This window comes from Streptomyces sp. NPDC127114, assembly GCF_042677525.1.
In the GTDB taxonomy this organism is placed as follows: domain Bacteria; phylum Actinomycetota; class Actinomycetes; order Streptomycetales; family Streptomycetaceae; genus Streptomyces.
Window position 1 is genome coordinate 268,075 of record NZ_JBHXTJ010000001.1, and the last position, 226,507, is coordinate 494,581.

Genomic DNA, 226,507 nt, shown 5'->3' on the forward strand with positions numbered 1-226,507 from the left:
CCCACCCCCACCCCGTACCCCGTTTTTTTTTTTTGTGTGTGGGTTTGTTTTTGTTTTAATCGACCCGGGCTCGGGGCCCCCCCCCCGCCCGCCGCCGGGGGGGGGGCGGGGGGTTTTTCGTGGGCGGCCACCGGGGTTGGGGTCCCCCCGGGTTCCCCGCCGGGGTGATCGCCGGGGCGAGGGCGGCGGCGATGCTCGCGGTCCGGGGAAGGCCGGGGACGGTGGACGGGGCCGTTCCTGACCACCCGTGGCCAACGCATCGCCGCCCTCGCCCGCACGGGGCGGCCGCCCGCGCCCGGGGGGGCCGGGCGGCCACGGGGGAGCGTCCCCGCCCGGCCGGGCGGAGTCCCCGCTCGACTGCGGCGGCGATGTCCGGATCTGCAAGTCACATGACATTGCCGCCATCCAGGGCCGGTTCGTAGCGTGGACGCACGGCCACCGGGCCACCGCGCGACGCGGTCGCCGCCCGGTCCTCCGGCCGTGTCCGACCACGCCCCGAGAAGGGACACCCATGTCCACCAGCATGCCGTCGACCAGCCTGCGCGAGCTCAGCGGCTTCGACCAGACCCCGGCCTCGCTCGCCGCGTCGACCCTGATCCTCGTCGACTACCAGAACACGTACACCCAGGGCGTGCTGGAGCTGACCGGCTGGGAGGCGGCCCTCGACGCCGCCGCCGAGCTGCTGGCCAAGGCCCGGGCCGCCGGCGCCGAGGTCGTCCACGTCATCAACGACGGCGGCGAGGGCACCCCGTACGACATCCGTGCCGAGATCGGGCAGATCCACCCGCGGGTGGCGCCGGCCGAGGGCGAGCAGGTCGTGGTGAAGACCGTGCCCGACGCGTTCGTCGGCACCGGTCTCGGGGAGCTCCTCGACGCCGCGGGCCACAAGGACGTCGTCGTCGCCGGGTTCATGACCCACATGTGCGTGGCGTTCACGTCCGCCGGCGCCTTCCTGCGGGGCAACCGGCCGACGGTCGTGGCCGACGCGTGTGCCACGCGCCCGCTGGCCACGCCCGGCGGCGAGGTCCCCGCCGAACAGCTGCACCTCGGCGCGCTCGCGACCATCGGTGACGTGTACGGGGTCGTCGTGCCCGACGCCTCGGCGCTGAACTGACCCGGAGTCCGGCCGCCTGGGTCGAGGCCGGCGCCCCCGGTGCCGCTGTGCGGGGACGGGGGTCCGGCACAGCGGTGGCCGGCCGCCGTCGCAGCCCGGCGGGGAGGCTCAGAGGCGGCGCAGGACGGACACGACCTTGCCCAGGACGACGGCCTCGTCGCCGGGAATGGGCTCGTAGCGGGGATTGGCCGGGTTGAGCCAGACGTGCGGGCCGTCGTGGGAGAGGCGCTTGACGGTGGCCTCGCCGTCCAGCATGGCGGCGACGATGTCGCCGTCGTCGGCGGTGTCCTGGGCGCGCACGACCACCACGTCGCCGTCCTCGATGTGGGCGTCGCGCATGGAGTCGCCGACGACGGTCACGGCGAACAGCCGGCCGGCGCCGACGACCTGGGCGGGCAGCACGAGGGTGTCCTCGACCATCTCCTCCGCCGTGATGGGCACACCTGCCGCGATCCGGCCGACCAGCGGCACGGTCACCGCCTGGCGCTCGCCCTCCCGCTCCAGGCGGCTCTCGCGGCCGCTGTCGGCCGCGTCGTCGTCCGGCCTGGCGTCGGCGAGGACGTAGGCGCGGGGACGCTGGGGGTCCTGGCGCAGGAAGCCCTTCTTCTCCAGGGCCCGGATCTGGTGCGAGACGCTGGACGTGCTGAGCAGACCGGCACCCGCGGCGATCTCGCGCATCGAGGGCGGGAACCCGTGCCGCCGGGTGTGGGTGCGGATGATGTCGAGGATCTGCTGCTGGCGCTGGGTCAGCCCGTCGTGGTTGATCCGGGTGCCCGGCGGCCGGCCGGCACGGTTTCTGCCCATGGTCGGCCTCCGTTCTTCCGTTTCCGCGTCTTCTGCGTCGGTTCGTCGTTCTGTCATGCCGTTTCGCCGATGAGGGCACACTAACCCGGCACACCGACATCGCAGCAGGTCGGGTGCCCGGCTGTCGGTCACGGCTGACAGCATGGCTTCATGATCAGCACGGAGACCATGGTGACGGCCGCCCGGACGATGGCGGAGGCAGCCTGGGACCTCGACGGGTCCGGGAACGGGCTGGGGGAGCTCGCCGACCGGCTCGGGCCGCAGGCCGAGGTGCACGGGGACGCGGCGCGACTCGTGCTGCCGGTGAGCCGGCCTCCCGGGGACGCCCTCGCGCAGGCGCGTGAGTTCCGGCGTGTCGGGGACGCGCTGCGCGAGGCGCTGGGTCTGCCGGGCTTCCTCGGGGCGCACGGCCACCGCCGCCCGCCCGGCCCGCGGACGGATCCCCGCTGGGGCCGGCCCTTCCTGCGCTGGTGGCGCGGCAGGACCACCCTGGAGCTGCGGGCGGGCGCCGAGGGACCGGAGCTCGTGCTCGAACCGAGCAGCACCTGGGAGCAGTGGTACCAGCGGGAGGGCACGGGCTTCCTGGGAGTGGGGCAGGACTCCGGTCTCGGCATCGACCACCCGCGGCACGAGCAGCCGCGTGACTGGGAGGACCTGCGCCTCAGCCTGGCCGTCCTGCTGCGCACGCTCCCGGCGGAGACGTACGCGCTCGGCATCGCGCACAGCATGCCGCTGTACGGGCGGATCCCCGGCACCGCGACGCCGCTGCTGTTCTGCATCGCGTCCGACACGCGTCTCCACCTCGACTTCACCGAGTACGACGTCGCCGACACGGCCCGCGGGGAGCACGCCGCCGCTCTGGGCTGGTCCCGCAGGGAGTCGCTGCCGCCCGGCCGTCCGGAACCGCGCCTCGACGGCGAGGCCCCCTGGCGGACCGACGCGGGCGGTCCGGGCGAGGTCGACGCGGGCGCCATGGCGCGGCTGCTGGTCCGCACGGCGATCGCGGCCGGAGTCGAGCGGCCCGCGGACCTGCTGCTCGGCGGCGAGGGCGAGCACCGCCCTCCGTACGAGTTCGGCTTCCCCGGCCTCGGGCTGCGGACGGTCTGACGGGGGCCGCGCGGAGGGACGGGGACGCGCGGAGGGACGGGGGCCGCGCGGAGGGACGGGGACGGCGGGAAGGACGGGTGCGGCGGGACGAACCGGCGCGGCGGGAGGGACGGGTGCGGCGGGACGGACGGGTACGGCGTGGGAGGCGAGGAATGTGGAGGGCGCGCCCCGGTCACTCGAAGCGCGTCGGGTCACCGGCCCCGCGCCGTACGATCTCGGGCTCGCCTCCGGAGAAGTCGACGACGGTCGTGGGCTCGGTGCCGCAGTCGCCCGAGTCCAGGACGGCGTCGACGAGGTGGTCGAGCCGGTCCTTGATCTCCCAGCCCTGGGTCATCGGCTCGTCCTCGTCGGGCATGAGCAGGGTGCTCGACACCAGGGGCTCGCCGAGTTCGGCCAGCAGGGCGCGGGCGACGTTGTGGTCGGGGATGCGGACGCCGACGGTCTTCTTCTTGGGGTGCATCAGGCGGCGCGGGACCTCCCGGGTCGCCGGCAGGATGAACGTGTAGCTGCCCGGCGTCGCCGCCTTGACCGCGCGGAAGACGTTGTTGTCGACATGGACGAACTGCCCGAGCTGGGCGAAGTTCTCGCACACCAGGGTGAAGTGGTGCCGGTCGTCGAGGCGTCGGATGGACCGGATCCGCTCGAGTCCCTCGTGGTTGCCGATCCGGCAGCCCAGCGCGAAGCAGGAGTCCGTGGGGTACGCGATGAGCGCTCCGGTCCGGAGGCTGTCGACCACGGTGCCGATGGTGCGCGGCTGCGGGGACTGCGGGTGGACGTCGAAGTACTTGGCCATTTTCCGACCCTACGGGATACCCGGTGGAATCGTTCCCGCCCCGCGCTCGCGCCCCCCGGGGCGGTGACCGCCCTCCGCGCGTTGACAGTCGCGCCCACCGCTCCTGATACTGACTGATGGTTCAGTCAGTACATCCGTTGCCCGCACCCTGCCAGGAGAGACCGTGTCCGACCTCCCGACCGAGCCGGCCCCCGGGTCACGCGAGGCCCCGGGCCGGGGCCGGCCCCTCACCGACGCCGGGTCGCTCACCGGCGGCGAGGCCGTCGTCCGCGCGCTGGCCGCGCACGGCGTGACGGACGCGTTCGGCATTCCCGGGACGCACAACCTGGAGATCTACCGCCATCTCCGCCCCTACGGCATCCGGCATGTGACGAGCCGTCACGAGCAGGGCGCGGGCTACGCCGCGGACGCCTACGCCCGGGTGTCCGGGCGTCCGGGCGTCGCGGTCACCACCACGGGTCCCGCGCTCCTGAACATCGCGGCGGCGGTGGGCCAGGCGTACTCCGACAGCGTTCCCCTGCTCGTGGTGTCGCCCGGCATGCCGCTGCGGCACCCCCGGCAGTCGACCGGTCTGCTGCACGAGATGCGCAGCCAGACGGACGCGCTGCGGGGCGTGGCCGCGGTCAGCCACCGGGTGTCCTCCGTCGACGAGATCGGTGCGGCCGTGGCGCGGGCCTTCACCCTGTTCCGTACGCGCCGGCCCCGGCCCGTGCACATCGAGGTGCCGCTGGACCTGCTGGAAGCCGTCGAACCGGCCGGGCCCGTCCGCATCGCGCCGCCGACCGGGCCCGCGCTGCCCGATCCGGCCGCGGTCCGCGCGGCGGCGGACGCGCTGTCCGCGGCCCGCCGGCCGGCGCTCGTCCTGGGCGGCGGCGCGCGGGCGGCCTCGGCCGAGTGCCGGGCGCTCGCCGCGCTGCTCGGCGCGCCGGTGGTCACCACCGCCAACGGCAAGGGCGTCGTGGACGAGCGGCATCCGCTGTCGCTGGGCGTGTCCCTGCACAGCCCGGCCGTGCAGAAGTGGCTGGCGGACCGCGACGTGGTGCTCGCCGTCGGCACGGAGCTCGCCGAGTCCGACGTCTGGGGTCCGCTGCCGGCGCTCGACGGAAGCCTGATCCGGGTCGACCTCGACCCGGCCCAGATGTACGCGGGTATCCCGGCGGACGTCCCGTTGGTCGGGGACGCGGCACCGGTCCTCGGCGCGCTGCTCGACGCGTGCCGCGGACGGGACCGTGACGCCGCGGGCTGCGACGACGAGGCCGACGTCGGTGCGCTCGTCACCGATCTGCGCACCACCCGCGACGACGAGACCCGTACGCGCGACGCGCGCTGGCGGCCGTATCTGCGGGAGATGCGCCGGGTGCTCGCGGAGGACGCCGTCATCACCTCCGACAGCGCCCGGTGCTGCTACTACGGCGCGCTGCCGCATCTGCCGGTCGGCCCGGAGGGCCGCTTCCTCCACCCGACCGGGTTCGGCACCCTCGGTTACGCGCTCCCCGCCGCCATCGGCGCCAAGACCGCGTGCCCCGACCGGCAGGTGGTGGCCCTGAGCGGTGACGGCGGGCTGCAGTTCTCCGTGCAGGAGCTCGCCACGGCCGTACAGTCGGGCCTGCCGCTGCCGGTCGTGGTCTTCGACAACGGCGGATACGGCGAGATCCGCGAGGAGATGGCGGCGCGCGGGGACGAGCCCGTGGCCGTCGACCTGCCGGCGGTCGACCTGCCGGCGCTGGCCCGGGCGTACGGCGGGCGGGGCGCCGTCGCCCGCTCGCCGGAGGAACTCGCCGCCGCCCTGTCCACCGCCCTGACCGCCCCCGGCCCCACCATCGTCACCGTCCCCGAGGAGTCCGCCCGATGACGACGTCCGCCCCTGCCCCCGCCTCCACCCCGGTCCCGGTCCCGGACGCTCCCGCCGGCCTCACGCCGGGCGCCGCCCCGCTCCTCTCGGTCACCTGGAGCGACCGGGTGACGGGCCGTCAGGGCTTCCTGGTCATCGACCGGCTGGTGCGCGGTGTGTCCAGCGGCGGGCTGCGGATGCGCCCGGGCTGCACCCTCGACGAGGTCGCCGGACTCGCCCGCGGCATGACGATGAAGGAGGCCCTGCACTACGACCCGCGGGCCCGCTACGTCCCGCTCGGCGGTGCCAAGGGCGGCATCGACTGCGACCCGCGCGACCCGGAGGCGTACGGCGTGCTCGTCCGCTATCTGCGCGCGATGCGCCCGTACGTCGAGCGGTTCTGGACCACCGGCGAGGACCTGGGACTCACCCAGGACCTGGTGGACCGGGCGGTGGCCGAGGCGGGCCTGGTCTCCTCCGTGCAGGCGGTCTACCCGCTGCTCGACGACGAGGCCGCGGCGCGGCGGCGGCTCGCCGACGCGTTCGCGGTGGAGGTCGACGGCATCGGGCTCGACGAGCTGGCCGGCGGCTGCGGTGTCGCCGAGTCCGTGCTGACCGCGCTGGACCGGGCCGGGGTGCCGCACGCGGGGACGCGCGTCGCGGTGCAGGGCTTCGGGACGATGGGCGGGGCGACCGCCCGCTTCCTGGCCGCGGCCGGGCTGCGGGTGGTGGCGGTGGCCGACGTCAAGGGCACCGTCGCCAACCCCGAGGGACTGGACGTCGAGGCGCTCCTGGCCGCGCGCGACGCGTACGGCACGGTGGACCGGGCCGCGCTGCGTCCCTGTGACGCCGAACTGCCCGGTGACGCCTGGCTGTCGGCGGACGCCGACGTACTGGTCCCGGCGGCCGTGTCGTACGCGGTCGACGCGGACAACGAGGCCGGGATCACGGCCCGCTGGGTCGTGGAGGCGGCCAACATGCCGGTCCTCGCGGAGGCGGAGGAACGCCTCGCGGCCCGGGGGATCACGGTCCTTCCGGACGTCGTGGTCAACTCGGCCACCAACGCCTGGTGGTGGTGGACGCTGTTCGGCGACATCGGCGCCGACGCGGACGAGGCCTTCGCGCACATCCGGCACGCCATGCGGGCCTTGGTCGGGCAGGTGCTGGACCGCGCCGAGTCGGACGGGACCACGCCACGGGTCGCGGCGCACCGTCTGGTCGCCGACCGGCTGCCGGAGATCGCCGGACGCTTCGGCTGTGACGCATGACGCTCCCCGTGGTGGCCTGTGTAGGGTGAGCCCGTGGCCAGAGTCCGGTTGAGCGTGGAGGAGCGGCGGGCGGAGATCCTGCGCGTCGCGGTCGAGCAGATCGAGGCCCGCGGCGTCAGCAACGTGCGCCTGTCGGACGTCGCTTCGGCCCTCGGAGTCAGCAGCTCGCTGGTGCTGTACCACTTCTCCACCAAGGAGCTCCTCGTCGCCGAGGCCTTCGCCCACGCGGCCGAAGGCGACCTCGCCCAGCTGCGCGGGATCCTGGACAAGCCGGGCACCAGCGCCACCCGGCGACTGCGGTCGGCGGTGCGCTGGTATGCGCCGACCGGACAGGCCAAGGGCTGGCGGCTGTGGATCGAGGGCTGGGCCGCCGCGCTGCGCGAACCCGCGCTGCGCAAGGTCACCCACGACCTGGACCGCCGGTGGAAGGCTGCGATCGCCGAGGTCGTGGCGGAGGGCGTGGCCGCCGGCGAGTTCGACTGCGACAGCCCGGAGGACGTGGCCTGGCGGCTCACCGCCCTGCTCGACGGACTGGCCGTGCAGACCACCTCGTACGGAGGAGCGCTCAGCCGCGCCACGATGCTGGAGTGGGTCGACGACGCACTCGTCCGCGAACTCGGCATCGGCCGCGAGGCCTTGACCGCCGGCAGGCGCTGAGCCACCGGCAGGCGCTGAACCGCCAGCTGGCGCTGAACCGCGGGCAGCCGCTGACGCGGCCGCCGCGCCGCTATCTGCCCGTGACGCGGATCCGCAGCTCGTACGGGGCTCCGCTGCTGATGGCCCGGGCCTGGTCGAGGAGGTCGGCCGGGGTGAAACCCAGCAGCGCCCGCTCGGCCGCCGCCCGCAGCAGCGGGACGATCGTCTCGACGGGCCGCCCGCGGTGGGAGGCGGCGAGGGCGGCGAAGGCCTCCTGGTACGGCACGTCGTACCCGCTCGCGCTGTCCGCGAGCAGATGGTCGAGCTGCCGCCGGTCCACACTGATCTCACCCATGACCGCTCCCTCGCGCCCGTGGGTCCGGCGTCTTCCGGACCCTTCTCCCCCGACGTTACGAGGAGGGTCTGACAACGCCCGGCCACGGCCGGCCGACGGCCGCCGTCGCCCGTACCCGGCGGCCTACGGACGGGGCGTGCCGTCCCACCGCCAGCTGGTGCGGAGCGGGTGTCCGGCGAGTGGGGCGCGGCCGGTGGCCCAAAGAAGGGTGGGCCAGGGGGCAGTGTCGGAGGGCGCGTCCGGGAAGAGCCGGGCGAGGGTCCTCGCGCAGAGCGCGGCGGGCGGCTGCCAGGTCAGACCGAGGCCCTGCGCGAGGTCATGGGTGTGGACCAGGGTCTCGACGATGCCCATGGCCGCGAAGCCCTCGGGGTCGGACACCCCGAAGACGTGGTGGGCGCGCGCCTCCGCGGGCGTGGTGCGCACCATGGCGACAAGCAGCGCCCCGCACGCCTCCAGGACCTGGAGCAGTCCGGCGGGGCCCGCGGTCCGGTCGGCGTGGACGGCGTTCGCGGGACCTCCGGGGCGTCCGCTGTGCCAGACGAAGGGCACGTCGGCGTCCAGGGGCGGTGCGGCGGGGCCCAGTTGCACGGCGTACGCGAAGAGGTCGTCGGCGAGGTGCTCGACGGTCTCCCAGCAGTCCCACTCCAGTGAGCCGGCGTTGCCGTCCCACGCCTCGGGCGGGGCCTCGCGCAGCGCGGCCACGGCGAGGCGTACGACGTGGTGGAGGTCTTCGGCGGTGACGGGCGGCCGGGAGGCGCCGCTCTCGGATGATGGGGACATGACGGGACCGTACCGCGACCGGACCCCGGCACGGCCACCCTTTAAAGTGTCCGACGTGCGCGTTCTGCTCGTCGAGGACGACGAAAACCTCCGGTTCGGTGTGGCCGCCGCGTTGCGGGCCGCGGGGCTCGCCGTCGACGAGGCGGCCGATCTGCCCGAGGCCGACGAGGCGCTGTTCGTGACCGCGTACGACTGCGCGGTCTTCGACCGGATGCTGCCGTCCGGGGACGCCGCCGGCTACGTCGAGGGGCTGCGGCGCGCCGGGCGCGCGGTGCCGGTGCTGTTCCTGACCGCGCGGGACACGGTGGCGGACCGGGTGGAGGGTTTCGCCAGCGGCGGCGACGACTACCTCGTGAAGCCGTTCGCGGTACCCGAGCTGGTCGCCCGCGTGCGCAGCCTGTGCCGCCGCGCGGCCGTCGTACGCCCGCCGGTGCACCGCGTCGGCGACCTGGAGATCGACACGGCGCGGCGGCACGTCCGCCGGGGCGGAGTGCTGCTCACGCTCACCGGCCGGGAGTTCGCCGTCCTGGAGGTGCTCGCGGCCCGCGCCGACCAGGCCGTACCCCGGGCCGAGCTGATCGAGAGCTGCTGGGACGAGATGGCGGAGCCGCAGTCCAACGTGCTGGAGGTGCTGGTCTCCCAGCTGCGCCGCAAGCTCGGTGACCCCTCGCTCATCCACACCGTGCGCGGGGTGGGCTACCGGCTCGCGCCGCCCGGCGCGCCGTGACGGCCGTGCGCCGCGCCCGGCGGCCCGCACTCCCCCGCCGGTCGCGGACCGCGGTGCCGCCCACGCCCACCGCCCGCGTGCTGCGGCTACGCCGCCGCATCAGTCTGCTCTTCGCGCTCACCAGCGCGCTGGGCCTGATCACGATGGGCGTGCTGGCGGTACGCAGCGACAGCGGGCGCTGGCGGGAGCAGCTCGACCACGCGATGGACGCGGACACCAGCTGGGCGCTCGGTCTCCTGGAGACCGACGAGAACGGGCGGCTGGACACCGACGTCCTGGCGGACAACGTGAACACCGCGTGCCCGCCGCTCACCGTCCTCCTCGTGAACGGCGGCGACCCGGGCGACCTCACCGTCCGGCACGCCCCGGCGGAGCCGTGCCTCGCGGTGGGCCCGGGCGTCGCCCTGGAGGCCGGCCGGGCCGCGGCACGCGCCGGTGAACCACGCGCCTTCGACCGGCGGACGACGGACGGCGCTCCGGTACGGGTGTTCGCGATGCCGTTCTATCCGTCGGACGACGAGGCCGCGGCGGACGGCGCCGAGGCCGCCGGTCCGCAGGGCGTCCTGGTGACGCTGGCCGACGCCACGGCCCAGCGCGACGACCACCGCCGTCTGGTGTGGCTGGTGACGGGCGGCTGCGCGGTGCTCGTGCTCCTGTCGGCGGCCGTCGGTCACGTCCTTTCCGGGCGGGCGGTACGGCCGGCGCTGACGGCCCTCTCCCAGCAGGAGGCGTTCCTCGCGGACGCCGCGCACGACCTGCGCACCCCCGCCGCCTCGCTGCGGACCCTCGCCGAGACGGCCCTGCGCGGGGAGACCGACAGCGCGGACGTGCACCGGCGCACGCTGCGCCTGGCGGAGGGCATGGGCCGGCTGGTCGACGGGCTGCTCACCCGGGCCCGGCTGATGTCCGGGACGGCGGCCGTGGCGCGCCAGCCGCTCCGCCTCGACCAGCTGGTGGAGGCGGTCGCCGAGGAGGCCGCCGACGGACCGGCGCGCGGCCACCGGGTCAGGGTCGAGGCCGAGGAGACGGTCGTGCTCGCCGATCCCGACCTGCTGCGCCGGGCGGTGGGCAATCTGCTGGGCAACGCGCTGGCGCACGGCCACGCGCCGGGCGTCCCGGCGGACGTGCTGCTCACGGTCACGCGGGACGGCACGCTGACGGTGCAGGACGCGGGGCCCGGCCTGCCTCCGGAGGTCGCGGGCGCGCTGTTCGAGCGCTTCCGCAGCGGCTCGGGCTCCACCGGCCTCGGCCTCTCCATCGCCTCCTGGGTCGCCCACGCCCACGGCGGCACCCTCACGGCACCCGTCACCGCCCAGGGCGGCGCGCGCTTCGTCCTGCGCCTGCCGACAGCCGACTGATCAGCCGGTCCGCCGGGCGGCGCGGGCCCAACCTTCACGCCTGGCGCCCTCACGCGCCTCGCCCTCACGCCCCTCGCCCTCACGCCCCTCGCCCTCGCGCCTCTCGCCCTCACGAAATCCTCAGCATCCGCGCGCGAAGCTTCCCCGGACCGACCACTCAGGGAGCAACTCGTGATACACGCCGCCGTTCGCCGCCGCCAGGCACTCGTCATCGCCCTCGCCGTCCTCGGCGCGGCCTCCCTGGCCGCCGGATGCACGGCCGGGTCCGGCCCCGACGCCGGCAGGCCGGGGGCCAGGGCCGCCGTGGATCCGGCCGAACGCCCCGACCTGCGGCGCTTCTACGGGCAGAAGCTGGACTGGAAGCCCTGCGGCGGCCTGTCGTGCGCCTCGCTCACCGTGCCCATGGACTACTCCCGGCCCGGCGACGGCAGGACCTTCGTGCTGCCGGTCGCGAAGGCGGCCACCGCGACCGCCGGACGGCGCACGGGCGCCCTGCTCTACAACCCCGGCGGGCCGGGCGAGCGCGGCGTCCAGGCGCTCAGGGACGGCCTCGCCGACGAGCTGGGCAGCGGCGTGCGCGAGCACTTCGACATCGTGGCCTTCGACCCGCGCGGGGTCGGGGAGAGCAGGCCGGCCCTGACCTGCCTCACCCCCGGACAGTCGGAGTCGGGCGAGGCGTCCGGCGACACGGCCGAGGCGTCCGGTGCGCCGCTCCGTCCCCGTACCGCCGCCGAGCGCGCCGAGGTCATGGCCGAGGCCCGGGCCACCGCCGACGCCTGTCGGAAGGCCAGCGGTCCGCTGCTCCCGCACGTCGGCACCGTGGACGCGGCACGGGACCTCGACGTGCTCAGGGCGGCGCTCGGCGAGCGCAGGCTGACCTACGTCGGCTGGTCGTACGGGACGAGCCTGGGCACCTCGTACGCCGAGCAGTTCCCGCACCGGGTGCGGGCGATGGTCCTGGACGGGGCGGTGGACCCGTCGCTCGACTGGCGGCAGCGGATGCTGAGCCAGGCCACGGGCTTCCGGGACGCGGTCGAGGACTACGCGCAGACCTGCGCCGAGACGGTGGGCGACGGCTGTCCCGGCGCCACGCCCGGGGAGATACGGGCGCTGATCGACCGGCTCCTGGAGCGCACGCAGCGCGAGCCGCTGCCGGTCGACGGCTCCGATTCGGGCCTGGACGCCGCGACGCTGGTGTCCGCCCTCAGCCTGTCCATGTACACACCGGAGGCCCAGTGGGAGGCCCTGTCCGAGGCGCTGAGCGCGGCGGACGGCGGCGACGGTACGAAGCTGGCGGCTCTCGCGGCGGGCGACGAGACCCGGCCCGAGGACGAAGAGCAGGAACAGGAACAGGAAGAGGGGCAGCAACAGGAGGACGGGGCGGACGGGTCGGCGGACGGTGAGACGGGAGGCGCGTCCGCGGACTCCGTGCCCGAGGACAACAGCGACGCCGCCCTGCTGGCGGTCAACTGCCTCGACGTGCCCCACCCGCGCGACGAGAGCGCCTACTGGGACGCCCTGGGACCCGCCGACCGCGCGGCGGGGGTGTACGGCACCAGTGGGCTGACCGGCGAGCTGGTCTGCAAGGACTGGCCGGCCGGACCGCAGGGCCCGCACCGGGTGAACGCACCGGGCGTACCGCCGGTCCTGGTCGTGGGCACGGCGGGCGACCCGGCCACGCCGTACGAGGAGGCGGTGAGCCTGGCCCGGCAGTTCCCCGGCGGCATGCTGCTGTCCTTGGAGGGGGCGGGCCACACCGGCTACGGCCGTGACGCGTGCGTCGACCGGAAGGTCGAGGACTATCTGGTGCACCTCACGAAGGTCGCTCCGGGCACGACCTGCGGGCGCTGACGGCCGGGGGGCGGCTGTCAGTGGCGGATGTCAGGCTGTGGTCGTACGGACGAATGACCACAGGAGACACAAAAGCACCTCCGTCCCGCGCATCCCCGATTCCGCGCTTCCGCGCTTCCGCGAAAGGCAAGGCCCATGATCACCACGGACTTCACCCCCGGCACCCCCTGCTGGCTGGACCTCGGCGCGCCGGACGTGCGCGCGGCCGCCGACTTCTACGGCGCGGTCCTCGGCTGGGACTACGAGTCGATGGGAGAGAGCGAGGACATGGAGGGAGGCATCTTCCGGAAGGACGGCAAGATCGTCGCGGGCCTCGGCAAGCTGACCGAGGAGGGTGCGCGCTCGGCGTGGATGCTCTACTACACGGTCACCGACGCGGACGCCACGACGGAGGCCGTCGAGAGCGCGGGCGGTACGGTGCGGGTGGCGCCCCGGGACCTGGGCGAGTGGGGCCGGATGGCCCAGTACAGCGATCCGCTGGGCGGCCAGTTCGCCGTCTGGCAGCCGGGGACGAACACCGGCCTGGAGCTGGTCGACAAGCCGGGCTCGCTCAACTGGACCGAGCTGTACACGAGCGACGCCACCGCGGCACGGGAGTTCTACGGCGGCGTCTTCGGCTGGCAGTTCAGCGACATGGAACTGCCGGGCGGCGGAGGCACGTACACCCTGATCACGCCCGTCGGTCTGCCCGAGGAGCGGATGCAGGGCGGTCTCATGGAGCTGTCGGAGGACGACCTGGCGCTGGCCGGCGGGCGCCCCTACTGGCACCCGGTGTTCGCCGTCGACGACTGCGACGCGGCGGCCGCGGCGGTGACGGCGAACGGCGGCTCGGTGCAGATGGGGCCGGCCGACGCGGAGGGCGTGGGCCGGCTCGCCGTCTGTCTCGACCCGTCGAACGCGGACTTCGTGGTCCTGGCCCCGACGCCGCCCGCGTGAGGCCGGGCGCCTCAGGCCGGGCACCCCAGGCCGGGCACCCGAGGCCGGGCGCCTCAGGCGGGGCCGGGCGCCTGCCGGGGAGGACCCTGCCGGGGAGGGCCCTAGGGAGCCAGCACGTTGAGCGCGGCGGGCCGGACGCGGACCGTCACCGGCAGGGTGGCGTCGACCTCGCCGTCCGCGCCGTACGGCAGCGGGCGGTCGGCTTCGATCCGGATCTCCTTGCCGCGCAGGATCTCGACCTGGGGCCGCTCCAGGTGCGCGCCCGTCTTCAGCTCGTTCATCATGGCGAAGAAGTGGCGTTTCGGCGCCGCCTTGATCACCACGACGTCGAGGAGACCGTCGTCGAGCCGTGCGCCCGGCGCGATGTTCCTGCCGAAGCCGTAGAAGCCGGAGTTCGCCGCGACCACGGTGTAGCCGGTGCGCTCGTGCCGTTCCCCGTCGACGGTGAGCCGGTACGTGGCGGGCTTCCAGGCGAGGACGGCCCGGAGGCCGCCGACGTAGTACGACGCCGCTCCCCGCAACAGCCGCGAGTGGTTGGCGTGGCGGTTGGCCACCGCGTCGACGCCCGCGTACACGCTCCCGAGGACGCAGACCCGGGCGTGTGCCGCGGACTCCACCTCGATCGTGTCGACGGCCCGGGGCGTGCCCTCGAGCAGCACCTCGGCGAGCCGCTGCGCGTCGGTTGGCAGCCCCAGGGCCCGGGCGAAGTCGTTGCCGCGGCCCGCGGGCACGAGGCCGAACACCGTGTCCGTGCCGCTGAGCGCCCCGCCGACGCAGCCGGCCATGCCGTCGCCGCCGACGGCGAGCACGACGTGGCCGCGCGCGCCGGCGTCCCGGGCGATCTCCCGCGCGTGCTCCAGGCTGCGGCTGTAGACGGTGTCGAGCCGCGCGCCCGCCTCCCGGAGGAGCCGGGCCAGCGGGAGCAGGCCCGCCGTGCCACTGGAACCCCCTGCGGTGGGGTTGACGACGGCGGTGAACTGTCGCATGGGTCAGGCCTCCGGGCGGCAGACGAAGCGGCGGACGAGGGGGTTCGGGTTCAGCGGACGGACGGCAGGTTTCGGCGGACGACGGGTGCGGCGGACGCCCGCGCGGCACGTGGACGACTCGGCGGACGTCCCGCGGCGCACGGACGACCCGGCGGACGGCCGGCTCAGCGGACCGGGACGAGGATTCCGGGGCTGAGCACTCCGGACGGGTCCACCTCGGCCTTGACCGCCTGCAGCATACGGATGCCGAGCGGGCCGATCTCCTGGACGTAGCCGTCCTGGTGGTCGGTGCCGACGCCGTGGTGGTGGCTGATGGTGCCGCCCGCCGCCAGGATCGCTTCGTTGGCCGCGCGCTTCACCGGCGCCCAGTGCGCGACGGGGTCCTCGCCCTGCGCCGAGACGACGGTGAAGTACAGCGAGGCGCCGTTCTCGTACGTGTGCGAGATGTGGCACATGACGAGAGGCGGGGTGCCGGCCTCGGTGAGCGTGCTGGTCAGCGCGTCGCGTACCGCCGTGTACAGGCCGGGGATCGCGGACCAGAAGGCGGCCGTCTCCAGCGTCTCCGCAAAGGCTCCGGCGTCGAGGAGGGCGTCACGCAGGTAGGGCGCGTTGTAGCGGCCGTGCTCCCACTTGTCGCCGGGCTCCTCGCCGAGGTACTCGCCGTCGCAGGCGAGCAGGACCTCGCGGGCGGCGGCGCGGCGGGAGGCGGTGTCCGCCTCGGTGCCCTCGTAGCCGACGATCGCCATGCAGCCCGGGTTCTCCGGGAGTTCGGTGCTGCCGATGGCGTCCGGCTGGGCCAGTCCGACGAAGGTCTCCGACTCGTCCGAGAGGCGCAGCACGGTGGGCCGCGGGCCGTCCTGGGCGAGCCGGCGGAGTGCCGCAGTGCCGGCCTCGAAGGAGGCGAAGCGCCAGCCCTCGTAGATCCGCTTCTCCGGCAGCGGGCGGACCCGCACGGTCACCGCGGTGATCACGCCGAGGGCGCCCTCGGAGCCGAGGATCAGCTGGCGCAGGTCGGGGCCCGCGGCGGAGCGCGGGGCCCGTCCGAGTTCCAGCGTGCCCTCGGGAGTGGCGACCGTGAGGGCGAGGACCATCTCGTCGAAGCGGCCGTATCCGGCGGAGGCCTGGCCGCTGGAGCGGGCCGCGGCGAAGCCGCCGACGGTGGCCCATTCGAACGACTGCGGGAAGTGACCGAGCGTCCAGCCGCGCTCGTTGAGCAGCGCCTCGCACTGCGGGCCGCGCAGCCCGGGCTGCAGGGTCGCGGTCCGGGACACCTCGTCGACGGTGACGAGCCGGTCCAGGCGGCGCAGGTCGAGCGCGACGAACGGGCGCTTCGTGGCGGGGGCGAGACCGCCGACGACGGAGGTGCCGCCGCCGAACGGAACGGCTGCGAGACCGTGTTCGGCGCAGGCGCGCAGCACGGCGAGGACCTCGTCGTGGCTGCCCGGGAGCACGACGGCGGCCGGCACGTCGTCGACCTCGCCGGCGCGGATGCGCAGCAGGTCGGGGGTCGACTTGCCGCGGGTGTGCCGGACGCGGCTCTCGGCGTCGTCCCGCAGGCCGTCCGGCGCGGCGACGGCCGTGCGGAGCGCGGCGCGCGCCTCGTCGGTGAGTGCGGGGGCGGGCGGTTCGATGGCGTCGAGGGTCGCCGGGCCGCTCTCGCGCGGGGTGACGCCGAGCAGGTCCCGCAGGAGGCCGGTCACCGCGTCGGGCAGCGGCGCCGCCTTGGCCGGGTCGCCCCAGCCGCTCCACAACATGTCCATTCGAATGGTCCTCACGGTCTGTTTCACGGACGGCGCTGCCGCTCGGGCCGCACTGGCATTACACTGTGACAGATGACGCCCATTCGTCACAACCATACGGACGCAGATCCCGTGCTCGACGCCGCACGCGACTGCGTGCTGGCCGTCGGCGTACGCCGCACGACCCTGACCGACGTCGCCCGGCGCGCGGGCGTGTCCCGGATGACGCTGTACCGGCGGTGGCCCGACGTGCGCACCCTGGTCGGCGACCTGATGACCCGTGAGTGGATCGCCGTCGCCGCGGGCGCCATGCCGCCCGACGCCGACGGCGGCCCCGACGGCGACGCGGCCGGCGACGGCAGGCCCGCACGGGAGCGGATCGTCGAGGGCATGGTCGCGGGAGTCGCCGCGTTCCGCAGCCACCCGCTGTTCCACAAGATCGTCGACGTCGATCCGGAACTGCTGCTGCCGTACGTCCTCGACCGCCGCGGCGCCAGCCAGGACGCGCTGCTCGGGCTGCTCACCACCGCGCTCGACGAGGGTCACGAGGACGGCTCCGTGCGCCGCGTCCGGACGGACCTGCAGGCCCGGTCCCTGCTGCTCGTCGTCCAGTCCTTCACGCTCTCGCTGCGCACCATGACCGACGAGACCGATCCCGAACTGAGCGAAGCCGCCTTCCTCGACGAGCTGCGCACCCTGCTGGAGAGGACCCTCACTCCATGACCCCCACGAGCAGCCCCGCGAACGCCACGGGCGGCCCCGCCCTGCCCGGCTCGTCGCTGTCCGCCGGGCGGCGCCGCCGCGAACTGGAACGGCTCGCCGACGGCGCGGACGGCGTCGACGGCGTCGTCGACGTCCTGGTCGTCGGTCTCGGCGCCACCGGCGCCGGAGCGGCCCTCGACGCGGCCACCCGCGGGCTGAGCGTCGTCGCGATCGACGCCCACGACCTCGCGTTCGGCACGTCACGCTGGAGCTCGAAGCTGATCCACGGCGGGCTGCGCTACCTCGCGTCTGGACAGCTCGACGTCGCGCACGAGAGCGCCGTCGAACGCGGCATCCTCATGGAGCGCACCGCCCCCCACCTGGTCCGCCCCCAGCCCTTCGTCCTGCCCCTCACCCCGCTCGTCAGCCGGGGCCAGGCGGCCCTCGCCCGCGCCGGCTTCGTCGCGGGCGATCTGCTGCGCGTCTCCGCCCGCACCTCGCGCGGCACGCTGCCCCGGCCGCGCGCGCTGTCCGCCGTCGAGACCCGCCACCTCGCCCCGGCGCTGCGCCCCACCGGGCTGCGCGGCGGACTGCTCTCCTGGGACGGCCGGCTCTCCGACGACGCACGCCTGGTGACCGCCATCGCCCGCACCGCGGCGGCCCACGGTGCCCGCGTCCTCACCCGCACCCGTGCGCTCGAACTCCACCGCGACGGCGCGCTGGTCCGCGACGAGACCACCGGGCAGGAGCTGCGCATCCGCGCCCGCGCGGTCGTGAACGCGACCGGCGTGTGGGCGGGCGGCCTCGTCGACGACGTGCGCCTGCGGCCCTCCCGCGGCACCCACCTCGTGCTGCGCTCCGAGGACCTCGGCCGGCTCTCCGCCGGACTGCACATCCCGATCCCCGGCGAGACCAACCGCTTCGTCCTGGTCCTCCCCCAGGGCGACGGACGGGTGTACGTCGGCCTCACCGACGAGCCCGTCGACGGCGCCGTCCCCGACGTGCCGGACGTCCCCGAGACCGACATCGGCTTCCTCCTCGACGTCCTCGGCTCCGCGCTCGACGTCACCCTCCAGCGCAGCGACGTGGTCGGGGCCTTCGCCGGCCTGCGCCCGCTGCTCGACACCCAGGACGCCGCCGGCCGGACCGCCGACATCTCCCGCAAGCACGCCGTGCTCACCTCGCCCGACGGCGTCGTCACCGTCGTCGGAGGCAAGCTGACCACGTACCGGCGCATGGCCCAGGACGCCGTCGACGCGGCCGTGGCCGCCCGCGGCCTCACCGCCGGCCCGTGCCGCACCGCGTCGGTGCCCCTGGTCGGCGCCGCCGCGCCGCGGACGCTCGCCGGGCTCGACGTACCGCCGCGCCTCGTGCACCGCTACGGCTCCGAGGCCCCGGCCGTCCACGCGCTCGGCCTGGAGGACCCCTCCCTCGCCCGGCCCGTGGTGCCCGGCCACCCCGTGACCGGTGCCGAACTCCTGTGGGCGGTCCGCCACGAGGGCGCCCTGGACGCCTCCGACCTCCTCGACCGCCGCACCCGCATCGGCCTCGTCCCGGAGGACCGCACCACGGCCGAGGAGGCCGCCCGCGACGTCCTCGGCCGTACCGCCTGACGGCCGGACGGCGTTACGGGTTACGGGCGCTGGAGCCGCTCGGTGCGGCCCGCGACGAGCTCGCCGTCGGCGAAGCCGTCCACCCGCACCGACCCGGCGCCGGTGGCTCCGGGGACCGTGATCTCGATCTGACCGTCGGGAACGTCCACGGAGGTACGGGGGCGCCGGTCGAGGTAGACGTCCACGCGGTCGACGTTGGCCGTCCTGAGCTTCAGGCGGAGCGAGCCGTCGGCGCGCGTGGCGTCGGTGACGGTCAGCTCCCGCACTGGCTGCGCCTTGAGGATCTCACCGGCGCGCGCGAGGAGGTCGACGTTGCCCTGCAGGAGGTCCCGCCGGGTCATCCGGTGGCGTACGTCGGGGACGACGCCGAGGTCCTCCAGCGGCGTACCGGCGCGCTCGCCGACCCGCAGCGACCTGCGGATCGCCACGCGCATGCCCGCTCCGTTCGGCAGCGGGCGGTACGGCGTGTCGGGGATCGGGAAGAACTGGATGATGTCGTTGTGCGCCCAGACGTTGGCGCCGCCGGCGCCGGTGTTGTCGTCGGTGCCGAGCACGGTCCCGATGCGGTGGTCCTGGAAGCCCGCGGCGAACATGTCGGTGGCGGAGTAGCAGCGGGCGTTGGTGATGAGGACGACCGGGCCGAAGTACCGCTGGCCGATCGCGTTGGCGGGTTCCTCCGGGGTGAGGGGCACGGCGGCCGAGAACGCGGCGCCCAGCTCGACGGCCTGCTCCAGGGAGGCCAGCCAGGGCCTCAGGCTGGGGTTGCTCCGGCACAGGCGCAGGTTGAGCGGCGTGTTGATGAACTGGAACGGCTCGGGAGCGATCCGGCGCGGCGTCAGCGTCTGGAGGGTGAACTCCGACGCCCAGACCAGACCGCCGCCGTTGTCGCGTACGTCGAGGATCAGACCGTTCTGCGGCAGCTCGCCGACGAGCCGCAGGAACTCCTCGACGAAGGCCCCGGCGTCCTGGACGCTGAAGGTGTGGATGCGGAGGTGGCCGAAGGTCCCCGAGGGGGTGTCGACGGTACGGGCGGTGAAGACCTGCGGCATCGTGCTCACGATCTCGCCCTCCGCGCCGGCCGGTGACAGTCCCGCGTCCACCGCCCGCTGCCGTGCGACGACGTGGGGCGCGAAGAGCATGACGTTGGCCCGGCTGATCTCCTCGCCCTCGTCGTCGACGCCCATCATGAGCGCCGCCTCACCGCTCGGTGCGGGCATCGGCGGGAGGTTCTCCACGATCTGCCAGTTCTCCCTCAGTTCGCGCGAGGCTCCGGCGGTGTCGGTGTAGCTGACGGTCACCCACTCCTCGAACGGCGGCAGATGGGCCGAGAGCGAGCGCACGGTCAGCGACTGGACGCCGCGGCTGCGGCGCGCCGCGGCGTTGCTCCCGGCGAACCGGGCCGCGTTGAGCTCGACGGCCTGCTCGATGGGGATGCCGCTCCAGTGGGTGATCTCGACACCCGGGGCGAAGCCGGGCGCGGAGAAGCCCTGCGTGACGCGGGTGACCAGGAAGCGGGGCTTCGGTCCGTCGGTGCACTCCTCCACCCGGAAGGGGAGGAAGGCGATCTTCCTGGAGAAGGGCTCGGGCAGCTGGTAGTTGGTGTGCAGGTCCCGCACCGAGTGGAACACCTGGGCCATCCGCGCGTGGAAGACCCACTCCGGTTCCATCGTCTCGGGTGTCTGCTGCTCCAGCTCCCGGCGGATGAGCCGCAGCCGCTGCACGGGGTTGACCGCGTGCATCGCGATCTTCAGGGGGAGGTGGACGTAGTTCCCCTCCATGAGGACCAGGGCCTGGTCGACGAGGAGCAGCCGCTGGTCGAGGGTGAGGTCGCCGGCACCGGCCAGGAAGGTCTGGAGCTGCGTGGCGGCGGACAGGTGCTCCCGGACCGGTTCGGCCGTTCGCTTGAGGTACTCGGGGGCGGTGTCGGGGCCGACGGGGTTCATGATGTCTCCGTGTGCGGTATGCGGATGCGGTGTGCTGTTGCTGGTGGCCGGCCTTCGACCGGTCCGGCAGGGTTCGCCCGGCGCCCGTCGCCGCTCACGGTGATCTCGGCGTCCATCGGTCACTCCTCACGCACACTCTGTCGGGCCGTCAGGCCGGAACGCGCGGCGGCGTGCGACGAGGGCCTGCCGCACGGCAATGACCGGCCGTACGTCAGCGGTCCCGTGCGCCGCCGATCGTCATCCACCGGTTCAGCGCCTCGGCGCGGCGGCCGCAGCCGCCACAGGGCCGGATGCCGGCCGCCGTGGTCACCCGGGCGACGGCGTCGCCCAGACCGATCTCCGCACCGTCACGCGCGAAGCCGGGAATGCGGACCTGGTGCCGGGGCCGGTCGTGCCGGCGGCGGTCACGGGACCCGTGGGTGCCACGGGAGTCACGGGAGTCACGTTCCGTGCGTTCCCGGGCCGCGCCGCGACTGCTCGTTGCACGGTCAACCATCCTGCTCACATCCCGTTGCTGACCACCCGGCAGATGTCACCGGCGCACCCCCGCACGTCTCCATCTTCCTCCCGGACCGCTCCGCACGCACTCCGACCTGCCCGTTCCCCCGGCGGGAGGGACGGCCGACTCAGCGCGTCCGCGCCACCTCCCCGACCGGAGGCACACCCGCCCGGCTCCACCGCCATGTCCGGATCTGACAGAAGCTGGTCATTGCGGCCGTCGGGGCGAGGCGAAATGATCGGCACATGCTCCCCGCACACAGGGTCGTCATCGCGGCCTTCCCCGGCGTCGAACTGCTCAACGTCACCGGCCCGGCCGAGGTGTTCTCCGTCGCCACACGGGTCGCCGGCACCGGCCGCCCCGGTTACACGGTGCGCATCGCCACGGCCCGGGGCGAGCCGGTGACCACCTCCGGCGGGATCCGGCTGATGGCCGACCTGACCCTGGACGAGGTCGACGGCGACGTGGACACGCTGCTCGTGTCGGGCGCCGTCCGTGTGCGCGACCACGAGGTGGAGCCGGTGCTCGACCGCGGGATCATCGACTGGCTCCGCGAGGTGGCACCGGGCGTCCACCGGCTGGGCTCCGTCTGTTCCGGGGCGCACCTGCTGGCCGCGGCCGGGCTGCTGGACGGCCGTACCGCCACGACCCATTGGCGGACGGCCGCGCGGCTCGCCGCCGACCACCCCCTCGTCACCGTCGACCCGGATCCGATCTTCATCCGGGAAGGCCGTCTGTGGACCTGCGCGGGCATCGCCTCGGGGATGGACATGGCGCTGGCCATGGTCACCGAGGACCTCGGACCCGGCCTCGCGCTCGCCACGGCCCGCACGATGGTCATGTACGTCAAACGGGCCGGCGGCCAGAGCCAGTTCAGCGTCCCGCTCACGCCCCCCGCGGCGCCCGGCGACCGGCTGGACGACCTGCGCAGGTGGATCGGCGAGCACCTCACCGAGGACCTCTCCGCCGACGCCCTGGCCGCACGGCTGCACCTGAGCGTGCGCCACTTCTCCCGGCTGTTCCGCGCGCGTACCGGCACCACCCCGGCCGCGTACGTCGAGTCCGCACGGCTCGAGGCCGCCCGGCGGCTGCTCCAGGACAGCACCCATACCCTGCCCGAGATCGCCGCCCACAGCGGCCTCGGTTCCGTGGAGAGCCTGCACCGTTCCTTCCGGCGCCGTCTCGGGACCACCCCCGCCGAGTACCGGCGCCGTTTCAGCTGAACCACCCCCCGCACTCCCCGACCGCCCGCGAACCGCCGCGCGGCGGCAGACAGCCATGCCCAAGGAGAGAACCGTGTCCCGCACCAAGGTCGTCCCCATCCCGGTCATGGGCCGGCACACCATCAACGCGTACCTGCTCCTGGGCCGCCGCCCCGTCATCGTCGACGCGGGCACGCCCGGCAGCGGCCGGAGGATCTACGAGCAGATCGCCGCGCACGGAGTGGAACCCACCGACGTGTCGCTGATCGTCCTCACCCACGGCCACATCGACCACTTCGGGTCCGCCGCCGAACTGCACCGCCTGACCGGAGCCCCCGTGGCAGGCCACGTAGCCGACCTCGGCCCCTACCGCACCGGGCGGGCCCGCGAGCCCTACCTGCCCACCGGACCGATGGGCCGCCTCATGGCCAGGAACAAGAACCTGCACCTCGCGGTGGAACCGCTCGAACCCGAGGTACTGGTCACGGGCGAGACCGACCTGGAGGACTTCGGGCTTTCGGCACGCATCATGCCCACCCCGGGACACACCGCCGGGTCGGTCTCGGTCCTCACCGACCAGGGTGACCTCGTCGCCGGCGACCTGATCGCCAATTCCCTCTTCGGTCTGGTCCGCGGCCGCCCCGCCAACCCGCCCTTCCACGACGACCCGCTGCACAACCTCGCGAGCCTGCGGAAGATGCTCGCCCTGAACCCCACCGCCCTCCACGTCGGTCACGGCACCCCGCTGGAGCCCGACCGGGTGCGGCGCTGGGCCGACCGGGAACACCGGCGGCTGTCCCGGCTGGAGGCAGCGGGGCGGCTCCCCGCCCGCGCGGAGGACAGCCCGGTCTGACGGCAGCCGCGCAGGGCCCCTGCGCGACGGTTGACTACAGCAGGGCCGCGCCCACGGGTCCGCCGGTGGATTCTCGGGCCATGAGGCGCGGCGTCAGGACCTCAGAGGAGATCTCGTCGCCGGCGATCCGGCGCAGCAGCAGGTGCACGGCACGGCGTCCCTGCTCGGTCATCGGGGAACGGACGCTCGTCAGCGGCACGGGCAGTTCCGCCACCAGGGGCGTGTCGTTGAAGCCGGCCAGTGCGAGGTCACGGCCGAGCCGCAGTCCGAGGTCACGGGCGGCGCCCGCGGCGCCGATGGCCGCGAAGTCGTTCACGGCGAAGAGAGCGGTCGGACGGTCTTCCGGTGCGGAGAGCAGATCGAGCGCGGCGCGTCTGCCGCCGGCCGTGTCGAAGGACGAGTGGACGACGCGCGAGGCGGGCAGCGGCAGTCCCGCCTCGCGGTAGCGCTCGACGAACCCCTCGGTCCGGTCCGCTCCGGTGCTGGCGAAGGGCTCGCCCGCGACGACTCCCACGGACCTGTGCCCCAGGGCCAGGAGGTGTTCGGCGACCAGTCGCCCGCCGAGTCTGTCGTCGCACGTGACGGAGGTGTGTCCGGCGCTGGTGCGGCGGTTGACGAGGACGAAGGGTGTGGTGCGCAGCCCGGGAAGGTCGAGGGCGGCTCCGTCCATGTGGGCGTCGCCGATGACCAGGCCGTCGACGCGACGGGCCAGCACCATGGCGATCCGCTCGCGCTGGAGGGCCGGATCGTCGTGGGTGTTGGTGACGAAGACCGAGAGGCCGTGCGCCGCCGCGGCTTCCTCGGCACCCTCGTAGATCGTGGCCATCACGATCTCGGACAGCCGCGGCACGAGGACGCCGATCAGATTGCTGCGGCGGGTACGCAGCCCGGCGGCCAAGGGGTTGGGCCGGTAGCCGAGTTCGTCCGCGAGGTTCCGGATACGGCGGGCGGTGTCGCCGGACGCGGCGCGGGTGCTGCCGTCCTGCCGCCCGTTCAGCACGCGCGAGACGGTCGAGACGTGCAGGCCGAGCTGCTCGGCGATGCTCTGCAGCGTCACCGGTCCTTTGCCCGCCACGACGGTGGCTCCTTCCCTCGCCCGTCAACCTGCTCGCGATTACGGGGCGTTCCCCGTTCATGCCCATTGTGGCCCACCGCGGAGCGGCGGTGTCCGACACCGGCGGCCCGGGGCGGCCCGACCGTTGCCCAAACGTTTGGCGCAAACGTTTGGGTGCCGCATACTGGCGGCACATCGAGACGTCAACGGACTCCGCTGACAAGGAAGTTGGCCCGGACACCCAAGGAGGCGCGGTGGAAGCGGTGAGGTTCTCCGACCACGTGGTCGAGGCGTTCAAGGAAGCGATCGACGGCGTGGCCCGTGGCGAGGTGCGCTACGCGGTCGGGGCACGGAGGCGTGGCGGTTCCTGGTTCGCCCTGCTGACGGCCCTGTTCTTCGCGCTCCTGGTCGGCGGCCTGACGACCTGGGGAGTGGTGGCCGTCTGGTCCGAGCTGTCCTTCCCGCTCGTCCTGGGCTTCTCGTTCGGCGGTCTCGTCACCCTCATGGCGTTGGGCGTCGCCGCGACGAAGCACCCCGGCATCCGGTATCCGGCGACGTGGGTGGTGGTGTGGGAGGAAGGGATGGGGTGGCTGCAGGAGGGCGGCTCGCCCGTGGTCGTGAGCTGGGACGAGATCACCGAGGCGCGGCACACCGTGACCTCGGTCCGGGACGGCTTCGGCAAGGAGTTCAACCGGACCCACCGGCTGACGGTGACACCGGCACCGAACCCGCTGCAGCGCGGCCGCCTGCATCTGGAGCCCGGATTCCCGTACGTGGAGCAGATAGCCACGTTCGTGGCGACGCGGGCCCGCCCGGTCGGCGGGGAGCTCTGAGGTCCTCCCGCGGGCCGACGCCTCCAGGACCACCGCCGTCACCAGCGGGTTCGGCAGCTTGCTGCCGAAGGCCCGGCCGGAGGCTGCCTGCCTCGGCACGCGGCCGGCGGCGTGTTCTGCCGATTCCTGCCTGTGGTTCTGCCTGGAGACGGAGAGGGCCCGCTGCTTGGCTGTTCTTGCGGGCGGGAAACCGGACCTCGTCGAGGCGGTCCGGTGGCGCGCCGCCGAGGTCGTTGCCGTACGACGAGCCCTCCGGCCCTGTCGGGCGCCGGCGGACGTCTTCCGGGCAGGTGCAGCGTCCTGTTCGCGTCCGTGGCAGCCCCGGAGTCACTTCCCCTGAGCGGAGAGAAATTGAGCGTGGTGTTGACGACCGCCTCCGTGCCGGACCAGGACAAGGTCGCGTACTGGAACGATGCGGTGAGCAGGACGCTGGTGCCGATGGAGGTCGCCCCGCGGGGCAACGGGCCGTTCGACGGGCGGATCGCCACCAGCCGTCTCGCGTATCTCCAGGTCTCCACCGTGGAGGCCGACGCCGGGCGGGTCAGCCGTACGCCGGCGCTCATCGCCAGGTCGTCCGAGGCGCTGGTGGCGGTCGGGGTCCAGACATCCGGCACGGCAACCTTCGCCCAGGACGGCAGGCGGGCCGAGGTGCGTGAGGGTGACCTGGTGGTGTACGACACGACCCGGCCGTACTCCTTCGACTATCCGCGACGGTTCGCCACGCACGTCTTCCAGCTTCCGCGCCGCACGCTGGGCGTGCCGGACAGCGACATACGGCAGGTCACGGGCAACGCCATCGGCACCGGCGGCGGTTTCGGCGCGATACTGCTCCCGTTCCTGGCCACCCTGGCCTCCTCCCCTGCCGACGGCTACCCGCCGGCGGTCGCGGACCGGCTGGCCGGCAATGTCGTCGAACTGTTCGCCACCCTGATCACCGAGCGGGCCCATCCGGGCGGCACGGACACGGACGCACCGGGCCATCTGGTGCTGCGCGTGCGTGACCACATCAACCGGAACCTGGGCGACCCGGATCTGTCACCCGAGGGCATCGCCCGGGCGCACCGGATCTCCGTCCGGTACCTGCACCGGCTGTTCGAGGGCGAGGGGACCACGGTCGGCCAGCTCATCCGGCAACGGCGCCTGGAGGAGTGCGGCCGTGAACTGGGCCGCCGCGGCGGGACGGCCCCCACCGTGTCCGCCGTGGCCCAGAGGTGGGGCTTCGTCAGCCCGGCCCACTTCAGCCGGTCCTTCCGCGCCGCCTACGGCGTCTCCCCCCGTGAATGGCGCAACCTGCGTACCGCTCCGGAAGGTCTCGGGGGAGCCCCGGCGGTCGCCTCGGCGCCCGGGATCCCCGCCGGGGACGCACCCGGTGTCCCCGGTGGCGACCGGCACGGGGCCGGTCTCGCGCCGTCCGGCAGGTGAGGTTCCGCTCCGGCTGCCCCGTGCCGGGGGTGGCAGTGCCCGGCTCCGGCAGCCGCCGCACGGCGTTCCGCCGCCCGAGCAGGACCTGTGCGCCGCATCACCCTCTCGCTTCAGCCCTCTCGGCAGGAGACCGTGTGTGACCGAGTTCTTCCCCTCGTCCCCTCGACCAGTCCTGGACCACCCCACTCTGGCCTTCGTGTCCCGGCACACCTGCCCGCCGTCGGCGCACGACCAGGACGTGGCACGGGCCCGTCTGGACCTCGCACGTCTCCAGCGCACGGACGACCCCGGCCCTCGCGACGAGGAAGCCGTCTCCACGGAGTGGTTCGCCCTGCCGGGCGGGCCGACCGGTCACGTACGGGTTCAGGTGGTCAGGCCCGCCGACAGCGTCGGCGAGATCCCCGTCGTGCTGTTCCTGCACGGCCTCGGCTGGGTGCTGGGCGACGCCGACACCCATGAACGTCTGGTGCGCGCGTTCGCGCTGGGCGCGGACGCGGCCGTGGTCTTCGTCGAGTACGAGCGCGCCCCCGAGGCGCGGTATCCGGTCGCCGTCGAGCAGTGCTACGCCGTCGCGAAGTGGGTCTGCGAGCGAGGCGGCGAAATCGGCCTGGACGGAAGCCGGATGGCCGCCGTGGGCGACTCGACGGGAGGCAACCTGGTGGCGGCACTGACCCTGCTCGCCAAGGAGCGCGGAGGCGTGCGGCTGCTCCACCAGGTGCTGCTCTGCCCGGTCACCGACGCCGGCTTCGACACCCCCTCGTACCGGGAGTTCGCCACCGGCTACTTCCTCGGCGGTGAGACCATGCGCTGGTTCTGGGACCAGTACCTGCCCGACGTGCGGCAGCGGAACCAGGTCACCGCGTCACCGCTGAGGGCATCCCTGGAAGAGCTCGCCGGGCTCCCGCCGGCCCTGGTGGTCACCGGCGAGGCCGACGTGGTGCGCGACGAGGGCGAGGCGTACGCGACAAGGCTCCGGGCGGCCGGCGTACCGGTGGTCTCGCTGCGCTACCAGGGGACGATCCACGGCTTCATGGTGCTCGATCAGCTCCGCGACACGGACTCCGCCCGCGCCGCCCTCGTCCAGGCACTCGACACCGTGCACGTCGCCCTGCACCGGCGCCGCGGCTGAGCCCGCCGCGTTCATGGCGCGGGGAGCGTGTCCAGGAGCTTCCGCGCCGCTTTCCGTTCGTTGTCGTCGGCCGCGTCTCCGAGGGCGAGGGCCTGAAGGAGGACGTAGCGGGCTTCCTCGGTCTCACCCAGCTCGATCAGGGCCTCTCCCAGATGCAGCAGCTGTTCGGCCTCCCTGTGGAAGATGCCGATGCGATGCGACTGGACCTGCGCGCTGCGAAGGTGGTCGGCGGCCTCCCGCCACCGCCCGAGCGCGGCGCAGTCGAGACCGAGTGCCTGCGTCGTGTGGGCACGGTAGATGCCGGCGACGTGCCCGCTCACCGGACAGTCGGGCGCATCGAGGAAGGCGATGACGCGCTGGTGATGGGCAAGGGCTTCCTCGGCACGGCCGAGCACGCGCAGAGCGCCTCCGTAGAGGCGCATGGCATGCGGCCAGACCTCGTAGTGGCCGGCGGCTTCCGACAGTTCGACGGCGGCGAGCGATCTGTCGGCGAGCATCCGGGCGTCGCCGAGCTGCCGGTGCCCGCTCGCCGCGTGCACCAGTGCCGAGACCTGCTGGTGGACGTCCTGTGCGCGGCGGGCGTGTTCCAGCGCCTCGTCGGCCCGTTCGACGGCCTCACGGTAGCGTCGCTCGCAGGCGTTCAGGGCCCAGGAGTGGCAGTTGAGGTGGAAGGCCCGCATGTACGGGTCGTCGAGCGCGGCGGCGGCCTCCGCGGCCAGGTGGAAGACCTCGGGCCAGTGTCCCCAGTGGACCCACAGGTCGCAGAACCATTCCATGGCGTGGGCGGTCTCCACGACCCGGGTGTGCTCACCGCGGTGGGCGGCGCCGCGCAGCGCGGCGAGCCAGGAGGGCGCTTCGCTCTGGAGCCAGGCGCGGGACTCCTCCGCGCTCCCCAGCGCGACCAGGCCCTGCCAGGACGGCGGCGGCGCCCCGTACCCGGGCTTGTACCAGCGGCCGGCGACGACAGCCGTCTCCAGGAGCCAGGTGCGCAACCGGTCCTCGGCCGCCTCCCGCTCACCGGGTTCCTCGTCGCCGGACAGCCGGGCGCGGCCGAACAGCCGGAGCAGGTCGTGCAGTTGGTAGCGTCCTGTGCAGGCGGCACGGAGCAGCCCGGCCTCGACCAGCTCCTCCATCACGTCCTCGGCCTCGAAGACGTCGGTGGCGGTCAGAGCGGCGCCGTAGGCGGCGGTCATGTCCGGGCCCGGCACCAGACTCAGCAGCCGCAGCATCCGCGCGGCCTGAGCGGTCAGCTGGCGGTAGGACAGTTCGAAGGCCGCCTCTACCCGTAGGTCGCCGGCGGTGAGCGCGCCGAGTCGGCGTTCCTCGTCGGCCAGCCGCCGGACCAGGTGGTCGACGGTCCACCCGGAACGGACCGTCAGCCAGTTCGCCGCCACCCGCAGGGCCAGGGGCAGTCGCCCGCACAGCTCCGCCACCCGTGCGACAGCCGCGGCTTCCGCGTCCGCACGCTCCTCGCCCAGGATCCGGCGCAGCAGGTCGACCGCCTCGTCCTGCGCCATCTCCGACAGCGCCAGACGGTCGACGTCCGCGAGGCCGGTCAACGGCCGCCGACTGGTGACGAGGACCAGACTCCGCCCGCCGGCCGGCAGCAGCGCACGCACCTGTCCCTCGTCGCGGGCGTTGTCCAGCACCACCAGGCACCGGCGGTCACCCAGCAGCGCCCGCAGCAGCCCGGCGCGGCCCTGTGCGTCCTCGTGCGCGAGGCGGCGGTCCGACACGCCGAGGGCCTTCAGCAGCTTGAGCAGCGCCTCGTCCGTGTCGACGGGTCCGTCCACCCCGTGCAGGTCCACCACGAAACAGCCGTCGGGGAACTCGTCCGCCAGCTCCGCCACCGCCTTCAGCGCCAGCGTCGTCTTCCCGCATCCCGGAGGACCCGAGACGACCCACACCGACACGTCGCCGCCGGAACGGGCCCCTTCCGCGGCCTCCCGCAGGAGCGCCAGCTCCGGCCCGCGCCCCGTGAAGTCCCCCACGGACCGCGGCGGCACGACCGTTCCCGCCGCCGTGACCGCGCGCGTCGGACGCGCGGCCCGCGCCGTGGTCAGCAGCGCCTCCCGCTCGTCGTCCGTGAGTCCGAGTCCCTCCGCCAGCGCCACCACCGTGCGCCGCTGCGGAACCAGACTGCGCCCCCGTTCCATGTCGCCGATGGCCCGGACACTCACACCCGACGCCTCGGCCAGCTCCTCCATCGTCAGACGGTCTCGCTGTCGCAGACCGCGCAGGACGGCACCGAAGGGCTTCTTCCCGTACACGACTTCCTCTTTCCTCCCTGCTCCCGGCGGCCCGGCCCGGTCGGTCAGCTCGTCGCCCGTACGGCCTCCCTGATCAGGTCGGCGACCCGCGTGGGCTCGGAGAGGGCGACGGCGTGCGAGGCGTCCGGGAGTTCGACGGCGACGGCGCCGGCCCGTGCGGCGCCGAAGCGCTGGACCTCGGGGCTGATCGTGCGGTCGGCCCCGGCCACCAGGGCCCAGGAGGGTTTCGTCCGCCATGCCGCCACGGTCGCGGCTTCGGTGAACGCGGCCGCGGCGAGCGGTCGTTGGGTTCTCGCCAGGACACCGGCGACGTCCTCGGGGACGTCCGCCGCGAAGACGGAGGGAAAGGCCGTCTCCTCGATGGTGACCTCGACCGCCCGGGCACCGTCGTGGAGCGGGTAGGTCCACTCCTTCAGGCTGCCCGTCAGCGGAGGGTCGGGGAAGTTCCCCTGGAGCCGGCCGAGGCTCTCGCCCTCGTCGGGCACGTAGGCGGCCACGTAGACGAGGCCCACGACGTTCTCCGCGGCGCCGGCGACGGTGATCAGCGCACCACCGTACGCGTGGCCGACGAGGACGGCCGGGCCCTCGACCTGCGTCAGGACGGAGGCGAGGTAGGCGGCGTCCGACGCCAGGCCCCGAAGCGGGTTCGGCGGGGCGATCACCGGGATGCCGCTGCTCCGCAGTTCCGCGACGACGCCTATCCAGCCGGTCGCGTCGGCGAAGGCACCGTGCACGAGGACGACGGTGGGGTGGGGCATGCGCGTTCTCTTCTCGGTGTCGGGCACGACGGGCGCGTGCGTCTCAGCGCCGTCGCTCGTCCTGGGTGTCGTCGGTCTTCGGCGCGAAGGCCGCGGTGGCCAGCGCCTGCCATTCGCTCGGGCTCATGCCGTAGGCCCCGCGGAACGTGCGGCTGAAGTGCGAGGGGCTGCTGAAGCCCCAGCGGTGTGCCATCGCGGCCATGGTGATTCTCCGGGTGGAGCGGCCGAGCTCGAACCGGCAGGCTTCGAGCCTGCGCTGCCGCACCCACTGGCTGACCGTGCTGCCGTCGTTCTGGAACAGCTTCTGCAGGTAGCGGACGGAGATGTGGTGGGCGCGTGCGATCGACTCCGGCGAGAGGTCCGGGTCCGTCAGGTGTTCTTCGATGTGGGCGTGGATACGGGACAGCATCTCGCTGCCGGCTCCGGACGCGTCGTCGGGCGCGTCCGTCGTGTCCGCTTCGAGGAGCTCCATGACCAGGACGGAGAGGAGGTGCACGGCCGTCCGGGCACGCCGGTCCCCGATCGTGGAGCGGCGGAACTCCGCCCTGGCGGCGAGCGCGGTCAGGAAGTCGGAGGCCAGCGCCCCGATGCCCTCGCCACCGCGTACGCGTACGCCGAGCACCTGGTCCAGTTCCGGCTCCGAGACGCCCAGATAGCAGCGGGGCACCCTGAAGAAGATCATCCGGCAGTCCTGGCCGAACCGCAGCAGGTGCCGTCGGGCCGGGTCGCAGAAGACCAGGTCGTTCGGCTCCAGCGGGGTCTCGGCACGCCCGTGGACGACGGTGACGGGCCCGCGGACGTGGACGCCGAGGTACACGTGGTTCCGGTCGTTCGTGTCCGGCATCTCGGAGAGCATCTGGACCAGCCACCCCGAGGGGGAGGAGGGCGGGGCCGGAGCGGTCGCCTGCCGGGGCACCCGTTCGGGCGCACGTGACATGAGGGCGAGGGTCATGGTGATTCCTAACCGTGGGTTCGTGCGGGCGGAGGGCGCGGCTCACGCCTCTCCCGCCGGCTCCCCGGCCAGGAACTTCTCCACCACGGCGTTGAAGGCCGGCGGGTTCTCCAGGAAGGGGAAGTGCGAGCTCGCCACGTCGGAGGAGAAGACGTGCAGGCGTGCGCCGGGAATCCGCTCGGCGACGAAGCGCTGCGAGTCGGGGTGCACATGGCTTCCCTCGCAGCCGATCACCAGGGTCGGCACGTCGATCCGGGGAAGCACGTCCCGCCAGTCCTGCGCGCAGTGGTCGAACAGCAGCGGCACGCCCGCGTGGGCGGGTGTCGACCTGATCTCCTCGGCGACGAACGCCAGCACCTCGGGGTCGGGTTCGCCGGAGAACATGCCGCGCACGAACTCGGCGCGGACCGTGTCTCCCTCGGGACCCGCGAGGGCCGCGCCCAGGTACAGCAGCCCCGACACGTCGAAGATGGCGCCGGAGTCCCGCTGTTCCCGCTCGGTCATCCACGGCACGGCGGCGACCGCCGCGGGCTGGTCGACGGCGACGAAGCGCCGGATCCGACCGGTTCCGTACTGGTCGACGAAGCTCCACCACACCGAGACGCCCATGGACCAGCCCAGTGCGTCGAAACGGTCGAGACCGAGGTGGTCGACGAGTTCGAGCACGTCGCGCGAGAGCCGGGCGATGCGGTAGCCGTGCCGCGGCTTGCCGGACTTTCCGTGGCCCCGCAGGTCGACGGTGACGACGCGCCGGCCGGGCGCCAGACCCTCGGTCTGGTGGCGGAACATCGCCTGCGTCTGCCCCCAGCCGTGCAGCATCACCAGCGGGACGCCCTCGCCGCCGGTGTCCTGGTACGCGAGCCGCGCACCATCCGTCGTGATCAGTTCCTTCATGGCCTCTTCCCTGGTCAGAGGCGGTACGTCCGCCCCGCCCGTCCCGGACATCATCAAATGGGGCCCGCCGCCCGCACCACCGCGAGCTGTAGGAATCGGGCCGTGGATCCTCCTCGCTCTGTCGAAGGCGAGTCCGTGGTCAGCCGGCCCCGACGGCGCCCGCGTCGAGGAGCTCCCCGACCCGGAGGCCGAGGTGCAGGGTGAGCCGGTGGGCGCCGTCGTCGAGGTCGAGTCCGGTGATCTCCTGGATCTGGCGCAGGCGGTAGTACAGCGACGTCCGGTGGATGCCCAGCGTCTCCGCGGTCCTGGGGATCGACCCCGCGTGCTCGAGGAAGCAGCGCAGGGTGTCCCGCAGACGGTCGCCGCCGTGGGTCTCGGTCAGGGTCCGGAGCGGCTTCGGGACCAGCGACGCGTTCAGGGCGTGCTCGGGCAGCTGGAGCAGCACGGCGAGTTCGCCCAGGAGTTCCCAGTCACCGGTGTTCTTCAGGGAGGGCAGTCGGCGTGCCGCGCGGGCCGCCACGAGCGCCTGCTCGTACGACGTCCACGCGTCGTCCAGGCGGGTGTGCCGGCCACCGACGCCGATCACGGGGTCCGCCGACGGGTCCAGGAAGGTGCGGAGTTCGTCGAGGATGCGGGCGGACTGGGCGGCGACCTCGGCCGGGGACGGCGGCCGGTCGCGGAGCTGGAGCAGTATCGCCCGCTCCTTGCCGATCGCGATGAGGCCCTGGGCGGAGCGCGTCTGCCGGTACCCCTCCAACGCCGCCCACAGGGCTGCCTCGGACTGCCGCGCGGGCTCCGTCCCGCGGCTCGGCTGGACGACGGTGACCAGTACGTGCTCCGCCGCGCCGAGCAGCCCCCGTTCCTCGCCGCGCCGGCGCGCGGTGGTGCGTGCGGCGACGTCGGCGCCGACGAGTGCGAGGACCAGGTCCCGCTCGTCGGACTTCCGGGTGTCGGCGGCGATCTGCTCTCCGTACATCTGGGCCGACATGGCGCCCGCGGCCCGGGCGATGGCGGTCGTCTCCTGCTCCCCCAGCGTCTTCTCGGGCACGACCACCACGAGCAGCCCGAGGAGATGCCCGCGCTCGCGCAGCGGCACGACGTACCGGGGCAGCAGCCCGAGGTCGTCGCGGCCGTCGATGAAGCCGGGTCTCGCCCACCGGGTCACGCCCTGGTCGAGGACGTAGCGGATGGCGGCGTTGTCGGCGCGGCCCTGGAGCAGGGTGCCGATGCGCACCGGGTCCTCGTCGCCGAAGTGGCGGCTCGTGCAGACCATGCGGACCAGCGGGTCGTCGACGGCCACGGACCGGCCGAGCCGCTCCGCGAGCTCGTCGACGAGTGCCTGGAGCTCGAGGCTGCCGGGGCGGGCTCGCTGGAGCCTTCCGGTCATGCGTGGTTCCTCTCTCGATCAGCTGTCCCCGCGGGACTTCTCCCTTCCGCGGTTCTTGATCAGTCTGAGGAAACGACGACGCCGGCACATCGCATGAATCGTGCATTGCCCTGACACGCGCGTGGGATACGAAGCGACTACTCTCCGCTGTCACGGTGCTTCACCAGCCGGGTCAGCTCCGCGCGCGAGGTGACGTCCAGCTTGGTGAACGCCCGCCGCAGGTGCGAACTCACCGTGTGCGGCGAGAGGGAGAGCCGCTCGGCCACCTGTCCGTTGGTCAGCCCCCGGGCCACGAGCCGTACGACCCGTATCTCCGCCGGCGTCAACTCGGGCCATGTGTCGTCGAGTCGGGCCGACGAGGGCCGGCGGCGGACACCTGCGGCCCGAAGGCGCCGGCGCACCCGAACGGCGTCCCGTTCGGCGCCCGCCCTGGCGTAGAGCGCGAGGGCCTTCTCGAAGTACGGCACGGCTTCGGGCCTGCGGGTGGCCGCCAGCTTGCGTCCCGCGTCCTCCAGCGCCGACGCCCGGGCCAGCACCCTGGGGCAGTCCTCGTACAGCCGGACGGCGCGTACGAGGGGGGCGAGGTCGTTGTCGAGGAGTCCGCGGGCATGCGCGGCGGTGGCGGCGAGGAACGGGAGGCCGGGATTGAGCACGGCTCGCTTCTCGGCCATGGCGACCGTCTGCGCGGCCCGTTCGTGCCTGCCCGCGCGCAGCGCCATGCGGACGAGCACCGGGGCGTCGGCCGGGTCGATCAGTCCGGCGTAGGCGGGCCGGTCCGCGGCGGGCGACGTCATCACCGCGTCGAGTTCGGCCATGGCGCGGTCGGGCCGGCCCTCGTGGTCGGCCATCAGTGCCAGCATCCAGGTGCCGAAGTGCCGGACGACGAGCGCGTCGTCGCCGCGCATGCGCCTCGCCTCCGCGGCGTACGCCTCCGCGGTCCGCCGGTCGCCGGTGTGGAGGGCGACGCGCAGCATCACGTACCGGAGCGTGACGTCGGCGAGGTTGCCCGGGCCGGGTTCGTCGACGGCCGGGGACGCGGCTTCCGCGTCGGCCCGGGCCTCCGACAGCCGTCCGGTCTCCAGCAGGATGCGGGTCCGGGTCATGAGCCACATGCGGGTGGCGGCCGTCCGGCCCTGCTCCCTGGTGATCCGGATGCCCTCCTCCGCGGCGGCGAGCGCCTCCGCGGTGCGTCCGGTGGTGTTCGACAGGAGGGCGTGCCACAAGGCCTCCGGCACCCACAGCGAGGTGCTGACGCCCAGGGCGTCGGCCAGCGCGGCGGACCGCTCGGCCTGCCGGAACGCCTCGGCCAGGTCCATGCGGTGGAAGCTCACGGCCGAGCGGACCGTCGTCAGCGTGGCCTCGGCGGTGCGGTCCCCCGCTGCCGCCGCGGTCTCCCACGCCTGCGCGGCGACCTGCTCGGCCGCCGCGTGTTCGCCCGACATCGACAGGCCGACGGCGAGCATGGCGAGCAGTCGTCCCCTCACGGTCGCGGAGATCCCGGGCAGTGCCGCCCCGGCACGGGCCTGCCGGACCGCCTCGGAGAAGTCGGACTGTACGGCGAGGCGTGCCAGGGCGAGGCGTATGAGCGCCTCGTCCTCGGGGCCGAGACCGCCGGCCGCCAGTGCGGTGGCGCCCAGTTCACGGGCCTGGGCAATCCGGCCGGTCTGCCAGAGCAGCGGTATCGTCTCGGCCAGCACCCGAGGCCGCTCCGGAGCGTCCGCCGCGATGAGTTCCAGGGCCCTGAGACTGCGTTCCGCGGCGGTGGCGGGGGCGGTGCCGGCGAGTTCCGCCGCTTCGGTGCGCAGCCGGTCGGCCTCCGCCGCGTCTCCCGGCGCCGCTCTCCCGGCCTCCGTCGCGGCTGCCGGCGCTCTCCCCGGCGGCAGCCCGGCGGCATGGCGGTGCAGGGCCTGGCGCAGGGGCAGGGGGAGGCCGGCTTCCACCGCCTCACGGATCAGGTCGTGGCGGAAGGCGAGGTGATCGCCGCTCTCGACGAGCAGATCGGCGTCGAGGGATTCCCGTACGGCTGTGATGAGCGCCGCCGAGGGCCTGCCGAGCAGGTCGGCGAGCAGCGGGACGGTGACCGTGCCGCCCACGGCGGCCGCCGTCTGCACCAGCTCCCGCGCCTCGTCGGACAGCTGGTCCAGGCGGCGTGCGACGGAGGGGAGTTGCCGTGGGGCGGGGAATCCGGCCGGCAGCCCGGCCATGCCGTTCTCGATCGTCACCGCCTCCTCGCGCAGCGAGCCGAGCAGCTCGACGAGCAGCTGGGGCACCCCTTCGGCGCGGCGGGCGAGGCGGAGGACGTCCGGGTCGGGAGGGGCGCCGAGGACGTCCTCGGTGATCCGGGCGATCGCACGGTCCTCCAGCGCTTCGAGGACCAGCTCGCGTGCGCCCGCCTGACGGATCCTGTCCAGGGTGGTGCGCACCCCGGACGGCACGCTGCCGGCGCGCACGGCGACCAGCCACAGGATCGGGTGCGACGAGAGTCCCGCCGCGAGGGTGTGGAAGGTGAGCAGGGTCAGGTCGTCGCACCACTGGAGGTCGTCGAGGACGACGAGCAGGGATCCGTTACGGGCCGCTTCCCGCAGGCGGTCACCCAGCTCCTGAAGCAGCCAGAACCGCTGGCCGGGTGTGGCGGCGAGGTCCCGGAGACGTTGGGCGCCCGACAGCGGTTCCTCGCCGGAGAGTACGCCTTCGAGGAGCGGGCCGAGCGGTACGAACTGTTCGTCGGGGTCCGCCGCGCCCTCGAACACCCGCAGCCCGCGCCGCCGCGCGGACGCCGCGGCCTCGGCGAGGATCCTGGACCTGCCGATGCCGGCGGGGCCCTCGACGCGGACGATCCCGCCTTCGCCCCGGCCGAGCGCGTCGAGCCGTTCCTCGATGAACGCCATGGCGGCGTCCCTGCCCCGGAGGGCTGTCCGTACGCCGTCGGGCTCCTCGGGCGCGGTCCTTGTCGTCACTCGGTTCACGCTCATACGGCGGAACAGTATGAACCACGGGAACCGCCCCGGCCCCGCCCGGCGCCGGTACGGGCGTCGATCGCGGCGCTCGGTCGCGGGGCGGGTGACGCCGGGACCCCGGCGTCACCCGGCCGGTCAGCGGTGCGGTGTCACTTCGCGAGGAAGGCGAGGAGGGCGGTGTTGACCTCCTCGGCGTGGGTCCACAGCAGACCGTGCGGGGCGCCCTCGATCTCGACGTAGTCGGCCGAAGGGAGCGCCTTGTGGAAGGGGCGCGCGGTGCCCTCGGCCGGCAGGATGCGGTCGGCGGTGCCGTGCAGGATCAGCGCCGGCACGTCGACGGCGGGGATGTCGGCGCGGAAGTCGGTGTACCAGGTGGCCGGCGCGGCCGACGCGGCGAAGGAGCCGCCGCGGGCGGCGGTGTTCCAGCTGTTGCGGACGGCTTCCTCGCTGATGCGGGTGCCCAGGTTCTCGTCGAGGTTGTAGAAGTCGTCGAAGAAGGCCGTGTAGTAGGCGTAGCGGTCGGCCTTGACGGCGGCGACGACGCCGTCGAAGAACTCCTTCGGGGCGACGCCGTCGGGGTTGTCGTCGCTCTTGAGCAGGCAGGGCTCGAGCGAGGCCAGGAAGGCGACCTTGGCGACGCGCTCGGAGCCGTACGTGGAGACGTAGCGGGCGACCTCGCCGGTGCCCATGGAGAAGCCGACGAGGACGGCGTCCCTCAGGTCGAGCGTCTCCATCACGGTGTTCAGGTCGGCGGCGAAGGTGTCGTAGTCGTAGCCGGTGGTCGGCTGGGAGGACTGCCCGAAGCCGCGGCGGTCGTACGTGATCACTCGGTAGCCGGCGTCGAGCAGGGCGGCGCTCTGGCGCTCCCAGGAGTGGCCGTCGAGCGGGAAGCCGTGGATGAGGACGACGGGCTGTCCGGCTCCCTGGTCCTCGAAGTACAGCTCGACGGGATTGGTGTTCTCCTGGCCCACGGTGATGTACGGCATGGGTGTGCTTCCTCGATTCGGGGTGGCTGGTCCGCGCGTCGGAGCGGCGCGGATGCCCGTCACGCTAGGACCGGCCGCGCCCCTCCTGTTGCCGTACCGCGCACCACTCCTTGCACGGGGGCGCAGGGTTCGCGCTCAGTCGTCGGTCGCCGCTCCGGCATCGTCCTCCGCGAGGACGATCCGGGCCAGGTGCACCCGGGATCGCACCGAGAGCTTGCGGAAGATCGACGCCAGGTGGGTGTTGACCGTGTGCGGGGAGACGACGAGGGCCTCCGCGGCCGACCGGTTGGTGTGCCCCGCGGCGATCAGCCGGGCCACCTTGCGTTCGGAGGCCGTGAGCGCGTCCCAGCCCTGGTCGGTGCGCGGCCGGAGACGTCCGGTGCGCCGGCCGGGACGGCGTGTAGCCCGTTCCAGATCGGCGCGGACCCGGTCGGCCTCTGCGTCGGCCCCCGCCTGGGCGTAGATGTCGAGCGCCCTGGTCATGGCGGGTGTCGCGGCGGCGTCGCCCGAGGTCAGGAGCGCGCGCCCCAGGTCGGCGGACGCGGCGGCGAGGGGCAGCGGCCGGGGGCCGTCGAGGAGGATGTCCACCGCCCGCTCCAGGAGGCCTTGGTCGGCGTTCACCAGGGCGGACGCGTGGGCGGCCGTCCCCTGGGCGGTCGGCACGGCGGGGTTGCGGGTGGCGTGTGCGGCGGCCTGGGCCGCGAGGTCCTCGGCGAGCTGCCGGTCCCCGCCGCGCAGGGCGATCCCCACGGCCTGGACGACATGGGGGCGCAGGAGCCGCCACCGGAGGAAGGGGTGGTCCCGCTGCACCGACCGGACGAGTCCGGCCGCTGCCGCGTGGTCGCCGTCGGCGTCGGCGACGACGGCCTCGAAGTACCGGTGCGCGGCGCGGTTTCCCTTGTTCGGCCGGCCGGCCACGGTGGCCCGCACGACGTCCAGGTGTTCCCGCGCGGCGTCACGGTCGCCGCGCAGCATCGCGAGGAGGCCGCGGTTGACGCGGACGTTGACCAGGTTGTTGGGTACCCGGAGGTCCGCTTCGAGACGTTCGGCGGTGACGAAGTCGGCGTCCGCGTCGTCGAGCCGCCCGAGCGCCATGTTGAGGGTTCCCTGGGCCCAGATGAGCATGGCGGGGCGCAGGGGAACGTCGCCCGCCGTCCGGAGCAGTCGCCGTACGGCGTCGAAGTCGTCCAGGTGGATCAGGGCGACGGCCTCCTCGGGCCGGAAGGCCGAGTCGAACACGCTCAGCGCCGTGTGGTGTGCGACGGCGGCGGCGCAGTCGCCCGCGTTGAGGGCGATCTCGCCGAGACCCCACAGGGCGAGGACGCGGGCCTCCCGGTCGCCTGCTCGCTCCGCCTCGGCGAGCGCCCGTTCGCCGGTCTCCCGAGCGGCCGCGAGATCGCTGCCGCGGGACCCGGCCAGGGCATGGCGGGCGGTCAGCCGGGCGCGGATCGCCGGGTCGGTGACGGCCGCCAGCGCCGTCGTCGTGCGGCGGGTCAGCTCGTGGACGTCGTCGAGGTGCCAGAGCGTGTCGCCGAGCACGGACTGCAGACGGGCGAAGACGTCCAGGGGCGGCTGCCGGGCGAGCAGCACGTCGCCGGTGTCGCGTGCCTGCGTGTACCGGCCCGCGCGGGTCAGCGCGACGATGGCGCGCTCCCCCACGTCGTACGCCATCGGCGCACGGGTCGGTACGAGTTCCAGGGCTCGTACGGCCAGATCGGCGGCGAGGTCGGGCATCACGGCGATCACGTCCTCGGTGGCCCTGCCGAGGAGGGCGATGGCCTCCATGTCGCCGGGTTCGGCGCTCTTCAGCAGATGCGGGACCGCGTCGCCGGAGCTCCGGCCCGCCGCGACGAGCCGGCTCGCGGCCTCCCGGTGCAGTGCCCGGCGTACGGAGGGGGCGAGGTCGGCGTACACCGCCTGGCGGAGCAGGTCGTGGCGGAACAGGAGGCGTTCGCCGTCGTCGTGGAGGAGGGCGGCCGCGATCGCCTCGTCCACTTCGGCGCCGAGTCCGGAGGCGGGCCGGCCGCACAGGGCCGCGGCGTCGGCGAGCGAGAACGCGCGGCCGAGGACCGAGCCGATCCGCAGGAAGTGCAGGGTGTCCGGCCGGAGACCGGCCAGTCGGCCGCGTACGCCGAGGACCAGCCGCTCGGGCGGCTCCGGCCCGTCCGCGCCCGTCGCCGCGATGCCAGAGAGCATCTCGGCCGCGAGGAAGGGGTTGCCGCCCGCGCCGTCGAGGAGCTCCCCGACCCGCGCCGGCACGTCCCCGCCGAGGACGTCGCGGGCCAGCTCGGCCAGGGCCGTCCCGGACAGCGGCCGCAGAGGGAGGGTCGTCGTCAACGGCCCCTGCCCGTACAGCTCGGGGTCCTCCCTGCTGGTGAGCAGCCAGAGGACCGGGGAGCTGAGCAGCCGCGCCGGCATGACGCTCAGGGCGAAACGGCTCAGCGGGTCGGCCCAGTGGACGTCGTCGACCGCGATCAGTACGGGCGTGCCCGCCGAGCGTTCCTCGATCAGCTGGGCGAGCCGTTCGACGAGCCAGATGCGCTGGTCGTGGTGGCCGGCCAGGTCCGCGAGGTCCGTGCCGGAGAGCAGCGGCGGGTCACCGTGCAGGAGGCCCGAGGCCAGTGAGGCCAGCGGCGCCAGTTCGTGCAGTTCCTCGGCACGTCCGTGGCTGACGAGGAATCCCTGGGCCCGTGCGAGCGAGACGGCCTCCTGGAGGAGCGCGGTCTTGCCGATCCCGGGCTCGCCCAGGAGCAGCGCGACCGCGCCTCCCGCACCGTCGCGCACCGCCTCGGCCAGCGCGCGCAGCTGCTCCAGTTCGGCTTCGCGGCCCCGCAGTCCGGGCCGGCTCGTCCCGGTCGCCACGCCTTGCCCGTCGGGCCGGTCGGGGCTCATCCCTTGACCGATCCGGCGAGCAGTCCCCGTGCGAAGTGCCGCCGGAGGGAGAGGAAGACGAGCAGCGGGACGAGCGCGGCCACGAAGGCTCCCGCGGTGAGCCGCTGCCACTCGTTGCCGTAGGTCCCGGCCAGGTTGGCCAGTCGCACCGTCATCGGCGCGGTCTCGGCCGTTCCGCCCGACAGGGTCAGTGCCACGAGCAGGTCGTTCCAGACCCAGACGAACTGGATGACGGCGAAGCTGACGAGGGCCGGGCGGGCCAGCGGCAGCACGATCCGCAGCAGCAGCGTCCCGTGCGAGGCGCCGTCGACGCGGGCGGCCTCGATCAGGTCCCGGGGCAGCGCCGCCAGGTAGTTGTGGAGGAGGAACACCGCGAACGGCAGCGCGAAGACCGTGTGGGCGAACCAGACCTGGCCAAACCGCGCCGGACCGGTGAGGTGCCACGCGGGCAGGAACAGCCAGCCCTGGGAGAAGAGCTTCAGGAGGGGGACGAGCGCCATCTGCAGCGGCACGGCCTGGAGCGCGAAGACGCCGACGACGAGGGCGTCGCGCCCCCTGAAGTCGATCCAGGCCAGCGCGTACGCCGCGAGGAAGGCCAGGACGAGCGGGAACAGCACCGAGGGAACGGTGATGACGACGGAGTTGACGAAGTGCTCCGCGAGCCGCCCCGCCCCGTTCCCGCCGCCGGAGAGCACCTCGCCGTAGTTGTCGAGCGTGAGGCGCGGCGTACCGAACAGGGTCCACCAGCCCGTCGTCTTGATGTCCTGCTCGGGGCGGAACGAGGAGAGCAGGAGACCGAGGGTCGGTGTCGTCCAGAGGACCGCGATCACCACGGCGAGCCCCGTGAAGGCGCGGGAGGCCAGACGCTCCCGGAGGCCGTTCACCCCGTCCTCCGCCGCGCCCGGACCTGATGGGCCACGAAGGGGGTGACGAGGAGGAAGAGGAGCACGGCGAGCGCCGCGCCGCGGCCCGTCTCGCCGTAGCGGAAGGCCTGGTCGTACATGGCGTGCGCGAGGACGCCCGTGTCGAACTGTCCGCCGGTCATGGTCCTGACGATGTCGAAGGCCTTGAAGGTGCCGATCGCCTGGGCGAGGAGCACGACGAGCAGCGTGGGTCTGATCGACGGCATGGTGATCCGCCGGAAGACCTGCCCGGGGGACGCACCGTCGAGCCGGGCGGCCTCGGTCAGTTCCGGGGGTACGGCTCTGATCGCACCGGTCAGCAGGACGGCCGCGAAGCCCGCCTGTGTCCACACCATCGCCACGATGAGGAACAGGACGTTCCAGGGAGAGTCCACGAGCCATTGCCGCGGCTCGCCGCCGACCGCGACGATCAGCCGGTTCAGCAGTCCGATCTGCCCAACCTCGGCGGGACGGTAGGCGTAGACGAACTTCCAGACGACGCCCGCGCCGACGAAGGAGATCGCCATCGGCGTCAGGACCAGGGACAGCGCGAGCGTTCCGAACCGCGAGCGTGCGACGGCCGCCGCGTAGAGCAGACCGACCGCGGTCGACGTCAGCGGCACGAGCACCACCCACGCCAGGGTGTTCCGCAGCGCCACAAGGGCCTGGTGGTCGGTGAACATCCACACGTAGTTGTCAAGGCCGACCCACGCGTCTCCCCCGCTGTCGGTGAACGACAGCGCCAGAGTGCGCAGAGCGGGCAGCAGGAGACCGATCGTGAGCAGCAGCAGCGCGGGGGCGAGCAGGAGGAGGGCCGCGGCCCTCTTCCGTACCGGCCCCCGGTGCAGTGCGAGCAGGATCAGGGAGACCACCGCCGCGAAGGCGGCGACGCCCTGGAGCAGGTACAGCAGCTTGGGCTGCTGGGCGACGACGTCGAACGGCATCACTTTCTCGGCCAGGACCGTTCGATGGAGCCGGCGACCTGCCGGGTGCTCGCGCCGCCGATCCAGTCGACGGCTCCCTTCCAGAACGTCCCGGCGCCGACCGACGCCGGCATCAGGTCGGAACCGTCGAACCTGAACTGCGTCCTGGGGTCCTGGAGCAGTCGGATCGAGAGCCTGTCGACCGCGGTCGCGGCGTTCGCCGGATCCACGCCCCTGTTCGCCGAGACGAACGGGCCCTTCCTCATCCGCGCGTTCGCGAAGTCCGCGGAGGCCAGGTACTCCTGGAACGCCCGCACCTCGGGGCGGTCGGCGAACGCCGCGGTGAACACGCCGCCGCCCAGTACGGGGCGGCTCGCCGGGTCGGCGCCCGGCAGGAGGAAGGCGTGGACGTCCTTGTCCGGTCCGATCTCGGTGCCCTTCGGCCACATGTCGGCGTAGAACGAAGCCTGACGGTGCATCGCGCAGTCGCCGGAGAGGACCGGTGTGCCGGCCTCCTGGAAGGAGATCGACGCCATCGAACGGGCCGGGCCGAAACCGCCGTTGGCGTACCGGTCGTTCTTGAGGATGGACCCCACGGTGTCCATGGCCTTGATGACACGGGGGTCGTCGAACGGGATCTCGTGGGCGACCCACTGGTCGTAGACGCGCATGCCCTGCTGGCGAAGGAGGACGTCCTCGATCCAGTCCGTCACGGGCCAGCCGGTCGCCTCGGCGGACTCGACGCCGGCGCACCACGGCTTGACGCCGGAGGCCGCGACCTTCTCGGTCACGGCCATCAGCTCGGTCCAGGTGCGGGGGACGCTCAGTCCGCGGTCGCGGAAGAACTTCGGGGAGTACCAGACGAACGACTTCACGTTCGCGACCAGAGGAGTGCCGTAGAGGGTGCCGTCCACGGTCGCGTAGCTGTTCCAGTCCGCCGACCAGCCCTGCTTCGCGAGAGCAGCGACGCCGGCGCTCACGGGCTTGAGCCTCCCTGCCCGGGCGAAGCGTTCCATGAGGCCGGGCTGGGGGAAGAACGCCACGTCGGGCGCGTTCCCGCCGTCGACCCTTACCTGGATCTGCGCCTCGAACTCCCCGTCCCCCTCGTACTGGACGTCGATTCCCGTGCAGTCGGCGAAGTCCGCCCAGGTCTCTTCGAACAGGTCGGCTTCCCGGTCCCGGTTCTCCGCGTAGACGGTGACCGCGGTGCCGGGGTGCTTGCCGTAGCGGGCGTACGGCGCGCAGTCCGCGGTGGTGTGCGACCGCGAACCGCCGTCCTGCGGGGTGCCGCAGGCGGTGGCGGTGACGGCGAGGGTGATGACGGCGAGCGCGAGCCTCGCGCCGGACCTCATGGGTGTGCTTCCTCCGATCGCCCGCCGCACGTTCTCGACGGGCGTTTCGGAAAGCTACCGGGTTCGAACGACATAGACCAATCGTTCGAAGTTCAAGCTCCAGGTCAGTGCCCCGTGGACCGGGCCGCGTCCAGGATCAGCTCGGCCACGGCCTTGGGCTGGGCGAGCATGACCAGGTGGGAGGAGTCGACCTCGACGGTGGTCATGCCGGCCCGCTCGTACCCGTACCGCTCCACGTCGGGGTTGATCGTGCGGTCGGAGGAGGCGACCAGGCCCCACGAGGGCTTGCTCCTCCACGCGGCGACCGGAGCCGCCTCCGAGAAGGCGCGCGCGGCCAGGGGGCGCTGGGAGACGGCGAGCACCGCGGCGAGGCCGGGCTCGACGTCCGCCGCGAACAGAGCGGGGAACCGGTCGACCGCCACCGAGACGTCGGTGCCGGTGTCGGTGGAGCCGGGCACCGGGAACGGGGTGTAGACGAGCGCGTCGGCGAGACCGGAGTCGGGGAAGCGGCCCTGCAGCTCGCCCAGGCTCTCGCCCTCCTGCAGCGCGTATCCCGCGAGGTACACCAGGGCGCGGACGTTGTCCTCCGTGCCGGCGAGGGTGATGACGGCGCCGCCGTAGGAGTGCCCCACCAGGATCACGGGGCCTTCGACGGCACGGACCACCGAGGCGATGTAGGCGGCGTCGTCGACGAGGCTGCGGTTGGGCACCGCGGGAGCCACCACGTCCAGGCCGGCGGCGGTCAGTTCGGGGATGACACGGGCGAAGCTGGAGGCGTCGGCGAAGGCGCCGTGGACCAGGACGACGGTGGGGCGGGCGTGTCGGGGCATGGGGAACTCCTCAGTGAGCGACTGGGGAAGGTGGTTGGGGGTTGGTTCACAGGCCGAGGCGGGCGCGGCGCGCCTCGGGCACCAGGTCGGCGTACTCGGGGTGCTTGCCGATCCAGCCGCGGATGAACGGGCAGTACGGCAGGACGCGCAGCCCGCGGGCCCGGGCGTCGTCGAGGGCGCCTCGGGCGAGCAGCCCGCCGAGGCCCCGGCCGCCGAAGCGGGGATCGATCTCGGTGTGGATGAAGGCGATCTCGCCCTCGGAGAGGTGGTACTCGGCGAAGCCGGCGGTTTCGGTGCCGTCGTCGTGGGCATCGGCACCGACCCCGGCGTGAGCGTGGGCGAGGATCTCGTACCGGGACTTCTCGGGCCGGTCGATGACCTGGGCCTGGGTTTCCATGGGCGCTCCTGTCGGGTCGCGGTGTTACGGGGCCGGTGGCCCGGGTCAGAGGGTGCGGCGCACGCCCGCCTGGCGTTCCAGGTTGCGGAGCTGGACGGCGAGGTCGCCTTCCACGGCGAGGTGGGCGGGGCCGCTGCGGCCGATGGGCAGGACCTGCTCGCTGCGCATGTCCTCCAGCATCAGGGCGAACGCCGTGTACATCGCCACCACCGCGACCACGAGCCCGAGCACGCCGGACGTGCGCGTCAGCCAGTCGGCGCCGGTGACGCCCGCGAGACCGGTGACCGCCCAGCGGGGCAGCGAGACGGCGAGGACGAGCCACAGCGCCCGCTTGGGCCCGGTCACGGCGGTCATCAGCGCGCCGAAGCAGAGAAGGGCCAGGTTGAAGACGCCGAGCACCTTCAGGCCGTCGGCGGCGCCCGTGAGCATGATGAGCGCGTACGGCAGCCAGCTGCCGGCGAACACCGCCATCAGCGTGGCCGCGATCACGTCACGGGCGCCGAAGGCCAGGTAACTGACAAGGAGTTGGAGGACGAAGGCCGGGAGCACGGTGAAGGCGACCGCGGCGCGGGCCTCCTCGCCGAGGATCCCGAGCTGGAGGCAGCCCGTCATCACGGACGCGATGGCGATCGTGAAGAAGCCGAGCGGCATGGGCGAGGCGATGGGGCGCAGGTTGATCCGCGTCATCGACCGGAGGTCGGGCTCGAAGCGGCGTTCCGGGAGGTGGTCCGGCGAGGCGTCGGTCATCGGATGTCTCTCTTTCGGTGCGCGCTTTCAGTGCGCGAAGCAGGGGTCGACGAACGACGGCGGTGTGTCCGGACCTGAGCCGCGCGCGACGCGCCACCGCCGGTGCTGCTCGGACTCGGCGACGGCCTCGGCCACGAGCGAGGCCTGACGGGCGCCTTCCCGGCCTGGCTGGTAGCCGCCGAAGTGGGCCACCGGGCTCCATTCGGGACTCACCGGCGGGACGGCCTCGTCGAGGCCCTCGTACTCGGCGGTCGCGTAGACGATCCGGCCGCCGACGACGGTGAGGACGGACTCGATGCCGGGGATGACGTCCTCGGGAACGGTGAGGAAATCGTCGGAGAGGACCGCGAGGTCGCCGTAAGAGCCCTCCCGCAGGGTTCCCTTGACCTCCTGCTCGCCGGTGAGCCGCGCTCCGCCCCGCGTGTAGAGGCCGAGGGCGGTCTCCCTGTCGACCAGGTTCTCGGCCGGGTAGAGCGCGGTGCCGCCGACCGTGCGCCCGGTGACCAGCCAGTGGAGGGCGACCCACGGGTTGTACGAGGAGACGCGGGTGGCGTCCGTTCCGGCGGCGACGGTCAGGCCGCGGTCGAGCATGGCCCGGACCGGCGGGGTGTGGGCGGCGGCGTCGGCGCCGTAGCGGTCGAGGAAGGCGGTGCCCTGGAAGGACATCCGGTTCTGGACGGAGACGGCGCCGCCGAGGGCGGCGATCCGGTCGAGGCTGCCGGCCGAGACCGTCTCCGCGTGGTCGAAGAGCCAGCGGTTGCCGCCGGGAAAGAGCCCTTCCGCGGCGAGCTTCTCGAAGACGGCCAGGTCGCGCCGGATCGTCTCGTCGTAGGTCGCGTGGAGCCTGAACCCCCAGCCGTTCTCCAGCAGCAGCCGTACGGCGCTCTCGAACTCGGTCTCGTAGCCCGCGGCGAGCTCGGGCCGTGGCTCGGAGAAGTTCTCGAAGTCGGCGGCGGCCCAGGTCAGGTTCTCGCCCGCGCCGTTCAGCCGGAGCCACTCGTCCCCGTCCCCCGGCTTGACCGTCTCGGTCCAGCGCTTGAGGTCGGCGAGCTCCTGCCCGGCCGTCTGCGGGAAGAGGTGGTAGGCGATCCGGAGGGTCAGCTCCCCCGACCTGGCGAGGTCGACGACCGTGGCGTAGTGGTCGGGGAAGTTCTGGAAACCACCGGCGGCGTCGACGGCGGACGTCAGCCCGAAGCGGTTCAGCTCGCGCAGGAAGTGGCGCGTCGACGTCCGCTTGTCGGCCTCGTCGAGCGCCGGCGCCTTCGCCAGGGTCGAGTAGAGGATGAGCGCGCCCGGCGCCGCGAGCAGCACGCCGTTGGGTTCGCCGTCGCGGCCCCGGACGATCTGCCCGCCACGGGGATCGGGCGTGTCACGGGTGAATCCGGCGGCCTTCACCGCGGCCCGGTTCATCAGGGCCGACTGGTACAGGTGCAGGACGAAGACGGGCGTGTCGGGGGCGGCCGCGTTCAGCTCGGCGACGGTCGGCATCCGGCGCTCGGCGAACTGTTCGGCGGTCCAGCCGCCGACGACCCGGATCCACTGCCCCTTGGGCGTGCGGCCCGCCTGCTCCCTCAGCATCGCCAGGGCCCGGCGGAGGCTCCGTACGCCGTCCCAGCGCAGCTCCAGGACGTAGTTGAGGCCGCCCCGGATGACATGGAGGTGCGAGTCGTTCAGGCCGGGGATCACCCGGCGGCCGAGAGCGTCGACGACCTTGGTGCCGGGCCCGACGAGGTGGGCGAGGTCGTGGTCGTCGCCGAGGGCCGCGACCCGGCCGCCGCGGATCGCGACGGCGCGGGCCTCGGGGCGGTCGGGGTCACCCGTGAACACCTTGGCGTTGCGGACGAGGAGGTCGGCGTGCCCGGGTTCCCGGCGCGGCGCGGGGACGAGGCCGGCCACCGGCATGCTCGTCGAAGGCCCGGTCATGGTCATGCGAGGGCCTTCCGGAGGACGTCGGTGGCGAGACCGATGGCGAGGTCCGCGGCCCACGTGTCGCGCAGCGCGTTCAGCATCACGAAGTCGTGGATGGTGCCCTGGACGCGCAGGGCGGTGACGGGGACGCCGGCGGCGCGGAGCTTCGCCGCGTACGCCTCGCCCTCGTCGCGCAGGACGTCGGCCTCGGCGGTGACGACCAGGGCGGGCGGCAGGCCGGTGAGCTGCTCGGTGGAGGCGCGGAGCGGCGAGGCGGTGATCTGGGCGCGTTCGGCCTCGTCGGTCGTGTACTGGTCCCAGAACCATTTCATGGCGTCGCGGCGCAGGAAGTAGCCCTCGCCGAACCGGTGGTACGAGTCGGTGTCGAAGCTCGCGTCCGTCACCGGGTAGAACAGCACCTGCTGGACGAGCGTGACGTCGCCGCGCTGCTTGGCCATCAGGGTGAGCGCCGCGCTCATGTTGCCGCCGACCGAGTCGCCCGCGACGGCGATCCGCGTGCCGTCGAGGTCCTTGTGGCGGCCCTCGCGGGCCACCCACTGGGCGACGGCGTAGTTCTGCTCGATCGCGACGGGATAGCGGGCCTCGGGTGAGAGGTCGTACTCGGGGAAGACGACGGCCGCCCCGGTGCCGACGGCGAGTTCGCGGACGAGCCGGTCGTGGGTGTGGGCGTTGCCGAAGACCCAGCCCGCGCCATGGATGTACAGGATGACGGGGAGCGCGCCGGTGGCGCCGCGGGGCCGGACGATCCGGGCACGGACGTCGCCGGTCGGGCCGCCGTGGACGGTGGTCCACTCCTCGTCGACCTCGGGCAGGGGAACGCCCTCACCGCTCTGGACGTCGTCCACGGCCTTGCGGCCCTCGACGACGGGGATCTGGTAGAGGTACGGCGGATGGGCGGTGGCGTCGGCGAACGCCTGGGCGGCGGGTTCGAGGACCGGACGGTCGTTCATGAGGGGATCTCCTTCGGGATGTCGGGTGTCGGGACGTCGGGATGTACGGGAGGGGGACGGGCCGGAGGGGCTCAGCGGGTCGCCCGCCCGGCGGCGAGGATCACGCGGGCGACGACGGCCGGGCGGGAGACGGCCACGGCGCGCGACGCGTCCACTTCGGTGACGTGGAACCGGCGCGCCAGGCCATCCACTGGCCGGGCGGCTCGCGGTTCCGGCGCCGATCACGCCTCCAGCAGGGGAGCACGCGGGCCTCGCCTCAGAGGCCGTACGCCTCCAGGAGCCGGAGCCAGACCTCGCTCACCGTCGGGAAGGCGGGCACGGCGTGCCACAGGCGCTCCAGGGGGACCTCGCCCACGACGGCCACGGTGGCGGTGTGGATGAGTTCGGTCGCCATCGGGCCGGTGAGCGTGCAGCCGACGACGACTCCTCGGGTCTCGTCGACGACGAGCTTGGCGAGGCCGCGGTAGTCGTCCGCGTGGAGCGCGGCACCGGCGACGTCGTCGATGCGGTACTCCACCGTGCGTACCTCGAGACCCGCTTCGCGTGCCGCGCGTTCCGTGAGGCCGACGCTCGCGACCTCGGGACGGGTGAAGACGGCCTGCGGGACGGCGAAACGGTCGGCTTCCGCGCTCCACGGCTGCCGGCCGCCGGTGACGGCCGGGCGCCCGGCGGCTCGCTCGGCGATCGCCGCCGCGCAGGCACGGGCCTGGTACTTGGCCATGTGGGTCAGCGGCGCACGGCGGTTGACGTCGCCGACGGCGTAGAGCCAGTCGCCCTGGACCCCGGTGACCCGGCAGGTGTCGTCGACCGTGAGCCAGTCGCCGGCCGGCAGTCCCACGGAGTCCAGGCCGAGGTCCGCGGTCCGCGGGCGTCGTCCGACGGCGGCGAGGACCTCGTCGCAGACGAGGGCGGTGCCGTCGTCGGTGTCCACGGTCACCGTGCGGGTGTCGTCGTCACGGGCGACCCGGACGGCCGACACCCCGAAGCGGACGGTGACGCCCAGATCGCTCAGACCCCGGGTGACTTCTTCGCCGGCGCACGGCTCCCAGCCGGTCAGCAGGGCCTGATCGCGGACCAGCAGGGTGACGGAGGAGCCGAGCGAGCGCCACGCGGTGGCCATCTCGCAGGCCACCACTCCCCCGCCGATGACGACGAGCCGCTCGGGCGCCGCATCGGCCGTCGTGGCCTGACGGTTGGTCCACACACCGATCCGGTCGAGCCCCTCGACCGACGGAAGGGCGGGTTCCGTGCCGGTGCAGACCGCGACCGCGCGCCGGGCCCGCAGGGTACGGACCGTGCCGTCGGCCCCCGTCACCTCCACCCGGCGCTCACCGGCGAGCCGCCCGTGCCCCCGTACGAGCGCGATGCCCGCGCCATCGAGCCAGTCGGCCTGGCCGGCGTCGTCCCCTCGCCCGGTGAAGCGGTCGCGGCGGGCCAGGACGTGTGCCGGGTCGAGTGCCGCCGTGACCGCCTGCCGTGCCCCGTCGACCGATCGGGCCTCCGCTCGGGCGGCGCCGGGTCGCAGCAGGGCCTTGCTCGGCACGCAGGCACGGTAGGAGCACTCGCCGCCGACGGCGTCGGCCTCCACGACGACGGCGGTCAGGCCGGACCGCACGAGCCGGTCGGCGACGACCTCGCCGGCCGGTCCGCCGCCGACCACGACGACGTCGTACGTGTCCATCAGCCGCGCACCAGAGGCGTGTCCACGAGGTGCTCGGCCAGGAACCACACCTGCGCCTCGCCGGTGCGGATGACGTCGGAGACGAGCAGGTCCGCGCTGCCCTCGTCGCCCTCCCCGGAGAGCCGGGCGGCGGCGTCCCGGGCGTCGGTCAGGATCCGCTCGTGCGCGTCGAGGAGCCGCGACAGCATGACGGGCACCGGCTCGACGCCGTCCGGCGGGCGGGGAATCGCCGTCAGCTCGGCGACGTGGCGCGGGTCGCCGACGGCGACGCCGCCGAGGCTCTGGACGCGCTCGGCCAGCGCGTCCACGATGGCCAGTTGGGCCTCCGCGTGCCTGTCCAGCATCAGGTGGAGCGAGTAGAAGGTCGCCCCGCGCATGAGCCAGTGGTGCTTCTTGTAGAGGGAGTAGAGGATCTGCGTGTCGGCGAGGACGCGGTTCAGCCGCTGGCAGGCGTACATGCGGGTGTCGTGGCCGAGTCCGATCGGCAGCTGCTTGAGCGTGCCGAACGCCTGGGTCTCGGCGCCCTTCTGGTGCAGCAGCGGCTGACCGCCGCCGTGCGGGGTCGTGAGGGTGTCCATCGAGTGCTCCTGAGGGGGAAGGAATGGGAAGGGCCCGGCCGCCCGGTCGGGGGTGCACGAGCGGCCGGACCCGGTCTGCGTGGCGCGCGCTCGGCGCTCAGCGCTCGGCGATCGCCGGGGCGGTGGGCCGGTGCAGGACGAGCCGGGTGAGGAGTCCGCTGCCGAGGCCGGCCGCGAGCGCGAGGGCGGCCCACCACAGCGGGTACGGCGTGAGGCCGAGGGCCGCGTCGAGGGACCAGGCTCCGGGGCCGGTGGCGGCGAGGGCGGCGGCGGTGCCGATGAGGACGAGCGGGTACTCGTATCCGTCGTTCTGCACCCAGAGGCCGTGGCGCCACTTCACGGTGAGGGCGACCGTCATGACCCCGATGGTGCCGGTCGCGGCGAGCGGGGTCAGGAAGCCGGCGGCGAGCAGCAGGCCCGATCCGATCTGGCCGCCGCCCGCCGCCAGGGCGGTGAGGGCGCCGCCGCGGAAGCCGTCGGCGCGGAACTCCTCGGTACCGCCCTCGAGTCCCCTGCCGCCCAGGTGCGAGCTGACCTTCTGCACACCATGGCCGGCGACGAGCAGTCCCACCAGCAGACGCAGGATCAGAATGCCGGTGTCCACAGGGGTCAGCCGGCCGCGTGCGCGCCGATGACCGACTGCGCGTACACGACACCCAGGCCGTACGCGCCCGCGTGGGCCTTGACGATCTCCATGACGGCGCCGTACGTCTCCTGGCGCGCCCAGTCGCGCTGCAGCTCCAGGAGCACCTGGACCCAGGTCACGGGGACGGCGCCGGCGGCGATCATCCGCTGCAGCGCGTGCTCGTGGGCGGCCGGGCTGACGCCGCCGGAGGCGTCGGTCACGACGTACACCTCGTAGCCCTGCTCGAGCGCCGAGAGGGCGGGCAGCACCAGGCAGACCTCGGTCCACAGACCCGACAGGACGATCTTCCTGCGGCCGGTCGCCTTGACCGCCGCGACGAGCGCCTCGTCCTCCCAGGCGTTCATGGTGGTGCGGTCGATGATCTCGTTCTTGGGGAACACCTCGGCGAGCTGCGGCAGCAGGGGGCCGGAGAAGGACTCGGCGGCGACCGTGGTCAGGACGGCCGGCACGTCGAACGCCTGGGCTGCCTTGGCGAGACCCACGGTGCTGTTGATGATCGCGGCACGGTCGCCGCTGCCGGTGCCGAAGAACATCTGCGGCTGGTGGTCCACGAAGAGCATGACCGAGTTGTCGGGCGTGAGCAGGTCCTTGCTCGGAGCGGCCTGCACCTTGTCGATGTCGAACATGCGGGGTCCCTTTCGAAGCTGTCGGTGACGTGCCCACCGCCTCCGCGGCTCGGCACTTCCTCAAGCTACGAGCGACCCGGCCGACCGAATTGACCTCGGGCGCCCCGGGGTTGGCACGACAGCGCACAACCGGCCGACCGGGGGGGCTGGCGAGGGTCCGTTCAGCGCGTCGTGGACGGCGACGGTGCAGGAGAGGGGCGGCATCGCACCCTCTCCCCCAGGCACCCCGACAGGCGGAGCCCCAGCCGCGCAACCCCACGACCGGCCTCGACCAGAAGGAGGAACCCTCAGGTCAGCGCACCCGACCCCGCGCCTTCAGCTGGGTTGCCGGCACCTCCGGCGCGGCCAGGGGGTCGCCGTCATAGCCCTTCACCTCACCGAAGCGGGTGCCGGTCATCCAGTCCTCGCGGGCCTGGCGGATCTCCGCGTCCGTGCGGCCGACGAAGTTCCACCACCACTTGATCAGTCGACGTTTCCGCAGGTCAGAGGCTTTCGCGTCCGCCGAAGTCAGCAAAAGTCAGCATTGGCATGCCTCCGGGTAGCCCGATTCGCTCGCACGTGTCCGCCGTGGCCCAGAGGTGGGGCTGGTCAGCCCGACTCACCGAACCGATAACCGGTGCCCCACTCGACCCGCCCCGACGGGATCTCAAAGCTGCCTGTGGCAGCTCCGACACTTCTTCCTACCAAGCTGAGGAGAGAATCCCTGACCGGCGGTGGCGTACGTCCGAGCCAGCAGAGGACCTGACAAAGAGCTGACAGGCCCTCTACCTAGAGTGATCAAGCCCTGCCCTGCAAAACTGGCGCGATGAGACGTGTGCACCTGGAAGCGGCCGAAGACCATGTCGAGCGCCTGGCTAGAGAGCACGATCCCGTGGGAGCCGTGAAGGCTGGAACGCGCTGGACGCGGACGCCACCGAGCCATGCCGACGGCTACCCCTCGGCATCGGAGTCCGGCGATCATTCCGGGCGACAGTCCGGCCCAGCGGGTGGCACCATGCGGCCATGCGCGAAGACTGCCAGGCCGGCTACACACGCTGTGTCCACGTCACCGCTGACGCCGCCGACGCGTACCGCCAGGCCATGCGGCTGTGCGCGCTGATGGAACACCGCGGCGAGGAGGCGGAACTGCTGACACGCCTGGAGAGCGTCGACGCGGTCCGCCGAATGGCGGCGGCGCTGCCGAACTCCCGTTTTGTGCACCGCCCGTACCCTGGCGCCCGACCCTCTTGCGGCGCCGGCGGCTGCGAACCGGACGTGCCGTCCATGGACGACCGTGAACTGGAGGCGCACCTGCCGCTCGAGATGTCGGCACGGTTCGCACCGGGGACGGCCGAGGAGCGGGTCATCGCGGCACTGGGCGACAACGGCAACGCGGTCTTCCTCGTATGGCCGGGCCGCTGGCCGGACAGACCCGAGCACGGCCTGCACGGCTTCCGCCACGACGCGGTACAGGTCGCCTTCCGCGGCGACCACTCCGACCCTGCACTGCCGTCCCGTCGGCATGCGGTCCACGTCCACGTGTCCAAGGAGTCCGGCCACCGCGGCGTCGAGTATCTGGCTGCGCAGGCGGGAGTCCACCCGTGACCAACTCGGCGCTCGTGCACGCCGCCGTCCGGTCCGCATCACCGCACTCGTCCAAGCCGTCTTCGCCCTACATCTGACCAGCTCAGCGTGAAGTTGGAAAGAGCTCACTGTCAGTGCTGTGCCCTATCTTCCTGCGCACCGAGGAAAGGAGCATTGGTGGCGAGGCGGCGGCCGCAGGACAGTGATTGGGACTGGGACGATGCGTGCGACGAGTTGTGCATCTTGTGCTGGGAATGGGTTCCTCGCCTGGTCGCGGGTACGGAGGTCTGTCCCCGGTGCCGACGGATGCAGCGGCGCATGGGGAAATACGGACTCTCCATAGCGCGTTACAACGCAATCTGGAGAGCACAGGGCTTCAGGTGTGCTCTCTGCGGCGACAGCGCTGAGGCCTGTGACATGGGCATCCCGCACGAGGCCAAGTCGATCTGGCAGATCGACCACGACCACACCTGCTGCGGTCCCCTGCGCTCGCGCGGATGCTGCGTGCGCGGCATCCTGTGCAAACCATGCAATCTCCAGCGGCTTCCCGTCTATGAAAGGTGGCCCGCGGAACTGCGCGACAGCCCAAGATTTAACGACTACCTGAATAACCCACCCGCGCGCAGACCCGAAGCGGAGGTCATCAAGGGACGCGACAACCGATACCTCCCGACATCATGGTCCTTCATCATGGACCGAAAATATGCCGAGGAACTGGCTGCAAAGGACGCAGGGGACTGCCATGGCTCCCCGTAACCGCCGACGCTGAGAAGCCCAAGGGCCTACCCGGCCATTTGCCCGTAGGTCTCGCAAGATGTGACCGAGTACCCTCCCTAAAAGCTGTCCCCTAAGTGATCCTGATTTGCGATGATCTCGACCGTGTCAGGCGTGATCACGGCGTCCGAGCCGTCCTGGATAGCCCCGTTCACCGGTCTGAGCCCCCCGCCTTTGGCAGGTTGGTGACCGCTCTGCGTCGCGAGGGTGCCGACTTCCCGGGCCGGGGCCGGCCGTGGAAGCTGTCGTTGGAGGACCGGGTGCTCCTGGTCGCCGCATACTGGCGGACGAACTTGACGATGCGGCAACTGGCCCCGCCGTTCGGGGTGTCGAAGTCCGGGCGCGCACCGGGTGATCGACGACCTCGGCCCGAGGTTTGCGCTGCGTCCACGCCAGCGGTTCGCCAAGGACGCGGTGCTGATCGCTGATCGTGGACGGCACCCTGGTACCCACCCGGGACCACAAGGTGGCCGAGCAGTCGAAGAACTATCGCTATTCCACCAATCATCAGGTGGCCATCGACGCCGACACCCGTCTGATCGTGGTGGTCGGCCGGCCGTTGCCGGGCAATCGCAACGACTGCCGGGCCTGGGCAGAGTCTGGTGCGAAGGCCGCCGTCGGCAGCACGATGACCATCGCCGATGGCGGTTACCCGGGTACCGGGCTCGTCATGCCGCATCGCCGCCGCAAGGGAGAGGATCTACCCGACTGGAAACAGGCACACAACAAGTCCCACAAGCAGGTTCGCGCCCGCGCGGAGCACGTCTTCGCCCGGAGGAAGACCTGGAAGATCCTGCGCGATTGCCGCCTGAGAGGCGATGGAGTGCAGCACGCGATGCATGGCATCGCCCGCCTGCACAACCTCGCCCTGACCGGATAGCCCCCCGCAGGGGAGTCGCGGGCGGGGTCGGCCTTACTCGAATAGCGTCGCACGGTGACGGTCAATAAAGTTTGCATTCCCAGGGCTCGATGTCCGGCTCCCCCCGTGGCAGCTTCCCGGTGCAGTATGCGTAGAGATAGGTTGCAGCCCGGCGCTCCGCGTACTTCTCATTGACCGGTTCGCCCTGCTCGTCCAGTTCGAGGACGTTGGCAAAGATCGCGACGCAGGTCTCCATCTAGGAGGGCGACTCGCGCAGCTCTTCCCAGTAATCGATCCCGTCCAACATCGGATGGCCCACCGACCCTCGAGCAATCCATCCGGCGAAGCGTCGCAAGGCTCCCGAGGCGCCATGACTGAGATGCGAAGGAATCTAGTCCCAGTCTTCCCGGGTTGATCCTTGGCCTCCCGCCTTAGCGGGCGCCGAGGTCCTAGGGGGTGGCGCGGCTGGTTACGGGACAGCCTTTAGCTCCGGTCGACAACTTCGATGTACAGGGGGCCGAGCCGGTCGCTCAAAGTGGGAAGGCCCAGGGGTCGCCGTACGGTTCGGGCTCTTCGGGGTGGAGCATGCAGCGAATACAGCGCGAGAGTCCCGGTTCACCGGATCCGGCGGCGTGCATCCACGGCAGAGTGTCCATGGCGTGCGCGCGTTCCTCTGTGGCGAAGGTGTCGATGGTCTGGTGGAGGTCCTCGGGGGCGGGTTCGTCCGTGAGGCAGAGCCAGCCGATTGCCGCGGCCAGGCGGACTTCGGGGGCCTCTGTTCGGTCTTGCCACCGCTCGCGGAACCACCAGACGGTCGGCGGCTGTACGTGGGCCCGGGTGATCTCGGCGACGGCGAGGAGCAGGGCGGCACGGACTATGGCGTCATGCTCCGTGGCCAACCTGGCGGCAAGGGCGGTCCGGACCACGTGGTCGGGGTCGGCGGCGGTGGCCAAAGCGTAGGTGGCGTCGATGCGGATGGTGGAGTCGGAGTCGTTGAGAAGAGGCAGGAGTACGGGTGTTTCGGCGGTGATCGCGGCTCGGGCGGCGGCCACCGACCAGCCGGCCGGGTAGCCGGTCACCTCGACGCCGTAGTCGTCGTAGTCGTAGGGGGCGTGGCGCCGAGGATCGTTGCGGTGGAGCAGGAGTTCATCACGGGAGGCGACGCCATAGTGCCGGGCGCGGGCCGGGCCGGGGAGCACGGCAAGGGCGGCGGCACGGTGAGGGTGGTGGGCATCGGCGGCGATGCGGATCAGAAACGGTACGGCGAGGGCGGCTGCGGCCCGGCTGTCGTTGGCGCACAGGCCACCCAGCACGCCCGTCGCGTAGCTAGCGGGGTCCTCGCTGGCGCGCAGCAGGTGAACGGCCTCCCGGGCATCGTCGCCGTGAGGGAAGTTCCCCCACGGGACGGCGTCGAGGAGCAACCCGCGTCGGGCCCCGGACTGGATGCCGGCCACCACCGCCCGCACATCGAACGCGCCTCCCACGAACGCGGCCAGATCCGCTCCGTCCACCAGCGCCCGGCACATCGCGAACGTCGGATCAGTCCGCCAATCCCTCACACCACACCCCCACCATCGAATCCCCAGAGACTCGATCATGCCTTGCCCGACCGCCCCCGCCGGCCGACTGCGGGAAGGCGAACATCCCAGGCATGCCACGATCCGCCCAGAACTCGAAAGATCCGCAGGGAAAATGCAGCTCAGCGATCGACGATGCGGGTTCGGACCACAATGCGCGACGGGCCTTGCGAGGTTAGCAAGGGCCTGCACGCGGACCAGCCGCCTGCACCTTGGCCCGAATCGTGGCCGTTTCCGCGGTCAGTGGCCACGCGAGGCGTGTACCGCCAGCACACGAAGAATCTGCTAGTCAGCTACCCCCGACGTAAGGCAAGTTCTTCCGAACGTTTTCGGCGAGACGCACCAGAAGAAGCTCCGCAAGATGACCGAGATCGCGAACTGCGGGGCGCCGCCGAAGTGAACGGCACGGGGTCTCGCCGCACGCCCCCTACGGCCCCGACGGCGGAACGGGGCCGACCCCCAGGCTGATGAGGAAGCCTAGATTGGCTAGGCACACGAGCACAGTGCGGAATTGAACCCGCCGACTGGGCGACTGCGAAAGGGGCTGCGATACACCCCCTCCCGCAGCCGCGACGACAGCCACGGGCGGAGCGAAGCATCCCCGCCCCTACATCGAGCAGGACAGAAAATCCCAGGTCAGCGCACCCGACCCCGGGCCTTCAACTGCATTGCCGGGACCTCCGGCGCGTCCAGTCGGTCGCCGTCGTAGCCCTTTACCTCGCCGAAGCGATCGGACGTCATCCAGTCCTCGCGGGCCTGGCGGATCTCCGCGTCCGTGCGGCCCACGAAGTTCCACCACATGACGATCTCCTCCTCGAACGGCTCGCCGCCGAGGAGCATCAGTCCGGCGTCCGAGGCGGCGCGCAGCGGGAGTTCGGTGCGGCCGCAGCCCAGGTAGAGCATGGAGCCGGGCAGCAGGGGGACGTCGTCGACGTGGGCCTCGCCCGACATGGCGAGGACGGCGTACTCGAAGTCGGGGTCGAGCGGCAGCCGGTGTTCCGTGCCGGCGGTCAGAGCGAGGTCGGCGCCGACGAGGGGCGTGTACGTGGTGCCCGGTGAGGCCGCGCCGTCGAGGGTGCCGAGGATGACCGTGGCGGTCAGTCCGGGGGCCGTGACGTGCGGGAGTACGGCGTGGTGCTGGAACTGGGGTTCGACGTGCCGGTGGGCGTCGGGCAGGGCGACCCAGAGCTGGGCGCCGTGGAGGTAGCGGGCGTGGGGCCGGGGGCTCTCCTCGGAGTGGGAGATGGCCCGGCCGGAGGTCATCAGGCCCAGTTCGCGGGGCCTGATGGTCTGCAGGCTGCCGGTCGAGTCGCGGTGCAGCACCTCGCCCTCGTGCAGCCAGCTGACGGTCTGCAGGCCCATGTGCGGGTGGGGCGGGACCTGCATTCCGGGTTCGTCGGCGATGTCGTCGGGGCCGTAGTGGTCGACGAAGGCCCAGGCGCCGACCATGCGGCGGCCGAGGTTGGGGAGCAGTCGGCGGACCTGGGTCGATTCGCCGAGCGGGACGTGGCGGGGGCTGAGGAGCTCGCGCACCGGTTCGGCGACGACGAAGCCCCTGCCACCGCAGACCTGGAGGGTGGCCTGGCGGTCGAGATTGCTCATGCCGCTCAACCTATTCCCGTCCGGGCGCGGAGGGAGGCGGACCCACGCCGGAATATTGGTGGAATATTCAACCACCCGGTGCGGTTGACGCGCCCGTAGGAGACGGGACGCGACAGTGGGAGAGAGTGAGCGGTGAGCGAGGAGACGTACTACGAGTTCGGCACGGCGGCCGACCGGTGGGGCCGCGCGCAGCTGTTCTTCGAGGCGAAGGAGTACCTGACGGCGGCGCGGATCCTGCGCGGTCTGGTCGCCGAGCACCCGGACCAGACGGCGCAGCGGCTGCTGCTCGCCCGCGCGTACTACCACTCGGCGCAGCTCACCCGGGCCGAGGAGGAGCTCCGGGCCGTCCTGGAGCGCGACCCGGTCGAGCACTACGCCCGGCTGATGCTCGGCCGGACCCTGGAACGGCAGGGCCGCGCGGAGGAGGCGGCACCGCATCTGCGGCTGGCCGCCGCCATGTCCGGTGACGTCGTCGAGTGACCGCCGTCGCGGGCGTGACGCCTCACCGTCACGGGTGACGGCGCGCGGGGCCGGTCCGGGGCCACGGCCCGCGCCCCTCACCGTCACGGAGCGAAGCGGAGGTCGGCGCCGCCCTTGAGCAGCGGGGCGTCGTTGGCCTCCGTCCACTCCCGGTGGTTCAGGAGGTCCTGCACACAGGTCTCGTTCGCCGTCGGGATCACCGTGCCCGGCTGGACCGCCGAGGTGTAGCGCCGGGTGAGCGCCGTGTTCCCGTGCACGGCCCTGCGTACGGAGGCCAGGGTGACGTCCACGCGGGGCGCGTCCGGGAAGGTCGCCTGGAGCAGGAACACCCCGCCGCCCTTCGCGAACAGCGGCTTGGCGAGCGCGGCGCCGTGCTCGTCGTAGCCGCAGCGGTTGCCGCTGATCTCGCTGGCCGCGTCGGTGCGCACGGTCACCTTCGTGACGCCGAAGACCTCCCGCAGGATCGCCGTCCACATGTCCGGGACCCCGCCCATGTTGCCCTCGGTGTCGGTGTAGTGGACGATCCCGCCGCCCGGCCGGTCGGCGGTCGTGTTGCCGGTGACGCGGGTGCCGGTGAGCGTGAGGTCGGCGTTGCGGGCGGAGATGCCCCCGCCGCCGGGCTTGGCCCGGCGCCGCTGCCCGGACGGCGGCGCGGCCTCCAGGCCCCGCGAGACGTTGTTCCTGATCAGGCACCGCTCGAAGGTTCCGGCCGAGCCCATCGTGAGCCGTACGCCGCCGCCCATGCTGCCGGTCCGGTTCCCGCCCACCTCGGTGCCGTCGAGCCGCACCCGGGACAGCACCGACGCGTAGAGCCCCCCGCCGTCGTCGGCGGCCGAGTTGCCCGTGACACGGCAGTCCCGCAGGGTCACCGCGCGCCGCCGGGCGTCGAGGATCTCCTGCTCCTGCCAGGCCGACCAGCGGTCGAGCCGCAGGGCCGAGGCGGCGATCGCGTAGAAGGCCAGCTGTACGGCCTCCTGGACCCGGCCGGTGACCAGTTCGGCGAGGATCCGTGGGGTCTTGGCGAGCACCGGGTTCGGCTCGAAGGGGTTCAGGAGCCAGCGCAGGAAGTGGTAGAGCTCGCTAGGGGTGAGGGTGACGATCGTGCCGGGGCTGAGCACGGCGGTGCGCGCCGCGAGCGCCCGGTCGGCGAGGAACCTGATGAGGTCCAGCTCGCTGAGGTCGCGCGTGAGCCGCCCCGGCAGCGACACCTCGCAGCCGATGCCGCCGCCGTCGAGCCTGCCCCGCCGTCCGGAGGCGTTGCGGTCGATCCAGCAGCCCTCCAGGGTCGGCCAGCCGTAGCCGACGACGGCGAGCCCGCCGCCGCGTCCCTCGGCGGTGTTGCCGCGGATCAGGCAGTGCCGCAGGGTGGGGCTCGCCCATACGGTGGCCACTCCCCCGCCGAAGGACTGGCCGGCCAGCCACATGGCGCGGACGCCCGGCGGCACCAGGGCGTCGAAGGTGCGCGCGGCCTCGGCGAGCAGCGCGGCCCGGTCGATCGTGGGCAGCGGAGCGGCGCCGCGCACCCACGAGAGCATGGTGTTGACGGTGGCGATCATCCGGTTGACCGAGGCCACGGCGCCGGCCGGCAGGACGTCGCCGAGCAGGGTGAGCACCGCGTCCCGTAGCGCCCTGCGGTCCGCTTCCGGCCAGGCCGGGAAGGACGCGGTCTCGGTCCGGTTGCCGGTGATGACGCAGCGCTCGACCAGGACGTCGTCGGCGTCGACGACGGCGATGCCGCCGCCCGCGCCGAGCGCCGGGTCGCGCGGGGTGTGGACGGAGTGCCCGCCGGTGATCCGCAGGCCGGTCACGGTGACCGGTCCGAAGCCGCGGCGTCCGCTCGGCGCGGCGGGCCCGATCCGCAGCACCCGGTGGCGCCCGCCGCCGTCGAGGGCCGGCAGGGCGCGCGCGTCGAAGCGGGGGTCGGCGGGGTCGGCGGCGGGCCGGCCGCGCAGGTGCTCGCTGATGAGGGTCACGGGCCGGTCGAGGACCAGTTCCGGCTCGCGGTAGACCGCGTTGTCGAGGATGACGACGGTGTCGCCGGGGGCGGCGGCGCGCAGCGCGTCGGCGACGGTCCTGGCCGGTTTCCGCTCGGTGTCGAAGCGGCCGGACCGCACGCCTCTGCCCGCGTGCACGTAACGGGTGGTGGCCATGGGCGCGCCCGCCTACAGCTGCCGGCCGGTCTTGGGGTCGTACGCGACCTCCACGGCCACCACCTGGTCGGTGGGCAGGACCTCCACCCACTGGTCGAAGACCCGGTACGGCTCGGCGGGCCGGAATCCGCCGGCGAGCGGGTCGAAGCCGGTCTCGAAGACCTGTTCGGCGGCGAGGGTGTTGGCGACGCTGGTGTTGGCCGCCTGGAGTTCGGCGGCGAGGAGTTCCAGGACCCGGCCGATGGTCTGGTCGCGGTACGCCTCCGGGTCGCCCTCCTGCCAGGCGTACGGCCGGTCGAGCGCGGCCTCGCCCTCGACGCCCGCCTTGGTGAGCCAGCCGAGCGCCTCCTGCTCGTGACCGGGCCTGATCGGCAGGACGGCCTTCACCCAGGCGGAGTTGAGGAACTCGTTGCGCCGCTCGTCGCCGTCGGCCTGCACCAGCCAGCCCAGCGAGCTGCCCATCGGGGCGGGCTGCGAGTCGGGCGTGATCAGGTAGTCGACGCGCCATTCACGGGCCGGAGTGGGGCCCTTGGCGTCGGGCCCGTTGTGGGAGCTGGTGCGGGAGTAGGCGGTGACGACGGTCTCCCCGGCCAGCGGGTCGTCGGCGACGCCCTCCCAGCGGGCCGGCGGTACCGGATAGCGGCCCAGCGAGTCGGCGTCGGGCGGCGCCGAGACGTCGTCGGGCCGCCAGAAGTCGGGCGAGACGAAGTACAGCATCTGCTCGACGTCGAAGATCTGCCGGATGAGTTCCGCCTCCAGGTGCGCGTCCTTGGGCTCGAACAGCCTGAGCTGGTCGACGAGATGGGCGAACACGGAGTGCCGCTCCTCCTTGCGCAGGTCCTCGGCGGGCCGCGGCCTGACCTTGCTGAGGAGCGTGGTCCGCTCGCGCACCGCCGCCGCGTACGCCTTGCGCTGGAGGGCGGCGACCTCCTTCTCGTAGGCGGCCAGGGCGGCCTTGTACGCCTCCTCCGCCGGGTTGACGGCGGGTGGCTCCCAGCGCAGCTGGAGAGTGAAGGTGATGACCGCCGTGCCGCCGAAGTGGACGTTGTCGGCACGGACCTGGAAGCGGCCGGTGTCGGGGCGCTGGATGACGTACTTGACGAGGAACTTGGCGTCGGTGCCGTGGCCGTTCTTCGCGGACACCAGCTGCACGAAGTCCGGGTTGGTGCTGAGGGTGTAGCCGGGCGCGGGCGGGATGGCGCCGTAGTCGAAGTTCGCCATGATGTACTCGTCCTCCTCTCCGCGCCACATCCGGTCGAAGCCCTCCTGCCGTCGCCAGTCGGCGTCCTGGTGCGGGGCGTTGGTGCTGTCCGGGTGCTCGGCGATCGGGAACGTGCCGGTGAAGGTGGAGAGGATCGGAGCCAACGGCTCGGGCGGCTCGGGCTTGCGCACCGCGGTCAGGTCGGGCGCCGGCACGACGTCGACGAGCTCGCCCAGGCCCAGGACGCGGCCGGGCGCGTTGACGAACACCTGCCAGCTCATCCTCGTGCCGATGTGCTGCACCTGGACGCCCACCTTGCGCATCTTGCGGCGCAGTTCGTAGTTGGCGAGCCGGTCGGTGGTGTTCTGCACGACATAGCGCCGGCTGGAGGTGTCGGTGGTCTCGGTGACCGTCTTGAAGGTGGTCGTGAAGTTGCGCCGGATCTCGCTGCTGACCTTGGAGCTCTGGGTCCTGGTGTGCTTGTGGGTGAGTTCGGAGGACTTGCTGGTCGTGGACTTGGTGGCGAAGCTGGCGCTCGCGTCCGCGTGGTAGATCCCGGCGAAGGACGCCCCGCCGGCGGCGCTCGCGCCGAGGCTCGTGTCGTTGGCGTTGGACTCCTTGACGGCGTCGGCGACGTCGCTCTGGTCGGTCAGCGTCTCCTCGGACTTGCGGACCGTCTCCTCCGACTGGCTCGCGGTGCGCTCGACGAGGGTGCGGCGGGTGCTGGTCTCGACGAGCTCGACCATGCCGCCGGGGCTGAGCCACAGGTGCCCGGCGGGCGCACCCAGGAAGGTGTCGAACTCGTAGAAGTACTGCCGGAAGAGGTTGACCAGGCCGACCGGCGACAGGATGCCCTCGGTCGGCGGATCCTGCCCGGCGAGTCGGGCGAGCGCCGCGAGCTCCGGGCTCTCCAGGCCGCGGGCGGCCGGCCCGGCGAAGGCCTCGGCCGCCGGGCGCCGCCCGTGCGCGGCGGCGAACCGGCCCGCGCTCGCATAGCCCAGCCAGCCGGGCAGCGGCTGGTACACACCGAAGAGCTCGCTCGCGTACGGCAGGGTGCCGGCGAACTCGGTCACCGGCCGCCCGGTGCGCACCGGCCCCGGCACCGGTGCCGTCAGCACCCGCACCGGGCCCGCGGGCCCGCCCGGCGAGGTGGCGAACGGCGTCACGGTCCAGGGCTGGCCGGGCCCGCGCACCACCAGGAGCAGGTCCCGCTCGGACTGCGCCGGCGGGGCCACGAAGGAGACGGTCAGCGGCCCGGTGCCGGTGACGGTCCGGCCCGCGTACTGCCGCCCGGAGCCGGGGTCCGGCTCCACGAAGGCGCCGTCGAGGGCCGGCACGCCCGGGAACAGGGCCGGGTCGCGCACGTCCACGTCGGCGGGCAGCGCGAGGGCGACCCGCTGCCCGGGATGGAGATCGGCGGGGGACGAGGGCTGCACCCGGTAGGACCAGATCTGGTACCAGGAGCCCGCGGCGGGGAGTGGGGTGCGTCCGGCGAAGGTGACGACGATCGACATGCGGGTGCCTCCCGATGTCCCGAGGTGTGGGGCCTTGCGTGATCAGGGTCGGGGCGCGGACGGGACGGTGTCACGGGCGTGGCCGGTGTACGCCAGGTGCCGGTGTGTCCCAGGTACGGAGGACCCAGGTACGGGGGACGCCAGGTACGGAGGACGCCGGAATTCCGCCGCCCCGGGGGACGCGCGGGCCGGTGCGGGTACCCGCGAGGGGTATTCGGTATGGTCGGGAGGAGACGCAGGAGACGGGCGGACACCGGCGGGACCGGGAGGAGGACACACGCGTGCGCACGGGACGGAAGAGCGGCGGCCGGATGCGGGCGAGCGGTGCCCTGGCGCACCTGCTGCTCGTCGTCGTCCTCGCGCTCGGCGTGTTCGTGATGCACTCGGTCGGCCATCCGGAGGGCTCCTCCGGCAGCGGCGCTACGGACCGGACGGCGCACGCGGCGAGCGTCACCCACGCCGGGGCGGTCACCCACGCCGCGCCGGTCACCGGCCCCACGGACGTCTCCGCCCCCGGCATCTCCACCGATGACGCCTCCGCGCCGGACGTCCTCAACTACGACGCCTCCGACGCCTCCTCCGTCCACGCCTCCCACGCCTCCGCCCCGGCCTCCTCCGAGGGCGCCGAAGAGGGCGCCCACCACGGGACCTCCTCCTCCCATGGCTCCGGCACCGGGACGGACATGACCACGCTGTGCGTGGCCGTCCTCGGGGCCTGGCTGCTCGTCGCCCTGGTCCGGGCGGCCCTCGCGCGGCGTCCGGACCGGACCGCCGCGCTCCTCGGCGGGCTGCTGCCCGCCCTGGGCCCCCACGCGCCGCCTCCCCGGCCGCCCTCCCTCGCCCGGCTGTCGGTCCTGCGGATCTAGAACGCCTCCCGCTCCGCGGGTGCTTCGCGCTGCCCGCGGACGCGTTCGACCGATCCACGACACGAAACGACAGCACACGAGGTGTGACACACATGCGTGCCCTGAACGACAACCGCATCACCCGCAAGCTCGCGCTGACCGGCGCCGTCGCCGCCGCCGGGCTCCTGCTCGCCGCCTGCGGAGGCTCCGGCGACTCCGACGGCATGGAGCACGGAGGCAAGACCTCCGCCACCGCCTCCTCGGGCGCCCCGGCCGGTGCCTTCAACGACGCGGACGTGATGTTCGCGCAGATGATGATCCCGCACCACGAGCAGGCCCTCCAGATGGCGAAGCTCGCCGACGGCCGCGCCGAGGACGCCGAGATCAAGCAGATCGTCGCGGCGGTCGAGAAGGCCCAGGACCCCGAGATCCAGAAGATGAAGTCCTGGCTGAAGGCCTGGGGCAAGCCCGAGAGCACCCCCGGCGGCCACGGCGGTCACGCGATGGCCGGGATGCTGTCCGACGCGGACATGACCGACCTCGCCGCCGCGAAGGGCAAGGAGTTCGACCGGAAGTTCGCCGAGCTGATGATCGCGCACCACGAGGGCGCGGTGGAGATGGCGAAGACCGAGCAGAAGGACGGCAAGGACCCGGAGGCGAAGAAGGTCGCCGACGACGTGGTCCGGACCCAGGCCGCCGAGATCGCCCAGCTGAAGAAGATCCTCGACCGGCTCTGACGAGCACTGACGGCACACACGGGCACTCGCGGGCACTCGCGACCGCTGAGTGAGCGGAGCCGACCGGCTCCGGCCCTCCACGCCGCCACCGTCACGGCGGTCCCGCGCCTCGCGCGCGGGACCGCCGCCTTCCCCGCAGGCCTCTGCGCACCCCGGGCCTCCGCATGCCCCCGGCCTGGCCGCTCGGCGCCGGTTCTCGCGCACCTCGGCCTCCTCGTGGCCCCGGCCTCCCCGTATTCCAGGAAGCTCCCCCACCCATGAACAAGCACCTCACCGCCCTCGCCGCCGCCGTGCTCGCCCTCACCCTCAGCGCCTGTGGCGCGTCGGCCGACAGGACCGATCCCGCGGACCCGGCCGACCCGGCCGCAGGCGTCGGGCTCGGCCACATCCATGGCCTCGGCGCCTCGGGGCCCACCGTCTACGTCGCCACACACCAGGGCCTCTACACGCCGGCGGCCGACGGGCGCCCCGCCCTGGTCGGTACGCGCAAGGACGACTTCATGGGGTTCACCGTGACCCCGGAAGGCACCTTCCTCGCCAGCGGCCACCCCGCGCCGGGCGGCGACGGGCCCGCCGACCTCGGGCTGATCGAGTCCACCGACAGGGGCGCCACCTGGACGACGCGCTCGCTCGCCGGAGAGGTCGACTTCCACGCCCTCGACACCGCGCCCGACGCCACCGTCTACGGCTACGACGCCACCAACGGCAGGCTGCGCGTCAGTCGCGACGGGGTCGCGTGGGAGGACCGCGCCGCGCTGCGCGCCCTGGACGTCGCCGTGTCCCCCTCGACCGGCGGGAAGGCCGCCGGGACCGTCCTCGCGACGACCGAGAAGGGCGTGGTCCGCAGCACCGACGGCGGCCGGACCTTCGGCGCACCGCTCTCGCCGCAGGTCGTGGCGTACGTGTCCTGGGCGGCCCCCGACGCCCTGTTCGGCGTCGACCCGTCAGGGAGGCTGCTGCGCAGCGCGGACGGCGGGGCGTCCTGGACGCGTGTCTCGCGGCTGCCGGGCGGGGCGCCGCAGGCGCTGACCGCCGTCGACGGGCGCCGGGTCCTCGCGGCCACCGGGGACGGCGTGTACGAGTCGTCCGACGGAGGGCGGACGTTCGTGCGACGGATGGCCGTGGCGTCGGGCACCGACGGCCACTGAGCCGGCAGGCCGGCCAGGCCAGGTCAGGCCAGGTCAGGCCGGTCAGGTCAGGTCAGGTCAGGTCAGGTCAGGTCAGGTCAGGTCAGGAGAGGAGATCAGGTCCGGTCCGGTCAGCCGCCCGGTCCCCCGGCTGCGTTCGGCTGCGCTCGGCTGAAACCCGCCTGCGCCGTGTGGACGGTGACCGTCGCCCCGCCGAGCATCTCGGCCTTCGCGCGGAGCCGTTCGACGGCGGCCTCGCTCGGCCGGCCGTAGACGTCGATGGAGCGCATCCGGATGAGTTCGGCGAAACCCCGGAACTTCTCTCCGCCGATGTCCATGTGCAGTTCGAGCGATGCCGAGTCCGGGTGGACGGCCACCAGGGTCATCGTGGACGCGGGCTCGTCGAGGTAGAAGTGATAGGCGATCAGCCGGGGCTCGCGGTCCCGGACGAAGTCGGCCAGGTCGCGCATCGCCGCCCGGACGTCCGCGAGCCTTCCTTCGCGCACGTCCGAGCGGTCGACGTAGTAGAGGGGGTCCGCCATGCCGGCCGACGCTACCCGCGGCGGCCGGTGGCCACGGCGCGACGCGCCCCGCCGGGGGCGTGGCCACCCCCGGATGCGGGAGCGCGGGACGGAGCCGCCCTACTCGACGGTGTGGACCACCTCGCCGCCCACGACGACGGTCTCGGCGACCGTGCCGGGGATGGCGTCGGCGTCGACGCGCAGGATGTCGCGGGAGAGGACCACGAAGTCGGCGAGCTTGCCGACGGTGAGCGAACCCCGGTCGTGTTCCAGGAAGTTGGCGCGCGCCGAGCCCATGGTGTAACCCTCGACGGCGGTGGCGACGTCGAGGGTCTCCTCGGGTGTCCAGGCCTCGCCGCCGCCGGGCGGGCGGCGGGTGACGGCGGCGTGGATGCCGATCATGGGGTCCATCTCGGCCACGTTCCAGTCGCTGGACAGGGCGAGCAGGGCGCCGGCCCGGTGCAGGCTGCGCAGCGGCCAGGCCTTGTGCCAGCGTTCGGGACCGATGTTCTCCGCCCAGTCCTGGCCGGGTCCCGCGATGTCCGGGGCGGCGTGCCGGGGCTGCATGCAGGCGGTGACGCCGAGTTCGGCGAAGCGCGGGGTGTCGGCGGGATCGAGGCACTCGACGTGGACGACCTGGTGGCGGGCGTCGCGCGGCCCGTTGACGGCGCGGGCCCGTTCGACGGCGTCGAGGACGGTGCGGATGCCGCGGTCGCCGGTGGCGTGCACGAAGCACTGGAAGCCGCGCGCGTCGAGCCGGGTGAGCAGCTCGGCGAACTCCTCGGGCGGGTAGAAGGTGTCGCCGCGGTGGTGGCGGCAGCCCGCGTACGGTTCGAGCAGGGCGGCGGTGCGGGGTTCGACGACGTCGTCGATGTACAGCTTGAGCGGTCCGACGCGCAGCCGGTCGTCGGCGAACTCCTCTGCTGCCGCGGCGAACGCGTCGAGTTCGGCGTCGGTCGTTCCGCGCGGGTGGAAGAGCGCGGCGACGATGCGCGAGCGGAGCCTGCCTTCGGCGCGGGCGCGCTGGAAGAGGGCGAGGTCGTCGAGGGAGTTCTGCGGCTCGACGACGGTGGTGATGCCGTAGCGGACGGCGTCGTCCAGGCTCTTGGCGAGGCGGCCGTACTGTCGGTCGGCCGAGGCCCACGGGACGCCGAGGTCGCGCAGCGCGCGGTGTCCCTCGCGGGAGAGTCCCTTGACGGCGAAGTCCTTGACGAATCCGGTGGGTTCGCCGGTGGCGGGATCGGTGACGGCGGTGCCGAAGGGCAGTTCCGTGCGGCCGGGGCGGACGTCGAGCAGGCGCAGGGCGGCGGTGTTGAGCCAGGCGGTGTGGACGTCGTAGGAGAGGACGAGTGCGGGGGTGTCGCCGGTGGCGGGGTCGAGGTCGGCGGCGGTGGGCATCCGGCCGCCGGGGATCGCGGAGTAGTCGAAGGCTTCGGCCTCGATCCAGGGCGCGTCGGGGTGGGCGGCGCGCCAGGCGCGGACGCGGGCGTGGATCTCGTCGAGGTCGCGGGCGCCGACGAGCTGGACGCAGGCGTCGTCGGAGCCGAGGCGGACGTGGTTGTGGGCGTCGACGAAGCCGGGCAGGACGAGCCTGCCGCCCGCGTCGACGACCCGGGTGCGGGGTCCGGCCCAGGCCTGGGCCTCGCTGTCGGGGCCTGTCCACGCGATCCGGCCGTCGCGGACGGCGAGGGCCTCCGCTTCGGGGTGGTCCGGGTCGACGGTGTGGACACGTCCGTGGACGAGGAGGAGGTCGGCGGGAGCGGGGCGGTTCATGCGGGTGGTTCTCCTGGTGCGGTACGGGCGGGGCTCGGCCGGCGGGGCTCGGCCGGCGAGGCTCGGCCGGCGCGTCCGGGCCGGGCGGCCCTGGGACGGGTCGGGGCGGCGGCGGTCGTCTGGCGAGGCTCGGCGCGGGGCGGCCGGGGCGGCGGTCAGGCGGTGTCGGCGGGGCGCACGGTCCGGCGGGCGAGGAGGACGTGGACCGCGGCGGCGACCACGGCGCCGAGGAGGGAGAGGTCGGCGCCGCCGAGCGGGGCGACGAGGGGGCCGGTCCACAGTTCGGAGTCGCAGGTGAGGGCGGAGAAGAGCATTCCGGCGAGCAGGGCCGCGGTCCCCGCCGGGTGCCAGCCGCCCCGGTACCAGTAGGCGCCGTGTTCGCCGGCGTGCAGTGCGGCGGAGTCGTAGCGGCAGCGGCGGAGCACCATGTCGGCGAGGAAGACGCCGCCCCAGGGGGCGAACACGATGATCAGGAGGGAGAGGAAGGACAGCAGCGAGGTGGTGAAGTCGACGAGGAAGAGCGCGCCGAGCGAGCCGGCCGCGGTGACCGCCGCGCTGATGAGGATGGCGCGGGCGCGGCTCCACGGGATGCCGAGGACCTGGAGGTTCAGGCTGGAGGAGTAGAGCGTGATGATCGAGTTGGTGACCGAGCCGCCGAGTACGAGGGCCAGGAAGAGCGGCTGGAACCAGCCGGGCAGCAGTCCTTCGGTGCCGGCGACCGCGTCGGTCAGGTCGGCCTGGGTGGCGGCGGCGACGCCCGCGATGCCGAGCGCCACGGAGGAGACGAGTCCGCCGAGGCCGCCGCTCCAGGTGAGCGCCTTGAGGCTGGTGGTGCGGGGCAGGTAGCGGGTGTAGTCGGCGGGCATCGGGACGTACGAGAAGGGGCCGGCGAGCATGACGACCAGGGCCAGGCTCCAGCCGGAGGCGCCGGGCGCGGCGGCGGGTGCGGAGGTGTCGGCGCCGGGCAGCACGAAGGCGAGCAGGGCGGCGAAGCCGGCGGCGAGGGCGTAGGCCATCCAGCGCTCGGCCCACTGGACGGTGGCGTGGCCCCAGAGGGCGACGACGAAGGTCAGGGCGAGGGTGACGGCGAGCGCGAGGGCGCGCGGGAGGTGGCCGCCGCTCCAGCCGAGGTCGGCGAGGAAGGCTTCGAGGGCGAGGGTGCCGACCACGGTGTTGACGACGGTGTAGCCGATGCTGACGACCCAGTTGAGCAGTCCGGCGGGCCAGTTGCCGCGGACGCCGAAGGCGGCGCGGGAGATGGCGAGGGTGGCGGTGCCGGTGCGGACGCCGCTGAGTCCCGCGGCGCTGATGGCGAAGAAGGAGAGGCCGCCGAGCACGACGACGGCGGTGGCCTGCCAGAAGGAGAGGCCGAAGGAGACGGCGAGGGCGCCGTTGATGACGTAGGTGAAGGTCAGGTTCGAGCCGAACCAGAGCCAGAAGAGGTCCTTGGCGCCGCCGTGCCGTTCGGCGTCGGGGATCGGGTCGATGCCGTGGCCCTCGACCTGGAAGACCTCGTCGCGGCCCGCCGGGCCGTCGGTCGTGGGCGCCGCCTCGTGTCCGAGCACGCCGCACCCCCTTCGTGAGAGACGTGTGGTGAGTGTGGTGAGAGATGTGCGGAGAGCCGTGATGCCGGGAGGAGTCCTTGAACGGCATTCTTGAATGACGTTCTAAGTTCTTGAATGGCATTCAAGATGGACGCAAGGTTCCGGCCACGTCAAGACCTCGGGAGGTTGCGGTTAGGGTCGACCCCGTGGACGGCGGACGGCGGACGGCATGAGGACGGGACCGGTGGCAGGCGCAGCGCGGGCGGGACGGCGGCGGGACGGGAGCATCACGCGGGAGCGGATGCTCGAGGAGGCCATGAACGCCATCGCCGAGGACGGCCTCGCCGCCCTCACCATGTCCGCGCTCGCCGAGCGCCTCGGCACCAGCGGCGGCCACATCCTGTACTACTTCGGCAGCAAGGACCTGCTGCTGCTCGCCGCGCTGCGCTGGAGCGAGGCCGCGCTCGCGGAGGAACGCAGACGGCTGCTCGCGCGGCGGCTGAGCGCGCCGCGCCGCCTCGACCTGTTCCTCGCCCTCTACCTGCCGCGCGGCCCGCGTGACCCGCGGTGGACGCTCTGGATCGAACTGTGGGCGCGCATTCCGGCCAACGAGGAACTCCGCGCCGCCCAGCGGGAACTCGACCGCGCCTGGCAGGACGACCTGGAGTCGCTGCTCGCCAAGGGCGTGAAACGCGGCCACTTCGCCCCGACGGACGTCCCCGCCCGCGCCTCCGAACTCCTGGCCCTCCTCGACGGCCTGAGCACCCGCGTCGTCCTCGCCGACGACGCGGCCGCCGCCCCGCGCGCCGCCCTGGAGTCCGCCCGCAGGGCGGCGGAACTGCTGGTCCCGCGCGCCTGACGCCCGGCCGGCCGGCCGCCGCCGCCGGGCTTATCCGTCCGCCGGCGGCGGCTCCCACGGCAGCGGGTCCACGGTGGCGAAGGGCCAGGGCGGTGCGTCGGGGTGACGGGAGGTCTGGTCGGCGTACCAGAGCGTCTGTTCGGCGTGGAGGACCGGGCGGGAGAGACGGGCCACGCTCGGGTAGGAGGCGGCGAGGGCCTGCGCGAGGTGGAGGGTCGTCTCGGCGTCCGAGGCGGGGTCACCCGGACGGGTGTGCGGGACGCCGTACCACTCGGCGACGGCCCGGAGGGACCGGCCGCCGAGGCGGTAGCGGTCGGCGTGACGGTCGAGGACCAGCGGGTCGCAGACCGGGGCGACACCGGACGGGAGCCGCTCGGTCAGCGGGACCAGGCCGTGGCGGACGAGCTCGGCGTGCAGGGTCGACAGGACGTACGGCGCGAACCAGACGACGAGCGGTTCCCCGCTCGCGAGGTGGGCGGTGACGAGGCCCGCGACCTCCTCCAGGGCCTCCGCGGGCGGCAGGGCGGCCGCGCCGCGCCCGGCCGCCGGGACCTCGATCTCGGACGCGAGGTCCAGGACCCAGTCGCGCGCGGTGCCGTCGCTGCCGCGCAGCGCCGCCGCCCGGATCCGGTCCACGGCCGGGCGGTGGCCGGTGGCCGCGATGTCCAGGGACAGCAGGGACCGCCGGTGCCAGCCGGGATGGTCCCCGCGCGGCGGCGGGCCGGGTTCGGGGGCGTGCTCCACGTGGTAGACCTCCCAGGCCTTCGCGCCGTGCCGCAGCAGCCCGGTGCCCGCCGGGACCGGGCCGCCGCAGCGCGCGCAGGAGGCGTCGTACTCGTTGACGCGCTCCCCGGCGGTCACGGCGTGCCCGCCCCGTCCCGGTACGCCTCGAGGAGCCGCAGCCAGGCCTCGCTCAGGGTCGGATAGGACGGGACGGCGTGCCAGAGGCGGGCGATCGGGACCTCGCCCGCGACGGCGACGGTCGCCGAGTGGAGCAGTTCACCGATCCCGGGCCCCACGAAGGTGACTCCGAGCACGACCTCGCGGTCCAGGTCGACGACCATCCGCGCGTGCCCCCGGTAGCCCTGGACGTAGAGGCCGGCGCCCGCCACCGACGTCAGGTCCAGGTCGACGGCCCTGACCCGGTGCCCCGCGGCCTCCGCGGCGGCCAGCGAGAGCCCCACCGCGGCGACCTCGGGGTCGGTGAACACGACCTGGGGCACGGCCGCGTGGTCGGCGGTCGCGCGGTACGGGCTCCACGCCGCGCCGTCCTCCCCGCCCGCCCCGCCGGCCCGGGCCGCGATGGCGGCGCCCGCGATCCGCGCCTGGTACTTGCCCTGATGGGTGAGCAGCGCCCGGTGGTTGACGTCGCCGACCGCGTACAGCCAGTCATGGCCCTCGACCCGCAGGCTGTCGTCGACGCGGAGCCAGGAGCCCGGTTCCAGGCCGACCGTCTCCAGGCCGATGTCCTCGGTGCGCGGCCGGCGGCCGGTCGCGAACAGCACCTCGTCGCCCTCGACGACCTCACCGTCCGCGAGGACCACGGTGACCGGGCCCGTGCTGCCGTCCCGGACGACGGCGGAGACCTCGACGCCGGTACGGATGTCGGCGCCGCGCTCGGCGAGGGCGTCGGCGACGTGCTCGCCGGCGAACGGCTCCATCCGGGGCAGCAGCCCGTCGCCCCGGACCAGGAGGGTGACCCGGGAGCCGAGCGCCTGCCACGCGGTCGCCATCTCGGCCCCGACCACTCCCCCGCCGACCACGATCAGCCGCTCGGGCACCCGCGCGGAGCTCGTCGCCTCGCGGCTGGTCCACGGCCGGGCGCCGGCGAGCCCCGGCAGGTCGGGCAGCACGGCGCGGCTGCCCGTGCACACGGCGACGGCGTGCCGGGCGGTCAGGACGTGGCGGTCGCCCTCGGGCCCCTCGACGGTGACCCGCCGGGGCCCGTGCAGCCGGCCCTGGCCCCGGTAGAGCTGCGCCCCGGTGGACCGCACCCAGTCCACCTGGCCGTCGTCCTTCCAGTCGCCGACCACGGAGTCGCGGTGGGCGAGGACCTCGTGGGCGTCCAGGGGGCCGTAGGCGTGCGCGCGCAGACCCGGCACCCTGCGCGCCTCGGAGCGGGCGATCGCCGGGCGCAGCAGTGACTTGCTGGGCATGCAGGCCCAGTACGAGCACTCGCCGCCGACCAGTTCGGTCTCCACCACCGCCGCGCTGAGTCCGGCCGCCCGGACCCGGTCCACCACGTTCTCGCCGACCGGTCCCGCGCCCAGGACCACCACGTCGTACGCGTGTTCGCCGTCGTGCTCGTGCGTCCGTCCGTCCGCGTGTGCCCGCTCGTGTTCCGCCGCTCGTGTCATGGGAAACAGTCTGGCGGCGCCGGCGCCGATCGGCGCGGAATAGCACGGCTCGATAGGCGGTTGTGCGGGACGAGTCCCCAGGGGACCGTAAGGCAACCGCCAGGAGACCGGAAGGTAGGCACATGAGCACTGTCGAGCTCACCAAGGACAACTTCGACGAGGTCGTGAGCGAGAACGATTTCGTTCTCATCGACTTCTGGGCCTCCTGGTGCGGTCCGTGCCGACACTTCGCTCCGGTCTTCGAAGCCGCCTCCGAGCGGCACGAGGACCTGGTCTTCGCCAAGGTCGACACCGAGGCGCAGCAGGAGCTCGCGGCGGCGTTCGAGATCCGCTCGATCCCGACCCTGATGATCGTCCGTGACAAGGTCGCGGTGTTCGCGCAGCCCGGCGCCCTGCCGGAGGCGGCCCTGGAGGACCTCATCGGCCAGGCCCGCAAGCTGGACATGGACGAGGTGCGCAAGTCCATCGCCGAGGCGCAGTCCGCCCCGCAGAGCTGACCGCGGCAGCGCCGACGGACGACGAGGGGCGGCCCGGATCGCACCGGGCCGCCCCTCGCGCGGGGAGCCGTCAGCGCTCCAGGACCAGCGCGAGGCCCTGGCCCACGCCGATGCAGAGCGCGGCCAGGCCCGTGCCGGAGCCGGCCGCCGCGAGCTGGTGGGCGACCGCGCCGGCGAGCCGGGCGCCCGAGGCGCCGAGCGGATGGCCGATGGCGATGGCGCCGCCGCGCGGGTTGACCACCGCGGGGTCGAGTTCCGGCCATTCGGCGAGGCAGCCGAGCGCCTGGGCGGCGAAGGCCTCGTTGAGCTCGAAGGTCGTGAGGTCGGAGAAGCCGCGCCCGGCCTTGTCCAGGGCCCGCCGCACGGCCTCCACCGGGCCGAGTCCGAAGAGCTGCGGCTCGATGCCGGTGACGGCGGAGGCGCGGATCCGGGCCAGCGGCTCTCGGCCGGTCTCGCGCAGCCCCTCCTCGTCGACGAGGAGCAGGGCCGCGGCGCCGTCGTTGAGCGGGGAGGCGTTGCCGGCCGTGACGGTGCCGCCGTCCGGGCGGAAGGACGGCTTGAGCCTGGCCAGGGCCTCGGGCGAGGTGTTGTCGCGGATGCACTCGTCGCGGACGAGCTCGACGCCCGGGTACGGGACGACCTCGCCGTCGTAGCGGCCCTCGGCCCACGCCTCGGCGGCCTTGCGGTGACTGGCGAGGGCGAAGGCGTCCTGCGCCTCACGGGTGATCGCGTGCTTGTCGGCGACCTGCTCGGCGCCCTCGCCGAGGGAGACGGTCCATTCGGCGGGCATCCGCGGGTTGGTCATGCGCCAGCCGAGCGTCGTGGAGTGCAGCTGCTGGTGACCGGCCGGGAAGGCGCGCTCCGGCTTCTGCAGCACCCAGGGCGCCCGGGACATCGACTCGACGCCGCCCGCGATCGCCACGGACGCGTCGCCGAGGGCGATGGCACGGGCGGCCTGGATGACGGCCTCCATGCCGGAGCCGCAGAGCCGGTTGACGGTCACGCCGGGCACCGAGGTCGGCAGCCCGGCGAGCAGGACGGCCATCCTGGCCACGTCGCGGTTGTCCTCGCCGGCGCCGTTGGCGTCACCGAAGTACACGTCGTCCACCCGGGCCGGGTCGAGCGCCGGCGAGCGGTCGACGAGCGCCCTGACGACATGGGCGGCGAGGTCGTCGGGCCGTACGGAGGAGAGGGCACCACCGAACTTGCCGATCGGGGTGCGGACGGCGTCGACGATGTAGACGTCGCGGATGCTCATCGGTTCTCTCCCACGTGACGTGCGCGAACGGGCCATGTCGCGGGATGTCCGCCGGGCGACCCTTGTTCGCCTGGTGAAATATTCTTCATCTCCGCGGGCCCGAGTCTCCGCCGGTACAGGGCTCCTGTCAACGCCCCTTCAGGCCGGTCCGCGGTCCCCTGATCAGCGCCGTCAGACCGTAGTCGAGCTCCCTGCCGTCGACCAGCAGGGCCTCCACCGTCCGCGTCTCGGGATCGATGTCGGCGACCAGGCCGTGCCCCTCGTAGATCGGGTACCCGGACTCGCCGGTACGGCCGGTCGCCTCGACGACCGCCGACCGGACGGCACTGTCCTCGACGGAGGCGGCGCCGCGGTCCTCCACGTGCGCCGGAACCAGCAGGATCTCGAAACGCTTCGGGTGTGTGCTCATGAACCGACGCTAAGCCGACCGCCGACGGGGCGCCGCCCGGACCCGCGCGGGCCCGCCAGGAAGGCGCCTCGGCAGGCCCGGCTCCTCAGCTGGACTCGCGGTGGACCACGTGCGAGTCGAGCCGTTCGTGCCGCTCCGGGGCCGTCCCCGGCTCACGGACCACCCGGTCCACCAGCTCCGCGAGCTCGCGCCCGCCGACCATGTCGATGCGCACCGTGCTGAGCCGGGGCCGCAGCAGCCGCCCGATGACCAGGTCGTCCGAGCCGACCACGGCCGTCTCCTCCGGCACCGCGATCCCGGCGTCCTGGAGCGCCCGCATGAGGAGCATCGCGTACTCGTCGTTGTAGCCGAACACCCCGTCGAGGCCGAGCTCGCGCCAGCGGGCGGCCAGCGCGTCGGCCGGCTCCTCCTCGTACCGCAGCGGGAGCGGTACGACGGTGGCGCCGGCGGCCTCCGCGGCGGCGCGGACGCCCTCGAGGCGCGGAACGGAGAACATCTCCAGGCCCGGTTCCTCGGGCATCACGACGCCGATCCGCCGGCGCCCGCGCTCGATCAGGTGGGCCCCGGCGAGCCGGCCGACCCGGGTCTGGTCCATGACGAGCGCATGGGTGCCCTCGACCTGCTGAGGGCCGACGGAGATGACCGCCTTGGCGCCGGAGCGCTTCAGCAGCTCCACCCCGGTCGGGGTCAGCTCCACCTGGCCGAGCGAGACCACCGCGACCGGACGCAGCTCGGCCCAGGCCCGGGCGGCCTCGTCCCCGTCCATGCCGACGCTGCCGTACTGCACGACCGTGTAGTCGAGGCTGCGCAGGGCCCACTGGAGCTCGTTGAAGAACCGGCTGTAGAGCGGGCCGACGGGCACGTGCGCGGTGGGCAGCAGCACCATCCGGCTGTGACCGGCCCGCAGGCTGCGGGCCGCGGCGTGCGGCACGTAGCCGAGCTCCTCCGCGGCCTCCCGGACCCTGCGGCGGGTGGGCTCGCTGATCCGTACGGCCGCGGTGTTGTTCAGGACGTAGCTCACGGTGGCGCGCGAGACCCCGGCGAGCCGCGCCACGTCGGCGCTGGTCGGGACGGGGCTTCCGGCGGACTGCTTGGGTGACTGGCTCATCGATCCGGCATCTTTCCAGAACGATCCGGCGCAGGGTCTGGCGGATGGCCGGATTCGAGTGCTACACAAGATTTACACGCGTCACTGACACGTGTAACCACATCGTGTCAGTGCCCTCCTCAGCGCGGTCGCGCCGTCCCCGTGGTCCCCGTCGCAGCACTCTGCATCACCCCTGCATCACTCCCACATCACCCCGCATCACCCCGCATCACCCCTTGTCATCCTTCCGCTCCCGCCCCCGCATCGGGCGATCACCCCAGGAGGGCACCGTGGCCCTTTCCTCCTCCGGCACGTCCCCCGGCTCGTCCCCCGGCACCGCCCCGGACACCGCCGGTGCCGCCTCCCCCGCCGCTCCCCGGTCCACCCGCGGGCTGCTGCCCCTGCTGCTGGCCGGCAACACCGCCATGTACGCGCTGTACGTGGGTGTCCCCGGACTGCTGCTCGCCCTGCAGATCGAGGCCGTCGACCCGGCGGAGAAGGTGGCCAACTTCGGTCTGGTCTCCGGTGTCTCCGCGATCTTCGCGACGGTCTTCAACCCGGTGGCCGGCGCGCTCTCCGACCGCTCGGGGCGCCGCAACCCGTGGATCCTGGCGGGCGGCCTGCTCGCGCTGCCCGTGATGCTCCTGCTCGGCAGCGTGCACACGATCCTGCTGGTGATGATCGCCTGGTGTCTCGGCCAGGCGGTGATGAACGTCTACCAGGCGGCCCTCACCTCCGTGGTCCCCGACCGGGTCCCGCTCGCCTCGCGCGGCAAGGCCTCGGCGGCGGTCGGACTCGGCCTGCCCGTCGGCTCGACCATAGGCGCCCTGGTCGGCGCCGCCTTCTCCGAGGACTACCGCACCGGCTACCTGGTCTTCGGCGCGATCGTCGCCGCCACCGCCGTCCTGTTCACCTCCCTGGCCCGGGAGGAACGCATGCCGCCGAAGGCGCCGATGCCGGTCAGGGCGCAGCTGGCCGCGTTCGGCAGCGCGCTGAAGGACCACGACTTCCGCTGGGCGTTCATCGGCCGCGCGCTGCTCGTGCTCGGCTACTTCGCGGTCGCCGGCTTCCAGCTCTACATCCTCAAGGACCACACCGACCTGCCGGCCGGGCTGAGCGCCGAGGAGGCGGTGGCCGTGCTGATGCCCCTCAACTCGGTGGCCATGGTGGTCTCCACGGTCCTGGGCGGCTGGCTCTCCGACCGCTACGACCGCCGCAAGCTCTTCGTCGGCGCCTCCGCCGCGCTCGCCGCCGTGGCGCTGCTGATCCCTGCGGTCTCGACCAGCTGGACCGCGATGCTCGCCTTCTCCGTCGTCAACGGCCTCGGTTTCGGCTGCTACATGGCGGTGGACACGGCCCTGGTGACGATGGTGCTGCCGAAGGCCGAGGACGCGGCCCGGGACATGGGCGTGCTGAACATCGCCAACGCCGGTCCGCAGATCGTGGCACCGTTCGTGGCGTCCCTGATCGTCTCGCTCAGCGGCGGCTACACCGCGCTGTTCCTGGTCGCCGCCGTACTGTCGGTGCTCGGGGCGCTCGCGGTGCGCCCGATCCGTACGGTGCGCTGACCGCCTGGCGGTCGCATGAGCTCCGTAACCGCCCTGAACTGCCGGATCTGCCGTACCTTTTGGTCATGGACGACGCTTCGATGGTGGGAATGCTCGGCCGGGTGACCGGCACTGTCGGGCCCGGCCTCGTCGGTGAGGTGATCGTCCGCATCCGGGGCGGCGCCGAGCACTTCCTCGCCTATCCGGCCTCGGCGAAGGACCGGATCGAGACCGGCACGGTCGTGATGGTCGTGGAACATCTCCCTCCACGTACCGTCTATGTCACAGCCGCGTACGGCAGTTGACGCAACCGTTGAGCGGCGGACGCACCGGGCGCACACTCCCTTCACCGGAACCGCACGGGTCCGGTGAAGGGGGACCTGTCCGATGAGCCTCTGGATGCTGGTGGGCGCCGCCGTCGGCGCCTTCGCCGTTCTGATCGGTCTGTTCAAAATGATGTGGCGCGTCGCCGAACCCAACGAGGCGCTGATCATCTCGGGTTCGAACCACAAGACGGAGGGCCTGGGCGAGGGCATGGGCTTCCGCATCGTCACCGGACGGGGCACGCTCGTGCTGCCCGGCGTCCAGGCGGTGCGGAAGCTGTCGCTCGACCTCAACGAGACCCAGCTGTCGGTGGAGTGCGTCACGCACCAGGGCATCCCGCTGAAGGTGCGGGGTGTCGTCATCTTCAAGGTGGGCGACGACTTCGTGTCGATCGCCAACGCCGCCCGCCGTTTCCTCGACCAGCAGAAGCTGATGTCGGAGCGGGTGCACATCGTCTTCGCCGGCCATCTGCGCGCCATCGTCGGCGGGTTGACGGTGGAGGACATGATCCGTGACCGGGAGAAGCTGACCGGGCAGGCCCGTTCGGCCTGTGGCACGGAGATGGAGAAGCTCGGCCTGATCGTGGACTCGCTGCAGATCCACGAGATCGAGGACCCGACGGGTTACATCAAGAACCTGGCCGCGCCGCACGCGGCCGCGGTGCAGCGGGACGCCCGCATCGCACAGGCGGAGGCCAACCGCCGGGCGACCGAGGCCGAACAGCAGGCCGCGGCGCGGATGTCGGAGGCGACGCGCGACAGCGAGATCCTCCAGGCGGGCTACCAGGCCGAGCGCGACCAGGCGGCCGCGAAGGCCCGGCAGGCCGGCCCGCTGGCGGACGCGGCGGCCCGTCAGGAGGTCGTGGTCGAGGAGACCCGGGTCGCCCAGCTGGAGGCCGACCGCAAGGAGCAGCAGCTCCAGGCGGAGGTCCGCAAGCCGGCCGACGCCCTCGCGTACGAGCAGCGGACGCTGGCCGCGGCCGAGCGTGACGCCCGGATCCTGGCGGCCGAGGCGGAGGCCCGGAAGACCGAGCTGGCCAGCGCGGCGACGGCGACGGCGACCCGGCTGACCGGTGAGGCGGAGGCCGCGGCGGCCCACGCGAAGGGTCTCGCGGTCGCCGAGGCGACGCGGGCGAAGGGTCTGGCCGAGGCCGAGGCGATCAAGGCGCGGGCGGCGGCCCTCGCGGAGAACCAGGAGGCCGTGGTCGCCCAGCAACTCGCCGAGAAGTGGCCGGAGATCGTGGGTGCCGGGGCCTCGGCGTTCGGCAACGTCGACCAGATGGTGCTGCTCAACGGCGCGGACGGGATGGCGGAGATGTTCGCCAAGGCGCTCACGATGGGCGGTACGGGCCTCGGGCTGGCCCGGCAGCTGCTCGCCAACATGAACCCGAACGGCGAACGGCAGGCGCAGCCCGGGCCCGCGGCGGCGGTGCCCGCGCCGCGTGCCGAGGAGATCACGGTGGAGGAGATCACCGCCGGCGACGGCGGCTGAGCGCCCTCTGACCGAACGGGACCGGGGCCGTCCGACCCCGGATCCGCCGGGAGGCCCCGGGGCTGATCCGCCGGACAGGCCCCGGGGCTGATCCGGCGGACAGGCCCCGGGGCTGATCCGGCGAACAGGGCCCGGGACTGATCCGGCGGACAGGCCCCGGGGCTGATCCGGCGGACAGGCCCCGGGGCTGATCCGGCCGTCACGCCGAGGGAGCGGCACTCGCGGGCGGCGGCGAGCGCGGCCTTCGTCTCGGAGCGATCGCGTACGCCGGTGCTGACGCGTTCCTGGAACAGGTGGTGTACGCCGGGGGCTTCGAGGGGGTCGACCTGTGACTGGGTCGCTCACCGGACGTCCGCGGCGAGACCGTATTCCGGCAGTGCGATGTCCCCGGCCTTGGCGAACTGTGCGGCGAGCAGGTTCCGCATCGGCCAGCGGGCCATCTGGCGCATGGAGAGGTCCCGCAGGCGGATGCCGATCCGGCCCGAAGGCGCGAATCCCGAGGCACCCCCCGGCGGGAGCTGCTGGGCCTGGCTCACGTACGGGCGCATCACCTCGTCGTAGCGGCGGAAGGCGATGCGGTGGTCGCCCCCGGCTGCGGCGAGTTCACCGGCCAGGACGTAGGCGCCGACCAGGGCCAGGCTGGTCCCGAGGCCGGTCAGCGGGGTGGCGCAGTATCCGGCGTCGCCCAGCAGCGCCACACGGCCGCGCGACCAGCGGTCGAGACGGACCTGGCCCATGGAGTCGAAGAAGAAGTCCGGGGCGGTGCGCATGGCCCGCAGCAGGCGCGGGGTCTCCCAACCGACGCCGGCGAAGCGCTGGGCCACGAGTTCCTGCTGGGCGGCGACGTCGCGGCGGTCGTAGGCGACCGGTGGCGAGCGGAAGCTGAAGCCGGCCTTGATCTCGCCGGGGAGGCGGCCGGGCCGTGCGGAGGCGACCAGTCCGCCGGGGGCGTTGTGCATCAGGAACCAGCCGTCGAGGTCCAGGTCGTCGATGGCGGTGAACCAGGCCGTGTAGAGGCCGATCGGGTGGACGAACTCCGACTCCGGGCCGAAGGACAGCGCGCGGACCACGGAATGCGGTCCGTCCGCGCCCACGACCAGCCCGAACCGGCGCGGCGCGGCCTTCTCGAAGCTGACGGTGACAGCGTCCGCGTCCTGATCGATCCCGGTGACGGTGTCGTCGAACAGGTACTCCGTGTCCGGCAGGGTGGCCTCGTACAGCAGACGGGCGAGATCTCCGCGGAGGATCTCGATCTCGGAGACGATCCCCTCACCGCCGAAGCTGTCGGCCGGCACCCGCGCGGTGATCCGGCCGGAGGCGTCCACGAGTGCGAGCCCGCGCTGGTCCACGCTCTCCGCCCTGGCTCGGTCCATCACGCCCATGCGCTCGATGACGGTGCGGCCGGCACCGCGGAGGTCCACGGTCTGCCCGCCCGGCCGGGGTTCCGGCGCGCGCTCCACGATCGTGACCGTGAAGCCTCCCCTGCGTAGCCAGTACGCCAGTGCGGGCCCAGCGATACCGGCACCGCAGATGAGTATCTTGTTGTTCAACATGATGCGAACGTACGCCGTACGCACCAGGCTCCGCAACCACGAAATAGCCTATGAACATGCGGCTTTGGGCAGCACTGCACTAGTGCGTATAGGTGCGGGAAGTGCCCGTACACACGGATCGTCCGGCGTCGGCGGCTAGGATTGCACCCATCCAGGTGCACTAGTGCGGAGGGTGTCAGTGGGCGGGCAGGCGGTACCGCGTTACAGCCAGATCGTCGGCGAACTGCGGCAACGGATCGAGACGGGCCAACTGGCGCCGGGCGATCGCGTGCCCTCGACCCGCGAGATCACCAAGCAGTGGGGCGTCGCCATGGCGACCGCGACCAAGGTGCTCACCGAACTGCGCCACGAGGGCATGGTCCGCGCCGTCCCCGGCGTCGGAACGGTCGTGGCGGCCCCGAGCCGCCCGGTGCGGGCCGCCCGACCCGCTGCCGCCGCCCGCCCGGGCGGACCGTCCGATGCGCCGTCGGGCCAGACGGCGCTCACGCTCGGACGCATCGTCGGTGCCGCCGTCACGGTCGCCGACACGGAAGGGCTGGCCGCGGTCTCGATGCGCCGGGTGGCCGCCGAGCTAGGGGTGGCGGCCATGTCGCTGTACCGGCACGTGGCCGACAAGGACGACCTGCTGACGCGGATGATGGACACGGTCATCGCGGAGCACCCGCTGCCCGCCGACCCGCCGGCGGGCTGGCGCGAGGCGATCGAGTTGGCGGCCCGGCAGCTCTGGGACCTGTTCCGCCGGCACCCGTGGCTCGCACCGGCCCTGTCGGTGACCCGCCCTCAGATGATCATCTCGGCGCTGCCGTACAGCGAGTGGATGCTTGCCACTCTGCACGCCCACGGACTCGACCTGCAGTCCGCCTTCACCGCGCACCTCATGCTGCTCAACTACGCCCGCGGCATCGCCGTCAACCTGGAGACGGAGCGGGAGGCCGAGGCGCACAGCGGCCTCGACAGCGAGGAGTGGATGGACACCCAGGAGCCCGCGCTGCAGGCCATCCTGGCCGGCGGCCGGTTCCCCGCGCTCTCCCACCTCGCCAGGGCCGGTTACGACCTCGACCTCGACGCCCTCTTCGAGTTCGGCCTCCAGCGCCTCCTCGACGGCCTCGCCTCACTCGTCGACGAGAGCTCTGCCGGCTGACCACCTTCGCGCCGGGCCCTCGTTCGTACACGACGTCCGGTGTACGGTCAGCAGTTCTCGTCCTTCTTCACCGCGCCGATCACCATGGTCCGCCCTTCGACCCTGGCGCCGGGCGCCGGGTCCTGGGTGCAGACCTTCCAGTCCTCGCTGGTGGTGGGCACGGTCCGGCCCTGCCCGGAGGCGTCCTCGAAGCGCATCGAGCCGGAGAGCTGACCGTACGCCCCGGCGACGGTGCCGCCGCGGAGGTCCGGCATGAACCCGTCCTCCACGCGCACGGGCGCGGTGGGTGTGCCCGGCGCGGTGGTCGCGGGCCGGGGCTCCGGCGCGTGCGTCCGGTCCTGCTCCGGCGCCGAGGAACAGGCGGTGAGCGCGGCGAGCAGACCGGCGGCAAGGGCGGCACTGGGACCGGAGATACGGGTGTGACGCATGTTCCCCCCTGGGACGAGCGTGAACGAGGAGGGTCCATCATCCCTGTGCCGTCCCCATGGCGTGCGCCCGCCCCGGGGGTTGTCTCAGTTGTGCCCGAACTTCCGTTCCTTGCGGTGGGCGGGGACGTCGATGGCCGGGCGGGGCCCCTCCGACACGGCCGAGCGCGGGGTCTCCTTGGCCGTCGTGGCGGCGGCGCGGTGCTCGTGGCCGCCGGTACGGGCGCCCTTGTTGACCCGGGTCTGTTTCTTGCCCACGATCATGCCTCCCGTCTTGGAATCTCGTTCCAGGCTCGCACGGGGGCATGGACGCCGCATGTCAGGCCGTCCGGCCTCCATGCCCCTGGTCCTCCTGGCCGAAGACCCGGCGGAAGGCGCCGAGCGTCGCCCGGTCGCGGGTGCGGTCGAGGACGCCGAAGACGATCTCGTCGAAGTGGCCGGCGAACCGGCCGTCGCCGGTGAGCAGGGCCTTGAACGCGCCCGCGACCACGGCCGGGTCGTTCCGGAAGACACCGCAGCCCCAGGCGCCGAGGACGAGCCGGCGGTAGCCGTTCGCGGCGGCGGTCTCGAGGACCCGCTCGGCGCGGGAGGCGAGGGCCGCGGGGACGCGGTCGGCGAGCTCGGGCGTGCGCTGCCGGATCACTCCGGCGTTGGGTGCGGGCGAGGTGAGGAAGCCGACGGCGAAGGGCTCGTCGAGCAGCGTGCCGCGGTCGTCGCGGAACACGGGGACGGCGGGCGAGTGGATCACCCGGTCGGTGTAGAAGACGTCCCGGTCGCCCCGGTGGTGCTCGTAGTACGCGGGTGCCCGCAGCAGCGTGTCGTACAGGGCGGAGGAACGGCACAGGGCCTCCTCCTGCGCCTGGGCGCCGTTCAGGTAGCCGCCGCCCGGGTTACGGGCGGACGCGAAGTTGAGGACGGCCACGGGCGCGAAGGCGTCCTCGTGGAGCATCCGCCGGGCCGCGGCGAGGCTGCTCTCACCGGTGACGCGGATCGTGGTCGTACGGTCGCGGTCGGGAGTGACCGGGACGGGCTCGGGGCCGTACAGACGGGTGCCGTCGCAGGCGGCGGTCAGCTGCTCGGCGAGGGGGACGGTCCGTCCGTCGGGCGCCGTGTAGCGGCCCTCGGCGACGATCCGCTCGTTCTCACGGGCGAGGGCCCGCAGTCGTGCGCTCATGACCCGAAAGCATGATCGACCCGCTCCGCGGGCGGCAACGGAATTAGGCGCGGAACGGGGCCGGGGGCGGCGAGCCGGCCCGCCGCCGTGCCGCGAAAGGCGCTCTTGCACGCCCGTGCCGGGTGGCTTTAGGTGGAAGCAGCGCTTACCCAGGAGGTGGAGCGATGACGACTCCGTCGTCGGGCGGCATACCCCGGGGCGGTCCTCCTCTGACCGAGGAGGATGCCGAGGACCTGCTGCGATGCATCTGTTTCAAGACGGGCCCGCCGCGCACGGTCGGGGCCGAGCTGGAATGGCTCGTCCACGAACTGCGTGACCCCCGTCTTCCCGTTCCGCCGCGCCGGCTGGCCGCGGCGATCGACACCGTACGGGCCCTGCCGCTGGTGGCGGCCCTCACCTTCGAACCCGGTGGGCAGCTGGAGCTCAGCTCGCAGCCCGCCGCCTCCCTCATGGAGTGCCTGGACTCGCTCGCCGCCGACCTGCGGGCGGTGCGGGAGGCGCTCGCCCCGCTCGGACTCGGCCTCAGCGGCTACGGCGTCGACCCGTGGCTCGCGCCCCGCGCCCGGGTGCTGCACGAACCGCGCTACGACGCCATGGAGCGCGCGCTCGGCAGGACCGGGCCGTCCGGACGGGCCATGATGTGCGAGTCGGCCTCCGTGCAGATCTGTCTCGACGCCGGCCTCGACGACGACGGGCCGCTCGGCTACCGCAGGCGCTGGCGGCTCGCCCACCTGCTCGGCGCGGTGCTCGTCGCGGCCTTCGCCAACTCGCCCGTGCACGGCGGGCGGCGGACCGGCTGGCGGTCGACCCGGCAGGCGCTGTGGACGGACCTCGACCCGACGCGGGCGCTCGCCCCGCCGCCGGACGGGGAGCCGCGCGCCGAGTGGGCGGCGCACGTCCTGGACACCCCGGTCATGTGCGTACGGACTCCGCAGGGGCCGTGGGCGGTGCCGGAAGGCCTGTCGTTCCGGGAGTGGCTGCGGACGGGGGCGCCGCGCCGGGCGGACGCGGACGACCTGCGGTACCACCTGACCACCCTTTTCCCGCCGGTGCGGCCGCGCGGGCATCTGGAGCTGAGGATGATCGACGCGCAGCCGGGCACCGACGGCTGGATGGTGCCGATCGCGGTCACCACCGCCCTCTTCGAGGACCCCGCGGCCGCCGAGGCGGCGTACCGGGCGGTGCTGCCGCTGGCGCCGCTCGCCGGTCACGGCCCCGCCCCGCGCAATCCGCTGTGGCGGACGGCGGCCAGGGACGGTCTGACCGACCCGCTGCTGCACGCGACGGCGCTGACCGTGTTCGAGGCCGCCCTGGAGGCGCTGCCCAGGACGGGGGCGACGCCGGCGGTGGTGGGCGCGGTGGCCGCGTTCCACGGACGGTACGTGGTGCCGGGCGGCTGTCCGGCCGACGAGCTCCTCGAGGTGGCGTCATGACCGGGCTGGACGAGACGGCGCTGCGGCGGCGGGCGGTGGCGGCGCTGAGCACGGCGCGGGCACGGACGGCGCTGCTCACCTCCTGCGTGGAGGACGCCGAACTCACCGCCCAGCACTCGCCGTTGATGTCCCCGCTGGTGTGGGACCTGGCGCACATCGGCAACCAGGAGGAGCAGTGGCTGTGGCGGGCGGTCGCCGGCCGTGAGGCGCTGCGGCCCGAGATCGACTCGATGTACGACGCCTTCGAGCACCCGCGCGCGAGCCGGCCCTCGCTGCCGCTCCTGGCTCCCGCGGAGGCGCGGGCGTACGCGGCGGACGTCCGGGACCGGGTCCTGGGAGTGCTGGACTCGACCCGGCTGGAGGGCCGGCCGCTGGTCGACGCGGCCTTCGCGTTCGGGATGATCGCCCAGCACGAGCAGCAGCACGACGAGACCATGCTGATCACCCATCAGCTCCGCAAGGGCCCTCCCGCGCTCTTCGCTCCCGGGCCGCCCGCGACCGTGCCGGATCCACCGGAGGCGACCGAAGTGCTCGTGCCGGGTGGCCCGTTCACCATGGGCACCTCGGACGAGCCGTGGGCGCTCGACAACGAGCGGCCCGCGCACACCCGGATCGTGCGGTCCTTCCTCATCGACACCGCGCCGGTCACCAACGGCGCCTACCAGGCCTTCATGGCGGACGGCGGCTACCACGACGAGCGCTGGTGGCGGCCGGAGGGCTGGGCGCAGATCCGTGAACACGGCATCGAGGCACCGCTGTTCTGGCGGCACGAGGGCGGCCAGTGGCTGCGTCGGCGCTTCGGCGTGACCGTGCCGGTCGCCGAGGACGAGCCGGTGCTGCACGTCAGCTGGTACGAGGCGGACGCCTACGCCCGCTGGGCCGGGCGCCGGCTGCCCACCGAGGCGGAGTGGGAGAAGGCCGCCCGTCACGACCCGGCGACCGGCCGGTCGCGCCGCTATCCGTGGGGCGACGACGAGCCCCGGCCCGAGCACGCGAACCTGGGGCAGCGGCACCTGGGGCCGGCGCCGGCCGGGAGCTTTCCGGAGGGTGCCTCGCCGCTGGGCGTGCGCCAGCTGATCGGTGACGTGTGGGAGTGGACGGCGAGCGACTTCCTGCCGTACCCGGGCTTCCGCGCCTTCCCGTACAAGGAGTACTCGGAGGTCTTCTTCGGACCCGAGCACAAGGTGCTGCGCGGTGGTTCGTTCGCCGTCGACCCGGTGGCCTGCCGGGGCACCTTCCGCAACTGGGACCTGCCGGTGCGCCGGCAGATCTTCTCCGGTTTCCGCACCGCACGCGACGCGGAGCCCGCCTGATGTGCCGTCATCTCGCCTACGTGGGGCCGCCGGTGGCGCTGGGCGAGCTGCTGCTTCGTCCGCCGCACTCCCTGGAGCGGCAGTCCTGGGCGCCGCGTACGCAGAGCAGCGGAGTGGTCAACGCCGACGGGTTCGGCGTCGGCTGGTACGCGGAGGGCGATCCGGTGCCCGCCCGCTACCGGCGGGCGGCGCCGATCTGGGGCGACCTCTCCTTCGCCGACCTCGCCCGCGTGGTGCGGGCGGGGGCGCTGCTCGCCGCCGTGCGCGGCGCCACCGTGCCGGGGGCGGACCGGGAGGCCGCGGCGGCGCCGTTCGCGGCCGACCGCTGGCTGTTCAGCCACAACGGCGCCGTGCCGGGCTGGCCCGGCTCGCTCGTCCCGCTGGCGGCGACCCTGCCGGCAGCCGAACTGCTCGCCATGGAGGCGCGCACCGACTCGGCGCTGGTGTGGGCGCTCGCCCTGCACCGGCTGCGCGCGGGAACGGCACCCGGTCCCGCGCTCGCCGGCACCGTGCGGGAGGTGGACCGGGCGGCGCCCGGCGCGCGCCTCAACCTGATGGTCACCGACGGCACGACGGTGGCCGCCACCACGTGGGGGAATTCGCTCTGGTACCTGACCGGGCACGGCCGGACGGCCGTGGCCTCCGAACCGTACGACGGCGATCCGGGCTGGACGGAGGTGCCGGACCGCACGGTCCTCACCGCCTCCCGCGACGGCGTCGCCCTCACTCCGATCGAGGAGCTCTCCCCGTGAGCCCGTTCCAGCTGACCCGTACCCTCGCCGAGGACGCCATGGACGCCGCGCTGCGCGCCGACGTGCTCCACGGCCTCACCCGCACGCCGAAGGAGCTGCCGCCGAAGTGGTTCTACGACGCGCGCGGCAGCGATCTCTTCGAGGAGATCACCCGGCTGCCGGAGTACTACCCGACCCGGGCGGAGCGGGAGATCCTGATCGCCCGGGCCGGGGAGATCGCGGCGGCGACCGGGGCGCGGACCCTGGTGGAGCTGGGGTCGGGCTCCTCGGAGAAGACCCGGCACCTGCTCGACGCGCTGCTGCCGGGTCTCGAGGTCTACGTGCCGGTCGACGTGAGCGAGTCGGCGCTGAAGGGCGCGGGCGACGCGCTGCTGGCCGAGCGGCCGGGGCTGCGGGTGCACGCGCTGGTCGCCGACTTCACCCACGGTCTGGAGCTGCCGCCGACGGCGGGTCCGCGACTGGTGGCGTTCCTGGGCGGCACCATCGGCAATCTGCTGCCGCAGGAGCGCCGGGTGTTCCTCGGGGCGGTGCGCCGGATGCTGGCGAGGGGTGACGCCCTGCTGCTCGGCACGGACCTGGTGAAGGACGAGGGCACGCTGGTGGCCGCGTACGACGACGCGGCCGGGGTGACCGCCGCGTTCAACAAGAACGTGCTGGCGGTCGTCGACCGTGAGCTGGGTGCCGACGCCGATCCGGACGACTTCGAGCACGTGGCGCTGTGGGACCGGGAACACGAGTGGATCGAGATGCGGCTGCGGGCGCGGCACGCGCTGGTGGTGAAGATCCCGGAGCTCGATCTGGTGGTGCCGTTCGAGGAGGGCGAGGAGCTGCGGACGGAGGTGTCGGCGAAGTTCCGTCAGGAGGGCGTACGGGCGGAGCTGGCGGAGGCTGGTTTCACGCTGTCGCACTGGTGGACGGACGAGAAGGGCCGGTTCGCGCTGTCGCTGGCGACGGCGGACCGGGCGCCGGGCGCGGTGGGCTGAGCGGGGACGCCGGGGAGTCCGCGCGCGGTCGTGGTGGTCAGGGCGACGGCCGCCTCGGCGGTACGGGCGAGGGAGCGCCGGTCAGTGCCGGGTGCCGTCGGCAGCGGGTCGAGGACCCGGAGTTCGGCGACGAGGCCGGGTGTCGTGGCGATCCGCCACAGCGAGGCCCCGAGGGTGTCCGCGCCGACGAAACCGGCGGGGCCGACCGGCCGGTAGTCGATCCGTACCGGCTGGACGCGGGCTCCGCCGTCGAGCGCGGCCTGGAAGGCGGCCGGGCGGAAGACTCCGCGGGCCCGCCCACACCAGGTGGAGCCCTCCGGGAACACGGTCACCCGGCCGCCGGCGGTGAGGACGGCGGCCATGCCGGCCACGGTCGCGGGCAGGCTCCTGATCCGGTCGCGGTCGATGAAGACGGTGCCGCCGAGGGCGGCGAGCGGGCCGAGCACGGGCCAGCCGCGCACCTCGCGCTTGGCGAGCATCCGGCCCGGCAGGACGGCCGCGACGAGCGGGATGTCCAGCCATGAGATGTGGTTGGCGACCACGAGCAGCGGGCCGGGGCCCGGCACCGGCCGGCCGGTCACCCGGATCCGTACCCCGAAGCCGCGCAGCACGGCCCGGCACCAGAGGCGGACGAGGAGAAGCCGCCCGGCGGCGGGCAGCGGGGCCGCGAGCGGGGAGAGCAGCACCCCGAGGAGGACGGCGGCGAGCCCGGCGGTCAGCCGGAGCACACCGGCCGCGGTGCCGCCGCGCGGGGCGGCGGCACCGGGGTGGGCGGCGCACCGGCCGGGTGTGCAGGGTGCCGTGGGCAGCCACGGCGAGACGGCCGGGGTGTTCACCGGGCCGGGGCGAGCGAGAGGAAGTGGCGCAGGTAGCGCGGGTTGGTGCGGCGCAGCGAGAGCAGTACGTAGAGGTCGGCCACGCCGAAGTCGGGGTCGTGGGCCGGGGCGCCGCACACCCAGGCGCCGAGGCGGAGGTAGCCGCGGAGCAGCGGCGGCAGTTCCGCGCGGCTGCCCGTGCCCGCGGCCGGGGTGACGCCCTCGGGGGTCCAGAGTCGGTGCGGGGTGACCCAGTACTCCTCGGGGGCGAGGTGCTTGGCCTTGACGGTGTCCCAGGTGGCGGCGGCGAGGGAGCCGCCGTCGGCGAGCGGCACGGAGCAGCAGCCGGCCAGCCAGTTGTGTCCGGTGCGGGTCATGTAGCGGGCGAGACCGGCCCAGACGAGGGCGATGACGGCGCCGTTGCGGTGGGCGGGGTGGACGCAGGAGCGGCCGACCTCGACGAGGTCGTGGCGGATCGGGTCGAGCCGGCCGAGGTCGAACTCGGTCTCGGAGTAGAGCCGCCCTGCGACGGCGGCCCGCTCGGGCGGCAGCACCCGGTAGGTGCCGACGACCTCGCCGGTGTCCTCCTGGCGTACGAGGAGGTGGTCGCAGTACGCGTCGAAGGCGTCGCTGTCCAGGCCGGGTTCGGGCCCGTCGAGGCGGGCGCCCATCTCGCCGGCGAACACCAGGTGGCGCAGCCGCTGCGCGGCCCGGACGTCCTCCTGGTCGCGGGCCAGGCCCACGACGTAACGGGGCTGCGGCTCGCCGCCGGTCGCCGGCTGGGCGGGGACGGCGGTGAGGGACCCGGCCGACGGTTCGGCGACGGGCTGGACGAGGGGGACGGCGGCCATGTCGGGCTCCTCCGGCGGTTCGGAAGGGGACGGTCGGAGCCGGGCCGTGCGAGCGGTGGCCCGGCTCCTCGTTTCTTCCGTGACCGGCTGGATTCGACGTGACCGGCCGGGGGCCGGTTGGTGTGGAGGGGCTGAATGGTGGGCGGCCCTACTCGGCGAGGGTGTCGGTGATCTCCTCGGAGGCGTCCCGGGCGGCCTGCCGCGGGTCCTCGCCGGAGAGCACGGCCGTCATGTACGGCTTGATGGGGTTGTCGGCCTCGACGTCGGCCCACTGGGGCGAGTTGGGCGTGGCCCGGCCGCGGGCGGCGGCGGCCGCCATGGTGGCGGTGGCCTCCTGGCCGGCCACGACGGAGGCGAGGGAGGTCTTGTTGGGCACGTAGTTCATGGCGCGGGCGAGTTCGCCCTGCCACTTCTCGCCCGCGAGGGCCTTGACCACGTCGAGGGCGGCGGCGCGTTCGGGCGCGTTCTCCGGGATGATGAGGTCGGAACCGCCGGTGAAGACGACGCAGGGCCGGCCGGCCTTCCTGCCGGGTATGGGGAAGTAGCCCAGCTTGTCCTTGAGCGCCGGGTTGGCCTTGAGGATGGCCGGGACGACGCTGGGCGGGGCGATGATCTGGGCGACGTCGCCTCCGGCGAACACCTCGGCCTGCGGCGGGTTCTGTTCGTCGGCGTTCTTGGGGCCCTTGCCGAGGGCCTGGAGCCGCTTGTAGACGTCCATGCCGCGCAGGGCGGCCGGGCTGTCGAGCGCGCCGGCCCACACGCCGCCCTTGTCGACGGCGAGGTCGCCGCCCTCCTCCCAGATGAAGCCGGAGAGCGTGTACCAGTCCTGTCCGGCGAGGTAGATGCCCTGGTGTCCGTCGTCGTTGAGCTTCTCGGTGTCGTCGAGCCACTCGTCGCGGCTCTTCGGCGGCTTGACGCCGGCCTCGGCGAAGAGGTCCTTGTTGTAGATGACGATGCGGCTGGCCGCGTACCACGGGATGCCGTACTGGGCGCCGTCGATGCTGCCCGGTTCGGCGAGGCCGGGGAGCCAGTCCTCGCTGCCGAGGTCGCGGACGGACTCCAGGGTGAGGTCGTAGAGCTTGTCGGTCTCGGCGTACTGGGCGACCTGGGTGTTGCCGACCTCGATGACGTCGGGGCCGCCGGGGCCCTCGATGGCCTCGGTGACCTTCTTCCCGATGCCGGTCCAGTCCTGGATCGTGACGTTCAGTTCGACGCCGTCGTGCTCGGCCTCGAAGGATGCGGTGAACTTCCGGAGGAAGTCGTCGCTGACGCTGTCGCGCATCAGCCACACGTTGACCGTGCGGGTCTTGCTCCCGCCGCCCGGAAGGAGCCCGCAGCCGGCGAGGGCGAGGGCGGAGACGACTGCCAGTGGACAGACGAGACGGCGGTTCTTCACGTAGGTCACCTTCTGCGGGGAGGGCTGCCGACCCGACGTGTGGGGGGACCGAACGGAAGGTTCGCGCGGGTGTGTGGCCTGGATTCTGGTCTGGACCAATGCGCACGGTCAAGTCCTTGACGACCTCGTCCTCGCGCCGCCCCGCACCCGGCCGGCCGGCGGCGGACGTGTCGCGGACCCCGGCCGGGTGGGGCACGGTGGAGAGAACCCACCGAGGGCACCGAGAGGAGTCCGGCTCCCATGTCGAACCACACCTACCGCGTCACCGAGATCGTCGGCACGTCCACCGAGGGCGTCGACCAGGCCATCCGCAACGGCATCGAACGGGCCTCGCAGACGCTGCGCGGCCTCGACTGGTTCGAGGTCACGGAGGTGCGCGGCCATCTCGTCGACGGCTCGATCGAGCACTACCAGGTGGGCCTCAAGGTGGGCTTCCGCCTGGAGGACGGCGCCTGACGGCGTCCCGGGTACGTCCACCGCGGCGCCCGCTCAGGTCCGGCCTTCCCTCTCCTGGGCGTCCTTCAGCGCCTCCGACGCCGTCGCCCAGCGGGCCCGCACCACGGTGAAGCCCGCCGCCTCGGCGGCGTCGCAGACCATCTCGTCGTCGTCCACGAGGACGTGCACCCCGCGCTCGCGCTCCAGGCGCCGCAGCACGTCGACCTTGGTCTGCCGGGCCGGGCGGAAGTCCCGGTGGCGCCGCATGTGCACGGGTCCCTCCGGAAGCCCGTGCGCGGCGAGCCAGTCGAGGGTGTCCCGGCGGCAGCGCTCGGGCCGCCCGGTGAGGTAGACGACGTCACGCTCCTGCGCGGTACGGAGGCACAGCTCGACGCCCTCCGCGAGCGGCGGGTCCTCGGGCGCGGCGGCGAAGAAGCCGTCCCAGTCGCGCGGGCGGCGCTCCAGGAAGTGCTGGCGGTGCGCGGTCGAGGCGAGGGTGTTGTCGAGGTCGAAGACGGCCACGGGCCCGGGGTTTCGGATCACTCCCCCAGCGTAGGCGGCCGTTCCTTCCCTCAGGCTTCCGCCGCGCGCGCCGGCCGCTGTCGGCCGCTCGTCCGCCCGGCGGGCCTGACCAGGGCAAACGCGGCAAGCCGGGCCTAGAATCAGCGGATGCGCGACACCGGTACCGACCTCTTCCCCCCTGGCCCCGCCGCACCGCACGACCCGTTCGTGCGGGTGCGGGGCGCCCGTGAGCACAATCTGCGGGCCGTGGACGTCGACATTCCCCGGGACGCGCTGACCGTGTTCACCGGCGTGTCCGGCTCGGGCAAGTCGTCGCTGGCGTTCGGCACGATCTACGCGGAGGCGCAGCGCCGCTACTTCGAGTCGGTGGCGCCGTACGCGCGTCGGCTGATCCACCAGGTGGGCGCGCCGAAGGTCGGCGAGATCACCGGTCTGCCGCCCGCGGTGTCCCTGGAGCAGCGGCGGGCGGCGCCGAACACGCGCTCCTCGGTGGGCACGGTGACCACGCTGTCCAACTCGCTGCGGATGCTGTTCTCCCGGGCGGGCGACTATCCGCCGGGAGCGGAGCGCCTCGACTCCGACGCCTTCTCGCCCAACACCGCGGCCGGGGCCTGCCCGTCCTGCCACGGTCTGGGCCGGGTGCACGGGACGAGCGAGGAACTGCTCGTGCCCGACCCGGGATTGTCGATCCGGGAGGGGGCGATCGCTGCCTGGCCGGGCGCGTGGCAGGGCAAGAACCTGCGGGACGTGCTCGACGCGCTCGGGTACGACGTGGACCGGCCGTGGCGGGAGCTCGACGCGAAGGACCGCGAGTGGATCCTGTTCACGGACGAGCAGCCGGTCGTCACGGTCCATCCGGTCCGCGAGGCGGACCGCATCCAACGTCCTTATCAGGGGACGTACATGAGCGCCGGGCGCTATGTGCTGCACACCTTCTCCGACTCGAAGAGCGCGACCCTGCGGGCGAAGGCCGAGCGCTTCCTGACGAGCTCGCCGTGCCCGGTGTGCGGGGGCAGCAGGCTGCGGCCGGAGGCGCTGGCGGTGACGTTCGCGGGCCGCACGATCGCGGAGATGGCGGCGCTGCCGCTGACCGGCCTGGCGAAGGCGCTGACGGCGCACGACGGATCGGAGACGGCCCGGGTGCTCACCGCGGACCTGGTGGCGCGGATCGCGACCGTCACGGAGCTGGGTCTCGGCTATCTCAGTCTGGACCGGGCGACGCCGACGCTGTCGAACGGGGAGCTGCAGCGGCTGCGGCTCGCCACCCAGCTGCGTTCCGGACTGTTCGGTGTCGTGTACGTGCTCGACGAGCCGTCGGCGGGACTGCACCCGGCGGACACGGAGGCGCTGCTCGTGGTCCTCGACCGGCTGAAGGCGGCGGGCAACACCGTGTTCGTGGTCGAGCACCACCTGGACGTGGTGCGGCACGCCGACTGGCTGGTGGACGTGGGCCCGCGGGCCGGTGAGCACGGCGGCCGGGTGCTGCACAGCGGCCCGCCCGAGGCGCTCGCGGAGGTGGCCGGCTCGGCGACCCGGCGTTTCCTCTTCGACCGGGCGCCGGTGCCGGAGCGTGCGGTGCGCACGACCTCCGGGCGGCTGCGGGTCGGACCGGTGACCCGGCACAACCTGCGCGGCCTGGCGGCCGAATTCCCGCTGGGCGTGCTCACGGCGGTCACGGGCGTGTCGGGCTCGGGCAAGTCGACCCTGGTGGGCGCGCTCACCGAGGCCGCGGAGGAAAGCCCGGACGTGTCCCGGGTGGTGACGGTCGACCAGAAGCCGATCGGCCGCACTCCGCGCTCCAACCTGGCCACGTACACCGGGCTCTTCGACGTCGTGCGCAGGCTGTTCACGGAGACGGAGCAGGCGCGGGAGCGCGGCTACAGGGCGGGACGGTTCTCGTTCAACGTGACGGGCGGGCGCTGCGAGACCTGCCAGGGCGAGGGCTTCGTCTCCGTGGAGCTGCTGTTCCTGCCGAGCACGTACGCGCCCTGCCCGGACTGTCACGGGGCCCGCTACAACCCGGAGACGCTGGAGGTGCGGCTGCGGGGACGGACGATCGCGGAGGTGCTCGACCTGACGGTGGAGGCGGCCGCGGAGTTCTTCGCCGGGACCCCGGCGGCGGCGCGCGCGCTGCGCACGCTGCTCGACGTCGGTCTGGGGTATCTGCGGCTCGGTCAGCCGGCGACGGAGCTGTCCGGCGGCGAGGCGCAGCGCATCAAGCTGGCCGCCGAGCTGCAGCGGCCGCGCCGCGCGCACACCCTGTACGTGCTGGACGAGCCGACGACGGGGCTGCACCCGGCCGACGTGGAGGTGCTGATGCGCCAGCTGCACGGCCTGGTGGACGGCGGGCACACCGTGGTGGTGGTCGAGCACGACATGGACGTGGTGGCGACCGCCGACCGGGTTCTCGACCTGGGGCCGGGCGGTGGTGACGAGGGCGGCCGGATCGTGGCCGAGGGGACGCCGGCGGAGGTGGCCCGGGCGGCGGAGAGCCGGACCGCGCGCTTCCTCGCGGCCCGGCTCCAGGCGTGAACCACCCCGTGCCGATGACTACCTGGGCTCGACGAACTGGAGCTCCAGACCCACCTTGATCACGTCGCCGAGGATCCCGGGCGCGAAGCCGAGCCCGAAGTCGCTGCGCCGGAACTCCCCGGTCGCGTCGAAGCCCGCGTGCCGGCTGCCGTCCACCGGCACGTCCACGACGCCGCCGAACTCGACGTCGAAGGTGATGGGCCGGGTCACGTCGCCGATGGTGAGCTCGCCCTCCAGGGTCCAGTCCTCGCCCGCCCCGGCGATCCGGGTCGACCGGAAGGTCATCGTGGGCCGCTTCTCCACGTCGAGCAGGTCGGGGGCGCGGACATGGGCGTCGCGGTCGGCGTTGCCCGTGTCGATCGAGGCGAGCCGCACGGTCGCGGTGACGGACGAGGCCTCCAGGGTCTCGCCGACGACGAGTTCGGCGGTGAACTCGTCGAAGCGGCCGCGGACCTTGGAGATGCCGAGGTGGCGGATGGTGAATCCGACGGAGGAGTGCTGCGGGTCGAACGGCCAGCGGCCCGGGATCAGCGGAAGGGTGGTGGGAGCGGTGTTCTGCGTCTCAGTGCTCATGGCTCCACGATCACCGCCCGCCGCACCGCGAGGAAGGCCGCGCCCATGCGGGTAGTGGCGGAGCCTGGTAGTGACAGGGCCACCCTCCGCGGCCGGTCCGCTCGTACGATCGGGGGATGAGCGACAACGAGATCGGGGCGTTCCTGCGCGCCCGCCGCGAGGCACTGTCACCCGCGGAGGTCGGGCTTCCGGCGGGGCCGCGACGGCGCACCCCGGGGCTCCGCCGGGCGGAGCTGGCGATGCTCGCCGGCATCAGCGTGGAGTACCTGGCCCGCCTGGAGCAGGGCCGGGACCGCAACCCGTCGGCGCAGGTCCTCGGCGCGCTCAGCGACGCGCTGAAACTGCCGCTCGACGCCCGGGTGCATCTGCGTCGGCTCTCGAAGCTCCAGGGGCACGGGCACATGTGCCAGGCGGCGCCGCCTCCCTCCCGTGAGGTGCGGCCCACGGTGCGGGCGCTGCTGGACCGGCTCGGCTCGACCCCGGCGGCGGTGGTGAACATGCTGGGCGAGATCGTCGCGTACACCGAGGGCTACGAGCGGCTCGCGGGCCCGCTGGGGATCCTGGACGGCGATCCGCCGAGCCTGCTGCGCTTCGTCTTCACCGATCCGCGGGCCCGGGAGGCGTACCCGGACTGGGACGTGGTCGCCGACCAGCTGGTGGCCGCGATGGCGTACGGCGTGTCCCTGGGCGATCCGTACACGGCGGACCTGGCCCGGGAGCTGACCGTCACGGCGGGCGCGCCGTTCTCGGACCGGCTGGCCGCGGGCGGCCTGCTGCGCACCCGCTCGGGGACCGAGCGGGTGGTGCACCCGGAGGCCGGCGAGCTGCGGCTCGCGTACGAGGTGCTCGAACTGGCGGAGACCGACGCCCAGCACGTGCTCGTGCACCTGCCGGCGGACGAGGCGAGCTCCGCGGCCCTCGACCGGCTGGTCGGCCGCCGCCCCGGCACCCTGCGGGCGGTGGGCGCCTGACCCCTGCCCCTGGGAGGCGGGAGCCGCGGCTTGCGCGGCGGCGTCATCGGTTTCATAGTCCGAGGTATGGACGCGCGTGAGGCTGCGCTCCGACAGGCGTACGACCATGCTGTCCGGTGGCTGGCGAGTCTGCCCGACCGCCGGGTCCCGGCCCGCGCCGACGTCGACGAGGTCGTGCGCGCCCTCGGCCCGGACCTCCCCGACGGCCCCGGAAGTCCCGCCGACGTCGTCGACCTGATGGCCACGGCCTGCGAGCCGGGGCTCACCGCCTTCCCCGGCGGCCGCTTCTACGGCTTCGTGGTCGGCGGCACCGAACCGGCCGCGCTGGCCGCCGACTGGCTGGTCAGCGCCTGGGACCAGAACTGCGTGATGCGCACCGTCTCCCCCGCCTACACCGCGGCGGAGGAGATCGCCGGGGCGTGGCTGCTCGATCTGCTCGGTCTGCCGGGCGGCAGCTCCGTCGGTTTCACCACGGGCGCGACGATGGCGAACTTCACGTGTCTCGCCGCCGGCCGTGACGCGGTGCTGCGGGACGCCGGCTGGGACGTCGCCCGCGACGGCCTCCACGGCGGCCCTGCCGTTCGCGTCGTGGCGGGAGAGTCGCGGCACATGGCTGTCGACCTGGCTCTGCGCTATCTCGGACTCGGGCGCCCCGAGCTGGTGAGGGCGGACGACCAGGGGCGGGTCGAGGCCGAGGCGCTGCGCGACGCGCTGAGGGCCGGCGGGCGGCGTCCCACGATCGTGGTCCTCCAGGCCGGCGACGTCCATTCCGGCGCGTTCGATCCGTTCGCCGAGACCGTCCGGGCCGCGCGCGAGACGGACGCGTGGGTGCACGTCGACGGCGCCTTCGGGCTGTGGGCGGCCGCCTCACCGCGGTACGCCCATCTGACGGCGGGGTGTGCGGACGCCGACTCCTGGGCGACGGACGCCCACAAGACCCTGAACGTCCCCTACGACTGCGGACTCGCGATCGTGCGTGATCCGTCCGCGGTCCGGGCGGCGATGGGCGAACGGGGCGACTATCTCCTCCAGCACGAACACGGCGACCCCATCGACAAGGTTCCCGAGCTCTCCCGGCGCGGCCGGGCGTTCACCGTCTGGGCGGCGCTCAGGTCCCTCGGCCGGTCGGGGGTGGCGGACCTCGTCGAGCGGCTGTGCCGCCATGCCGCCGCGTTCGCCACCGGCATCGCCGGTGTGGACGGTGCGACCGTGCTGAACGACGTCGTGTTCACCCAGGTCTGCGCCGCGTTCGGCGGTGACGACCGCACGGACCGGGTGCTCGCGCGGCTGCTCGACGACGGCACGGCGTGGATCAGCGGCTCCACCTGGCACGGCCGGCGGGTCATGCGCATCTCGGTGAGCAACTGGTCGACGACCGACGACGACGTGCGGCGGACGCTCGACGCGATCCGGCGCGCGGCCGGGGCCGCGGCCTAAGGGGCAGCCGCTCGTCAGACCGCCGCCGGGGCGAACCGGTGCAGTTCGTCGAGGCCGGGCTGGACGACCCCGTAGCTGCTCTCCGGTACCTCCTTCCAGGCGCCGGGGAGATCGCCGAGGGGTTCGGAGACGATGAGGCGGCTCTCCTCCGACAGCTCCCGCAGGAAGGCGACATCGGGGTGGAGCCGGCGCAGCGCCTCCACCCGGTTGCTGTAGAAGAGCGAGCGGGAGGCTCTCGCGCTGGAGTAGCGGAAGGCCCAGACGCGCGCGCCGTCGGTGACGGCGAGCGTCATCTGGAGGGGGAACTCCACACCGTGCTCGTGGCCGACGCGCTCCACGACTCCCGCCATCCGGGCGACGGCGGCGGGCGGGTCCTGGTCGAGGCCGAAGGTGAGCGCCAGGTAGAACATCACCTCGGAGTCCGTCGTGCCCTCGATGTACGGGTAGAGCCGGGGATCGACGAGGAGTGTGAGGTCCCGGCGCAGGAGGGGGAAGTCCGTGATGGCGCCGTTGTGCATGAACATCCACCGTCCGTGCCGGAACGGGTGGCAGTTCGACTGCTGCACCGCCGTCCCGGTCGAGGCCCGGATGTGGGCGAAGAACAGCGACGACTGGACGTGGTCCGCGAGCTCTCGCAGGTTGCGGTTGTTCCAGGCGGGCCCGACGTCCCTGAGGAGGGCCGGGGTGTCGTTGTGCTGTGAGTACCAGCCGACGCCGAACCCGTCACCGTTGGTGGTCTCGACCCCCAGCTTGGAGTGCAGGCTCTGGTCGATCAGGGAGTGGGTCGGTTTGTACAGGATGGTGTCGAGCAGCACGGGCGTTCCCCAGTACGCGAGCCATCGACACATACGTGATCACCTGAACCCCTTCCACATCCCGCTCGGGTACCCGCATTCTCATTCTCGACGCCCTTCCCTGCGCACGCCACGCGGGTGGAGCGCGGAGGGTCGGCCTAGGAGCGGCCCGCCTTGCGCCGGGCCCGCAGCCACTCCTTGTTCATGGCCGCGATCGACGGCAGCGGGATGCCCTTGGGGCAGGCGGTGGCGCACTCTCCGGTGAGGGTGCAGCCGCCGAAGCCCTCGGCGTCCATCTGCGCCACCATGTCGAGGACGCGGGTCTCGCGCTCGGGGGCGCCCTGCGGCAGCACGCCGAGGTGGTTGACCTTGGCGGAGGTGAACAGCATCGCCGAGCCGTTGGGGCAGGCGGCGACGCAGGCGCCGCAGCCGATGCACTCGGCGTGCTCGAAGGCGGAGTCGGCGTCGGCCTTGGGGACCGGGGTGGCGTGCGCCTCGGGCGCGGAGCCGGTGGGGACGCTCACGTAGCCGCCGGCCTGGATGATCCGGTCGAAGGCCGACCGGTCGACGACCAGGTCCTTGACGACCGGGAAGGCGGCGGCCCGCCAGGGTTCGACGTCGATGGTGTCGCCGTCGCGGAAGGACCGCATGTGCAGCTGGCAGCTGGTGGTCCGTTCGGGGCCGTGGGCGTCGCCGTTGATGACGAGACTGCACGCGCCGCAGATGCCCTCGCGGCAGTCGTGGTCGAAGGCGACGGGGTCCTCGCCGCGCAGGATGAGCTCTTCGTTGAGGGTGTCCAGCATCTCCAGGAAGGACATGTCGGGCGAGATGCCGTCGACCTCGTAGGTGGCCATGGCGCCCTCGGCATCGCCGTTCTTCTGGCGCCAGACGCGCAGGTTGAGCCTCATGCGTAGCTCCGCTGGGTGGGGTGGACGTACTCGAAGGTCAGGGCTTCCTTGTGGAGGACGGGGGTGTCCGTCCCGCCGAACTCCCAGGCGGCGACGTACGAGAACTCCTCGTCTCGCCGGGCGGCCTCGCCGTCCGGGGTCTGGGACTCCTCGCGGAAGTGGCCGCCGCAGGACTCCTCGCGGTGGAGGGCGTCGAGGCACATGAGCTCGGCGAGCTCCAGGTAGTCGACGATCCGGTTGGCCTTCTCCAGGGACTGGTTGAACTCCTCGCCGGTGCCGGGCACCTTGATGCGGCGCCAGAACTCCTCGCGGATCTCCGGGATGCGGCGCAGTGCCTTGCGCAGTCCGGCCTCGGTGCGGGCCATGCCGCAGAACTCCCACATGACCTCGCCGAGTTCACGGTGGAAGGAGTCGGGCGTGCGGTCGCCGTCGACCGCGAGGAGGAGGTGGAGCCGGTCCTCGGTCTCGGCGAGGACCTCCCGTACGGCGGGGTGGTCGTCGGTGACGGGTTCGCCGTGCGGGTGGCGGGCCAGGTAGTCGTTGATGGTGGCCGGGAGCACGAAGTAGCCGTCGGCGAGGCCCTGCATGAGGGCGGAGGCGCCGAGGCGGTTGGCGCCGTGGTCGGAGAAGTTGGCCTCGCCGATGGCGAAGAGCCCGGGGACGGTGGTCTGGAGGTCGTAGTCGACCCAGAGTCCGCCCATCGTGTAGTGCACGGCGGGGTAGATCCGCATCGGGACCTCGTACGGGTTCTCGGCGGTGATCCGCTCGTACATGTCGAAGAGGTTGCCGTACTTCTCCTCGACCTTGGCCCGGCCCATGCGCCGGATGGCGTCGGCGAAGTCGAGGTAGACCCCCTGGCCGCCCGGGCCCACTCCCCTGCCCTCGTCGCAGACGTTCTTGGCGGCGCGGGAGGCGATGTCGCGGGGGACGAGGTTGCCGAAGGAGGGGTAGATGCGCTCCAGGTAGTAGTCGCGCTCGTCCTCGGGGATCTCGTTGGCGGGGCGGGTGTCGCCCTGGGCCCTGGGGACCCAGATGCGGCCGTCGTTGCGCAGCGACTCGCTCATCAGCGTGAGCTTGGACTGGTGGTCGCCGGTGCGCGGGATGCAGGTGGGGTGGATCTGGGTGAAGCAGGGGTTGGCGAAGTACGCGCCGCGCCGGTGGGCCCGCCACACGGCGGTGGCGTTGGAGTTCATGGCGTTGGTGGACAGGTAGAAGACGTTGCCGTAGCCGCCGGTGGCGAGGACGACCGCGTCGGCGTAGTGGGTGGAGATCCGCCCGGTGACGAGGTCGCGGGCGACGATGCCGCGGGCCCGGCCGTCGACCACGACGAGGTCGAGCATCTCGGTGCGCGGGTGCATCTCGACGTTGCCGGCGGCGATCTGCCGGGACAGCGCCTGGTAGGCGCCGAGCAGCAGCTGCTGGCCCGTCTGGCCGCGGGCGTAGAAGGTGCGGGAGACCTGGACGCCGCCGAAGGAGCGGGTGTCGAGGAGGCCGCCGTACTCGCGGGCGAAGGGCACGCCCTGGGCGACGCACTGGTCGATGATCTCGACGGAGATCTGGGCGAGCCGGTGGACGTTGGACTCGCGGGCGCGGAAGTCGCCGCCCTTGACGGTGTCGTAGAACAGCCGGTGGACGGAGTCGCCGTCGTTGCGGTAGTTCTTGGCGGCGTTGATGCCGCCCTGGGCGGCGATGGAGTGGGCGCGGCGCGGCGAGTCCTGGAAGCAGAACTGGGCGACCTGGTAGCCCTGTTCGGCGAGGGTGGCGCCGGCGGAGCCGCCGGCGAGGCCGGTGCCCACGACGATGACGCGGTGGCCGCGGCGGTTGGCGGGGTTGACCAGCTTCGCCTTGAAGCGGCGGGTGTCCCAGCGTTCGGCGATCGGCCCTTCGGGGGCCTTGGTGTCGGCGATCGGCTCGCCCACGCGGTAGTCGAGGGAGGTCATGTCAGCTCACCACTCCGGTCATGACGCCGACGGGTACGGCGATGAAGCCCGCGGTCAGGACGAGCGCGAGGGCGTTGGCCAGGAATCTGAGGGCGCGTTCGCGCCGGGCGTTGCCGACGCCGAGGGTCTGGGCGGCGCTCCAGAACCCGTGCCGGACGTGGAGGCCCACGGCGAGCATGGCGACGATGTAGACGACGTTGCCGTACCAGGTGGAGAAGGTGTCGATGACGTTCTGGTACGGCCTGCCCTCCTCGAAGCCGCCGGGGTGGACGGTGCCGGTGGTCAGGTCGAGGACGTGCCAGACGATGAACAGGCCGAGGATGACACCGCCCCAGCGCATGGTGCGGGTCGCGTAGGAGGAGCCCTTGCGGCGGTGGACGTACGCGGTGGGGCGGGCCTTGATGTCGCGCCTGCTGAGCTGGTACGCGGAGACGGCGTGCGCGACGACGGCGGTGAGCAGCACGACGCGGGCGATCCACAGCCCCCACTGGTGGTGCAGGACGGGGGCGCCCATGACGCGCAGCCAGTGGCCGTAGCCGTTGAACTCCTCGGGGCCGAAGAAGACCTTCAGGTTCCCCGTGACGTGGGCGACGAGGTAGGCGAGCATGATCAGGCCGCTCGCGGCCATCACGGTCTTCTTGCCGATGGTCGACGCCCAGAAGCCGCGGGTGGGCGCGGCGGCGGGGTGCCGGGCGGTGGTCCGTCCGGACTTGGTTGCCAGAGCCATGTGAGCGACGGTAGGGGCGAAGGGCCCGAGTGGTCCAAGACATGGTTTGGCTGATCTCCATAGGCGTGCCCTATGGAGCGGGGTAGGCTGGGCCCATGCAGTTCCAGCAGCTCCTCTATTTCGTCGCCGTCGCCGAGACCCGCCACTTCACCCGGGCCGCCGAGCGCGTGCACGTCTCGCAGCCCTCGCTCTCGCAGCAGATCAAGGCGCTGGAGCAGGAGCTGGGCGCGGAGCTGTTCAGCCGGGCCCGGGGCAACATCGCCCTCACCGACGCGGGCGAGGCCCTGCTGCCGCTGGCCCGCCGGATCCTCGCCGACACCGACACCGCCCGGCACGAGGTGCAGGAGCTGGTGCAGCTCAGGCGGGGCCGGGTGCGGCTCGGGGCGACGCCCAGTCTGTGCACCGGTCTGCTGCCGGACGTGCTGCGCGCCTTCCACGACCTGCACCCGGGGATCAGTCTCCTCATCGAGGAGGGCGGCTCGCACGACCTGGTGCGGGAGCTGGCCCGCGGTGCGCTGGACCTGGCGCTGGTGGTGCTGCCGCTGCCGACGCCCTCGCCGGCCCTGACGACGGTGGAGCTGCTGACCGAGGACCTGGTGGTGGTGTCCTCGGCCTCGGCGCCCGCGCCGCGCCGGCCGGTGCGCATCGCGGACCTGCGCGACCAGCCGCTCGTGATGTTCCGGCACGGCTACGACCTGCGGGAGCTGACCGTGGCGGCCTGCCGGGCCGAGGGCTTCGAGCCCTCGTTCACGGTCGAGGGCGGCGAGCTGGACGCCGTCCTCGGTTTCGTACGGGCCGGGCTCGGCCTCGCCGTGGTCCCGGCGATGGTGGCCGCCCGGGCGGGCCGCGACCTGCGGGTCACGGCCCTGGCGCGGCCCGGCCTGCGCCGCACGATCGCGCTGGCCCACCGCAGCGACGTGGCGCCGCCGCGGGCGGCCCGCGAGCTCCAGAAGCTCCTCATGGCCTCGCGGAGGGGCGCCGCCGTGAAGGCGACGCCCCGGCCGGGCTCCGCCACGGCCTGAGTCCTGCCTACACCGCGTCCGCCAGGACCAGCGAACGGATCCGGTCCGGGGCCCCGGGGCGGGCGTAGTACCAGCCCTGGGCGGTGTCGCAGCCGAGTTCGCGCAGCTGCCGGGCCTGGGCGCCGGTCTCCACGCCCTCGACGGTGACGGCCAGCTCCAGGCTGTGGGCGAGCTGCACGATCCCTTCGACGATCTTGATGTCGACCGGGTCCACCGGGTGCTGCTGCATGCCCTGGGTGAAGGAACGGTCCAGCTTGAGGACGCTCACCGGGAGCCGGCGCAGGTTGGCCAGGTTGGAGTAGCCGGTGCCGAAGTCGTCGAGCGCGATGTCCACGCCCATCTCGGCGAGCTGCCGCAGCGGCTTGAGCAGGTCGTCGTCCGCGCCGATCAGTGCCGACTCCGTCACCTCCAGGCACAGCGCGCCGGGTTCGAGGCCGGAGCGCTCCAGGACGTCGACCGTCTCGGCGACCAGGCCGGGGTGGTGCAGCTGGGTCGGCGAGAGGTTGACGTTGATCCGCAGCGGCCCCGTGGCGGGGTGGCCGCCGGGCGCCTCGTCCTGCCAGAAGCGGGCCTGGCGCACGGCCTCCTGGAGCACCCAGCGGCCCAGCGGCACGATCAGACCGGTGTTCTCCGCGAGCGGGATGAACCGGTCGGGGCCGAGCACGCCGTGCTGCGGGTGGCACCAGCGGACGAGCGCCTCGGCGCCGTGCACGCTGCCGTCACCGAGGTGCACCAGCGGCTGGTACTCGATGAAGAACTCGCCGCGCTCCAGGGCGGCGGGCAGCGCGGTGGTCAGCCCGTGCCGCGTGATGGCCCGCGCGTCGGCCTCCTCGTCCGCGTACTCGAAGCGGTTGCCGCCGGCCGACTTGGCCCGGTACATGGTGATGTCGGCGCTGCGCAGCACCTCGGCCGGGGTGCGCTCGCCGGCCGGTCCCTCCACCACGCCGACGCTGCCGCGTACGGTCAGTTCGCGGCCGTCGATGCTGATCGGGGTGGCGAGGGCGGCGAGCATCCGGTCGGCGAGCTCGGCGACCTGCCGTTCGCTGCCGGGCCCGGTGGTGAGGGCGACGAACTCGTCGCCGCCGAGCCGGGCGACCATTTCGCCGGGTGCGGTGACGCAGCTCTGCAGCCGGTCCGCGACCTCGACGAGCAGCCGGTCGCCGGTGGAGTGACCGAGGCTGTCGTTGATGACCTTGAAGCCGTCGAGGTCGAGGTAGGCGAGTCCGAAGCGGCTCTCGCCGCCCGGCGACAGGGTCTTCTCCAGGCGCTCGAAGAACAGGGTCCGGTTGGGCAGCCCGGTGAGGGCGTCGTGGGTGGCCTCGTACCGCAGCCGCAGGTTGAGCAGCCGCCGCTCGGTGGTGTCCTCCATGAGCGCCAGCTGGTACTGCGGGGCGCCGGCGGCGTCGCGCAGCAGCGAGACGGTGAGGTTGGTCCACAGGACGGTGCCATCACCGCGGTAGTACGGCTTCTCGACGCGGTACGAATCGCGCTCGCCGCGCACCAGCTCGTCGTACAGCCGCCAGACGTGCGGGCCGTCCTCGGGGTGGGCCCACTCGAGGATGTTCCTGCTGGTGACGGTCTGCTCCAGGCCGCCGAACATCCGGGTGAGGGTCTCGTTGACCTCCAGGACGTTGCCGTCGAGGTCGGCGATGCCGATGCCGATCGCGGCGCCGTCGAAGACCGCCCGGAAGCGGCTCTCGGTGGCGTGCAGGGCGAGTTCGGCGGCGCTGCGCGCGGACAGCGCCGAGTGCGCGATGGACTCCTGCTCGACGAGGGTGCGTTCGCGCAGTGCCTGGGCGAAGCCGGCGGCCATGGCGTGCTGGAGCCGGGAGCAGCGGGCCCGCAGCTCCTCGGCGTCGGTTTCCCGCTCGTCGCCGCAGTACAGCACCAGATACGCGTCGACGACGCCGAGGCTGCGGGAGAGCGCGTCCGGGTCGGTGCAGTGGGCGGCCACCAGGGCCTGGCCGACACGGTGCCCGGGAGTCGTGTCGAAGGGCCGGGCGTGCAGCGCGTCGCACAGCTCCCGGGCGGGCGGCAGCAGGTGCCGCTCGAACTCCTGACGGGTCATCGAGGTGGCGGTGACCGGGAACACGGCGCGGCTCCAGATGGTCACGAACCGCCTGAGTCTGTCCTCCGGTCCGTCCGCGTCGGCGACGGAACCGGCAGGCTGGGACGGCACCTTCACGCCTTGCGCCCCACCCCTGCGAACCCGGAGAAGGAGTAGGGATCCTCCTCCTCGTCCAGGCTGTCGGGCCGCCACAGCGGCATCGGCACGACGCCCGGTTCGACGATCTCGGTCCCGTCGAGGAAGCGCGTGATCTCCTCACGTGAGCGCATCACGAGCGGGTTGCGGATGTCGCGGTAGACGCCGACGGCGCCGCCCGCCCGCTCCTCGGGCACCGGGATGCCCTCGTAGGAGGCGTGGGTGAGGACGACGAGGCTGCCGGGCGCCAGCCCGTCCAGGAGCTCGGCGACGGCGGCGTGCGGCTCGTCCGCGTCCTCCAGGAAGTGGAGCACGGCGACGAGCAGCAGGGCCACCGGCCGGTCCAGGTCCAGCAGTTCGGCCACCTCACGGCTGTGCAGGATCTCGCGGGGCTTGCGCAGGTCGGCGGCGACCACGGCCGAGCGGTCGTCGCCCTCGAGCACGGCGCGGCTGTGGGCGACGGCGACCGGGTCGTGGTCGACGTAGACGACCCGGGCCTCGGCGCTGGCGGCCTGGGCGACCTCGTGCACGTTGCCGAACGTGGGTATGCCGGAGCCGATGTCGAGGAACTGGGTGATGCCCTCGTCCACGGCGTGCCGGACGGCCCGGCGCATGAAGGCACGGTTCGCCTGCATGATCTTGGGGAGCCCCGGCAGGAACTCCATGGCCTTGCGGGCCGCTTCCCGGTCCACTTCGAAATTGTGCGAGCCGCCCAGATAGAAGTCGTACATACGGGACACGCTCGGCACCGAAATATCGATACCCGGCGGGGCCCAGGCGGGACGCTCCATCAAAGTCTCCAACAAGTCGCCACGGGATGCGGCCATGTGTTCGCGGCCTACGTTCGAGCTGAGGCTACTGATCGCCCGCCGAGAGAGCGAGCAGAAACGGAAATTCGCGATCCGTTCTTGGTCACACGCCATTGGCACGTGCTGCGGGTAACGAAGACTTCACGCCTTCAGGTCGTGCAAATTCACGTGCATATGGCCGTGCGCTGCCCGTACGGCGCTTCCGACGCAGCCCGGAGGCCGGAGGATGGGGAGAACCGTACCGAACGGACGGCGACTACCGGCCAGTTCGCCCCGTCCGGTCCGGCCCACGGCTCGGCGGAATCCTTTATTCCGGCCATTCCTCGTGAATCCCCCGCAACGACGGGGGCCTTGGCGCGTTGGGCCACGCGTGAGACGACAGAGTCGGCGGAAACGTCAAACCACTGCACGCCCAGATCCGCTCCATCCGGGGAATCGGGGGCCGTTCCGGCCCGTCCGGGCCACCCGCGTGATCATGCTGCTCGGCGTGTCTCTCCTGCCTCAGCACGGGTTCTCCCGCTACCGGAAGCGACTGGCGCGCCCGCTGGCGACCGGGGCGCTGGTGTGGCTGCTCGCCGCCCCGGCGGCGCCCGTGGCCGCCGACGCCTGCGCCTGGGCGTCGACCGGCCCCGGCGGGTCGAGCGGAGTGGCGGTCGCGGGCTCGGGCCGCTGCTTCCCGACGCACCCCCCGCACCCCACCCATCCCCCGCACCCCACGCACCCGCCCCATCCCCCGCACCCGTCCAAGCCGCCCGAGCCGCAGCCGGAACCGACCCCGAAGCCCCCGCCGAAGCCGAAGCCTCCGGAGCCTCCGCCGCCCGTGCGGACCACTCCCCCGCCCCGGCCCGCCCCGGCGCCGGAGCCCGTGCGGCCGATCCCCGCGCCGGTTCCGCCCGAGCCGGAGCCGGAGCCACGGAGGCCGTCCCCGGCGCCCGCCCCGCGCGCCCGGCCCACGGCCCCGGTCGCCCTGCCGCACTACCGGCGCACGACCCGGGTCAAGCCCAAGAGCTCCCCGAACGTGCTCACCACGACCCTGCTGGTCACCGCCCCCGCAGTGCTCGCGACCGCGATCCTGCGCCCCCGTTCCCGCTGAGACCGTGTCACCGGAGGAAAACCCTTGTCCGAATGGGTAGTTCTCACCATCGCGATGGCCGCCGCGTGCGCCGTCGTGCTGACCATCGTCGTCATCAACCACCGGAGGCTCCCCGAGGACGACGACCCCAACGAGACCCCGGACGTCATCGAGTACATGACGATGATGATCGGCGTGGTGTACGCGATCGTCCTCGGCCTCGCCATCGCCGGCGTCTGGGAGGCGCGCAGCGCCGCACAGGAGACCGTGCGCCAGGAGGCGCAGGCCATGCACGAGATCTCGGAGCGGGTCGAGGTGTACCCGCTGGCCACCCGGGAGCGGATCCGGGCCGACGTCGACGCGTACGTCCGGTACGTGGTCGAGGACGAGTTCCCGTACATGGCGGAGCACGACGCGCTCAGCGAGAGGGGCACGGAGCTCCTGGAGAAGGTGCGCCGCAGCGTGACCGACTACCAGCCCGCCGACGACTTCGAGGGGCAGGCCTACCAGCCGCTCGTCGACCAGGTCGCGGTCGCCGACGACGCCCGCGGGTCCCGCGGGCAGAACGCCGGGCCGACGATGCCGGGCGTGGTGTGGTTCGGGCTCATCATCGGCGCGCTCGTGACGGTGGGCCTGATCTTCACGCTGCAGATCAGGCGCACCGGGCGGGAGGTGCTGCTGGCCGGCCTCTTCAGCGCCCTGATCGCCTTCCTGCTCTTCCTGATCTGGGACTTCGACGCGCCGTTCAGCCGGGGCATCGCGGCCACATCCGCGCCGTTCGTCGACCTGTTCCCGCAGCTCGCGGACTGAGCAGGGGTCCGCGTGCGGTCCGATCGGGTGACCTTGGTGCCCCATTCGCCCGTCTCGGATCGCGGCTGTGATAGAGGGCTCCTAGCGTTTCGGGCATCGAGGCGTATGTCCTGCCTTTTCGCGGATAGCCTTCCGCGGCTGCGCCTCGGGGACCCGGAGGATCCACCATGCGCGCGATACGTGCCGCGTCCACCGCTCTGCTGGGGGCGGCCACCCTCGCCCTGGCCGCCCCCCTCGCCGTCGCCGCCGACGGCGCCCCGGCGCCGAACCCCCGGGCGCCCCGAGCGAAGCAAGCGGGCGATTTCGTCGTGTCTCCCGGGGTCGTCGCTCCCGGCGGCCGGGTCACGCTCAGCGCGCCCGGCTGCGCGAGCACGGCGATGGCCTCGGCCGGCATCTTCGACACCGTCACCATCCCCCCCGGCTCGACGGCCACCGCCACCGTGGACATCGACGCCAAGCGCGGCGCCGTGTACACGGTGTCGTTCAACTGCACCGGAGGCGTGCAGGGCACCGTCGACCTGACCATCAGCGGCGGCACGACGCCGACGCCCACGGCCCTCTCGACCGTGCTCACCACCCCTCGCGGGGTGCAGGGCGGTCTGGGCGGCTCGTTCGACTCGACCGACGCCTGGACCCTCGCGGCCGGTGGGGGCATGGTGCTCGCCTCGGCGGTCGGCCTCGTCCTCGTGATCCGCCGCCGGTCGTCGTCCGACGGCCGACGCCACTGACGGCGCGGCGGGGTGCCCGCCCGCCGGCGAAGCCGAGGAAGACCCACGGAAAAGCCCGTCGCCCCCGAGTCCCGGAAAGGACTCGGGGGCGACGGGCGTTGCGGGCCGACCGGGAGGTTCGGCCGGTCAGGCCCCCGCGCCGGACATGCGGCGCCGGCGGGCGATGAACAGACCCCCGCCCAGCGCGGCGGCGGCAACGAGGCTGCCGCCCACGGCCATCTCGGTGGAGGTCGGGGCGAGCGAGCCGCCCAGACCGCCCTCCGCGCCCTGGCCGGCCAGCACGCGGAACTGCGTCGTGAGCTTCCGGCCGTTGACGCACGTGGCGGTCAGGGTGTGCAGGCCGGGCGTGGCGTTGTTGAAGATGCGGACGCTGACAGTGGAGAACCCTTGGTTGGAGCCCGAGAGGGTGCCGGACGGGAAGGCCGCGGACGAGACCGTGCCCGCGGCGCAGTCCCGGGTGGTGACCAGGAGAAGCGCACCCTGGTGGACCGCGAAGGGGGAGACGGTGACATTCGAGTTGTCGCCACCCTTGGGGGCCTGGAAGGAGCCGACGGTCACGCTGCTGGACCCGTTGGTGGCGGTGGCGAGGGGGGCAGCGAGCCCGAGCGCCGCGAACGCGGTCGCCGTCACCGCCAGAGTGCGTGCAGCACGCATGGTTGAACCTCCAGTGGAAGGCGCCCCAAAGCGGTGCTCCGGGCGATTCGACGAGTACGCCTTCCGTGACGAACCATCACAAACCAGAAGGACCTTCGCATGTCGGCCTTGGGCCGGTCCGGTGAGGGACGGCACCGGCCGAACGAGTGGGGAATCTGACGGATTCGCAGGTCACACGGCGTCAGAACGATGATCTGACGATTACTCGGATGGCAGATCACCCGTTCCGCCGGGCCGGTGCCCTCTAGCGCCCGCGCGGAACCGCGCGAGAGGAGCCCGCGTCCGGGGCCGCGATCGCGGGTGCCCCTCCGGTCGCCACCCGTTCGCCCCGCCCGGCGCGCCGGATCGCCTCGGCGCCCTTACCGTTCCCGTGACGCCACCAAGGGAGAACCATGAGCCCCAAGGACTTCAGCCTCTTCGACGCCGCCAGGAGACGCCAACCCTGGGGCGCGCTGGCTCTCGTCATGCTGTCCGGCCTGGCGATAATGCGCAACGGGGTCGGCTTCGAGTCCGGCCCGCCGCAGCCCACCGCGGCAGCGCGACCGGTCGCCCGACCGGTCGCCCCGGCCCCCACGGCCGCCGCCGCCATGGAGCTGCCGTACGCCCCCGCGTCACGCATCAGGATCCCGGCCATCCGGGTGGCGGCCCCGCTCATGGACGTGGGCCTGGACGACAACGGCTGGGTCGCCGCCCCGCCGCCGGAGGAGTCCAACCTCGCCGGCTGGTACCAGAACGGCATCGCGCCGGGCATGCGCGGCACCTCCGTCATCGTGGGGCACGTCGACAACCTGTCGGGGCCCGCGGTGTTCTACGGACTCGGCTCCTTGCAGCAGGGCCAGCACGTCGAGGTCGACCGGTACGACGGCCGGGTGGCCGTGTTCGAGATCTACGGGGTGGAGGTCTTCGCGAAGAACGCCTTCCCCGGAGTCCAGGTGTACGGGGACACCGGCCAGCCGGAGCTGCGGGTGATCACGTGCGGCGGCGGCTATTCGCGCGCCCACGGCTACGACGGCAACGTGGTGGTCTTCGCCCGGATGGTCGGCTTCCGCTAGGCCGTCCGCACGGCGGCGGGCCCCGGCACCGAGGAGGTGCCGGGGCCCGCCGGTGTCCGTGCCGGCTCAGCGGCGCGGGACGGTGATGCTGTAGCCGAGGTCGAGGAGTTCGGGCAGGTAGCGCTTGAGCGCGGCCACGCTGTGCGAACGGTTGCCGCCGGCATCGTGGTTGAGGACGACGACGCCGGGCCCCGCGCCGTCGAGGACCCGGCGGACGATGCTGTCGGTGGGCGGTTCCTTCCAGTCGAGGGTGTCGACGGTCCACGCCAGCGGCTCCATGCCGAGCTCGGCACCGATCTCGAACGACAGCCTGTTCCAGGCGCCGTAGGGCGCTCGGTACCACAACGGCGGTGCGCCCAGGGCCTGTTCGACGACGTCGCTGGTGGAGCCGAGCTCCTGGCGGATCAGGGAGGGCCGCAGCTTCGGGACCAGCGGATGGGACCAGGAGTGGTTGCCGACCACATGGCCGTCCTCCGCCATCTGCTTGAGCAGGTCCTCGTTGCCGACGGCCATCTCGCCGCAGACGAAGAACATCGCCCGGCAGCCGTAGCGGCGCAGGGTGGCGAGGATCTCCGGGGTGTAGCGGGGGTCGGGGCCGTCGTCGAAGGTGAGCACCATCGAGCGTCCGACGCCGGTGAGATGGAGGAAGGGCCGGGTCCTGACCGGGGGGAGCGCGCGGCGGAAGGCGGGCGGCGCGTAGCCGGTCATCGGCTGGAGCCGGTAGGCGGCGGGCCGCAGCCGCGCGGCCTGCGCCCGGGCCTGGACCTGTGGTCCGGCCGCGCCGGGCGTGGGCCGGGCGGACGGCCCGGCCGAGGGTGCGGCGCCGGCGGCGGGACCGGTCCGGCCGTCCGTCGCGCCCATGCGGTCGGTGGCGAAGACCCCGACGGCGGCGGTGGCGCCGAGGGCGGCGGCGAGCCGCAGCAGCGACCGGCGCCCTGTGGTCGTCTCATCCTTTTTCATGACCAATGGTTCGTACGGAGGACGGCGCGGGGCGCGCAGCGACACCGGCCGCCCATCCGAATCCACCTGTTGAGCCGATAGCCTCGAAGGGTGAGTGGATTCGAACGAGGTACGGACGGCCCCAAGGTGATCGTCGCCGGGGTCGACGGCTCCGCGTCCTCGCTGCGCGCGGCGGCCTACGCGGCCGGACTCGCCCGGCGGCAGAACGCGCTGCTCGCCCTCGTCTACGTCCAGCCCGTGCTCGCGGCGGGCGCGGCGATGGGCGCCCCGGTCGCCGGGGCCACGGAGGAGATCGCGGAGGGCCTGGTGGCGGAGATCCGGGAGTCCGCCGAGCGGGTGAAGGAGATCTTCCGGGTGCGCTGGGAGTTCCACACCTTCCGCGGTGACGCGTACGCGGGTCTGGTCTCGGCCGCCGACGAGCTGAAGGCGGACGCGGTGGTGGTCGGGGCCTCGGAGTCTGCCGGTCACCGTTTCGTGGGCTCGGTCGCGGTCCGCCTGGTGAAGGCGGGCCGCTGGCCGGTGACGGTGGTGCCTTAGGTCTCGCCCCGGGGCGCCGGGCGGGGCCTCAGGTCTCGCCCCGGGGCCTCCGCCGGGCTACTCCCCCGCCATCAGTCCGTCGCGGGCCGCGCCGCGGGAGAGGACGACCTCGCGGATGGCGTCGCGGGTCTCCGTGTACCGCTCCTCGCCCTTTCTGACGGCCGCGTTGAGGTTGACCACCCGGCCGCGCGCGGTGTCGAAGAGCTGCGGGACGAACTCGGCCTTGCGCACCTCCCAGCGGCCGCCGGGCGCGGCGGGCGGGACGAAGGTGAAGCGTGCCAGGGTGCCCTGGTTGCCGCGGGGGTCGTACGAGCCGTTGTAGTTGATCATGTCTCCGGCGATCTGGTCGCCCATGCCGTAGACGATCCAGGTGCCGTTGACCTTCTCGTAGGCCTGGGGCACATGGGCGTGGGTGCCGATGATCAGGTCGATGTCGGGGCGGCCGCCGGTGTTCGACGCGGTGAGGGCCTGACCCAGGGAGAGTTGGCGCTCGTCGGGGGCGGACTGCCACTCGGTGCCCCAGTGGACCGACACCACGACGACGTCGGCACCGGCCTTGCGGGCGGCCCTGGCGTCGGCGACGATCTTCTGCTCGTCGATGAGGTTGACGGCCCAGGGCTGCCCCGCGGGCAGCGGGTAGCCGTTGGTGTCGTAGGTGTAGGCGAGCTGGGCCACGGTCGCGCCGCCCGCCTTGAGCAGGGTGGGCCGGGCGGCCTCCTCGGCGCTGCGGGCCGAGCCGGCGTGCCGTACGCCCGCCTTGTCGAGGGCGTCGAGGGTACGGCCGAGGCCGGCGGCACCGTCGTCGAGGGTGTGGTTGGAGGCGGTGGAGCAGGAGTCGTAGCCGGTCTCCTTGAGCGCGACGGCCACCTCGGGCGGCGACTTGAAGGCGGGGTAGCCGGTGTAGGGGCCGCCCTCCGCCCCGTACACGGTCTCCATGTGGCAGATGGCGAGATCGGCGCCGGAGACGACGGAGCGGACGCCGGCGAGCATGGGCCGGAAGTCGTAGCCCGCGCCGCCCGCGTCGGCGGCGGCCTGCCGGATGATCGAGTCGTGCGGGAGGACGTCGCCGGAGGTGACGAGGGTGAAGGGAGCCGGGCCGGCGGAGGCCGCCCCCGGGGCCGCCGGCCGCTGCGAGGGCTTGGCCGGCGCCGCCGGGCCGTGGGACGAACGGTCCGCGGCGGCGCAGCCGGTGGCCGCGGCGAGCAGGACGGCGGCGAGGGCCGCCGCGCCGGTTCTGGTGCGTGGGGTCATCTGCCGAACTCCGCTGATTCATAGGATGAACATCTGTTCATGCGAATTCACAGCGGACGAAGGCCCCAGTCAAGGGTCAATGCCGCAGAGGGCGGGAAACCCCGCTGAATCGGACGCACCGCTTCCGTCCGGCCGTTCGCCGACCGCTCGCCGAACCGTTCACCGCTCGGTGCGACCGTTCGTCGCAGACATCCGCCCGCTCTCTGTCCGCCGCCGCCCGGATGCGTTCGTATACGGCACCATGACCACGGCACTGACGGCAGCGGCGACCACCGACGAGCGGGCCCTGAGGGAACTCCAGCGGGAACACGGCCCGGCGCTGTTCTCCTTCCTGCTCGGCCTGACCCAGGGCGACCGGCAGCGCGCCGAGGACCTGGTGCAGGAGACCCTGGTCCGCGCCTGGCTCCATCCCGAGGCCTTCGACTCCCCGTACGAGTCGATGCGGCCCTGGCTGTTCACGGTGGCCCGGCGGCTCGCCATCGACGCCCGCCGCTCCCGGCTCTCCCGGCCCGCCGAGGTCGGCGACGAGCTGCTCGCCGTGACCGCGGACCCGGCCGACGCCACCGAGACGGCCGTCGCCGCGCTCGACGTCCGGGCGGCGGTGCGCGGACTGCGCCCGGAGCACCGGGCCGTCCTCGTGCGGCTCTACTTCCACGGTCTGACGGTCAACGAGGCCGCGGCCGAGCTCGGCATCCCGGCCGGCACCGTCAAGTCCCGCTCGCACTACGCGCTGCGCCAGCTCGGCCACCGGCTGCCGGGCTACCGTCCGCCGCGCCGCACGGCCGTTGCCCGGCCCACGGCCGGCGCCCCACAATGACCGTCGTGACGCTGACTCTCACCGCCGCCGAAAAGGTCCTCACCGACAACTTCGCCCCCTGGGTGCTCGACCTGGGCCTCTCCGTGGCCTCCGTCGACGGCCACGAGGCCGTCCTCAGGCTCCCCTGGTCCGACCGGCTCGCCCGGGAGGGCGGAGGTCTCTCCGGCCAGGCACTGATGGCCGCCGCCGACACCGCCACCGTGATCGCGGTGGCCGCCGCCCGCGGCGGCTTCGTCCCGATGACGACCGTCCAGCAGTCGATCAGCTTCCAGCGGCCGGTGCTCGGCGCGGACGTCCTCGTCCGGGCGCGGCTCACCAAGGCGGGCAGGCGGATGGCCTTCGCGGACATCACCATGACGGCCGAGGGCACCGAGGAGCCGGCCGCGCACGCGACGGCGGTCTACGCGCTCCTCGGCTGAGCCGCTCGCGCCCCGCGGCTTCACCTTCGTCACAGCGCTCCCACCAGCACCGATGTGGCGAAGAAACGTATCCGAAAGCAGCCGGGCCAGTTGAGCGAACTGGCCCCGCGCGCGCCCTTCTCGGAGGAGGCTCGTCACCGGGGCCTCGTCCAGGACGTCCGGGAGAAGGTGGGATCGGTGCTGCCCGAAAGCACGAACGGAGCCGGTGGGGGCGGTCTCGCCGTCCCGATGGACTGGCTGTGCGCGGAGTACGTCGCCGACGACGTGATGCGCACCGGCGGACTCGTCGCACCCGGGTCGCTGGAGTTCCGGGCCGGGGTGCGGACCCTCGCCCTCACGGTGCTGCTCGACGGCCGCGGCCCGGACGGCTGGCTGCGCCGCACGGCGCACGACCACCCCTGGTCCTCGTGGGTCGCCGCCCGCCTCGCGACGGCCGGCTCCGGCACCCCGGCGCCCGACCTGGCCCTGGCCCGGGACACCTGGCGCCGGCTGCGGGCCACCGAGCTGCGCGCCGCCGATCTCGCCGGGATCGCCGGGGCCCGTACCGTCGACGAGGACCGTCAGGTCTGGCTGCCCGCCTGGCGGTTGGGCACGGCTCTGAGCCATCTCGCGCTCCACCTGTGCTGACGGCCGCCGCCGCGGCTCAGCCGCGGGCGCGGCGCATCAGCAGGTCCCGCAGCTGGCGCGCGTGGCGCCGCGAGACCGCGAGGACCGCGTCGCCGACCCGGACCGAGGTGGCTCCGCCGTCGAGGCGGAGCTCGTCGATGCGGCCGAGGGCGACCAGATGGCTGCGGTGGATGCGGACGAAGCCGCGGTCGGCCCAGCGCTCCTCCAGGACGGACAGCGGGATACGGACGAGATGGCTGCCCTGGCCGGTGTGGAGGCGGGCGTAGTCGCCGTGCGCCTCCACGTACGCGATGTCGTCGACGGGCACGAAGCGGGTGACACCGCCGAGTTCGACGGGGATCTGCTCGGGAAGCGGCTGCGCGGGCACGTGCGCGTGCACGAGGTCGTGGGCCCGGCGTACGGCCTCGGCGAGGCGTTCGCGGCGCACGGGCTTGAGCACGTAGTCGACGGCCTCCAGGTCGAAGGCCTGGACCGCGAAGCCCTCGTGGGCGGTGACGAAGACGATCAGCGGCGGGCGGGCGAACCCGGCGAGCAGCCGGGCCAGGTCGAGTCCGCCGAGCCCGGGCATGTGGATGTCGAGGAAGACCACGTCGATGCCCTCGTCGCCGTCCGCTCCCGCCTCCACGGCGCGCCCGATCCTGCGCAGCGCCTCGGTGGCGTCGCCCGCCCCCTCGGCGGTGCGCACGCGCGGGTCGGCGCGCAGCAGGTAGAGCAGTTCGCCGAGGGCCGGCGCCTCGTCGTCGACGGCCAGTACGCGCAGCATGCGCGGGAGTCTATTTCAGGAGTTTCGACATGCGGCGGTCGGCGAGCGGCTTGCCGCCGGTCTGGCAGGTGGGGCAGTACTGGAGCGAGGAGTCGCTGAAGGAGACGCTGCGGACGGTGTCGCCGCACACCGGGCACGGCTCGCCCTCGCGCCCGTGGACCCGCAGCCCGCTCTTCTTCTCGGCCTTGAGCCTGCCCGCGGCGAGCCCGTGGGAGCGCTCGACCGCCTCGCCGAGGGTGGTGCGCATCGCCTTGTACAGGACGGCGGTCTCCTCGGGAGTGAGGTTCTGGGTGGGTTTGAAGGGCGACATCCTGGCGGCGTGCAGGATCTCGTCGCTGTACGCGTTCCCGATGCCGGCGATCAGGCCCTGGTCGCGCAGGGCGCCCTTGATCTGGCGCCGTTCGCCGGACAGCAGGGCGGTGAAGGCGGCCAGGTCGAAGTCCTCGGCGAGCGGGTCCGGTCCGAGGCGGGCCACGCCGGCCACCTCCGCGGGGTCGGGGACGACGTACACGGCGAGGCGTTTGGTGGTCCCGGCCTCGGTGAGGTCGAAGCCGTCGCCTCCCGTGAGCGCGGTCCGCAGCGCGAGCGGCCCCTTGCCGGGCTTCGGGAATCCGGAGGGCAGCACGTCCTTCCACTGCAGCCAGCCGGCCCGGGCGAGATGGGTGACCAGGTGCAGTTCGCCCGCCGGGCCTTCGGTGGCGATGTCGAGGAACTTCCCGTGGCGGGCGACGCCCGTGACCCGGGCGCCGTCGAGGGCGCTCGGCGGCGGGTCGTACGTCTTGAGCACGCTGACGGCGACGGGCAGCACGTGGGCGATCTCCTTGCCCACGAGGTGCTCGTCCAGGAACGCGCGGAGGGCTTCGACCTCGGGCAGCTCGGGCATGTCCCCACCCTGCCGTACGGGCGGGGGACGCGCCCGCCGGATCGGGTAGCGGCCCGGACGGATCGCGGCCCGGGCCGACCGTGCCGACGGTCCGGACGCTCCGGCGGGCCGGACGGGCCGCCACGGGTCAGAGCGGCCCGGGCCAGTCCCCCTTCAGGTCCGTGCTCCAGTCGGCCGTCCACTCCGCGGGCCGCTCGGTCACGAACTCGCACCAGACGCACTTGCCGCCGCCGCGCGGCTCCACGCCCCACAGGTCCGAGATCCGGTCCACCAGGAGCAGTCCGCGGCCGGAGACCCCGGACTCGCCCGCCTCCCGGCGGCGCGGCAGGGCGCTGGAGCGGTCCTCGACCTCGACGCGCAGGCGGCGCTCGGGTCCGGCCAGCATCCGCAGGGTCACGATCGCGCCGCCGTCGGTGTGCATCAGGGCGTTGGTGGTCAGCTCGTCGGCGACCAGCTCGATCTCGTCGGAGCGCTCGCCCGCGCCCCAGGCGCGCACGGCGGCGCGGATCATGTGACGGGCGGAGCGGAGCGCCTCGGGGTCGTTCTGGCCCACGTGCTGCTGGAGCCGGCCGCCGGTCTGCGGCGGGTGGGCGCCCGCGCGGCGCAGCAGCAGGACGGCGACGTCGTCCTCGCCGCCGCGTTCGTCGACGACCTCGCACAAGTGGTCGGCGAGCTGGTCGAGGTCCCGCGGGCCCCGCTTGACCAGGGAGGTCAGCCACTGCAGGCCCTCGTCGAGGTCGGCGCCCGGCTTCTCGACCAGGCCGTCGGTGTAGAGCAGCAGGGTCCGGCCCGGGTCGAGCTCGACGGCCGTGACCGGGTAGTCGAGCCGGCCGAACTCGGCGGACAGGCCCAGCGGGAGGCCGCCCTCGACGGGCAGCCGGCGTGCGCTGCCGTCCTGGTCCTGGATCATCGGGTCGACGTGGCCGGCACGCACGATCTGGACGAGCCCGGTGGCCGGGTCGGCCTCGGCGTAGGTGCAGGTGGCGAAGCGGTCGGTGTCGAGCTCGTGGAGGAAGACGGAGGCGCGGGCCATCACGGTGGCGGGCGTGTGGCCCTCGGCGGCGTAGGCGCGCAGCACGATGCGCAGCTGCCCCATGACGGCGGCGGCGTGGGTGTCGTGGCCCTGGACGTCGCCGATGACGGCGCCGACCCGGCCGCCGGGGAGCGGGATGATGTCGTACCAGTCGCCGCCGATGTCGCGGCCGAGCCGTGCGGAGCGGTAGCGGACGGCGATCTGGGCGCCGGGCACGTCGGGGATGCGGCGGGGCAGCATCGCCTGCTGGAGGCCTTCGGCGAGGTCGTGCTCCTGCTCGTACAGCATGGCGCGCTGGAGGCTCTGGGCGATGGAGCTGCCGAGGGCGACGAGCAGGTTGCGCTCGTCGGCGCTGAAGCCGGTGCGGTCGCTGTAGAGCAGGCCGAGGGCGCCGATCGGGCGGGCCTGGGCGATGAGCGGGAGGTAGGCCGCGGAGGTGATGCCGAGCCCGCTGATGTGGGGCCACAGGACCGGGTAGGAGGCGGCGAAGTCCTCCGGGGACTCGATGAAGCGGGGCCGCAGGGTGCGGATCACCTCGCTCATCGGGTACGGCTCGTCCACCCGGGTGAACCGGGTGCCGGGCACGAAGGCGCCGTCGGGTCCCTCGGCCACGAGGTGGATGCGTCCGGATTCCAGGAGACCCATGACGAGGCTGGCGGCGCCGAAGTGCTCCAGGCCCTGCGAGTCGTTGAGCAGGTCGATGATGTCCTGCACGGTACGGGCGTGGGCGAGGGCGGCCGTCATGCCCTCGACGACGCTGGTGCGCCGACGGCGGCCCTCGTCGAGGCCGAGGCGCGCGGCGGATTCGGAGAGCTCCTCGGAGGCGTCCCGGACGATGCCGATGATGCGGACCGGGCGGCCGTCCGGGTCGCGCCGGACGACGCCCTGGGTGTGGGTCCAGCGCTGGACGCCGGCGCGGGTGCGGATGCGGAAGTAGGCGCCGTAGCGCTCGCTGCCGTCCTTGAGCGCCTGGGCGACCAGCGCGTCGAGCCGGCGGCCCTCGTCGGGCAGGACGCGGGAGCCGAGGGTGGCGGGGTCGCCGTCGTACTCGGCGGGGTCCATGTCGAAGACGTTCAGGGCGCCCTCGTCCATGACCATCCGGCCGCTGACCAGGTCCCAGTCGAAGCCGCCCATGCGGAATTCCTGGCCGAACTCATGGAGGAAGCAGCAGTCCTGCCCGGCCGGTCCCGCCGTGCAGCGGCACCGCTCGGCCGCCTCCCCGCCCCCTCTGCCCGCTGTCATGGGGCCACGCTAGGCGCAGCACCGCCCGTGTGCACGGCGAAGATCGGCACAGATTCGCAACAGCGTTCGCCCCGACGGGCGACGGGGCGCAACGCGGGGGCGGTCAGCCCTCGAAGGTCTCGGGCTGCTCGGGCACGGTCTCGGCCGGGAACGGGTCCTCGAAGGAGGGCGGCGGCTCCGGTGCGGGCTGCTCGCCCGGTCCGTTGGGCAGGGCCGGGACGTCCGGCTCCACGGGCGCGTCCGGGACGGGGACGGTCGTGTCGCCGTCGGGTGCCGGCGGGGTGACGGGTTCCTCGTGCGGAGCGGGTTCCCTGGGCGCGGCCGGGGTGTGCGGCGGGGGCGGGACGGAGGGACCGGTGGGGCGGCCGGGGCTCGTCGGCGTGGCGGCGGGCGGGTCGGCCGGGGCCGTGCCGTCCGGCAGCGGTGCGGGTGGGTCGGCGACGAGGTCGCAGGAGGCCGGGGCGCAGGGCGGCAGGACGTCGGGCCTGCGGTCCTGGTCGCCGTCGCTGCCGGTCCGTCGCTCGAGCCAGGTGTTGTCGGCGGCGCTGGCGATCACCAGGCTCGTGACGACGGTGCTGGTGGGCGTGATGACGACGACGCGGTCCGGGCGGTAGCCGGCCCAGGGCTCGCCGGTGTGCCGGGCGTTCTCGGCGGCGGCCGGGGAGCGCAGCGGGTTGCCGCAGGCGCAGCGGACCCGGGGTGTGCCGTACGGGTCGACGAGGACCGCGGTGCCTGCCTGAAGCACGGACTGGAAGGCGGTGGGGCGGCCGTCCTGGTAGCCGTGGCTGGTGACCCGGGTGTCGGCGCGCAGCAGCACGGGCGTGAGGCCGCGCAGCCAGCCGGCCAGGTTGGTCTCGGGGATGCCGGCGGACTCGGCGAAGGCGCGGGCCTTGGCGGGGTCGGCGGTGAGGTAGCCGGCCTGCTGCTCGACGTTGCAGCTGGCGACGGCGCGGGTGCCGCCGTAGAGGCCGGGCGTCGCGCCGGTGAGGGCGTGGCCGGCGGGCGCCGGGTCGGTGACGCCGGTGACGGGCGGCGCGTCCTCCTGTACGGGGGCGCCTTCCTGCGCCGTGGACGGCGTGAAGGGCGCGGGGCCCTGGGAGCCGGCGGGCTGGAGCAGCACTTCACGGGCGGGCGAGGCGGCGGTCTGTTCGGCACCGGGTTCGCCGGGGCCGCCGGTGGAGCAGCCGGCGAGCAGCACGGCCGAGGCGAGTGCGGCGAGTGCGCACGCGACGGGCCCCGAGGGCATCCGTCGCGAGGGCCGTCGTCTGGATGCGTCGCGCACTGGGTCTCCCACCTGTCGCCCCGGGGTCGTTCCTTCATGTCTGCCGCAGGCCTCGGAGGGCTGCAATCCAGGCGCGTCCATCCGGCGGCGCGCACGCGCACCTCGCCACTTGAACACGTTCAAGGAAGGCTCTACGCTCACCCATGAAGCGTTGAACATGTTCAACGCCCTGATTCAGGGGGTGGCGGAGCCGTGTCCGTGCTCGTCGGACTGATCGTGATGCTGGGCATGCTGGTCGTCGTGCCCGCCGGGCTCCGGCTCGTCGACGGACCGCAGCCGGGCACGCTGCGGCTGCTGCGCCGCGCCTGGCCCCTGTTCGCGGTACCGGGCGCGGTCTCGCTCTGGCTGCCGCGCTCCCCGCTCGCCGTCGCCCTGGCCGGCTGCTACGCCCTCGCCACCCTGGCGCTCGCGCTGCACGCCCCGGTCCGGCTCGCCCTCACCCGGTCCCTCGCGCCCGCCGAGGTCGCGGTGCTCACCGCACTGGCCACCCCGTCCGTCGCGGGACTCGCCCTGGTCGCCGAGCGCGCCGGACACGAGCTGTTCGGCTTCGAGCTCGGCATCCTGGCCCTGACCGTGCCGCACTTCCACTTCGCGGGCTTCGCCGCCGCCCTGGTCGCCGGACTGGTCTGCCGTACGGCCGAGAGCCGGGCCACCCGCTTCGCCGCGCTCAGCGTCCCGCTCGGCACCCTGCTGGTGCTCGTCGGCTACTTCGTCGACGACTGGGCCGAGCTCGCCGGAGCCCTCGTCCTCACCGCCGGGATGTGGTCCGTCGCCCTCGCCGTCTGGCGCGAGCCGCGCACCACGGCGCCCGACCGGGTCACCCGCGCCCTGCTCGGCACCTCGGCCGCCGTCCTGGTCGCCACCATGCTGCTCGCGCTGAGCTGGGCGCTCGGCGAGGCCACCGGCATCCCGCATCCGAGCCTGACCTGGATGGCCGCCACCCACGGTCTCGGCAACGCCCTCGGCTTCGCCCTGTGCTCGCTGCTCGCCTGGCACCGGCTGCGGGCCCGCGCCGCCGCCTCACCGGCCGCGGCCGCACCGGCCCTCGACCCGCCCGACGACGGCTCGTCCCCCGACCCCGCTCCTCCCACCGCGGCCTCCACCGTCACCCCCGTCACCGCCGCTCCCACCGTCACCACCTTCACCGACCACCGAACGGAGCTCCCGGCATGACCCGTCTTGTCCGCAGCCTCTCGGACTCCCGCGCACGCACCTCGGGCCCGGCCACCGGACCGAACTACCCGGAGGTCGGCGCCACCCGCACCGGACCGCTGCCGGCCGGATACCACCACCTGCACCACACCGTCCGGATAGGCACCGGCCGGGCCGCCTTCGAGGCCGCGGGCGCCGCCGTCACCACCTGGGCCATGCACCGCGCCACGGGTGCGCGGGTGGACAGCGCCGCCGAGCGCGCCGAGCCCGGCGTGACCCTCGAGGTGTCCCTGGGCCTCGGCCCCGTCCGGTTCACCGCGCCCTGCCAGGTGATCTGGACGACGTACACCGGGACGGAGACCGGTTTCGCGTACGGCACCCGCGGCGGCCACCCCGAGTGCGGCGAGGAGTCCTTCGTCGTCGACCTGCACGACGACGGCTCGGTGTGGTTCACGGTCACCGCGTTCAGCCGCGCCGCCGTCTGGTACACCCGGCTCGGCGGGCCCGTCGTCCGGGCCCTTCAGCACGCCTACGCCCGCCGCCTGGGCCGCCGCCTCACGGGTCTCGTCGCGGGCCGATGAGAGTTACGCTCCTTCTGTACTCACCCCGCACGCATCCGTGCGCCCTCGAAGGAGGCGGCCATGAGCAGCCCGTACGACGAGTACACCAACCCCTCGCAGGCCGAGGGCGAGCGCCTCGACGAGGACATGGACGCCCAGCAGAAGGCACATGTCCACCCCCAGGTCACCCGCACCACGCCGTCCCAGGCGGAGGGCGAGCGGACGGCCGAGGACGACGGCAAGAGCTGACGACCACGACGGCCCGTTCCACCGGACCCGATGGAGTGGTTCACCGCACCTGACTACTGGCTGAGCCGGATCGTCTTCCAGCGGGGGCTCGCCGGGCTCTACCTCGTCGCGTTCCTCGCGGCCGCCCTGCAGTTCCGGGCGCTCATCGGCGCCCGCGGCATGCTGCCGGTGCCCGACTTCGTACGGGCCGTGCCGGCCCGGCGCGCACCCAGCCTGTTCCAGTGGCGCTACTCCGACCGGCTCTTCGCCTCCGTCGCCTGGGGTGGTGCCGCGCTCGCCCTCGCGATGGCCGCCGGCGCCGGCGACGCGGTGCCGCTGCCGGTGTCGATGCTGCTGTGGCTGCTGCTGTGGGCGGCGTACCTGTCGATCGTGAACGTGGGGCAGACCTGGTACTCCTTCGGCTGGGAGTCGCTGCTCCTGGAGACCGGATTCCTCGCCGTGCTGCTCGGCAACGACGACACCGGACCGCCGGTCCTCGTCCTGTTCCTGCTGCGCTGGCTGCTCTTCCGCGTCGAGTTCGGCGCGGGGCTCATCAAGATCCGCGGCGACCGGTGCTGGCGGGACCTCACCTGCCTCCACCACCACCACGAGACCCAGCCCATGCCCGGCCCGCTCAGCTGGTTCTTCCACCACCTGCCGGGGCCGCTGCACAAGGTCGAGTGCGCCGCCAACCACGTCGTCCAGCTCGGCGTGCCCGTCCTGCTCTTCACCCCGCAGCCGGTGGCCACGATCGCCGCGGGTCTGATGATCGTCACCCAGCTGTGGCTCGTGCTGTCCGGGAACTTCGCCTGGCTGAACTGGATCACCATCGTCCTCGCGCTGTCCGCCGTGGACGGCTCGCTCCTCGTCGGCGACGACCACCCGCAGCCCGAGGCACCGCTCTGGTACGTGGTCGTCGTGTGCGCCGCCACCGCCCTGATCCTCTTCCTCAGCCGGGGCCCTGTCCGCAACCTGCTCTCCCGGCACCAGGCGATGAACCGCTCCTTCGACCCGCTGCACCTGGTCAACACCTACGGCGCCTTCGGCACGGTCGGCCGGGTGCGGGACGAGATCGTCGTCGAGGGCACCGACGAGCCGGACCCGCACCCGGGCACCGTGTGGCGCGAGTACGGCTTCAAGGGCAAGCCGGGCGACCCGTGGCGGCTGCCGCGTCAGTTCGCCCCCTACCACCTGCGGCTCGACTGGCTGATGTGGTTCGCGGCGCTCTCCCCCGGCTACGCCCGCGACTGGTTCGGCCCCTTCGTCGAACGGCTCCTCGAAGGGGACCGGGACACGCTGCGGCTGCTGCGGCACAACCCCTTCCCGGACGCGCCTCCCACGCACGTGCGGGCCCGGCTCTACCGCTACCGCTTCACGACCTGGGCGGAACTCCGTACGACCGGCGCGTGGTGGCACCGCACGCTGGTGCGCGAGTACATGCCGCCGGTGCGGCTGCGGGCGTCCGCCGGAGGGCGGCGGCGCTGACACGCCCGTGCCCCCGGCCGAAGGGATCGGTCGGGGGCACGGGGCGAAGCGTCGGCCACGACTCTCAGTCGACGCCCTGCAGGATGTGCGGCTCGGCGAGGTCCTCCTCGTATCCGGCGAGTCGGATCGGCGCCGAGCGGGCCCACACTTCGAGGCTGCCCAGCTCTCCGGACCGGCGCGTCCGCTCGGTCGGCTCGGCTGGACGGTCTTCCTGCTTGGTCGGTTCTGGTGTCACCGCGCACTCCTTCGTGTCGCGAGTCATTGGGTTCGGGTCCGATCGGTCGCGGTGGCGCCGTTCTGCGGGCGGGACCGCGGTCTTGGTGTCAGACCTGTCCCCAGGACGGCCGTGAGGGTTCGGTGAAACCCTCGTGGCCGACCGTGGACATCAGACTAACCAGATGAGCGCGCCGGCGCTCTATGGCGCACGAAAGTGTGACGCGATCGGGTGACAGTGGCCTGTTTCCCGAGGTCAACGCGCGATTATCGATCGTTTCGGCAGTCCCGAGGACACCGCCCGAACCGGGCGGCACGGGCCGAACCTGCACCACCGGGAGAACCGGCGGCACCGGCGGTCACTCGACCGCCGGCTGCCCCCGCTGGTCGCCGGCGACCGACCCGCCGGCGACCGTCGTCACCACTTGCCGGGTGCGTAGTCCTTCATGAAGACGCCGTACAGGTCCTCCCCCTGCTCGCCGCGCACGATCGGGTCGTAGACCCGGGCCGCGCCGTCGACGAGGTCGAGCGGGGCGTGGAAGCCCTCCTCGGCGAGCCGCAGCTTGTCGAAGTGCGGACGCTCGTCGGTGATCCACCCGGTGTCCACGGAGGTCATCAGGATGCCGTCGGACTGGAACATCTCCTGCGCGCTGGTCCGCGTCACCATGTTGATCGCGGCCTTGGCGGCGTTGGTGTTGGGGTGTCCGGCGCCCTTGTAGCCGCGCTCGAACACGCCCTCCATCGCGGAGACGTTGACGACGTACGCGCGCCCGCTCTTCGCCTTCGCCGCGGCCTCGGCCATCGAGCCCCGCAGCTTGCTGATGAGGATGAACGGCGCCGTGTAGTTGCACAGCTGGGTCTCGAGCAGCTCCACCGGGGAGATCTGCTCGATGGTCTGCACCCAGGTGTTGCTCTCGACGACGTCCGGCACGAGGCCGCCGGCGTCGATGGCGGTGCCGTCGAGGTGGCGGGCCACGCTCGCGTTGCCCGCGACCAGGGCGAGGTCGGCGACGGCCTGCGCGTCGAGCCCGCTCACGCCGGCCGGCAGGGCGGCCGGGCCGCCGAGCTCGCCGACGGCGCCGGAGTTGAAGGCACCGATGACGTGGTGGGCGGGCAGCTCGCCGACGGGCAGCGGCGCGTTCTCGCCCTCGACCAGCGCGGCGTACGCGGAGGGCAGCCGGCGCACGGTCTGCGTGGCGTTGTTGACCAGGATGTCCAGCGGTCCGGCCTCGGCGACCTGGTCCGCGAGGGCCACGGCCTGGGCCGGGTCGCGCAGGTCGATGCCGACGACCTCCAGGCGGTGCATCCAGTCCGCGGAGTCCTCCATCGCCGTGAAGCGGCGGATGGCGTCCTTCGGGAAGCGCGTGGTGATCGTGGTGTGCGCACCGTCGCGGAGCAGCCGCAGCGCGATGTACATGCCGATCTTGGCGCGGCCGCCGGTGAGGAGGGCGCGCTTGCCGGTGAGGTCGGCGCGGGCGTCGCGGCGGGACCGGTTCAGGGCGGCGCAGGGCTGGCAGAGCTGGTGGTAAAAGTAGTCGACCTCGACGTAGCGCGTCTTGCAGGTGTAGCAGGAGCGCGGGCGCTGGAGTATGCCGGCGATCTTCCCGGCCTCGGTGACCGAGGAGGGCAGGATGCCCTCCGTCTCGTCGTCGATGCGCTGCGCGGAACCGGTCGCGGTGGCCTCGGTGACGGCCTTGTCGTGGGCGGTCTTCGCGGCGCGGCGCTCCTGGCGTCGGCGCTGCTTCACGGTCCGGTAGATGCCGGCCGTGGCGCGGCGGACGGCGATGGCGTCGGGGTGGTCGACCTCCAGCTTGTCGAGCTCGTCGAGCACGCTCAGGCAGACGGCCAGGCGCTCGGGGTCGATGCCCGGCCCGTACTCCTGGGTCTCTTCAGTCACCGTCATGGCCTTCGTCGTTCCTCGATCACTCGTGCCGTCGCGGCGGGTTGCCGTTTCCAAAGACGCAACTTTACGGAGCGGGAGGCCGCCGCTCCAAACCCGTACGGGGAGGGTGGTCGAACACACAGTCGCCGCACAGTCCTCCGGAAGGGCAGCGGTAGTAGAGACAGCAGCTGGTGCGGCGCAGCGCCGGGCCCGCGACCGTGCGGGCCAGGTCGGGGTGGTCGAACAGGCCCTGGACGAGCGCGGCGGCGCGTTCGGCGGCCTCGGGGCGGTCGTTCGCCCGGGCCCAGCGGGTCAGCTCGCGCAGCGCCCCGGCGAGGGCGGAGCCCGCGTTGCCCCAGAGCAGCCCACGAGAGATCCGGCCGTCCCGGGCGAAGGCCGCGTGCAGCGGCACGAGATGGGCCTCGTGGACCGCGGCGCGCAGCTCGGCGACGGTGGCGGGGCGCGTGCCGGAGCCGGCCCACCACAGGTCGTCGGGCGAGGTCAGCGCGCCGTCCCAGTGCAGGGCGTCCGGCGTGAGGTCGGGGAAGCGTCCGTACAGGGCGGCCGGGCCGAGCGCGGTGGACCACAGGCGGGCGGCGAGGCCGAGGTGGGCGACGGAGGCGCCGACCCGGCGCTCGGGGGCGCCGAGCCGGACGGCGACCCGGTCGACGCGGGCGCTCAGCGGGGCGTCGTCCTCGCCCGCGTACAGGCGCGCGAGGGGCACGTGGGTGCGGTCCGCCGTCCCGGGCGGGCTGGTGCGCAGGGCGAAGAAGCCGCCGATGCGGGCGCACGCGTCGAGATCAGGTTCCATCCGGTGTCCTCCCCGTCCTTCCTTGGAGGGGACACGGTACGGGCCAATGTGGACCCGGCCCGCGGCGCACTGGCTCGGAATGGGCGCCGCCGAGGGGGCGGCACGCCCGGCGGCCGCCGCTCCCGGGCACCGGAAAGATCCCGTTCCACCCGTCCTGACCTGCGCTGGGTACATCCTGAGGTGTACGAGGGGCCGTCGTACTCCGTCTGCGGTACGCGCGATCGCGTTCCCAGGTACGACGACGGGAACGCCCGGAAGAGAGATCGTGGAGTCATGAGCCCTCTCCTGCTGTCCGTGCTCCTCTCCCTGGTCTCCGCGGTCGCCTACGCCGCCGCGGCGATCGTGCAGGAGCGGGTCGCGGCGTCGGCCGACGGCCCTCGGTACGCGCCGCTGCGCCGCCCGGCGTGGTGGGCCGCCGTTCTCCTCAACGGCCTCGGCGCGGCGCTGCACGTGGCGGCGCTGGCGTACGGCCCGCTGAGCCTGGTCCAGCCGCTGGGCGCGCTCACCATCGTGTTCGCGCTGCCGATGGCGGCGCTGTTCGTGGGGCGCCGGGTGGGCCGTACCGCATGGCGCGGCGCGGTCATGGCGACGGTGGGCCTGGCCGGGCTGCTCAGCCTGACGGACGGCACCGGGGCCCGGGTGCTCTCGGACTCCGACCGGCACCTGCTGGCGGCGGCGACGTTCGGGGCGGTGGCCCTGCTGTTCCTCCTGGCGCGCGTGGTGGGCCGTTCCGTGCTGCGCAGCGTGATCCTGGCGGCGGCGGCCGGGGTGTCCTTCGGCATCGCCTCGGTCTTCACCAAGGCGGTGGCGGAGGAGTGGACGGCGGGCGCGCCGCTGGCGGAGTGGACCAGTCTGCTGATCCTCTCGGCGCTCGCGATCACCGGTCTGCTGCTCTCGCAGGCCTCGTACCGGGGCGCGGGGCTGGCCGCGCCGCTGGCCACGGTCACCGTGGTCAACCCGGTGATAGCCGCGGCCGTCGGCCTCACCCTGTTCGGCGAGTCCTTACGCTACGGGGCGGCCGGCACCGTCGCGGCCCTGATCTGCGGCGCGGTCGCGGCGGGCGGCCTGGTGCAGCTCACCGTGGACCGGCTGACGCGGCCCGAGGACTCGCCGGCGGTGTCATCCGGGGAGCCGGTTTCCGTGCCGGACCGCTCGGACCCGCGGGACCGGCCGGCGCCCTTCGGCCGGTCGGACCGGGACTCAGATCGAGACGCCGCGGGCCCGCAGGTACGCGAGGGGGTCGATGTCGGACCCGTACCCGGGACCCGTGCGCACCTCGAAGTGGAGGTGCGGTCCCGAACTGTTGCCGGTCGATCCTGACCGCGCGATCCGCTGACCCGCGTTGACCCGCTGGCCCTCGCGGACGGTGAGCGCGGAGAGGTGGGCGTACTGGCTGTAGCGGCCGTCCTCGTGCCGGATGACGACCTGGTAACCGTAGGCACCGCCCCAGCCGGCGGAGACGACCCTGCCGTCGGACACGGCCCGTACCGAGGTGCCGGTGGGGACGGGGAAGTCGACGCCCGTGTGGTAGCCGCTGGACCAGGAGGAGCCGGCCTTGCGGTAACGGGTGCCGATGTCGGTGTCGGCGACGGGCGAGGCGTAGCTTTCCCGCTGGGGCGCCGGCTTCGGTGCGGGCTTGGGCGCGGGCTTCTGCGCCGGCCTGGTCACGGGTCTGGCGGCGACCGGCTTGGTGACCGGCTTGGTCACGGGCTTCGGTGCCGGACGCGTGCTCGGCTTCGCGGCGGAGGGCCTCGGGTCGGGCCTGGCCGAGGGCATGGTGGGCGGCGCCGGGGTGGGCGGGGTGACCGGGGTCTTGGCGGTCGGCGGCTCGGGAGCGGCGGGCTTCGTCGCGGGCTTCGGCTTCGCCTGCTGTGGCGGGGCGGCGGGGGCGGTGATGCGGAGGGTGAGGCGCTGGCCGGGGAGGATGAGGTCCGGGTCGTCGCCGACGACGGCGCGGTTGGCTGCGTAGAGCCGGGGCCAGCCGCCCCGGACGTGTTCCTCGCGGGCGATCTTCGACAGGGAGTCGCCGGGCGCGACCGTGTACATCTCGCGGACCGTCGGCACCGTGGTGGGGCTTGCCTGCGTGCCGCCGTCGGCCGGCCGGGTCCGCTGGGCGGGTAACGCGGCCTGCCGGGCCTTCGGGGCCTCGGACAGCGGACGGGTGCGCGCGGTCTGGGGCGTGACGCCCGGCTCCGCGCCGCCGCGCTCGAGACCGGCGCGCGGCGCGCAGCCGGGCCACGCTCCGGGGCCCTGGCCCTTGAGGACGCGTTCGGCGACGGCGATCTGCTGGTCCTTGGAGGCGAGGTCGGCGCGCGGCGCGAAGTGCGTCCCGCCGTACCGCTCCCAGGTGGCCTGGGTGAACTGGAGACCGCCGAAGTAGCCGTTGCCGGTGTTGATCTGCCAATTGGACGAGGACTCGCAGGCCGCGAGCTTCTCCCAGACGTCGAGCGAGGCGGCCTCCACCGTGCCCGCGCCGATCAGCGGCAGGGCCATGCCAGCGCCGCCGGCGGTGAAGGTGAGCGAGGCACGGTTGATCAGGCTCGGCTGGTACCGACGATGTCTTCCGCGTGTTCCGCGCACGGCCATGGGCCCCCCTCGAACGCATCGGCAGTCGCCCACGGTAGGGGCTGGCAACCGTGCGTGACAAGGGCTTCGCGCGGATCCCCCGTCTCCTCCGTCACGTCGCCGGGCGTCTGGCCGTCACCGGGTCAGAACGCGCTCACAGACCCGCGGGTCCCGGCTGCGGCTGCGGCTCGGGCTCCGGCGGCACGGGCGCGGGGTTGGGCGGCGGAACGGGGCTGGGCGGCGGTACGGGCGGAGGCACCGGCGTCGGGGCGGGCGGCGGCAGCGGATCGGGGATGGGCGGCTGGGTCATGACGGACTCCGCAGGCGAGGGGGCACGGGACAGGGACGGAGGAAGCCCGGTCCGGCCGTCCGTCCCGGGTCCAGCGTCCCCCGGTCCGTCTGCCCTCGCGCGCGGTGCCCATTCCTTCGGGTGGCGAGGGAGCCGGCTCCGCCGCGGTTCAGACCTGCGCGGGCACGGCGTGCGGCGGGCGCACCGTGTCGCTGCCGGGCACGGGCGCGGAGGCGTCGCCCCCGAGCTCCACGATGCGGTTGTCACCGTCCACGTGCACCACACGCGGCACGAGCGTGCGCGCCTCGGCGTCCGACACCTGGGCGTAGCTGATGAGGATCACCAGGTCGCCGGGGTGCACCAGGTGGGCCGCCGCGCCGTTGATCCCGATCACGCCGGAGCCGCGCTCGCCCTCGATGACGTACGTCTCCAGGCGCGCGCCGTTGTCGATGTCGACGATGTGCACGAGCTCGCCGGGCAGGAGGTCGGCGGCCTCCATCAGCTCGGCGTCGATGGTGACGGAACCGACGTAGTGCAGGTCGGCCTGGGTCACGGTGGCGCGATGGATCTTGGACTTGAACATGGTGCGCAGCACTTTGGACTCCTGGATGACGGCTCCCTGCCTGCTTTCTGCAGGTCAAAGGCGGTCTTTACTCTACAACCGGCGTGCGCCCGACTCGAAGACTGTGAGGAACATCGCTTCACCCAATAGGGAACGCTCCCAGCCTGCGCTTCCGTGCGAACCAGGCTGTTGCGGCTCGTCGAATACGCCCATACCCGAACACTCTTCGCGGAACGCGCCAGGGACCGATGCTGACGAAACGCTGACTTACCTGACGACATATCAGGAACGTGAGGGCAGGGCCACGAGGTGGTCGGCGTCACGCGATGAGGACCGACACCTCGGGCCACGGTGAAGTCGAGGCGCAGCTGGCGTCCAACCGGCCGCATGACTCGCAGGTGCAGCGGGGGCCGGATATGCAGGCAGCTCTGATGAGGCTTTCAACGACGCCCACTACGGGCGCGCATCGGTCCGCCACGGACACGTCCTCGTGCGGAGCCGCACTTCCAGGGTGCGCCGCGCTTTGTCAAATCCCCCTGATGTCAGGGGAGGTGTCGTCTAGCGTCCGGTCTGTCGCGAAGGGATGGAGGCAGTGCTGATGAGCGGGAGCGGCGGGAAACGGAGCCGTCTTTCATCCAAGACGGTTCTCGCCGTGTGGGTGCGCAGTGGAGGCAGGTGCATGCTGTGCAACGCGTACCTGCTGGAGGGGGCGATGTCGGGCCGGACGCTTCCTTTGGGGGAGGTCGCGCACATCGTCGGTCAGAGCACTGATCCGCGCTCGCCGCGCGGCGGGGATCTGATGGAGAAGGCGTTGCGGGATGAGGCGGACAATCTGATGCTGCTCTGTGCCCAGCAACATATGGAGATCGATGCGAAGGCCGCGCTGGACGTCTTCACCGTCGAGTGGCTGCGCCGTGTGAAGCAGGAGCATGAGGACCGTGTCAGGCACCTGACCGCGCTGGGGCCGGAGAGGGCCACCACGGTGGTGCGGATGGTGGGGTCGGTGCACGGAAATGCCGTCGAGCTGTCGCGGGAGACGGCTGCGGACGCTGTGACGGCAGGCCGCCGGTTTCCTTTGTATCTGGAGTCCTACTCCCGGCACGGTGTGGAGATAGATCTGCGGCACATTCCTGGCGAGCAGGCAGCCGCTGCCTGGGACGCGGAATCTGCTGCCGAGGCCAGCCGTCACTACTATCGGCAGGCGACCAAGGTCATCGATGACGTGGTCCGAAACCGGCTGCGACCAGGGATAGAGCGGGAATCCGTGCAGCATCTGAGCGTGTTCGGATTCGCGCGTCTGCCATTGCTGGTCTTTCTCGGGTCGCTCTTGGACGACACCGTGCCGACGCACATCTACCAACGCCACCGACACGAGCAGTCCTGGGTGTGGTCTGCCGAGAGCGGCCCGGTGACCGAGTTCGCCGCGCATCTGGTGCAGGCCGGGCCAGACCGGGACGAGGCTGTCGTCGTGATGAACATCTCCGGGATCATCGCGCCTTCTGAGGTTCCGCGGGATCTTTCGGCGCTGCGCCGCTACGAGGTCAGCCCGGTGGGCACGCAGGCCGGTCCGGACATACTGCGGTGCCGGGCGTCACTGCAACAGATGGAGGAAACGTTACGGACGCTTCTCGCGCGGCTGGAAAGGGAGGCAAAGTCGCTGCGCCGCCTGCATGTCCTGCCTGCCGTTCCCCTCTCCGCGGCAATCGCCCTAGGCCGTGCTCACCATCCGCAGGTGCACCCGCAGCTCGTGATCTACGAGCGCTTGGCGGGCAGCTACATGCCCACCTTGGAGGTGGGGCAGGTTCCCGGCTGACCTGCGCCCGGCGGCCCGGCGTGTGCGGCGCCGTGGAGCGCCTTCTCATCAGGGCTTGGAGGTGTGTGGCCGCGGCAGGGTATGCCAAGTTCTGCCAGAGCGGAGCTGGGGGTGCGGGTCTCGCCGACGCCCGGCAGCCTCAAGGGCCTGACGGCCCTGCCGGGGATGCAGGACCGCAGGCCCAGAGACGCGGGCAGTGCTCCCCTACTCGCTGTAAGGAATGAAGCGGTGTGCCGGGGCTGTCCCGGTGTGGGGCTGGGCGCACAGGTGGGTCCCGGATACGGGGTGGCGCATCTGGATGCCCAGCAGGGTGATCAGGGTGGCGGTGGTTGCCATCAGGTCGGCGGCGGAGCCGTGGAATGTGGGAGTGGAGCAGCCTCTTGTGGGGCGCAGTTCGTCGTCCGGGGCGGGATCGGCCCACAGTGCGTGGTACGCCTCGAGGTTGGGGGCGCGAAGGACGTGGCGCCCAGCGGTGTGATCGATGGTGGACAAGGGGGTGTGCGTGCCGGGGGCGGCGATGGTAAGGATTCCCAGGCTGGCGGTGAGGCTGTCCGTGGCGAGCTGGGCCAGGACGGCTTTGCGGTGGGGCTGCTGGGCGAGGAGGTCGAGGAAGCGTCCGGCGGTGATGCTGACGGTGGCGTCGATGATGAGATCGGCTTGGTCCGCGGCGGTCAGGAGGGCGGGGTCGGGGGGCGGGCTCGCGATGTCGATGCGGATGTCGTCGCGGATGGTCCGCAGGTGGGAGGCCAGTGCTGTCGCCTTGGTCATGCCGATGTGGTGTTCGGTGTAGTTCTGCCGCACCAGCAGGCCGCCGGTGACACGGCCGGGGTCGCAGAGGGTGAGATGTGAGGCGCCGGCCCGGGCCACCATCTCGGCTGCCCAGGAGCCGATGCCGCCACAGCCCCAGATGTGGATGTGACAGTCCTGGAACGCGCGGACGGGGCGGAGGGTGTCACGGCGGGTGGTGACTTCGGCGCGTTCGTCGGAGAGGTAGCACCATGCGATGGAGGCGTGCGCCAAGTCCTCGGGCAGACTGCCCAGGCGGCTGGGGGTCGCGCGGCGTGCGAGGCGGCGCAGCGTGTCGCCGGCCTGGGGCGGCAGGCGGCCGGCGAGGAGGAAGGGGGACGCGGCGGATGTGGCGGGGTGTCGGACGGCCAGGACGAAGTACTGGGCGGTGCCTTCGGGGTTACGCAGGGCGCTGGCGGCGAGTGCGGTCAGCAGCGCCGGGGATGGGGCGTCGGCCGGTTGCGGGGTGTGGGCAGTGGCGGAGTGCGTGAGGGTGAGGAGTTCGGCCAGAGTGCTGCCCGCGCCCAGGGGCAGCACGTCCGCTGGCAGGATCGGGGTGCGGTGGCTGCGGGAGTCTGCGGGGGCGCTGGTCAGGTCCAGCCGGTCGGTGGTGCGCTGGGTGAGCCATGCCGTGGCCGACCGGTGGGAGACAGGTTCTCGTACGACGACGGTGGGAGTGCCCGGGGTGTGGTGCAGGACCCCGCCAACGGGGTGGTAGAGCGCGGTGGCGGGATCGAACCTGCCGGCTGCGGCGTCGGTGAGCCACTGCCACAGGCGGTTGATGACGGGGGCGATTCCGGCAGCGGGGTCCCATTCGCGGGCCGGGTCAAGGTACAGGCACAGTCGATCACCCTGCAGGACGTGCGGGGTGCCGGCGAACCGAATGTGGGGGGTGCGCACTTGGGGCGGCATCATCGGGGTGGCGGGCAGAGTGAGGAGGAAGTCCTCGCTCTCCTTGAGCTGCAGTCCTCCTGGAGCATGTGGCATGCCACCGGTGCAGACGCTGATGGGGATGGTGACCAGGCCGTCAGTGTCGGTACGGGGGCGGCCGGTGATGCGCAGGTCCGGCTCGTGCGCGGCTGCCAGCGCAGTGAGCTCCTCCAGCAGGCGACGCTGGGAGAGACTGGGGCGGGCTGCGGGCGACTTGTGCTTGGTCATCCCGCACGTCCGGTGCGGGAGGTCGTGGTGATGAGCAGCGGGCTGGCGAACTTGACCACTGTGGGGGTGAGGGAGGCGGCGGCACGCGGCTGGCCGGGGAAGGCGTCGCCGAACAGCTTGCGCCACAGCCGCACGCTGCGGTCGTAGTCCGGCTCGTCGTAGGCTTCGCGGATCTCGCGGGCGTGGGCGTGGATGCGGGCCCGGAAGTAGCTGTAGGTCGTCTGGTCCCAGCGGTGGTCGAAGGTGACGCCCGATCCGGAAGGGTCGGCGATGGAGGGCTTGTAGGGGCGCTCCTGCAGCCATCGGTCGAGGTCCTCGACGATGGTGAGCAAGGTGGTGGGCACGTCGCTGTAGCAGCCGGGGTCCATGAGCTTCTTGATTTCTTCGACGCGTTCGCCGAGCAGGGTTGTAAGGATGACGGAGCGGGTGCCGGTGAAGGAGCCGCGGTGGTTGCGCAGGTACTTCATCAGGCGGATGACCTTGCGCAGGTTGTTGTTGGCGATGCCGTCCTTCTTCTGCATCCAGGCGGTAAACCCGGCCGGGTTGGTCTGCTCCCAGGTGTTGGCGTCGCGGTTGACGATCACCTCGCGGCCATCGGCCAGCTGAAGGTAGGGGACGATGTCGACGTGCATAGAGTTGGCGTAGCTGAGCTGCACGCAGCGGCACTTGCGGGTGTGAGGCATGGCGCCGTAGATGCTGTGACGGTGGAGCGCGGCGTAGACCTTGTCGATGTAGGTCTTGGGGCTGTCGGCCCACTCGGTGTTCTCGGTGAGGTGGAGCATGAAGTCGGCGTCGAACTCGCTGTCGCCGACGGGGTTGATGATGGTGCGCTGCGCCCAGGAGCCCTGAGGCTTCTTGCCTCGGATGAGCGAGCCGAGTTCGGAGTCGGCCTTGAGGGCCTTGTAGATGGCCTCGACGCGTACGTCGAGGAGGGTGAGCTTGGCCTGGCTGAGGTTCACGGTGTTCATGAGGAAGGTGTCGAAGTTCTTGCGGCACTGCATGGCGAGGATTCCTTTCTGCGGCGAGCCGGCAGAGGGCTCAGGGTGACGAAATGGGGTGTGGGGCATGCCGACGGGAGCCGTGACGGAATAGGGCATGAAGGGACCGCGAAGGCATGTGGGCTTGCCCGCGATGGGGCGCGGGGTGCGCACATGGGTGTGCTTGCGCGAGGGGCCTGGTGTGGGCTCGCGGAAGGGGCCGGCCATGCACTGGGCAGAGGGTCGGCCGATGCACAGCATCAGCGGATGGCCTTGGGTGACGGCTGGCCATCGAGGGGAGCCGGTGCGGTCCGGTCGACGATGCCGGCCATCGTGGCCAGGCATGCGTACGCGGTACCGCCCGGGGTGGATTGTTCCGTCAGCCTCACGCCGAGGAGGGGCCACCCGTTATGCACAGAGACCGGTCACTCTCTGCGGTAACAAGTGCACCACACGCAGCGACACTCACGCAAGACGCTTTTTGAAGGTCAGTCTGGCTGACATCACTTCAGTGCGGGCCAGACAGTGGCTGGTTCGGCTCCTCCCCCTCAGCCTTTGGCAAACTGGGGCGGGAGAGGCGAGAGGGGCACGGCTCCCAAGCGGGCGTGGCAGGGCGGAGCCAGGAACGCGCAGCGCGCGGCAGAGGCTCGGGCAGCCGGCGGCCGGGTCCAGGTGGTGTCAGTGAGCGGGGCCGGAGACGATACCGAGGTTCATCAGGCGGTAAGTCATGGCCACCTCACTCAACTGGAAACGCTTGGCCAGGACCCGCACGAGGTCGTCCGTCGTGCGGAAGCTAATGTGCTGTGCCGCCCGGCGGACCATGTCCTCCGGGGCCAGCAGCGCCGCGGCGAATCGGTTGGCGTCGATCTCCTCGCGGTCCGTCGCCATGCTCGAGACCGCGTTGCGGTAGTTCACGCGCACATCGGTGTCCAGAATAAGCGGGCGTCCTTCGTGCAGGCGCAGGTGCCCCAGTTCGTGCGCCACCGTGAAGCGCCGCCGTTCGAAGGAGTGCGCCTGGTTGACACCGATGACGCAGGCTCCGTCCTTGCGGAGGAGCATGCCAGAGACGTCGTCGTCCATGTGCTGCGGGACGACCAGGACGCCGAGGTGTTCGGCCAGGGCGAAGGGGTCGACCGGCGGGGCGTCGATCCCGAATTCCCTCAGCAGCCCGCGGGCCGCAAGGTCAGCCTTCGCCACGGACACCCCTCCTCTTCGAGGCCTGCGCCCACACCGCGGCAACATCGGCGGCATGCCGCGCGGCAAGTCCGGACGCTTCGTCCAAGTGGAGCGAGGGAAGCAGGTCGGCAGGGTCCGCGTTGACCGCTGCGGCAATCAAGGCAAGCCGGTAAAGAGGCGGGGTCTGGGTTCCGGACTCGATGTTCGTGATCGAACCGCGCGTCAGCCCCGCCTGACGCCCTACGTACTCTTGCGTCACCCCGGCCCGTATCCGCGCCTCACGGATCAGCCGGGCAACGGTCTCGTTGAACTCCCGCTCGTCCACATATCCCCCAAGCGCTGCCAGTCTCACTGACAACCTAGTTCCCTGCCCTGCACTCGACCAGCCCTGGGCGGTGACACGCTGACCGGACCGGCCTGCTTCACCTGGCCGCCGGACGGCAAGGTTTGCCTGGGCATGGCGGGATGCCGTCAATCGACAGAAGGCGCACAGTACCTGTGGTGACAGGAGCACTGCCGATCGCCTACCGGGGCAGGGGTACAGCCATGCGGCGCGCCCGCGCACTTCTCTCCCGCCGGGTGGCTCTGCGATGGCCAGCGCGCACCAAGATCCGGACCAATCCCAGACCAGCTGACGCCAGGAGGCCACACCGGCTCCCGTCTTGCCAGGTCAGCATGGGCACCCCCGCTGTACCACCAGCGGACGAGGAACCTGCTTGTCCTCATACTGGCGGGTTCAGGAGATCCGCGCGTACGACCAGACGAACGCCGGGAGTTCGCGCCGCAGCCTCCAGGTGACGGCCATGGGGCTGCTGCCGGTGTGGCTGGCGTACTCGGCCGGGCCGAGGAACGTCCAGGGCTGTGGGCTGCCGATGTCGCTGGTCCTGTCCGGCCGGAGGAACAGCAGGACATGGGTGCCCATCTCGACGTGGTTCCGGTAGCGCAGCCCCGTGGCGGACGTCTCGGAGATGTGGTTCGGGGATTCCCAATGGAACAGGGTGCTGCTCAGCGCGGAGTCCTTCGCCCGCGTGATGAACAGCGCGTCGGTCCTCATGGACTCGCACCACTTCACTCCTTGACGAAAATCGGTCGGCAACGGGCCGCGGATCTCCGCCTCCCTCAATGCCGAAAGGATCTCTTCCCGGGTGTAGGAGGCGTGGACGGTCAGAGGGACGTCGTGCCTGCCGCCCACCGCGCGCAGGGGAATCGGGACACGCGTGGTGCATTCCAGGTTGTACGCCAGGACCTGGCGCAGTTCTCTCCGGAACGCGTGTTGTCCGCGCAAGGCCGCGAAACCCTCGTCGTAGCTGGTGAAACCGTCACGGGTGATGCCGCCGAGCGGCCAGAGCTGGAAGAAGAGCATGCGAGCGTACGCTCGGTCCCGCTCATCCAGATCGCCGTAGTGCGGGGCGTCGTCCTCCAGCATGCGAGTGTAGGCCTGTACCCGCTCTGGGTCGTCCACATGGAGGAAGGCATGGACCCGCGCCAGGAGTGCCGCCTCTCCGTCCGGAGGATCGCCGGGCAGCAGATGGGTGCGGCGCAGCAGCCCGGTCCATGAGACGCCTCGGCCCTGGTAGAGCTCGGTGAGTTCCCGCCCGCTCTCGCGCAGGTATCGGCCGAGTTCCGGCTCCTCGTACTCGGCGACTTCACGGGCTCGCTCGATCAAACTGCCCTCCAACTGCGCCCTGATGTGGTCGGCAAGACGCATCTTGGCCCCGTCGTCGAGGACGATGCTGCAGCTGGAGGGCAGCTGCGGGAAGTGCTCGATCCGATCCAATAGTTGCCGGCGCGTCAGGTTCGTCATGGCGCGGAACTGGTTGTCGAGGCGAAACTCCTTGCGGTGGTACCCGATGAAGTCGAGCACAGTGAGCACCGCCTTGCCGGCGGAGCGGTGGAGGCCGACCGAGAGTTGCTGAAGGAAGCCGACGGTGCTCGACTTCGGACGCAGCAGGAGCAGTGTGTCGACCTCGGGGATCACATGCTGCTCGTCAAGCAGGTTGACGCAGAAAACAGCCTGCAGTTCGCCGGCCCGGAGCGAAGAAATCACCGCCTGGCGCCTTGTATGCGAAAGCCGCGAGGACAGGGCCACGGCGCCGAGACCGGCACCACGGAAACACTGCGCCATGAATTCGGCGTGTGCCACGGAGACGCAGAAGCCGACGGCCCGCATGGCACTCGGGTCGGGAACCGTGTCCCGGACGGCTCGGAGGACCAGCCGTGCCCGTGCCCCGTCGGTGGAGAGCAGGCTGGACAGCGCGGCACCCTCGTACTCGCCCCGTCTCCAGTCCAGCGAGCCATAGTCGGTGCCGTCGCCGAAACCGAAGTAATGGAGAGGGGTGAGCTGGCCACTTTCCAGCGCGTCCCGCAACCGCATCTCCGCGGCGATACGGCCTTCAAAGAACACGTCTTGAATATTCAGGCCGTCCACGCGTTCGGGAGTCGCCGTCAGACCGAGCAGTTCCAACGGCCTGAAGTGGTCCAGGATTCTCCGGTACGTCGGCGTGGCCGCCCCGCGGAACTCGTCGATGACGATCACGTCGAAGTGATCGGGCGCCAGTGCGTCCAGGTGCCTCCCGAGTGACTGCACACTGGCGAACACGTGGTTCCAGCCCGCGGGGACGGCCCCGCTGAAAAGCGACTCTCCGAAGCCCGGGTGCAGCAGGACGTCCTCATAGACCTGGCGCGCCTGGTGCAGCAGATCGATGCGGTCCGCGACGAAGAGCAGCCGCAGGTCTCGCTGGTGCTTCTCGCGGAGACGCCGGTAGTCGAAGGCCGACAGGACCGTCTTGCCGGTGCCGGGGACGGCGACGAGGAGGTTGCGGTGCCGGTCGTGGATCTCACGCTCGGCGTCCAGCCGGTCGAGCATCTCGCGCTGCGCACTGCTGGGCACGTACCGGGCAGGAGTCGGCTCGGCCGGCTCGGCCGGCTCGAGGCCGAGGAGACGGGCCGTCGCAGCGGCCGCCTGGGCGAGTGGCCGGAGTCCTGCGGGGAGGTGTTCGCGGCTCTCGGGAGAGTGGAGGGCGGCGAGGATTCCCCGCGGTGCCTGGGGGTGGGCGGCGAGGTGGTCGGTGAGGGCGACATAGGCGTCCCACGCTTGGTCGCGGCTCAGGAGCCCACGCAGATGCCCGGCCGCGGCGGGGTGGAAGCTGTACACGAGCTCCGCATCCTCCTGCCGGACGGTCGTGAGCAGCCCGGCGGTGAGGAACTCGGCGATGTCGGCGACGGCCGCCTCGGGGACGAGGCGTTCGCGCAGCACGTCGAGGACGGGCAGGGTGAACGCGTCGAGCGAGGAAGCGGCGATGGCCAGCCGGACGGCGAGGGAACGCGGGTTGTCCGTGAAGGCCACCGCTGCCGCTGTGGCGCCTATGTCGGTGGCCGCCTGGGCATCGGGCCGGACGTCGGACGGGAGCGGAGCCCGGCTGCGGGAGGGCATGCTGCCCGAGGCCGGAACGAGGACGGCCTCGCAGCCGTGGGGGTCGGTGCGCATCACGGCGCGTGCCCAGGCGAGCATCTGGCCGGGATCGAACTGCAGCACGGGCAGCGCCTGCCAAGGGTGCGTCCCTGGGGCGTCCTCGGGGAGGAGACGGGGGCGTCGGTAGGCGAGGAGCCGTCCGGGGGACGCCGGGACGGCGGCGGTCGCCGTCGTCCGGGGCAGGTCGAGGCCGGAGCATTGCCACAGACGCTTCGGCAGGGGATTGACGAGGGCCACAGGGGCGGTGAGTCCCCAGGTGTGGAGCGTCCGCCAGAGGATCTCCTCGCGCCAGGCGGGAGCCGCGCAGTCGGAGACGACGAGGAGCAGGCGGTGGGCCGGCTGGCGGTGGAGGGCGTGGGACGGGTCCCTGGGCAGGGCGTGGCCGCGATGGTCACGGAGCAACGGAGCGGCCCCCGACGGATGCTCGAGATGCCATACCTGGATGCTGCGAAAGGCGGACAGTGTGCGCAGGACCTTCGTCAGGGCGCGCACGGTCTCGTCCCAGACCGCCATGGAGGTGCCGCGGTCCACGACCACGACGGCCTCCTGCCATGGCTCCGGCACCGGGACGAGCCGAGGGACGAGGACGCCTGTACGGGTGTAGTGATCGACGGTGGCGTCCAGGTCGAGCCCCTGCCGGACCCGGGACGGCAGGGGGCGGCGCAGCGGGCGCAGGGCGCAGCCGATCTCGAGGGCGTTCGGCAGGGCGCGGGCGCGGCCCATGCTCACGGGGCTGGCGGGGATCGAGGCGGCGGCGCTGTCGTCCTTCAGCCAGATCGAGGCCGCCGCCGTAGTGTCGGCTTTCCCGCGAACGGGCTCCGGGCCTGGCGGATCGGCGGGATCGTCGGACGGCGGTTCGGTGGGGACGGGCTCGTCTGCCGGTGGCTCCTCGGTGGCTGGGGGCGGATCGGCGGGGTGGTCCCCGGTGTCCTGGGCGCTCGACCGGACGGCGGCGAGGAGGAGTGCGTCCAGGGCCGGCGCAACGTCCCACTCCTCGCCGTCGCCCTCGCCGATACCTCTCGGCCCGGGCAGCCCCAGGACCGCGAGCAGCCGTGCGGCAGGGTGCTCAGGCACGCCCGAGCCCCTGGAGCAGCAGCTCCTGCAGCCTCGTGCGCTGGTCCTCGTCCGGGACGCGGTCGCCGCGCAGCAGATGGACGGCGCTCAGCAACTGGTCGACGGCGAGACTCTCGCCGCGGTTCAGCCGCTCGACGAAGGCGTTCACCAGCGTCCGCCTGGTGCCTTCCTCGACATCCTCCAGGTGGGCCTCGACGATGCCAGTGAGCACCGGGACCGTGAGCGCGGGCATGTCGAAGCGCACACAGCGACGCAGGAACGGTGCGGGGAAGTCGCGCTCGCCATTGCTCGTGAGCACGATGACCGGGTACTCCACGCACTCCACCAGGCCGTTGTGAATCGTGTGCCGGGCACCCGGCTCGGCGGTGCGGACGGTGACCTGTTTCCAGGTGTGGCGGGCGAGTTCGGGAATCTCGAAGCGGCCGCGCTCCAGGACGTCGAGGAGGTCGCCGGGCAGGTCGAGGTCGCTCTTGTCGATCTCGTCGATCAGCAGGGCGCGGGGGCGATCCCCGGGCAGCAGCGCGGTGCCAAGGGGACCGAGCTGGACGAAGTCGCCGATGTCGTCGCGCACCGCGCGTGCGGCACGGGCGGCTAGCGTGGCAGAGGCAGTGCGGCGCACGGCCCGTCCGCTCACCGGGGCGGCCGGGCGGTCGACGGCACGGACGTTGTAGGCGTGGATGCGGCCCAGGGCGTCGTAGCGGTAGAGCGCGTCGGCGAGCGTGCTGCGGGAAGTGATGTGCCAGCGCAGCACGTTCCCGAGTCCCAGCTCGGCGGCGATCTGCTCGACGACGGTGGACTTGCCGGAGCCCGCCGGGCCGGTGAGCAGCAGGGGACGGCGCAGGTGGAGTGCGGCATTGACCGCGTCAACCAGGCTGGGGGCCGGCCGGTAGGTGCTTGCTGGGGACGGCGCCGGCCCGCCGTACGCCCCTGCGGCGTTCCTGCCCGGCTTCGCCCGCCACGGGGGCGGCGGAGGGAGCATAGGCGGCTCCTCGGGGACGACTCCTGTACCCGTGTAGTACGGAGTCCAGTTCATGCTCGCTCCTTCGGCGTCAGTTCGTGCGGGGCGACGACCGCCCGGCCTGCGCGCCGTTGGCAGAAGGCCTGCCAGTGCGCATCGTGCCAGGTCGTGCGGATGTCGGCCAGGTGGCGGGGGCCGTCCCCGCCGAGGCTGTTGTCCAACCTCCCCTGGAAGGCACGGGCGAGGTGCTCCGGCAGCGCGTCCCAGTGCTCGGCGACCGCGTCCCGCAGGGCTCGCGGGTCGGTGACGTCGAGGTGCCGGGGCCAGATCAGGGCCGGTGTGTGGATGAGGAGTTCCTCCAGCATCAGACCGAAGTCGGTCTCCGGGAGGGTGCTCAATCCCCAGACACAGCTACCTGTGCGGCGGCGGCCCAGAAAGTCCTGCAGGGCTTCGAGGCTGCTGAGATCGTCGGGGGCGAGCCACGATGGGCCGGACTGGGCTCCGGTCTGCAACGAGGTCAGAAGCTGACTGCCGGTGTGCAGCAGGTCGTCGAGTCGGACGCCGGGCGGCGGTGTCAGCAGGCCCGACCAGCGGGTGGTGACGTCGTAGTCCACTCCGAGCATGCGGCGGCCCCGTACCACCCGCCACTCCTCCGGCGGGGAGTCCAGCAGCAGGGAAGTGGGGACCGACACGTCGATCGCCAGCAGCTGCGCGCCCGCCGCGCTCAGCCAGGACAGGGCCCAGCCGACCGCTTCGTCCAACGCGCGCACCAAGGCGTCCCGGCTGGGCCCGCACGGGAAGTCCCCGGTGTGGACCACGGCCGAGCCGAACAGCAGTGACGCGTCCACCCGGACGACGTCCGCACCGCCATCGTCGGCAAGCACCAGGACCAGGCGGGGTGTCGCCCGGGCCAGTTCTCGCAGCCGGCTGTTCAGCGAGGTCGTGACGCCCAACTGGGTGCCCCAGGTCGTCAGCCGCTCCGGGAGGAGCTCGCCCGGACCGGTCAGATGGGCGAGGGCCGCGACGAAGTGCACCAGCATCCGGAGCTGGCGATCGGGGGCGACGGTGGACGCGTCGAGCACGGCGTACTCGACCAGGTCTCGAAGGGACGAACAGGGCACCTGGACCACTACGTCCAGCGGGAAGCCGCTGCGCGCAGCCGCCTTGCGGAGCAGGTCGTGGGTCAGGGCGGTGCCGAAGGTCTCCTCCAGGACGGTGAGAGTGACCTCGCATGTGCGTAGATCCCGCTGGAACTCCAGCACCCGCCGGACGGCGGGCCGGCCCCGGCCCTCCTGCCCCAACCCGGCCAGCCAGTCGGCCAGTTGTTTCGCGCTGTCGATCGCGTCCGTGCCGTCCAGCGGGCGCAGCACCTTTCGCATCCTCGCATACGCCGTCGAGCCCAGGCTGCTGGCGGAACGGCCCGTGGCGGCCTGGACGTTGCGGGCCAGCCAGAGGGATCGTCCGGGCACGGGGGAGCCGTTGAAGGTACAGCCGCCGGGTTCTTGGACGGTGATGCGGTCGCGCAGCTCCTCGATCAGCCGCTCGTCGACCGTCAGGTACTCCCCCGCGTCCGCCACTCCCTTCTCTAGCAGTTCGGCGAGCCGGACGCTCAGGCTCATATCCCACGCCGGCAGGTGGGCGGAGGCGGCGAAGAGCAAGGACAGGCGCAGGGCGCCCTGCTGGAGTCCGGCCGTCGCGGACTGTGCCCCCGGCAGTGCGGCGGCGGCGTGGCAGGTGTCGACCACAGCCATCAGGCCGCTGAGGCCGGGCTCGTTGGCGACGGTGCCGAGCGCGGACGGCACGTCCAGCTGCCCGATCGCCGGGTCCCGCCCGCTGCCCGAGGTGACAAAGTACAGCGGGCCGCCGCAGCCGCCCGTCCCATGGCCTAGCAGCGCCAGCACCAGCGGGCCGCCGTCGGCCTTAGCCCGGGCGAGCGCGGTCGCGAGGGCCGCCTCGACCCGGGCCTTCCCCAGAGCGGTGCCGACGAGCAGGGAACCGGTGTCGCCCTCGCCCCGGTCGACGCAGGCGCCGATGTCCGGGTCGACCAGCACCCGGTGCAGCCTGTGTGCGGCCTCTTCCAGGCCCGGCAGTTCCTCCGCGCCGGTGCACTGCGCGGCGACCACCAGCACATGGCGGGGCGGTGTCGGTGGGGTGAGGGCCGTCACGGCAGCAGCGCCTCCACGATCGGCCCGGCCACCTCTGCGTGCTCTAGGTACTTGGTGGCCGTGTGGGTCCACAGCCCGCCGGACCTCACGGGGGCGGTCTCGGCCTTCACGCCCCGGGTGCTCGGCGCAATCCAGTCCGCCAGCCGGGGGCGGCCGACGATGACGTCGTCACGGTCCCAGAAGTTCAGCCACGCGCCCACGTTCTCCGGGCAGGACGGCGGCCGGGGCACGAGGCGTTGGAGGACCACACCGCCGAGGGCGAGGGGGGAGCCGAGCGTCACCCACAGGGCGACTTGCCCCTCGTACTCGTGCAGTGCCTCGTACGCCACGACGGTCCCGAGAGAGTGCGCGACGACGACGAGCGGGCGGGAAGGATCCCAGTCGTCCAGCACCCGGGCCCGGACGGCCGCGCCGAGGGCGGCCTTGGCACCCCGCCGGTTCAAGTAGCGGGCTACCTGGGCGAGGTGCAGCGCGAACACCTGCCCGTTCAGCCACTGCGCTGTCTGCCGCAGGCCCGGAAGCTGGAGCAGGGTCGTGGTCACCCACACCAGCCGGCGCCCGAACTCCCCCGGCCCCTGGGCCCGGCTGCCAGAGGCGAGGGCGTCGAGATGGTGCCGGGCCTGTCCGACGACCCGGGCCTCGCGCGGGCTGGTCTCCGGCGGGAATCGCTCGGAAAGCTCCTCCACCATTGCGTCGAGCAGACCGGAGAGAAACTCCTCGTCCGGCGGATCCAACGTCCCCTCGGCCACTCCTCCTTGAGCACCGCGGGGAGTGAGCAGAGGGCTGTAGTCCGCGAACCTCGTGTCCGCGAGCCAGTCCTGAGTCAGCGCCGAGACCGATTCCGCGTGCCCAGCCCTCCGCGCACCGGTGGCCAGCGCCCCCAGCCACTGCCGCCGTTCCGTCTCCGCGTCACGGAGCCCGCCGATGCCGTGCACGAACACGAGCTGCGGCTTCGCCGTCGCCACCACAGGCCTTTCCCCCCACCTCGCTCTGCGAAGGCCATCTTGCCTTGTGCCGGGCCGGAGGCGGAACTCGGAGCACTTGACGAGCAGGTCACCCTGGCAACTACCGTCGGCGTCCGTGCCTTCGAGCATGAAGTGTGGAGATGCGGACTACACGCCTGCCCGGGACGCCATGGTGGCGTTTCTGAAGGGGTGGGCCCGAGAGGGCCGGACCGATACCTACAAGGCGCTGAGCGAGGCCGTGGCACCGGAGCACCGGGTGCACTACCACAGCCGGATGATCTCGCTTCTGCTCGCAGACGTCTGCCGCCGGGACAGCACCGGTCCCGAGCCGATGCTGTCAGCACTGGTAGTCAATGGATCCAGCCGGAAGCCTTCCGACCAATTCTTCGAGCTGGCCGTTACCGAGTTCCACCGTCGGGACCCGGGCTGGACCTGGGAGTGTGAGCGGGATGCGGTGTTTGACCGTTACCGCAGCCCGGTTTCCTCATGAGTCCACTGCGGGGTATCGCGCGGCCGCCATGCACATCCACCGTGCAGGGCAGCTACCCACCGTGGACGACTTCGGGTTGGAACCTGCTGGCTACACCGCATCCTCTCGTTGCAACGGCGGACGCGATGACCGCCTCTCAGGCGTTCTCGTCATGGATCCGCGCACCCAGATCCTCCGCCCACTCCAGCGCCCACGCCTTGAGTTCTTCGATCTGCCGGGAGGTGAGCCCGTATGCGGTGTAGTCCTCATCCTCGTACCAGTCAGCGCCGATCAGCCGGTCCCGGAGGTCTTCGAGGCTGAACTCGTCGTGGGCGCGACGGCGGCCCAGGGATTCGAGGTCGGCGGTGGAGCGGTGGCGGGAGGCAGCCTGGACGTCGATGAGGTCACGGACGGTACCGCGGTCGGCGAGGGCACGAACCTTGGTGCCGATCACGTCGTCGAGGGAAAGAACCGGGCCGTACGGGGTCTGGGCAGGCTGAGCCCAGAACGCCTCCTTGAGGACATCGACCTCACACTCCTCGCCGGTGTCCAGATCGGTGACGAGAAACCGGCCGCTGAGCGGATCGGTCTGGACGTGCGTGGTCCGCCATCCGCGCGCGCTGAGGCCGGCTGTGAGGGAGGCGACGATCTCCTGCATCGGAGCGGGGTTCTCGGTCGCGACGTCGAGGTCACGGCTGAAGCGTTCGACCAGACCGTGGGCCTGCACGGCGTATCCGCCGGTGAGGACCAGAGGGTAGGGGGAGCCGAGGTCGAGGATGTCGGCGAGGAGACGCTCGTGGAGCCGAGTGAGCTTCACGCGGCGGTCGTGTCGGCCGGAGCGGCGCGGAGCAGCTCGGGGAAGCCGTCCTCCCAGACCTCACGGATGTAGGGACTGATCAAGCGCCGCAGCACGGGCCACTGCTCGGTAAGCAGCCGGTGGTGCAGGAGGGCCACCAGGTCCTCACGCAGTCCTTCGGCGAGGACGGTCCGGTAGAGCGTCATGCGGGACTTCGGACGGTCCAGGCTGTAGCTCGTCCGCCCGGACCAGACGATGTGGAGCGGCAGGTCGACATTGCCCTCGACGGGACCGGCCAGCTCCTGCAAGCGCTCGGGCAGTCGGCTGCGGTAGCGGTCCCGCAGCACCTCGGCGCGGGGCGCGGTGGTCGTCGTATCCATGCATCCAGTATCACTGCTGGGAGGCGGCGGCATGGCGGATACGGGGGTCCCCTGTCGTACGTACGTCGGGCGGGCGCCCGCCCTTCCCTCGGACATCTCACCCAGTGGGTGCTTAGCGCATCATCGCCTACCCGTGCAGGCCCCCGAGGTGGCGCGGCAACCGGCTGCCCTGCAGACCCGGGACCGGCCCCGCTCGCGGGCGCGGTGATCATGACGCAGCAGGCTACTCGGAGGGCCGCCGCAGTGGAGTCGGCTGCGGCTTCGGTCTCGGTGTCGGAAATGACGACGTTGCCGAAGCCAAGGCTCGTGGCGCCGGCGCAATGGACGAGAAGGACACCGGGGCGGGCGAGGTCGCGGTAGCGGCCGCAGGGAGCAGGCGGCATCCAACGTCCCCAGCGGGAGCCAGGCACCTGTGCCCAGGTCCCCCGTCATGGCGGCCATCTGGTCAGCAAGCAGGGACGTTCCGCGACCGATGCTGACCTTTGCTGACCTGGAGGCAGCAATCAGGGCCCTGACCTGCCACAACACCCAAATGCTAGATCTTGGACTTGAACATGGTGCGCAGCACTTTGGACTCCTGGATGACGGCTCCCTGCCTGCTTTCTGCAGGTCAAAGGCGGTCTTTACTCTACAACCGGCGTGCGCCCGACTCGAAGACTGTGAGGAACATCGCTTGTCCTTGGGGAGGGGGCTCCCGACATGGACGCCCGCGCCGACCAAGGCTGTTGTGGCACCACCGACCAGGCACCGGCCATGACCTGCTGCGGAAGACACACGAGACTCGACGCCTCCTCAACGGGCGCGGCGGACGCGGGCGAGGACCAGGACCGCGTCGTCGGCCGGCTGGGCGGGCAGCAGGCTCGCGAGGATGCGGTCCGCGGTTGCTTCCAAGGGGCCCGGGGCTCTGCCCAGTTCGGCGCGCAATGCCTTCAGGCCGGCGTCGAGGTCCGCGCCTCGTGTCTCGATGAGGCCGTCGGTGTACAGGGCGAGACTCGCGTTCCCGGGGAGTTCGATCTCGATCGTCCGGAAAGGACAGCCGCCGACGCCGAGAGGGATTCCCAGGACGTCGTCGATGGTCTCCACCGTGCCGTCCGGCCGGAGTACCAGGGGCGGGGGGTGGCCGGCGCCGGCGATGCGGGCGCGTCCGCTCTTCGGGTCGTAGACAATGTACAGGCACGTCGCCAGCTCGATGCCGGCCTCCTGGGCGCATGCGTCGAGCTCGGTGAGGAGGTCGTCGGGCTCGCTGTCGTGCCTGGCCAGGGCCTTGGTGGTGATACGCAGGCGGCCCATGGCTGCGGCGGCCGACACACCGTGCCCCATCACGTCGCCCACCACCAGAGCGACTCGGCCGTCGGGCAGGCTGATCACGTCGTACCAGTCGCCGCCGACCTCGGTGATCCGGCTGCCGGGTACGTACCGGTGGGCCACGTCCACGTACGGGCTGGTCGCCAACGCGCTGGGCAACAACGCCCTCTGCAGGGTGAGGGCGATGTCCTGGACGCGGCTGTACAGGCGGGCGTTGTCCAGGCAGATCGCAGCCCGTGAGGCGAGCTCACTGGCCAGGCTGACATCGTCCTGGGTGAAGGCCCGCCGGCCCGTGGACCGGCCGAACATGGCGATTCCCTGGACCGTACCCCTGGCGATGAGCGGGGCAAGGAGGACGCAGGCCAACCCGCTCTCGGCGAAGAGCCGTGAGCGTGACTCGATGAGGACGGTCCGGGCCAGGAACTCCTCGTTCACCACGGCGGAGACGGCGCGACCGGACCTCAGCATGTCGTGGATGACGGAGCCGGGCCGATACCGCCCCCTCTCCACCCCGCTCACGAGTTCGGTGGCCGGAGGGGGCAGGATCGTGCCGGAGGCGATTCTGCGGGTGAACAGCGGTCGCGCGGGGTCAAAGTCCTCTGCCTCGTCCATCCACTCCACGACCTCGACCACGGCGCCGTCGCAGAAGTCCGGCATCGAAGCGTCGACCAGCTCCTGGGCGGTGACGTTCACGTCCAGGGTGGTCCCGATGCGAGTGGAGGCCCCGTCCAGCAGAGCCAGCCGCCGACGGCTGGCGGTGGCTTCCAGGATGGCCTGTTCCCGGTCGGTCACGTCCAGCATCAGCCCGCCCACTCCGGGACGCGAGCCGGCCGCCTGGCTCAGGGGGAAGAAACTCACCGACCGCACCTGATCACGGTCCGGATGCCCCCGCGGACGCATGCCCACCAGGGTCCCCACGACCGGTGCTCCGCCCAGGGCGACCCCGCGGAGCATGCGCTGGTACTCGCCGCCGTCGGACATGATCATGATTTCGTCCATGCGCCGCCCGAGGTGGGCCTCGATCGGCAGACCGTCCATGTCGGCGAGCGCCTGGTTGAGGTGGACGTACCGGAGGTCCTGGTCGAGCATGACCAGACCGATGGGGCAGGTCTCGAAGAGGGCGTCGAGGAAGGCGAGGTTGGTCTTGACCCGATCGAGCTCGTCACTCCGGCTCGCCAGGACCATCACCACCGAAGGTCCGCCGGATCCGGTCACGGAGAAGGCACGGAAGCCGCAGTCGAAGCCGGTGCCGTCACGATGCCGGGCCGGCAGCCGCCCCCTCCAGTACCCCTGGGTCCGGCCTCGCTCGGTCAGCCGGGAGCACGGATCGGGGGCGCCCGGGGGCCCGTCGGCGAAGAGAACGGCGCCGGGCTTCGACAGAACGGCGGTGGCGTCGTATCCGAAAAGGTCCCGCGCGCCGGGCCCCCAGTAACAGACCAGGTCCCCGTCATCGAGGCCGAAGACGGCCACGGGCACGTGCTCGAGCAGCGTCCCCGGCTCGGACCAGAACGGGCCGTGGGTCTCCTCGCCCCCCGGCCGAGCCGATGGCACGAGCTGTCCCCTTCCACTCGCCGTTCCATCCATTATCCGGACACCACGGGCATTCCGCGGCGCGAGGTGCGCCGTGGCGAGGACTCGCTCCGCGGAGGGGGGGCTCGTCGACCGTCGCTCCCCGCTGCCGACGGCTCATAGAGGTTAGAAAATGGAGTATGAGCGACCTACTTGGACACGTCCGACGTCGCCTGCTCGGCTCGACCACGAGCTCTTCCCCTCCCCCTCGGCATCCCCCCTCAGGAAGCCACCAGGAGCGTCAGGAGCACGCCCGGCCCGCCAAGGGAAGGGCGCGGCGGCCGCAGCGTCTGTCCTCCCTTCTGAGCGTGCGCAGCGTGGCCGGCGAGGTGTTCCTCCTGCAGCTGGCCGTGGTGGTGCTGCTCGTCGCCGCCGCGGTGGTGGCGCTCGTGGTGCAAGCCGGGAGCGCCGGCATGGTGGACGCCCGGCACCGTACGCTCGCCGCCGCCGGAACGTTCGCGGAATCCCCGGGAATCGTCGCGGCCCTGCGCAGCCCCCATCCGAGCGCGGTGCTCCAGCCGAGCGCCGAGGCGGCCCGGAAGATCGCCGGGGTCGACGGCATCAACGTGTACACACTCTCCGGGGTCACCCTCGCCCACAGCGACCCGCGGCAGATCGGGAAGCACGTCGTCGGCCCCTTCTCCGAGGCGGCGGCCGGCAAGTCGTTCACCGAGACGTTCGAAGGGTCCCTGGGGCAGTCCGTGGTCTCGGTGGTCCCCGTCAAGGACTCCGACGGCCGCGTCATCGCCATCGTCTCCTCCCCGGTCACGGTCCAGAACGTCCAGAGCATGGTGAACCGGCAGCTGCCGGTCGTCCTCGGCAGTGGAGCCGCGGTGCTCGCCCTGTCCGCGGGCGGAACCGCTCTGGTGAGCCGTCGGCTGCTGCGCCTGACCCACGGCCTGGGACCGGCCGAGATGACGAGGATGTACGAGCACCACGACGCGGTGCTGCACGCGGTGCGGGAGGGCGTGCTGATCGTCGGCGGCGGCGGACGGCTGCTGCTGGCCAATGACGAGGCGCGGCGGCTGCTGCGTCTGCCCGTGGACGCGGAAGGCCTCCCCGTCACGGACCTGGGTCTGGAGCAGGGGATCGCCGAGCCGATCGCATCGGGCCGTTCCGCGACCGACGAGCTGCACATGGCAGCCGATCGGCTGCTGTCGGTGAACATCCGCCGCACCGCCCCCTACGGGCAGGCCGGGACCGTCGTCACGCTGCGGGACACCACCGAGCTGCGGGCACTCTCCGGCAGAGCCGAGGTGGCCCGCGAGCGGCTGCAGTTGCTCTACGACGCGGGGGTGCGGGTGGGAACGACGCTGAACGTCGAGCGCACCGCGGAGGAGCTGGCGGAGGTGGCGGCCCCACGGTTCGCCGACGTGGTCACGGTCGACCTGCTGGACCCGGTGCTGCGCGGCGAGGAGCCGCCCGAAGCGAGCACCGAGATGCGCCGCACCGCCGCCGTCGGCCTCCAGGGCGACCACCCGCTGTACCCCGTCGGCCGGCTGATCCGGTTCGTTCCCACCAGCCCCATGGCGGCCGGGCTGGCCGCCGGCCGTGCGGTCCTGGAGGCGGACCTGCGCACCACCCACGGCTGGCGGACCCAGGACCCGGCCAACGCCCTGCGGATCCTGGACCGCGGCATCCACTCCTTGATCGCCGTGCCCCTGCGGGCCCGGGGCGTGGTGCTGGGGATGGCGGGCTACTGGCGGGGGCAGGACTCCCCGCCGTTCGACGAGGAGGACGTGTCCTTCGCCGAGGAGCTGACCGCCCGGGCGGCGCTGGCCGTCGACAATGCCCGCCGCTACACCCGCGAGCACACGATGGCCGTCACCCTGCAACGCAGCCTGCTACCCCGGGGCGTACCGGAGCAGTCCGCCGTCGAGGTCGCGCACCGGTATCTGGCCGCCCAGGCCGGTGTGGGCGGTGACTGGTTCGACGTCATCCCGCTGCCCGGCACCCGGGTGGCCCTGGTCGTCGGCGACGTCGTCGGCCACGGTCTCCACGCGGCCGCCACCATGGGCCGCCTGCGCACCGCCGTGTACAACTTCTCCACCCTCGACCTGCCCCCGGACGAACTCCTGAGCCACCTGGACGAGCTGGTCGCCCACATCGACACCGACGAGCAGGAGTGGCAGGGGATCACCGGAGCCACCTGCCTGTGCGCCATCTACGATCCCGTCTCGGGGCAGATGACGGCCGCCACCGCCGGACATCCGGGCCCCGCTCTGGTCCGGCCCGACGGAACCGTGTCCTTCCCCGAGGTGCCGATCTCCCCGCCGCTGGGCCTGGGCGAGGGCCTGCCCATGGAGGCCATGACGGTCACCCTGCCCGAAGGCTCCCGGCTGGCACTCTTCACCGACGGGCTGATCGAGAGCCGCGACCGCGATGCGGACGCGGGCCTGGCAGCGCTGCGCGCCGCTCTGGCCGGACCCGCCCGCACCGCGGAGGACACCTGCACCGCGGTGATCGACGCGATGCTGCCCACCAGGCCCGGCGACGACGTCGCGCTGCTGGTGGCCCGCACCCGCCGACTGGACCCGGCTCGGATCGCCGAGTGGGACGTGCGGCCCGACCCTGCGGCGGTGTCCCCGGTGCGCAACGCCTGCGCCCGCCGACTGGCGGACTGGGGTCTGGAGGAGATCGCCTTCACCACGGAACTCATCCTCAGCGAGCTGCTGACCAACGCCATCCGCTACGGCACCGAGCCCATCCGGGTGAGGCTGCTGTACGACCGCAGCCTGGTCTGCGAGGTCTCCGACGGGTCCAGCACCTCCCCGCACCTGCGCCGGGCCGAGGCCACCGACGAGGGCGGCCGCGGCCTGTTCCTCGTCGCGCAGTTCGCCGAACGCTGGGGCACCCGCTACACCGCCCGCGGCAAGATCATCTGGAGCGAGCAGGCCCTCCACGACGGGGCCGCACCGCCCGCCATGGATCTCGGGGAGGCGCTCCTGGCCGGGTGGGACGACGAGGGGTTCTGAGAACGCGCCGGTACGGCAGCCGCAGGGAAGACAGCGGACACACCGTCTGGGACTGCGCCGCCGAGGCCGCCGAACGTACGCTGGCCTCGATCAGTACGCGACCGCCCGTTACGGAGCCTTCGTGCCCACACCTCGTCTCCCGACAGCCTTCGTCGCCGCCTGCCTGGTCCTCGCGGCGCCCCTCGGCGCCTGCGGAGACAAACCCGCCACCGCGCCCAGGGCACCCGCGGTGGCCACCTCCGCCGCGGACGCCGGCGGCATGGCGGCACTGACCGCAGCGGCGAAGAAAGAGGGCTCGCTCCACACGATCGCGCTCCCGAGCGACTGGGCCAACTACGGCGCACTGATCGACGGCTTCCAGAAGAAGTACGGGATCAGGGTCACGGTGGAGAACCCTGAAGGCACCAGCCAGGACGAGATCAACGCCCTGAAGGAGCACCGGGGCGGCCGCGCCCCCGACGTGATCGACGTGGGGGGCTCGTTCGCGCAGTCCGCGGCACGTCAGGGCCTGCTCGCTCCGTACAAGGTCGCCGCCTACGACGAGATCCCCAGGGAACAGAAGGACGACCGGGCCCGCTGGTACAACAACTACGGCGGTTACATCTCGATCGGCTGTGACGCCAAGCGCGTCACGACCTGCCCCGCGACCTTCGCCGACCTACGCAGGCCCGAGTACAAAGGCAAGGTCGCGCTCAACGGCGACCCCACCAGATCCGGCTCCGCCTTCGCCGGGGTCTACGCGGCGGCCCTGGCGAACGGGGGTTCCTTCGACGACGTCCAGCCCGGCATCGACTTCTTCGCCGAGCTCAGCAAGAACGGCAACTTCATCCCGGTCGAATCCACCCCGGCCACGATCGCGAAGGGCCAGACCCCCATCAGCATCGACTGGGACTTCCTCAACCTCGGATACGCCGACGCGTTCCGGAAGAACGGCACGGACGTCGACTGGCGCACCGCCATCCCCTTCGACGGCAGCTTCGCCCAGTACTACGCGAACGGGGTGAACAAAGACGCTCCGCACCCCGCGGCGGCACGTCTGTGGCAGGAGTACGTCTTCAGCCCGGAAGGTCAGAACCTCCGGCTCGGCGCCTATGCACGCCCCGTCCTCATGGACGCCATGGAGAAGGACGGCACCCTCGACAAGGCCGCCGCCGAGAAACTGCCGACGGTCGAGGGCACGCCGACGTTTCCCACGGAGGCGCAGAGGGAGAAGGCAAGAAGGACCGTCAACCGCGGCTGGGCCGAGGCCGTCTCGAGCTGAGGGCCGCCAAGGGCGCTCCTGACCAGGCGTGCACCCGCCGGTCCTGGCCTCACACCGGTGGCCGCGGCACTCGCGACGACATGGAGCATGCGCAGCGGGCGCAGCCCGCTCGTCGCGTCGCTGGGCAGGCTCCTCGCGGATACTCTGGGATTCATGATCGAGTCCGGACGGCCGGGCCTCCGTCGAAGCCACGGCTACGGCAGGCTCGTACGGCTGTCGCCGGTGATCCTGACCGTCGTGATCGCCAGCCTGGCGTACGCCACGCCGCCGGAGATGGCCTTCAGCCGTCTCCTGCCCGCGGCGCCGGCCCTGGCCGCCGCCATGTGGCCGGTCCTCCCGACCGTCCTCCTCGGGACCGTCTGCCTCCTCCTGATGATCGGCCTCAGCCTCGTCTTCCCCGATCTCGGGACGTGGTGGACGGGCGGCGGGATCGTCGCGGTCACCGTGGCCGCCGCGTACGGCAGCCATGTCCGGCTGCAACGGGAGCGCACGCTGTTCCAGGTACGGCTCGTCGCCGACGCTGCCCAGCAGGTGGTGCTGCGGCCCCTGCCGCACCGTTTCCGCAACGTCGAGATCGAGTCGCTGTACCTCGCCGCCGCCGCGGAGGCCCGCATCGGCGGGGACTTCTACGAGGTGGTCGACACCCCGTACGGGGTGCGGCTGCTCATCGGCGACGTACGGGGCAAGGGCCTGCCGGCGGTGGGGGCCGCCGCGGCGATCGTCAACGCCTTCCGGGAGGCGGCACACGGCGAGGCGTCCATGACGGACATCGCCCGCAGGCTCGACGCCAGCTGTGCCCGGCACAACGCCGCCCATCCGCCCGAGGCACCGATGGAACGCTTCGCCACCGCGCTGCTCGTCGAGGTCCCGCACCGGGGCAGCCGCATCACCATCGTCAACTGCGGACACCCCCCGCCCCTCATCCACAGCGTGGAAGGCGTACGCGCCCTCGAGCCGTCCGTCCCGTCGCCCCTGCTCAGCCTCGCGGAACTGATCGGCGACCAGTACCGCGGGGACACCTTCGACTTCGCTCCCGGGGAACTCCTGCTCCTCTACACGGACGGGATCGCCGAGACCCGCGCCCGGGACGGCGAGTTCTTCCCCTTGACGGCGTGGATGCGCCGACAGCCCCCCACACCTCCCCGTGATCTACTCACGGCCCTGCACCACGAGCTCCTCCGCCACAGCAGGGGGAGCCTCGACGACGACATCGCCGCCCTGGCCGTACGCCTGCACGCACCCTGACCTCCACGGCGGGCGGCCGACGACGGGTGGCCTGGCGGCCGTCACGGCACGGGCAAGGCCTGTTCCGCCCAGATCGTCTTGCCTGCGGGCATGTAACGCGTACCCCAGTGGTCGGTGAGCTGGGCGACCATGAACAGTCCGCGTCCGCCCTCCTCGTCGTTGCCGGCGTAACGGGCGTGCGGTGAGGTGTGCTGCGAGTCGGAGACCTCACAGATGAGAGTGCGGTCCCGGATGAGGCGCAGACCGATCGGGCCGGAGGCGTGGCGGATCGCGTTGGTGACCAGCTCGCTGACCACCAGTTCCGTGGTGAAGGCCAGATCGTCCAGTCCCCACCGCCCGAGCTGTTCCGCGGCCATCGCACGTGCGCGCGCGACGAGCGCGGGGTCCGGGGGCAGCTCCCAGGCCGCCACCTGGTGTGCGTCCAGCGCACGGGTGCGTACGACGAGCAGCGTCGCGTCGTCCCGCACGTGGTCGGGCACCAGCTGCGCGACGATCTGGGCGCACAACAGCTCCGCCGACGATCCTGGTCGCTCCCCGAGCACGGCCGCCAGGCGGTCCGATCCCTCTGCGATGCCCTGCCCCCGGGCCTCCACGAGGCCGTCGGTGAACAGCACGACCAGGCTTCCCGCGGCGAGCTCCACCTCCGTGCTCTCGTACGGAAGCCGTCCCACGCCCAGAGGAGGCCCGGGCGGCAGGCGGAGGAAGCCGACGGCGCCGTGCGGCTGCAGCACGGCCGGCGCCAGGTGTCCCGCCGCCGCCCAGGTGCTCGTCCGGGAAGCCGGATCGTAGATTCCGTACAGGCACGTCGCTCCGACGGCGCCGCTGTCGTCCGGTCCCCGCGCGTTCTGGTCGGTCGCGTCCTTGCCGACCTGATCGTTCAGCCGGGCGAGGAGTTCGTCGGGCGCGAGGTCCAGTTCCGCCAGGGTGCGCACCATGGCGCGCAAGCGCCCCATGGTGGCGGCGGCCCCCAGCCCGTGGCCGACGACGTCCCCCACGACGAGTCCGACCCGCGCGCCGGACAGCGGAATGACGTCGTACCAGTCGCCGCCGGCGCCGAGGTGGCTGTCGGCGGGCAGGTAGCGGCTCGCCGCCTCGACGGCGCTCAGCTCGGGCAGCGACCGGGGCAGCAGACTGCGCTGGAGCGTGAACGCGGCGGTGTGCTCCCGGCGGTACCGCCGGGCGTTGTCGATGCACACGGCGGCCCGCGACGCCAGCTCCTTCGCCACCGCCCGATCGCCGTCGTCGAAGGGTTCCGATTCGCCGCCCCGCACGAAGGTGACGAGGCCCCAGGGCGTCCCTCTCACGATCAGCGGGACGTACAGCCGTGTCGGCGCGACCTCGGCCTCCACGGTCGCACGGCGCCCGGCCAGACTCTCGGCCTGCGGCGTTCCGGCGGCGTACGAGACCCGCTCGCCCACCCGGGAGGGGTCTCCGTCGGAATCGGCCACGCGTACCAGGTCCCACGCCGCGGCGGGCCTCGGTTCCTCCCCCGCGAGCACCTCCGCCGCCACGTCGACCAGCACGGTGTCCGCGTACCGCGGCACGGCGGTCTCGGCGAGCTCCGCCGCCGTTCCGAACGGGTCGAGCGACGCACCGATCCGGGCACCGGCCTCCGCGAGGAGGGCGAGGCGCTGCTGCGCGCGGTAGTGGTCGGTGACGTCGATGGACTGTTCGCACACCCCCACCGGCTCTCCCCTGCCGTCAAGGAGACGGAAGTAGGACGAGGACCAGACGCGCTCACGGCGGGGGTCGGCCGGGGCCCGGCCTCGAAAATGCACGTCGATGACCGGTTCACCGGTGTCGAGGATCTGCTGGACGAAGTCCTCGGGCGGCTCCGGATGCTGGGTGGTGAGGACATCGCCGGGAAAGAGTTCGGTCATGGAGCGGCCCAGTGACGCCGTGAGGTCGCCGCCGAGCTCCCGGACACTGGACGCGTTGGCCCACAGGAGGCGCGCGCCCGGTCCGTAGATGGTCAGTGTCACCGGCGACTGGGTCACGAGCCCCTGCAGCATCGCCTGCCGGGTCTCCCACCAGCGCAGCTGCTCCAGCTCGGCCGCCACGAGGACGGCGGACGGGGACCGGCCGGCGGGGTCCCCGTCGGCGCCGGAGGTCAGGGGGCGCAGGGTCACCGCCACACGTACGGTGTGTCCGCTGCGATGGCGCACGTCGACGACGGCACTGCCTGTCCCGTCGAGCCGCGGCCGCTGGCCCGGCCCCCGCTCGTCCGGTCCGTGGCGATCGCTGTGCGGGGTGACGAGCAGGTCGGCCGCCCGGCGCCCCAGGACCTCGGCGGCGGGATACCCCAGGAGGGCTTCGGCCTCGCGGCTCCACCCGACGAGCACTCCGTCCGCGGCGAGCAGGGCGAAGGCGGCCGGGGGCGGACCGAGCGGCCCGCCTTCGTCCGCCCCGGCGGGAGGAGTGAAAGGCAGCCCTTCCATGGACCCATCATCCTTCCGCGCGGTCGCGACCGCAGGCTCCGCGCCGTGTTCACGGCTTCCCGGCCGGCCGGCCCGGCACCGCGGCCTTCGAGCCGGCCCGGCACGGCGGCCTTCGAGCCCGACCGGTGGCCGGGCTCCTGCGGGAGGCGGGGCACCGCGCCCGGGCGGGCCGGCCGGGTCAGTCGGCGGCGGTGCCCAGCAGGCCCTCGCGCAGGCGCTTCACGGTGCGCGCGAGCAGCCGCGAGACGTGCATCTGCGAGCAGCCCAGCCGTTCACCGATCTGGGCCTGGGTCAGTTCCTCGACGAACCGCAGGTGGATGATCCGGCGGTCGCGCTCGTCGAGGTCGGCGATGAGCGGGGCCAGCGAGTGGAAGTCCTCCACCAGCGCCATGGCGGGGTCCTCGGTGCCGATGAAGTCGGCCAGCGAGGCGTCGCCGTCCTCGTCCTCGCCGCTGAGGGCGGCGTCCAGCGACGAGGAGTTGTAGCCGTTGGAGGCCAGCCGCGCCTCGGTGACCTCCTCCTCGGTGAGGCTCATCAGGTCGGCCAGCTCCTTGACCGTCGGCATCCGGCCGAGGCGGGTGCTGAGTTCCTCGGTCGCCTTGGCCAGCTCCACCCGCGCCTCCTGGAGCCGGCGGGGTACGTGCACCGCCCAGGAGGTGTCCCGGAAGAACCGCTTGATCTCGCCGACGATGTAGGGGACGGCGAAGGTGGTGAACTCGACCTCACGCGACAGCTCGAACCGGTCGATCGCCTTGATCAGGCCGATCATGCCGACCTGGACGATGTCCTCCATCTCGTCGGCGCGGTGGCGGAACCGCCCGGCGGCGTAGCGGACCAGGCTCATGTTCATCTCGATGAGGGTGTTGCGCGCGTACTGGTACTCGTGCGTCCCTTCCTCCAGCGTCGCGAGCTCCTGGAAGAAGACCTTCGACAGGGCCCTCGCGTCCTTGGGCGCGACCGCCAACGTGTCAGGGATCTGCGGCAGCGTCCCCGCTCCGGACTCGATTCCCGTGGTCGACATCGTGGTGACCGTCACACCTTTCCCCTTTCACGTGTGTTCCTCGTCGGGACGCGTGGCCCTGAGGCTTCTCGCGTACCCGGACTTCTTACTTCCACACCCGGCAACTCCTGGGTGTTTCCGGTCGGTTCCTTCCTCCGGGTCGAGGGCACACGGAACTCGAACCGGTCGTCCGAAGGAGAGTCATGACACGGGATCCCTCGATGAGGGCCGTCGGCTGGGCGCGGTCGCTGCCGTTGGGCAGCAGCGTGAAGACGGCCCGGGACTGGACGCGGGAGCACCTGGCGGCGCTCGGCTGGGACCGTACCGCTCCCGGCGTGGCGGACTCCGTCGTGCTGACGGTCTCCGAACTCGTCACCAACGCCCATGTGCACGCCCACAGCGACGCGCAGCTGATCCTCACCTGGGACGAGGAGTGCCTGCACGTCACCGTGCACGACGCCTCGCCGCTGGTTCCCGAGCAGCGCAGCCCGGACGACGGCGCGCTGGGCGGGCGCGGACTGCTCCTGGTCGACGCGCTCGCCGACGACGTGCGGACCCGGCCCTGTCCGCGGGGCAAGGACGTCACGGCCTGTTTCCGCCCGGCCGCCCCCGGCCTTCCCGGCTGAGGCAGCCGCGCCACGGGCCCCGTGAGGGGACGGGTGTCGTCCCCGTACGGCGGTCCGGCGCACCGCACGTCACAGCCTCAGGGACGCGAGCAGCGGTCCCCAGTCGATGTGGCGTTCCTCCGTGCCCTGCGGCACCAGGACGAAGGTGTCGCGCACGAAGCGGCCGAGTGCCTCCCGCTCGCATCTGACGACGGCGCGCTGTCCCGTCGGCCCGAGCCGCAGGAGGAGTCCCCCGTCGGGGTCGGGACGGAGACGGATCTCGCCGTCGCCGGTGGGCCGGAGGGATCCGGTGAGGATCATCTCGCGGTCGACGCGCCACACCACCGGGTCCTCGCCGAGGAGGTGGAAGGCGATGGTCAGGGCGTGGGGGTCGCGGGAGTCGTAGCCGACGACGGTGTCGATCCGGAACGTCATGTCCGGGGTGAGCAGGGCCATGGCCATGGGCCGGGTGAGGACGCGCGGTGCGGGAAGCGGCGCGACGGGGTGCTGGGGCATGGGGGTCCTCCGGCTGAGGGGCTGTCAGCGAGCGGGTGCGGTCTTCGCCTGACCCGTCCCGTCCCTGTTACACCTCGTGCCCTCGTGGCGGATGCGCCGATTCCGTCGCGATTCGGTGAAGGTCGTGAAAGGCCGTCAGGAGCCCGCGGGAACGGGGTCCTCCGCCGCGCGGCCCGGGGTGTCGCCTTCGGTCCAGGCGGTCCCGCCCGGGTTTCACGGACGGACGAACGGTCAGGCGAACGGGGAGACCAATCCCCTCATTCTTGTGCCAGGAGGCTCACATGGACGGCTGGCGTGCGGCCGCGGCCTGCCAGGAGGTCGACCCCGATCTGTTCTTCCCGGTGGGGACCGGCTCTCCCGCCCTCGCGCAGGCGGAGGAGGCCAAGAAGGTGTGCCGGCGCTGCCCGGTGCGCGAGCCGTGCCTGCGTGCGGCCCTGGCGCAGCCGCACCCGCCGTCGGGCGTGTGGGGCGGCCTGACCGAGGCCGAGCGGCATGCGCTGGAACGTCGGGTCCGCCGGGCGGACGACCGCCGGTGACCGGCCGTCGGATCGCGGCCTCCGGCGTCCCCCGGGGGCCGTGGGGCGCCCGGCGGGCCGGTGAGGTGCCGGTGCGTCAGCGCGACGGCCGGTCCGGCGGCTTCGCCGTGCCGGCGTACTGCGGCAGGAGGGAGAGACGGGCGCGGACCCGCTTCCCCTCCGGGGCGGGCTCCACCGTCAGGCTCTCGCAGACGGCGACGACGATCTCGACGCCGTGCTGACCGACGCGGCGGGGGTCGTGTCCGCGGGGCACGGGGGCGGCCGCCTCCTGGTCGAAGACCGAGATGTCCAGGGCGTCGCGGCCCAGTTCGAGGAGGAGCCGGCAGGGGCCGGCCGTGTGCCGGATCGCGTTGGTGACCAGTTCGCTGACCACCAGCTGCGCGAGCTCGACGCGCTCCTCGCGGACCGGTGCGGGCAGCACGCTCGGGGCGGCCGCGAGGAACTCGGCCGTGAAGGCGCGGGCGGAGGCGATCGCCCCGCGGCGGGAGGCGTCGTCGTAGACGGCGCCCGCGGACAGCAGGGGCTCCGGGACCGCGCGCTCCGCGGTGATCGCGTCCGTCATGGCGCTGGTACTCCCCTCGTCCCGGGTCGGCGGCTGGGCTCCTCGTACCCGCCTTTCCCCTGTTCATGGTTCCCACACCGCGCGCAACGCGGGTCACACCCGCCGACAGCGCGTCACGGGGACGCCGGTGCGGTCGGGGTGGGGCCCCTGTGCCGTCCCTCGCCCGGCGGCCCGGCCTCGTGGCCGCGCCGGTCGAGACAGCGTACGAGGACGGCGTCCGGCGCGCCACGGGGTGTCCCGCGCAGCGCCCGTACGACGGCCCGGGGGACGTCCGAGCCCTTCAGGCGGTGCGTGTCCGAGGGTCTCGGCGACCCGGGCGAGGCTCGCGGTGGTCTCCGGGGTGGACCGGTCCGCGGGCAGGACGCCGAACGGTCGCCGCGGACGTGACGGGCAGGCAAACGGTCGCCGTGAGCCCGACATCACGGAAAAGATATGGTTGCCGGGTGCGGAAGACGCGGCCGGCGGGGCCCGCGTCCGCGGGCGCGTGCGGCACCCCGGCAGGTGTCTGGACGGGCTCCACGGGGCGCAGGGTCGTGAATCCGTGGTCGCCAAGGGCCACTCCGACGGAGCAGGGCGGGACAGGCCGCGGCGTCTGGTGCACGGGGTCTCCCCCAGGCCGGCCAGGGCCGAGGGGAAGCATCGCAAGGCGCCAGGAGCGCCGCGACAGCGGAGCTGGATGTGGAGATGACCGGACCGTCGCAAGGCCGCTGTCCCCGGCCCGGGACGTCCGAGGAGGGTCGGCAGGCATGAACGGCAACCCCGCCCCGCCGCCACGGGAACCGCAGCGGACGGCAGAGTCCGCCCGGGAGCTCGTCGAGCTGCTGGAGGTGCTGTGGGAGCGCGGCCGGAACATGGTGTCGTCGACACCCGTCTCGGCGAGTCAGCTGCGCGTGCTGTACAGCCTGGACCGCGAGGAGGGCATCAGCCTGCGCACCCTGGGCGAGGTGCTCGGCTCCGCACCGCCCTCGGTGAGCCGCATGTGCGACCGGCTGGAGGCGCTGGGCTTCGTGCAGCGGCTGCCCAGCCCGGTGAGCCGGCGCCAGCTGGAGCTGCACCTGACCGTGCGCGGCAAGGCGTACCTGCGGGACCTCAGGGCGCAGCACGAGGAGGCCCTGCTGGCGGTCATCGCGGGCATGTCGCCGGCGAACCGCAAGGCGCTGCTGCGGGGGCTCACCGGGTTCCACGAGGCCGTGGGAGGGAGCGGAGCGGCCGCCTCGTCACCCGCCCGCACGCTGCTGAAGGACGTCAGTTCGGCCTGATCCCCGCGCGAACACCGTGATCCGACAGGCGGAGTTCCACCCGCAGCACCCCGCAGTGCTCCCTCAGGGCGTCCTCGACGACCCCCACGAGCCGGTGCGGAGCCCCGCTATCTCGCGCCGCCGGCCGCGGCCAGCGCGTCCGCCACGCCGTCGTGCGGCGGGATCGTCGTCGTCACGCCGGTGATCTCCAGGATGCGGCGCACGGCCGGGGTCGGCGCGGCGAGATACAGGTCGCCGCCCGTCTCCCGCGCCTTGATGACCGCTCTGATCAGGACGTTCAGCCCCGAGGAGTCCATGAAGTCGAGGGCGGACAGGTCCAGCACGAGACGGCGCCGCCCCTGGCCGAGCTGTTCCGTCAGGAGTTCCTCCAGCCGGCCGGCCGTCTCCATGTCCAGCTCGCCCGCCACGATCAGCACCGCCGTGCGGTCGTCGCGGATCTCGACGTCGACATCCAGATTCGGTTCTCGCTCGAGCATGTTCCCTGCTTTCCATGGGGGGTCGGGCCGGTCTCGGGGCGGAAGGACGGGGTCGGGACACCTGGACACCGGCCACGCACGTGTCGTCGTCCGTGTCCGACTCGCCGCGCGCCGGCAGCCGGTCCAGCCGGCGTTCGAGGCTGTCGGACGGCTGAACCCGGAGAGCGGTCGTCCGGCGCATGGCGCGGGTCGCACCCGGCTCCGGCGGCCGCGATCGTTGCCGTACGGCAATCATGACGACACTACCCCTCCGTGATCGACAAGAGGAGGGCGGTGCCGGTCATCCGGCCGGAACCCGTCCTCTCCGGTCCTGGACGGAGGGCGTACGACACCCCCGGCGGGGTACACGGGCGTCGAGCCGGGCGGTCCCCCGCCCCGACGACGAGGGGAGCAGTACGTGCTGATGGCCCACCCCGTGGTCCTGCGCGATCTCATCGAGCAGTACACGACGCTCAAGGTGCTCCAGGCCGAGAACGGCGGCGAGGAAGTACGGCGGCGTATGGACGACCTCGCGTACACGCTGTGCGTCGCCACCGGTACGCGTGACGTGGACGCGGCGCTGATCGCGGCCCGCCATCGCCTGCCGGGCGCGCGCCCCGAGGACGACTCGGTGCTGAGCGGCTGAGCACACGACCGAGCCCGGCACTCTCCGACGGAGGTGCCGGGCTCGGTCACGCCACGGGCGGGCGGGCGCCGGGGGGCCGCCTACCAGCGGTACCAGCGGCCCGTGCCGCCCTTCGGCCGGGCCACGAAGCCCAGCAGCCACAGGACGAGCACGATGACGGCGATCCACCAGAGCGCCTTGACGGCGAAGCCGGCGCCGAAGAGGAGCAGGACGAGAAGCAGGACGAGAAGCAGGGGGAGCATGCGGATCTACCTCCGTGAGGACGGTGACGAAAGGCAGAGGGACGGCCGGAGGGCGTACACACGCGTACCGGCCTCCCACGAGGGCGGGAAGCGCCGCCCGCTCAGCCGCGGCGCCCGAAGAGCAGGGCCACCGGCCCCAGCTCGCGCCGCGCGGCCCGGCGTCCGGCGCGGTGCCCCCAGCCGTACGCGAGGGCGAGCGCGGCCGCCGTACCGGCCGCGGCACCGGCCGTCACGGTCGGGTGCGCACGCGCGGCGGCCCACAGCCCGCGCCCGGCGCCGCGGGCCGCGTACGCGGCCGCGCGGTCCTTCTCGGCGAACGGCGCGGGCAGGACGCGCGGCTCCCGGAGAGCGGCGGGCTCGTATCCCTCGTCCACGTCGGGGTCGTCCGCCCGCATCGGGCCGGGCTGGTCCGGGACGACGTAGGGGCCGGTCCAGGGGAACTGATTCCTTCCGGTGTTCTCCGAAGCACTCATGGGCATCGTCTCGCCGGACTCCCGCAGGCTAAACCCGGGGGAGCCGAGCCCGCGGGTCTCGCCGCGCCCGTTCCGCTCGCGTGCGCTCGACCGCGCTCGACCGCGCCCGTCCGGGACGGGGGCGGACCGGGTCCGGCACCGGTCTGCTGCTGTCGCCCGCATCGGTTCCGGGCACCTGGGCAGGCGACGGGAAGGCGGCTCGTCCGGACCGGTTCACCCTCCGGTGAACCGGTCGGCGTCCACAGTGAAGGGAGACCCCATGACTCGTACCGTCGCACAGGTGATCGTCGACGGGCTCGCGGACCTCGGTGTCGGCCGCGTCTTCGGCGTGGTCGGCGACGCGCTCAATCCGCTCACCGACGCCATCCGCACCACCGAGGGCATCGGCTGGACCGGCTTCCGCCACGAGGAGGCGGCCGCCTTCGCCGCCGGAGCGCACGCCCAGCTCTCCGGAGAACTGGCCGTCTGCATGGGCACGGTGGGACCGGGCTCGGTGCACCTGCTGAACGGACTGTACGACGCGGCCAAGAGCGGGGCGCCGGTCCTGGCGATCTGCGGCCAGGTGCCGCTGTCGGAGATGGGCGGGGACTACTTCCAGGAAGTCGACAACGACCTCCTGTTCCGGGACGTGGCCGTGTACCGGGCCACCGTGACCTCACCGTCCCAGATGCCCCGGCTGCTGGAGTCCGCGGTGCGGGCGGCCGTGACCGGGCGGGGCGTTGCGGTGCTGACCGTCCCCGGCGACCTCGGCGACCGGGAGGTCGAGGAGGACCGGCCGACGCGGTTCGCGCTGCCGCGCCCTGCCGTCACGCGTCCCGACGACCCGGCGCTCGCCGAGGCCGCCGAGGCGATCGCCCGGGGCTCGCGCGTCACCCTCCTCGTCGGGCGCGGCGCCCGGGAGGCACGCGAGGAGGTGCTGCGCGCCGCCGACCTGCTGTCGGCACCGATGGTGCTGACCCTGAAGGGCAAGGAGGGCTTCGAGGACGACAACCCGTACGAGGTCGGCCAGACCGGCCTCATCGGCAATCCGGCCGCCGCCCACGCCATGGACTCCTGCGACACGCTGATCATGCTCGGGACGGACTTCCCCTACCGGGACTGGTATCCGGAGGACTGCCGGGTCGTGCAGATCGACGCCCGTGAGGAGCACCTCGGGCGCCGCGTTCCCGTGGACATCGGGCTCGCCGGGGATGTGGGCGCGACGCTGCGGGCCCTGCTGCCGCTGCTGGCGCCCGTCCCGTCGCGCTCCCACCTCGACGAGGCCCGCGAGCGGTACGCGGACTGGCGGAAGGGCCAGGCCGGCCTCGCCGATCCCGCCCACGACAGGCGTCTCCTTGGCCGGGTGCGGGCCGTGTTCGACAACCGGGAGGCGGACATCCGTCCCGAGGCCCTCGCGGCGGCCGTCGACCGCCACGCCGCCGACGACGCGATCTTCACCTCGGACACCGGAATGGCCACCGTCTGGCTCTCGCGGCTGGTGCGGATGCGCGGCACCCGCCGACTGATCGGCTCGTACAACCTCGGCTCCATGGCCAACGCCATGCCCCAGGCCATCGGGGCGCAGCTGTGGGCGCCGGACCGGCAGGTCGTGGCCTTCTGCGGCGACGGCGGCCTCGGCATGCTGCTCGGCGACCTGATGACCATCCGCTCCGAACGGCTGCCGGTGAAGCTCGTCGTCTTCGACAACCGCCGCCTGGGCATGGTCAAGCTGGAGCAGGAGCAGGCCGGGCTCCCCGAGTTCGGGACGGTACTGGACAACCCCGACTTCGCCGCGGTGGCCGAGGCGCTCGGGCTGACCGGCATCCGTGTCACCGCGCCGGGCGAGCTGGACGAGGCCGTGCGCAAGGCGCTCGCCCTCCCCGGCCCGGTCCTCCTCGACGTGCTGACCAACCCGGCGGAGGTGGCCGTGCCGGGGAAGCCGACGGTGTCGCAAGGATGGGGTTTCGCCATCGCCAAGATCAAGGAGAACCTTCCCTCCGGTGCGCGCTGAGCGGTGCCGCGCCGGATTTCCATGGGTTTGTTCCCTCCGATTCCGGTGAGGCGTTCTGTTGTCAGATGTGTCGCACGGAGAAGGAGCGATCCCTCGTGTCCGGTGAGCAGAAGATGAAGGGCAAGGCCGAGCAGGCCAAGGGCAAGGTCAAGGAGGCCGTCGGCCGGATGACCGACGACGAGCGTCTCGAGGCGGAAGGCCGGGCCGAGCAGGCCAAGGGCGACGCGCGCGGCGCGAAGGAGAAGGCGAAGGACGTCTTCAAGCACTGACCCGGCGGACGGGGGCACCTCGTCCGGCACGGAGATGGGGCGGCCCGCCGGTCGGCGGGCCGCCCCTCCGCGTCGTCCTCCCCCGCCGGCGGCGGTCCCGGGCCGGTACGCGCATCGGGCCGTGGGGCCTTCCCGGGTGGTGCTCCGGTCAGCTTCTGTCGGCGTAGTGGGTGCGGACCCACAGCGGCAGGGCGAACCAGCAGATCAGGTACCAGGCGAGGACACCGGAGACCAGCCAGGGCACGTACGGGTCGTGCGTCGCCACCCGCAGGATGAGGAAGAGGGCGGCGGTCAGCGTCGCGAGCAGCAGCAGGATGCCGGTGAAGGTGAGCCGGGAGGCCCAGACGACGGCCTGGGGCTTGACCCGCCGCCCCGCCACGATCCGGTGGAAGGAGACGGGGCCGATCAGCGCACCCGTCGCCAGCGACCCGAGGACGACCGTCACCACGTAGACCGTCTTGTCGGTCTGTTCCAGGGCGCGGAAGGGCGGGGTGAACACCACGGTGAGGAGGAAGCCGAGGAGGATCTGGACGCCGGTCTGGGCGACCCGGATCTCCTGGAGGAGCTCCTGCCAGCGCCGGTCCGCGCGCTCCTCCTCCGTCTCGCCGCGCCCGTCCTGCCCACCGGTGACGGCACCGGTGCCGCGGTCCGGCTCCCGTGCCTTTCCGCCGCGGCGCGCCTCCCTCGGCTCGTCCTCCGGCGTACCGCCGTTCCGTTCGTTCATGAAGGTCCTCCTCTGCAGCACGGGGCAGGAGCGGACTCGTGCCACCCGGGTCCGGTGGCGCTCCGCCCATGACCGGTTCTCGGGGGCGCGGACGTACGGCGCCTCGGAGCGGGGCCGGCACGACGGAAGCCCCCGCCGAGCGTGGGAGCTTCCGTCCGGCGCGGCACGGTGCGGAGTCAGGCCCGCGCCGTACCGGCCGTTCGCGGGGGCGCGTGATGCCGCCACCGTCCGCGACGGGCGTTCCCGCCGTCGCCGGGGGCCGCCCGCGGTCACCGGCGGCGCGACCGTCGGCCGGTCCGTCCGGTCTCTCCCGCCCCTCCTGCCCGCCCCTCCTGCCCGTCCCGTCGGCGCGGCGCGTCGGGGGGTCACGGCGGGAGCGTCCGTGCGGCTCTCCCCGCTCCGGCCCGAGGCACTGGGGTCCTCGGACGGGACGGCGACCTCCGGCGGCCGCGACGGCGGCGTCACCGGGGAGCGGGTCGGGCGGCGGGCGGGCGGACCGGTGCGGCGCACGGCTCCACGCGGACGAGGGCTCGCGCCGGGTTCGACATGAGCGCCTCCTGGGCGGGGTTCCGTCGACCGACTGGCCGTCACCCTGCTTCCGGTGCCTGTCTGTTCGGCTTGCCGCTCTTCCCGGAGTCAAACCCCGGGGCTCCGGGGAGACCGCTGCGGTCCGGCCCTCCAGGGCACGTGACCCGGGGCACGAACTCGGGGCGGCAGCTCGGGGCGGCATGCGAGCGGCCCGCACCTCCACGAGGTGCGGGCCGCTCACGGGTGCCGACGACCCACGGCAGGGGGGAACCGTGGATCGTCCGGCGTGAGCGTGTCCCATCGCTCGACACCCGCCTGCCCCGCCGACCGGGATCCATGCCAGCCGGTCCGGCGGATGCCGGCGCGGGCGGTGATGGTCCGTTCCTGGCCGCGATATCCGGTGGCGCCGCCTCCCGTCGGCATGGCACGCTTCCCTCACACCGAAGGGGTGTAGCTCAGCTGGCCAGAGCGCCGGTCTCCAAAACCGGATGCCGCAGGTTCGACTCCTGTCACCCCTGCCAAAGACACGCCGGCGCCGGATCGTCGGACCGATCCGCGCCGGCCGCCTGTCCGGAGGCACCTTCGTCCGGGTGCCGAGCTCGTGCGCACCGGAGTGGACCGGCGGCCCGTCACAGGCCGCCCGCGCCACCCCGGAAGGGCCAGGCCATGCGGTAGTACTGGCCGATCTCCTCGCGGTACTGGCGGTCCGCGAGGTGCTTGTCGGAGACGAACTCGGGCGAGTCCTTCACCTGTTCCTTCGACAGGGCGAGGTGGAGGGTCTGCTCCTCCAGGTCGACGCGGGTCACCGCCCGCGCCGGGATGAGCACCTCCTTGCCGAAGATCCACACGCCCGTGTCGACGACCAGATAGGAGTCGTCCACCTCGTCGGAGTGCTTGTCCACCTTGCCGATGTGCCCGTCGGAGGCCTCGACGCGCCACCCGGTGAGGTCGGTACCCGCCAGGTGGCCGGACTCGGTGCTGAAGGACCACAGATGGTCGGTCATCGCTGTCACTCCTCTGTCGCTGTGTTCCCGCAGGGCGCGGCGCCGGACGTGCGGGCCGCCTCAGAGCCCGTCACGACGGTCGTCTTCGGTGACCGTGGCCGGTGACGAACAGTCACGGACGGATCCGTCGCCGGCCGCTCCTTCCAGCGGGTCGGACAGCGTCCGCGTACCCGGGTCTCCGGGGATCACTCCGCCGTCGCCGAAGACGTTCGGACCGTGGCCCTCCCCCTCCCGACGCGCCGCGGCGGGAGTCCGTCGGCAAGCGGGTGACCGCTCGCATCGCCCTGGACGGCGGGACGGCCCGCGAGCGCGCACCGGCGCATGATGGGAGGGTCACCGGGTCCGCCGGTGACCGGCGGCGAAGGGCGGTGCTGTGGACGGCGACACCCTGGGCACGGTCCTGGCGGACATGCTGGCCGCGTCCCACCGGCTCGCGCCCCGCGCGATCCCCCTGCTCGTGGCGGACGCCGGGCGGCGGCTGGGGCTGACCGGTGCCCGGGTCTACGTGGCCGACCTGCAGCAGCAGGGTCTGGTGGCCCTCCCGGACCCCGAGGAGGCATCCCGGCTCACGGCCGACGACCGGACCGTGGACCCGGAGACGCTGCCCGTCGACAACTCGCTCGCGGGACACGCGTACCGCACCGAGTCCGTGCGGCTGAGCCGGCCGGACTCCGGCGGCGGGGAGCGTACGGGATGGTTCCCGGTCGTGGACGGCATCGGCCGGGTGGGAGTCCTGCGGGTCACCGCGCCGGAGATCGACGCGTCACTCCTGCACCGGTGCGAGGCCCTCGCCGGCCTGGTCGCCATGATCCTGGCCACCAAGCAGCCGTTCAGCGACGTCCTGACCCGGACCGTGCGCACCCGGTCGATGAGCCTGCAGGCGGAGCTGCTGTGGGCCTTCATGCCGCCCCGGACCATCGGCACGGCGGCGGTGACCTCCAGCGCCGTCCTGGAGCCCGCGTACGACATCGGCGGGGACGCGTACGACCACAGCCTGGCGGGAGACCTCCTGCATCTGACGCTGCTGGACGCCATGGGTCACGACCTCGCGTCCGGCGGCTGCAGCGCCGCGGCGCTGGCCGCCTGCCGCTCCACCCGGCGCGCCGGCGGCGGCCTCGACGACATCGCGGCGGAGATCGACCGCACCCTGGAGCGCTGGATCCCGGACCGGTTGCTGACCTGCGTGATCGGCGACCTCGACACCACCACCGGGCGACTGGAGTGGATCAACTGCGGCCACCCCGCCCCGCTGCTGATCCGCGACCGGCGCATCGTGACCGGTGCGCTCGACAGACCGCCCCACCCGCCGCTCGGCCTGACCGGCTACGACGTCGGTCCGCCACCCGTCCACACGGCCCAGCTGCAGCCCGGCGACCGGCTGCTGCTCTTCACCGACGGCGTCACCGACGCCCGCTCCGCCACCGGAGAGCTGTTCGGCGAGCGGCGCCTGGCCGACATCGTCGTCCGTGCCCTCACCGAGGGCCTGCCCGCGCCCGAGGCGCTGCGGCGCCTGATCCAGCACATCCTCGTGCACCAGGACCAGCGCCTCAGCGACGACGCCACCACCCTCCTCGCCGAATGGCACCCCGGGCGCCGGTGAACCCGCCGGCGCCCGCGTACCCGTCAGCCGTCGGGCCGTCGCCGAACGGCCGGCCCCGGGATCAGTCGGCCGGCGACCGGCGGGCGATCACCCTTCCACTGCCGGGGGACAGCCGCTCCCAGCCGCCGGGCACCTCGATCACCACCACTCCCGAGGTCGGGAAGCCCGCCCTCACCCGCTCCAGCAGGTCCGGGGGGCCGCTCCCGCACAGGCCGGCGGCAAGCTCGTGGATCCCCGGGTTGTGACCGACGAGGACCACGGCACGAAGGCCCCGGCCCCGTTCCGTCAGTACGGAGACCAGCTTGCTCGGCGGCGTGTTGTAGAGGCGCTCGTCGTAGACGACGGTCGGCGGGTCGTCCAGCTCGGAGGCGGCGAGCCGCCAGGTCTGGCGGGTCCTGCGCGACGGGGAGCAGAGCACGAAGTCGGGCCTGGGGCCGCAGTCCGCGAGCCAGCGACCGGTCCGGGGCGCGTCCTTCCTGCCGCGCTTGCTCAGCTCGCGGTCGAAGTCGTCGACCGGCCGGTCCTTGGGCACCGCCTTCGCATGGCGCACCAGCAGCAGCCGGAACCCGTCCGCGCCGTCGCCGCCCGGTGACGCCCACCGGGATCCGGGCTCCAGGGACATGGCGTCTCCCTCCGCGCGCGTACGGCTCCGGGTGGTTCCGCATGCGGCTACCCCGTCGCGCCGGCCGCACGCACGGCGCGGCGGCCCCGCGCCCCGCCGGCGGCCCCCGGTCAGCCGGACAGCCGGGCGAGCGCGGCCAGCACCGGTGCGACGCCGTCCTCCGCGGCGAGGCCGTCGGCGAGCGCGCGGGCGCGGGCGGCGTACGAGCCGTCCCGCGTCACCCGTCGCAGGGCGCCGGCCAGGGACCCGGCGGTCAGGCGGCGCAGCGGCACCGCCCCGGGCGAGGTGCCGAGCGCGGTCAGCCGGGACGCCCAGAACGCCGCGTCGAACTGGACCGGCACCGGGACGGAGGGCACTCCGGCCCGCAGGACGGCGCCGGTCGTGCCCGCTCCCGCGTGGTGGACGACCGCGGCCGTCCGGGGGAACAGCAGGGAATGCGGCACCTCGCCGACGGTCAGGACGTCGTCCCCCTGGGCGTCGAGGCCCGCCCAGCCGCTCTGCACGATCCCGCGCACCTTCGCCGCGCGCAGGGCGGTGACGATCGCGCGGCTCACCCGCTCGGGATCGGGCACGGTCGCGCTGCCCAGACCGACGAAGACCGGCGGAGGCCCGGCGGCGAGAAAGTCCTCCAGTTCTCCGGGCAGCCGTCCGCCGGGCGTCTCATGCGGCCACCAGTACCCCGACACCTCCAGCCCGGCGGGCCAGTCCCGGGGCCGGGGGACCACGAGCTCGCTGTAGCCGTGGAGCACCGGCCGCACCCGTCGGCCCCCGGAGCGGCCCGCCGCCACGAGCCCGTACCGCCGCGGCAGGGACCGCACGGCGTCGGAGAACATCAGCTCCACCGACGTCATGACGGCCCGTCCGCTCAGCCGGTTCCCCACCGCGCCCAGGGAGCGGGTCCCCAGGACGGGAGCGGGAAACTCCCCGGTCGGATGCAGCGGCTGGAGGTGCAGTCCCAGGGCGGGCACCGACAGGCCGTCGGCGAGGGCGTACCCGAGCGGCCCCAGCGCCCCGCCGACGAGGAGCACCTCGCCCTCGCGCGCCGCTTCCACGAGCGCCGCCGTCATCTCGGCGACCGCGCGGCGGGCCATCGACACGAGGCGTACGAGCTTGCCGGCGCCGGACCTCGCGTCGTGCAGCCGCCGGCCCCGCGCGGAGTGCAGCTCGGCGCGCGGGTCCACCGGCAGCGGACGGAACCGCACCCCGGACCCCGCCACCAGCGGCTCGAACACCCCGTGCGTGGCCAGGGTCACCTCGTGCCCGGCCCGTACGAGACCGGCGCCCAGACCCGTGTACGGCGCGACGTCGCCGCGCGACCCCGCCGTCATCATCACGATGCGCACGCCGCCAGTGTGCCCCGACGGGGACGCGACCACGCGGAGGACTGTCCTCACCGTCCGCCGGAATCCGGCGCGGCCGCGTCGATGACCACACCTCGGCAGCGAGGGCGCACGGCGGGACCGGGTGGCCGGTCATTTCGCCGATGTCTTCCTCCCGCGTCGCCCCGACAGTGACGGGGCCGGTCCGTACCGGTGCGCCGGCCGGCTCGCGGTCGGCTCGCGCAGCCCACGCCATGACGGCACACGACTCGAGAGGACGACTCCGTCGTGAAACGACGCATCGCTGCCGCCGCAGCCCTGTCATCCCTGGCCTTCCTGGCGGCGCCCGCCACCGCCGCCACCGCCGCGGACAATCCCTATCAGCGCGGCCCCGCGCCCACCGTGGCCTCCATCGAAGCGGTCCGCGGTCCGTACGCGGTCTCCCAGACCAGCGTCTCCTCCCTCGCCGCCGTCGGGTTCGGCGGCGGCACCATCTACTACCCCACCTCGACGAGCGACGGCACGTTCGGCGCCGTGGTGATCTCCCCCGGCTTCACCGCGTACGAGTCCTCGATCGCGTGGCTCGGACCGCGGCTCGCCTCGCAGGGCTTCGTCGTCTTCACGATCGACACGCTCACCACGCTGGACCAGCCGGACAGCCGGGGCCGCCAGCTCCTCGCGGCACTCGACCACCTGACCCAGCGCAGCTCGGTCCGAAGCCGCGTCGACGCCTCGCGGCTGGGTGTCATGGGCCACTCGATGGGCGGCGGGGGCACTCTGGAGGCCGCGAAGAGCCGGCCCTCGCTCAAGGCCGCCATCCCGCTCACCGGCTGGAACACCGACAAGACCTGGCCCGAGATCAGCACCCCGACCCTGGTCGTGGGCGCCGACGGCGACACCGTCGCCCCGGTCGCCACCCACTCGGAGCCGTTCTACGAGAGCCTGCCGGCGTCACTGGACAAGGCGTACCTGGAGCTCAACGGGGCCACGCACTTCACCCCCAACAGCTCCGACACGACGATCGCGAAGTACAGCATCTCCTGGTTGAAGCGGTTCATCGACGACGACACCCGTTACGACCAGTTCCTCTGCCCCCTGCCCCGGCCGAGCCTGACGATCGAGGAGTACCGGGGCACCTGCCCCCTCGGCTCCTGACGAGCCCGAGGTCCTCGCCGCGGGTGCGGCGGGGACCTCGGGACCGGCCGTCCGCCGCGTTCGGCTTCCGAGGGCCCGCGAAGCCGCTCTGCCGGGGCGCCGCCCCCGGACGGCTCAGGTTGTCCGTGTGCACAGCGGGCGGGCCCGAGGTGTGGGCCCCGGCCCAACGCCTCCCTCTTTCCTCACTCCTTACCGGCCAGTACCGTGACGGCGTGAGGGGAGCGTCGAGGGTCGCCGCAGCTCCGCGGCTGTACGACCGTGCGTCCGAACTCGCCGCCGTGGCGGAGCTGTCGGCGCGGGCCGCCGAGGGGAAGGGCGCGGTCCTGCTGCTCACCGGAGGCCCGGGCACCGGTCGTACCGCACTGCTGGACCAGGCCGTACGGCATTCCCGGATCCGGGCCCACCGGGTGGCCGCGCCCGGCGGCAACCGCGTCCCCTGGAGCGGGGTGCGCGCCCTCGTGTCCGCCCTCGCGCCGACGCCCTCGGCCGCGCGCCGTGCCCTGCGGGCGGCCCGTGGCCCGGGCGGCGTGCCCGGCGCCCTCGCGGCCCTGTGTCCCGGCACGCCGCTGCTGCTCTGCCTGGACGACCACCACCTCTGGGACGCCCATTCCCGCACCGCGCTCGACGCGGCCTGGCGTGCGAACACCGGACCGTGGGCGTGGGTCGTCTCGTTCGCCGCCTACCACCGGCCCCCCGATGTGCCGGGTGCCCGGCTGCTGTCCCTCGGGCGGCTGAGCCGCGAGGGCGCGCGGAACCTGCTCGACGACGTGTGCCGGGTGCCCCTGTCGGCGTCCTTCCGCACGCGGCTGCTCGACGAGGCCGCGGGCCATCCCGGTGTCCTGACGGTGACGGCCGCCCGTGCCTGCGCCGATCCGGAGGACGCGGACGGATCCTCGGGTCCGGTCACCGACGACGCCTCGCTGGCCGAGGTGTACCGAGGGCTCCTCGACTCCCTGCCGGCGGAGTGCGGGCGGGTGCTGGCCCTGGTGGCCGTCGCCGGGGAGCCGCATCCCGGCACCGGGCGGTCCGACCGTGGGGCCGGGGGGCCCGACACCCTGCGCCCGGTCGGCGCGGACGCGGTCCTGGCGGCGGCCCGCGCCGTGCGCGCGTCGCCCGAGGCGCTCGACCGGCTGGTCGCCGACGGGCTCCTGCGCGGGACCCGGGAGGCACTCCGGTTCGACGACCCCTTCCTGCGGCGCGCGGTCCTGGGTACGGTGCCGCCGTCTCGGCGGCGAGAGCTGTACGCCCTCTTCTCCCCGCCCGAAGCCGCGAAGGGGCGGGGTGCGGCGGCGCGTACTGCGCACGCCGCCGGGCCCGGTGCCGGGACGTCCCCCGCGCCGCGCCGCTCTCCCGTGGCGTCGGCGGAATCCGCGTCGGCCGGCCTTCCCGGAGCGTCGGCGGAGTCCGCGCCGGCCGACGTTCCCGGGACTCCGGCAGCGGCCGGTCCGGCCCGCGACGCCGGCCACCGGTCCGTTCGGTTCCGGGCGCCGGCAGGCGTGGGCGCGCCGGCCGGCGAGGCGCGGGCGGCGGAGGACGTACGGGGACTGCCCGGTGTGGTGCGGGGAAGGGCCGAACTCGCGCGCGGGCTTGCCGCGTTGGGCGACGGGCCGGTCGGAGACGCCCATCAGGTGCTGCTCCTCGCCGCCTCGTTGCTGCGCGAGGGAGCACCGGAGGAGGCGTCGGACGCGCGCTTCCACGCCATGGAGGCGGCGTGGGCGGCCGGGGACCCGGAGGCCTGCGCGATCGCGCTCGGCGGTGCCGGCTTCGGCGGTGAACGCCCCGGATCCCTCTCCGGCGTGGACGCGGTGGAACGGGACTTCCGCGACGGAATGTGCGCCGCGCTCGCGGTGCGGCTGGCGGAGGCGCGTGCGCCGCTGGCCCGGGTCGTGGCCCGCGACGGCGCGTCCGACGAGCCGCGTCGCCTCTTGCGCGCGGGCGCCGCCGCCCTGGTCCTGGGCGACGCGCCCGCCGCCGTACGCGTCCATGCCCGTGCCCTTGCCACGATGCGCGGCACCACCGGAGCCGCGCTGCTGCCCCGGGTCCTGGAGCACCTGGCCTACGCCGAGTTGCGGGCCGGACAGCACGAGCGTGCCGCCGCGCACGCGAGGGAGGGACTCCGTACGGCGGAGTGCACCGGGCAGCGCAACGCGGCCGCCCACCAGCACGCGGTCCTCGCCCTGGCGGCCTCCGTCCGGGGCGACGCCGCGGCCGTCATGGAGCACGCGGGCCGGGCGCTCGGGACCGCCCGGGCGCACGGCCTCGTCCAGGCGACGACGCTCGCCGAGTGGGCGGTCGCCCGCGCCGAACTGGCGGGCGGGCTCGCGGCGCAGGCCGCGGCGCGTCTCGCTCCCCTCGTCGGGAGGGGGCCGCGCGGCGGTCACTTCGCCCTGCGGATGCTCGTCGTTCCCTGCTTCGTCGAGGCCGCCTGCGCGGCGGGCCGGGAGGCCGAGGCCGGCAGGGCGGCCGAGGAGTTCGCGGTCTGGGCCGCGCTCGGCCTCGACCCCCAGGCGCCCGGCCAGCTGGCCCGCTGCCGGGCTCTGCTGGCGGGAGGGGGCGACTCGGCGGACTGGTACCGGGAGGCGATGCGGCAGCACGAGGAGAGCGGCAGCGACTTCGAACGGGCCCGGACGCTCCTCGCGTACGGGAAGTGGCTGCGCCGCCGGAGGCGTCTGGTCGAGGCCCGGGGCCCGCTCAGCGACGCGCTGGTCACCTTCGAGCGCGCGGCGGCCGGGGTGTGGGCCGACCAGGCGCGGGCCGAACTGCGCGCGACCGGAGGTCCGGTGGGCAGGAGGGCCGCCCCCGGTGCGGTGGGCGAGCTGACCCCTCAGCAGCAGCGCATCGCCGGGCTGGTGGCGGCGGGGGCGACGAACCACGAGATCGCCGACCGGCTGTCGCTGAGCCCGCGCACGGTCGACCACCACCTGCGGAACGTCTTCGCCCGGCTGGGAGTCCGTTCCCGCGTCGAACTCTCGGGGCTCCTGTCCCGCGGCTCGGGCGACGGCCGCCGCTTGGACCGGTGACCTGGCGGGGTCCTGGGAGCCTCTGTTCGCGCGGGTGCGGCCGGCAGGCTCTTCGGTCCCGTCGCCGGCCGGCTGTGGGGCGCCTGCCTCGGGCCTCGGCCGCCGTCACCCCGCCCTCACGCGCGCCCGCACCCCGGCGTCACCCCGCCGCCCCGAATCCTTCAGCACGAGGCCGTCAGGCGGAAGGCGTCCAGGGCCAGCGTCATCTCCGTGAGGTCCCTCGGGCGGGACAAGGACCGGGACGTCAACTGCTCCAGGCGGCGCAGCCGGTTGAAGACCGTGTTGCGGTGGCAGTAGAGCCGGGCCGCAGCCCGGCCCGCCGAACCCTCGCACTCCAGCCAGACGTCCAGTGTCTCCAGCAGGATCGCGCGGTCGGCCGGGTCCAGCTCCAGCAGGCCGCCCAGGACGTCCGTCACCAGCAGACCGGCCAGCTCCGGCTGTCCGACCACCAGGGCGCCCGCCATCCGGCGGTCCAGCCGGACGATCTGCCGCGAGTCCGGCGGGCTGGTCCGCAGCGCCAGCTCCGCGAGCCTGCGTGCTCGCCCGAGCTCCGCGAGACCCGTCACCACCGGGCTGATCCCTCCCGGTCCCGGGCAGCGCCCGTCGAGGAGTTCGGACAGCGCGTCCAGACCGATGCCCTCCGCCAGCGACACCACCCCGATCTCGCAGTCCGCGCCCATCCGCCACAGGAACCGCGCACCCGCCCCCTGCACCCGCCGGTGGAAGGGCTCGGGGGCCTCCCGCCGGTCGTGCCGCAGCACCACCACCGCGTACCGGCCGTGCTCCGGCAGATCCAGGCCGGCCGCCGCCCGCGAGGTCACCTCCGGTGAACACCGGCCCTGCAGCAGCGCGTCGAGGAGGGCCTGGAGCTGTTCGTCGGTACGCCGCCGCAGCTCCCGTTCCGTCGCCCGGTACGCCTCCGACGCGGTGTCCGCCTGCGCGTCCACCGCCTGCCACACCATGGTCGCCGACTGGGTCAGCACCGCCAGTCTCGCCGGGAACGCCGCCGCGTCCTCGACCAGCGCCTCCCACACCAGATGACCGGCGTGCCGGTAGGCGTGCACCAGCAGCTCCAGCGGCATCCCCTGCTCGGCACGCCGCCGCCCCAGCTCGTCGGCGTGTTCCAGGTCCCGCCGCGGTGAGTCCCGCGGTGCCGAGATCATCTCGATCCCGATCCGCAGCGCCTCGTGGGCCTCACGCCAGTGCTGGTCGTACGGCACGATCCGGCCGTACGCCGGTTCGTACGCGTGCAGTTCCCTCAGGTGCTCGTCCACCAGCTCGGGCAGCCGCTCCAGAAGCGCCGTACACGCCTCGGCCAGCAGCTTCCAGTCATCGCCGGTCCGTGGTCTGCGCCGTCCCATGCCCGGAGGATGCCACCCGCTCGCCGTCACCGACAGGCCCCTGACACGCGGTGTTGTGCGGGTGCACAACCCGTGCCGCGGCCCGCTGGTCACCGGCAGCGTTTCGGCCGCCGCACGTGGACGGGCAGCCACCGCGGTGCTGGGGTGATCGCCACTGAACGGGCCACGGAAGGGGAACCATGGGAGGGACCGGACTCGCCCTCGAGGTCACGGACCTGTCGGCGGGATACGGACCGGTACGCGCCCTGAGGCGGGTGTCGCTCACCGTGCCGGAGGGCGCCGTCGTCACCGTGCTCGGCGGCAACGGCGCGGGGAAGTCCACTCTGCTGAGGGCCGTCTCACGCACGCTGTCGTTCCACGGCGGGGCCGTCACCTCCGGCACCGTCGCCTTCGGCGGGCGGCCGATCGGCGCGCTCGCGCCGGACCGCGTCGTCGCCGCCGGGATCTCCCAGGTGCCGGAGGGGCGGCAGGTCTTCGCCCGGATGACCGTGGAGGACAACCTGCGGGCGGGGGCGCTCGGCGCGCGGGGAGACCGGAGGGCGAGGGCGTCGGCCCTGCGACGGGTCCACGAGCTCTTCCCCGTGCTCGCCGACCGGTCCCGCCAGCGCGCCGGACTGCTGTCCGGCGGCGAACAGCAGATGCTCGCCGTCGGACGCGCGCTGATGGCCTCGCCGAAGCTGCTCCTCCTCGACGAGCCGTCGCTGGGCCTCGCCCCGCTCATGGCGGCCCGGATCGCCGACACGATCCGCGAGATCAACGCCCAGGGCACCGCCGTCCTCCTCGTCGAGCAGAACGCGGCGCTCGCGCTGCGGCTCGCCGACCGGGCGTACGTCCTGGAGGTCGGCGAGGTCTCCCTCTCCGGCCCGGCCGCCGAACTCGCCGCCTCCGACGAGGTACGGCGGCGCTATCTCGGCGTCGTCGACGAGACCGCGGACGCGGTCGCGTCGGACGCCGCCGTCGCGCACCCCGTCCTGGCGCGCTGGGAGGACAACCGATGAGCGAGCCCGGCCCGGACCCCGGTGGTCCGGCGAAGCCGTCCGCCGAAGCGGGCGAGGGCACCCCGGCGGACGCCCGGTCCGTCGAAGCCCCCGCGCCCCGGCGGTCGACCGCACCCGCCTCCCCGGAGGCCCACGTCCCGGAAAGGCCCGCCTCGTTGAAGGTTCCCGCCTCCGTCCCCGCCCTCGACGTCCGTGACGTCACCGTCCGCTTCGCGGGGCTCACCGCCCTCGACGCGGTCTCGTTCACCGTGCGTCCCGGCACCGTGCACGCCGTCATCGGCCCCAACGGAGCCGGCAAGTCCACCTGCTTCAACGTGCTCTCCGGCGTCTACCGGGCGACCGCGGGAAGCGTCCGGCTCGGCCCGCACGAGCTCACCTCCCTGCCTCCGCACAAGATCGCCGGGCTCGGCGTCGCCCGCATCTTCCAGAACCTCGCCCTCCCGCCCCGCGCCACCGTCGAGGACAGCCTGATGCTCGGCCGCCACCGGCTGACCCGCACGGGTTTCCTCGCCGCCGGGCTCCGGCTGCCCTCCGCCGCCCGCGAGGAAGCCCGCCACCGCGCCCGCGTCCGCGAGATCGCCGCCTTCGTCGGCCTGGAGAAGCAGCTCGCACAGCCCGCCGGATCCCTCCCCTACGGGCAGCAGAAGCTCGCCGAACTGGCGCGCGCCCTCTGCATGGAGCCCACGCTGCTGCTCCTCGACGAACCGGTGGCCGGGATGACCGCCGACGAGCGCCGGCGTACCGCCGCCGTCATCGCCGGTGTCCGCGACAGCCTCGGGATCTCCGTCGTTCTCGTCGAGCACGACATGGGCGTGGTGATGCGGCTGGCCGACGCCGTCACCGTCCTCGACTTCGGCCGCCGGATCGCCGACGGCGCTCCCGGCGACGTCCAGAACGACCCCGCGGTCGTCCGCGCCTACCTCGGAGAGGAGACCGCCGGGTGACCACCTTCCTCGAACTCCTGCTCAACGGCGTCTCGTTGGGATCCGTCTACGCCCTCATCGCCCTCGGGTTCGTGGTGATCTTCCGCGCCACCGAGGTCGTCAACTTCGCCCACGCCTCCCTGCTGCTCGCGGGCGGCTACGTGACCGCCGTGCTCCACGGGAGCATCGGGTTCTGGCCGGCGCTGCTGGCCGGGATCGGCGGCGCGGCCCTGGTCGGCGCCGCCGTCGAGTTCCTCGTCATGCGCCGCTACCGCGGCTCCGACCAGAGTGTCCTCGCCATCGTCACCATCGGCGTCGACATCCTCCTGGCCACCGAACTGACCCGCCGCATCGGCACCGACATCCTGTCGCCCGGCGACCCGTGGGGCGACGCCGTCGTCACCATCGGCCCGGTCACGCTGGCGCAGACCCGCATCGCGGCCTTCCTCACCGCCGGACTGCTCATCACCGCTTTCCTGCTCGCCTTCCGCCACACCTCCTGGGGCGTCGCCATGCGCGCCGCGGCCGAGAACCAGGAGACCGCCGCCCTCATGGGCATCCGGCTCGGCCGGGTCTCGCTCGGCGCCTGGGCGGTGGCCGGCGGCCTCGCCGCCGTCGCCGCGCTGTTCCTCACCGTCTTCCCCACCCCGGGCCTGGAACGGACGACCTCCCTCGCCGCGATGAAGGCCTTCCCCGCCGCCATCCTCGGCGGGCTCGACTCCACCACCGGCGCCCTCGTCGGCGGCCTGCTGGTGGGGGTCACCGAGTCCCTCGCCACCGGCTACCAGGGCGATCTGACCTTCCTCGGCGGCGGCATCGGCGATCTCGCCCCGTACCTGGTGATGGTCGCGGTCCTGCTCCTCCGTCCCGCAGGTCTCTTCGGCACGAAGGAGCTGTCCCGTGTCTGACACGCTTCCCCGCCGTGGAGCGGCCTCCCTCGCCCGGCCCCGGGTGTACGGGTGGGCCGCCGCCGGGCTCGTGCTCGTCGCCTTCCCCTTCTACCTGGACCGGTTCTGGCTCCAGGCCGGGCTCTTCGCCATGGCCGCCGCGATCGGCGCCATCGGCATCAACCTGCTGACCGGAGCCACCGGCCAGCTCTCGATGGGCCACGCCTTCTTCCTCGCCGTCGGCGCGTACGGCTACTGCGCCTTCGCCGGCGACGGGACGGACGGGCTGACCGGACTGGGCCTGCCCGGCTGGCTCGCCGCCGTCCTCGCCGTCGCCCTCGCGGGTGCGGCCGGCGGGCTGTTCAGCCCCATCGCGGGCCGGCTGCGGGGCGCCTACCTCGGCATCGCGACCCTCGCGCTGATCTTCATCGGGCAGCACGTCCTGTTCAACGCGCACGACCTCACCGGTGGCTTCAACGGCCGCGCCGTGCCTCCGCTGAACCTCTTCGGCCTCACCTTCGACGACAGCGAACTCGTGATCGCCCGGGTCCCGTTCGGTGCCGCCGAGAAGCTCTGGTACCTGGGTCTCGTCCTCCTGCTCGCGGGCGTCCTCTTCGCCCGTGGCGTCCTCCGCGGCCGTCCCGGCCGGGCCATGAACGCGATCCGGGACCACCGGATCGCCGCCGGTGTCCTGGGCATCCCCGTGGCCCGCTACCGCGCCGCCGTCTTCGTCCTGTCGTCCATGTACGCGGGACTGGCGGGGGTCCTGCTCGCCCTGGTCTTCCAGCGCACCGTGCCGGAGTACTTCGGCATGCTGCTCTCCCTCGAATACCTGGCCATGATCGTCATCGGCGGTCTCGGCTCGGTCGCCGGGGCGGTGGTGGGCGGCGTCTTCGTCTCCCTGCTGCCGCAGCTCCTCAACCGGTACAGCGACGCGCTGCCCCTGGTCTCCGCCCCCGGCACGGGCGGGATCGCACCGGGGGAAGCCGCCCGCTATCTCTACGGCGCCGCCGTCGTCGCGGTGGTGCTCTTCCTGCCCGGCGGCCTGGTCCGGCTCGCCGCCCGGCCCCGCGGGCGGAACGCCCGACCCTCGCACTCCTCTGGGGAGGAACGATGACCCACCGACGCCAGGCCCCGAGAACGACGGCCCTCGCGCTCGCCGCCGCCCTCGTCGCGCTGACCGCCGCCGGCTGCAGCTCCAAGGCCACGTCCACCGACGGGGCGGGCACCGGAGCGGACGGGGTGAAGTCCGGCACGGGCGTCACCGACAAGACCATCGCGGTCGGTGCGCTCACCGACATGACGGGCGTGTACGCCACGCTCGGCAAGAGCGTCACCCAGGCGCAGCAGTTGTACGTGAAGCAGGTCAACGCGGCCGGCGGGATCTGCGGCCGGCAGCTGGAGCTGACGGTCCGGGACCACGGCTACGACCCGCAGAAGGCGCTCTCCGCCTACACCGAGCTGGAGCCGAAGGTCGCCGGTTACATGCAGTTCATCGGTTCTCCGTTCGTCTCCGCCGTGAAGCAGCGTGTCGACGGCCGGGACAAGGGGCTGGTGCTGCCGCAGGCCTGGTCGGCCTCGCTGCTCGGTTCTCCGTACATCCGTGTCCTCGGCTCCACGTACGACATCGAGACGATCAACGCCGTCGACTTCCTGGTGAAGGAGAAGGGACTGGGGCCGGGCGACAAGCTGGGCCACGTCTACTTCGAGGGCGACTACGGCGAGAACGCGCTGGCGGGGTCGACGTACGCGGCCGGGAAGGCGGGGCTGACGATCGTGGAGCAGAAGATCAAGCCCACCGACAACGACATGTCGGCGCAGGTGGCGGCGTTGAAGCAGGCGGGCGTCAAGGCCGTCGTCATCAGCGCGGGCCCGCGGCAGGCCGCCTCTCTGGTCGGTGTCGCGGCGGCGGCGAAGCTCCTGGTGCCGGTCGTCGGCAACAACTCGGCCTTCGCCCCTCAGCTGCTGGGCACCCAGGCCGGGCCGGCGCTGGAGAAGATGTACTGGTTCGCGTCTCCGAGCCTTCCGATCGGCGCCGACACCCCGGCCGCGAAGAAGCTCGTCGCCGACTACAAGGCCGCGTACCCGAACGACAGCCTCGACAACGGCATCGTGGCCGGCTGGACGGCGGCCGGCGTCTTCGGCGAGGCGCTGAAGAAGGCCTGCGACGCCAAGGACCTCACCCGCGAAGGCATCGACAAGGCCCTGCTGACCCTGAACGCGTACGACGCCGGATTCGGGGCGCACGACCTCAGCGACCCGAAGGCGCCGTCCTCACGCGAGTCCGTCATCCTTCAGCCGGACAAGTCCGTCCCCGGCGGCATGCGGACCGTCCGTGAGCCGTTCGTCTCCGAGGCGGCGAAGGGCTTCACGCCGAAGCCCCGCTGAGCACGTTTCGCCCCGCCCGGCGGCGTGAAACGCCTCGCCCCGTGTGACGCGGGGACGGCGGCCCGGCGTCCCCTGGGGCGCCGGGCAGATGTCCTCTCCCGTGACCTCCGCGTAGGCGCGCCGTCCCGGCGTCCGGCCGCCGGCCCGCACCGCGCCGAGATGCGGAGATTCCCGTTTGGGGTGAACTGGTAGGAGGTGACCGCGCCTGCTGGAGATCACGAGAGGTGACCATGGGCGACCGCAAGGGTGTGACCGTAGGGGTGCTGGGGTCCTACGGCGGCAGGAACGTGGGTGACGAGGCGATCCTCACCGCCATGCTCGACCGTGTGCAGGGCGCGCGGCCGGACGCCCGCGTCGTGGTGTTCTCCCGTGACCCCGACTACAGCCGGGGCGTCCGTCCGGACGTCGACGTGGTCGGCTGGGAGGGCGTGAGCCGGGAGCGCACGTCCGAGCACATGCGCGGGCTCGACGTCCTGATCCTCGGCGGCGGGGGAATCCTGTACGACACGGAGGCCCGCCGGTACCTCCGGTTGGTGCGCACCGCGCAAGGCCACCGCGTACCCGTCTTCACGTACGCCGTGGGCGCCGGCCCGCTCACCGACGAGGTCGACTGCGACTGGGTGCGCTCGACCCTCACCGACGCAGCCGCGGTGACGGTCCGTGACGAGGAGTCGAGGCTCGTCCTGGAGGAGGCGGGTCTCGAGCGGCCCATCACGGTGACCGCCGACCCCGCCCTGCTGCTGCGGCCCGGTGACGGCGGGGAGGAGCTGCTGAGGGCCGAGGCCGTGCCGCGCGGGGTGCGTCTCGTGGGCATGAGCGTGCGCGAGCCGGGGCGGGCCGCCTCGCACCTCGACGAGAACGGCTACCACCAGCTCCTCGCCCACGTCGGCGACTTCCTCGTCAACCGGCTGGACGCCCACGTCGTGTTCGTTCCCATGGAGCGTGACGACGTCCGCCACGCCCACGCCGTGGCGTCACACATGGCCGACGCCGGTGCCTGCACGGTGCTGCGCGGCGCCTCCCGCCCGCAGCAGGTCCTCGACATCGTCAAGCAGCTGGACCTGGCCATCGGGATGCGGCTGCACTTCCTCATCTTCGCCGCGCTCGCCGGCGTGCCCCTGCTGCCCCTTCCGTACGCGGGGAAGGTCTTCGACTTCGCCCAGCAGATCGGCGCGCCCGCTCTGCGCGGGGTGGCGCGGGAGAACGTCGGCCTGCTGCTCGCCGAGGTGGACCGGCTCTGGGACGAGCGTTCCGCGCGGCGGGCCGAGACCGCCGCCCGGACGGCGGCCATGCGGATGCGGGCCGACCTGACCGCCGAGCACTTCCTGGCCTATCTGGAGACCATCGCCCCACCGCCCGTGCTGTCCGGCCGGCCGGCGACCCCCGTCGGCTGATCCCCGCCCGCCACGGCCCCAGGAGGACCCGTGACCTATCTGATCGCGCCTCGCGTACCCCGGCACGTGGAGCTGCCCGCGCGGCAGGCGCTGCACGGGGGCAGCACGCAGGTGCTGGTCGTCGGCGGCGGGCCCGCGGGCATCGGCGCGGCCATCGGCGCCGCCAACGCGGGCGCCCAGGTCATCCTGGTGGAGCGGTACGGGTTCCTCGGCGGCAACGCCACCGCCGCGCTCGTCATGCCGCTGATGAGCTTCCACAACGAGGTCAAGCAGGCCGTCGGGGGAGACACCGCCCGCCTGCTGCCGCCCGACCACGGCGAGGGCGAGCCGGTCGTGGGAGGTGTCCTGTGGATGCTGCTCGACCAGCTGGTGCACGCCGGAGCGGCGATCCGCCCGTCGGTCGAGACCGGCTACACGGTGCCGTTCGACGCGGAGCTGTTCAAGCTGGTCGTGTACGACCTGCTGGAGAAGCACGAGGTACGCACCCTGCTCCATGCCTTCGCCTCGGGAGTGGTCCCGCTCCCCGAACGGGCCCGTGCGGTGTTCGAGACGAAGTCGGGGCCGGTCGTCATCGACGCCGACGTGATCGTCGACTGCACCGGCGACGGTGACATCGCCGCCGCGGCCGGGGCGGACTACGAGATCGGCCGCCCGGAGGACGGCTGGACGCAGCCCATGACGCTGATGTTCCGGATGGTGCGTTTCGACCAGGAGGAGTTCGCCGGGTACGCCCGCACCCACCCGGACCAGTGGAAGGGCGTGCACGGCCTGTGGGACCTCGTCCGCGCGGCCACCGACGCCGGCGAGCTGGACCTGCCCCGCGAGGACATCCTCTTCTTCGCCACCCCGAACGACGGCGAGGTCGCGGTCAACTCCACCCGGGTCACCGAGGTGCTGGGCACCAGCGTCTGGGATCTCACCCGCGCCGAGTTCGCCGCCCACCGCCAGATGGAGCAGATCTCCCGCTTCCTGCGCAGCCGCGTGCCCGGTTTCGAACGGGCGTACGTGGCGCAGAGCGGCGTGCAGGTCGGGGTCCGCGAGACCCGCCGGATCATGGGCGAGTACGAGCTCACGGGCGAGGACGTGCTGGGGGCGCGCACGTTCGACGACGCCGTGGCCCGGGGCGCCTACCCGGTGGACATCCACAACCCGAGCGGCCGCGGCACCGTGCTGCGGCGGCTCCCGCGGGGAGAGTCGTACGACATCCCCCTGCGGTGTCTGATGCCCCGCGGCCTGGACAGGATCCTGGTCGCCGGCCGGTGCATCTCCGGCGACCACGTCGCCCACTCCTCGTACCGCGTGATGCCCATCGCGATGGCCACCGGGCAGGCCGCGGGTGTCTGCGCGGCCCTCGCGTCCACCACGGGCGCACTGCCCCGCGACGTCCCCGTCCGCGCGGTCCAGGACGAACTGCGCGCACAGGGCGCCAGCCTGCGCTGATCACTTCGCGGCCGGTCCGTTCGTCTATCCTGCTCGTCCGGTCGGGGACCGATCCCGGTGCCGGGATGATCCCGGCACCTGGTGAGTTCGTCGTCCGGCTGGGTAGGTGGAGGGTCGCGGCGCGGAGCCGCGTGATCCGTGGGGACGGCTTGCCGCCCCTGTTCGACACGACGCGGGAAGGGTGCAAGGGCATGCGAGGGCAGGACCCGGGGCCGGCCACGCTGCCAGGCGCGGCGCCCGTCGTCGGTGACCTCGGCGGCTACGTGGTGGACGAGACCGGGCGGATCGTCTCGGTCAACGACTGCGGCCTGGCGCTGCTGCGCCTCACCCCTGAGGCCGCGGTCGGGCACGACCACCACGAGCTGCTGCACCGCGACCCCGACGGGCACGTCCGCCCCCGGGCGCTGTGCCCGATCATGGACGCGGTCCTGTCCCAGGCGGCCGGCAGCGGGGCGGGCGTGTGCTTCCTGCGCGGCGACGGCCTGCTGCTGCCGGTCCACTGGACCGCCACCCCCTACCCGGTCGGCAACGGCGCGGGCACCCTGGTGCTGTTCCACCCCGGCCCCGTCGACGTGTCGACGGCCGCCCAGGGCACCTTGCAAGAGTTCGACCGTCTCGCCCTGCTCGCCGAGACCACCACCTCGCTGACCTCGACGATGAACGAGGAGGAGACGGTCGACCGGCTGGCGCGCCTGGTCCTCCCCCGGCTGGCCGACTGGATGGTCGTCGACCTGAAGGCCGACAGCGGCGACATCCGGCGCAGCCACGTGGTCGAGCATCAGGCCGGCCGCCTCGTCCGGCACACTGAGCTCGAAGGGCCGATCCCCGCCGTCACGGCCCAGTCCCGGCTGCCGCTGTCGCGGGCCCTGCGGGGCAGCGGCGCTTCCCTGGCCGGGCCGGAGGTCTACCAGGGCGAGCCCGACTCCGGTATCGCCGTCGTCCAGCACGAGCTGTTCGCCGCCACCCGCATGCACTCGGCCGTCATCGCCCCGATCCGCGGCCCCCGAGAGGTGCTCGGCGCCCTCACGCTGGGCCGCGGCGACAACCTCGTACCGTTCACCGGCCGCGACCTGGCGCTGCTGGAGGACATCGCACGACGCGCCGGAGTCGCCCTCTCCAACGCCCGCCTGTACCAGCGCCAGCGCCGGGTCTCCGAGACGATGCAGCGCCACCTGCTGCCCCGTCTGCCCGAGGTGCCGGGGGTCGAACTCCACGCGAGCTATCTGTCCGCTCCGGACGCCTCGCAGGTCGGCGGCGACTGGTACGACGCGTTCACGCTGCCCGACGACACCACCGGTCTGGTCATCGGCGACGTGGCCGGGCACGACCTGGAAGCGGCCGCCCGCATGGCGCAGTTGCGCAACATGCTGCACGCCCTGGCATGGTCCGAGCCCGACCCGCCCAGTGCGGTCGGCCGGCTCGACCAGGTGATGGCCCGCACCACCGACCTGTCGACCGCCACCCTCGTGCTGGGCCGCCTCGCCTCCACCGGGCAGTCCGGCTGGACCTGGGAGTGGACCAACGCCGGCCACCCGCCGCCCCTGCTGATCGCTGCCGACGGACGCGCCGAATACCTGCACACCACAGGGAGCGTGCTGCTCGGCATCGGGACTTCCGTGACCCGGGGCCGGGGGTCCGTCCAGCTGCCTCCCGGCTCGACGCTGCTGCTCTACACCGACGGTCTCATCGAGTCCCGAGCTCTCGGCGTCGAGCCCGGCCTCGCCCGACTCCGCCGCCATGCCGGGGCTCTGGCCCACCACAGTCTCGGCGTGATCTGCGAACGGCTCCTCGACGAGGTCCGCCCGCCGGACAACGACGACGACGTCGCCCTCCTCGCCGTCCGCGTCCCCGGCGCGAGCTGAGCCGCGCGGACCGCCGGTCGGGCGCGGCGGCTCCGCCCCGGCCGACGGCGGTACCGGTCCCCCGGCGGTTACTTGTGGGTACGGAGTCTTGTCAGCCGCATGCGGTGCACGCGAGCATGCTGCGGCACGGCTCCCACCCCCCTCACTCACCAGAGGCCGTCATGAAGCGAACACTGCGGGGAGTCGCGCTCGCCGCGGCCCTCATCGCCGCCGGGACCCCGGCCACCGCCGCACCGGCCGCCGCGGCACCACTCACCGCCGCGCCCGCGTCGTCGTCCGCCGGCTCCCTGCTCGCCGACAGCTGGCAGCCCCCGCTCAGCACCCGCGGCCGCTACGTCGTGGACGCCGACGGCGACCGCTTCAAGCTCAAGTCCGTGAACTGGCACGGCGCCCAGGGCTCGTACAACGGTTCGGGGGACGTGAACGACCCCGCCCACCACCACGACGCCGAGAAGTCCGACCAGATGCCGCTGGGCCTGGACCGGGTGCCGATCGGGACGATCCTCGCCGACTTCCACCGGCTCGGCGCCAACAGCGTCCGGCTGCCGTTCTCCAACGAGATGCTGCACGACCAGCGGCCGGTCCCCGACGCCTCCGTCGCCGCCAACCCGTCCCTCAAGGGCAGGACACCCCTCCAGGTCTTCGACGCGGTGATCGCGGCGACCACCGCCGAGGGCTTCGCCGTGATCCTCAACAACCACACCAACACCTCCCGTTGGTGCTGCGGGCTCGACGGCAACGAGCGCTGGAACACCAGCCAGTCCACCGCCCAGTGGGAGAACGACTGGCTCTTCGTCGCCAAGCGCTACGAGGACAACGACCGCGTCGTCGGCGCCGACCTCTACAACGAGGTCCGCCGCACGGTCATGGACGACGCCAACTGGGGCCGGGGCGACGACCACGACTGGTGGACCGCCTCCCAGCGCCTCGGCGACCGGCTGCTCACCGAGGCCGACCCCGACCTCCTCGTCATCGTCGAGGGCATCAACTGGCAGGGCATACCCACCGACCTCACCCCGCACTGGCGGCCCACCCTCGAACCCGCCCGCGAGCTCTCCCACACCCTCGTCGCCTCGAACAAGCTGGTCTACTCCGCCCACTTCTACGGCTACACCGGACCGAACCACACCGGGGCGACCGGCACGGGCGAGACCAGCGACCGGCGCTACCAGGAGCTCTCCCGTGAAGAGCTGTTCCAGACGCTGACGCGCCAGGCGCTCTTCGTCGCCGACGACACCCGACGCCACTACACCGCGCCCGTCTGGATCAGCGAGTTCGGCATCGGCGCCGACGAGACCAACCCGCAGGGCCGGACCTGGTTCGCGAACTTCGTCGACTACCTCGTCGAGCACGACGCCGACTTCGCCTACTGGCCGGCGGTCGGCTTCACCGGCCACGGCCGGTGGAAACTGCTCGACTACGACTCCGAGGGCCGCCGCTCCGGCGTCCTCGACGGCGGCGACTGGCGCACCCCACACTGGCAGCGGCTCGTCGACGCCCCCGCCCGGACCGGCACCGTGCCCGTCGCCGACACCTGGGACATGCTCACCACCGACCACTCGGACTTCGTCCAGTCCGTCCGCGCCCGCGCGCGGGGCGACTGGGACCTCGGCGCCCGCAAGGCGGCCTGCCCCGACGGCCAGCGGCTCGTCGGCCTCTCCCACACCGGCGGACGCGGCCTGTGCACCGACACGGGAGCCGCCGGACTCGCCGCGCCCGCGGGGGCGTTCACCGTGGTGACCGACGAGCGGTACGTCACCGACGGCGACTGGGCCGGCGGCTACACCAAGTTCCAGTGCCCCGCGCACCAGTTCATGGTCGGCTACAGCCTCCGCGGCGGGGCCCTGTCCGCCGCGCTGTGCGCCGAGGCCGTCCGTGCCCTGCCGAAGTCCGGCCGCACCCTCTGGTTCGACCGCGGGGACAACCGTCCCACGGGCGCGCCGGGCGGCGAGTTCGCCCAGGGCCACTACAAGGGCCAGTGCGGAAGCGGCGAGTACGCGGCCGGCGTCGCCCACAGCGGCGCCTGGGCCAGAGGCAACAAGCCCGCTGCTCTCCTCTGCCGGACTCTGTGAGGCGGCACCCGGTGCGCCGCCTGACGATTCACGCCGCCGCGGGCCTGGGCGGTGCCGCGATCGCCGGGCCGACGACCGTCAGGGAGATCCCCAGGCCCTCGCAGAGCCGGCGGGTGCGGGCGAGGGCGCTGAGGGAGGCCGGGGACGGATCGGCGGTCGGCAGCTGCAGCCGGACGTGACGCGGGCGATGGCTGAAGAGGAGCTGCTCGATGTGCATCACCGCCGCGGCGCGGCTGGGGATGTCCAGATCACACACCAGCGCCATGTGCAGCAGCCCGTCTTCCCTCGCGTGCCTGATGAGCACGGCTCCTCCTCCCACACCGCAGTGCCCACCCCCTGCCGAAGGACGCTCTGCTCGAGAGCACGACAGAGGGTGGTACGCCCATTATCGCCCGAAGAGTGGACGAGCACCGCACAACAGGCTGCGGCCCACGGCAGCACGACGGCCTGCGCGCGCCCCCAGCGGCGCCGGCCCGGCCCGCGTCGATCCCGTACGGTGCCGGCACCTCACCCGAACGCAGGTATCTGCTCGCCCCCGAGGAGACCAATCCCTACGGTCGGAGGGAGTCACGCGCGGTGAGCAGGCCGCTCCCCGGCGCTTCGGGCCGCGGTGCGCCCTCTCCGGCGGAACCCGGCGGCCGGCGCACGGCCGACCCGCGACGCCGTGGACGGCGGCGCGGGAGTCCGCCGGGGGTCAGACGGTGAGAGCGGTGGACAGGGCCACGTGACGCCATCGGTCGAGTTCGCGGCGCACCAGGTCCAGCTTCGCCTCGACGCGTTCGACCGCATCCGCGCCCAACTGCAGGCGCAGCGGCGGCTCGGCGGCCTCGGTGAGGTCGACGACGGCCTTGGCCGCCTTCGCCGGGTCACCCGGCTGACGGCCGTCGTGGTGGGCCAGCGTGCACGCCCTGCGCTTCTACGAGCGTGAGGGCCTGTTCGCCAACCCGGTACGCCGCCTGTCCAACGGCCGCCGGATCTATCACGAGGAAGACCTGGAGTGGCTGGCGATCTGCACCAGGCTGCGCTCCTCCGGCATGCCGCTGGCCATGATCCGGCAGTACATCGACCTGGTCCGCCGCGGCCCGGGAAACGAACGCGAGCGCCTCGAGGTGCTGCGCCGCCACGAACACCACGTGGAGGCGCAGATCCGGGAACTGCAGGAGACCCTGGAGGTGATGCGGTACAAGGTGCGGATCTACGAGGACCACCTCGCCCGTGGCGAGGCCGACCGGCTCTGGAACCCGTCCCACCGCGACACCGCACGGACCGGGACGGGCCAGGAGTGCCGGCCGCCTGAAGGGGCATGACCGCCGACGGGGCGGATCCGGCGCCCTGCCCGACGCGGTGTCGGGCAAGGCGCCGGGCCGGCACCCGGTCCTCTCGGTCAGTCGACCCGTACGACGCCCGAGGCCGTCGTCTGCGGGCCGGCGCCGTCCGCGGGGGCGGAGGTCAGCTGCCAGGTGTAGGCGCCGGTGGCCACCGGGGTGCCCGCGTCAGAGGTGCCGTCCCAGGAGACGCGTACGGCACTCAGGGCCGCTCCGCCCGTCCAGGTGCGCACCACCTCGCCGGTCTCGCGGTGGGTGAGCGTGACCCGCCAGGACACCGCGGGCTTGGAGAGCCACCACGCGGCGGCCCACTCGGCGGCGCCGTCCCGGACCAGTGTGCGAGGCGCCGCGGTCCGGGCGACGCGCAGCGGGGAGACGTCCCGTTGCGGCGCGGTGACGTGGACGGTGTCGTCCGCGCCGACCCAGGCGAGCTTCCCGGCGCCCGGGTCGAGGGTCCAGGTCGTGCCGCGCCCGTCTCCGTTCGCGGGCTGCTTCAGGCCGGTGACGGTGCCCAGATGGGCCGTGGTGCCGTCCCCTCGCAGCGCGGTGAGGCGCAGCTCGCCGGACCCGTCGCGGTGGGCGAGGAAGCGGTCGCCCAGGAGGACGCCCGACGCCGGGGCGGGGTAGGTGTGCCCGGTGGCCAGGTCGCGCACTCCCGCCGCGTCCTGGGAGGCGCAGCTCCAGTACAGGAGGGTGCCGCTGCGCTGGAGTTCGTCCGGGACGCACGCGGTGCCCAGCGCGACGGTGTCGGTCACGTTGCCGGTGAGCAGGTTGATCACCTTCACCGTGCCCGGGTTGGCGAGGGCCGGCTTGAGCAGCCACTTCTGCTCCAGTACGGCGGCCTGCGCGCGCTGTTCGCGGACGACGACGTCGCGTGCGGTGTCCACGACGTACTGCCGTCCGGCCGCCTCGTACAGGACGAACTCCGGTGCCGTGTCGACGATCCGGCCGCCCTTGCCCGGCAGGGTGAGGCTGTCCGCCGGGTGCTCCGGGTCGTCGCCGGTCACGAGCACGTCGGCGCCCGTGTCCGGGTCCTGGACGAGGCGGGCCAGGCCCTCGTCGGTTCCGTCGGCGAAGCGGCCCGCCGCCGTGCCGGGGAGATCGGCGAGCGCCGCCCCCTTCACCGGGTCGAGTCCGGTTCCGACGCCCGTGCCGTGCAGGGTCTCCTTGCCGGCCAGGGAGTTGACGTACCGGAGGCGCCCGCGGTCCAGGCTCAGCGCCTGGATGTGGCCGTCCGCCGTCTTGACGCCGGGTACGTCACGCAGGAGCAGGTCGAAGACGAGTCCGGAGCCGTCCACGCTGAAGTGGTGGATGGCGCGCCGGCCTTCGGCGTCCTTGCCCAGCGCGACGAGCGAGCCCCCGCCCTCGGAGCGCAGGAACGTCGTCTCGACCTCGCTCAGCAGCGTCCGCCCGGCCTCCGCCCCGGCGAAGGGGGTGAGGCGCAGGGGCCCGCCGTCGCCCTCGCGCCAGAGCACGTTGCCGCCCACGACGAAGGACGTGACCACGCTGTCGGCCGACTGCGTGGCGAGCGGTACGACGCGGGGGCCGGCCGCCATGTCGGCGCGGTCCATGACCCGCACGCCCGGCTCCCCGCCGCGGGTGAACCAGCTGACGGTCTCCTGCGTGATCCGGAAGCTGCTCGCCTCGCCGGTCACGGGCAGCGGCTCGACGGTGCCGTTGTACGCGGTGAGGATGCCGTACCCCGGGGTGCCGTCGGCGTTGCGGTAGCCGATCAGGAGCCGGTTGTAGTGGGCGCCGAGCAGCACGGGCTCGGCGCCGGTGGTGGCTCCCGCGGGGAGCTGGACGACGGGGTCGTTCGCCGGGGCGCCGCCCCGCGCCACGCGCAGCTGGTGACGGCCGTCGCCCAGGTCCACGGTGGCCAGCACCCAGCCGTTGGCGACCCGCGGGTTGAGGTAACCGGCGGGCACGGTGACGGTGCTGGTGAAGCCGGGATCCTCGATGCCGACCCGCACGACGTCCGTGCCGCCGTCCGCGCGCGGCCTGAGGTGGACGACGCGGTTGAACTCGTCGTGGCCCCGGACGATCGCGTCCTCCGGTACGCCGTCGAGCTCCGGGAGGGGCTTGGTGGCGCGGTTGTAGGTATTGGTCCAGAGGTAGCCGCCGCCTTCGCGGTGCAGGACGCCCTGGCCGCCGGTCGCCAGCAGGGTCTCGACGCCGTCGCCGTACGCGTCCGGCGCGGGTACGAGGACCTCGGCCGCCTCGGCCGCGTGAGCCGTGGCCGGCAGCACGACGGCCGTTCCCGCGGCGAGGACGGCGGCGATGGCCGCCGCGGTGGCGGTTCGACTGGTAGTGCGTGTGCGCAGGTGGTGGAACACCTGACCCCCCAAGTGTTGACAGGCTGACTTGCAGGATATTGCTGTGAACGCGGTCAACACTACTAGCCAGCAAGGGACTTGTACACGGAATAGGGCGGCTCGTCGTGCGGCCTCCGCGGCTCCTCGCTCAGGCCGAAGCGGCGGTGGAACCGGCGCAGCGGTCCCGGCGCCCACCAGTTGGCGCGGCCGGCGAGGCGCATCGTGACCGGCAGGAGGATGACGCGGATGAGGGTCGCGTCGACCAGGACCGCCAGCGCCGTACCGACGCCCAGCTCCTTGAGGAAGACGACCCCGCCGGTCGCGTACACGGCGAAGCTCAGGGCGAGGATCCCGGCGGCGGCGGTGATCAGCGGAGCGCTGCGACGGATGCCGGTGACGACGGCCCGCTCGGTGTCGCCGGTCCGCTCGTACTCCTCCTTGATGCGGGCCAGCATGAACACCTCGTAGTCCATGGACAGGCCGTAGACGACGCAGAACATCAGCACCGGAATGCTCGGTTCGATCGAGCCGGTGGGGGTGAAGCCCAGCACCGAGGCGAAGTGGCCGTCCTGGAAGACGTACACGAGGCATCCGAACATGACCGACAGGCTCAGCAGGTTCAGGACGGTCGCCTTGACGGGCAGCAGCACGCTGCCGGTGAGAAGGAACAGGACGACGAACGTCGCGGCCAGGATCAGGCCGACGACGAGCGGCAGCCGGTCGAGCAGGGTGGCGCGGAAGTCGGTGGTCTCGGCGGGATAGCCGCCGACCAGGACACCCGGCGGGCCGTCGGTGGTGCGGATGCGTTCGACGAACGCGGGCACGTCTCCGTACATCGCCTGCTGGGTGGGGACGACGGCGAGGAGCGCGGCGCCGCTCTTCCCGTACGCGGGCGGCCCGACCCGGAAGACACCCGGGACGCGGGCGAGGTCGGAGGCGTACGAGGCGAGCGCGCGCCGGTCCACGGGCGCGCGGACGACGACCTGGACGGTGTCGGTCGGCTCGGCGGCGAACTCCCGGTGCACGATCTCCGAGGTCGTACGGGCCGGGGCGCCGGCCGGCAGGGTCCGTTCGTCCGGCAGCCCGAAGCGCAGGCCGAGGAGCGGCGAACCGGCCAGCAGCAGGACGCCGAGGACGGCGGCGCCGCTGAGGGCGGGGCGGCGCAGGGCGCGCAGGGCCGTGCGGTGCCACAGGCCGTTCGGGGCGGGCGGCGTCGTGCGCTCCATGCGGTGGCCCCAGCGGGCGAGGGCCGCGGGCAGCACGAGCACGGCGCCACCGACCGCCGTGAGGACGACGAGGATGCCCGCGTAGGCGAAGGAGCTGAGGAAGAAGAAGGGGAAGACGAGCAGGGCCGAGAGCGAGGCGGCCACGGTGACACCGCTGAACACGACGGTGCGCCCGGCCGCTGCCGTGGCCCGGACGACGGCTTCGGGCTGGGGACGGCCGGCGGTGCGTTCTTCGCGGTAACGGGTGATGAGGAAGAGGCTGTAGTCGATGCCCAGGCCGAGCCCCAGCACGAGCGCGATGTTGGCGGCGAACGTGGAGACCTCGGTGAACCGCGCCAGCAGGCGCAGTCCGGCGAGGGTGCCGACGACGGCGAGCAGCCCGGTGCCCACGGTGATCAGCGCGGCGGCGGTCCTGCGGTAGACGAGGATCAGGAGCAGGACGACGGCCGGCAGGACGATCACCTCGGCGGTGAGGAAATCGGCGCGTGCCTGCTCGCCGACCTGACGGGAGATCTCCTCCTGTCCGCCGACCTGGACGGTGAGTTCGGGTGTGGTGCGGGTCAGGAGCGGCGACAGCGTGGCGAGTCGGGCGCGGGTCTCGGTGGCGGTTCCTTCGAGGCGGACGAGGATCAGGGCACGGCGGCCGTCCTTCGACCGCAGGGCGGGGCTCCGGTCCTCCCAGTACGCATGGGTGTCGGTGACCTGCGGCAGTGCGGCGACCTCGGCGGCGAGAGCACGCGCGGCACGGCCGGTGGCCGGGGCGTCGACGTCGCCGCCCCGGGCGGTGACGAGGAGCGCGAGGTTGGGATTGCCGGTGGTGAAGTCCTCACGCAGGACGCGGGCCGCCTCGACGGACTCGGTGCCGGGAGCGTCCCAGCGGGCCAGGTCGAGATCGGCCTGGGCGCCCGCGCCGTAGAAGCCGAGGCCGAGGAAGAGGAGCAGGGCGGTGACGAGCACGGCGCGGCTGCGGCGCACGGCGAGGGCGCCGAGGCGGGTGAGGGGACCGGTGTTCGGGGGCGGTTCTTGCTGCATAAGGCCACGCTCGGACGGCGCACTGACCGGTCGCTGGAAGGCCCGCTGGAAGTCTCGCTGGAAGGCCCGGCCGGTGGCCCGCCAGGTGCCCCGCCGGACGTTCGAGCGCGCGGGTTACGCTCGACGCATGGCCGACACGATCCGCTTTGAACTCCTGGGGCCTCTGAGGGCCTTGCGCGCGGACGAGGAGATCCCGCTCGGACCGCCGATGCAGCGGACCGTGCTCGCCGTGCTCCTGCACCTCGACGGGAAGGCGATGTCGTTCGGAGGCCTGGTCGACGCCGTCTGGGGCGCCGAGCCGCCCGCGCACGTGAGGAACCTCGTCCAGAAGTACGTCTCCGGGCTGCGCCGCGCCCTGCGCGGGGCCGGGCCCGAGCTGGTGTGGACGGGCAGCGGCTACCGGCTGTCCGGCGCCCGGGCCGACGACCTGCACGACCGGCGGGAACTGGTGCGGGCCGCCGTCGCGGCGCGCGACATGGGGGATCTGCACCGGGCGGGTGAACTGGCGGGCGCGGCGGAGGCGTTGTGGCGCGGCGAGTACGCGGAAGGACTGGCCGGACCGTACCTGGAGGCCGAGCGGCGACGGTGGGCGGAGAAGCGGATGCTCGTCCTGGAGGCACGACTGGAGGGCGGGATCGCACTGGGCCGGTACGAGGAGTGCGTCCACGAACTGGTCAGGCTCGTCGCGGCGCATCCGCTGCGGGAGCGGCCGGCGGCACTGCTGATGCTGGCGCTGTACCGGGCCGGGCGTTCCTCCGACGCGCTGCTCGCCTACGAGGAGGCGCGGCGCCGGATCGCCGGGGCGATGGGCGCCGACCCCGGACCCGCTCTGCGCACCCTGCACGAGCGGATCCTGCGGCAGGATCCGGCTCTGCTGGGCGGGGTCGAGGAGATGGCCGGGCGCGCGGCCGCCGTCTGACCGCCGACGGCCCGAGCGCCCGCGCGCCGGGAGCGTCCGCACGTCCCTGCCCCGGCGCCCCTCCGTCCGTACGTCCGCACGGCAGTGCGGCCTGCCTCCGCCGGTGCGGGGGGCTCATGGGCGGAGCGCGTGCATCGTGGCCCGCTTCGGGGGCAGTCGCGGGGACATGAAGCCGATCCACGACCAGAACCGGTCCTACTGGATGCAGACGGCCGGCATGCCCTCGTTCGCTCCTCTGACCACCGACGCCGAGGCGGACGTGGTCGTCGTCGGCGGCGGGATCGCCGGGATCAGCACGGCCTGGGAGCTCGCCCGCGCCGGTCTCGGCGTCGTGCTGCTGGAGGCGGACCGGCTCGCCGGAGGCGTGACGGGCCACACCACCGGCAAGGTCACCGCCCTGCACACCACCGTCTACGACACGCTGCGCACCCAGCGCGGGGAGGACGCCGCCCGCCTCTACGCGGAGTCCCAGAGCGCCGCGCTGGAGCACGTCTTCGAGGTGGCCCGGGAACTCGGCACCGACTGCGACCTGGAGCGCCGGCCGGCCCTCACGTACTGCGAGGACCCCGACGGGGTGGAAGCGCTGCGCGCCGAGGCCGAGGCCGCCCGGGCGGCGGGGCTCGACGCGTCCTTCGTCACCGAGACCGGCCTGCCGTACCCGGTCGCGGGCGCCGTGAGGGTCGAGGACCAGGCCCAGTTCCACCCCCTCGCCTACCTGCGCGGGGTCGTGGAGGACCTCGTCGCGCGCGGCGGCCGCATCCACGAGCACACGCGGGTCACCGAGGCGCACGGGGGCGCTCCCCGTCGTCTCACCACCTCCACCGGCACCGGGGTGTCCGCCCGCCATGTGGTCGTGGCCACCCACCACCCGGTCTTCGACCACGCCCGTCTCGCCACACGGCTCACCCAGCACCGCGACCTGGTGATCGCGGGCCCCCTGCCCCCGGACCAGGACCCGCAGGGCATGTACATCACCAGGGAGGGCGGCAAGCGGTCCGTCCGCACGACTCCGCTCGGCGACGGCGGCCGGCTCCTGATCGTCACCGGAGAGGCCTTCGCCCCCGGTACCGGCGAGGACACGGAAGCCGGGTACGCCCGTCTGCGGTCCTGGGCTCAGGAGCACTTCCCCGGGTTCGAGGTGAGCCACCGGTGGGCGGCACAGGACAACAGCGCCACCGACGGCCTCCCCGTCATCGGCCGGATGCGCGCCGGCGGCGGGAACATCTACGTCGCCACCGGTTTCGCCGGGTGGGGCATGACCGGCGGGGTCCTGGCCGGACGGCTGATCGCCTCCCTGGTCACGGAGACCGAGGACCCGTGGGCGGCGCTGTACGACCCCGGCCGTGCCGGTGCCGTCGTCGGGTCGGCGTCCACCTTCCTCAAGGCCCAGTGGGACACCGGCAAGCACTTCGTCAAGGACCGCCTGGACGCGCTGGGACACGGCACGAACGGCCCCGTCGACGAGCTGCGGCCGGGCGAGGGCACCGTGGTCCGGGCGGGGGGCGGGCCCTGCGCCGTCCATCGTGACGACCAGGGCGAGCTGCACGCCCTCTCGGCCGTCTGCACCCACATGGGCTGCGTCGTCGCCTTCAACAACGGCGAGCGGACCTGGGAATGCCCCTGCCACGGCTCCCGCTTCGGCATCGACGGCGAGGTCCTGCAGGGCCCGGCGCTGCGGCCGCTGGAACGGCGCGATCCCGCAGAGCTGGGCCTGGACCGGGCCCCGGACCCGGGCGACCACCCGGACGCGTGAGGGCACGGCCCGGGGCCACCGGCGGCTGCCGGTGGCCCCGGAGTGCCCGGAGTGAGGGCGGTCGTGGGAGTGGAGTGGGGGCTCAGCCCTTCTTCTCGCGCGTCTTGTGCTTCGCGCGGGACTTCTCCTGGTCGGGAAGGGACTTCTCCTGGTCGGGAGGCGTTCCGCCGCCCTCGCCACCGCCGCGTTCGCCCTTGTCGGTGCCGTGCGGCCGGCCGGCGCCGCGGCGCTGTTCCTCCGACTGGCGGGCTTTGAGCGCCGCGCTGTCCTGCGGCGTGGCGGCGCCGCGGCCGCTGCGCCGCTGTTCACGTCCCTGGGGGTTGCTCATGGTGACCTCCTGCCGTCGCGAGGGGCGCTTCGTCCGGCGTGTGACCGGTCCGGGCGGATTCATTCGTCCCGGCCGGGCCGGGGTTCCGGTGCCGGTGCCGGTTCGGTTCGGTTCCGATGCCGGTTCCCGTGTCGAGGGCTGAGCCGCCGGATACGGGGCAGTCGCCCGGGCGGATCCGCGGCGACCGCCACCGGACGGCCGCCGCCCCGGCGAGGAGGAGTACCTCATGGACGGCATCGTGCTGCTCCGCGAAGACCACAAGACCGTGGAGAAGCTGTTCAAGGAGTTCGAGCGAGCGGGCGACGACTCCCAGGCACGCAAGCGGGAGATCGCCGACAACGTGATACGGGAGCTCACCGAGCACGCCTGGATCGAGGAGCGGGTGTTCTACCCGGCCGCCCGGGAGGCCGCTCCGGACACGAAGGACCACGTGCTGGAGAGCGTCGAGGAGCACCACGCGGTGCTGTGGATGCTGTCGGAGCTCGTCGGGCTCGATCCTGCGGACGAGCGGTTCGACGCCAAGATGACGGTGCTCATGGAGAACGTCCGCCATCACGTCGAGGAGGAGGAGAGCGACTGGTTCCCCGACGTGCGCAAGGCGATGGGGCGCAAGCGTCTCGTCGCGCTCGGCGAGCGGATGACCGAAGAACGGAAGAACGCGCCCGACAGCCCACTCGACGTGCCGAGCGCGGACTCGTAGCCGGGACCTCTCCCGTACGCGCCCCGAACGCCCCCTTCCCGCCGACGGCTGACCCGCGCGGGTCAGCGCATGCGCAGGCCCGGAAGACGGGCGGGAGGGGCCGGAGCAAGCCGCCTTCGGCGGACCGTCAGGTCTCGGCCCATCTCGGCCGACTCCCTTGCGCCGCTTGGCGGGATGTCTGCGGTCCGAGGCCGGACCGCCTTCGCCCCGCCGCCCGCGGGCGCAGGCGCCGCGCCCGCGCCCGTCGGTGGCGGTCGGGGCCAGTCAGTGCCGCCCGCCGGTGTCGCGGCCGTCAGTGCCGGTCGGGTCCGCCGACCATCCCCTCGATGAGGGCGAGCGCGTCGTGCGCCGCGTACTCCTTGGCGAGGGCGGCGGCCCGCTCGCGGTACGACGGCGTGCCGAGCACGGTGTCGACGGCGGCGCGGAGCCGGTCGTCGGAGGGGTCGCCGGTACGGAGGTTGAGGCCGCTGCCGCTCCATTCGACACGGGCCGCGACCTCGGGCTTGTCCTCGCTGTCGCCGCCGACGACGAGCGGGACGCCGTGGGCGAGGGCGGCCTGGGTGCCGCCGTAGCCGCCGTTGGTGACGAGGAGGTCGGCGAGCGGGAGGAGGTCGGCGAAGGGCACGAAGCCGGCGACGATCGCGTTGCCGGGTACGGCATCCAGGTGCGCGGCGATCCGCTCGGCGGCGTCCGGCCGTCCGGTGGCGGCCACGACGAGGACGTCCTCGCGGTCGGCGAGCGCGCGGACGGTCGGGACGACGAGCCGGTCGAGGTCGGTGTTGGCCAGCGTGCCCTGGGTGGTCACCACGATCCGCCGGCCCGCCGCCCGGGCCCGTTCGAGTTCGGGCCACCAGGCGGGCGGCTGCTGGCCGGCGGTGGCGGGGATCGGGATCGCGCCGACGAACCGGACGCCGGCGGGCTGGTCGCTGCGCGGGTACTCGAAGCCGGGGACGGTCAGTTGGAGGAAGGTGTCGGCCGAGTCGGTGAGCGTGCGGCCCAGCGGGCCCTCGGGCAGGGTCACTCCGGCCGCGGCGAAGCAGGAGCGCAGATGGCCGACGAGCGGGGCGCGCTGCTCGGCCATGCGGGCGGCGATCGCCGCGTACTCCGCCCGCTGGGCGTCGTCGACGGGCGGCAGCAGGCCGAGCACGTGCGGCGCGGTGTCCCGGCTCTCCACGCCGAGCGGCGAGATGCCGACGCTGTACGTGGCGGGCCGGCGGTCCGGGGCCGAGCCGAGGGAGAGGGCGACGCCGCCGAAGAAGAGGTTGTCGTAGAGGACGGCCGTGGCCGGGAAGCCGGCCAGGGTGTCCTGGAGGGCGCGGTGCTGATGGGGCGTCGGGTCGCCGAAGACGTGCATGACGTCCCACATGGTCTGCGCGGGCCCGGCCGGGACGCTCGCGCGCTCGGGGAACCGGGCCGAGAAGTCCCGGTCGTCGTAGTCCGCCTCGGGCGGCAGCGCGCGGAACTCGGGCCCGGCGGCGCGTACGTCGTCGGCGAAGCGGGCGCCGCCGAGGAAGACGACCTCGTGGCCGGCCGAGGAGAGGTGGCTCGCGATGCGGAGCAGCGGGCCGTGGTGACCGGAGACGGGTGTGGCGGCGACAAGGATTTTCGCCATGGTGAGGTTCCCCCTGGGTGCGAATGAGTCGGTGCGGGTGGTCGCTGTGGTGGATGGTGAGGTGGTCGCTGCGGTGGTCGGTGACGTGGTCACTGCAGTGGTTGGTGACGTGGTCACTGCGGTGACCGGTGCGCTGGTGACTGACGCGGCGAGTGCGCGCCCGTGGCGCGCGTAGCGAGCTTACGAGCTGCGGAAACGTGGAGCGAAGGGTTGGCCGGGCGTGGCGCGTCGGCCGCTCAGGCCCGTGACTTCCAGCGTCTGCCCTTGGAGGCGGCGCGCTCGTCGAGCAGCCGCCGGTAGTGCCGGGCGCGCTCTCCCTCGACGTCGAGCCGATCGATGATGGTGGCGACGGAGTCGGCGACGTGCGGGCGCCCGTTGAGCCCGGTCCGCACGAGCGGCCAGAACCCTTCGGTGACGGCGGCCCGGACGCGGTCGACGATCTCCTCCGGGGCGAACTCGGCGGTGGCGATCCGCCACAGCGCGTAGACGAGTCTGTCCCGCGCGAGGGCCGACGGCTCGCCGGAGAGCGCGGCCATGACGACACCGACGGCCGCCGGGGTGCACGCGAAGACGTCGCCGTCCCATACGACGTGCCCGTCGAGGTGATACCCCCGCAGGTCCTTCTCCGTCCCGGCCGTCAGGATCGTCTCGAACAGCAGCGGCATGTGCTCGGCGTTGTCGCCGCAGCCGCAGGCCAGCGCGGTCCAGTCGTGCCGGGCCAGTTCCTCCTTGACGAGCTCGTCGAGCTCCATCCCGTCCCCTCCCCCATCGCCCTTCCACCCCCGGGCCCCACCTTCTCATCCCCCTGCTCCGGCCCGCGACAATACGAGGCGTGAAGATCACCGCACGCGAGCTCAACCGGGCCACCCTGCACCGCCAGCTGCTCCTGGAGCGCGCACCGTTGGGTGTCGCCGACGGCGTGCGGCGGGTCGTCGCGCTGCAGGCGCAGCAGCCCGGTTCGCCGTACGTGGCCCTGTGGAACCGGCTCGCCGGCTTCGACCCCGTCGAGATGGACGCGGTCCTCGCCCGCCGCGAGGTGGTGAAGGCGACCCTGATGCGGATCACGCTGCACGCGGTGCACGCCGAGGACTACGGGGTGTTCCGGCGGGCGATGCAGCAGACGCTGTACGGCTCTCGGCTCGGTTTCCGGTTCGCGGAATCCGGGCTCACGCCGGCCGACGCCGAGGAGCTGTTGCCCGGGTTCCTCGCCTTCGCCGAAGTGCCGCGGAGCAGCGCGGAGATGAAGGGCTGGCTGGAGGAGCGGGTGGGGGCGGAGGCCCGGGAGGGTGCCTGGTGGGGGCTGCGCGGGTACGCGCCGCTGCACCACCATCCGACCGGCGGGCCCTGGTCGTTCGGCGAGCGGCCTTCGTACGTGACGGCGGGTGCGGGTTCTCTGCCGGCGGGCCGCGAGGCCGTGCCGGAGGCGCTGCGGGAGCTCGTGCTGCGCTACCTGGCGGGCTTCGGGCCGGCGTCGGTGGCGGACGTGGCGCAGTTCGCCATGGTGCAGCGGACGCCGGTCCGCCGGGCGTTGCGCGAGCTCGACGGCGGCGGAGTCGTGGAGCGGCTCGAAGGGCCGGACGGCACGGAGCTGTTCGACCTGGTGGGCGCTGAGCGGCCGGCCGGTGACACGCCGGCGCCGCCGCGCCTGCTCGGTATGTGGGACAGCGTGCTCCTCGCGTACGCGGACCGGAGCCGGGTGGTCCCGCCCGAGTACCGGCGCGTGGTGACGAGGATCAACGGCGACGTGCTGCCGACGCTGTTGGTGGACGGCCGGGTCGCGGGCGTGTGGCGGCCCGTCGAGGGCGGGATCGAGGCGACGGCGTTCCACGGTCTGCCGGAGCCCGTGTGGGAGGCGCTCGCCGGGGAGGCGCGGGCGCTGTGCGCGCTGCTCGCCGCGCGCGAGCCGCGGCTGTACGGGCGGTACGGCCACTGGTGGGCCAAGCTGCCGGAGGGACGGGTGCGGCTGCTGCCCGGACAGGTCCCGTGACCTGTCGACGGGCTTCGGGTGGCCCGGAGTGTTCGAGCCTCTCGGCCGGGGCCGAGGCAGCGGGTCGGCCGTCGGTCAGGGGCGGTGGGGTCCGCGGTAGGGCAGGGTCCGGCTGTAGACGACGCTCGTCGTCGTGCTGCCGAAGCCGGCGAGTTCGTCCATGAGTGTCTCCAGGTGCTCCATGGAGGTCGCGGCCACTTTGAGGGTGTAGCAGTCGTCGCCGGTCGTGCGCAGGCACTCCAGGATCTCCCGCCGCTCGGAGAGCAGGCGGCGCAAGGGCTGGTGGCGGTTGCCCGGGTACTTCAGGCGGACGACGGCGAGGACGGGGTAGCCGACCTTCGTCAGGTCGACCTGGGCGTGGTAGCCGGTGATGACTCCGAGCGCCTCCAGGTTCCGCACGCGTTCCGTGGTGGCCGACGGGCCGAGGTTGACGCGCCGCCCCAGCTCGCTGAGGGAGAGGCGGGCCTCCTGTTGCAGCTGTTCGATGATCGCCCAGTCGACGTCGTCCAGATTCACGGCCATACCGCGAAACTACCAGCAAAACCACGGAAGAACGCCGCTGACACCGGGAAGATCCTCTTCAGGGCGCCGTGATCACCGGGATAGCCTCGGGGCCATGCAACTCGGCGTCAACGTACCGAACTTCGGCCCCGGAACCGATCCCGGAGTCCTCCGCGAGTGGGCACGGGTCACCGAGGGACTCGGCTTCGGGCTCCTCATGGTGTCGGACCACGTGGCCGTCACCCCTGACGTGGCGGGCCGCTACCCGGAGCCGTTCTACGAGCCGTTCACCACCCTGTCCTGGCTGGCCGGCCTCACCACCGGCATACGGCTGGGCACGACCGTCCTCGTCCTGCCCTACCGGCACCCGGTGCTGGTGGCCCGGATGGCCGCGAACCTCCACGACCTCAGCGGCGGCCGGTTCGTCCTCGGAGTGGGAGTCGGCTGGGCCCGGCAGGAGTTCGATGCTCTCGGTGTGCCGTTCGGCGCCCGCGGCCGGCTGACCGACCAGTACCTGGCCACCCTCCGGGAGACCTGGCACGCGCCGCTGCGGGGCGGCGTCGACACCGCCCCGATCCCGATCTGGATCGGCGGCCACAGCGAGGCGGCCCTCCGCCGCGCCGTCCGGTTCGGCGACGCCTGGCATCCGCTGCGGCTTTCCCTCCCGGAGATGCGCGCGGTCCTGCGGAGCCACGCGCTGCCGGCGTTCGCGCCCCGCATCGCCCTGCGGCTGACCGGCACACCGGTCGACGCCCCGGACCGCCCCGCCGGCGTCGGCACGCTGGAGCAGATCCTCGACGATCTCGACCAGCTCCGTCAGCTGGGCGCGGACACCGTCGTACTCGACCCCTACCACGGAGACCCCGAGGAAACCCGCCGGCCCCACGCGGCATGGCAGGCCCTCACCACCGTCGCCACATACTGGAGAGACCGATCGTGATCACCGAAGCCGACGAGACCCTGCTGCGGCGCGCCGTCGCGATCGCCGCCCACGCCGTCGCCCTCGGCGACGCGCCGTACGGTTCGCTGCTGGCGGGACCGGACGGCACGGTCCTCGCGGAAGCGCACAACACGGTACGGCGGGACGACGACATCACGGCCCATCCGGAGCTGAAGCTCGCCCGCTGGGCGGCCCGCGAACTCGATCCGGGCACGGCGGCCCGCACCACCCTGTACACCAGCTGCCAGCCGTGCGGCATGTGCGACGGCGGCATCGTCCGTTCCGGCATCGGCCGGGTCGTCTACGCCCTCTCCACCGAGCAGCTCGTCGCCCTCAACCCGCCGTCGGGGGCCTGGCCGAGGGTGCCGCAGGACGGCCCCGCCCTCGCCGACGAGGCACGCGTCCCCGTGGAGGCCTACTACCGGCCGGGCCGGTGACACGGCCCGAGGGCCCCCGCACCTCGGTGGGCGCGGGGGCCGTGGTTCACGGCGCGGGGCCGGCCGTGCGGACGGGCCTCGCGGTGCTCGGTCTCAGTGCCAGTACTTCATGTCCGTACCTCCTCCCCCGGTGAAGGGCGGGCAGTCACCTCGGCCTCATCGGGCTCAGTGCCAGTACTTCATGGCCGTACCTCCTCCCCCGTGGCGGGGCGCAGCGTCACCTCGAAGCGGTCGAGTCCGCGCAGGGTGAGGTTGCGCCGGTGGTGTGGTCCCGCGACCGCCCGTGCGCCGGGGTGGTCCGTGGCGAGGGTCCCGAGGACCGATCCGGCGAGCCGGATCGCCATGGACGCGCCCAGGCAGGCATGGGCCCCGCGGCCGAACCCGAGGTGCGGGTTGGGCGCGCGGTCGAGTCGCAGCTCGGTGGGGCGGGCGAAGCGGAGCGGGTCGTGGTTGGCCGCGCCGAGGAGCAGGGTCACCGGGTCGCCCGCCTTGACGGTGACGCCGCCGATCTCGGTGTCGGTGACGCAGACCCGGGCGTCGGCCTGGACGGGTGCGTCGTAGCGGACGAGTTCGTCGACGCCGGTGGCCGGTCCCGCGGCGCGGAAGGCGGCGAGGGCGCCGGGTGTGGTGAGCAGGGCCGCGGCGGCGTTGCCGAGGAGGCGGGAGGCCGACTCGTATCCGGCGTGGAGGACGGCCCGCAGGCTGTTGCGCAGGACGGCCGGGTCGACGCCGCTGTCGTCGGCGTGCGCGGCGACGTAGGCGATGAGGCCGTCCTCGGGCGGGTCGGCGAGCCAGCCGCCGGCGTACTCGGCGAGTTCGGCGCGGGCGGCGACGGCGGGTTCGTGCTTCTCGGGCCACAGGCCGGCGTCCATGCCGTCGACGACGGTGCGGGACATGGGCACGAACCAGGCCAGGTCGGGTGCGGGCACGCCGAGGAAGGCGGTGACGAAGCGGAGCGCCAGCGGTTCGGCGAGTTCGCCGACGAGGTCGAAGGAGGGCCGCCGGGACAGCTCGGCGAGGAGTTCACGGACCTGGTGGTCGAGCCGCTCGTGCAGGGCGTGCCGGTCCTGGGCGCGGAAGCCGTCGAGCAGCAGGTGCCGGATGGCGGTGTGCTCGGGCGGGTCGAGGGTCTGGACGCTCAGGAGCGGCGCGGGGATGTCCTCTCCGGCGCGGCGCCAGTCGGAGGCGAAGCGGGTGCTGTCGGTGAGGACGGCGAGGCAGTCGGCGTGGCGGGTGAGGACCCAGGAGCCGAGGAGGTCGTGCCAGAACACGGGGGCGGTTTCGCGCAATCGGGCATATGCCGGGTACGGGTTTCCGAGTACCCCGGGGTGGGCCAGTCCGAGTATCGGATCGGCTTCCACCGCCTGGTCGACCTGTGCCACGAAACGCCTCCCCTTGCGCAGTAAGGCCTGGTTGAGGCCGTAAATGCTGTCGGTTGAGCTGTGCGGGACAAACGTTTCGCCGGTGGGCGACGCCGTTCCGCGGACATCCTCCGTGCTGATCGCCGGTGACGCTACCACGCAACTTCCGTGGCTGGTATGACTACCTGCCACAGATCTTTCTCATGATCACGGGGAGTGACGGATGTCGGATCAGAGCCGGACCATCGTTCACGACGTGCCGCTGAATGTCGCCCAACAGCCCGATCCCTACCCGCTGTTCGAACGGATCCGGGAACACGGTGTCGTGCAGCGGGTTCGGCTGAATCCCACCCTTGAAGTCTGGATGGTCACCGGCTACGACGAGGCCGTGGCCGCACTGACCGACCCGCGGCTCAGCAGCAGCCCGGCCGGAGTCAACGGCCTCGCCGAGGAGATGGCCCACCAGGAGCGCACCAACGTACTGATGGCCAGCATGCTGGTGGCGGACGGCTCGGACCACACCCGGCTGCGCAACCTGGTGTCCAGGGCGTTCACGGCCCGCCGGATCGAGGAGCTGACGCCCCGGATCCAGGCACACACCGACGCCCACCTCGACGCCTTCGCCGGACGCGGAACGGCCGATCTGGTGGCCGAGTTCGCCCTGCCGCTGCCGATGGCCGTGCTCAGCGAGCTGATCGGCATACCCGCCGAGGGACAGCCGGACTTCGCCCGGCTCGCGGTGGGTCTGATCATGCCGCCGAACACCCCGGAGCGACTGGCGAAGGGGGCCAGGGCGCGCGCCGAACTCACCGAGTTCTACGAGCCCTTGATCGCCGCGCGGAAGAAGGAGCCGCGCGACGACCTGCTGAGCGCGCTGTGTGCCGCGCAGGCCGAGGAGCGGATCACCGACCGCGAACTGACCGCCATGGCGATCCTGTTGACGCTCGCCGGACACGAGACCACGGCGAGCCTGATCGCCAACGGCGTGCACGCGCTGCTGCGCCATCCCGAGCAGTTCGCGGCGCTGCGCGACGACCCGGGCCTGCTGCCCGGCGCGATCGAGGAACTGCTGCGCTACGAGGGCCCGGTGAGCCGCGGCGTGGCCCGCTTCACGGTCGACGACTACGAGATCGGCGGCGTCACCATCCCGGCCGGCGAGATGATCATCATCGGGCTCGCCGCCGCCAACCGCGACCCGGCCCGCTTCGACCGGCCCGACATCCTCGACGTGGCCCGCCGCGAGATGCCGCAGCAGCTCGCTTTCGGCCATGGCGTTCACTTCTGTCTCGGTGCGCCGCTGGCCCGCGCCGAAGCCAGGATCGCCCTCGGCACCCTGCTGCGCCGCTTCCCCGACCTGCGGCTCACCGACCCGGACGAGGACCTGACCCGGCGCGAGGGCATCCTGCGCGGCATGGCGACGCTGCCGGTCAGCTTCAGCCCGGTGCCGACGAGCGGGCAGGCGTGAGCGGGGCACCGGCCGCGGGCGGCACCGCCGCGTTCGACGCCATCGCGCCCGACTACGACGCGTCGCGCGGCGGCACCGCCCGGGCGGTCGGCTTCGCCGACCAGCTGGCCCCGCTGCTCGACCCGGCCGCCGCGGTCCTCGACATCGGCGTCGGCACCGGCATCGTGGCGGCCGAGCTCACCGCGCGCGGCCACCGGGTGTTCGGGGTGGACCTGTCCCCCGGGATGCTGGCACGGGCCCGCGAACGGCTCGGCGCCCGGGTGGCGGTGGGCGACGCGGGCCGGCTGCCGGTCCGCACGGCGTCGGTGACCCAGGCGGTGTCCACCTGGCTGCTGCACGCGGGCCCCGACCCACGCGCGGTGTTCGCCGAGGTGGCGCGGGTGCTGCGGCCCGGCGGCCGCTATCTGGTGATCCCGGCCCGTGGCATGCGCCCCACGGACGACATCGGCCGGATCGTGGGCGAGCTCGAGGACCGCCTGGATCCCGGGGGTGCCCGCCAGGACGCTCCCGGACTCCTCGAACCGATCGCCGCCGCGCACGGGCTGCGCTACGAGGGCAGGGCGAGCGAACGTCCCGCCGTCTTCCGCGTCTCACCGGACCAGATGGCCCGCTCGATCGCTGGCGGCCGGCTCTTCACCGGCGCCTGGCAGGTCCGCGAGGAGGACCTGGGCCTCGTGGCGGAGGCCTGCGCACGGCTGCGCGCCCTGCCGGACCCGGAGCTGCCGCGGGTGCGGGAGATGGCGGACTTCGTGATGGTCTTCCGGCGCGTGGACTGAAGCGGGCCGCGCGGAGCCGGAGGACGGCGCTCCCGCGGCGGGCGCACGGAGCCGGGGACGGCGCTCCCTCGGCGGGCGCGCCGTCCTCCGCCGCCGCTTACCGCCCGTACCGGAGAGCCGCCGCGTAGGCCTCGTCCGGGTCGAGGCGGCGCAGTTCCTCGGCGATGAGCTCGGCCGTGGTGCGGACCTTGAGGGCCATCACGCGCGTCGGCTGGCCCGGGATGGACAGATGGGCCACCGGGCCGTCGGGGCGGTCGATGCGGATCTCGCCGTCGGGCGTGCCCATCCGGACGGCCGTGACGACGGGCCCGTCGGTGACGACCCGCTCGACGGGGACGTCGAGACGGTCGCCGAACCAGCGGGCGAGGAGCTCCGCGCTGGGGTTCTCCGCCTCGCTCTCCACGGCGGCCGAGGTCACCGTCGTCCTGGCCTGGTCGAGCGCGGCGGCCAGCAGGGAGCGCCAGGGCGTGAGCCGGGTCCAGGCGAGGTCGGTGTCGCCCGGCGCGTACGAGGCGGCGCGGGCCGCGAGCGCGCCGAGCGGGTCCTCGACGGCGTACGTGTCGGTGATCCGGCGCTGGGCGAGCGAGCCCAGCGGGTCCTTGGAGGGCACCTCGGGTGCGTCGACCGGCCACCAGACGACCACGGGCGCGTCCGGCAGGAGCAGCGGCAGGACGACGGAGTCGGCGCGGCGGGCCACTTCTCCGTGCATCCGGAGCAGCACCGTCTCGCCGGCTCCGGCGTCGGTGCCGACCCGGACCTCGGCGTCGAGCCGGGGCTCGTTGCGGGCGCGGGGGGAGCGGGCGTGCCGCTTGATGACCACGAGGGTGCGCGAAGGGTGCTCGCGCGCGGCCTCGTTGGCGGCCTTCACCGCGTCGTACGCGTGCTCCTCGTCGGTGACGATGACCAGCGTGAGGACCATCCCGACGGCGGGCGTGCCGACGGCGCGTCGGCCCTCCAGGATCGCCTTGTTGATCTTGCTGGAGTTGGTGTCCGTGAGATCGATCTTCATGACCGGCACCGGTCCCTTCCGTCGCGTCCCTCGCGCTCGTCGCGTCCCTCGCGTACCTCGCGTACCCGCATGCGCGGTTCCCCCTGCTCTCCCCGTAGCGCCGGATCGGCTCCGGATCTTCCCGCACAGTATTCAGGTACGGGACACCGTCCAGGCGTCGCGGACCCGGCCAAGATCCGGAAGAGACGGCCTAGGACCCGTCGCCGACCGAGAGCACCAGCTTGCCCCTCGTGTGCCCTTCGCTGTTGAGGCGCCAGGCCTCCGCGGCATCCCGCAGCGGCAGCACCTTCTCGACGAAGACGGTGAGCCGGCCCTCGTCCGCGAGTGCGGCGAGCGTCGTGAGGCCGGCGCCGTCCGGCCGTACCCAGACGTAGTGGCCGCCGAGGGCCGCGGCCCGGTGGTCGGCCACGGAGGCGAGCCGGTCCGGGGAACGCAGCAGGTCGAGGGAGACGTCGACGGACTCGCCGCCGACGAAGTCGAGCGCGGCGTCGACGCCGTCGGGGGCCAGGGCCCGGACCCGGTCGGCGAGACCCGGGCCGTACGCCACGGGGTCGGCGCCGAGACCGCGCAGGAAGTCGTGGTTGGCGGGGCTCGCGGTGCCGATGACCCGGGCGCCGCGGGCGGTCAGGATCTGGACGGCGAGCGAACCCACGCCGCCCGCCGCCGCGTGCACCAGGACGGTGTCCCCGGCGCCCGCCCCGACCCGGTCGGCGGACTGCAGGGCGGTGAGTCCGGCGAGCGGGAGGCCCGCGGCCTGGGCCCAGCTGAGCGCGCGGGGCTTGCGGGCGAGCATGCGGACCTGGGCGGCGACCTGCTCCGCGTAACCCCCGTGCTCGGCGCTGTCCTTGCGGATGTAGCCGATGACCTCGTCGCCGGGGGCGAACTCGGTGGAGTCGAGCCCGTTGCGCTCGACCACACCGGCGATGTCCCAGCCGGGGATCATCGGGAAGTGGGACACCATGATCGGGTCGAGGCCGCCCGCGGCGAGCTTCCAGTCCACCGGGTTGACGCCGGCGGCCGCGACGCGCACCAGGACCTCGCCGGGGGCGACCTTGGGCTCGGGGAGCTCCGTCAGGGTGAGGGCGTCGGCTCCCCCGTACTCCGGCATGGCCATGGCCTTCACGGTGTCAGCTCTCCCTCTCGCGGGCGCTGGTGTGCTCCGGCTCGGGCTCGTCGTCGGGCTCGGCCCGGCCGGCGTCCTCGGCGGAGGAGTCGTCGGGCTGCGGGGAGGCGATGGCCTCGGCACGGCGGCCGACGACGGCCGCGGCGGCGAGCGCCGTGCCGAGGAAGGCGGTGGCGACCACCCAGGGCCGGTCGAGGACGTGCCCGGTGGCGTGGTCGAGCGAGAGCCGCCCGGCACCGGTGACCCCGATGGCGGCCGCGGTGAAGCCGAGGAAGGCGGGGTACTCGTAGCCACCGCTCATGGCGAAGAAGCCGGACGGGGCGTGTACGGAGACCGCGCCGGCCATGGCGCCCGCGGCGGCGGCACCGGCCGCGGGCGTCGCGAGGCCGAGAGCGAGCAGCGCGCCGCCGCCCGCCTCGCCCAGGCCGGCGGCGACGGCGCTCTGCCGGCCGGGGCGGAAGCCCATGGCCTCCATCGCCTTGGTGGTGCCCTCGATCCCGCCTCCGCCGAACCAGCCGAAGAGCTTCTGCGCGCCGTGCGCGACGAGCACGGCACCGGTGCCGACCCGGAGGACGAGCAACCCGAGGTCGCGTCGGTTGAATGCGGTCATGTCGGTCTCCCGTTGCGGATACGGGTGCGGCGGGTGCGCGCGCCCTGCACAGTCGCTCTCCACTCTGCGCCGGACCACGGCTCCGTCGGATGCGCTGATCGTCCATACAGGTCATCTTTTGCGGCGTTCGTCCCGTACTGCTTGAGTGAGAGCGCCGCGGACGACCCTCAGACGGGCCGCCGGGCGCCCTCGCCGAGGGCGCGACAAGAGGAGTGGAGCAAGACCATGTCGCAGACTCATGACCGGCCGGCGCGGGAGGACGTGCCGGCCGGACCGCTCGGCCTGCTGGCCGGTGTGGCCTGGCAGGCGCTGCTGGTCGCCGGGGTCGTCTCCCTGGTCCTGGGTGTCCTCGTGCTGGTGTGGCCGAAGGCCACGCTGACCGTCGTCGGCGTGCTCTTCGGTCTGTATCTGGTGGTCAGCGGCGCGCTGCAGCTGGTCACCGCCTTCGGTACCCACGTGCGGACATCGCTGCGGGTGATGGCGTTCATCAGCGGCTCGCTGGGAATCCTGCTCGGCCTGTTCTGCTTCCGGGACGCGACGCAGTCGATCCTGCTGCTCGCGTTGTGGATCGGCATCGGCTGGCTGTTCCGCGGGATCACCCAGACCGTGGCGGCCGCCTCGGACCCGGACATGCCGGCCCGCGGCTGGCAGATCGCTCTGGGTGTCATCAGCGCGCTGGCCGGTGTGGTGCTGATCGAGTCGCCGCTGGAGTCGGTGCGCGTGCTCACCGTGCTCGGCGGCATCTGGCTGCTCGTCGTCGGCGTGGCGGAGATCGTGACGGCCTTCACCGTCCGCTCGCGCGCCAAGCGGATTCCGGCCGGCGCCTGAGACCGGACCGGGCGGTGGAGCCGCGCGCACGCGCAGGTGGTCGGCGTGCCCGTGACCCGCCTGGTCGCGCGTCGCGCGTCCACGACCCGCCGACCACGGCCTTCTGACCCTGCGCTACATTTTGCCGGTCCTTGACCGCGATCATTCACGATCACTTCCTTCCGGAGCCGGCATCCCATGAGCGACATCGTCAACGGCCTCGGCCGGACCACCGCGTACGGCGCCCTCGGCGTCGTCCTGCTGATCCTCGGCATCGTCCTCGTCGACATCCTGACGCCCGGCAAGCTCGGCCGGCAGATCTGGGAGGACCGCAACCGCAACGCGTCGATCCTGCTCAGCTCCGCGCTGCTCGGCATAGGCGGCATCGTGTTCACGGCGATCTGGACGACCTACGACGACTTCGCCAAGGGCCTGCTGTCCACCGCCGCGTTCGGTCTGCTGGGCCTCGTGCTGATGGCCGTCGCCTTCCTGGTCGTCGACCTCGTCACGCCCGGCAAGCTGGGCGCGACCCTGGTCGACCCGGAGCCGCACCCGGCGGTGTGGGTGACGGCCTCCTGCAACCTGGCCGTGGCGGCGATCGTCTCCGCCTCGATCGCCTGACGCACGCCGACCGGACGCTCCCCGGCCCTCCTCCACGGCCAGGCGTCGCGAGCCCGGCCTCATCGGCGAGAACCCCCTCGGCCGTTTCTTTCGGATCAGGGCCGGACAGGCACTAGCTTCCCGGATCCGCCGGCTCGACCTCCAGGAAGCGGTGCCGGCGCGGGCCCCGGTAGAGGAGCGCGTCCCAGCCGAACCGCTCCAGGGCCGCGGCGCAGGCACCGAGGGCGGCTTCCTCCTCATGGCCGGCACCGGATCCCGGCGGGCCGAGCCATTCCACGACGGCGGTGCCGGGGCGGTCGCCCGGTGTCACGCGATAGCCGCTGGCGACGCGGGTGCCGGAGGCGTCCAGGGCCGAGGGCGGCTGCCCGGCCGCCTCCAGGACCAGCGCCACCGCCCGCACCGGCTGCCGGCGCTCCCACTCGGCGGGCCGGGCGGCCGGGTCCTCGCCCTGACGGCCGGTCACGCGCCGGATCTGGCGCAGCCCCTCGACCGCCGCCCGCACCTCGCGTGAGCGCTGCTCCGCGTCGGGTCCGGGCAGCGGCGGCCCGTCCCCGGTGGCCGCCTCGAAGCCGCCGCTCACAGCAGCCGCCGGATGTCGCCGCGGACCCGGTAGAAGCCGCCGGACGCCGGGTGCAGGGCGTCGACGACATAGCGGGCGCCCGGCTGGCGGATGGCGCGCGGGAACTGCACGTTCCACCCGGGCTCGTAGCCCTCGGTCACCACGTGGACCCGCATCCGGCCGCCTTCCTGGACACATTCCACGACCACCGACCCGGCCGGCACGGTGCTGACCGCGTCGACGGCGGCGACCGTGGTCGCCGGGGCGTACGTGGGCAGGGCCGCGGCGAGCTTGACGTCCTGGGCGACCGGGACGGTGCCCTGCTGGGCGGCGGCGATGGCCGCCTCGCTCGCGTCCACGCACAGCAGCGAGCCGTCCGTGGTCACCAGGTAAAGGCGCTCGTCGCGGTACTGCATGGAGAGCGCCGAGCCGCCTCCGGTGCCCAGCTTCCACAGCCGGGTGCCGTCCTCGGCGAAGCAGTAGACGGACGAGGCGCTGTCGCCCGCGAAGACGAAGCGGCCGCCGGGCGAGGTGGCGCACGAGTACACCACGCTGTCGCAGGCGTACACCGCCTCGGTCCTGCCGTCCTTCTTGGCGAGGCGGTGCACCTTGCGGCGGCCGGTGCCCGCGTAGACCGCGGTGTCCTCCTGCCAGCCGAACAGCACGCCGCCCTCGGTGGCGGTGTGCCAGAGCTCCTGCCCGCCGTCGGGCGTGTGGGCGGTGACGCCCCGGCTGTCGCCGTAGTACACGGCGTCGGCGTCCGCGCGCACCATCCAGGCGTGTTCGCCGCGGCCGCCCCGCGACCACTGGTGCTCGTCCTCGTGGTCGATGACGGTGAGCCGGCCCGAGCGGTCGGCGACGTTGAGCACGCCCTCGTGGATGTCGAGCCAGAAGATGTCGACGTCGGCGGCGATGTCGTAGGCGGCGAAGGGCAGCTTGGACGACAGGTCGTACACCCGGCCGTCGTCGCAGCCCGCGTAGATCCAGAAGTCGTCGGCGACCAGGCACTTGACGCCGTCGGGCAGGCTGAAACGGGCCAGGACCTCGCCGGTGTGGCCGAGGGTGAAGACCTCGCCCGCCTGGTTGCCGACCCAGCAGCGCTCGTCGTCGACGTGGATGCCGAAGGCCGCGGAACCGGTGCGGAAGCGCCACAGCACGGGCGCGACGGCGCGGGCCGTGGACGGCGCGGAGGTGACGGCGCGCCGGGTGACCGAGCGCGGCGCGCGCTGTCCCTGGACCGCCGGCGCGTACCCCTTGCGGACCTTCTCCCCTATCTTCTTCGCCGCCGCTGCCTGGGCCTTCTCGGCCGTCGGGAAGGTCGAGGTCTGTGTCTGCCCGGCCGCGCCGATCCGTCCGTAACGGACCGACACCACCGTGCCGTCCACCGTCACTTCGTAGAACTTGTGCGCGCCGCCGCCGTCCTGCGACAGCTCCAGATAGGTCTTCGTCGTCATGTCCTGAACGGTAGGGGGAGGCACTGACAACGGGCCGGCGACGCGTAGGCGCCGGAGGACCAAAGTCCGTCCTGTTCAGGACTTTCGTCGCGGCATTCCGGACATTGACCCCTGTGACGATGGTTTCTGAAGATCATCCGACACGTCGTCATCTCGTCACCTCGTCGAGTGACGGCCGGAAGGGCCTGATGACCGAGCAACAGAAGCGGCCCCTGCCCGTGCGCGTGCGCTTCCACGCCGACGGCATACCGATGGACGACCTGTTCCGCGCCGACCCGAAGCCCGCGACGACACCCATGACGTCGCCCATGACGTCGCCCACGACGACGCCTCCGGCGACGTCTCCGACAGCGGACCTGGCGGCGGACCTGGCGGCGGTCCTCCCGGCGGTGCCCCAGCCGGCCCGGCCCGGGTCCTCCGGGCGGCCGGAGTCCCGGCAACGGACCGCCGACGCGCGTGAACTGCCGCATCGGCCGCCGCCCGACGAGCCCGAGCTCGTCGAGCGCAACGGCCCCGCGCTGCCCGGCTGGTGCGCCGTCCTCGTCGGTCTGACGGCGCTCGGCGCCGCGACCGCGCTGCTGTGGCGGGCCCGGCCGCTGCGCACGGTCCAGCTGCTGCCGTGGGAGTGGGCCGCGCTCGGCGGCTGCGCCGTGGTCGCCGTGCTGGCCTTCGGCGGGCTCACCCGTGGCCGTACGGGATCCGCGTGGGTGCTCTCGCTGTTCGGCCGCTACCGGGGCAGCGTGCGGCGCACCGGACTGGTCTGGATCAGCCCGTTCGTGCTGCGCCGCCGGATCGACGTACGCCTGCGGCACTGGCGCAGCGAGCCGATCGCCGTGGTCGACGCGGAGGGCGCGGCGCTGCGCGTGGTGGTGCTCGTCGTGTGGTCGGTACGGGACACGGCCCGGGCCCTGCTCTTCGTGGACGACCACCTGGACTACCTGCGCGAGCAGGTGGAGGCGGCTGCCGCGCGCGTCCTGTCCCAGCTGCCGGCCGACGCCTTCCGTGGCGACGGTCCCACGCTGCGCGACGCGGAGGCGGTGGGCGCGCGGCTGACCCGGCTGCTCGCCGCGGAGTGCCGGCCCGTCGGCGTCGCGGTCTTCTCGGCGCAGCCGACCCGCATCGAGTACGCGCCCGAGGTGGCGGCGGCGATGCGGCGGCGGCAGATCGCGGCGCTCGACGCCAGGCACCGGGACTCCGTGCTGACGAGCGTGATCGACGCCGTGGACGACACGGTGACGCGGCTGACGACCCGCGGGCTCGTCGAGCTCGACGACTTCGAACGCCAGGCCCTGGTCAAGGATCTGACCGTGGCCTTCTACACCCGGCGGGGCGGACTGCCCGACCAGGGACAGGAGTGAGAGGAAGGATGCGCGTGCACGTGCGGGACGACGACACCCTGGACCTGCGGGTTCCCGGGTTCACGGACGAGATGCCCGGAGGCGGCTGCGACTGCGCGGGCTGCGCGGCGGCCCGGAGCGCCGCGCGCGCCGAGCGCGGCGGCGGTCCCGCGGCACTGCGCGGGGTGCGCTGCGCCGTCGTGGCGACGCTCGGCGCGGTGGCGCTCGCGGGCACCGGCGCGGGCCCGGCCTCGGCCGAACCGGCCCCCTCGCACGCGGGCCGGGACGGCTCGCGGTACTGGTACAAGAACGCGGCCGGGGCGTGGCGTTGGACGAGCCACTACGACACGTACCTGAGGAACGGCGCGGGTGCGGCGCCGGCGGCGGAGCGGTCCGGCGCGGGGCAGCGGCGCTCCGCCGGGGAGCCGGTCTTCCGTGGGCGGCGGGGCTGGGACGCCCGGGACCGCGTCTACTGGTTCAGGAACGGCGGCCACTGGTACTGGACCAGCCACCGGTGGAAGTACGAGCAGCGGACGGGCGCGAAGGCCGGTGACCGGGGCCCCACGGCCGGCTCCGGCTCCTCGGGCGGGTCCCGGGGCGGCTCATCGGGCGGGACCGTGCGGGGCTGGACGGTGCCGGTCTCGTCGTACGTCTTCACCGGCTCTTACGGCCAGCACGGCTCCTGGTCGAAGGGCTATCACACCGGGCAGGACTTCGCGGTGCCGTCCGGCACCACGGTCCGCGCGGTCGGGCCGGGCCGGGTCGTCCGCGCGGGCTACGACCGGAGTTACGGCAACGAGGTGGTGATCCGGCACGCGGACGGCCGCTACACCCAGTACGCCCACCTGTCGCGCATCGACGTGTCGGTGGGCCGGAGCGTCTCGGGCGGGCAGCGCATCGGCCGCTCCGGCGCGACGGGCCGGGTGACGGGCCCGCACCTGCACTTCGAGGTGCGGACCACGCCGTACTTCGGCTCGGACGTCAGCCCGCTGGCGTACCTGCGGGCCCACGGGGTGCGGGTCTAGGCCGCGGGGACGGGGTTCTCCTTGAGGGTGATCCGGCCCTTGCGGAGGGTCGCGACGCGCGGGGCGCGGCGGGCGATGGCGCTGTCGTGGGTGACCATCACGAAGGTCAGGCCGTGCTCCTTCCAGAGCCCTTCGAGCAGGTCCACGATCTCGTCGCGCATCGACTCGTCGAGGTTGCCGGTGGGTTCGTCGGCGAGCAGCACCTTGGGCTGCTTGACCAGGGCCCGGGCGACGGCGACGCGCTGCTGCTGGCCGCCGGACAGCTCCGAGGGCAGATGGCCGGCGCGCTCGCCGAGGCCGACGGATTCCAGGGCCTCGGCGGCGCGGCGGCGGCGTTCGGGCGCGCGGACGCCGAGCGGGACCAGTGCGGTCTCCACGTTCTCCTGGGCGGTGAGCGTGGGGATCAGGTTGAAGCTCTGGAAGACGAAGCCGATGAGCCGGCTGCGCAGGTCCGTGAGGCGGCGCTCGGAGATCGTCGCCAGGTCGGTGCCGTCGAGCAGGACGCTGCCCGAGCTGGGCCGGTCGAGGCCGCCGAGCATCTGCAGCAGCGTGGACTTGCCGCCGCCGGTGGGGCCCTGGATGACCAGCCGGTCACCCTCCCGGACGGTCAGGTCGATGCCGTCGAGGGCGTCGACCTTCTCCTGGCCGCGCCGGTACTGCTTGGTGACGCCGGTGAGTTCGTACATGGTTCCAACTCCTGTGGTACGGGGTGGGGTCGGGCGGGCGGCGCCCGCGGGGCTACTCGACGCGGCGCAGCGCGTCCGCCGGGCGCAGCCGGGACGCACGCCAGGCACCGAAGGCGCCCGCGACGAGGCCGCCGCCGAGGGCGAGGAGGACGGCGAGGCCGACGGTGGTGAGGCTGACCGGGGCGGTGAGGGCGATGTCGAGGGTCTTGCCGAGGGCTTCGGCGGCGCCGGGCCCGCCGGGTCCGCCGCCCACGACCAGCCGCCCGCCGCCGGGTCCGCCGAGGCCGGCGCCCGCGCCGAGTTCGGCGGTGAGGGTGGGGCTGACGGCGGTGACGAGCCAGGCGCCGCCGAGGCCGGCCGCGATGCCGAGGACGCCGCCGATGAGGCCGTTGACCAGGGCCTCGCCGACGACCTGCCGGGTGACCCGGCCGCTCTTCCAGCCGAGGGCCTTGAGGGTGCCGAACTCGCGGACGCGGCGGCTGACGGCGGAGGAGGTGAGGAGGCCGGCGACGAGGACGGCGGCGAGCAGCACCGCGTACGAGAGCCAGCGGCCGACGGTGGTGGCGAGGCCGGCGGCGGTGTCGAGCGAGCCGGACACGGTCTGGGCGAGGTCGGCGGAGGTGGTGACGGTGGTGCCGGTGACGTTCTTCTGGATGGCGGCCTTGACGGTGTCGATCTCCTTGGAGTCGGTGGCCTTCACGTAGACCGTGGTGACCTTGCCCTGGGACCCGGAGAGCGTCTGCGCCTGCTTCAGCGGCAGGTAGACCTGGGCGGCGGCCTGGCCGCTGTCGGCGGTGGCGATGCCGACGACGGTGAGCTCGACGCCCTTCACGGTGAGGGTCTTGCCGACGGACAGGCCCTCCTGCCTGGCGTAGGCGCTGTCGAGGATCGCGACCTTGGCGTCCGTCTCCTTGGTGGTGAAGCCGCGGCCCGAGGTGAGGGCGGAGGTGGTGAGGGGGCCGAGGTCGGGCGTGGTGACGTCGGTGCCGTAGAGGGTGAAGGAGTCGACGTCGAAGGCCGCGCCGCCGCCGGTGACGGTGTCACCGGGGCCGGAGCCGCCGCCCGGACCGCCGGGGCCGCCGGGCTGTGCGGCCTGGCCGCGCTGGATCTCGCCGCGCTGGAACTCGCCGTTGATCCTGAGGTTGACCAGGCTGAGGCCGCCGACCGCCTTGGCGACGCCGTCCTGCTTCGCGACGGTGGCGACGGTGGAGTCGGGGAGGGTCTGGAAGCCCTGCACCATCAGCCGGTCGCTGCTCTGTTCCTCGCCGTCGTCCCGGCCCTTGAACTCGAAGCGGGGCCGCTGGGGCTGCTGCCCGGTGCCGGGCTGCTCCCGCGCCTTGGTGACCGTGAGGTCCGTCCCGAGCCCGTAGAGCGATTCGAGGACCTTGTCCTGGGCCTGCTTCATGCCGGACGAGACGGAGTTGACGACGATGACCAGCGCGATGCCGAGCGCGAGCCCGGAGGCGACGACCAGCGCCGCCTTTCTGCGACGGCGCAGCTCGCGCCGGAGGTAGGTGAAGAACATGGGCGCGAAGCTAGGAGCGCCCCGTGATGAGCGGATAAGGCCCGGGTGAGAGCGGGATGAGAGTGTGCGGCCCGGCCTTCCCCCGCGCCCGGCACTCGGCCGGGGCGGAGGGCCGACGGGCTGCGTCGGCGGGGCTCGGCCGGGGCGACAGCGCCCGGGCGCGCCGTTCGGGCCGGCGAGGCGACCGGGTGTCAGCCGCCGTACGCGAGAGGGTCGGACAGGATGTCGCGGAGCACCAGGGCGGCCGCGCCCCGGGCGGCGTCGGCGGTGCCGGTGGCCGCGCGGAGCCGGCCCTTGGCCGGGGACCAGAGCCCGGAGACCACCCGGCGGGCGAGTTCGGCCTCGGCGGCGGGCGCGATCCAGGGCATGAGGCGCGGGTACGTCCCGCCGAGGACGACGGCCTGCGGGTCGAGCAGGTTCACCGCGCCCGAGACGGCGACGCCGAGCATCCGGCCGGCCTCGTCGAGCGCGGCCAGCGCGCGCGGCTCGCCCTCCTCGGCCCGCCGCACGAGAACGTCGATGCCGCGCGCCCCCGCGGCGCGCAGCAGCGCCGACTGGCCCGCGTACCGCTCCAGGCAGCCGTTGGAGCCGCAGCGGCAGCGCGGCCCGTCGGGCCTGACGGTCAGATGGCCGATCTCGCCGGCGAAACCGTGGGCGCCGCGCAGCAGTTCGCCGTCGAGGACGATCGCCCCTCCGACGCCGATCTCGCCGGTGACGTGCAGGAAGCTGCGGACGTCACCGAGGTCGCCGAACCACAGCTCGGCGAGGGCGGCGACATTGGCCTCGTTGTCGGAGGCTACGGGCAGGGCGGGGGCTCCGGCGGGCCGGGCGCCGGCGAGCGCACGGGCGAACAGGGCGTCCGCGTCGACCCGGTTCCAGCCGAGGTTGGGTGCCTGCTGGACGGTGCCGCCGGACACCAGGCCGGGCAGCGCGAGCCGCACGCCGGTGGGCCGCAGGTCCCGCTCGGCGGCCTCGGCGAGCACGTCGGCGGCGACGCCGGCCGCGCGGCGCAGCACCTCGACGGGGGCGAGGGCGCGGTTGTCGAGGCGGACGGTGCGGCGGACCCGGTCGGCGCCGCCGAGGTCGGCGACGCACACGCTCACGTAGTCGACGTTGAGCTCGACGCCCAGCCCGGCAGGTCCGGTGTCCGCGGGCTTGAGGACGGTGCCGGGGCGGCCCGCCTGGCCGCTGAACGTCTTGCCGGACTCGACGAGCAGGCCGCTTTCCAGGAGCTGTTCGACGAGCGAGGACACGGCGGCGCGGGTGAGGCCGACGCGGGCCGCGACCGCCGCGCGCGTGGTCTCGCCCGCCTCGTGCACGGTGCGCAGCACGAGGCTCAGGTTGTGCCGGCGTACGCCCGCCTTGTCGGCCTTGGGTTCCGGGGTGTCCCTGCGGGTCTTCATCGTGGCCAGAGCCTAACCGCAGCGCTGCCGAACGGCCGGTCGAATACCTCGCCGGACTGCCGGCTGGATACCTCGCCGGACTGCCGGGCGGATACTTCCCCGGCCGCCCGGGCGGATACCTCCCCGGGCAGTCGGGCGGATGCCACCCCGGGCAGCGGGGGGATCGGGGGCCGGTCGTGGAGCGATCGCGGGGCTGACCGTGGGCGGGCAGCGGCGCTGGTCGCGGGGCGGGCCGTGCGGCAGAAACAGTTCGGTCACCGAACTCTTTGCGTTAGGGTCTGTCCATGACACTTCCGCGTACCTACAGCGGGCAGAGCTGCGCCCTCTCCCGCTCGATGGAGATCGTCGGCGAGCGCTGGACGCTGCTGATCGTGCGGGACGCGTTCCACGGCGTGCGCCGCTTCGGCGAGTTCGCCGCGCATCTCTCGGTCCCGCGCGCCGTGCTCACCGACCGGCTCGGCACGCTCACCGCGGCCGGAGTGCTCGAACGCCGCCCCGACACCGGCCGGCGCGAGGTGTACGTGCTCACCCCCAAGGGCGTCGGGCTCTGGCCCGCGGTCCGCGCGCTCAGCGAGTGGGGCGACCGCTTCTACCCGGCGGAGGGCGGGCCGCGCCGCGTCTACGTCCACGTGGCCGACGACGCCCCGGTCGGCGAGGACGGCCGCTGTACGGACTGCGGTGACTCCGTCCCCGTGGCCGACCTGGTCGTCACCCCGGGGCCCGGTGTGGCGCCCGCCGGGCCCGACGCCGATCCCGTGACGGCCGCGCTGGCCCGGCCGCACCGGCTGCTCACCCCGCTTCTCCCCCAACCCGCCCACAGAGAGGTCGTAGAACGATGAGGATCCTGGTCGTCGGCGCCGGTGCCACCGGTGGCTACTTCGGCGCCATGCTCGCCCGTGCCGGACAGGACGTCACCTTCCTCGTCCGCCCCGCCCGCGCCGAGACACTGCGCCGGCGCGGGCTGCGGGTCGTGGGCAGGAGCGAGGAGTTGCGGGTCGATCCCGTGCTGCTCACCGCCGACGAGCTGGCCGCCGCGCCGGAGCCGTACGACCTGGTGCTGCTGTCGGTCAAGGCGACCGCCCTCACGGCGGCGACGGAGGACCTGGCCCCGGCCGTCGGACCGGACACGGCGATCGTCCCGCAGCTCAACGGGCTCGCCCATCTCGACGTCCTCACCGCCCGGTTCGGCGCGGAGCGGGTGCTCGGCGGGGTCTCGAAGGTGGTCACCACCCTCGACGACGAGGGCGACATCCTGCGGCTCGCGCCGCTCGCGCACCTCACCGTCGGCGAGCAGGACGGCACCGTCTCGCCGCGCGTGGAGGCGATCCGCAAGGTCCTCGCCGACGCGGGCATCGACACGCGCGCGCCCGGGAACGTGCTCACCGCCATGTGGCACAAGTGGGTCTTCATCACCACCTTCGGCGCCCTCACCAGCCTGATGCGCGGCACGGTCGGCGAGATCAACGGGCAGCCGGGCGGCACGGAGCTGGCGACCCGCCTCCTCGACGAGGCCTCCGCCGTGGCGGCCGCCGCCGGTCACCCGGTGCCCGAGGCGGAGCGCCGGGCGAGCCTGGACGTGGTGACGGCCACCGGGTCCCCCATGGTGCCGTCGCTCTACCGCGATCTCACGGCGGGCCGTCCCACCGAGGTCGAGCACCTCTTCGGCGACCTGACGGACCGGGCCCGCGCACTCGGCGTGCCGACGCCCCTGCTCGACCTGGCGACCCTGCACCTGCGGATCCACCAGGCGCGGGTCACCTCGGGGGCCTGAGGGCCGGCCGCCTCACGGGGCGACGAAGAGCCGGGGAAAGCGGGGGCCGAGCCAGGGTCTGCGGCCCCAGGCGAGCGCCCTGCCGGTCGCCATGACGGGGACCGGGTCGATGCGTCCCAGCGCCATCAGCAGGAAGGCGACGGGCTCCGTCAGGATCGTGCAGTCGGCGCGGTCGACGGGGCCCTCGGCGGTCGTCACCCGCCCGTCGACGACCGTCGCGCCGAACTCGGCGCCGCCCCACAGCCGTACGCGGTAGCGGGCGGTGAGTCCGGCGACGGCGGCCGGGTCCGCGACCCGGGGCATCGCGGCGACCATGAACGGCAGGGTCAGCTCGACCCGGCGGCGGTCCAGCATGTGCGGGCGTCCGAGCGCCCGGGCCAGGTCGTAGCCGTGGCCGAGCATGTGGGTGAGGAGGTACGCGCCGAGCCCGGCCGGGCCGAACGGGCCCATCGGGGTCTCCACGACCTCGTCGGGCGCGCGTTCCTCGACGGCGTCGAGGAAGGCCAGGGCCTGGTCGTGGATCAGGTCCGCGAGCGGCCCGGCGGCCCGCTCGGGGAAGGCCGCCAGGGCTTCCTCGTTGGCGGCCGCGATGCTCTGCGGGCTGCCGTCGCCGTACGGGCGGGGCCGGCCCGCGGCCAGGTCCGCCATGAGTTCGTTGGCCTGGCCGAGATGGGCCGCGGTCTCACCGAAGGTCCAGGTCAGACGAGGCACCGCGCACCCGGTGTCGGGCGCGGCCCGTACGACCTCGGCGATGTCCCGTGCGGTGCCGCGTATCGCCTCGCCGAGTCCTTCCGGCAGCACGCCCATGTCTCCCCCGTTCACCCGCCCCGATGGATCAGGGCGCAAGAGTAGGGGGTGGCCCCGGCACCTGCCCAGGGCCGGGGCCACCCGTCCTGCCTCACGCCCTGGCGAGCCGCAGCGTGAGCAGCTGGAAGGGGCGCAGCTCGACGAGGACGCCGTCGCCCTCGACCCGTACCTCCTGCTCGTCCCTGGGCCGCTCCAGGAGGTCGCAGAGCCGGGCGCCGACGAGGGCGAAGCCGGCGGTGAGGCGGGTGCGGGCGCGGCCGCCCCGCGACTCGTAGAGGCGGACGACGACGTCGCCGCTGCCGTCGTCGGCGAGCTTGACCGCGCTGAGGACCACGGCCTCGTCGCCGACGCCCACCAGGGGCGCCACGTCGGCGCCGCCGGGCACCCGCCGCTCGGGCAGGTTGATCCGGTAGCCCTCGCGGACCGCGTCGCCCACGCTCGCGCCGGGCACGAGGGCGTGCCGGAAGCGGTGGAGGCCCTGGTCGGTGTGCGGGTCGGGGAAGCGGGGGGCGCGGAGCAGGGAGACCCGTACGGTGGTGGTCGTGCCGCCGTCCTCCGGCCGTACGGTGCGGGTGACGTCGTGACCGTACGTGGAGGCGGTGACGAGGGAGACGCCCCAGCCGGGCTCCTCGAAGTGGACGAACCGGTGGTTGCAGGCCTCGAACTTGGCGGCCTCCCAACTGGTGTTGGTGTGGGTGGGGCGGTACAGGTGTCCGAACTGGGTCTCGGCGGCGTAGCGGTCGGTGTGCAGGTCGAGCGGGAAGGCGGCCTTGAGGAACTTCTCCGTCTCGTGCCAGTCCACCTCGGTGCCGAGGTCGAGGCGCCCGGCGCCCGCGGTGAGGGTCAGGGTCTGGACGGCGGTCGACGCGCCGAAGGAGCGGGTGACGCGGACGGACACGGCGTCCGGGGAGTCGGCGACGACGGTCAGGTCGTCGAGGCCGGTCAGGTCGGTGACGGTGTTGCGGTAGAAGCGGTCGACGTCCCAGGCGTCCCACATGTTGGGGAAGTCGGGGTGCAGCTGGAGGAGGTTCGCGGCGGTGCCGGGGGCGACGGTCTCGCGGCCCGTGCCGAGGTCGACGACGGAGACGAGGAGTCCGCGCCCGTCCACGACGGCCCGCAGCAGCCCGTTGTCGAGGACGAAGCCGCCTCCGTCACGGGGTTCGACGGTGCAGCGGCCGGGTGCGGCGGCCAGGGTGCCGGCGCGGCGGGCACCGCCCGCGGGGACGCCGGCGGAGGCGTGCGGGGCGCTGTTGAAGACGACCTCGGTGTCTCCCGGTCCCGCGAGGGCCCGCTGGGCTCGGTCGATGATGCCGCCGAGCTCCTCGGCGACGGCGGCGTAGGTGCGTTCGGCCTCGCGGTGCACCCAGGCGATCGAGGAGCCGGGCAGGATGTCGTGGAACTGGTGCAGCAGCACCGTCTTCCAGATGCGGTCCAACTCGGCGTACGGGTAGGGGAACCCGGTCCGGACGGCGGCGGTGGCGGACCACAGCTCGGCCTCGCGCAGCAGGTTCTCGCTCGCCCGGTTGCCCTGCTTGGTGCGCGCCTGGCTGGTGAGGGTCGCGCGGTGCAGTTCCAGGTACAGCTCACCGACCCAGACGGGCGGCTCGGGGTACTCGGCCTGGGCCTTGGCGAAGAACTCGGCGGGCCGCTCCCAGCGGACCGTGGCCGAGCCTTCGAGGTCGCGCAGCCGGGCCGCCTTGGCGATCATCTCGCGCGTGGTGCCGCCGCCTCCGTCGCCCCAGCCGGTGGGTGCGAGGGAGCGCCGGGCGCGGCCCTTGTCCTTGAAGTTCCGTACGGCGTGGGCGATCTCCTTGCCCCGCATGGAGCAGTTGTAGGTGTCGATCGGCGGGAAGTGGGTGAAGATCCGGGTGCCGTCGACGCCTTCCCACCAGAAGGTGTGGTGCGGGAAGGAGTTGACCTGGCTCCAGGAGATCTTCTGGGTGAGCAGCCACTTCGAGCCGGCCTCCTTGATGATCTGCGGGAGTCCGCCGGCGAAGCCGAAGGTGTCGGGCAGCCAGGCCTCCTCGTTCTCGACGCCGAACTCGTCGAGGAAGAAGCGCTTTCCGTGCACGAACTGGCGGGCCATCGCCTCCGACGAGGGCATGTTGGTGTCGGACTCGACCCACATGCCGCCCGCCGGGACGAAGCGGCCCTCGGCGACGGCCTTCTTGACCCGGGCGTAGACCTCGGGCCGGTGCTCCTTGATCCAGGCGTACTGCTGGGCCTGGGACATCGTGTAGACGAAGTCCGGCTGGTCCTCCAGGAGCGCGGTCATGTTGGCCGTGGTCCGGGCCACCTTCCGTACGGTCTCGCGCAGCGGCCAGAGCCAGGCCGAGTCGATGTGGGCGTGGCCGACGGCGCTGATGCGGTGGGCGGAGGGCTCGGCGGGCGAGGCGAGGACGCCGGCGAGCTCGGCGCGGGCCGCGGCGGCGGTGCCGTTGACGTCCTGGAGGTCGACGGCGTCGAGGGCGCGCTCGACGGCCCGCAGGACGTCCCAGCGGCGGGCGCCCTCGACGGGCAGCTCGGCCATCAGCTCGCCGAGCACCTCCAGGTCGCTGACGAGCTCCCACACCGTCCCGTCGAAGACGGCGAGGTCGAGCCGGGCCAGCCGGTACTGCGGCCGGTCGCCCGCGGTGTCCTTGTCGCCGAGGTCGGTGGGCAGGAACGGGTGGTAGTCGAGGATCACCGGGTTGGACGCGGCCTCCACGTGCAGCAGCACCTCCTCGCCGCCGGCCGCCGGGGCGGCGATCCGCACCCACTGGTTGCGCGGGTGGAGACCCTTCACCGGGGTGCCGTCGGGGCGGTAGACGAGGCCTTCGCACTGGAAGCCGGGCATGTTGGCGTCGAAGCCGAGGTCGATCAGCGCCTCGACGGTGCGGCCCGCCCACTCCTCCGGCACCCTGCCGGAGACGGTGAGCCAGCTCGTGCCCCAGGGCGCGCCCCAGGCGTCGCCGACGGCGATCGGGGCACGGGGTGCGGCGAGGCCCTGGGCGACCGGGACGGGTTCGCCGGGTGCGGTCCAGATGCCGGCCTGGAGGGGGACGGACTCGGGGTACACGGCCGGTCGGATGCGTTCGTCGAGGACGCGCTTGAGGCGGGACTCGACGAGGCTTCGGTCGTCATGCATGCGGAGCACTCCGTGGGTGGGAGGTGCGGATACGGGTCGTGGGTGGGCACGTCGGGTCGGGTCAGGGCGGGTCAGGTGGCCGGGCCGGCGAGTGGCGCCGTCGGACCGTGGGTCCGGCGGTGGCCGGGGCCTTCCGGCGTCACCGGGCGCGGGGCCCCGGCCCCCCGCACCCCGGTCGGGGCCGGGGGCCAGTTGGCGGTTTGCCCGGGCGGGCCGGGGGGGGGGGGCGGCGGGGCGGGGGGCCCCGCCCCCCCCCCAGC

198 protein-coding genes, 1 tRNA gene and 4 pseudogenes are annotated in these 226,507 nt (G+C 73.2%); 91 read left to right on the plus strand and 112 right to left on the minus strand.

Going from position 1 to position 226,507, the window contains the following annotated elements:
* Positions 1-523: 523 nt before the first annotated feature.
* Complete coding sequence (locus ACFVGS_RS01185; protein ID WP_385689511.1) at positions 524-1,114, plus strand: cysteine hydrolase family protein; 591 nt, start codon at positions 524-526, stop codon at positions 1,112-1,114.
* A gap of 108 nt (positions 1,115-1,222) precedes the next feature.
* On the opposite strand, the gene lexA is transcribed toward ACFVGS_RS01185, so the two are convergent.
* Positions 1,223-1,918: a transcriptional repressor LexA gene (lexA, locus tag ACFVGS_RS01190; RefSeq protein ID WP_385689144.1), complete on the minus strand. Its 696-nt coding sequence runs from the start codon at positions 1,916-1,918 to the stop codon at positions 1,223-1,225.
* A gap of 150 nt (positions 1,919-2,068) precedes the next feature.
* Here lexA and ACFVGS_RS01195 point away from each other — a divergent pair, with 150 nt between their 5' ends.
* The gene (locus ACFVGS_RS01195) at positions 2,069-3,025 is read left to right on the plus strand and encodes a hypothetical protein (RefSeq protein ID WP_385689147.1); all 957 of its coding nucleotides are present in this window, start codon (positions 2,069-2,071) and stop codon (positions 3,023-3,025) included.
* A gap of 172 nt (positions 3,026-3,197) precedes the next feature.
* Here ACFVGS_RS01195 and ACFVGS_RS01200 read toward each other — a convergent pair whose 3' ends face one another.
* Entirely contained in the window at positions 3,198-3,818 is a 621-nt protein-coding gene (locus tag ACFVGS_RS01200) for an L-threonylcarbamoyladenylate synthase (RefSeq protein WP_384409446.1), read from the minus strand.
* 163 nt (positions 3,819-3,981) lie between these two features.
* Between ACFVGS_RS01200 and ACFVGS_RS01205 the strand changes: the two genes are divergently transcribed.
* Genes ACFVGS_RS01205 through ACFVGS_RS01215 form a run of 3 tightly spaced genes read left to right on the plus strand, consistent with a single transcriptional unit; the run spans position 3,982 to position 7,574 of the window.
* The gene (locus tag ACFVGS_RS01205; protein ID WP_384409448.1) at positions 3,982-5,670 is read left to right on the plus strand and encodes a thiamine pyrophosphate-binding protein; all 1,689 of its coding nucleotides are present in this window, start codon (positions 3,982-3,984) and stop codon (positions 5,668-5,670) included.
* Positions 5,667-6,917, plus strand: coding sequence for a Glu/Leu/Phe/Val dehydrogenase dimerization domain-containing protein (locus tag ACFVGS_RS01210; protein WP_385689150.1), 1,251 nt, complete (start codon positions 5,667-5,669; stop codon positions 6,915-6,917). The genes ACFVGS_RS01205 and ACFVGS_RS01210 overlap by 4 nt, the downstream gene beginning before the upstream one ends.
* A 33-nt stretch (positions 6,918-6,950) precedes the next feature.
* Entirely contained in the window at positions 6,951-7,574 is a 624-nt protein-coding gene (locus ACFVGS_RS01215; protein ID WP_384409452.1) for a TetR/AcrR family transcriptional regulator, read from the plus strand.
* Between the two features lie 70 nt (positions 7,575-7,644).
* Here ACFVGS_RS01215 and ACFVGS_RS01220 read toward each other — a convergent pair whose 3' ends face one another.
* Together ACFVGS_RS01220 and ACFVGS_RS01225 are read right to left on the minus strand one after the other, a co-directional pair.
* Positions 7,645-7,908 (minus strand): hypothetical protein, encoded by a 264-nt coding sequence (locus tag ACFVGS_RS01220; RefSeq protein WP_384409454.1) that lies wholly within the window; start codon positions 7,906-7,908, stop codon positions 7,645-7,647.
* A gap of 123 nt (positions 7,909-8,031) precedes the next feature.
* Positions 8,032-8,688, minus strand: a complete 657-nt coding sequence (locus ACFVGS_RS01225) for a hypothetical protein (protein ID WP_385689153.1) — start codon at positions 8,686-8,688, stop codon at positions 8,032-8,034.
* Between the two features lie 55 nt (positions 8,689-8,743).
* Here ACFVGS_RS01225 and ACFVGS_RS01230 point away from each other — a divergent pair, with 55 nt between their 5' ends.
* The 4 genes from ACFVGS_RS01230 to ACFVGS_RS01245 all read left to right on the plus strand — a co-directional run bounded on the left by ACFVGS_RS01230 (position 8,744) and on the right by ACFVGS_RS01245 (position 13,560).
* Positions 8,744-9,415, plus strand: coding sequence for a response regulator transcription factor (locus tag ACFVGS_RS01230; RefSeq protein WP_384409458.1), 672 nt, complete (start codon positions 8,744-8,746; stop codon positions 9,413-9,415).
* A gap of 53 nt (positions 9,416-9,468) precedes the next feature.
* Positions 9,469-10,773, plus strand: coding sequence for a sensor histidine kinase (locus ACFVGS_RS01235; protein WP_385689156.1), 1,305 nt, complete (start codon positions 9,469-9,471; stop codon positions 10,771-10,773).
* Between the two features lie 171 nt (positions 10,774-10,944).
* Entirely contained in the window at positions 10,945-12,624 is a 1,680-nt protein-coding gene (locus tag ACFVGS_RS01240; RefSeq protein ID WP_385689159.1) for an alpha/beta hydrolase, read from the plus strand.
* Positions 12,625-12,759: 135 nt separating this feature from the next.
* Positions 12,760-13,560 carry a VOC family protein gene (locus ACFVGS_RS01245; protein ID WP_384409464.1) on the plus strand — a complete coding sequence of 267 codons (801 nt, stop codon included), beginning with the start codon at positions 12,760-12,762 and terminating at the stop codon, positions 13,558-13,560.
* 101 nt (positions 13,561-13,661) lie between these two features.
* Here ACFVGS_RS01245 and ACFVGS_RS01250 read toward each other — a convergent pair whose 3' ends face one another.
* Both ACFVGS_RS01250 and ACFVGS_RS01255 read right to left on the minus strand, forming a co-directional pair.
* On the minus strand, positions 13,662-14,546 hold the full coding sequence (locus tag ACFVGS_RS01250) for a diacylglycerol/lipid kinase family protein (protein WP_384409466.1): 885 nt from the start codon (positions 14,544-14,546) through the stop codon (positions 13,662-13,664).
* 164 nt (positions 14,547-14,710) lie between these two features.
* Entirely contained in the window at positions 14,711-16,306 is a 1,596-nt protein-coding gene (locus ACFVGS_RS01255) for an FAD-binding oxidoreductase (RefSeq protein ID WP_385689162.1), read from the minus strand.
* Positions 16,307-16,378: 72 nt separating this feature from the next.
* Between ACFVGS_RS01255 and ACFVGS_RS01260 the strand changes: the two genes are divergently transcribed.
* Both ACFVGS_RS01260 and ACFVGS_RS01265 read left to right on the plus strand, forming a co-directional pair.
* Positions 16,379-17,008, plus strand: a complete 630-nt coding sequence (locus ACFVGS_RS01260; protein ID WP_384409470.1) for a TetR/AcrR family transcriptional regulator — start codon at positions 16,379-16,381, stop codon at positions 17,006-17,008.
* Positions 17,005-18,600 carry a glycerol-3-phosphate dehydrogenase/oxidase gene (locus ACFVGS_RS01265; protein WP_385689165.1) on the plus strand — a complete coding sequence of 532 codons (1,596 nt, stop codon included), beginning with the start codon at positions 17,005-17,007 and terminating at the stop codon, positions 18,598-18,600. The genes ACFVGS_RS01260 and ACFVGS_RS01265 overlap by 4 nt, the downstream gene beginning before the upstream one ends.
* Positions 18,601-18,620: 20 nt before the next feature.
* Here ACFVGS_RS01265 and ACFVGS_RS01270 read toward each other — a convergent pair whose 3' ends face one another.
* Positions 18,621-20,543, minus strand: a complete 1,923-nt coding sequence (locus ACFVGS_RS01270; protein WP_385689167.1) for a S41 family peptidase — start codon at positions 20,541-20,543, stop codon at positions 18,621-18,623.
* Between the two features lie 211 nt (positions 20,544-20,754).
* On the minus strand, positions 20,755-21,039 hold the full coding sequence (locus ACFVGS_RS01275) for a hypothetical protein (RefSeq protein ID WP_384409476.1): 285 nt from the start codon (positions 21,037-21,039) through the stop codon (positions 20,755-20,757).
* A gap of 248 nt (positions 21,040-21,287) precedes the next feature.
* On the opposite strand from ACFVGS_RS01275, the gene ACFVGS_RS01280 reads away from it, so the two are divergent.
* Positions 21,288-22,265, plus strand: coding sequence for a GlxA family transcriptional regulator (locus ACFVGS_RS01280; protein WP_384409478.1), 978 nt, complete (start codon positions 21,288-21,290; stop codon positions 22,263-22,265).
* 73 nt (positions 22,266-22,338) lie between these two features.
* Complete coding sequence (locus ACFVGS_RS01285) at positions 22,339-23,097, plus strand: MBL fold metallo-hydrolase (RefSeq protein WP_385689171.1); 759 nt, start codon at positions 22,339-22,341, stop codon at positions 23,095-23,097.
* A gap of 34 nt (positions 23,098-23,131) precedes the next feature.
* On the opposite strand, the gene ACFVGS_RS01290 is transcribed toward ACFVGS_RS01285, so the two are convergent.
* Positions 23,132-24,172 (minus strand): LacI family DNA-binding transcriptional regulator, encoded by a 1,041-nt coding sequence (locus ACFVGS_RS01290; protein ID WP_385689174.1) that lies wholly within the window; start codon positions 24,170-24,172, stop codon positions 23,132-23,134.
* Positions 24,173-24,405: 233 nt separating this feature from the next.
* Here ACFVGS_RS01290 and ACFVGS_RS01295 point away from each other — a divergent pair, with 233 nt between their 5' ends.
* The 3 genes from ACFVGS_RS01295 to ACFVGS_RS01305 all read left to right on the plus strand — a co-directional run bounded on the left by ACFVGS_RS01295 (position 24,406) and on the right by ACFVGS_RS01305 (position 27,535).
* Positions 24,406-24,984 (plus strand): hypothetical protein, encoded by a 579-nt coding sequence (locus ACFVGS_RS01295; protein ID WP_384409484.1) that lies wholly within the window; start codon positions 24,406-24,408, stop codon positions 24,982-24,984.
* A 357-nt stretch (positions 24,985-25,341) separates the two neighbouring features.
* Positions 25,342-26,406, plus strand: a complete 1,065-nt coding sequence (locus ACFVGS_RS01300) for a helix-turn-helix domain-containing protein (protein ID WP_384409486.1) — start codon at positions 25,342-25,344, stop codon at positions 26,404-26,406.
* A 196-nt stretch (positions 26,407-26,602) separates the two neighbouring features.
* Positions 26,603-27,535: an alpha/beta hydrolase gene (locus ACFVGS_RS01305; protein ID WP_385689178.1), complete on the plus strand. Its 933-nt coding sequence runs from the start codon at positions 26,603-26,605 to the stop codon at positions 27,533-27,535.
* An 11-nt stretch (positions 27,536-27,546) separates the two neighbouring features.
* On the opposite strand, the gene ACFVGS_RS01310 is transcribed toward ACFVGS_RS01305, so the two are convergent.
* The 21 genes and pseudogenes from ACFVGS_RS01310 to ACFVGS_RS01410 all read right to left on the minus strand — a co-directional run.
* On the minus strand, positions 27,547-29,805 hold the full coding sequence (locus ACFVGS_RS01310) for an ATP-binding protein (protein ID WP_385689181.1): 2,259 nt from the start codon (positions 29,803-29,805) through the stop codon (positions 27,547-27,549).
* A 44-nt stretch (positions 29,806-29,849) separates the two neighbouring features.
* A complete protein-coding gene (locus tag ACFVGS_RS01315) occupies positions 29,850-30,563 on the minus strand; it encodes an alpha/beta fold hydrolase (RefSeq protein WP_384409491.1) in 714 nt (237 codons plus the stop codon).
* A gap of 43 nt (positions 30,564-30,606) precedes the next feature.
* The gene (locus ACFVGS_RS01320; RefSeq protein WP_384409493.1) at positions 30,607-31,515 is read right to left on the minus strand and encodes a helix-turn-helix domain-containing protein; all 909 of its coding nucleotides are present in this window, start codon (positions 31,513-31,515) and stop codon (positions 30,607-30,609) included.
* Between the two features lie 42 nt (positions 31,516-31,557).
* Complete coding sequence (locus tag ACFVGS_RS01325) at positions 31,558-32,409, minus strand: alpha/beta fold hydrolase (protein WP_384409495.1); 852 nt, start codon at positions 32,407-32,409, stop codon at positions 31,558-31,560.
* A 139-nt stretch (positions 32,410-32,548) separates the two neighbouring features.
* On the minus strand, positions 32,549-33,796 hold the full coding sequence (locus tag ACFVGS_RS01330) for a PucR family transcriptional regulator (protein WP_384409497.1): 1,248 nt from the start codon (positions 33,794-33,796) through the stop codon (positions 32,549-32,551).
* Positions 33,797-33,933: 137 nt separating this feature from the next.
* Entirely contained in the window at positions 33,934-36,768 is a 2,835-nt protein-coding gene (locus ACFVGS_RS01335) for a helix-turn-helix transcriptional regulator (protein WP_385689185.1), read from the minus strand.
* 134 nt (positions 36,769-36,902) lie between these two features.
* Positions 36,903-37,739 carry an alpha/beta fold hydrolase gene (locus ACFVGS_RS01340; RefSeq protein ID WP_384409501.1) on the minus strand — a complete coding sequence of 279 codons (837 nt, stop codon included), beginning with the start codon at positions 37,737-37,739 and terminating at the stop codon, positions 36,903-36,905.
* Positions 37,740-37,874: 135 nt separating this feature from the next.
* Entirely contained in the window at positions 37,875-40,631 is a 2,757-nt protein-coding gene (locus ACFVGS_RS01345) for an ATP-binding protein (RefSeq protein WP_385689188.1), read from the minus strand.
* A complete protein-coding gene (locus ACFVGS_RS01350; protein ID WP_384409505.1) occupies positions 40,628-41,515 on the minus strand; it encodes a carbohydrate ABC transporter permease in 888 nt (295 codons plus the stop codon). Before ACFVGS_RS01350 ends, ACFVGS_RS01345 begins: the two co-directional genes overlap by 4 nt.
* Positions 41,512-42,477 carry a carbohydrate ABC transporter permease gene (locus ACFVGS_RS01355; protein WP_385689191.1) on the minus strand — a complete coding sequence of 322 codons (966 nt, stop codon included), beginning with the start codon at positions 42,475-42,477 and terminating at the stop codon, positions 41,512-41,514. The genes ACFVGS_RS01350 and ACFVGS_RS01355 overlap by 4 nt, the downstream gene beginning before the upstream one ends.
* Positions 42,477-43,808, minus strand: a complete 1,332-nt coding sequence (locus ACFVGS_RS01360; protein ID WP_385689194.1) for an ABC transporter substrate-binding protein — start codon at positions 43,806-43,808, stop codon at positions 42,477-42,479. Before ACFVGS_RS01360 ends, ACFVGS_RS01355 begins: the two co-directional genes overlap by 1 nt.
* Positions 43,809-43,912: 104 nt before the next feature.
* A complete protein-coding gene (locus ACFVGS_RS01365) occupies positions 43,913-44,638 on the minus strand; it encodes an alpha/beta fold hydrolase (protein ID WP_384409511.1) in 726 nt (241 codons plus the stop codon).
* 46 nt (positions 44,639-44,684) lie between these two features.
* On the minus strand, positions 44,685-45,035 hold the full coding sequence (locus tag ACFVGS_RS01370; RefSeq protein ID WP_385689198.1) for a GNAT family N-acetyltransferase: 351 nt from the start codon (positions 45,033-45,035) through the stop codon (positions 44,685-44,687).
* A 45-nt stretch (positions 45,036-45,080) separates the two neighbouring features.
* Entirely contained in the window at positions 45,081-45,782 is a 702-nt protein-coding gene (locus ACFVGS_RS01375) for a GPR1/FUN34/YaaH family transporter (RefSeq protein ID WP_384409515.1), read from the minus strand.
* A gap of 27 nt (positions 45,783-45,809) precedes the next feature.
* Positions 45,810-47,705, minus strand: a complete 1,896-nt coding sequence (locus tag ACFVGS_RS01380; RefSeq protein WP_385689514.1) for an amidohydrolase — start codon at positions 47,703-47,705, stop codon at positions 45,810-45,812.
* Positions 47,706-47,707: 2 nt separating this feature from the next.
* Positions 47,708-48,661: an alpha/beta hydrolase gene (locus tag ACFVGS_RS01385; RefSeq protein ID WP_385689200.1), complete on the minus strand. Its 954-nt coding sequence runs from the start codon at positions 48,659-48,661 to the stop codon at positions 47,708-47,710.
* A 256-nt stretch (positions 48,662-48,917) separates the two neighbouring features.
* A complete protein-coding gene (locus ACFVGS_RS01390; protein WP_385689202.1) occupies positions 48,918-50,342 on the minus strand; it encodes a dihydrolipoyl dehydrogenase family protein in 1,425 nt (474 codons plus the stop codon).
* Entirely contained in the window at positions 50,342-50,920 is a 579-nt protein-coding gene (locus ACFVGS_RS01395) for a Dps family protein (RefSeq protein ID WP_384409520.1), read from the minus strand. The genes ACFVGS_RS01390 and ACFVGS_RS01395 overlap by 1 nt, the downstream gene beginning before the upstream one ends.
* Before the next feature lie 97 nt (positions 50,921-51,017).
* Entirely contained in the window at positions 51,018-51,524 is a 507-nt protein-coding gene (locus ACFVGS_RS01400; RefSeq protein WP_384409522.1) for a DoxX family protein, read from the minus strand.
* Positions 51,525-51,529: 5 nt separating this feature from the next.
* Positions 51,530-52,192 carry a hydrolase gene (locus tag ACFVGS_RS01405; protein ID WP_384409524.1) on the minus strand — a complete coding sequence of 221 codons (663 nt, stop codon included), beginning with the start codon at positions 52,190-52,192 and terminating at the stop codon, positions 51,530-51,532.
* Positions 52,193-52,484: 292 nt separating this feature from the next.
* Positions 52,485-52,646, minus strand: a pseudogene (locus ACFVGS_RS01410) (pirin); the annotation flags it as partial.
* Positions 52,647-53,194: 548 nt separating this feature from the next.
* Here ACFVGS_RS01410 and ACFVGS_RS01415 point away from each other — a divergent pair.
* The 3 genes and pseudogenes from ACFVGS_RS01415 to ACFVGS_RS01425 all read left to right on the plus strand — a co-directional run bounded on the left by ACFVGS_RS01415 (position 53,195) and on the right by ACFVGS_RS01425 (position 55,409).
* On the plus strand, positions 53,195-53,776 hold the full coding sequence (locus ACFVGS_RS01415) for a hypothetical protein (RefSeq protein ID WP_385689205.1): 582 nt from the start codon (positions 53,195-53,197) through the stop codon (positions 53,774-53,776).
* Between the two features lie 297 nt (positions 53,777-54,073).
* Positions 54,074-54,511, plus strand: a complete 438-nt coding sequence (locus tag ACFVGS_RS01420; RefSeq protein WP_385689516.1) for an endonuclease domain-containing protein — start codon at positions 54,074-54,076, stop codon at positions 54,509-54,511.
* Between the two features lie 123 nt (positions 54,512-54,634).
* Positions 54,635-55,409, plus strand: a pseudogene (locus tag ACFVGS_RS01425) (transposase).
* A gap of 61 nt (positions 55,410-55,470) precedes the next feature.
* Here the strand turns inward: ACFVGS_RS01425 and ACFVGS_RS01430 are convergent.
* From ACFVGS_RS01430 to ACFVGS_RS01440, 3 genes are all read right to left on the minus strand, one after another.
* On the minus strand, positions 55,471-55,644 hold the full coding sequence (locus ACFVGS_RS01430) for a hypothetical protein (RefSeq protein ID WP_385689207.1): 174 nt from the start codon (positions 55,642-55,644) through the stop codon (positions 55,471-55,473).
* Positions 55,645-55,918: 274 nt separating this feature from the next.
* Complete coding sequence (locus tag ACFVGS_RS01435; RefSeq protein WP_385689210.1) at positions 55,919-56,986, minus strand: HEAT repeat domain-containing protein; 1,068 nt, start codon at positions 56,984-56,986, stop codon at positions 55,919-55,921.
* A 615-nt stretch (positions 56,987-57,601) separates the two neighbouring features.
* Positions 57,602-58,567 carry a pirin family protein gene (locus ACFVGS_RS01440; protein ID WP_385689213.1) on the minus strand — a complete coding sequence of 322 codons (966 nt, stop codon included), beginning with the start codon at positions 58,565-58,567 and terminating at the stop codon, positions 57,602-57,604.
* Between the two features lie 132 nt (positions 58,568-58,699).
* Between ACFVGS_RS01440 and ACFVGS_RS01445 the strand changes: the two genes are divergently transcribed.
* A complete protein-coding gene (locus tag ACFVGS_RS01445; protein ID WP_385689216.1) occupies positions 58,700-59,047 on the plus strand; it encodes a tetratricopeptide repeat protein in 348 nt (115 codons plus the stop codon).
* An 83-nt stretch (positions 59,048-59,130) separates the two neighbouring features.
* On the opposite strand, the gene ACFVGS_RS01450 is transcribed toward ACFVGS_RS01445, so the two are convergent.
* Both ACFVGS_RS01450 and ACFVGS_RS01455 read right to left on the minus strand, forming a co-directional pair.
* A complete protein-coding gene (locus ACFVGS_RS01450; RefSeq protein ID WP_385689219.1) occupies positions 59,131-61,197 on the minus strand; it encodes a hypothetical protein in 2,067 nt (688 codons plus the stop codon).
* A gap of 12 nt (positions 61,198-61,209) precedes the next feature.
* Positions 61,210-63,912, minus strand: a complete 2,703-nt coding sequence (locus ACFVGS_RS01455) for a hypothetical protein (protein ID WP_385689222.1) — start codon at positions 63,910-63,912, stop codon at positions 61,210-61,212.
* Between the two features lie 281 nt (positions 63,913-64,193).
* Here ACFVGS_RS01455 and ACFVGS_RS01460 point away from each other — a divergent pair, with 281 nt between their 5' ends.
* The 3 genes from ACFVGS_RS01460 (at position 64,194) to ACFVGS_RS01470 (ending at position 66,642) form a co-directional block, all read left to right on the plus strand.
* Positions 64,194-64,778: a hypothetical protein gene (locus ACFVGS_RS01460; protein ID WP_385689225.1), complete on the plus strand. Its 585-nt coding sequence runs from the start codon at positions 64,194-64,196 to the stop codon at positions 64,776-64,778.
* Between the two features lie 92 nt (positions 64,779-64,870).
* A complete protein-coding gene (locus ACFVGS_RS01465) occupies positions 64,871-65,494 on the plus strand; it encodes a DUF305 domain-containing protein (RefSeq protein ID WP_385689228.1) in 624 nt (207 codons plus the stop codon).
* A 257-nt stretch (positions 65,495-65,751) separates the two neighbouring features.
* Complete coding sequence (locus ACFVGS_RS01470) at positions 65,752-66,642, plus strand: F510_1955 family glycosylhydrolase (protein ID WP_385689231.1); 891 nt, start codon at positions 65,752-65,754, stop codon at positions 66,640-66,642.
* Between the two features lie 110 nt (positions 66,643-66,752).
* Here ACFVGS_RS01470 and ACFVGS_RS01475 read toward each other — a convergent pair whose 3' ends face one another.
* The 3 genes from ACFVGS_RS01475 to ACFVGS_RS01485 all read right to left on the minus strand — a co-directional run bounded on the left by ACFVGS_RS01475 (position 66,753) and on the right by ACFVGS_RS01485 (position 70,480).
* Positions 66,753-67,163, minus strand: coding sequence for a hypothetical protein (locus tag ACFVGS_RS01475; RefSeq protein WP_384409539.1), 411 nt, complete (start codon positions 67,161-67,163; stop codon positions 66,753-66,755).
* A 99-nt stretch (positions 67,164-67,262) separates the two neighbouring features.
* Entirely contained in the window at positions 67,263-68,915 is a 1,653-nt protein-coding gene (locus tag ACFVGS_RS01480) for an amidohydrolase (protein ID WP_385689234.1), read from the minus strand.
* A gap of 155 nt (positions 68,916-69,070) precedes the next feature.
* Entirely contained in the window at positions 69,071-70,480 is a 1,410-nt protein-coding gene (locus ACFVGS_RS01485) for a purine-cytosine permease family protein (protein ID WP_385689237.1), read from the minus strand.
* A gap of 280 nt (positions 70,481-70,760) precedes the next feature.
* Between ACFVGS_RS01485 and ACFVGS_RS01490 the strand changes: the two genes are divergently transcribed.
* Positions 70,761-71,318, plus strand: coding sequence for a TetR/AcrR family transcriptional regulator (locus ACFVGS_RS01490; RefSeq protein ID WP_385689519.1), 558 nt, complete (start codon positions 70,761-70,763; stop codon positions 71,316-71,318).
* Positions 71,319-71,348: 30 nt separating this feature from the next.
* On the opposite strand, the gene ACFVGS_RS01495 is transcribed toward ACFVGS_RS01490, so the two are convergent.
* Together ACFVGS_RS01495 and ACFVGS_RS01500 are read right to left on the minus strand one after the other, a co-directional pair.
* The gene (locus ACFVGS_RS01495) at positions 71,349-72,179 is read right to left on the minus strand and encodes a hypothetical protein (RefSeq protein WP_384409545.1); all 831 of its coding nucleotides are present in this window, start codon (positions 72,177-72,179) and stop codon (positions 71,349-71,351) included.
* Entirely contained in the window at positions 72,176-73,675 is a 1,500-nt protein-coding gene (locus ACFVGS_RS01500; RefSeq protein WP_385689240.1) for a dihydrolipoyl dehydrogenase family protein, read from the minus strand. The genes ACFVGS_RS01495 and ACFVGS_RS01500 overlap by 4 nt, the downstream gene beginning before the upstream one ends.
* A 122-nt stretch (positions 73,676-73,797) precedes the next feature.
* Here ACFVGS_RS01500 and trxA point away from each other — a divergent pair, with 122 nt between their 5' ends.
* Entirely contained in the window at positions 73,798-74,172 is a 375-nt protein-coding gene (trxA, locus tag ACFVGS_RS01505) for a thioredoxin (protein ID WP_384409549.1), read from the plus strand.
* A 70-nt stretch (positions 74,173-74,242) separates the two neighbouring features.
* Here the strand turns inward: trxA and ACFVGS_RS01510 are convergent, their stop codons facing one another.
* The 3 genes from ACFVGS_RS01510 to ACFVGS_RS01520 form a co-directional block, all read right to left on the minus strand.
* Positions 74,243-75,430: a thiolase family protein gene (locus ACFVGS_RS01510; RefSeq protein ID WP_384409551.1), complete on the minus strand. Its 1,188-nt coding sequence runs from the start codon at positions 75,428-75,430 to the stop codon at positions 74,243-74,245.
* Between the two features lie 127 nt (positions 75,431-75,557).
* Positions 75,558-75,839, minus strand: a complete 282-nt coding sequence (locus ACFVGS_RS01515; RefSeq protein ID WP_384409553.1) for a hypothetical protein — start codon at positions 75,837-75,839, stop codon at positions 75,558-75,560.
* Between the two features lie 85 nt (positions 75,840-75,924).
* A complete protein-coding gene (locus ACFVGS_RS01520; protein WP_384409554.1) occupies positions 75,925-76,947 on the minus strand; it encodes a LacI family DNA-binding transcriptional regulator in 1,023 nt (340 codons plus the stop codon).
* A 269-nt stretch (positions 76,948-77,216) separates the two neighbouring features.
* On the opposite strand from ACFVGS_RS01520, the gene ACFVGS_RS01525 reads away from it, so the two are divergent.
* From ACFVGS_RS01525 to ACFVGS_RS01535, 3 genes are all read left to right on the plus strand, one after another.
* Positions 77,217-78,494 carry an MFS transporter gene (locus ACFVGS_RS01525; RefSeq protein ID WP_384409556.1) on the plus strand — a complete coding sequence of 426 codons (1,278 nt, stop codon included), beginning with the start codon at positions 77,217-77,219 and terminating at the stop codon, positions 78,492-78,494.
* Between the two features lie 65 nt (positions 78,495-78,559).
* The gene (locus ACFVGS_RS01530) at positions 78,560-78,778 is read left to right on the plus strand and encodes a hypothetical protein (protein ID WP_384409558.1); all 219 of its coding nucleotides are present in this window, start codon (positions 78,560-78,562) and stop codon (positions 78,776-78,778) included.
* 82 nt (positions 78,779-78,860) lie between these two features.
* Positions 78,861-80,288 (plus strand): flotillin family protein, encoded by a 1,428-nt coding sequence (locus ACFVGS_RS01535; RefSeq protein ID WP_384409560.1) that lies wholly within the window; start codon positions 78,861-78,863, stop codon positions 80,286-80,288.
* Between the two features lie 341 nt (positions 80,289-80,629).
* On the opposite strand, the gene ACFVGS_RS01540 is transcribed toward ACFVGS_RS01535, so the two are convergent.
* Entirely contained in the window at positions 80,630-81,841 is a 1,212-nt protein-coding gene (locus ACFVGS_RS01540; RefSeq protein ID WP_384409562.1) for an FAD-dependent monooxygenase, read from the minus strand.
* Between the two features lie 178 nt (positions 81,842-82,019).
* On the opposite strand from ACFVGS_RS01540, the gene ACFVGS_RS01545 reads away from it, so the two are divergent.
* On the plus strand, positions 82,020-82,982 hold the full coding sequence (locus ACFVGS_RS01545) for a TetR/AcrR family transcriptional regulator C-terminal domain-containing protein (protein ID WP_384409564.1): 963 nt from the start codon (positions 82,020-82,022) through the stop codon (positions 82,980-82,982).
* Positions 82,983-83,029: 47 nt separating this feature from the next.
* On the opposite strand, the gene ACFVGS_RS01550 is transcribed toward ACFVGS_RS01545, so the two are convergent.
* From ACFVGS_RS01550 to ACFVGS_RS01560, 3 genes are all read right to left on the minus strand, one after another.
* The gene (locus ACFVGS_RS01550) at positions 83,030-83,410 is read right to left on the minus strand and encodes a hypothetical protein (RefSeq protein ID WP_384409566.1); all 381 of its coding nucleotides are present in this window, start codon (positions 83,408-83,410) and stop codon (positions 83,030-83,032) included.
* Positions 83,411-83,494: 84 nt separating this feature from the next.
* Complete coding sequence (locus ACFVGS_RS01555; RefSeq protein WP_384409622.1) at positions 83,495-83,665, minus strand: hypothetical protein; 171 nt, start codon at positions 83,663-83,665, stop codon at positions 83,495-83,497.
* 61 nt (positions 83,666-83,726) lie between these two features.
* Positions 83,727-84,581 (minus strand): TIGR02452 family protein, encoded by an 855-nt coding sequence (locus ACFVGS_RS01560; protein WP_385689249.1) that lies wholly within the window; start codon positions 84,579-84,581, stop codon positions 83,727-83,729.
* 164 nt (positions 84,582-84,745) lie between these two features.
* Here ACFVGS_RS01560 and egtA point away from each other — a divergent pair, with 164 nt between their 5' ends.
* From egtA to egtD, 4 genes are read left to right on the plus strand one after another with little or no spacing between them, the layout of a single operon-like run.
* The gene (gene egtA, locus ACFVGS_RS01565; protein WP_384409570.1) at positions 84,746-86,014 is read left to right on the plus strand and encodes an ergothioneine biosynthesis glutamate--cysteine ligase EgtA; all 1,269 of its coding nucleotides are present in this window, start codon (positions 84,746-84,748) and stop codon (positions 86,012-86,014) included.
* Positions 86,011-87,327 (plus strand): ergothioneine biosynthesis protein EgtB, encoded by a 1,317-nt coding sequence (gene egtB, locus ACFVGS_RS01570; protein WP_385689251.1) that lies wholly within the window; start codon positions 86,011-86,013, stop codon positions 87,325-87,327. Before egtA ends, egtB begins: the two co-directional genes overlap by 4 nt.
* Positions 87,327-88,079, plus strand: coding sequence for an ergothioneine biosynthesis protein EgtC (gene egtC, locus ACFVGS_RS01575; protein WP_385689254.1), 753 nt, complete (start codon positions 87,327-87,329; stop codon positions 88,077-88,079). The genes egtB and egtC overlap by 1 nt, the downstream gene beginning before the upstream one ends.
* Positions 88,076-89,062, plus strand: a complete 987-nt coding sequence (gene egtD / locus ACFVGS_RS01580) for an L-histidine N(alpha)-methyltransferase (protein WP_384409576.1) — start codon at positions 88,076-88,078, stop codon at positions 89,060-89,062. The genes egtC and egtD overlap by 4 nt, the downstream gene beginning before the upstream one ends.
* 230 nt (positions 89,063-89,292) lie before the next feature.
* On the opposite strand, the pseudogene ACFVGS_RS01585 reads toward egtD, so the two are convergent.
* The 3 genes and pseudogenes from ACFVGS_RS01585 to ACFVGS_RS01595 all read right to left on the minus strand — a co-directional run.
* A pseudogene (locus tag ACFVGS_RS01585) lies at positions 89,293-89,898 on the minus strand (lysophospholipid acyltransferase family protein); the annotation flags it as partial.
* A complete protein-coding gene (locus ACFVGS_RS01590) occupies positions 89,895-90,728 on the minus strand; it encodes a GNAT family N-acetyltransferase (protein ID WP_385689257.1) in 834 nt (277 codons plus the stop codon). The gene ACFVGS_RS01590 and the pseudogene ACFVGS_RS01585, both read right to left, overlap by 4 nt.
* 148 nt (positions 90,729-90,876) lie before the next feature.
* Positions 90,877-92,124, minus strand: coding sequence for an extracellular solute-binding protein (locus ACFVGS_RS01595; RefSeq protein ID WP_385689259.1), 1,248 nt, complete (start codon positions 92,122-92,124; stop codon positions 90,877-90,879).
* 240 nt (positions 92,125-92,364) lie between these two features.
* Here ACFVGS_RS01595 and ACFVGS_RS01600 point away from each other — a divergent pair, with 240 nt between their 5' ends.
* Positions 92,365-92,580 carry a dodecin gene (locus ACFVGS_RS01600; protein ID WP_385689262.1) on the plus strand — a complete coding sequence of 72 codons (216 nt, stop codon included), beginning with the start codon at positions 92,365-92,367 and terminating at the stop codon, positions 92,578-92,580.
* A gap of 33 nt (positions 92,581-92,613) precedes the next feature.
* Here the strand turns inward: ACFVGS_RS01600 and ACFVGS_RS01605 are convergent, their stop codons facing one another.
* Positions 92,614-93,102 carry a hypothetical protein gene (locus tag ACFVGS_RS01605; protein WP_385689264.1) on the minus strand — a complete coding sequence of 163 codons (489 nt, stop codon included), beginning with the start codon at positions 93,100-93,102 and terminating at the stop codon, positions 92,614-92,616.
* 126 nt (positions 93,103-93,228) lie between these two features.
* Here ACFVGS_RS01605 and ACFVGS_RS01610 point away from each other — a divergent pair, with 126 nt between their 5' ends.
* Positions 93,229-95,613: an ATP-binding cassette domain-containing protein gene (locus ACFVGS_RS01610; RefSeq protein ID WP_385689267.1), complete on the plus strand. Its 2,385-nt coding sequence runs from the start codon at positions 93,229-93,231 to the stop codon at positions 95,611-95,613.
* 18 nt (positions 95,614-95,631) lie between these two features.
* On the opposite strand, the gene ACFVGS_RS01615 is transcribed toward ACFVGS_RS01610, so the two are convergent.
* Positions 95,632-96,186 (minus strand): YceI family protein, encoded by a 555-nt coding sequence (locus tag ACFVGS_RS01615; protein ID WP_385689269.1) that lies wholly within the window; start codon positions 96,184-96,186, stop codon positions 95,632-95,634.
* Between the two features lie 116 nt (positions 96,187-96,302).
* Here ACFVGS_RS01615 and ACFVGS_RS01620 point away from each other — a divergent pair, with 116 nt between their 5' ends.
* Positions 96,303-97,157, plus strand: coding sequence for a helix-turn-helix domain-containing protein (locus ACFVGS_RS01620; protein ID WP_384409588.1), 855 nt, complete (start codon positions 96,303-96,305; stop codon positions 97,155-97,157).
* A gap of 66 nt (positions 97,158-97,223) precedes the next feature.
* Positions 97,224-98,594 (plus strand): pyridoxal phosphate-dependent decarboxylase family protein, encoded by a 1,371-nt coding sequence (locus ACFVGS_RS01625; RefSeq protein ID WP_385689273.1) that lies wholly within the window; start codon positions 97,224-97,226, stop codon positions 98,592-98,594.
* A 14-nt stretch (positions 98,595-98,608) separates the two neighbouring features.
* On the opposite strand, the gene ACFVGS_RS01630 is transcribed toward ACFVGS_RS01625, so the two are convergent.
* From ACFVGS_RS01630 to ACFVGS_RS01645, 4 genes are all read right to left on the minus strand, one after another.
* The gene (locus ACFVGS_RS01630) at positions 98,609-99,442 is read right to left on the minus strand and encodes a class II glutamine amidotransferase (RefSeq protein ID WP_385689276.1); all 834 of its coding nucleotides are present in this window, start codon (positions 99,440-99,442) and stop codon (positions 98,609-98,611) included.
* A 104-nt stretch (positions 99,443-99,546) separates the two neighbouring features.
* Positions 99,547-100,296, minus strand: coding sequence for a succinate dehydrogenase/fumarate reductase iron-sulfur subunit (locus ACFVGS_RS01635; protein WP_385689279.1), 750 nt, complete (start codon positions 100,294-100,296; stop codon positions 99,547-99,549).
* Entirely contained in the window at positions 100,293-102,236 is a 1,944-nt protein-coding gene (locus ACFVGS_RS01640; protein WP_385689282.1) for a fumarate reductase/succinate dehydrogenase flavoprotein subunit, read from the minus strand. Before ACFVGS_RS01640 ends, ACFVGS_RS01635 begins: the two co-directional genes overlap by 4 nt.
* A gap of 1 nt (position 102,237) precedes the next feature.
* The gene (locus ACFVGS_RS01645) at positions 102,238-102,963 is read right to left on the minus strand and encodes a succinate dehydrogenase (protein ID WP_384409597.1); all 726 of its coding nucleotides are present in this window, start codon (positions 102,961-102,963) and stop codon (positions 102,238-102,240) included.
* 95 nt (positions 102,964-103,058) lie between these two features.
* Here ACFVGS_RS01645 and ACFVGS_RS01650 point away from each other — a divergent pair, with 95 nt between their 5' ends.
* On the plus strand, positions 103,059-103,985 hold the full coding sequence (locus ACFVGS_RS01650; RefSeq protein WP_385689285.1) for a LysR family transcriptional regulator: 927 nt from the start codon (positions 103,059-103,061) through the stop codon (positions 103,983-103,985).
* 7 nt (positions 103,986-103,992) lie between these two features.
* Here ACFVGS_RS01650 and ACFVGS_RS01655 read toward each other — a convergent pair whose 3' ends face one another.
* Together ACFVGS_RS01655 and ACFVGS_RS01660 are read right to left on the minus strand one after the other, a co-directional pair.
* The gene (locus tag ACFVGS_RS01655) at positions 103,993-106,170 is read right to left on the minus strand and encodes a putative bifunctional diguanylate cyclase/phosphodiesterase (protein WP_385689288.1); all 2,178 of its coding nucleotides are present in this window, start codon (positions 106,168-106,170) and stop codon (positions 103,993-103,995) included.
* On the minus strand, positions 106,167-106,979 hold the full coding sequence (locus tag ACFVGS_RS01660; protein ID WP_384409603.1) for an SAM-dependent methyltransferase: 813 nt from the start codon (positions 106,977-106,979) through the stop codon (positions 106,167-106,169). The genes ACFVGS_RS01655 and ACFVGS_RS01660 overlap by 4 nt, the downstream gene beginning before the upstream one ends.
* 505 nt (positions 106,980-107,484) lie before the next feature.
* Between ACFVGS_RS01660 and ACFVGS_RS01665 the strand changes: the two genes are divergently transcribed.
* From ACFVGS_RS01665 to ACFVGS_RS01675, 3 genes are all read left to right on the plus strand, one after another.
* Positions 107,485-108,090, plus strand: coding sequence for a hypothetical protein (locus ACFVGS_RS01665; protein ID WP_385689291.1), 606 nt, complete (start codon positions 107,485-107,487; stop codon positions 108,088-108,090).
* A 24-nt stretch (positions 108,091-108,114) separates the two neighbouring features.
* Entirely contained in the window at positions 108,115-108,879 is a 765-nt protein-coding gene (locus tag ACFVGS_RS01670) for a hypothetical protein (RefSeq protein ID WP_384409607.1), read from the plus strand.
* A 167-nt stretch (positions 108,880-109,046) separates the two neighbouring features.
* Positions 109,047-109,607 (plus strand): hypothetical protein, encoded by a 561-nt coding sequence (locus ACFVGS_RS01675; protein WP_384409609.1) that lies wholly within the window; start codon positions 109,047-109,049, stop codon positions 109,605-109,607.
* A gap of 126 nt (positions 109,608-109,733) precedes the next feature.
* Here ACFVGS_RS01675 and ACFVGS_RS01680 read toward each other — a convergent pair whose 3' ends face one another.
* Entirely contained in the window at positions 109,734-110,261 is a 528-nt protein-coding gene (locus tag ACFVGS_RS01680; RefSeq protein WP_385689294.1) for a hypothetical protein, read from the minus strand.
* Positions 110,262-110,653: 392 nt separating this feature from the next.
* Here ACFVGS_RS01680 and ACFVGS_RS01685 point away from each other — a divergent pair, with 392 nt between their 5' ends.
* Positions 110,654-111,313, plus strand: a complete 660-nt coding sequence (locus ACFVGS_RS01685; protein WP_384421560.1) for a class F sortase — start codon at positions 110,654-110,656, stop codon at positions 111,311-111,313.
* 66 nt (positions 111,314-111,379) lie between these two features.
* On the opposite strand, the gene ACFVGS_RS01690 is transcribed toward ACFVGS_RS01685, so the two are convergent.
* Positions 111,380-112,273, minus strand: a complete 894-nt coding sequence (locus tag ACFVGS_RS01690) for a polysaccharide deacetylase family protein (RefSeq protein WP_384421562.1) — start codon at positions 112,271-112,273, stop codon at positions 111,380-111,382.
* A 90-nt stretch (positions 112,274-112,363) separates the two neighbouring features.
* Between ACFVGS_RS01690 and ACFVGS_RS01695 the strand changes: the two genes are divergently transcribed.
* On the plus strand, positions 112,364-112,810 hold the full coding sequence (locus tag ACFVGS_RS01695) for a universal stress protein (RefSeq protein ID WP_384421564.1): 447 nt from the start codon (positions 112,364-112,366) through the stop codon (positions 112,808-112,810).
* 57 nt (positions 112,811-112,867) lie between these two features.
* Here the strand turns inward: ACFVGS_RS01695 and ACFVGS_RS01700 are convergent, their stop codons facing one another.
* Entirely contained in the window at positions 112,868-114,061 is a 1,194-nt protein-coding gene (locus tag ACFVGS_RS01700; protein ID WP_385689299.1) for a CapA family protein, read from the minus strand.
* 241 nt (positions 114,062-114,302) lie between these two features.
* Here ACFVGS_RS01700 and ACFVGS_RS01705 point away from each other — a divergent pair, with 241 nt between their 5' ends.
* From ACFVGS_RS01705 to ACFVGS_RS01715, 3 genes are all read left to right on the plus strand, one after another.
* A complete protein-coding gene (locus ACFVGS_RS01705; RefSeq protein ID WP_384421567.1) occupies positions 114,303-114,878 on the plus strand; it encodes a sigma-70 family RNA polymerase sigma factor in 576 nt (191 codons plus the stop codon).
* A gap of 5 nt (positions 114,879-114,883) precedes the next feature.
* Positions 114,884-115,297 (plus strand): PaaI family thioesterase, encoded by a 414-nt coding sequence (locus ACFVGS_RS01710; RefSeq protein WP_384421569.1) that lies wholly within the window; start codon positions 114,884-114,886, stop codon positions 115,295-115,297.
* Between the two features lie 228 nt (positions 115,298-115,525).
* Complete coding sequence (locus ACFVGS_RS01715) at positions 115,526-115,924, plus strand: hypothetical protein (protein ID WP_385689522.1); 399 nt, start codon at positions 115,526-115,528, stop codon at positions 115,922-115,924.
* Positions 115,925-115,940: 16 nt separating this feature from the next.
* Here ACFVGS_RS01715 and ACFVGS_RS01720 read toward each other — a convergent pair whose 3' ends face one another.
* The 4 genes from ACFVGS_RS01720 to ACFVGS_RS01735 form a co-directional block, all read right to left on the minus strand.
* Positions 115,941-116,687: a LytR/AlgR family response regulator transcription factor gene (locus ACFVGS_RS01720; RefSeq protein ID WP_384421571.1), complete on the minus strand. Its 747-nt coding sequence runs from the start codon at positions 116,685-116,687 to the stop codon at positions 115,941-115,943.
* 10 nt (positions 116,688-116,697) lie between these two features.
* Entirely contained in the window at positions 116,698-117,570 is an 873-nt protein-coding gene (locus tag ACFVGS_RS01725) for an Fpg/Nei family DNA glycosylase (RefSeq protein ID WP_385689303.1), read from the minus strand.
* 127 nt (positions 117,571-117,697) lie between these two features.
* Complete coding sequence (locus ACFVGS_RS01730; RefSeq protein ID WP_384421627.1) at positions 117,698-119,737, minus strand: SpoIIE family protein phosphatase; 2,040 nt, start codon at positions 119,735-119,737, stop codon at positions 117,698-117,700.
* A 211-nt stretch (positions 119,738-119,948) separates the two neighbouring features.
* Positions 119,949-121,127: a DUF6777 domain-containing protein gene (locus ACFVGS_RS01735; protein WP_385689306.1), complete on the minus strand. Its 1,179-nt coding sequence runs from the start codon at positions 121,125-121,127 to the stop codon at positions 119,949-119,951.
* 192 nt (positions 121,128-121,319) lie between these two features.
* Here ACFVGS_RS01735 and ACFVGS_RS01740 point away from each other — a divergent pair.
* The 4 genes and pseudogenes from ACFVGS_RS01740 to ACFVGS_RS01755 form a co-directional block, all read left to right on the plus strand.
* Positions 121,320-122,132, plus strand: a pseudogene (locus tag ACFVGS_RS01740) (YndJ family protein); the annotation flags it as partial.
* A 164-nt stretch (positions 122,133-122,296) separates the two neighbouring features.
* A complete protein-coding gene (locus ACFVGS_RS01745) occupies positions 122,297-122,860 on the plus strand; it encodes a DUF1990 family protein (protein ID WP_384421576.1) in 564 nt (187 codons plus the stop codon).
* 60 nt (positions 122,861-122,920) lie between these two features.
* Complete coding sequence (locus ACFVGS_RS01750) at positions 122,921-123,088, plus strand: hypothetical protein (protein WP_384421577.1); 168 nt, start codon at positions 122,921-122,923, stop codon at positions 123,086-123,088.
* A gap of 30 nt (positions 123,089-123,118) precedes the next feature.
* Positions 123,119-124,552 carry a lipase maturation factor family protein gene (locus ACFVGS_RS01755; protein WP_385689309.1) on the plus strand — a complete coding sequence of 478 codons (1,434 nt, stop codon included), beginning with the start codon at positions 123,119-123,121 and terminating at the stop codon, positions 124,550-124,552.
* Between the two features lie 64 nt (positions 124,553-124,616).
* Here ACFVGS_RS01755 and ACFVGS_RS01760 read toward each other — a convergent pair whose 3' ends face one another.
* From ACFVGS_RS01760 to ACFVGS_RS01770, 3 genes are all read right to left on the minus strand, one after another.
* Positions 124,617-124,787 carry a hypothetical protein gene (locus ACFVGS_RS01760; protein ID WP_384421581.1) on the minus strand — a complete coding sequence of 57 codons (171 nt, stop codon included), beginning with the start codon at positions 124,785-124,787 and terminating at the stop codon, positions 124,617-124,619.
* A 396-nt stretch (positions 124,788-125,183) separates the two neighbouring features.
* Positions 125,184-126,668, minus strand: a complete 1,485-nt coding sequence (locus tag ACFVGS_RS01765) for an SDR family NAD(P)-dependent oxidoreductase (protein ID WP_384421582.1) — start codon at positions 126,666-126,668, stop codon at positions 125,184-125,186.
* A gap of 64 nt (positions 126,669-126,732) precedes the next feature.
* Positions 126,733-127,458: a (2Fe-2S)-binding protein gene (locus ACFVGS_RS01770; RefSeq protein ID WP_385689313.1), complete on the minus strand. Its 726-nt coding sequence runs from the start codon at positions 127,456-127,458 to the stop codon at positions 126,733-126,735.
* A gap of 273 nt (positions 127,459-127,731) precedes the next feature.
* Between ACFVGS_RS01770 and ACFVGS_RS01775 the strand changes: the two genes are divergently transcribed.
* Positions 127,732-128,778 (plus strand): DMT family transporter, encoded by a 1,047-nt coding sequence (locus ACFVGS_RS01775; protein ID WP_385689316.1) that lies wholly within the window; start codon positions 127,732-127,734, stop codon positions 128,776-128,778.
* On the opposite strand, the gene ACFVGS_RS01780 is transcribed toward ACFVGS_RS01775, so the two are convergent.
* From ACFVGS_RS01780 to panD, 3 genes are all read right to left on the minus strand, one after another.
* On the minus strand, positions 128,659-130,044 hold the full coding sequence (locus tag ACFVGS_RS01780) for a peptidoglycan DD-metalloendopeptidase family protein (protein WP_385689318.1): 1,386 nt from the start codon (positions 130,042-130,044) through the stop codon (positions 128,659-128,661). The genes ACFVGS_RS01775 and ACFVGS_RS01780 overlap by 120 nt on opposite strands.
* 133 nt (positions 130,045-130,177) lie before the next feature.
* Positions 130,178-130,333, minus strand: coding sequence for a hypothetical protein (locus tag ACFVGS_RS01785; protein WP_384421590.1), 156 nt, complete (start codon positions 130,331-130,333; stop codon positions 130,178-130,180).
* 148 nt (positions 130,334-130,481) lie between these two features.
* Complete coding sequence (gene panD / locus ACFVGS_RS01790) at positions 130,482-130,907, minus strand: aspartate 1-decarboxylase (RefSeq protein WP_384421592.1); 426 nt, start codon at positions 130,905-130,907, stop codon at positions 130,482-130,484.
* Between the two features lie 646 nt (positions 130,908-131,553).
* Here panD and ACFVGS_RS01795 point away from each other — a divergent pair.
* Positions 131,554-132,687, plus strand: a complete 1,134-nt coding sequence (locus tag ACFVGS_RS01795; RefSeq protein ID WP_385689321.1) for an SAVED domain-containing protein — start codon at positions 131,554-131,556, stop codon at positions 132,685-132,687.
* 204 nt (positions 132,688-132,891) lie between these two features.
* Here the strand turns inward: ACFVGS_RS01795 and ACFVGS_RS01800 are convergent, their stop codons facing one another.
* The 8 genes from ACFVGS_RS01800 to ACFVGS_RS01835 all read right to left on the minus strand — a co-directional run bounded on the left by ACFVGS_RS01800 (position 132,892) and on the right by ACFVGS_RS01835 (position 145,418).
* Positions 132,892-134,631 (minus strand): ThiF family adenylyltransferase, encoded by a 1,740-nt coding sequence (locus ACFVGS_RS01800; RefSeq protein WP_385689324.1) that lies wholly within the window; start codon positions 134,629-134,631, stop codon positions 132,892-132,894.
* On the minus strand, positions 134,628-135,632 hold the full coding sequence (locus ACFVGS_RS01805) for a cyclic GMP-AMP synthase DncV-like nucleotidyltransferase (protein ID WP_385689326.1): 1,005 nt from the start codon (positions 135,630-135,632) through the stop codon (positions 134,628-134,630). The genes ACFVGS_RS01800 and ACFVGS_RS01805 overlap by 4 nt, the downstream gene beginning before the upstream one ends.
* 654 nt (positions 135,633-136,286) lie before the next feature.
* Positions 136,287-136,805: an ImmA/IrrE family metallo-endopeptidase gene (locus tag ACFVGS_RS01810; RefSeq protein ID WP_385689329.1), complete on the minus strand. Its 519-nt coding sequence runs from the start codon at positions 136,803-136,805 to the stop codon at positions 136,287-136,289.
* Positions 136,792-137,109 (minus strand): helix-turn-helix domain-containing protein, encoded by a 318-nt coding sequence (locus ACFVGS_RS01815; protein ID WP_376361267.1) that lies wholly within the window; start codon positions 137,107-137,109, stop codon positions 136,792-136,794. The genes ACFVGS_RS01810 and ACFVGS_RS01815 overlap by 14 nt, the downstream gene beginning before the upstream one ends.
* 411 nt (positions 137,110-137,520) lie before the next feature.
* Positions 137,521-141,330 (minus strand): DUF3427 domain-containing protein, encoded by a 3,810-nt coding sequence (locus ACFVGS_RS01820; RefSeq protein WP_385689332.1) that lies wholly within the window; start codon positions 141,328-141,330, stop codon positions 137,521-137,523.
* Positions 141,323-142,363, minus strand: coding sequence for an AAA family ATPase (locus ACFVGS_RS01825; protein WP_385689334.1), 1,041 nt, complete (start codon positions 142,361-142,363; stop codon positions 141,323-141,325). The genes ACFVGS_RS01820 and ACFVGS_RS01825 overlap by 8 nt, the downstream gene beginning before the upstream one ends.
* On the minus strand, positions 142,360-144,453 hold the full coding sequence (locus ACFVGS_RS01830; protein ID WP_385689337.1) for a hypothetical protein: 2,094 nt from the start codon (positions 144,451-144,453) through the stop codon (positions 142,360-142,362). The genes ACFVGS_RS01825 and ACFVGS_RS01830 overlap by 4 nt, the downstream gene beginning before the upstream one ends.
* Entirely contained in the window at positions 144,450-145,418 is a 969-nt protein-coding gene (locus ACFVGS_RS01835) for a hypothetical protein (RefSeq protein WP_385689340.1), read from the minus strand. The genes ACFVGS_RS01830 and ACFVGS_RS01835 overlap by 4 nt, the downstream gene beginning before the upstream one ends.
* A gap of 115 nt (positions 145,419-145,533) precedes the next feature.
* On the opposite strand from ACFVGS_RS01835, the gene ACFVGS_RS01840 reads away from it, so the two are divergent.
* The gene (locus ACFVGS_RS01840; RefSeq protein ID WP_385689342.1) at positions 145,534-145,908 is read left to right on the plus strand and encodes a hypothetical protein; all 375 of its coding nucleotides are present in this window, start codon (positions 145,534-145,536) and stop codon (positions 145,906-145,908) included.
* Positions 145,909-146,044: 136 nt separating this feature from the next.
* Here the strand turns inward: ACFVGS_RS01840 and ACFVGS_RS01845 are convergent, their stop codons facing one another.
* From ACFVGS_RS01845 to ACFVGS_RS01855, 3 genes are all read right to left on the minus strand, one after another.
* A complete protein-coding gene (locus ACFVGS_RS01845) occupies positions 146,045-146,704 on the minus strand; it encodes a nucleotidyl transferase AbiEii/AbiGii toxin family protein (protein ID WP_385689345.1) in 660 nt (219 codons plus the stop codon).
* A complete protein-coding gene (locus ACFVGS_RS01850; protein ID WP_385689348.1) occupies positions 146,701-147,063 on the minus strand; it encodes a hypothetical protein in 363 nt (120 codons plus the stop codon). The genes ACFVGS_RS01845 and ACFVGS_RS01850 overlap by 4 nt, the downstream gene beginning before the upstream one ends.
* Before the next feature lie 792 nt (positions 147,064-147,855).
* A complete protein-coding gene (locus ACFVGS_RS01855) occupies positions 147,856-149,919 on the minus strand; it encodes a SpoIIE family protein phosphatase (RefSeq protein ID WP_385689351.1) in 2,064 nt (687 codons plus the stop codon).
* 326 nt (positions 149,920-150,245) lie between these two features.
* Here ACFVGS_RS01855 and ACFVGS_RS01860 point away from each other — a divergent pair, with 326 nt between their 5' ends.
* The 3 genes from ACFVGS_RS01860 to ACFVGS_RS01870 all read left to right on the plus strand — a co-directional run bounded on the left by ACFVGS_RS01860 (position 150,246) and on the right by ACFVGS_RS01870 (position 155,418).
* Complete coding sequence (locus ACFVGS_RS01860) at positions 150,246-152,912, plus strand: SpoIIE family protein phosphatase (RefSeq protein ID WP_384421595.1); 2,667 nt, start codon at positions 150,246-150,248, stop codon at positions 152,910-152,912.
* A 121-nt stretch (positions 152,913-153,033) separates the two neighbouring features.
* Positions 153,034-154,173, plus strand: a complete 1,140-nt coding sequence (locus tag ACFVGS_RS01865) for an ABC transporter substrate-binding protein (protein WP_385689355.1) — start codon at positions 153,034-153,036, stop codon at positions 154,171-154,173.
* Positions 154,174-154,326: 153 nt separating this feature from the next.
* Positions 154,327-155,418, plus strand: coding sequence for a PP2C family protein-serine/threonine phosphatase (locus ACFVGS_RS01870; protein WP_384421599.1), 1,092 nt, complete (start codon positions 154,327-154,329; stop codon positions 155,416-155,418).
* Positions 155,419-155,459: 41 nt separating this feature from the next.
* Here the strand turns inward: ACFVGS_RS01870 and ACFVGS_RS01875 are convergent, their stop codons facing one another.
* Positions 155,460-157,856 carry a SpoIIE family protein phosphatase gene (locus tag ACFVGS_RS01875; protein ID WP_385689359.1) on the minus strand — a complete coding sequence of 799 codons (2,397 nt, stop codon included), beginning with the start codon at positions 157,854-157,856 and terminating at the stop codon, positions 155,460-155,462.
* 178 nt (positions 157,857-158,034) lie between these two features.
* Positions 158,035-158,892 (minus strand): RNA polymerase sigma factor SigF, encoded by an 858-nt coding sequence (locus ACFVGS_RS01880; RefSeq protein WP_385689362.1) that lies wholly within the window; start codon positions 158,890-158,892, stop codon positions 158,035-158,037.
* Positions 158,893-159,059: 167 nt separating this feature from the next.
* On the opposite strand from ACFVGS_RS01880, the gene ACFVGS_RS01885 reads away from it, so the two are divergent.
* Positions 159,060-159,482 carry an ATP-binding protein gene (locus tag ACFVGS_RS01885; RefSeq protein WP_384421605.1) on the plus strand — a complete coding sequence of 141 codons (423 nt, stop codon included), beginning with the start codon at positions 159,060-159,062 and terminating at the stop codon, positions 159,480-159,482.
* A 69-nt stretch (positions 159,483-159,551) separates the two neighbouring features.
* Here ACFVGS_RS01885 and ACFVGS_RS01890 read toward each other — a convergent pair whose 3' ends face one another.
* The gene (locus ACFVGS_RS01890) at positions 159,552-159,977 is read right to left on the minus strand and encodes an SsgA family sporulation/cell division regulator (RefSeq protein ID WP_384421607.1); all 426 of its coding nucleotides are present in this window, start codon (positions 159,975-159,977) and stop codon (positions 159,552-159,554) included.
* Positions 159,978-160,258: 281 nt separating this feature from the next.
* On the opposite strand from ACFVGS_RS01890, the gene ACFVGS_RS01895 reads away from it, so the two are divergent.
* The gene (locus ACFVGS_RS01895; protein WP_384421609.1) at positions 160,259-160,513 is read left to right on the plus strand and encodes a WhiB family transcriptional regulator; all 255 of its coding nucleotides are present in this window, start codon (positions 160,259-160,261) and stop codon (positions 160,511-160,513) included.
* Positions 160,514-160,589: 76 nt separating this feature from the next.
* Here ACFVGS_RS01895 and ACFVGS_RS01900 read toward each other — a convergent pair whose 3' ends face one another.
* Entirely contained in the window at positions 160,590-161,075 is a 486-nt protein-coding gene (locus ACFVGS_RS01900; protein WP_385689365.1) for an ATP-binding protein, read from the minus strand.
* A gap of 746 nt (positions 161,076-161,821) precedes the next feature.
* Here ACFVGS_RS01900 and ACFVGS_RS01905 point away from each other — a divergent pair.
* Entirely contained in the window at positions 161,822-162,334 is a 513-nt protein-coding gene (locus tag ACFVGS_RS01905) for a MarR family transcriptional regulator (protein ID WP_385689368.1), read from the plus strand.
* 107 nt (positions 162,335-162,441) lie between these two features.
* Here the strand turns inward: ACFVGS_RS01905 and ACFVGS_RS01910 are convergent, their stop codons facing one another.
* A complete protein-coding gene (locus tag ACFVGS_RS01910) occupies positions 162,442-162,810 on the minus strand; it encodes an STAS domain-containing protein (protein WP_384421615.1) in 369 nt (122 codons plus the stop codon).
* Positions 162,811-163,207: 397 nt separating this feature from the next.
* Between ACFVGS_RS01910 and ACFVGS_RS01915 the strand changes: the two genes are divergently transcribed.
* A complete protein-coding gene (locus ACFVGS_RS01915) occupies positions 163,208-163,435 on the plus strand; it encodes a DUF5133 domain-containing protein (RefSeq protein WP_384421617.1) in 228 nt (75 codons plus the stop codon).
* A gap of 80 nt (positions 163,436-163,515) precedes the next feature.
* Here ACFVGS_RS01915 and ACFVGS_RS01920 read toward each other — a convergent pair whose 3' ends face one another.
* Both ACFVGS_RS01920 and ACFVGS_RS01925 read right to left on the minus strand, forming a co-directional pair.
* Positions 163,516-163,677 (minus strand): DUF5670 family protein, encoded by a 162-nt coding sequence (locus ACFVGS_RS01920; protein WP_384421619.1) that lies wholly within the window; start codon positions 163,675-163,677, stop codon positions 163,516-163,518.
* 101 nt (positions 163,678-163,778) lie between these two features.
* Positions 163,779-164,150, minus strand: a complete 372-nt coding sequence (locus ACFVGS_RS01925; RefSeq protein ID WP_385689371.1) for a hypothetical protein — start codon at positions 164,148-164,150, stop codon at positions 163,779-163,781.
* Positions 164,151-164,409: 259 nt separating this feature from the next.
* On the opposite strand from ACFVGS_RS01925, the gene ACFVGS_RS01930 reads away from it, so the two are divergent.
* The gene (locus tag ACFVGS_RS01930) at positions 164,410-166,140 is read left to right on the plus strand and encodes a thiamine pyrophosphate-dependent enzyme (protein WP_385689374.1); all 1,731 of its coding nucleotides are present in this window, start codon (positions 164,410-164,412) and stop codon (positions 166,138-166,140) included.
* Positions 166,141-166,235: 95 nt separating this feature from the next.
* Positions 166,236-166,409, plus strand: coding sequence for a CsbD family protein (locus tag ACFVGS_RS01935; protein WP_384421624.1), 174 nt, complete (start codon positions 166,236-166,238; stop codon positions 166,407-166,409).
* Positions 166,410-166,557: 148 nt separating this feature from the next.
* Here the strand turns inward: ACFVGS_RS01935 and ACFVGS_RS01940 are convergent, their stop codons facing one another.
* The gene (locus ACFVGS_RS01940; protein ID WP_385689377.1) at positions 166,558-167,133 is read right to left on the minus strand and encodes a DUF6328 family protein; all 576 of its coding nucleotides are present in this window, start codon (positions 167,131-167,133) and stop codon (positions 166,558-166,560) included.
* A 972-nt stretch (positions 167,134-168,105) separates the two neighbouring features.
* Between ACFVGS_RS01940 and ACFVGS_RS01945 the strand changes: the two genes are divergently transcribed.
* A tRNA-Trp gene (locus ACFVGS_RS01945) sits at positions 168,106-168,182 on the plus strand.
* Between the two features lie 108 nt (positions 168,183-168,290).
* Here the strand turns inward: ACFVGS_RS01945 and ACFVGS_RS01950 are convergent.
* Positions 168,291-168,665, minus strand: coding sequence for a PRC-barrel domain containing protein (locus tag ACFVGS_RS01950; protein ID WP_384411404.1), 375 nt, complete (start codon positions 168,663-168,665; stop codon positions 168,291-168,293).
* A 373-nt stretch (positions 168,666-169,038) separates the two neighbouring features.
* Between ACFVGS_RS01950 and ACFVGS_RS01955 the strand changes: the two genes are divergently transcribed.
* On the plus strand, positions 169,039-170,265 hold the full coding sequence (locus tag ACFVGS_RS01955) for a PP2C family protein-serine/threonine phosphatase (protein WP_385689380.1): 1,227 nt from the start codon (positions 169,039-169,041) through the stop codon (positions 170,263-170,265).
* Between the two features lie 61 nt (positions 170,266-170,326).
* Here the strand turns inward: ACFVGS_RS01955 and ACFVGS_RS01960 are convergent, their stop codons facing one another.
* Positions 170,327-170,887, minus strand: coding sequence for a SixA phosphatase family protein (locus ACFVGS_RS01960; protein ID WP_385689383.1), 561 nt, complete (start codon positions 170,885-170,887; stop codon positions 170,327-170,329).
* A gap of 110 nt (positions 170,888-170,997) precedes the next feature.
* Entirely contained in the window at positions 170,998-172,230 is a 1,233-nt protein-coding gene (locus ACFVGS_RS01965) for a glycosyltransferase (RefSeq protein WP_385689386.1), read from the minus strand.
* Between the two features lie 264 nt (positions 172,231-172,494).
* Between ACFVGS_RS01965 and ACFVGS_RS01970 the strand changes: the two genes are divergently transcribed.
* A complete protein-coding gene (locus ACFVGS_RS01970; RefSeq protein WP_385689388.1) occupies positions 172,495-173,361 on the plus strand; it encodes an alpha/beta hydrolase family protein in 867 nt (288 codons plus the stop codon).
* Positions 173,362-173,573: 212 nt separating this feature from the next.
* Positions 173,574-176,381, plus strand: coding sequence for a LuxR C-terminal-related transcriptional regulator (locus ACFVGS_RS01975; protein WP_385689390.1), 2,808 nt, complete (start codon positions 173,574-173,576; stop codon positions 176,379-176,381).
* A 161-nt stretch (positions 176,382-176,542) separates the two neighbouring features.
* Here ACFVGS_RS01975 and ACFVGS_RS01980 read toward each other — a convergent pair whose 3' ends face one another.
* Entirely contained in the window at positions 176,543-177,742 is a 1,200-nt protein-coding gene (locus ACFVGS_RS01980) for a PucR family transcriptional regulator (protein WP_384411393.1), read from the minus strand.
* 179 nt (positions 177,743-177,921) lie between these two features.
* Between ACFVGS_RS01980 and ACFVGS_RS01985 the strand changes: the two genes are divergently transcribed.
* The 9 genes from ACFVGS_RS01985 to ACFVGS_RS02025 all read left to right on the plus strand — a co-directional run bounded on the left by ACFVGS_RS01985 (position 177,922) and on the right by ACFVGS_RS02025 (position 189,706).
* Positions 177,922-178,740, plus strand: coding sequence for an ABC transporter ATP-binding protein (locus tag ACFVGS_RS01985; RefSeq protein WP_385689393.1), 819 nt, complete (start codon positions 177,922-177,924; stop codon positions 178,738-178,740).
* Positions 178,737-179,684: an ATP-binding cassette domain-containing protein gene (locus ACFVGS_RS01990; protein WP_385689396.1), complete on the plus strand. Its 948-nt coding sequence runs from the start codon at positions 178,737-178,739 to the stop codon at positions 179,682-179,684. Before ACFVGS_RS01985 ends, ACFVGS_RS01990 begins: the two co-directional genes overlap by 4 nt.
* Positions 179,681-180,571, plus strand: a complete 891-nt coding sequence (locus ACFVGS_RS01995; RefSeq protein ID WP_385689399.1) for a branched-chain amino acid ABC transporter permease — start codon at positions 179,681-179,683, stop codon at positions 180,569-180,571. Before ACFVGS_RS01990 ends, ACFVGS_RS01995 begins: the two co-directional genes overlap by 4 nt.
* Positions 180,564-181,667, plus strand: a complete 1,104-nt coding sequence (locus tag ACFVGS_RS02000) for a branched-chain amino acid ABC transporter permease (RefSeq protein ID WP_385689402.1) — start codon at positions 180,564-180,566, stop codon at positions 181,665-181,667. The genes ACFVGS_RS01995 and ACFVGS_RS02000 overlap by 8 nt, the downstream gene beginning before the upstream one ends.
* Positions 181,664-182,938 carry an ABC transporter substrate-binding protein gene (locus ACFVGS_RS02005; protein WP_385689404.1) on the plus strand — a complete coding sequence of 425 codons (1,275 nt, stop codon included), beginning with the start codon at positions 181,664-181,666 and terminating at the stop codon, positions 182,936-182,938. The genes ACFVGS_RS02000 and ACFVGS_RS02005 overlap by 4 nt, the downstream gene beginning before the upstream one ends.
* Before the next feature lie 230 nt (positions 182,939-183,168).
* On the plus strand, positions 183,169-184,332 hold the full coding sequence (locus ACFVGS_RS02010) for a polysaccharide pyruvyl transferase family protein (protein ID WP_384411381.1): 1,164 nt from the start codon (positions 183,169-183,171) through the stop codon (positions 184,330-184,332).
* A 30-nt stretch (positions 184,333-184,362) separates the two neighbouring features.
* Positions 184,363-185,772: an FAD-dependent oxidoreductase gene (locus tag ACFVGS_RS02015; RefSeq protein WP_384411379.1), complete on the plus strand. Its 1,410-nt coding sequence runs from the start codon at positions 184,363-184,365 to the stop codon at positions 185,770-185,772.
* A 191-nt stretch (positions 185,773-185,963) separates the two neighbouring features.
* Positions 185,964-187,634, plus strand: coding sequence for a SpoIIE family protein phosphatase (locus tag ACFVGS_RS02020; protein WP_385689408.1), 1,671 nt, complete (start codon positions 185,964-185,966; stop codon positions 187,632-187,634).
* A 161-nt stretch (positions 187,635-187,795) separates the two neighbouring features.
* Entirely contained in the window at positions 187,796-189,706 is a 1,911-nt protein-coding gene (locus ACFVGS_RS02025) for a glycoside hydrolase family 5 protein (RefSeq protein WP_384411375.1), read from the plus strand.
* Between the two features lie 28 nt (positions 189,707-189,734).
* Here the strand turns inward: ACFVGS_RS02025 and ACFVGS_RS02030 are convergent, their stop codons facing one another.
* On the minus strand, positions 189,735-190,010 hold the full coding sequence (locus tag ACFVGS_RS02030) for a hypothetical protein (RefSeq protein ID WP_384411374.1): 276 nt from the start codon (positions 190,008-190,010) through the stop codon (positions 189,735-189,737).
* 420 nt (positions 190,011-190,430) lie between these two features.
* On the opposite strand from ACFVGS_RS02030, the gene ACFVGS_RS02035 reads away from it, so the two are divergent.
* Both ACFVGS_RS02035 and ACFVGS_RS02040 read left to right on the plus strand, forming a co-directional pair.
* A complete protein-coding gene (locus ACFVGS_RS02035) occupies positions 190,431-190,634 on the plus strand; it encodes a hypothetical protein (protein ID WP_385689412.1) in 204 nt (67 codons plus the stop codon).
* Entirely contained in the window at positions 190,606-191,013 is a 408-nt protein-coding gene (locus ACFVGS_RS02040) for a MerR family transcriptional regulator (protein WP_385689415.1), read from the plus strand. Before ACFVGS_RS02035 ends, ACFVGS_RS02040 begins: the two co-directional genes overlap by 29 nt.
* A gap of 77 nt (positions 191,014-191,090) precedes the next feature.
* On the opposite strand, the gene ACFVGS_RS02045 is transcribed toward ACFVGS_RS02040, so the two are convergent.
* Both ACFVGS_RS02045 and ACFVGS_RS02050 read right to left on the minus strand, forming a co-directional pair.
* Positions 191,091-193,379: a FlgD immunoglobulin-like domain containing protein gene (locus ACFVGS_RS02045; protein ID WP_385689417.1), complete on the minus strand. Its 2,289-nt coding sequence runs from the start codon at positions 193,377-193,379 to the stop codon at positions 191,091-191,093.
* A 50-nt stretch (positions 193,380-193,429) separates the two neighbouring features.
* The gene (locus ACFVGS_RS02050; RefSeq protein WP_385689420.1) at positions 193,430-195,604 is read right to left on the minus strand and encodes an MMPL family transporter; all 2,175 of its coding nucleotides are present in this window, start codon (positions 195,602-195,604) and stop codon (positions 193,430-193,432) included.
* A 127-nt stretch (positions 195,605-195,731) separates the two neighbouring features.
* Between ACFVGS_RS02050 and ACFVGS_RS02055 the strand changes: the two genes are divergently transcribed.
* Positions 195,732-196,523 (plus strand): BTAD domain-containing putative transcriptional regulator, encoded by a 792-nt coding sequence (locus tag ACFVGS_RS02055; RefSeq protein ID WP_384411368.1) that lies wholly within the window; start codon positions 195,732-195,734, stop codon positions 196,521-196,523.
* Between the two features lie 166 nt (positions 196,524-196,689).
* Complete coding sequence (locus ACFVGS_RS02060; protein ID WP_385689423.1) at positions 196,690-198,276, plus strand: FAD-dependent oxidoreductase; 1,587 nt, start codon at positions 196,690-196,692, stop codon at positions 198,274-198,276.
* 82 nt (positions 198,277-198,358) lie between these two features.
* Here ACFVGS_RS02060 and ACFVGS_RS02065 read toward each other — a convergent pair whose 3' ends face one another.
* A complete protein-coding gene (locus ACFVGS_RS02065) occupies positions 198,359-198,604 on the minus strand; it encodes a hypothetical protein (protein ID WP_384411364.1) in 246 nt (81 codons plus the stop codon).
* Between the two features lie 226 nt (positions 198,605-198,830).
* On the opposite strand from ACFVGS_RS02065, the gene ACFVGS_RS02070 reads away from it, so the two are divergent.
* Positions 198,831-199,304, plus strand: a complete 474-nt coding sequence (locus ACFVGS_RS02070; protein WP_384411362.1) for a hemerythrin domain-containing protein — start codon at positions 198,831-198,833, stop codon at positions 199,302-199,304.
* A 292-nt stretch (positions 199,305-199,596) separates the two neighbouring features.
* Here the strand turns inward: ACFVGS_RS02070 and ACFVGS_RS02075 are convergent, their stop codons facing one another.
* Together ACFVGS_RS02075 and ACFVGS_RS02080 are read right to left on the minus strand one after the other, a co-directional pair.
* Positions 199,597-200,916, minus strand: coding sequence for a glycosyltransferase (locus ACFVGS_RS02075; protein WP_384411360.1), 1,320 nt, complete (start codon positions 200,914-200,916; stop codon positions 199,597-199,599).
* Between the two features lie 236 nt (positions 200,917-201,152).
* Positions 201,153-201,668, minus strand: coding sequence for a hypothetical protein (locus tag ACFVGS_RS02080; RefSeq protein WP_385689427.1), 516 nt, complete (start codon positions 201,666-201,668; stop codon positions 201,153-201,155).
* Between the two features lie 80 nt (positions 201,669-201,748).
* Between ACFVGS_RS02080 and ACFVGS_RS02085 the strand changes: the two genes are divergently transcribed.
* On the plus strand, positions 201,749-202,903 hold the full coding sequence (locus ACFVGS_RS02085) for a winged helix DNA-binding domain-containing protein (RefSeq protein WP_385689429.1): 1,155 nt from the start codon (positions 201,749-201,751) through the stop codon (positions 202,901-202,903).
* Positions 202,904-202,978: 75 nt separating this feature from the next.
* Here the strand turns inward: ACFVGS_RS02085 and ACFVGS_RS02090 are convergent, their stop codons facing one another.
* Positions 202,979-203,425: an Lrp/AsnC family transcriptional regulator gene (locus tag ACFVGS_RS02090; RefSeq protein WP_384411353.1), complete on the minus strand. Its 447-nt coding sequence runs from the start codon at positions 203,423-203,425 to the stop codon at positions 202,979-202,981.
* Positions 203,426-203,519: 94 nt separating this feature from the next.
* Here ACFVGS_RS02090 and ACFVGS_RS02095 point away from each other — a divergent pair, with 94 nt between their 5' ends.
* Both ACFVGS_RS02095 and ACFVGS_RS02100 read left to right on the plus strand, forming a co-directional pair.
* A complete protein-coding gene (locus ACFVGS_RS02095) occupies positions 203,520-204,344 on the plus strand; it encodes an LLM class flavin-dependent oxidoreductase (RefSeq protein ID WP_385689433.1) in 825 nt (274 codons plus the stop codon).
* The gene (locus tag ACFVGS_RS02100) at positions 204,341-204,781 is read left to right on the plus strand and encodes a nucleoside deaminase (RefSeq protein ID WP_385689436.1); all 441 of its coding nucleotides are present in this window, start codon (positions 204,341-204,343) and stop codon (positions 204,779-204,781) included. Before ACFVGS_RS02095 ends, ACFVGS_RS02100 begins: the two co-directional genes overlap by 4 nt.
* 179 nt (positions 204,782-204,960) lie before the next feature.
* Here ACFVGS_RS02100 and ACFVGS_RS02105 read toward each other — a convergent pair whose 3' ends face one another.
* The gene (locus ACFVGS_RS02105; RefSeq protein WP_385689439.1) at positions 204,961-206,052 is read right to left on the minus strand and encodes a cytochrome P450; all 1,092 of its coding nucleotides are present in this window, start codon (positions 206,050-206,052) and stop codon (positions 204,961-204,963) included.
* 313 nt (positions 206,053-206,365) lie between these two features.
* Here ACFVGS_RS02105 and ACFVGS_RS02110 point away from each other — a divergent pair, with 313 nt between their 5' ends.
* The gene (locus ACFVGS_RS02110) at positions 206,366-207,607 is read left to right on the plus strand and encodes a cytochrome P450 (RefSeq protein WP_384411346.1); all 1,242 of its coding nucleotides are present in this window, start codon (positions 206,366-206,368) and stop codon (positions 207,605-207,607) included.
* The gene (locus tag ACFVGS_RS02115) at positions 207,604-208,383 is read left to right on the plus strand and encodes a class I SAM-dependent methyltransferase (protein WP_385689442.1); all 780 of its coding nucleotides are present in this window, start codon (positions 207,604-207,606) and stop codon (positions 208,381-208,383) included. The genes ACFVGS_RS02110 and ACFVGS_RS02115 overlap by 4 nt, the downstream gene beginning before the upstream one ends.
* Before the next feature lie 97 nt (positions 208,384-208,480).
* Here ACFVGS_RS02115 and opcA read toward each other — a convergent pair whose 3' ends face one another.
* The 3 genes from opcA to ACFVGS_RS02130 form a co-directional block, all read right to left on the minus strand.
* On the minus strand, positions 208,481-209,392 hold the full coding sequence (gene opcA, locus ACFVGS_RS02120; protein WP_384411343.1) for a glucose-6-phosphate dehydrogenase assembly protein OpcA: 912 nt from the start codon (positions 209,390-209,392) through the stop codon (positions 208,481-208,483).
* 190 nt (positions 209,393-209,582) lie between these two features.
* Positions 209,583-210,506, minus strand: coding sequence for an NADP-dependent oxidoreductase (locus ACFVGS_RS02125; protein WP_385689445.1), 924 nt, complete (start codon positions 210,504-210,506; stop codon positions 209,583-209,585).
* Positions 210,507-210,519: 13 nt separating this feature from the next.
* Positions 210,520-211,125, minus strand: coding sequence for a DoxX family protein (locus ACFVGS_RS02130; RefSeq protein WP_384411338.1), 606 nt, complete (start codon positions 211,123-211,125; stop codon positions 210,520-210,522).
* 225 nt (positions 211,126-211,350) lie between these two features.
* Here ACFVGS_RS02130 and ACFVGS_RS02135 point away from each other — a divergent pair, with 225 nt between their 5' ends.
* Together ACFVGS_RS02135 and ACFVGS_RS02140 are read left to right on the plus strand one after the other, a co-directional pair.
* Positions 211,351-211,953: an HdeD family acid-resistance protein gene (locus ACFVGS_RS02135; RefSeq protein WP_384411337.1), complete on the plus strand. Its 603-nt coding sequence runs from the start codon at positions 211,351-211,353 to the stop codon at positions 211,951-211,953.
* Between the two features lie 177 nt (positions 211,954-212,130).
* The gene (locus ACFVGS_RS02140) at positions 212,131-212,553 is read left to right on the plus strand and encodes a DUF350 domain-containing protein (RefSeq protein WP_361575902.1); all 423 of its coding nucleotides are present in this window, start codon (positions 212,131-212,133) and stop codon (positions 212,551-212,553) included.
* A gap of 112 nt (positions 212,554-212,665) precedes the next feature.
* Here ACFVGS_RS02140 and ACFVGS_RS02145 read toward each other — a convergent pair whose 3' ends face one another.
* Positions 212,666-213,133, minus strand: a complete 468-nt coding sequence (locus ACFVGS_RS02145; RefSeq protein WP_385689449.1) for a hypothetical protein — start codon at positions 213,131-213,133, stop codon at positions 212,666-212,668.
* A complete protein-coding gene (locus ACFVGS_RS02150; protein ID WP_385689452.1) occupies positions 213,130-214,566 on the minus strand; it encodes a WGR domain-containing protein in 1,437 nt (478 codons plus the stop codon). Before ACFVGS_RS02150 ends, ACFVGS_RS02145 begins: the two co-directional genes overlap by 4 nt.
* Before the next feature lie 188 nt (positions 214,567-214,754).
* On the opposite strand from ACFVGS_RS02150, the gene ACFVGS_RS02155 reads away from it, so the two are divergent.
* Entirely contained in the window at positions 214,755-215,924 is a 1,170-nt protein-coding gene (locus ACFVGS_RS02155; RefSeq protein WP_385689455.1) for an SPFH domain-containing protein, read from the plus strand.
* 8 nt (positions 215,925-215,932) lie between these two features.
* Positions 215,933-216,928 carry a M23 family metallopeptidase gene (locus ACFVGS_RS02160; protein ID WP_385689458.1) on the plus strand — a complete coding sequence of 332 codons (996 nt, stop codon included), beginning with the start codon at positions 215,933-215,935 and terminating at the stop codon, positions 216,926-216,928.
* Here the strand turns inward: ACFVGS_RS02160 and ACFVGS_RS02165 are convergent.
* The 3 genes from ACFVGS_RS02165 to ACFVGS_RS02175 all read right to left on the minus strand — a co-directional run bounded on the left by ACFVGS_RS02165 (position 216,925) and on the right by ACFVGS_RS02175 (position 220,542).
* Positions 216,925-217,614, minus strand: coding sequence for an ABC transporter ATP-binding protein (locus ACFVGS_RS02165; protein WP_384411327.1), 690 nt, complete (start codon positions 217,612-217,614; stop codon positions 216,925-216,927). The genes ACFVGS_RS02160 and ACFVGS_RS02165 overlap by 4 nt on opposite strands.
* 52 nt (positions 217,615-217,666) lie before the next feature.
* Positions 217,667-219,139 (minus strand): ABC transporter permease, encoded by a 1,473-nt coding sequence (locus ACFVGS_RS02170; protein ID WP_384411326.1) that lies wholly within the window; start codon positions 219,137-219,139, stop codon positions 217,667-217,669.
* 191 nt (positions 219,140-219,330) lie between these two features.
* Complete coding sequence (locus tag ACFVGS_RS02175; protein ID WP_385689461.1) at positions 219,331-220,542, minus strand: ROK family protein; 1,212 nt, start codon at positions 220,540-220,542, stop codon at positions 219,331-219,333.
* A gap of 284 nt (positions 220,543-220,826) precedes the next feature.
* On the opposite strand from ACFVGS_RS02175, the gene ACFVGS_RS02180 reads away from it, so the two are divergent.
* Together ACFVGS_RS02180 and ACFVGS_RS02185 are read left to right on the plus strand one after the other, a co-directional pair.
* Positions 220,827-221,381 (plus strand): winged helix-turn-helix transcriptional regulator, encoded by a 555-nt coding sequence (locus ACFVGS_RS02180; RefSeq protein WP_385689464.1) that lies wholly within the window; start codon positions 220,827-220,829, stop codon positions 221,379-221,381.
* Entirely contained in the window at positions 221,378-222,313 is a 936-nt protein-coding gene (locus tag ACFVGS_RS02185) for a ketopantoate reductase family protein (RefSeq protein ID WP_385689467.1), read from the plus strand. Before ACFVGS_RS02180 ends, ACFVGS_RS02185 begins: the two co-directional genes overlap by 4 nt.
* Positions 222,314-222,325: 12 nt before the next feature.
* Here the strand turns inward: ACFVGS_RS02185 and ACFVGS_RS02190 are convergent, their stop codons facing one another.
* Together ACFVGS_RS02190 and ACFVGS_RS02195 are read right to left on the minus strand one after the other, a co-directional pair.
* Complete coding sequence (locus tag ACFVGS_RS02190) at positions 222,326-223,120, minus strand: maleylpyruvate isomerase family mycothiol-dependent enzyme (protein ID WP_385689470.1); 795 nt, start codon at positions 223,118-223,120, stop codon at positions 222,326-222,328.
* Positions 223,121-223,211: 91 nt separating this feature from the next.
* Positions 223,212-226,247, minus strand: a complete 3,036-nt coding sequence (locus ACFVGS_RS02195; RefSeq protein WP_385689473.1) for an alpha-mannosidase — start codon at positions 226,245-226,247, stop codon at positions 223,212-223,214.
* Between the last annotated feature and the right edge of the window lie 260 nt (positions 226,248-226,507).

Coding starts and splice junctions, on each gene's coding strand:
- ACFVGS_RS01185 (WP_385689511.1), top strand. CDS start 524: ATGCCGTCGACCAGCCTGCGCGAGCTCAGCGGCTTCGACCAGACCCCG.
- lexA (WP_385689144.1), bottom strand. CDS start 1,918: ATGGGCAGAAACCGTGCCGGCCGGCCGCCGGGCACCCGGATCAACCAC.
- ACFVGS_RS01195 (WP_385689147.1), top strand. CDS start 2,069: ATGATCAGCACGGAGACCATGGTGACGGCCGCCCGGACGATGGCGGAG.
- ACFVGS_RS01200 (WP_384409446.1), bottom strand. CDS start 3,818: ATGGCCAAGTACTTCGACGTCCACCCGCAGTCCCCGCAGCCGCGCACC.
- ACFVGS_RS01210 (WP_385689150.1), top strand. CDS start 5,667: ATGACGACGTCCGCCCCTGCCCCCGCCTCCACCCCGGTCCCGGTCCCG.
- ACFVGS_RS01220 (WP_384409454.1), bottom strand. CDS start 7,908: ATGGGTGAGATCAGTGTGGACCGGCGGCAGCTCGACCATCTGCTCGCG.
- ACFVGS_RS01225 (WP_385689153.1), bottom strand. CDS start 8,688: ATGTCCCCATCATCCGAGAGCGGCGCCTCCCGGCCGCCCGTCACCGCC.
- ACFVGS_RS01245 (WP_384409464.1), top strand. CDS start 12,760: ATGATCACCACGGACTTCACCCCCGGCACCCCCTGCTGGCTGGACCTC.
- ACFVGS_RS01250 (WP_384409466.1), bottom strand. CDS start 14,546: ATGCGACAGTTCACCGCCGTCGTCAACCCCACCGCAGGGGGTTCCAGT.
- ACFVGS_RS01255 (WP_385689162.1), bottom strand. CDS start 16,306: ATGGACATGTTGTGGAGCGGCTGGGGCGACCCGGCCAAGGCGGCGCCG.
- ACFVGS_RS01260 (WP_384409470.1), top strand. CDS start 16,379: ATGACGCCCATTCGTCACAACCATACGGACGCAGATCCCGTGCTCGAC.
- ACFVGS_RS01265 (WP_385689165.1), top strand. CDS start 17,005: ATGACCCCCACGAGCAGCCCCGCGAACGCCACGGGCGGCCCCGCCCTG.
- ACFVGS_RS01270 (WP_385689167.1), bottom strand. CDS start 20,543: ATGAACCCCGTCGGCCCCGACACCGCCCCCGAGTACCTCAAGCGAACG.
- ACFVGS_RS01275 (WP_384409476.1), bottom strand. CDS start 21,039: ATGGTTGACCGTGCAACGAGCAGTCGCGGCGCGGCCCGGGAACGCACG.
- ACFVGS_RS01280 (WP_384409478.1), top strand. CDS start 21,288: ATGCTCCCCGCACACAGGGTCGTCATCGCGGCCTTCCCCGGCGTCGAA.
- ACFVGS_RS01315 (WP_384409491.1), bottom strand. CDS start 30,563: ATGCCCCACCCCACCGTCGTCCTCGTGCACGGTGCCTTCGCCGACGCG.
- ACFVGS_RS01320 (WP_384409493.1), bottom strand. CDS start 31,515: ATGACCCTCGCCCTCATGTCACGTGCGCCCGAACGGGTGCCCCGGCAG.
- ACFVGS_RS01325 (WP_384409495.1), bottom strand. CDS start 32,409: ATGAAGGAACTGATCACGACGGATGGTGCGCGGCTCGCGTACCAGGAC.
- ACFVGS_RS01330 (WP_384409497.1), bottom strand. CDS start 33,796: ATGACCGGAAGGCTCCAGCGAGCCCGCCCCGGCAGCCTCGAGCTCCAG.
- ACFVGS_RS01335 (WP_385689185.1), bottom strand. CDS start 36,768: ATGAGCGTGAACCGAGTGACGACAAGGACCGCGCCCGAGGAGCCCGAC.
- ACFVGS_RS01340 (WP_384409501.1), bottom strand. CDS start 37,739: ATGCCGTACATCACCGTGGGCCAGGAGAACACCAATCCCGTCGAGCTG.
- ACFVGS_RS01345 (WP_385689188.1), bottom strand. CDS start 40,631: ATGAGCCCCGACCGGCCCGACGGGCAAGGCGTGGCGACCGGGACGAGC.
- ACFVGS_RS01355 (WP_385689191.1), bottom strand. CDS start 42,477: ATGCCGTTCGACGTCGTCGCCCAGCAGCCCAAGCTGCTGTACCTGCTC.
- ACFVGS_RS01360 (WP_385689194.1), bottom strand. CDS start 43,808: ATGAGGTCCGGCGCGAGGCTCGCGCTCGCCGTCATCACCCTCGCCGTC.
- ACFVGS_RS01365 (WP_384409511.1), bottom strand. CDS start 44,638: ATGCCCCGACACGCCCGCCCCACCGTCGTCCTGGTCCACGGCGCCTTC.
- ACFVGS_RS01370 (WP_385689198.1), bottom strand. CDS start 45,035: ATGGAAACCCAGGCCCAGGTCATCGACCGGCCCGAGAAGTCCCGGTAC.
- ACFVGS_RS01375 (WP_384409515.1), bottom strand. CDS start 45,782: ATGACCGACGCCTCGCCGGACCACCTCCCGGAACGCCGCTTCGAGCCC.
- ACFVGS_RS01380 (WP_385689514.1), bottom strand. CDS start 47,705: ATGACCGGGCCTTCGACGAGCATGCCGGTGGCCGGCCTCGTCCCCGCG.
- ACFVGS_RS01385 (WP_385689200.1), bottom strand. CDS start 48,661: ATGAACGACCGTCCGGTCCTCGAACCCGCCGCCCAGGCGTTCGCCGAC.
- ACFVGS_RS01390 (WP_385689202.1), bottom strand. CDS start 50,342: ATGGACACGTACGACGTCGTCGTGGTCGGCGGCGGACCGGCCGGCGAG.
- ACFVGS_RS01395 (WP_384409520.1), bottom strand. CDS start 50,920: ATGGACACCCTCACGACCCCGCACGGCGGCGGTCAGCCGCTGCTGCAC.
- ACFVGS_RS01405 (WP_384409524.1), bottom strand. CDS start 52,192: ATGTTCGACATCGACAAGGTGCAGGCCGCTCCGAGCAAGGACCTGCTC.
- ACFVGS_RS01415 (WP_385689205.1), top strand. CDS start 53,195: ATGCGCGAAGACTGCCAGGCCGGCTACACACGCTGTGTCCACGTCACC.
- ACFVGS_RS01420 (WP_385689516.1), top strand. CDS start 54,074: ATGGGGAAATACGGACTCTCCATAGCGCGTTACAACGCAATCTGGAGA.
- ACFVGS_RS01430 (WP_385689207.1), bottom strand. CDS start 55,644: ATGGAGACCTGCGTCGCGATCTTTGCCAACGTCCTCGAACTGGACGAG.
- ACFVGS_RS01435 (WP_385689210.1), bottom strand. CDS start 56,986: ATGATCGAGTCTCTGGGGATTCGATGGTGGGGGTGTGGTGTGAGGGAT.
- ACFVGS_RS01440 (WP_385689213.1), bottom strand. CDS start 58,567: ATGAGCAATCTCGACCGCCAGGCCACCCTCCAGGTCTGCGGTGGCAGG.
- ACFVGS_RS01450 (WP_385689219.1), bottom strand. CDS start 61,197: ATGGCCACCACCCGTTACGTGCACGCGGGCAGAGGCGTGCGGTCCGGC.
- ACFVGS_RS01455 (WP_385689222.1), bottom strand. CDS start 63,912: ATGTCGATCGTCGTCACCTTCGCCGGACGCACCCCACTCCCCGCCGCG.
- ACFVGS_RS01465 (WP_385689228.1), top strand. CDS start 64,871: ATGCGTGCCCTGAACGACAACCGCATCACCCGCAAGCTCGCGCTGACC.
- ACFVGS_RS01470 (WP_385689231.1), top strand. CDS start 65,752: ATGAACAAGCACCTCACCGCCCTCGCCGCCGCCGTGCTCGCCCTCACC.
- ACFVGS_RS01475 (WP_384409539.1), bottom strand. CDS start 67,163: ATGGCGGACCCCCTCTACTACGTCGACCGCTCGGACGTGCGCGAAGGA.
- ACFVGS_RS01480 (WP_385689234.1), bottom strand. CDS start 68,915: ATGAACCGCCCCGCTCCCGCCGACCTCCTCCTCGTCCACGGACGTGTC.
- ACFVGS_RS01490 (WP_385689519.1), top strand. CDS start 70,761: ATGCTCGAGGAGGCCATGAACGCCATCGCCGAGGACGGCCTCGCCGCC.
- ACFVGS_RS01500 (WP_385689240.1), bottom strand. CDS start 73,675: ATGACACGAGCGGCGGAACACGAGCGGGCACACGCGGACGGACGGACG.
- trxA (WP_384409549.1), top strand. CDS start 73,798: ATGAGCACTGTCGAGCTCACCAAGGACAACTTCGACGAGGTCGTGAGC.
- ACFVGS_RS01510 (WP_384409551.1), bottom strand. CDS start 75,430: ATGAGCATCCGCGACGTCTACATCGTCGACGCCGTCCGCACCCCGATC.
- ACFVGS_RS01515 (WP_384409553.1), bottom strand. CDS start 75,839: ATGAGCACACACCCGAAGCGTTTCGAGATCCTGCTGGTTCCGGCGCAC.
- ACFVGS_RS01520 (WP_384409554.1), bottom strand. CDS start 76,947: ATGAGCCAGTCACCCAAGCAGTCCGCCGGAAGCCCCGTCCCGACCAGC.
- ACFVGS_RS01530 (WP_384409558.1), top strand. CDS start 78,560: ATGGACGACGCTTCGATGGTGGGAATGCTCGGCCGGGTGACCGGCACT.
- ACFVGS_RS01535 (WP_384409560.1), top strand. CDS start 78,861: ATGAGCCTCTGGATGCTGGTGGGCGCCGCCGTCGGCGCCTTCGCCGTT.
- ACFVGS_RS01540 (WP_384409562.1), bottom strand. CDS start 81,841: ATGTTGAACAACAAGATACTCATCTGCGGTGCCGGTATCGCTGGGCCC.
- ACFVGS_RS01550 (WP_384409566.1), bottom strand. CDS start 83,410: ATGCGTCACACCCGTATCTCCGGTCCCAGTGCCGCCCTTGCCGCCGGT.
- ACFVGS_RS01560 (WP_385689249.1), bottom strand. CDS start 84,581: ATGAGCGCACGACTGCGGGCCCTCGCCCGTGAGAACGAGCGGATCGTC.
- egtA (WP_384409570.1), top strand. CDS start 84,746: ATGACGACTCCGTCGTCGGGCGGCATACCCCGGGGCGGTCCTCCTCTG.
- egtB (WP_385689251.1), top strand. CDS start 86,011: ATGACCGGGCTGGACGAGACGGCGCTGCGGCGGCGGGCGGTGGCGGCG.
- egtC (WP_385689254.1), top strand. CDS start 87,327: ATGTGCCGTCATCTCGCCTACGTGGGGCCGCCGGTGGCGCTGGGCGAG.
- ACFVGS_RS01590 (WP_385689257.1), bottom strand. CDS start 90,728: ATGGCCGCCGTCCCCCTCGTCCAGCCCGTCGCCGAACCGTCGGCCGGG.
- ACFVGS_RS01600 (WP_385689262.1), top strand. CDS start 92,365: ATGTCGAACCACACCTACCGCGTCACCGAGATCGTCGGCACGTCCACC.
- ACFVGS_RS01610 (WP_385689267.1), top strand. CDS start 93,229: ATGCGCGACACCGGTACCGACCTCTTCCCCCCTGGCCCCGCCGCACCG.
- ACFVGS_RS01615 (WP_385689269.1), bottom strand. CDS start 96,186: ATGAGCACTGAGACGCAGAACACCGCTCCCACCACCCTTCCGCTGATC.
- ACFVGS_RS01620 (WP_384409588.1), top strand. CDS start 96,303: ATGAGCGACAACGAGATCGGGGCGTTCCTGCGCGCCCGCCGCGAGGCA.
- ACFVGS_RS01625 (WP_385689273.1), top strand. CDS start 97,224: ATGGACGCGCGTGAGGCTGCGCTCCGACAGGCGTACGACCATGCTGTC.
- ACFVGS_RS01630 (WP_385689276.1), bottom strand. CDS start 99,442: ATGTGTCGATGGCTCGCGTACTGGGGAACGCCCGTGCTGCTCGACACC.
- ACFVGS_RS01635 (WP_385689279.1), bottom strand. CDS start 100,296: ATGAGGCTCAACCTGCGCGTCTGGCGCCAGAAGAACGGCGATGCCGAG.
- ACFVGS_RS01640 (WP_385689282.1), bottom strand. CDS start 102,236: ATGACCTCCCTCGACTACCGCGTGGGCGAGCCGATCGCCGACACCAAG.
- ACFVGS_RS01645 (WP_384409597.1), bottom strand. CDS start 102,963: ATGGCTCTGGCAACCAAGTCCGGACGGACCACCGCCCGGCACCCCGCC.
- ACFVGS_RS01650 (WP_385689285.1), top strand. CDS start 103,059: ATGCAGTTCCAGCAGCTCCTCTATTTCGTCGCCGTCGCCGAGACCCGC.
- ACFVGS_RS01660 (WP_384409603.1), bottom strand. CDS start 106,979: ATGGAGCGTCCCGCCTGGGCCCCGCCGGGTATCGATATTTCGGTGCCG.
- ACFVGS_RS01675 (WP_384409609.1), top strand. CDS start 109,047: ATGCGCGCGATACGTGCCGCGTCCACCGCTCTGCTGGGGGCGGCCACC.
- ACFVGS_RS01680 (WP_385689294.1), bottom strand. CDS start 110,261: ATGCGTGCTGCACGCACTCTGGCGGTGACGGCGACCGCGTTCGCGGCG.
- ACFVGS_RS01685 (WP_384421560.1), top strand. CDS start 110,654: ATGAGCCCCAAGGACTTCAGCCTCTTCGACGCCGCCAGGAGACGCCAA.
- ACFVGS_RS01690 (WP_384421562.1), bottom strand. CDS start 112,273: ATGAAAAAGGATGAGACGACCACAGGGCGCCGGTCGCTGCTGCGGCTC.
- ACFVGS_RS01700 (WP_385689299.1), bottom strand. CDS start 114,061: ATGACCCCACGCACCAGAACCGGCGCGGCGGCCCTCGCCGCCGTCCTG.
- ACFVGS_RS01705 (WP_384421567.1), top strand. CDS start 114,303: ATGACCACGGCACTGACGGCAGCGGCGACCACCGACGAGCGGGCCCTG.
- ACFVGS_RS01715 (WP_385689522.1), top strand. CDS start 115,526: ATGGACTGGCTGTGCGCGGAGTACGTCGCCGACGACGTGATGCGCACC.
- ACFVGS_RS01720 (WP_384421571.1), bottom strand. CDS start 116,687: ATGCTGCGCGTACTGGCCGTCGACGACGAGGCGCCGGCCCTCGGCGAA.
- ACFVGS_RS01725 (WP_385689303.1), bottom strand. CDS start 117,570: ATGCCCGAGCTGCCCGAGGTCGAAGCCCTCCGCGCGTTCCTGGACGAG.
- ACFVGS_RS01730 (WP_384421627.1), bottom strand. CDS start 119,737: ATGGGCGGCTTCGACTGGGACCTGGTCAGCGGCCGGATGGTCATGGAC.
- ACFVGS_RS01745 (WP_384421576.1), top strand. CDS start 122,297: ATGACCCGTCTTGTCCGCAGCCTCTCGGACTCCCGCGCACGCACCTCG.
- ACFVGS_RS01750 (WP_384421577.1), top strand. CDS start 122,921: ATGAGCAGCCCGTACGACGAGTACACCAACCCCTCGCAGGCCGAGGGC.
- ACFVGS_RS01755 (WP_385689309.1), top strand. CDS start 123,119: ATGGAGTGGTTCACCGCACCTGACTACTGGCTGAGCCGGATCGTCTTC.
- ACFVGS_RS01765 (WP_384421582.1), bottom strand. CDS start 126,668: ATGACGGTGACTGAAGAGACCCAGGAGTACGGGCCGGGCATCGACCCC.
- ACFVGS_RS01770 (WP_385689313.1), bottom strand. CDS start 127,458: ATGGAACCTGATCTCGACGCGTGCGCCCGCATCGGCGGCTTCTTCGCC.
- ACFVGS_RS01775 (WP_385689316.1), top strand. CDS start 127,732: ATGAGCCCTCTCCTGCTGTCCGTGCTCCTCTCCCTGGTCTCCGCGGTC.
- ACFVGS_RS01780 (WP_385689318.1), bottom strand. CDS start 130,044: ATGGCCGTGCGCGGAACACGCGGAAGACATCGTCGGTACCAGCCGAGC.
- ACFVGS_RS01785 (WP_384421590.1), bottom strand. CDS start 130,333: ATGACCCAGCCGCCCATCCCCGATCCGCTGCCGCCGCCCGCCCCGACG.
- ACFVGS_RS01795 (WP_385689321.1), top strand. CDS start 131,554: ATGCTGTGCAACGCGTACCTGCTGGAGGGGGCGATGTCGGGCCGGACG.
- ACFVGS_RS01800 (WP_385689324.1), bottom strand. CDS start 134,631: ATGACCAAGCACAAGTCGCCCGCAGCCCGCCCCAGTCTCTCCCAGCGT.
- ACFVGS_RS01805 (WP_385689326.1), bottom strand. CDS start 135,632: ATGCAGTGCCGCAAGAACTTCGACACCTTCCTCATGAACACCGTGAAC.
- ACFVGS_RS01825 (WP_385689334.1), bottom strand. CDS start 142,363: ATGAACTGGACTCCGTACTACACGGGTACAGGAGTCGTCCCCGAGGAG.
- ACFVGS_RS01850 (WP_385689348.1), bottom strand. CDS start 147,063: ATGGATACGACGACCACCGCGCCCCGCGCCGAGGTGCTGCGGGACCGC.
- ACFVGS_RS01870 (WP_384421599.1), top strand. CDS start 154,327: ATGATCGAGTCCGGACGGCCGGGCCTCCGTCGAAGCCACGGCTACGGC.
- ACFVGS_RS01875 (WP_385689359.1), bottom strand. CDS start 157,856: ATGGAAGGGCTGCCTTTCACTCCTCCCGCCGGGGCGGACGAAGGCGGG.
- ACFVGS_RS01885 (WP_384421605.1), top strand. CDS start 159,060: ATGACACGGGATCCCTCGATGAGGGCCGTCGGCTGGGCGCGGTCGCTG.
- ACFVGS_RS01890 (WP_384421607.1), bottom strand. CDS start 159,977: ATGCCCCAGCACCCCGTCGCGCCGCTTCCCGCACCGCGCGTCCTCACC.
- ACFVGS_RS01895 (WP_384421609.1), top strand. CDS start 160,259: ATGGACGGCTGGCGTGCGGCCGCGGCCTGCCAGGAGGTCGACCCCGAT.
- ACFVGS_RS01900 (WP_385689365.1), bottom strand. CDS start 161,075: ATGACGGACGCGATCACCGCGGAGCGCGCGGTCCCGGAGCCCCTGCTG.
- ACFVGS_RS01905 (WP_385689368.1), top strand. CDS start 161,822: ATGAACGGCAACCCCGCCCCGCCGCCACGGGAACCGCAGCGGACGGCA.
- ACFVGS_RS01910 (WP_384421615.1), bottom strand. CDS start 162,810: ATGCTCGAGCGAGAACCGAATCTGGATGTCGACGTCGAGATCCGCGAC.
- ACFVGS_RS01920 (WP_384421619.1), bottom strand. CDS start 163,677: ATGCTCCCCCTGCTTCTCGTCCTGCTTCTCGTCCTGCTCCTCTTCGGC.
- ACFVGS_RS01925 (WP_385689371.1), bottom strand. CDS start 164,150: ATGAGTGCTTCGGAGAACACCGGAAGGAATCAGTTCCCCTGGACCGGC.
- ACFVGS_RS01930 (WP_385689374.1), top strand. CDS start 164,410: ATGACTCGTACCGTCGCACAGGTGATCGTCGACGGGCTCGCGGACCTC.
- ACFVGS_RS01940 (WP_385689377.1), bottom strand. CDS start 167,133: ATGAACGAACGGAACGGCGGTACGCCGGAGGACGAGCCGAGGGAGGCG.
- ACFVGS_RS01950 (WP_384411404.1), bottom strand. CDS start 168,665: ATGACCGACCATCTGTGGTCCTTCAGCACCGAGTCCGGCCACCTGGCG.
- ACFVGS_RS01960 (WP_385689383.1), bottom strand. CDS start 170,887: ATGTCCCTGGAGCCCGGATCCCGGTGGGCGTCACCGGGCGGCGACGGC.
- ACFVGS_RS01980 (WP_384411393.1), bottom strand. CDS start 177,742: ATGGGACGGCGCAGACCACGGACCGGCGATGACTGGAAGCTGCTGGCC.
- ACFVGS_RS01985 (WP_385689393.1), top strand. CDS start 177,922: ATGGGAGGGACCGGACTCGCCCTCGAGGTCACGGACCTGTCGGCGGGA.
- ACFVGS_RS01990 (WP_385689396.1), top strand. CDS start 178,737: ATGAGCGAGCCCGGCCCGGACCCCGGTGGTCCGGCGAAGCCGTCCGCC.
- ACFVGS_RS02005 (WP_385689404.1), top strand. CDS start 181,664: ATGACCCACCGACGCCAGGCCCCGAGAACGACGGCCCTCGCGCTCGCC.
- ACFVGS_RS02010 (WP_384411381.1), top strand. CDS start 183,169: ATGGGCGACCGCAAGGGTGTGACCGTAGGGGTGCTGGGGTCCTACGGC.
- ACFVGS_RS02020 (WP_385689408.1), top strand. CDS start 185,964: ATGCGAGGGCAGGACCCGGGGCCGGCCACGCTGCCAGGCGCGGCGCCC.
- ACFVGS_RS02025 (WP_384411375.1), top strand. CDS start 187,796: ATGAAGCGAACACTGCGGGGAGTCGCGCTCGCCGCGGCCCTCATCGCC.
- ACFVGS_RS02050 (WP_385689420.1), bottom strand. CDS start 195,604: ATGCAGCAAGAACCGCCCCCGAACACCGGTCCCCTCACCCGCCTCGGC.
- ACFVGS_RS02055 (WP_384411368.1), top strand. CDS start 195,732: ATGGCCGACACGATCCGCTTTGAACTCCTGGGGCCTCTGAGGGCCTTG.
- ACFVGS_RS02060 (WP_385689423.1), top strand. CDS start 196,690: ATGAAGCCGATCCACGACCAGAACCGGTCCTACTGGATGCAGACGGCC.
- ACFVGS_RS02065 (WP_384411364.1), bottom strand. CDS start 198,604: ATGAGCAACCCCCAGGGACGTGAACAGCGGCGCAGCGGCCGCGGCGCC.
- ACFVGS_RS02070 (WP_384411362.1), top strand. CDS start 198,831: ATGGACGGCATCGTGCTGCTCCGCGAAGACCACAAGACCGTGGAGAAG.
- ACFVGS_RS02075 (WP_384411360.1), bottom strand. CDS start 200,916: ATGGCGAAAATCCTTGTCGCCGCCACACCCGTCTCCGGTCACCACGGC.
- ACFVGS_RS02080 (WP_385689427.1), bottom strand. CDS start 201,668: ATGGAGCTCGACGAGCTCGTCAAGGAGGAACTGGCCCGGCACGACTGG.
- ACFVGS_RS02090 (WP_384411353.1), bottom strand. CDS start 203,425: ATGGCCGTGAATCTGGACGACGTCGACTGGGCGATCATCGAACAGCTG.
- ACFVGS_RS02095 (WP_385689433.1), top strand. CDS start 203,520: ATGCAACTCGGCGTCAACGTACCGAACTTCGGCCCCGGAACCGATCCC.
- ACFVGS_RS02110 (WP_384411346.1), top strand. CDS start 206,366: ATGTCGGATCAGAGCCGGACCATCGTTCACGACGTGCCGCTGAATGTC.
- opcA (WP_384411343.1), bottom strand. CDS start 209,392: ATGAAGATCGATCTCACGGACACCAACTCCAGCAAGATCAACAAGGCG.
- ACFVGS_RS02125 (WP_385689445.1), bottom strand. CDS start 210,506: ATGGCCATGCCGGAGTACGGGGGAGCCGACGCCCTCACCCTGACGGAG.
- ACFVGS_RS02130 (WP_384411338.1), bottom strand. CDS start 211,125: ATGACCGCATTCAACCGACGCGACCTCGGGTTGCTCGTCCTCCGGGTC.
- ACFVGS_RS02135 (WP_384411337.1), top strand. CDS start 211,351: ATGTCGCAGACTCATGACCGGCCGGCGCGGGAGGACGTGCCGGCCGGA.
- ACFVGS_RS02140 (WP_361575902.1), top strand. CDS start 212,131: ATGAGCGACATCGTCAACGGCCTCGGCCGGACCACCGCGTACGGCGCC.
- ACFVGS_RS02150 (WP_385689452.1), bottom strand. CDS start 214,566: ATGACGACGAAGACCTATCTGGAGCTGTCGCAGGACGGCGGCGGCGCG.
- ACFVGS_RS02155 (WP_385689455.1), top strand. CDS start 214,755: ATGACCGAGCAACAGAAGCGGCCCCTGCCCGTGCGCGTGCGCTTCCAC.
- ACFVGS_RS02160 (WP_385689458.1), top strand. CDS start 215,933: ATGCGCGTGCACGTGCGGGACGACGACACCCTGGACCTGCGGGTTCCC.
- ACFVGS_RS02165 (WP_384411327.1), bottom strand. CDS start 217,614: ATGTACGAACTCACCGGCGTCACCAAGCAGTACCGGCGCGGCCAGGAG.
- ACFVGS_RS02170 (WP_384411326.1), bottom strand. CDS start 219,139: ATGTTCTTCACCTACCTCCGGCGCGAGCTGCGCCGTCGCAGAAAGGCG.
- ACFVGS_RS02175 (WP_385689461.1), bottom strand. CDS start 220,542: ATGAAGACCCGCAGGGACACCCCGGAACCCAAGGCCGACAAGGCGGGC.
- ACFVGS_RS02180 (WP_385689464.1), top strand. CDS start 220,827: ATGACACTTCCGCGTACCTACAGCGGGCAGAGCTGCGCCCTCTCCCGC.
- ACFVGS_RS02185 (WP_385689467.1), top strand. CDS start 221,378: ATGAGGATCCTGGTCGTCGGCGCCGGTGCCACCGGTGGCTACTTCGGC.
- ACFVGS_RS02190 (WP_385689470.1), bottom strand. CDS start 223,120: ATGGGCGTGCTGCCGGAAGGACTCGGCGAGGCGATACGCGGCACCGCA.
- ACFVGS_RS02195 (WP_385689473.1), bottom strand. CDS start 226,247: ATGCATGACGACCGAAGCCTCGTCGAGTCCCGCCTCAAGCGCGTCCTC.